The organism is Mariniflexile sp. AS56, from assembly GCF_030552475.1.
In the GTDB taxonomy this organism is placed as follows: Bacteria; Bacteroidota; Bacteroidia; order Flavobacteriales; family Flavobacteriaceae; genus Mariniflexile.
In genome coordinates this window covers 57,672-288,357 of sequence record NZ_JAUPED010000002.1, presented here as the reverse complement: position 1 = coordinate 288,357, position 230,686 = coordinate 57,672, and the positions used below count along the sequence as shown (strand labels likewise).

Genomic DNA, 230,686 nt, shown 5'->3' with positions numbered 1-230,686 from the left:
ACCTCAGGGTGATTCGCTAAGCCTAAATAATCATTTATACTCCAAGTGATTACGTCTTTCCCTTGAAACTTCATTCTGTTTGATATATGTCCTTCTAATTTTGGAAACACAAAATATCCTTCAGCTTGAGACGCCCATTTTCCTAATGGTCCTTTGTCTTTATAAATTTTTTCGAATAAATCTTTCATTTATTATAAATCTTATTGCAATTAAAATTAAGACTTAACTATTAACTTGAAGTGGTTTACTACTTAAATTAAAAACACATAACAGTGATTATAATCTTCGCTAAAAAACTTTTTAGTTTTTAGTTAGTTCGTGCAAAATTAAATATTTAAATTCTTTGTACATAATTTTTAGCCTCCAATTATTTATAAAATAAAAAAAGAGATAACTTTTTGTTATTAAAACAAATGCCATCTCTTTATTATGTACTAATATATGTTATTTTATGTACTCGATACTCTGCATTGCTTCCGCATTGACACTGTCAAAGAAACCTTGCTCTTGCATCCATTTATCACTATAAACTTTACTCATGTAACGCGAACCATGATCTGGGAAAATAACTACAACATAATCATCTTCATTAAAAACACCTTGTTCCCCAAGTTGTTTAAGTGCTTGTGTTGCCGCTCCTGATGTGTAACCTACAAAAAGTCCTTCAGTTCTCGCTAATTCTCTAGCTGTATGCGCACTTTCCTCATCGGTTACTTTTACAAATTCATCAATAACATCAAAATTTGTAGCTGTAGGTATTAAATTTTTACCTAAACCTTCAATTCTATAAGGGTAAATTTCTTTTTCATCGAACTCTCTGGTCTCATGGTATTTTTTAATAACCGACCCAAAAGCATCAACTCCAATAACTTTAATATCTGGATTTTGCTCTTTTAAATACTTTGCCGTTCCAGAAATAGTTCCTCCGGTACCACTACACGCTATAAGGTGTGTTATTTTACCTTCTGTTTGCTTCCAAATTTCTGGTCCTGTAGATTTATAATGTGCATCAATATTTAATTCGTTAAAATACTGATTGATATACACTGAACCTTTCATTTCTTCGTGTAATCTTTTTGCAACTTGATAATAAGATCTTGGATCGTCTGCTCTAACATGTGCTGGACACACATATACTTTAGCGCCCATGGTTTTAAGCATGTCTATTTTATCGGCAGAAGACTTTGAACTAACAGCCAGAACACAATCATATCCTTTAATGATACTTACCATAGCAATACTAAACCCTGTGTTACCAGAAGTTGTTTCGATGATGGTGGAACCAGGGGTTAAAATACCCTTTCGTTCTGCCTCCTCGATTATATATGTTGCTATCCTATCTTTTGAAGATTGTCCTGGATTGAAAGATTCTACTTTTGCGTAAAACTTCCCTTTGAATTTTGAAGCTACTTTATTAAGTTTAATAAGCGGTGTATTGCCTACTAAGTCTAATACATTATCAAAAACTTGATTTCTGTGTTTCATAAATGCTTTTTACAAGCTACTTAACTATTTATTAAAATAATATTTTGTAGCTTAAAACCTGACAAAAATAAAACTTTTTTTTTTATTAACCATGGATTCCTTCTAAATCTAACAAAAAGGCGTACTCTAAGGCCACTTCTTTTAGACTTTCAAAACGCCCTGAAGCCCCGCCATGACCCGAATCCATGTCTGTATGCAACAATAATTTATTCTCATCAATTTTTAACTCTCGTAATTTGGCTACCCATTTTGCAGGTTCCCAATATTGCACTTGAGAATCATGTAATCCAGTTGTAACCAACATGTTAGGGTATTCTTTAGGTTCTACGTTATCATAAGGTGAATAAGACTTCATGTAAGTATAATACTCCAATTTGTTCGGATTCCCCCATTCATCATACTCCCCTGTCGTTAAAGGAATTGAATCATCTAACATGGTTGTAACCACATCTACAAATGGAACAGCAGCAAGCACCCCATGATACAATTCTGGGTTCATATTAATAATCGCTCCCATTAGTAAACCACCGGCAGACCCACCATAAGCATACAAATGCTTTGTGGAAGTATAATTTTGTTCAATTAAATATTTTGAACAATCTATAAAATCATGAAACGTATTTAATTTATGAAGTAATTTACCTTTTTCATACCAATCTCTACCTAAATATTCACCGCCACGAATATGTGCTATAGCATAAATAAAACCACGATCTAGCAAACTTAGTCTTACAGAAGAAAAAGATGGATCGATTGTAGAACCGTAGGAACCGTAAGCATATTGCAATAACGGACTTGTACCATCTAACTTCACTCCTTTTTTATAAACCAACGACATAGGTACTTTTACCCCATCGCGTGCGGTTGCCCAAACACGTTTAGATTCGTAGTTCTCTTTATTAAACTTACCACCTAATACCTCTTGTTCCTTTTTAACTTCACTCAATTTCGTTTTGAAATTATAATCAATAAGCGAACTTGGAGAGGTTAACGAATTATATGCATAACGCAATACATGACTATCAAAATCGGGGTTACTGCCAATATAAGCTGTGTAAGTTTCACTTTCAAATGGTAAAAAATAATCTTCAGTACCGTCCCAGCTCATGATGCGTAAGTTATTAAGTCCGTTTTCACGCTCATTAACTACTAAATAGTCTTTAAAAATTTCTATATCTTCTAATAAAACCTCTTCTCTATGAGGAATTACCTCTTTCCAATAACGTTTTTCAGTTTTAAGTTCACTTGTTTTTAGAAGTTTGAAATTCGTTGCACCATCGCAATTTGAAATGATATAAAAACTATCATTATAATGCGCAATGCTATATTCAAAATCGCGTTTACGCTTTTCAAACAATACAAATTCCCCATCTGGGGTATCAGCATTAACATAACGATATTCTGAAGACACGGTACTTGACGAACCAATAATCAAATATTTTTTTGATTTTGATTTATAAACAAACGTATTAAAGGTTTCATCAGATTCATGATACACCTCGATATCCTCCTTGCAGTCTGTGTGTAATTTATGTTTGAAAATTTTATGTGAACGCAAGGTTACTTCTTCCTTTATGCAATAAAACAAAGTTTTATTATCATTAGCCCAAGTAGAACTGCTTGTTGTATTTAAAATTTTATCTGAAAAGATTTCTCCTGTAACTAAATTTTTAATTTGAATGGTATACTGCCTTCTGCCAACGGTATCGGTTGAAAAACTCACCAATGTATTATCTGGACTAATGGACATGCTACCTAAATTGAAATAAGCATGGTCTTTAGCCATAATGTTACAATCGAACAGAATTTCTTCTGGCGCTTCTAAAGTCTCTTTTTTCCGAAGGTAAACAGGGTAATCTTGCCCTTTTTCGTAACGAGTAATATACCAGTAACCGTTTAATTTATAAGGGACAGATGAATCATCTTCCTTAATTCTCCCCTTCATTTCTTCAAATAAATCTTTTTGAAATCCTTCCGTATGCTGCATAACTTCCTTGGTGTAGGCATTTTCAGCATTCAAATAATCAATTACTTCTGGATTCTCCCTATCGTTTAACCAATAATAATTATCAACCCTTACATCTTTATGCTTAGTTAGTTTTTTTGGTTTTTTAGCAACCTGAGGTGCTTTAAGGGTGGGTTTCAATAACATATTTATTCTTAAATTAAGGTGGCAAAAATATAAAAATTAAATAGCTTTGTACCGAATAATAAATTATATAATTATGTTTGGAGATATGATGGGCATGATGGGGAAACTTAAAGAAACCCAGAAAAAAGTAGAAGAGACTAAAAAACGCTTGGATACGGTTTTAATTGATGAAAAAAGCAATGATAGTAAGCTGAAAATCACTTTAACAGCCAATAGAACGATAAAATCGATTGCTATCGATGACTCTTTACTACAAGATAAAGAACAACTAGAAGATTATTTAATTCTTACGTTGAATAAAGCCATTGCTAAAGCAACTAGTGTAAACGAAACAGAACTAGCTGCTGTAGCTAAAGAAGGTATGCCGAATATTCCCGGTATGGATATGTTTAAATAGAATTATTAGATACATGGATTTTAGACTGATGGTCAATTCTACGCTACAGGATTTGTAAAGTATGAATGAGCTTTTCATGCATAGCATCTGTATAATCTAAATGAGTCACCATGCGTAACTTATTAGTCCCCATACTTATAATATGTATTTTCTTGTCTGTTAGTTTTTGAATAAAATCCTTTTCGTTAACATCCTTATTCAGTTTGAATATAACAATATTGGTTTCAATAGGTTCTACTGTTTTAATAATTGACAGTTTAGACAAGGTCTCCCCTATTTCTTTGGCTTTTTTATGATCTTCAGCCAGTCTATTTATATTGTGATCTAAAGCATAAAGTCCTGCGGCGGCTAAAAAACCAGCCTGTCGCATGTTGCCACCAAAAACTTTTCGAATTCTAAGAGCGTTTTTCATAATCGCTTCATCTCCTACTAAAACAGAACCAACAGGACAACCTAAACCTTTACTTAAACATATTGATATCGTATCGAATACATCTCCATATTGTTTGGCGCTTTCATTTTTTTCAACCAAAGCGTTCCATAGGCGTGCGCCATCTAAATGATACCCCAATTGATGCTCGTCGCATACTTTTCTAATTTTTAAAATTTCATCAAAGTTCCAACAAGAACCACCTCCTCTATTTGCTGTGTTTTCAATTTCAACCAATCGTGTCGGACTATAATAGTAAGCATCAGGATTAATAGCTTCTAATACTTGTTCTGCTGTGAACATGCCTTGATTACCATCAATTAATTTACAGGATATACCACTATTAAAAGAAGCGCCTCCAGATTCGTAATTATAAATATGCGCATATTTATCACAAATAACTTGATCTCCAGGATTTGTATGTAGTTTTAATGCTGTTTGATTTGCCATGGTGCCACTTGGAAAAAACAAGGCACTAGGTTTTCCAAACATAGTGGCGATACGTTTTTCTAATTCGTTAACGGTTTCATCTTCTCTAAAGACATCGTCTCCCACTTTTGCTTGCATCATAGCTTGAAGCATGTCTTTCGATGGTTTTGTAACGGTGTCGCTTCTTAAATCAATTATCATAGGTAAATAAATATGAAATAAACTTATAAATAATTTTTAATATATAAAACTATCGTATTCAAAGTATTACAAAAAACATGATTTCGAGCTAAAAGTAAACTTTTACTTGTTAACGACTATTTATAGTATATTGGCTATGTTTTTATGAAAAGGTTAAAATAAAATTTATTTTCGTACTTGTAATTTGAAAAAACTATTATCAAAATCTTAAAAAACATGAAAAAAATTATTTTTACCATTCTAGGGATTAGTGTACTATTCCTTGGGTGCCAATCCGAACCAATTGACGTTAATGGAGACAGTCTTTTGTCCCTCTCAGGCAAATCATCACTAATATCAGGAGATTGCGAACCTGATATTGAGGCTCTAGTCGCAAGTTTACCAGACGTAGTAAGTGCTAAAACTACTGCAAAACCTGGAAATAATGCTTATTTTTCATTAGATATTTTAGATTCTAACCTTGCTGGCGTAGGTATTCCTGCTTGGTGTGTAGATCAGGATTTAAATCTTGACGTTGAAGGACCATTTAATTTTGCAGTTTATTCTAGTTATGAAACGCTACCTGCTGGAGAATTTGAAAAGCCAGAAAATTTTGATTTAGTTAACTGGCTATTAAATCAATCCTATGTAGGTCAAAACAGCCCTCTAGGTGGACAATATACTTTTGGTCATATTCAATATGCTATTTGGATTTTATTGGATGATTCACTTTGTGTTGATTGTACTTACTTAACAGACCCTACAGGAACTTGGGGTAGTGATCCTGGGAATATCCATAAAGCTATTGAGTTAGCTAATGCTGCAGAAGCTAATGGTCAAGGCTATATACCTGGTTGTGGAGAACAGTTCGGAATCGTTTTGATTCCAGAAGGGAAACAAGCAATTATTATTACCAAAGAAGTACCTGCAAAAGAAGTTGAAGTTGAATGCTTTGAATGCGAAGGAAAAGTTACTGAGTTAGAACTTCAATACAATGGTGCATCAGCTGCTAAAGTAACTGTTGAAACTAAAAAAGATGGTGAAAACGATGAAAAAATTGTGTTTGATGGTACTTTAATGCCAGGACAAAATTTCAGCTTCACTGGAAATGATAAAAAAGGAACACTAGGTTCTGAGATTACTATCTATATAAACGGTAAAAAACATACTGAAATTCATACTAGCTGTTCTGACCCCATAGGTCCTGGTTTAATTAGTGGTGATTTTGAAGTAATTAGAGGTGCTAGTAAAGACGGGGGCGAATTATGTCCTATTGAAACCACTCCTGGAGAAGATTGTAGTGAATGTGAAGGTAAAATAACGGAATTAGAACTTCAATATAATGGTGCATCAGCTGCTAAAGTAACTGTTGAAACTAAAAAAGATGGTGAAAACGATGAAAAAATTGTGTTTGATGGTACGTTAATGCCAGGACAAAATTTCAGCTTCACTGGAAATGATAAAAAAGGAACGCTAGGTTCTGAGATTACTATCTATATAAACGGTAAAAAACATACTGAAATTCATACTAGTTGTTCTAATCCAATAGGTCCTGGTTTAATTAGTGGCGACTTTGAAGTAATTAGAGGAGCAAGTCGTGAAGGTGGAGAATTATGCCCTATTAACTCAACACCTCCGAATGGAGATGACTGTAACGAATGTGAAGGTAAGGTAACCCGATTAGACCTTCAATTTAACAGTAATACGGCTGCTAATATTAAAGTTGTTCAAAAGAAAGATAATATAGTTGCTTTTGAAGGCTATGTTCAAGGTGGAGCCATTTTTAGCTTCTCAGGAAAAGATGACAAAGGTACTTTAGGTACTGAAATAACGATTTATGTAAATGGTCAAGAAAGCCAAAAAATACACACGAGTTGTTCTGTTGAAATTGGAGCCGGTGCCATTTTTGGTAACTATACCGTAATTGGTGGGGCTAGTCGTGAAGGCGGTGAGTTATGCCCTGTTGAAACAACAACTCCTCCAAATGGAGACGATTGTAGTGAATGTGAAGGTAAAGTAACGAGATTAGATCTTCAATTTAACGGTAATAGTAGTGCTGATATTAAAGTTGTTCAAAAGAAAGACAATATAGTTGCATTTTCTGGTAATGTAGGAGCAGGACAAACATTTACATTTTCTGGTAAAGATGACAAAGGGACCTTAGGTACTGAAATCATCATTTATGTTAACGGTGTTGAATCACAAAGAATACACACTAGCTGCTCGGTGCCAATCGGTGCTGGTGCGATATTTGGTAATTTCAAAGTAATTGGTGGCGCAAGTCGTGAAGGTGGAGAATTATGTCCAGTTGAAACTAGTCCTCCTAAAGGAGATACATGTGATTGTGATGGGAAAATTGTAAAAATGACTGTTACATATAACGGACCTTCAGGAGCTACAATTGTTGTTACTGGAGATAAAGGAGGTTCTCAAACTTTTTCAAATGTACAACCTGGAGATAAATTAACACCAACATTAGGTAGTGTTGGTAATTGGTGGTACTATTCTGTTAATGGTTCACCACAGGCTCAAATTCATACAAGCTGTTCAGATGACATTTTGGGTAATAAAAATGCTCACAAAAGTACTTTTGGAGATTTAGGATCTTACCCAGACCCTGTTGATGGAGACAATAATGGTACATTTTTAGTTACTAGTCATACAGACGAGAAAGGAAATACCTGTTCAATATAATGTAGTTTAAGAACTTATTATATTATAAAATAATTTAAAGGACTTTGGAATTTTATTCCAGAGTCCTTTTTTTAGTACTAAAAAGAAGAGCTTTAAAAGATATAACTTTATAAAAAACAACATTGAATTTAAATATTTATCAAAAAACTAAATTTGAAAAAATTCGTAAAAATTGAATGTTTTACTTTCTACTAGATGCTATAAATCCTATTTTTGTTCAAAAGAAAATAATCTATGATAACTTCCGATCAAATTAAAGATCTAAACACCCGCCTCGACAAACTTAGGCACTATCTTTGACGTAGATAGAAAACTTATTGAAATACAAAACGAAGAAGAAAAAACCTTCGACCCTAATTTCTGGAATGATCCCAAAGCAGCCGAAGTCATTATGAAATCACTTCGTGTCACTAAAAAGTGGGTTGAAGATTATAATAAAGGCAAATCTCTTACCGAAGATTTAGAAGTTCTTTACGAGTTTTATAAAGAAGGTGAATCTACTGCCGAAGATGTTGAAGAACAATACCTAAAAGCCTTTAATTTACTTGAAGATATTGAGTTTAAAAACATGCTTTCGGATGAAGGTGATAGCTTAAGTGCTGTTTTGCAGATTACTGCTGGAGCTGGTGGCACAGAAAGTTGCGATTGGGCAAGTATGCTGATGCGTATGTACCTTATGTATGCTGAAAAAAGCGGATTTAAAGTTAAAGAACTGAACCTTCAAGATGGTGATGTTGCAGGTATAAAAACGGTAACTATTGAGATTGAAGGCGATTTTGCTTTTGGCTGGTTAAAAGGTGAAAATGGCGTACATCGTTTAGTTCGTATTTCTCCGTTTGATAGCAATGCGAAACGTCATACCAGTTTTGCTTCTGTTTATGTGTACCCATTGGTTGATGATACTATTGAAATAGAAATAAATCCTGCAGACATTGAAATTACCACGGCGCGTTCTAGTGGCGCTGGTGGACAAAACGTTAATAAGGTAGAAACTAAAGTCCAATTAACACACAAGCCAACAGGAATTCAAATTCAATGCTCTGAGACACGTTCTCAGCACGATAACCGCTCTAGAGCCATGCAAATGCTTAAATCGCAGTTGTATGAAATAGAACTTCAAAAGCAAATGGCACAACGTGAGGATATTGAAGCTGGAAAAATGAAAATTGAATGGGGTAGCCAAATACGTAACTACGTTATGCAACCTTACAAACTGGTTAAAGATGTTAGAACAGCACATGAAACTAGTAATGTAGACGGTGTTATGGATGGTAATATCAACTCGTTTTTAAAAGCCTATTTAATGATGATGGGCCAAAAAGTGGAAGATAACAACACATTATGAAACACATAGACACCATAATTTTCGACCTTGGAGGTGTTTTAATTGATTGGAACCCTGAGTACGTTTTCCTAGATGCTTTTAATGGAGATAGAGAGAAAATGCAATGGTTTTTTCAGAACGTTTGCACCAGTGATTGGAATGAAAACCAAGATGCAGGTTACCCGCTAGCACTAGCTACCCAAGATTTAATTAAACAATTCCCTGAACAAGAATATTATATAAACATGTTTTATGGTGATTGGGAAAACATGCTGGGAGGCGCTATTGAAGGCACTGTTAAAATTCTTGATACACTTATTAAGTCTAAAAAACACAAAGTCGTTGCTCTAACCAATTGGAGTAACGAAACCTTCCCTATTGCCCAAAAACGTTTTGAGTTTTTACAATGGTTTGAAGGTATTGTTGTTTCAGGTGATGAAAAAACAAGAAAACCTTTTAAAGATATTTATGATATTACGCTTGATAGATTCAATATCACCCCTGAAAACTCGCTATTCATTGACGATAATTTAAGAAATATTGAAGCTGCAAACGCTTTAGGTATCAACGGTATTCATTTTGAAAATCCTGAGAAACTCATTCAACAGTTAAAAAACTATAATATTCATTTATAATGATAAAAATACTTCATAATAACCGCTGTAGTAAATCGCGTTGCGGACTAGAACTTTTAGAAAATTCAGGAAAACCATTCGAAGTTGTAAAATACTTGGAAGACACTCTAACAACTACTGAATTAAAAGAGATTATTCAACTTTTAGCTATAAAACCAATAGATTTAGTTAGAAAAAATGAAGCTGTTTGGAAAACTGAGTTTAAAAACAAAGACTTAAACGACGACCAAATTATTGAGGCTATGGTTAAAAATCCAAAACTTATAGAACGCCCAATCGTAATTAACGGTAACAAAGCTGCTATTGGCAGACCCACCGAAAAAATATCTGAAATTATTTAAAATCCGAGCTGTAAATTAAGATAAGTTAATTAACTTTTAATTAACAAAAACGCACTAAACCATGCCTATTTTTGCGAGTCTAATTTGCAAAAATCAATCATGTCAAAAATTTTATTCCCACTTCTTTTACTCTTCACTTTTACATTATATAGTCACGCGACTCCTAAAAGCTCAAAAAGTGCAGCCGATAAAGATATTACCATAACTGGAAAAGTTATAGATAAAGATACAGGAGAACCCTTAGAATACGCCACAATCGCTTTTTTTAGTAAAAAAGATAATAAAATTGTTGATGGATGTATTACAGATACTCAAGGTGAGTTTAGTATTCAGGTTGCCAAAGATCTTTATAATATCACTATTGAATACATTTCATATAAAAAAATAACCATTTCAAATAAAAAACTAGATTCTAATGTGAATTTAGGTACTATCTCTCTAGAAATAGATTTTGCTTCTTTAGGTGAAGTTGAAATTATTGCAGAACGTACCACTGTTGAGATTAAACTTGATAAAAAAATATACAACGTAGGTAAAGACCTTACTGTTAGCGGTGGTAATGTAAGTGATGTTCTAGATAATATCCCTTCAGTTTCTGTAGATGTTGAAGGAAACGTTGCTCTAAGAGGTAATGATAACGTCACCATTCTTATAAATGGGAAACCTTCAGGCTTAGTCGGGTTAAATTCTACCGAAGCATTACGCCAACTGCCTGCAGATGCTATTGAAAAAGTAGAAGTTATCACATCGCCCTCTGCTCGATACCAATCTGAGGGAACAGCAGGTATTTTAAATATTATTTTACGTCGAAGTAAACTACAAGGTTTTAATGGCGCAATTACTACAAATGCGGGTTACCCCAACTCTGCTGGTATATCTGGAAACGTTAATTATAGAACGGGCGATATCAACTTTTTTAGCACAACTAGTTATAATTACAGAGAGTCTCCAGGGCACTCGTATACCTTCACAAAATATAAAGCTGAAGGGAATTATATTGATGAAAAAAATGATTGGGATAACACCAGTAAAGGCCTTACTTCAAACATTGGTTTAGAATGGTATATAAACGATTCGGCCTCTTTAACAACGTCTTTAGTTTATAGAGACTCTGATAACGAACGCTATGCCGAAAACAAAATATTTCAATTTGATGAAAATTTAAATTTAACAGGACAAAGTCTTCGTTTAGAACCTGAATTTGGTGATAGTAAAACCATACAATATGCCACAAACTTCACTAAAAATTTTAAAACAAGTGGCCATAAATTCACCTTCGATTTTCAGTATGAAGATAATGATGATAACAAAAATTCAATAATAGTTAATGATGGTGTAAATAGTGAGCAAATCACAACCTTAGAAAATCAACAAAACATTTTATTGCAGTCTGATTATGTATTACCTATAGGTGAAAACAGCCAATTTGAACTTGGGTATCGTGGTGATTTTAGCACTAAATCTACCGATTATGCTGTAGACACGTATAATGAAGCCACTGATAGTTATACTGTAAATGATTCCTTATCCAATATATTTAATTTTAAAGTCTATATTAGTGCACTTTATGCCCAATATGGTAGTAAAATTAATAAGTTCTCATATCTATTTGGTTTGCGTATGGAAAACACACAAACAACAATAGACCAACCAACAACGGGGTATTTTAAAAAGAAAAACATAACTGGTTTATTCCCTACTATTAATTTTAGTTATGAATTAAATGATAAAGAAAGCTTAACGCTTGGTTATAGTAGAAGACTTCAAAGACCTCGCGGACACCACCTAAATCCGTTCCCTTCAAGAACCAGTTTAACCAATATATTTCAAGGAAACCCTGATTTAGATCCTAGTTATTCTGGTCTTTTCGATCTAGGCTACCTTAACAGATTTAGCAAAGTAACCTTGAGTACTTCTATTTATTTTCAACATGAAAAAGACGAAAGTAATTGGGTGAGTTTTGAAACAGGGGAAACAGTTTCAATTAACGGACAAGATATTCCGGTTATTCAAAGAACCCCGGTTAACATGGCTAAGGAAGACCGATTTGGATATGAATTCAATGTTAACTATACACCAACAAGAAAATGGCGTATTAATACCGATTTCAATTTATTTAAAAACATGACGCGTGGTGACTATAATGGTGTGAATTATGATGCAGATAATTTGAGTTGGAACGTTCGTTTAAGCAATAAATACACCCTTCCTGGAAATATAGATTGGCAAACTAATATGGATTATAGAGGGCCGAGTAAAGATGCTCAAAATACACGAGATGGTATATTTTCTATTAACTTGGCGTTGAGTAAAGATTTATTTGAAGATAAAGCCTCTATCGCTTTTAATATTAGTGATTTATTAAACAGCCGACGCTATAAAGGAGATATAAACACTCCTACATTTTATACTACCAGAGATTTACAGTTTAGAGTAGGACAATCGTTTAATTTATCATTCACTTACCGTTTTAACCAGAAAAAGAAACCAGAACGCCCGAATAATCGTGGTGAAGGTTTCGATATAGACGGGTAATATTATTTGAGTGTCATATTACAAATAGTTTTTATAACTAGATCTTAAATGAAACAGCCTTGATAAATAAAAATGTTTTTTATTTATCAAGGCTGTTTTTTATTTGAAATACGACCAATTTGTTCTAATAAACTAGAGATTGGCTTTAACCAATACCAAAGTTTTAAAATATGAGTGCATAAAAAAAGGGAAGCTAAATTAGCTTCCCTTTTTTTTAAAATATATGGTTATTTATGAGTTTTGACGCTTCGCCTTCTTCTCTTCTCTAATTTCTTTTAATCTTTCAATTAAAGAACCTCCAATCCAATAAGGAATTACAAAAGTTAATAAGAAAATCATTAACCAGAAGCCTAAAGTTAAAATGGATAAAAAAGCTAAAAATCCTAAATATTGGTCAAAATCAAACATAATTGTATCTATCTATTAAAAAATCTTACGCAAAGATAATGCAACCGTTTTTGTTAAACAATAGTTAAACCAAAAATTATTAACAGAACTTTCTTAATCTAAGTTAGGTTGTGGTGTCATTCTTAAATAAGGTTTAATTTCCTTATGCCCTTTTGGGAACATGCCTGGAATTTGCTCGTTTGTAATAGCTGGAGAAATAACCACATCTTCTCCGTTCTTCCAATTTGCTGGAGTAGCCACTTTGTGGTACGCCGTTAATTGTAAACTATCAATAACACGTAGCAACTCATCAAAATTTCTACCTGTAGATGCTGGGTAGGTAATTATCAATTTCACCTTTTTATCATCACCAATTACAAATACAGAACGTACCGTTAATTTATCATTTGCATTGGGATGTATCATATCGTACAGTTCAGATACGTTTTTATCATCATCTGCGATAATTGGAAAATTCACTGTAGTATTCTGGGTTTCATTAATATCATTCACCCAACCTTTATGCGATTCTAACCCATCAACACTTAATGCCACTACTTTAACGTTTCGTTTATCAAACTCGGGTTTATATTTGGCTACTGTACCTAATTCTGTAGTACAAACCGGTGTATAATCTGCAGGATGTGAAAATAATATACCCCAGCTATCACCTAACCAATCATGAAAATTAATGTCTCCTTCTGTAGATTTTGCTGTGAAATTTGGAGCAACGTCTCCTAATCTAATTGTTGCCATAATATGTTATGTTTTTATATTTAAATAATTAAATGTATTCTATACAAGCTAAATTACCCAATTTTGATCAAATAAATAAAACAAAGACGTTATATCTCTGTTAAAAAAGTTTATAAAAAACAAACAAATTTCTTACTTATAAAAACCATAAATCAATTAACTTTGTAACTTAAATTAAATCATGTAACGATGGCTTTTAGAATAGAAAAAGATACCATGGGCGAGGTAAAGGTACCTGCCGATAAACTTTGGGGAGCACAAACAGAACGCTCTCGAAATAATTTTAAGATAGGAGCTTCGGCGTCTATGCCTTTAGAAATAATTTACGGATTTGCCTATTTAAAAAAAGCTGCTGCTTACACCAATTGTGAGTTAGGTGTTTTACCTATTGAAAAGCGTGATTTAATTGCTGCTGTTTGTAATGAAATATTAGAAGGCAAACATGATGATCAATTTCCGCTTGTTATATGGCAAACCGGCTCTGGAACACAAAGTAATATGAATGCTAATGAAGTTATTGCCAATAGAGCACAGCAATTAGCAGGTAAAATTATAGGTGAAGGAGAAAAAGCGATTCAACCAAATGATGATGTTAATAAATCACAGTCATCAAACGATACGTTTCCAACAGGTATGCATATTGCTGTGTATAAAAAAATAGTAGAAGTAACTATTCCTGGTGTAAAACAACTTCGTGATACTTTAAAGAAAAAATCTGAAGCCTTTAAAAATGTTGTAAAAATTGGACGTACCCATTTAATGGATGCTACACCCCTAACCTTAGGTCAAGAAATTTCTGGTTATGTAGCTCAATTAGACTACGGCTTAAAAGCTTTAGAAAACACATTGCCACATTTAAGTGAATTAGCATTAGGAGGTACAGCTGTAGGAACTGGTTTAAACACACCTAAAGGCTATAGTAAACGTGTTGCAGAATATATTGCAGAATTTACTGGACTTCCATTTATAACAGCACCAAACAAGTTTGAAGCCCTTGCAGCCCACGATGCGATAGTTGAAACACATGGAGCTCTAAAACAATTAGCCGTTTCTTTAAATAAAATAGCTAACGATGTTAGAATGATGGCTTCTGGACCACGAAGTGGTATTGGTGAAATTATTATTCCAGCAAATGAACCAGGTAGTTCTATTATGCCAGGAAAAGTAAACCCAACACAATGTGAAGCTTTAACCATGGTTTGTGCGCAAGTAATTGGTAATGATGTAGCTGTTACTGTAGGAGGTTTACAAGGACATTATGAGTTAAATGTATTTAAGCCAGTAATGGCTGCAAATGCGATACAATCTGCTCAATTAATTGGTGATGCTTGTGCTAGTTTCGACGAACATTGTGCTGTTGGTATAGAACCAAACCACGACGTAATTAAAAAACTATTGAACAACTCTTTAATGTTAGTAACAGCGTTAAACACCAAAATAGGTTACTATAAAGCAGCTGAAATTGCAAATACAGCACATGCTAACGGAACAACTTTAAAAGAAGAAGCCATCAATTTAGGCTACGTTACTGCTGAAGATTATGATGCTTGGGTAAAACCAGAAGAAATGGTTGGGAGTTTAAAATAAATTCTTAATCTCATATAAATAAAAAAACAGGTAAATAATATTTACCTGTTTTTTTTTGGTTGGTTGGTTAGCTATCAATCCTTCTAAATATTCTAAGAATTCTCTTCAAATATATAATTTAACATGGTGCTAACTGTTAACAAATGTTAATTGCTATCATTTTTATTTCTAATCCTACTTAATTGCACTGCGGTTATCCCTAAATAGGAGGCGATATGGTACTGCGGAATTAACTCATCAATCCCTTCAAATTTCTTCTGTAATTCAAAATATCTATCTTTAGCATCTAGCGAAATTAATTCCACTAGTCGCTTTTCATACATCATATAAATAGATTCTAATATTTTAGAATACAGCATATTTACAGATGCATTTCTAATACATAATTCTCTTAGTGCATCAAAATCAACTTCATAAACCTCTGAATCTTGAAGTGCTTCAAATACAAATAAGGACGGTGTTTTTTGAATCAAGGAAGTTAATGGACCAAAGAAACCCAAATGCATATAAAAACTTTTATTAAATTCTTTTCCAGATTCTGTACTTAAAAAACATCGTACAACTCCAGAAACAAGCATATATACTTTTTGAGGTTTTTCATTAAATTTAACCAGTTGTGTACCTGCTTTTACAGTTTTAAACTCAGAAAATTTCAAAATTTCATCAACAACATCTTCAGATACGCTACTAAAGGTGTTTAAAAAATCTAAATTAGGATTTGCTTCCTGCATATTATAAAGACTATTTATAAAGTATTTAGGAGGGGATTAGATACTCTATTATTGCTAAAATATTATTAAATTGTTATTAAAATATTTCTTTAGAAATTAAAACTACACCTTATAATAATTCTTTATTCAATTTTTCTTCAATTTGCACATAAATTTGTTTAGAGGTATTGAAAATAACGTATTTATATACAAAAAAGCCTTAGGGTTCACCTAAGGCTTTTTTTAAATGTTATATGAGGTTTATTTTAAAGTAAACTCAGATGTTGCTACTAAATCTTTTTCATTAAAAACATTAATGATATAACGTCCTTTTTCAAAATCGGTTTTCTCTTTCGAAGAAACAAATTCACAAACATCTAAACTCACGTTTTCGTAATTAAACTTACTAATAATGCTGTAGTTTAACGCTTTATCTCCAAATTTAACTTGTTCGTTTAAACCTAAAGTATTGTTTTTCGGGTCAATAACTTGAACGTATAATTCTTGGTTTCCAGATTGCACTAATTTATTTTTAGGCACTGTAAAACAAACTCTAATTTTATCAGAACGACTTGCTCTTTCTGTTGGTATTAATTTACCTGAAGTTCTTTCAATAACTCCGAAACCTTTCATGTTTACGGCTCCTAATACAGCTGCGTTAGAAACAACTTCAGCTAAAGCATTATTTTGAATTAATAAAGAATCTGTAAACATAGTACGTTCTTCTAAACGAACACGTGTACTATCCAAAGAGGTTGCTAAATAAGAATTTTGAATTTTTAATTTATCGTTTTCAGCTAATAAAGCATTCATTTCTTTTTGTAAAGACGCATACTTTTGTTTGTAGCTCCATAAGCTCTTTACGTTAGTTTCAGAAATTTTTAACGAATCAATTAATCCTTGAATACGCGCTCTTGCATCAACTAAATCTTTATTAGCCACATCATTTTCACTAATAGCCACATCATATTGCTTAGCCATTGCGTTCAAATCGTTCATTACTAATTGTTTTTGTTCGGTTAAGTCTTGTTGCACTTTCGAACTACTTGAATATAAATTCATTGTGTAGAATGCTGTTCCTAAAAATAAAACTAATGCGATACCCAATGCTACTTTAAGCCCCATACTACTTTTGTTGTTTTCCATAATTACTTGTTTTAATGTTTTAATAGTCTAATTGTTCTTTAATTATAATACTTTATTTTTTTTAATGCTTTAAATAAATAATACTGTATTTTTATTTCAAATTTATTTACTTTTTTATGAATAAACTGGTTTTATTTAACAATACTGCATTAAACGAATTATTAAACAAACGCCCAGGTGAATCCAAATTTGGTGAACATATTCAAATATTAACCAGCATTTCCAATATATACGAACAACTTATAAGTTTGGACGTTACGCATGTAATAATTGGTTTACCAGAAGATGTTGGGGTCTATGCTAATTATGGCAAAACAGGTACCTCTAAAGCTTGGGACGCTGCTTTAAAAGTGTTATTAAACATTCAAAGTAATGAGTTTACAAAAGCTAATAAAGTTTTAATTTTAGGACATCTCGATTTTACAGATGAATTATTAAAGGTTGCAGCTTTAGACCCCTCTAAAAAGAAAAGTATTTCTAAAGCCAGAAAAATGGTGAGCAACATAGATAAACATGTTACCCACATCGTGCAACTAATTGTTTCTGCTGGTAAAAAACCTATTATTATTGGAGGTGGCCACAACAACGCATACGGAAATATAAAAGGAGCCAGTTTAGCTTTAAAACAGGCTATAAATGCTATTAATTTTGATGTGCATTCAGATTTTAGACCAGAAGAAGGAAGGCACAGCGGTAACGGTTTTAGTTACGCTTACGCGGAAGGATTTTTAAGAAACTATTTTGTGTTTGGACTGCAACGTAATTACACGTCTGACGTTCTCTTTAAAACACTTAAAAAATTAAAATTAGTAAAATACAATACTTTTGAAAGCTTAGAAGTTGCCAAAGACACCAAGTTTAAAGAAACTTTAGAACGCGCCTATAACCATGTTGGCGATAAACCTTTTGGTATAGAAATAGATTGTGATGCTATTGAAAACACACCAAGTAGCGCGATGACACCGAGTGGTTTTAGTGTTAATAAAGCTAGAAGTTTTGTTTCTTATTTTGGAAAATACGAAAATGCCTGCTATTTACATATATGTGAAGCGGCACCCACAAAAAAAACAGAAACACAAGTTGGAAAATTAATCACTTATTTAATAGCAGATTTTATTAACGCTCATGAAAATTGAAATCATACCATTTGAAAATAAATACGCTAAACATTTCTACGATTTAAACATAGAATGGTTACAAACTTATTTTTATGTAGAACCATATGATGATGAAGTTTTAAGTAAACCTGAAACTTATATTATTAACAAAGGAGGCCATATATTCTTTGCAAAACTAAATAATGAGATTGTAGGTACAGTTGCTTTAATGCCTATGGGAACTAGCAACCTTTTTGAACTTACTAAAATGGCCGTTTCACCAAAACACCGTGGTTTTAAAATTGGGCAACAACTTATGCAACATTCTATAGATTTTGCGAAATTTATAGAGTTGCCAAAGCTCACGCTTTACTCCAATCGAAAATTAGAGAACGCCATTTATATTTATAAAAAATATGGTTTTATTGAAGTAACCATTGAACCAAATTCACCATACAAAAGAAGTGACATAAAAATGGAATTGATTTTTTAAAGAATCAAACTAATTTATGAATTAGTGCATACTGTAATAAAACGATGGTCCTAGTGTCGTTTATTTCACCATTATTCAACATCGTGATGGCGTTTTCAAATGGCATTTCTAATACTTCTATATCTTCATGTTCACTTTCTAAACCACCACCTTCATTTACTTTCATAGCATCTGTATATTCACCTATAAAAAAATGCATTTTTTCTGTCATAACACCAGGTGAAGAGTAAGCTTCAAATACTTTTTTAACTTCCTTTAATCGATATCCAACTTCTTCTTCTGTTTCTCTTATAATACAGGCTTCAGGATTATCCTTATCCAACATACCCGCACAAATTTCAACAAGTAACCCATCTTTATTATCATTTAAAAATGTTGGCATTCTAAATTGTTTTGTTAAAATAATGGTGCCTTTTTCTTTATTATAAAGCAAAATACCAGCACCATCTCCCCTATCATAACATTCACGAACTTGGGTCACCCAGTTTCCATTGCTTAATTTATAATCGAAGGTCAATTTGTTTAATGTGTAATAGTTGTTAGAAAGTAATTCTGTTTTTATATTTTTTAAATTTTCAGAAGGCATAATTTATAATAAATAAGTTCATTAAAGTATGAGAAGCAATTTCGGTAAAAATTATCAAATGGCTGCTATAATTACATATTGTTGATAAAATTTGACAAATTTTATTACCTCTGTATTATTTAATTTCTCACCTAAAACACTTTAAATAAGCTATATAGCCTACAGATATCCGTGTTATTTGGCTTACGTTTATATTTCCACTACGGCAATATATAATGGACTAGTGAATAAAATACACTATATTTGAAGTGCAAATTAATCATGTTTTACTTTGACTATGCACCAATTTCTATTAAACAGCTTTCAACCTAAAATACTTGCAGTAAGCCAGTCTGATATTGTAACCATTTTAACTATAGTTGTTATTTTCTTTGCTATACTATTAGTTCTAGGTATTAGAAAATCGTACAAATTAAAGAAGGAAAATGAGCGCCTTGATAAACTAAGCGAGGAAATGGCTAAACAAGAAGAAAAATATAAAGATTTCACCGATGGCCATATGTATGGCAATAAATAGTTAACCTGAAAATTTCATGGAATCACTTATTTTCATTGCGATATTCAACGTATTACTTTTACTAGTTGCTTTTAAAACTAAAATTGGCTTATATACAGTTACTCCAGAAAACCAATGGCAAGATGCTGTTAATTTATTTGAAGAAAACAAAAAAGCTATTGATGACTTAGATCTTTCAGATTATAAATTAGGCTCTGGCCATATTTATGAATAATAATAATTATAAGAAATAAAACAAAAAAGCCTGCAATAGCAGGCTTTTTTGTTTGTAAGTAGTACCATTATTAGCGTACCAATTTTTTATATTTAATTCGCTTAGGTGTTAAATCACCACCCAGACGTTTCTTTTTATTTTCTTCATATTCACTAAAACTTCCTTCAAAGAAATATACTTGAGAGTCGCCTTCAAACGCTAAAATATGCGTACAAACTCTATCTAAAAACCATCTATCATGCGATATTACTACGGCACAACCTGCAAAATTCTCTAAACCCTCTTCTAGAGCACGTAAAGTATTTACATCAAGATCATTGGTAGGCTCATCCAAAAGCAACACGTTACCTTCTTCTTTAAGCGTCATAGCTAAATGAAGTCTATTACGCTCTCCACCCGAAAGCAGCTTCACCTTTTTGTTTTGCTCGCCTCCAGAGAAATTAAAACGGCTTAAATACGCACGTGAGTTCACCTCTTTACCGCCCATTAAAACAAGCTCTTGCTCGTCACTAAAGTTTTGCCAAATGGTTTTCTCAGGATCAATATTCGAATGCGCTTGATCTACATAAGCAATTTTAGCAGTTTCACCCACTTGAAACGCTCCTTTATCCGGCGTTTCCTCACCCATTATCATTCTGAAAATAGTAGTTTTACCAGCACCATTGGGTCCAATAACACCTACTATTCCTGCTTGAGGAAGATTAAAGTTTAAATCTTCATAAAGCAATTTATCATCAAAACCTTTACTTACTCCTACTGCTTCAATAACATTGGTACCTAATCGAGGACCGTTAGGAATGTAAATTTCAAGTTTTTCGTCAAGTTGTTTTTGGTCTTGACTCATTAACTTATCGTAATTATTTAAACGCGCCTTCTGTTTAGTTTGACGCCCTTTAGCACCTTGACGTACCCATTCTAACTCGCGTTCTAATGTTTTTTGACGCTTAGATGCTGTTTTACTTTCTTGCGCTAAACGTTTTGATTTTTGATCTAACCAAGATGAGTAATTACCTTTCCAAGGAATTCCTTCACCTCTATCCAATTCTAAAATCCATCCTGCTACATTATCTAAAAAGTATCTATCATGCGTTACAGCAATCACGGTTCCTTTATATTGTGCTAAATGATGTTCTAACCAATGCACAGACTCTGCATCCAAGTGGTTGGTAGGCTCATCCAGTAATAACACATCCGGTTCTTGTAAAAGCAATCGGCATAAAGCAACACGACGGCGTTCACCACCAGATAATACCGCTATTTTTTTATCACCATCGGGCGTTCTAAGCGCATCCATGGCAATTTCTAACTTAGTATCTAACTCCCAAGCATTCGTAGCATCAATTTTATCTTGAAGCTCTGCCTGTTTTGCCATCAACTTATCCATTTTGTCTGGGTTCGAATACACTTCTTCCAAACCAAACATATCATTTATTTTATTGTATTCATCAAGAATAGCAACGGTTTCCGCTGCACCTTCTTTTACAATTTCTAAAACAGTTTTACTTTCATCAAGCTGTGGTTCTTGCTCTAAATACCCCACCGAGTAATCTTGCAAAAAGGTTACATCACCTTGATAATTCTTTTCTACACCAGCAATTATTTTAAGTAAGGTCGATTTACCCGAACCATTTAAACCCAAAATTCCAATTTTGGCACCGTAAAAAAAGCTTAAATAAATATTTTTTAATACTGGGGTGTTTGCCCCCGGAAACGTCTTGGTTAAACCAGACATTGAGAAGATAACTTTCTTATCGTCAGACATAATTAATTATGATTTTAGATTTACTATTTGTAAGATATAGGTTTACAGTTAAAAAATGCTGCAAGCCTTAACAGAATACTGCGAACTACTTATACACGCCCTTTTAAAGCATTGAATACCCATGCGATGGCGAAAAAACCAATACCAACAGATGCAAAACCCCAACCAGCGACGTCGTCATATTTAAACGCGCCCATTAAAATTAATGCGACACCTACTATTATCATAATTGTTGTAGCCCACGCCAATACTGTGTTTTTATTCATTGCCATAATAAAGTTGTTTAGTTTTTGGGCGCATCCTTGAAAAAACAAGGTCGGGCTTTACGCTCTATCTTTTTTATGTATTGTGTGTTGTAATACTACTTAGAAGTATCGAGAACACATAAAAAAGGATGCCGCTGCAATCCCTTGCGCATATTCATAGGCAAATATCGTATTTTTAAATAAAAAAGTATGCTTTTAGATGTTTAATTTTAGCTTGTTTAAAAACCCTGTTTTTACATTTAAAAATAGTACAATTCAAAAAGCTTTTTACGACTAAGATGAAAAAACGATATCATGTCTATTTTTTATTATCCTATTGAATATTCGTGTTGATAAATTATTTAATTTTAACCGTTTTTTGTTACGAATGTTAATAGCCACTCAGAAAAGGCTTTTTATATTTAAATAGGTAGTACCTATCATAGCACTATTTAGATTTCAAAAAATAGAATATATTTTAAATAATATGAAAATAGTTGCCCTTTATTTTCTGTTCTTTTGTGTTGTAGTACAAGCACAAATAGGTAAACAAACCACCACACCTAAAGCCGATTTAAGAGGCGTTTTTGTGCCTTCCATATCTAGTATTTCTTGGCCAACAAACAGGAAAGCGACACCAGCTGTGCAACAAGCAGAGCTTGTTACTATTTTAGATAATTTAAAGGCAAACGGCTACAATACTGTTTTCTTGCAAGTACGCCCAGAAAGCGACGCCTTGTACGCTTCAACCATCGACCCCTGGTCTTATTGGCTTACAGGAACACAAGGAGTTGCTCCCAACCCAATGTGGGATCCTTTGGAATTTGCTGTTACAGAAGCGCATGCACGTGGTCTCGATTTACATGCGTGGTTAAACCCATATCGCGTTAAACAAACACCTGCTATGGTTTTGGCCCCCAATAATGTGGCTAATTTACACCCAACATGGACTTTTCAAGCCAAACTAAGTAATACAGATAAAGCATTATCCTTAAAAATGTTAAATCCTGGGCTGCCTGCCGTAAGAGCGTATATTGTTCGTGTGGTAGAAGATATTGCTAAAAGGTACGATGTTGATGGTATTCATTTTGACGACTATTTCTACCCATATTCTGGAATGGAATCCAAACCTCAAGATGCAAAAACATACAAAGAAAATAACCCAACCAGTATTGCTACCATAGAAAATTGGCGTAGAGATAACGTGAATTTAATGATTGGAATGGTTTACGATGCTATACAAACCATTAATACTGTTCAAAATAAGAATATTGTGTTTGGTGTAAGCCCCTTTGGAATTTGGAAAGCGGGAACACCTTCTGGTATTACTGGAACCTCTTCTTTTAGCGCCCTATATTGTGACCCCTTAGCTTGGTTAAATTCAGGTAAAGTAGACTATTTAGCACCTCAATTGTATTGGAAAATAACGAAAGCACAAGATTATGTGGCCCTATCCAAATGGTGGAACGATCAAACCAAAATTTACTGCAAGCAATTATATGTAAGCCAAGGTTACTATAAAATGGATCATACAAACCCCTGGGAAATTACAGAAATTCAGAATCAAATAAACCAAAATAGGCAATCACATATGGATGCTACTTTTGGTCAAATTGCATACAGTTATACCGCAATAAAAAATAATTTAAAGGGTTTAAACCATGCATTAAACGCAAACCATTTTAAATACAAATCGTTTGCACCACCTATTTTGGGCTTGGGTAAAGACACCATCAGCCCTATAAAACCAGCAAACATTCGGTTTGAACCATTAAAGCTTTTATGGGACACCCCAAAAAAGGCTTCAGATGGAGATCTACCTGTAAAATATGTAGTTTATGCTTTCGATAATGCAACCCAAGCTATCACACACCAGAACGATGGTTCTAAAATACTCGATATAGTCGCTGGAAATGAGTTCTTATTAACTCAAACACAAATGGATACTAAAGTTTTTGTTGTTTCAGCTTTAGATAAAAACAATAATGAAGCTGGTGATTTCACACAAACCAACAAATTAGGAGGCGTCAACTCAAAAGTAAATGAGTTAGTTGTGAATTCCATTCCATATGAAGACGATAATAACTTAGTTGTGCCTATTATTTTAAAAATGAATTAAAACTTCATAGGCACTTCAATAAATAACAAACTAGAAGCTGCTTCCGCTTTCATGGTGAAAAATGCGGTTTCCGAGATACCGGCGGCATCACGTTTTTCTAGATTTTCGTTTTCAATCGACACATTTCCATCAATAGTCATAACATAAACACCGTGATTTTCACTTTTAAGTTGGTATTTAAATTCGGCGCCTTCATCTAAATCTATTCGGGAAATTACAGCATCTTGATAAATTTTCAAACTACCAGCTTCCTGATCATCCATTGAAGACACTAAGGTTTGAAGTTTATTCTTTCTTTCACTTTCATCAAATGCTTTTTGGTCATATCTCGGTTGCACATCCTCCTTATTAGGAAATACCCAAATTTGAAATAAACTTAAATGGTCATCTACCGATCCGTTAATTTCTGAATGTTGTACACCTGTACCCGCGCTCATAACCTGCACTTCTCCTGGCATTACAGATAACCATGTATCTCCCATGTTATCTTTGTGTTTTAAAACACCTTTTAACGGAATGGTTATAATTTCCATGTTATCGTGTGGATGCGTTCCAAAACCCATCTTAGGGGCAATAACATCATCATTTAAAACGCGTAAAGCACCAAAATGGACTTTTTCCGGATTATTATAACTTGCAAAACTAAATGAATGGTTTGCCTGTAACCAACCATGGTTGGCAACACCACGATTATTGGCTTTATGAATTAGTATTTTCATTTTATTATTTATTATTTCCGATGAGGCGGATTTATTTTTAATTACTTTTAACAAACTCCTGTTTCCCTAGAATGTTACCTCATTTTATCAAGCAGGTTACTTAATTGTTCTGCTTCTTCCTCAGTTAAATTTTTTAATAATTTACTATTTAAACTTACGGGAATGGTTTCTAAAAGATTAATGCCCTCTTGAGTAATAATTATTTTAACAACACGCCTATCGCGTTCATCAGGTAAACGTTTAATATAATTTTTAGCACAGAGTTTATCCATTAAACGCGTGGCATTTGGGGAACGCTCTATCATTCTATCTTTAATCACCTGAACATTTATAGGGTCATCAGCTCCTTTTAATATTCTAAGAATATTATATTGTTGCGGTGATATACCATATGGTTTAAAAAACTCATTTTGATAGCTTGAAACCCAATTGGCTGTATATAAAATATTCAACAACGCTTTTACTCTGTTGTTATCAAATTTTGAATTGATATCTTTACTTATATCTCCCATTTTCTATTTATTTAGGCTAAAACATCTACATATTCATCATGTTTCTTCTTGAAAACAGCAGCTGCAAATGGACATAACGGAATCACTTTTAAGTTATTTGTACGTACATAATCTACCGCAGCAGCTACCAACTTATAGCCCACACCCTGCCCTTTTAGAGTGTCGCTCACTTCTGTGTGGTCTATAATAATTTTATTTGGCTTCGCGTGAGAGTAGGTCATTTCAGCCACTTTTACGGTGTCCATTTCAATATAAAAAGCGCCTTTTTTCTCGTTATCAATTTGCTTTACTTCCATATTACAAACTATTTTGAAGCGTTTCTGTAGCTTTTAATAAGCTAGAATTCAATTCTGAATTTACAATCTGACCCTCTTTAAAGTTCTCGTCAAAACTTGGTAATGAAAAATCGGCAACAATATGACCTCCCATAAAAGGAAATCTATTCTTTGCAACATCTAGCACAGAGGCACCACCACGAGCACCTGGTGAGGTTGCCATTAAAAGCATAGGTTTATTGCTCCATAGTTTTCCTTCAATTCTAGACATCCAATCGAATAAATTTTTGAAAACCGTAGAATAAGCTCCATTATGTTCTGCTAATGATAAAACAATACCATCTGTCGATTTAATTATATCTAAAAATTGTTGTGCATTTTCTGGAATTCCCTTCTCTGCTTCTAAATCGACACCAAATAAGGGTAATTCAAAATCATTCAAGTCTAAGACGGTTACTTCAGCTTCACTTACTAAACTTGCTGCATACGTTGCTAATTTTTTATTAATTGATTCTTTACTGTTCGATCCTGCAAAAGCGATAATTTTTTTCATTTAAAAAATGTTTTGGTTTATTTCCGCAAAAGCGAAAATCTAATTAGTTTCTATGGTAAATATAGAAATAAATTATTTAGTTTCCAAGGAGACTAATTCCGTGTAATATTAATTAATAAAACATTAACATTCGTTATACTATAATTGAAACTTTTGTATTTTAGCTTCAAACTAAATTAGCAATGGATTTAAACTTCAACAAAAACGAAGATCATAATAAATTATTAGTATCAGACCTTAATAATCGCCTTTCGCAAGTCCATTTAGGTGGCGGAAAAAAGAGTATTGAGAAGCAACGTGCTAAAGGTAAAATGACAGCCCATGAACGTGTTAATTACTTATTAGATCCTAATTCTAAGTCTATTGAAATTGCTGCTTTTGCAGGTGAAGGCATGTACGAATCGCATGGTGGTTGCCCTTCTGCTGGTGTTGTTGTTAAAATAGGTTATGTAAAAGGAAAGCAATGCATTGTGGTTGCTAATGACGCTACCGTTAAAGCGGGTGCATGGTTTCCTATTACTGCCAAAAAGAATTTAAGAGCTCAAGAAATAGCTATTGAGAACAGACTACCCATTATATATTTAGTTGATAGTGCCGGTGTTTATTTACCCTTACAGGATGAGATTTTCCCTGATAAAGAACATTTCGGACGTATTTTTAGAAACAACGCCATAATGAGTAGCATGGGCATTACCCAAATTGCGGCTGTTATGGGCAGTTGTGTTGCTGGTGGTGCGTATTTACCCATTATGAGCGACGAAGCTTTAATTGTTGATAAAACGGGAAGTATCTTTTTAGCTGGTAGTTATTTGGTAAAAGCAGCCATTGGAGAAACCATCGATAATGAAACACTTGGAGGTGCCACTACCCATTGTGAAATTAGTGGGGTTACGGATTATAAAGCCAAAGATGATAAAGATGCTTTAGATACCATTAAAAATATAATAGGTAAAATAGGTGATTTTGACAAAGCCGGTTATAACCGAATTGATGCTGCCAAACCTAAAGAGAACCCTGAAGATATTTACGGAATTCTGCCAAAATCGAGAGCCGATCAATACGATATGTATGAAATTATTAAGCGTTTGGTTGATAATTCAGAATTTGATGAATACAAAGCAGGCTACGGAAAAACCATCATCACCTGTTATGCGCGAATAGATGGTTGGGCTGTAGGTATTGTTGCCAACCAACGTAAGTTAGTTAAAACAGCAAATGGCGAAATGCAATTTGGTGGTGTTATTTATAACGATAGCGCCGATAAAGCCACCCGCTTTATTGCAAATTGTAACCAGAAAAAAATACCCTTGGTGTTTTTACAAGACGTGACAGGTTTCATGGTAGGAAGCAAAAGTGAACATGGTGGTATTATTAAAGATGGTGCTAAAATGGTGAATGCCGTTAGCAACTCGGTGGTGCCAAAATTCACAGTAATTATAGGTAATAGCTATGGAGCTGGTAATTACGCGATGTGTGGTAAAGCATACGACCCGAGACTGATTGTTGCATGGCCAAGTGCAGAACTCGCTGTTATGAGTGGTAATTCGGCAGCCAAAGTCCTGCTTCAAATAGAAAAAGCATCTTTAGAAAAGAAAGGTGAAAAAATAACTAAAGAGAAGGAAGACGAACTTTTTAATAAAATTAAAGACAGATACGATAACCAAGTGTCTCCTTATTACGCAGCTTCGCGTATTTGGACCGATGGAGTTATCGACCCGCTGCACACACGTAAATGGTTAAGCATGGGTATAGAAGCGGCAAACCACGCTCCTATTGAAAAGCCTTTTAACCTCGGGGTTTTACAAGTTTAAACTTTATTTGGGCTTTTATATTGAATAGCATGCACCATTATCTTAGTGTATGAGTATGGAAAATACTCCTAGATTATTATTTTAGGATGCTGCAACTTATAAATTCTGAACTACTTAAAATCGATTAGTTCTAAGGTTTTTGTACGTTGAATTTTTCCCGAAGTAGTTTCTACAAACTGCTTAACACTAAAAATATGTTTGGGCTTTTCGTGTTTTTTTAATTCGGAAAAAATAGAAGGATCAATTAAGGTTTCGTTTCCTTCTAAAACCAAAACAAGTTGTTCTCCAAAAGTTTCGTGTGGAATAGAACTAACAAAAAAACGTTGAGACAAGTTGTTCTGAAGTTTCGCTTCTATTTGCTCTGGAAATAATTTTAAGCCACCGGAATTTATGACGTTATCAAAACGCCCTAACCATTCAAATTCAGTTTTAGAATGAATATTTACAATATCATTAGTTATAATCTTTTCTTCTGAAAGCTTTGGAGCATTTATAACAAGGCAACCTCTTGTATCTCTAGAAATACTAATATTTGGAAGTATTTTAAAATAACATTCTACAGGCTGATTCGTCGCACCTTCTCGCAATGAAGTGAAATTATTGAGTTTTTTAAGCGCAATATGAGTCACGGTTTCCGTCATTCCATAAGTCTCATAAACATGAGAATCCACCCGTTGTATTTTCTCTTTTAGCGCTATTGAAACCGCAGCGCCACCAATAATAATGGTTTTTATTTTATCAGAATTTCGCAACGCATTTTCAAGTTGCAACGGAATCATAGCACAAAAATGATAATGTTTTGTATAGTCAAAAACAGGTTTGGTAGTAGGTTTAATTATATCAAGTTCTAAACCTAAAATAATCGCCCTTACTAGCATCATTTTACCTGCAATAAACTGTGATGGCAAACAATGTAAAGCGGTATCTCCAGCCTTTAAATTGAAAAACTCGCCCGTAGCTAAAGCAGAATGTACCATAGCATCCTTTTTTATTCTTATAGGTTTCGGGATGCCTGTAGAACCTGATGTTTTTACTTCAACAAAATCATTCGCATTTAACCAATCAAGCAGAAATATCCCGATTTCTTGCTGGTAAGTTTCGCCATTTTTCACAAAATAATAAGCAAACTGTAAAAGGTCTATATACGAATAATGAAGCCCATTTATTTTAAAATGTTCGTGAATGAAGTTATAATTAATTTCCACTTGAATTATTGTCTTCTAAAATTAAAGCATCCTCTTTTAAAGGTTCAACGACCTTTCCAAATAACTTTTCTTTCCAATCGCTCCAACCATATTTTTTTGATAATACAAATAGGATAATGGGGTACAAGATTAGAACTGGCATTATAATTTCAGCAGCTGTGGTATTCGCTTCTTCGGCTGTATATCTAAAAACAGCATCCGTTTGTAATGCCGACCAATCTGAAGTTATTAATAAGGCCGCCAATAAATTATTTCCTAAATGAAAGCCTAAAGCTAATTCAAGGCCTTCGTCCATTAAAGTCATTATTCCTAATAAAAGTCCTGTGCCAATATAAAATACCATCACGACAAGACCCAGTTCTGCAACCTCTGGATTTGCACTATGTGCAACACCAAAAAAGACAGAAGTTATAAGTAGAGGCACCCATTTATTTTTAACCATAATACCAATTTGTTGCATAAAATACCCTCTAAATAAGTACTCCTCTAATCCTATTTGGAAAGGGAACAGGAGTATACTTATTATAAATAATACAACAAACTTCTCTAGATTAAATTGCAAGGCGATTTCCGAAGGATCTAAGTAATAAGAAATTCCGAAACTCACTAAGGTTATAGTTACAATCAATAAAAAAGAAAATATAATTCTACCAATATCTACTTTACCTCTAGACGTAGTTAACGATAAAAGGCTTCTTTGATGCACGTATTTAACAAATACAAAAAGTAAACCTAACAGAAATGCAAAAGGTAACAAATTCATTACCAGCGAAATATTTGCAGGTATGCCCTTCATTAATTCGTAAGCTTTATCTAAATCTTCTGGAGAGGTAAATAAATAGGCTATAAAGTTTAAAACAAAAACCCCTGAAATTATAGATGCTGTAAGCAGGAACATCCAAAGTTCGTTTTTACCTTTATATGCTTGTTGTATGTATTTCATGTTATACTAAATTAAATTTCCAATTTGTTTTATTAACGTACTGCAAAGTACCATTTTTTACTTGTAAGGGGCAATCAAAATTATTGGTAAACAAACCACCTGTACCCAAACCTTGAGGTAATTTACTTTGTTTTGTATAGGTATACTGGGCAATAGCATTTAAGCCCACATTGCTTTCTAAAGCACTAGTTATCCACCACCCTATTTTGTTTTCTTCTGCTATTTCAATCCACGTGTCACTACCTTGAAAACCGCCAACTAAACTCGGTTTTAAAATAATATATTGGGGTTTTATAGTTTGTAGCAGCTTTTGCTTTTCTGTTACAGAAAACACGCCTATTAATTCTTCATCTAAAGCAATGGGTAACGGTGTTTGTGCGCAAAGTGTTGTCATAGCTTCCACTTGCCCTTGTTTTATGGGCTGTTCAATGGAATGAATATCTAAATCTGATAGTGTTTTAAGCTTTTCTAAAGCTTCCGAAGTTGAAAAAGCTCCATTAGCATCTACGCGAAGCTCAATGTCTCTTGACGTGAATTCCTTTCTAATGGATTTTAAAAGTTTGATTTCCGTTTGAAAATCGATTGCACCAATTTTCATTTTAATACAATTGAAACCATCGTTAATTTTAGACTCAATTTGCTGCTTCATAAAAGCTTCAGAACCCATCCAAATCAATCCGTTTATAGGTATGGCATCTTCATTATTTGTAAATTTTGATGGATATATTTCAAAAGGATCTCTGCTTTCTAAAGATTTAAATGCGGTTTCCAAACCAAATTGAATACTTGGAAATTCGATTAGCTCAAGTAACAACCCTGCTAAACCTAAATGAATATTTTCACAAACCCACTGTAATTTTTCTTCGTAGTCGGGTCTATCATCAACTGATAAGCCTCTAAATATCCCACATTCACCAATGCCTTTTTTTTCTTCAGAATTTAAAATAAGAAACCAAGTCTCCTTGGTTTTTAAAACACCCCGAGACGTGCCACTAGCTTGCTTAAAATTTAAAATGTATTTTTTATAAGATGCTTTAATCATTTACAATTCTATGCTTTCACCTATTTCTAACAGCATCAAATCTTTGTCTTTATCAAAAAATTTGCGTTTAGCTTCTTCATGATCAATTTCAATATATCCAAAAGTATCAAAATGGTAACCCAAAACTTTATCGCATTGTACAAAATCGCTAGCAATAATAGCATCTTCAATACCCATTGTGAAATTATCACCAATAGGCAAAATAGCTAAATCTAAATTGGTTCGCATAGGGATAAGTTTCATATCAAACGTTAACGCCGTATCTCCTGCTATATAAATATTTTTATGTTCACCTTCTATAACAAAACCACCAGGTTGCCCACCGTACTTTCCATCAGGAAACGATGAGGTATGGATGGCATTTACGTATTTCAACATACCAAATTCAAAATCCCAGCTACCACCATGGTTCATGGGGTGACCTTCCAAACCTAGGGCTTCAAAATGGGCTACAATTTCGAAATTTGATACAATAACCGCATTAGTCCGTTTTGCTATCGCTTCCACATCCAAAATATGGTCTTGATGTGCATGCGTTAATAAAATATAATCGGCTTTAATGGAATCTATATTTATATGTGCTGCTTTCGGGTTTCCAGAAATAAACGGATCTACAAGAATATGAATATCATTAACTTGTATACCTAGACTCGCATGACCGTAAAATGTGATTTTCATTTTTATATTTTTTAGAGATTATTGTTTTATTCTAAAATTAAAAATTGTTTTTTACCCGCTCCACTGCTAATAGTAATAAAACGTTCATCACTAAAGATACCATAAAAAGGCAAATAAATAGTGTTGTTTTTATTGTCTTGAATTTTGTTGTAAGCCACATCACCTTTTGAATTATATACAATGTCGTATAATGATGTAGATTCAAAAAAACCTTTTGAGACTTTAACTCTTCCGTCTTCTTTATCTGTTAAATTTTTACCAGAATTTAGTAAAACATGTAATTCACCATCCTTTAAAAAGGCATTATACGAAGGAAATGTATCTCGTTTAAAAATGCTTCTACCCCATTCTAAATCGCCATGAGGGTTAAGTTTCAATACTAAAACCGTATTGTAATGAAATACTGTTTGCATATATCCTGCACCCATTCCATTGGAAATATAAACATGAGTTATAAAAAATTCTTCTGCTAAAATATAAGTATTTCCTTGTTTATCTTTAATGACATAGTCTACATAGAAATTAGATAATTCATCATCTTTTTTTCTATCGGCTTTAGTTTCTGTATATAAATCTTTATAAACAGACTCTGGTAAATGAAATGATTTACCTTCGGAAATAACCATATTATCGGAGTCAACATTAAAAAATAATGCCCCTTTAATACCTCTAACATTTTCTTCGGAATAAAAACCAAGTAATTGTATTAAATTATTTTGATTTGTTATAGTTAATGAACTTATATGATAATTTTTACCAAACTCAACGTTGGTAGTTTTATATGAAGAAGCAGTTAATTTGTTTAAAACAAAATTGTAATTTGCTTTGCCGCCTTTTTTTTGAGATCTGCCTTCTAAAAATAATTTCCCAAGTGCATAAACACTACCTGAATCGTCTATAGACAAATCATTTGGTTCATAAAATTTTTCAGTATTTTCTTGATACGTTTTTGTATAAACAAGACTTAAATCTTTAGTATTGTATACACGAACGGTATAAGAATTCGAGTTTTTCTTTATATCATCTGTTGATACAACAAAATAGGCTCCATTAGGAGACATAGCGAATCCTGTTTGGCGTTTGTTACCACCGGAAAATATGGGTTGATTCTTCTCTACTTCTGCTTTAAAAAGTTCCGTTTTTTTGTGACTACCATTAGTAATATTAAATTCATGACAATACAAAACACGCTCTTTTTTTGATGGAGAAAAAACAGTGAAAATTTTTATAATATTACCAAAAGACAAATTGCCACAATAATTTTCATCACTATCGGTTTCAATTTGAACATTTTTAATTCTTCCTAGTGATTCGTTAAAGACATCAAACAACAAATGCTTTCGGCTATTTCTAACAACACCACTTAGGCCTGATTCAGAAGTATGCATTGAAAGCACTTCTCCAGATTTTACTTCATCGTGAAATTCTGGACTTTCTAAAACTTTAAGCGTCGTTTTATTTTGAGAATAACCTAATGCCGAAACAATAAACACTAGCAGAATGAATGTTTTTTTCATGTCCAAATTTTAAGTTCTATAATATATGCCCAACTCCCATTAATACAGCTAAAGCAACAGTAGTTAGGGCTACTTTTTTTAATTCGGGATCTAACAATTTAGAATCTGAATTTTTTAATACTTTTTTAATATGAATGATTAAAGGAATATAAGCCACTACAAAAATTAAATTCCAAAAGGATGTAAAATATAGGATGCCAAATAAGCTAGATAAAACGATTGCCAAACAAACAATTGTTATGTGGTATTTCTTCGCATTAACAACTCCCAATTTAACCGCCAAGGTAATTTTATCTGATTTTATATCAGATTCAATATCACGCATATTATTCAGGTTTAAAACCGCAGCACTTAACAAACCAATGGTTATTGCTGGTAAAAACACCACATGGTCTATTGTTTTTGCATATAAAACATAGCAGCCAATTACACTTATTAATCCAAAAAACACAAACACATAAATATCACCTAAACCTTTGTAACCATAGGCATTATTACCAACCGTGTACCTAATAGCTGCAGCTACCGATGCAATACCAAGTGCAAAGAAAATAAGTGTTAAGAAAAAATACTTAACACCAAACGCCGTAAAAATTAAAAAGAAGGCTAAGCCTATAGAAATTAATACGTTAATTTTTATAGCATTAAACATCTCTTCTGGAGAAATTACCCCCGTTTGAATTGCACGATCAGGCCCGACACGGTCGTTATTATCGGTACCTTTTATACCATCGCCATAATCGTTTGCGAGGTTAGATAAAATTTGAAAACTTAAAGTTGTTAAAATAGCCAAAGTACAAACTAACCAGTCAAAATAACCGTTATATTCCGCAAAACAAGAGGCTAAAATAATTCCTGAAATAGATAAAGGTAGCGTGCGTAAACGCATGGTTGAAATCCAAATAGAAAGGTTCTTCATATTATGGAATCCATTTTTTTTCAAAATTAGGCTTTCGCTTTTCTAAAAAGGCATTTCTTCCTTCTGTAGCCTCTTCTGTCATATAGGCCAGACGGGTAGCTTCACCAGCAAATACTTGTTGTCCCACCATACCATCATCTGTTAAATTCATAGCAAATTTCAGCATTTTTATTGAAGTTGGCGATTTTCCTAATATTTCTTGAGCCCACTCATAAGCGGTCGCTTCCAAATCATTATGCGAAACCACGGCATTTACCATACCCATATCAAAGGCTTCTTGAGCGGAGTAATTTCTTCCTAAGAAAAATATCTCACGCGCTTTTTTCTGCCCCACCATTTTTGCTAAATAAGCAGAACCATAGCCACCATCAAAACTGGTTACATCTGCATCCGTTTGCTTAAAAATAGCATGTTCTTTACTTGCTAAAGTTAAATCGCAAATTACGTGTAAACTATGTCCGCCACCAACAGCCCAACCTGGCACGACTGCAATAACAGCTTTAGGCATGAAACGAATTAAACGTTGAACTTCTAAAATATTTAATCGATGGTAACCATCTTCGCCTACATACCCTTGATGCCCTCTTGCTTTTTGGTCGCCTCCAGAGCAAAAACTCCAAATACCATCTTTGGAAGAAGGCCCTTCAGCAGATAACAAAACGACACCTATATTAACGTCTTCATTAGCATCATAAAATGCATCATACAATTCACTAGTTGTTTTTGGCCTAAAAGCATTCCGTACATCTGGTCTGTTAAACGCAATACGAGCAACACCATTACACTTTTTATAGGTGATGTCCTCGTACTCTTTAACGGTTTTCCAATTAACTTGTTCCATTTTTAATATTTTGCTCAAAAATAATTTATATTTAATTAAAACACTTGCTTCAAATTAAAAAATAATAGCCGCTTTTAGTTTTACCACAAAAGCTTTTAACATAACTCAAAAAAACTCTTAAAAAATAGTTAAATAAACAAATCTAAAGTCTGTTTTTTGAGAAATTCGAATAAGTACTCAGTACTGTTTGAGCGTAGTCTTTTTTTGGTTAAATTTGCAGCGTTACGAATTTTCGTCTGATAAATATACATTTTAACTTAATTTTATGTATATTGCCGATGAATTTAACCCCCGTGCCTATGTTAGTTAAAATTACTCTTTTAATATTTGGTTTAGTAGCTCTTAATTTTTTGTTACTAAAATTTAGTTCTAACAAAACGATAAAACCGGTAAAGGGAAACAAAGCTCCTGTGGTGCTTAAACCTCAAATCACCATTTTAGAGGAGCCTCAAATACTTGCTCCAACAGGAAGTTAGTTTTACTAAAGTGTTTATTTTCAAACCAAAATCCTCTATTAGCACTTAATGGAGATGGGTGTCCTGTAGTTAAAATTTGATGTTTTTGGGAATCAATAAACTTTTGCTTTTTTTTAGCATAACCACCCCAAAGCAGGAAAACTACATGGTTTTTATTTTCACTTATTGATTTTATTACAAAATCGGTGAACAACTCCCAGCCTTTCTTTTGGTGACTCCCAGCTTCATGGGCTCTTACTGTAAGTGTTGCATTCAACAATAAAACACCTTGGTCTGCCCATCGTGTTAAATTTCCACTTACTGGATACGGAATGCCTAAGTCACGCTCAATTTCTTTAAAAATATTTATTAATGATGGTGGGTGCTTCATACCTTCATTTACTGAAAAGCACAAACCATTCGCTTGCCCATCACCATGGTACGGATCTTGACCTATAATAACAACTTTCACGTCTTCAAATTTACAATGATTAAAAGCGTTAAATATTTCATTTTCTGGAGGAAAACAGGTGTTATTCGCATATTCCGAATTTACAAAACTTATTAAATCTTTAAAATAAGACTTCGCAAATTCTGTTTCTAAATAAGGCTTCCAACTGTCGTGTATATCAATATTCATAGGTATAATCTAAAATCGAACTAAAATAATACTATCTTTAGTCTTAATAAAATTATTTAAGATTGAAAAAAATAAAATTTCCAACAGCACAAACAGTTCTTATTATTATAGCTGGTTTGGTTGCTCTATTAACTTGGGTAATCCCTTCGGGAAAATTTGATTCTTTAGCATATAATAAAGATGAAAACACATTTACACGAACCAGTTTAGAAGAAAAGGAAACTTTAAATGCTTCACAAGAAACCTTAGATGTTTTAGAAATAAAAATTCCGTTAGAAAAATTCACCAATGGTGATATCTGGAAACCCATTAGCATCCCTAATACTTATAAAAAAGTAGAAGCTAAACCACAAGGGCTTATCGCTTTTTTACAATCGCCCATAAAAGGTATTGTTGAGGCAGCCGATATTATTTTTTTGGTTTTGTTTATAGGTGGTTTAATAGGAATCATGAATTTTACCGGTGCTTTTGATGCAGGTATTTCTTGGCTTGCTAATACACTTAAAGGTAAAGAGTATATTTTAATAGTTCTTGTTACCACATTAATAGCCATTGGAGGTACCACTTTTGGTTTGGCCGAAGAAACCATTGCTTTCTACCCCATACTTATTCCCATATTTTTAGCAGCTAAATATGACGCCATCGTAGCGCTGGCTTGTATTTACCTCGGGTCTTCTATTGGCACCATGTGTTCTACATCCAACCCGTTTAGTGCTATAATTGCTTCAGATGCGGCAGGTATTAATTGGACAACAGGTTTAACAGGTCGCTTGATCATGCTTGTTTTAGGAGTACTCATTTGTATTATTTATACACTTAGATATGCACAGCGCGTCAAGAAAGACCCTTCAAAATCTGTGATTTTTAAACAGAAAGAAGCTATCGAGGCCATGTTTGGTAACACAACAAACTCTGCGGTTAAACTGTCTGTACGCTTACGAATTATCCTGTTCCTATTTGCCATGTGCTTTGTTGTGATGATTTACGGTGTATCTCAATTAGAATGGTGGTTTTTAGAAATGACCGTTGTTTTTTTAGTTGGCTCCATCCTTATTGGATTTATAGCAAAAATTGATGAATATACCTTTGTAGATCTGTTTGCTAAAGGTGCCGGAGACCTTCTTGGTGTAGCCCTTATTATAGGTGTAGCACGTGGTATAACTGTATTACTAGAAGACGGACAAATAAGCGACACCTTATTATATTACGCAAGTAATGCCACAACCGGCATGAATAAAGGCCTATTTATTAACGCTATGCTGTACATATATGGTGGCTTATCTTTTTTCATACCATCGTCTTCAGGAATGGCCGTTTTAACCATGCCCATTTTATCTCCTTTAGCCGACGGTGTGGGCATAGGAAGAGAACTTATCGTTAATGCATACCAATATGGCATGGGCTTATTTGCGTTTATTAACCCTACCGGACTCATCTTAGCGTCTTTAGCCATTGTAAAAGTTGGTTATGATAAATGGCTGAAGTTTGTAATGCCTTTGGTTCTTATTTTATTACTTTTCACTATGATTGTACTCACTATTTCCGTGTATATGTGATCAATTAATTTGATAAGCAACCACCTTGTTTCCAAAAAAAGTAGGCACCAAAAGGATGTTTTTCTCAGGAATAATGCCTATATCTGCAGCATTCAATTTCACATCTTTAGTATCTAATAGTTTCGTGGCGGCAGCACCAGGCTTCATTTTGTCAACAAAAAACAATTCACCAGGCCACGTAGAAACAATATAACCTTCCTTTATAGCCACAATACCATCACCACCAACAATACCTGTGGCAATAACGGTGCGTGCTTTTGTCTTTTTATTGATGGCTATCAAATCTCCTTTACTGTAGGATGCTACCAGAATTCGGTCTTTTTCTGCGAGGATGCCATTTGGGTTCACGCCATCCATATCTAACCATAACGACACTTCGTCATTTACCAGTTTATAGACTTTACTATCTCGAGAATCTGTAATATATACATCTCCATTTCTATCTATATCTACATCATTTAGAAATATGGAATTTTCAACATGAATGCGCTTCTCTACTGCACCTGAAGTCATATCAATTTTAATAATATCATCAATATCTGCTACATAAAGTTTAGTATTATAGAACTGAGCTCCTTTTGGAGCGTTTAAACCTGAAGTCCAATTTTGATTCAGAATTTCCCCTTCAGTACTAATAATTGACATACTGCCGTCTCCATCTTTTTCCGTTGGAGGCACTCCACCAATATTAGATACATAAATAACGCCTTTGGCTTTATCATATCTAACAGCCTCACAGGTTTTTAACAACGTGTCTGTTTCCCATAATTTAGTTAAAACAATTTCTGTTTTTATAGGTGCTTGGGCTATAACTTCCTTCTTGTTTTGTTTACAAGCTGAAAGTACAACGAAACTAATTACTAGTAAAAGTGTAGCGTATTTCATTTTAAATTACTAATAATGAATTAAATAACTACTAAGATAATATTTTTACTAATAACTCTTTTAATAAATCACCCTGAGGAACTGAATTAGAACCAACACCTTTACTTTTAACATCAAACTCTCGAAGCGTTGATATTACACCACTCACCTTCCGCATCGGGAAATTTCTAGCAGCTGTAATATAGTCGTTTACAAAATATGGATTCACCTTTAATGCTGAAGCCACATTTCGCGGTGATTTATCACTCAAACCATGAAAATGAAGTAGTTGTGAAAAGAAACTAAACAATAAAGACACCGTAACAACCATGGGATTATCTTTAGGGTTTTCAGCAAAATAATTAACAATTCTGAAAGCCTTGAGGGCATTACGTTCTCCAATAGCATGGCGTAATTCAAAATTATTAAAATCTTTACTAATCCCTATATTTTCCTCGATATGCTCTGGCGTAATTTGAGTGCCTTTGGGTAAAATTATTTGAAGTTTATCTAACTCATTATTAATCTTACTTAAATCGGTTCCTAAAAACTCCACCAGCATTTGTGCTGCTTTTGGTGCTATAGTATAGTTTTTAGAGGAAAGAACACGTCGAATCCAATCGGCTACCTGGTTTTCATACAGCTTTTTACTTTCGTAAACAACACCTGTTTTTTTAAGCGTTTTATAAAGTGCTTTACGCTTATCAAGCGTTTTATATTTATAATTAAACACTAAAATAGTGGTTGGTTGCGGCTGTTTAGCATAATCTACCAACTTCTCGATAGTACGCGATAAATCTTGTGCTTCCTTTACAATAATAACCTGATGCTCCGCCATCATTGGGTAGCGTTTGGCATTACTAATCACATCTTCAACCGTAACATCGCGTCCATACAATACCATTTGGTTAAACCCACGCTCTTCTTCAGATAGTACAGTATCTTCAATAAAATCAGATATTTTATCTATATAATAAGATTCTTCACCCATTAAAAAATAAATGGGATTCAATTTGCCGTTTTTTATGTCGGTAACTAATTGTTTTACTTCGTCCAAATTCTATAAATTTTCAAAAAAGACAAGCACCAAATTACAATCTTAAAAAAAATGGCATTTGGTATTTGAATATTGTGAGTTTTAATTTTTGAATCTTAACTTTGAAAACACAAATACACCAATGTTGCAAGAGCTTAATTTTCCAAAGTTTCCGTTTCGATTCAAAAATAGCGAAAATAAAATTTCTATTTTCGATTGTATACGCAAAAAGTTTGTGATTTTACAACCCGAAGAATGGGTACGCCAACATTGTATTCTATATTTAATGGAAGAAAAAGGATACCCAAAATCCTTAATAAATATTGAAAAAGAACTGATAGTTAACGATTTAAAAAAACGCTACGACATTGTTGTTTTTAACACCAACGGTGGCATTCATTTAATTGTAGAATGTAAAGCGCCTTCAATCACAATTAATCAGCAAACTTTCGACCAAATTGCACAATATAACCGCGTATTAAACGCTACTTATTTAATGGTTACAAACGGATTAAATCATTATTATTGCCAAATGGACTTCGAAACGGAACGCTATGATTTTTTAAAAGACATTCCGAATTATAATGAAAAATGAAAAGTTAATAATGAGAAATGACATTACTACGGAGTTGAAAATAGCCATCGTTATACTAAACTGGAATGGTGAAAAACTATTAGAACAATTTTTACCTTCAGTTATTGAACATTCAAGAGAAGCGACCGTTTATGTTGCAGATAATGCTTCTACTGATACTTCTGTTGAATTTGTTAAAACAGCGTTTCCACTAGTAAAAATAATTCAAAACACAGAAAATGGAGGCTATGCAAAAGGTTATAATGATGCCTTAAAGCATATTGAAGCCGATATTTTTTGCTTGCTTAATAGCGATGTTGAAGTCACCCCAAACTGGCTTTCGCCTATTATAGAAACCTTTATAAAAGAATCTAGAACAGCCATCATTCAACCAAAATTATTAGATTTCAATAAGCGTGATTATTTTGAATATGCGGGTGCTGCTGGTGGATTTATCGATAAATTCGGATATCCATATTGCAGAGGTCGTATTTTCAATACCATTGAAAAGGATAACGGACAGTACAATGATGCGACCCCAATATTTTGGGCATCGGGTGCTTGTTTATTTATTAGAAAGCATGTGTTTAATGAATTAAACGGTTTAGACGAAGCTTTTTTTGCACACATGGAAGAAATAGATTTATGCTGGCGTGCACAAAACTTAGGCTACACGGTAAAATATGTTGGGCAATCTACCATTTATCATGTGGGTGGTGCAACTCTTAGTAATACAAGTCCTAAAAAAACATTCCTAAATTTTAGAAATAGCCTATACACCTTAACAAAGAATGCCAAGGGAGCCATTTTCCTTATAATTCTAGCTCGCCTAATTTTAGACGGTATTGCGGCCGTTAAATTTTTAGTAGAACTAAAGCCACAACATTCTTTGGCTATTTTAAAAGCCCACTTTTCATATTATGGCCATTTAAAACAACTACTAAAACAACGAAAAGCAACCAAACATAAAATAAGATATCACAACATAAACGCCATTGTTTTAGATTATTTCCTTTATAAAAAGCACTTTTTTGAAAGTTTATAAGTTTTTAGTAAAAGTTTTGTTAAAATTTAACAAGCAATTTATTTTTACATACTTTTGCTATAACAAATAAGAAAAATTAATCCCTTTAATAATTATGAAAAAAATTTTTTTACTTAGTGTAACTGCAATGCTTGTGTTAAGCTCGTGTGTCTCTAAAAAACAATTTACAGACCTTGAAGCTAAATACAAAGACTCTCAAGATTTATTGAACTCTGCAACCGTGAAATTAAATTCATGTTTAGAAGATAGAGCTTCATCAACTGCAAGAGCTAAAGCTTTAGAAGAGCAAGTAGCCGATTTAAGAAAATACAATGACAACTTACAAGTGTTATCTGCAAAAGGAGCTAGCAACGTAGAAAAAACTTTAGAAAGCATTAGAGAGAAGGACATGAAAATTACACGTCTACAAGATGCTATTACTAAAAAAGATAGTCTTACACTTGCTGTAGTTACTAGCTTAAAACGTGAAGTAGGTATTAACGATCCAGATATCGAAATCAATGTAGAAAAAGGAGTTGTATTTATCTCTATTGCAGATAAATTATTATTCCAAAGTGGTAGCTACAATGTAACTTCAAGAGCAAAAGAAGTGCTTGCTAAAGTTGCTAAAGTGGTGAAAAGCAAACCAGACTTCGAATGTATGGTTGAAGGTCACACAGATAACGTACCTTACAATGGTAGTGGTGTATTATTAGACAACTGGGATTTAAGTGTTAAACGTTCTACTTCTATCATTAGAGTATTACAAACACTTGGTGTAAACCCTGCACAGTTAATTGCTGCTGGACGTGCTGATTATGTGCCGTTAGTAGAAAACAATTCTTCTGAAAACAGAGCAAAAAACAGACGTACTCGTATTGTAGTACTTCCTAAAATTGACCAATTCTATGATATGGTTGAAAAAGAAATGAAAAATCTTTCTGTTCAAAATTAATTAGAATTCAAAATACTTAAGAAAGCTCAACTGTAAAGTTGGGCTTTTTTTATGCTCAAAATTTAAGAGTAAATAAAGGCGTTCCCCTATCGGGTCAGGCTATGCGCTAAATCTTTTAGTTTTACACGTCTTGTTGTGGCAGTAGGCTTCAATCAATATTAAGGTTTAATACAAAGTCTTGTCCTTACCGAAGAAAACTAAAAGGATACCGCTTCTATCCTTAACGCGGGCTTTCCGTAAGGTAAGTTCAACTAATATAAATTAATGTAAATTGGTGGAGATCGTAATTTTATAACAGGAAACTAAATAATACTGAGTACTACGCTTTTAAGGCTTTTCACTTTAAATTCTTAATTAGAAAATCTCCAAACCACCTTTTCCTTCTCTAATAACAATAGGTTCTTCTTCAGATAAATCAATCACCGTAGAAGCTAGATTATCACCATAACCTCCATCAATAACCAAATCAACTAGGTTATCCCATTTTTCTAATATAAGTTCGGGGTCGGTAGTATACTCAATCACCTCATCTTCATCGCGTATGGAAGTCGATATAATAGGATTTCCCAGTTTTTTCACAATTTCTAAAGCTATATTATTAGCAGGAATACGAATACCTACCGTTTTTTTCTTCTTAAACGGATTTGGTAAATTCTTAGATCCAGGAAGAATAAAGGTATAAGGTCCAGGAAGCGCGCGTTTTAGAATTTTAAAAGTAGCGGTATCAATTTGCTTCACGTAATCGCTTAAATTGCTTAAATCATGACAAACAAACGAAAAATTAGATTTTTCTAGCTTAACACCTTTTATTTGAGCCACACGCTCAAGAGCTTTAATATTATTTATATCACATCCCAAACCGTACACGGTATCGGTTGGATATATAATTAAACCGCCTCGTTTTAAAACAGCCACTACCCTATCAATTTCTTTCGAATTAGGATTTTCTTCGTATATTCTAACAAAATCAGCCATAATAATTATCTTGTATCACCGTTAAAAGTAAATATTATTTTTGTTATGAAGTGTCTTAATCTTATTTTCTTCTGTTTAGTTGTTTCTATTTCATTTTACCAATGTGAAAATGAATCAGCAAACAACGTAACCAACACCGATTTAAATCCTTCAAAATATTACGAAGCCCTCAATGTATCTTATGGTAGTGATACCAATCAGAAATTCGATTTATACCTTCCTCCAAATAGAACTTCAAATACTAAAACAATTATATTAGTACATGGAGGCGGTTGGTCTTCAGGCGATAAAGCAGATATGAACCCAATGAAAGATTTAATCCGTCAAGATTTACCAAACCTAGCGGTTGTAAACATTAATTATCGTTTAGCAGATGAAAACAACAATCCGTACCCTATGCAAATAGACGATATCACGTCTATTATAAACTACTTAAAAACCAATAAAACCAAGTATAGCATCTCAGACAGTTTTGGTTTTATAGGCACTAGTGCTGGAGGCCACTTGGCCTTATTATATAGTTATGCCTTCGATACGAATAAAAATATAAAAATGGTTTGTAGTATTGTTGGTCCTACCAATTTAACCGATCCTGCTTATTTAAACAATACATCGCCCGATTTAAAAGCTCTTTTAGACTTGTATGGAGCCAATGCTTCTACAGCTTTTTTAGAAGAAGCAAGCCCGCTACATCGATTAACGGCCAATGCGCCTCCTAGTATTTTATTCTATGGTGGTCGAGACCCATTAATACCCATTACACAAGGAACCGATTTGCGCGATGCACTAGAACGCCTAAATGTAACCCACGAGTTCACCTTATATCAATTCGCGGGTCATGGTTGGGTAGGTTTAGAGTTGTTAGACACTTGGCTAAAACTTGAATCGTTTATTAAGGTGCATTTAAATTAACGCATACCTCCACGACCCCCGCCATTTGGTGCTCCTCCACTTCTTGAATCACTCGAGTCACTACTTTCACTAGATGTTTCTTTTGGATTTAAATCGGCTTTAACTTGTGCTTGGTATTTTAACCATTTGCTGTACTTCTTTTCACTTAACAATGCTTTCAATTGCTTATTTAATTTTTCTTCCTCTTTCTTTACTGCATTTTTTACAGGGTCAATTTTTGCCTTCGCTTTATTTTGTGCTACACGCATCGGGTTATCATCACTATGACTCATATCTCTCTGATCTTGATTACCAGAACTACGTTTAGAGGTTTTTATAATGGCATTCATGTATACGTTTAGTGTGTCGAAATTATCTTTATTTAATAAGGCTATTTCATTAATCCTATTGTTATAATTTATAATTGATTTTCGAACACTTAAAATTAACTCAGGGTTCTTTTTTATCTTAATTTTTTTAATGGCTGCATCATCATCATAATTGAAAATACCGGCTAATTTAGAAGCTTCAAAGGTTTTCATTTCAGGTTTTTCTCGTTGCTGGTTACTTTGGCCTCTACCAGATTGAGATCCACCCATACCACCGCCACCTCCAGGTTGCGCATAACTAAATCCGAAACTTAAAACGCATACTACTAATAAAAACTTTTTCATAAAATTAATGCTCTTTATAATTATTTAATATTTAGATGACTATTTGAAAAAAAACTCTCGGTGTATAGGTCCTTTTTTTCTATAAAATATTTCAACTAATCAACGTATAGACACATAAACACCATAATACAAGTCCTTTTAGATGTTTTTAAATGCAAAAAACCCACAAAGTCCGAAACTTTGTGGGTTAATATAATTTACTATTTTATAAATATTAGCCTATCACTTCCAACTTAGCAAAACGAAGAAGTAATTTTTTAACACCACCGTGCTGAAATTTAATTTCCGCTTTCACATCGCCACCGGCACCTTCTATTTTTAAAACTTCTCCAGTACCAAAACGTAGATGCTTCACAAGGTTTCCTACAGCTAATTTATCATCAAATAAATTAGTTGCATTACCTGTTGCTGCAACTGGTTTTAAGTTTTTAGGTGTTGATATCTGCACTTTTAAAGGCGTGTCTTTAGATCCATTCCCTTTTTTAAATTCCGGTTGTTTAGCTGGTTTAAATCGTACTTTATTAGGGTCTAATTTCCTAGTTCGTTCAGGACTGGTTGCATCTCCAAAAATATCCGCATCAAGCATCGGGTTAAAACGGCGCTCTTCAATAGGTGTTGTAATGTCTAAATACTGCTCATCTATTTCTTCTATAAAACGACTTGGTTCAGAATCTACCAATTTCCCCCAACGGTAACGCGATAAGGCATAAGTTAAATAAGCTTGCTTCTCGGCTCGTGTTAAGGCCACATAAAAGAGTCTACGCTCTTCTTCCAACTCACTACGCGTACCCATACTCATGGCACTTGGGAATAAATCTTCTTCCAAACCTACCACAAATACGTACGGAAACTCCAAACCTTTAGCTAAGTGTATAGTCATTAATGCCACGTGGTCTGTGTCTCCTTTATCGGCATCTAAATCGGTTGCCAAGGCCACATCTTCCAAAAATTCGGCTAAATTTCCTGTGGTATCGGCCAATTCTTTCTGCCCTTCCACGAAATCTTTCATACCGTTTAAAAGTTCCTCAATATTTTCCATTTTGGCAACTCCTTCTGGCGTACCATCCTTTTTAAACTCGGTTATTAAACCTGTGGTTCTCGTAACGTGTTCTGCCAATTCAAAAACATCGGCAGATTGATTCATTACTTGGTAACTTTCAATCATCGTTACAAAATCTTGCAACTTTCCTTTTGTTCCCGAGTTTATTTTCACATCTGTTTTGTCGATGTTTTTCATCACCTCAAAAATAGAACGCTTATACCCGTTTGCAGCCACAACTAACTTATCAATCGTTGTTCCTCCAATACCTCTTGGCGGAAAGTTAATAACACGCTTTAAGGCTTCTTCATCGGCTGGGTTTATAATCAACCGTAAATACGACAAGACATCTTTAATCTCTTTTCGTTGATAGAACGACAAACCGCCATAAATTCTATATGGAATATCGCGTTTTCTCAAACCATCTTCAATCGCACGTGATTGTGCATTCGTTCTATATAAAACAGCAAAATCACTATTAGGGACATGATGTTTTATTTTATTTTCCCAAACGGTACTGGCTACAAAACGCCCCTCATCACCATCTGTTAAAGAACGGTTTACTACTATTTTCTCACCTTCATCATTAGCTGTCCAAACAACTTTATCTAATTTCGTTTGATTTTTTTCAATAATCGAGTTTGCTGCGTTCACAATATTTTTCGTAGAACGGTAATTCTGTTCCAAACGAAACTCCTTCACATCATCATAATCTTTCTGAAAATTTAAGATATTGTCAATATTTGCACCACGGAAGGCATAAATACTCTGAGCATCATCTCCTACCACACAAATGTTCTGAAATTTATCAGATAAAGCCCTCACAATTAAATATTGCGAATGATTCGTATCTTGATACTCATCAACCATTATGTATCTAAATCGGTTTTGGTATTTCATCAATACCTCTGGGAAACGCGTTAGTAATTCGTTCGTTTTCAACAACAAGTCATCAAAATCCATTGCGCCTGCTTTAAAACAACGCTCTACATATTCTTTATAAATATCACCCAAACGCGGACGTCTAGCCATGGTATCGGCCTCAATTAATTCAGGGTTTTGAAAATAAGCACGTACCGTAATTAAACTATTTTTATATGAAGAAATTCTGGAACGTACTTGTTTATACTTGTAAAGATCTTTATCCAGATTCATTTCTTTGATAATGGACGAAATCAATCTATCAGAATCCTGTGTATCATAAATAGTGAAGTTACTCGGGTACCCCAACTTATCTGCTTCAATACGTAAAATTTTAGCAAAAACGGAGTGAAAAGTTCCCATCCATAAATTTTTTGCCTCACTAGTACCTACAATCGTAGCGATACGTTCTTTCATTTCACGTGCTGCTTTGTTGGTAAATGTGAGCGATAAGATATTAAATGAATCAACACCTTCGCTCATTAAATACGCGATACGAAAGGTAAGCACACGTGTTTTACCAGAACCTGCACCTGCAATAATAATCATTGGCCCATCTTTCTGTATAGTGGGTGCTAACTGTGCCTCGTTTAATTGACTTAAATATTTTTCCAAAACTCTATAAAATTTTACGCCGTGAAATTAACCATTGTTGCGCTGTTTATGGGAGCGTTTTATTAATAATTATAAACAATTAGTACTTAGCATCGCAGTTATTTATTTTTGGATATATTTATACTCAATTAAAACTTCTTATTATAATGATAACATTTGTATCAAATATCACTTGGTGGGGCTGGGTATTAATCGCCTTAGCTTTAGTTGCTCTTAGAGATATTTTCATTCAAAAAGCACATACTATAAGCCACAACTTCCCTGTTGTTGGACATATACGCTATATGTTAGAGAAAATAGGACCCGAATTAAGGCAATATTTGGTAGCTAATAATAGAGAAGAACTTCCTTTTAACAGAATTGAACGAGGTTGGATTTACGCTTCAGCGAAAAAAGAAAATAATTACGAAGGTTTTGGGACAGATAGAGATATTTATGCGCACCATCATATTTTTATAAATAACGCCATGATGCCTTATCAAATTGATGAAAAGCATCCCAATGTCGTAGATAAAACATTTTTGCCCTGTGCAAAAGTAATGGGGGCTTACCATAACCGTAAAAAACCATTTAGACCAGGGTCCATTATCAATGTGTCGGCAATGAGTTTTGGTTCTCTTTCTGCTAAAGCTGTCGAATCTCTAAACAAAGGCGTTAAAATTGCTGGTGCATATCATAATACAGGTGAAGGAGGCTTATCGCCCTACCACAGTCATGGTGGTGATGTTGTTTTTCACTTCGGATCAGGATATTTTGGTGTTAGGTCTGCCGACGGAGGGTTTTCCATGGAAAAAATGATAGCACTCGTTGAAGGCAATCCGTTTATTAGAGCTATTGAAATAAAGCTATCTCAAGGAGCAAAACCAGGAAAGGGTGGCGTACTTCCGGGAGCAAAAATCACCAAAGAAATCGCATTTATAAGAGGTGTTGAAGTTGGGAAAGATGTATTGTCACCACCAAACCATAAAGCATTCTCTAACGTACCCGAAATGGTCGGTTTTATTGAAAAAATTGCACAAGCGACAGGCTTACCCGTTGGAATTAAAGCCGCTATAGGGAAATTAGAGCAGTGGGAAGAATTAGCAGATATTATGGTAAAAACTGGAAAGGGGCCCGATTTTATTACCGTTGATGGTGGCGAAGGTGGTACAGGAGCTGCACCGCCAAGTTTTGCAGACCACGTGTCACTACCTTGGGTATACGGGTTTAGCGATTTATACAAACTATTCCTGAGAAAAGGATTGAGTGAACACCTCGTATTTATTGGAAGTGGTAGACTCGGGTTTCCAGCAAAAGCAGCCATGGCATTTGCAATGGGAGCCGATTGTATTAATGTAGCACGAGAAGCGATGATGAGTATTGGTTGTATACAAGCACAAGTATGTCATACCAACCGCTGCCCTAGTGGTGTCGCTACGCAGAGTAAATGGCTGCAAAACGGCATCGATCCTACATTGAAATCGGAGCGATTGGCACAATATTTTAAAACCTTCAGAAAAGAACTAATTGAAATTACTCATGCAGCAGGTTACGAGCATCCATGCCAGTTTAAAATGACGGATGTTGAAATAAATGTAGATGACCATAACCTTTCAAAAGAATTAAGCAAAACCTACGCTTATGACAAAACACCTGTACCATTTACATCGATGCAAGATTTAAAAGATTGTTTATATTTGGGAGGAAAAAACAAGTAACCAATTACCCAATTTAGTACACACTTATTTTATAGTTCTGAAGAACCTACTTAACGAAACGATATTTTTTTTATGGAAACCAACAGATTAATTGATCTATTTTTATTCGCCATTCCTTCAATTATTACAGGAATAATTGCCTACCATTTTTTTAAGGAACACATCAAAAATGAAGATGGTAAAAGACGTTTTTTATTAAAGAAAGAATTACAAGTAAATGCCTTACCTATGCGCCTCCAAGCTTACGAGCGCATGGTTTTATTTTTAGAACGTATGGCGCCGTCTAGTTTGCTTATTAGAATACCGCCAATATCTTCAGATAAAGATGCTTATGAGTCCTTAATTATACAAAGTATTGAACAGGAATACGAGCACAATTTAACACAACAAGTCTATATAAGTGAGAAATGCTGGAGCATTATTAACGCCTCTAAAAATGCCACCATTCAATTGATAAGAAAGGCTAATTCACTTGAAAAAACAGACACTGCCAACAAGCTTCGTGAGGTCGTTTTAACCGAAATGATGGACCGCCGTTCACCAAGTGATGCCGCTCTTTCATTTTTAAAAGAAGAAGTATCTGACCTTTGGTAAAACACAAAATTTAGGATATGACACTTTGCAGAAAGTAAAATTTTCTATTTACATCTCAGATTTCAGGGTATGCTAATTTCAACAGAAAAATTATTGAAATCATGTGTATTAACTAATACGCAACTCATTTGACAATGCTTCTTTATGCTTATTTTCCGCATAATCATACCCTTGTTTCCACCAAGACACCATGAGTTTCTTATTAAATATCAACGAATTTTCGGTAAGTTTTGAGGGTGTATAATACAGATTAAGTTCCACACCTCTATTTTTTGCGGCCAACTTCCCTATAAGAATATCACTTCGCTCTACTTGGTCTAATAAATGTCCGAATAAATTAAGCATCAGTGAAAACGGGTTTTTCCCCAATACTTTCATGTACTCCATGTTTTCAGACTCTAAAACTACGGCATCAATTACTGTAGCTCCACGCTGAATAGCCTCTCGTATAGGCACAACGCAGCCAAAAGCACCATCAGCATATTCAAAACCATTCACTTTAGCCAGAGACATAAAGGGAATATAGTTACATGAAATCCAAATCCATTCACAAAATTCTTCATATGAAAAATCTTTTATAGACTTATACTCTACTCTATTTTGAGATAAATTAGAGACTGTCACAACAACATCTTCCTTCGTTGCTCTAATTAAATTAAATTCTTCAATGGTGAAATGTTTTTTTAAGTAACGTTTCAAGGCTTTACTCTCTCCAAAAGTCCGTTTACTTTTCATAAACTGCCAAATGGAGTTCATGAAATTGATAGACACGTATTCTCTATCTCCTTTTTTGCGTGTTCGAAATGGGTTTACACTAAATATATTGCTTTGCTTCACGTTTGTAAACACATCATAAACCTTATCAATTTTCCCTGCGGCAATGTGTGGCACTAACAAACTCCCGGTAGAAGTACCAACAAATATATCGTATTCGTGTCCTTTTTCTTTAATTAAATATTGAGCGACACCACCTGCATACGCCCCTTTACTTCCTCCTCCTGAAATTACTAATGCCCTCATAATTAATTTTCTAATTGACTTATTTCTTGGTTTTTGAATTTAGCAAAATCATACCCACTTTGCCACCACTCCGTCATTTTTGCTTTATTAAAAATAAGCGAATTAGTTGTTAAAACAGTGGGTGCGTAATAAAAATTTATAATAGCCTTATTGTGTGTTGCTGTGAACTTCCCGATACGTATGTTTTGAGATTCAATTCTATCCAACATAAAAGAAAACATATTCGTTAGTAATGAAAAAGGATTCTTGGATGGCATTCTGTTAAATTGATTAACTTCCGTTTGCAAAATAATAGCATCAACCTCGGTAGCCCCTCTGCTTATAGCTTCCTCAATGGGCACCATATTCCCTAGCCCACCATCAGCATACTCACAGCCATTCTTTTTTACTAAGGTCATAAATGGTGTATAGTTGCACGAAATCCAAATCCAATCTACAAATTCCTCATATTCAAAATCCTTCAAACATTTATATTCCACTTGATTGAGTGACAGGTTCGAAACCGTTACCACTACATCTTTAGTAGAGTGTTTTAAGATTAAAAACTCTTCTTCTGTTAAAGTACTTTTAATTAAAGCTCTTAAATTATGGCTTTCACCAAAGGTTTTACTGCCCCTTAAAATGTTCATGAGAACATTAAAATGATTAATGGCTATATTTTGACTCCCATGTTTCTGCTTTACCACAAACGGGCACACATCGAAAATACTACCGTTTGTAACGTTGGTATAAATACCTTTTATCTTTTCAATTTCTTGCAATGCCAAATGCGACGTTAATAAACTTCCGGTAGATGTCCCTAAATACAGTTTGTAATCGCGTTTAAGTTCTTCAATGAGATATTGTGCCACACCACCTGCAAAAGCCCCTTTACTACCACCGCCAGAAATTACTAATGCTCTCATTTTTGATTGGTTTTAATTAACTCTAACATGGTTTTAGCAAACTTCGAAAATTGCCAACTATGGTGCTTCGTCGCTTGTTCTAAATTAGTCAAACAAGCATCATTACACGCGTTTATTTGTTGTAAATATAGAAAAGCATTCTGACGAATTTCAAAGGCGTAACTTGGATTTGTGTAATTTATTAACTCCTGAAAATAGATAGGCTTATTTTCTGGTTGAAACTCTTCAGTAATCAGCGCCAATGTTAACCACAGAATCCGAACGTTTTTATCATTATGACCTTGAATTTCTTTTATTTTATTAAGATATTTATTTCGCTCTTGCGGAAAGTTTAGCCATAAATTGAATAATGCTTTTTCAATTGTACTATAAGATGGATCTTCTAATAAGGATTCATAAGGGATTTTTAATTCTGAAGGAATTTCGGTTAAATTTAGAGCAATGGCTTGTCGAACTTTTAAACTATTCTTGAAATCCCCTTTTTCAACAAGTCTAGGGTTTTGTGAAATCACTTTAATTTTAGATTCATCTGAAATGTTTGAAGACAAAATTGTGCTACATTTAGAATCGTTCTCATCACAATTCACCAATAAATAGGCCTTTATAAACTTCGATTTGTTTAAACTCTTTAAAGCCTTATCATTTTGAAACAACTCACTTTTCAACCAAATTTTGACAAATTCACTCAAATCCCGTCCACTAGCATTTTCAACTTCTTTTATAAAATCATCCGTCTCCACATTTTTAAACTGATGCTTTTGCAAATAATTTTTTACGGCAGTTTTAAAAATTTTATCACCTACCTGTTCCCGTAGCATATGTAACACCCAGGCTCCTTTTTTATAAAATGTGGTACTACTTGAGTTTGGATCTAAAAGTGACGTACTTTGCCCTAGCTTATCTTGTGCTAATAGTTCTTGAGCGTATTCATACAGTTTCCAATGGTAATAATTCGCCCCGAAAACTTCTTTTTCAGCTAACAACGCGTAATATGTGGCAAAACCCTCTTGAAGCCAGTGGTGCGTACCAGATGTTTCCGTAACCAAATCGCCAAACCATTGGTGAGCAAGTTCGTGCGCATTCACATTCACATAATTTTTGTCCACAAAAGCGATGGAATCAATCACAAAACTATCAGTAAAAATAGTTGTACTCGTGTTCTCCATGCCTGCATACAAAAAATCTTTCACAGGCACTTGTTTGTAGTTTTTCCAGGGATATGGGATCCCAATTTCTTCTTCAAGAAAATCGAACATTTGTTTGGTGTAGCGGTAGGTTGGCTCAAATTTCAACGAATCTTCTGGATAATAATACATTTCCAAAGGAATACCACTTTTAGAATGCACGGCTTGCTTACTATACCTACCAATTGCCAGTGCTACTAAATAGCTACTCATGGGCTGGTCCATATCATAATGCCACACAATGGTCGATTCCTTTATTTGTATAGCTGTTAATGTTCCGTTCGAAATCACCTGATAATTTTTATCAAACTCAATACTTAAATCGAATTCAATTTTATCATTCATATCGTCGATACTTGGCAACCAATTACTGGTATATTTCCCTTGACCTTGAGTCCATATTTGCTTATTACCCGCTTCAGAACCCCAATCTATAAAATACATCGCTTTTTTTGGTTTCACTTCCCAAGTAATACTTATTGTATGTTGCGTTTGCGATTGAAACGGATGCTTTACAATAATATGTTCTCCATCATACACCGTTTTTAATTCTTTTCCATTTAAAACACAATGGATCTTTTCAAAATTACGAGCATCTAAATAGACTGAATCAATATCTTTTAATATTTCAAATTCAAAAGTAATAGCTCCAAAAACCTCCTTTTGTATTAAATCACCAAAACCGATGTTTGCTTTTGCCTTTTTAAAATCAACATAATCAACCTGTTGTCCAAAAACAAAGGCAGTCATAAAAAACCATAAAAAAAACAGAAAGCGATTCATACATTAAAGATATCAAGCATTAAGCCAAAATACATAAATTTTCTATTTTTTGAATTGCTTGAAATGCCTTAAATTCGTCTTCTATGACCAGCAAGTTACAAACTCCTATCGATTATTTAAAAGGCGTAGGCCCCAATAGGGCCGATTTACTACGCAAGGAGTTAGGCATTCATACCTATCAAGACTTATTAAATTTATTTCCCAACAGATATATAGACCGAACGCGTTATTACAAAATAAACCAGTTGCAACAAAGCAATGCTGATGTTCAGGTTATTGGTAAAATAACGGCATTTAAAGAAGTTGAGCAAAAAAGAGGCAAACGCTTGGTCGCCACCTTTCAAGATGATACAGGCGTTATGGAATTGGTCTGGTTTCGTGGTCAAAAATGGATACGTGATAACTTAAAGTTAAACACTACTTATGTAGTTTTTGGTAAAACAAATTGGTTTAGCGGCAAATTTAACATGCCTCACCCCGAAGTAGAACTGCAGGAAGAGCATGAAAACAATTTACGTTCTGCCATGCAACCCGTTTATCCTTCAACCGAAAAACTTTCAAACAGAGGGATTACCAACCGTATTATTATTAAAATCATCCAAGAGTTATTTCTTGAAACGGGAGGTCGATTTTCCGAAACGTTATCTGACCCCTTACGTTCCGAATTAAAATTAATAGGCAAAAGTGACGCCTTGTTTAATGTGCATTTCCCCAAGAGCCAAGAGCTATTAGCGAAGGCCCAATTTCGATTGAAATTTGAAGAACTTTTTTATATTCAGTTTCAACTTATCATTAAAAATTTAGTTCATAAAGCAAAAATAAAAGGCTTTCCTTTTGACCATGTTGGTAGTTACTTTACCAACTTTTTCAGCAACCATTTACCCTTCGAATTAACCAATGCACAGAAACGTGTTTTAAAAGAAATTCGAGCCGATTTAGGTAGTAATGCCCAGATGAATCGACTTTTGCAAGGAGATGTAGGTTCTGGGAAGACCATAGTAGCCTTCATGTCAATGTTAATGGCACTTGACAACGGTTTTCAAGCCTGCTTAATGGCACCGACTGAAATTTTGTCAGTTCAGCACTATAACGGTTTACTTGAGTTTTGTAATAAATTGAATATCAGCGTTCAAATACTAACAGGTTCAAGTAAAACTTCAGAAAGAAAAAAAATCCATGCCGCGTTAGAATCTGGCGAATTACAGGTGCTTATTGGTACCCACGCGCTGTTAGAAGACAAGGTGAAATTTAAGAATTTAGGGCTTGCCATCATAGACGAGCAACACCGTTTTGGCGTCGCACAGCGTAGTAAATTATGGCATAAAAATACGTCGCCTCCACATGTTTTAGTAATGACAGCAACCCCTATTCCGCGTACTCTAGCGATGTCTGTTTATGGTGATTTAGACATCTCGGTTATTGATGAATTACCTGCCGGAAGAAAGCCTATAAAAACAGTACACAGGTATGATAAAAACCGCTTGAATGTCTTTAAATTTATTAGAGACGAAATAACAAAAGGCCGACAAATTTATATTGTCTACCCACTTATTCAAGAAAGTGAAGCACTCGATTATAAAGATTTAATGGATGGTTACGAAAGTATTTCACGAGACTTTCCCATGCCTAAATATCAAATCTCTATTGTTCACGGAAAAATGAAACCTGCCGATAAAGATTTTGAAATGCAACGTTTCATTAAAGGTGAAACTCAAATTATGGTGGCCACTACAGTTATTGAAGTAGGCGTTAATGTTCCCAATGCGTCGGTAATGATTATTGAAAGTGCAGAACGCTTTGGTTTATCTCAACTTCACCAATTGCGAGGTCGTGTAGGGCGTGGTGCCGAACAGAGCTATTGTATTTTAATGACTGGCCATAAATTAAGTGATGATAGTAAAACCCGATTAGCAACCATGGTAAGAACCAGTGATGGTTTTGAAATTGCTGAAGTTGATTTACGTTTACGCGGACCAGGAGACCTCATGGGCACGCAACAAAGCGGTGTTTTAAACCTTAAAATCGCCGATATTATAAAGGATAAAGACATTTTACAAAGCGCCCGCTTTCACGCAAAAAAGTTACTTAAAGAAGATTCTAAGCTGTCTAAGCCAGAAAACAAAGTTGTTTTAGATACGTACAGAGATTTAAGTAAGTATAAAAATATTTGGAATTATATCTCATAAATACATAATAACACCAATCACAACAACTTAGTTAGTCCTTTTCTAGTGTTTAGTATGATTACAATTAAACAAAAAACTCAACCATTTCTAGTTGAGTTCCATACTGTTCGCTGTCTGATTAATACTGATAACAAGATAGTTAGAAAATCAATTAAAATTATGATTGTGGTGTTAAATTAATTTGATTCATTAATAATTAACATTTTCATGAAGGCCCGAGTTACTCTTCCAATAAAACCACCTTTCAATAAAACATTATGTTTAACTTTGCTTTCATTTAAAAGCATCAAAAAACAAGAATGATTCACATTCACGAAAAGACATTACAAGATTTAGAGTTTTCTACAGTTTTAAGACAAGTAAGCGAACATTGTGTTACCCCGTTGGGAAACGAACAAGCGTTACAAATAACACCTTTTAGCACTCAGGAATCACTACTTAATAACCTGCAATTAACCAATGAGTATCTGTCGTCATTTTACAACGACAACCGCATTCCTAATCATGGTTTTGATACTATTACTAAAGAAATCAAGCTTCTGCGTATTGAGAATACATATTTAGAAGTTCATAGTCTAAAAAAAATAGTTGCTATATCATTAACTTGTAATGAATTGGTGACCTTCTTAAAAAAGTTTGCGGTCTATTACCCAAACTTAAACGAGTTTGCAGAGCATATAGAAGTAACTAAAGCCATTATTGAAAAGGTAGACGGCATTGTAGATCGTTTTGGAGACATTAAAGACAACGCATCTACATTGCTTTTTGATTTAAGGCAGAATATAAATAAAGTAAAAGGTCAAATTAACCAGAGCTTTGCTTCGGCTTTAAATATGTATCACGGACTTGAATACTTGGACGATATTCGTGAAAGTGTTGTAGAGAATAGACGTGTTTTAGCTGTCAAAGCCATGTACCGCCGTAAAGTACGAGGTTCTATAATGGGTAACAGCAAAACAGGAAGTATTGTATACATGGAACCCGAAACCACACTGAAATATTCACGAGAACTCAATAATTTAGAGTTTGAAGAAAATGAAGAAGTTGTTCGTATTTTAAAAGCACTCACCAATTTTATTCGTCCGTTTTTACCCCTTTTAGAAAATTACCAAGATTTTTTAGTCGCAATCGATGTTATTTCGGCGAAAGCTAAATACGCACATTCTATGAATGCCATTCTTCCTGAAATATCAGAAGAAAAAGCGATGTATTTACGAGATGCCTACCACCCACTTCTCTATTTGAATAATGTTGAAAAGAAAGCAAAAACATTTCCGCAAACCATAGAATTACAGAAAGATAGCCGCATTATTGTGATTTCTGGCCCCAATGCAGGAGGAAAAAGCATCACCTTAAAAACGGTAGGTTTACTTCAAGTTATGTTACAATGCGGAATGCTTATTCCTGTGCACGAACGCAGTAAAGTCTGTTTGTTTGACCGTATTTTAAGTGATATTGGCGATAATCAATCCATTGAAAATCACTTAAGCACTTACAGCTACCGTTTAAAGCAAATGAATTATTTCTTAAAGAAGTGTAACAAAAACACCCTCTTTTTAATAGATGAATTTGGAACAGGTAGTGACCCCGAACTTGGTGGCGCTTTAGCTGAAACCTTTTTAGAAGAGTTTTACCACAGAGAAGCTTTTGGCATCATCACAACACATTATGCCAATTTAAAAATATTAGCTAATGAGTTGCCTTTTATGCTTAACGCCAATATGTTGTTCGATGAAAAAACCTTAGAACCTCTATATAAATTGGTTATTGGACAAGCAGGAAGTAGTTTTACTTTTGAAGTAGCACAGAAAAACGGCATCCCATTCGGATTAATTAATCGGGCTAAAAAGAAAATTGAACGCAGTAAAGTGCGTTTCGATGCTACCATTGCTAAACTTCAAAAAGAGCGTTCAAAACTCGAAAAAACGGGAGAATCTTTAAAACTGAACGAAAAGAAAAAGCTTCAAGAAGCTGATAAGCTTGAAGAAACCAATGCGAAAATTCAGAAGAAACTCGAAAGTTATCAAGAATTATATGACAGCAACCAGCGTCTGGTGTATTTAGGGCAAAAAGTAAACGATATTGCCGAAAAATATTTTGAAAATAAGCAGAAAAAAGAGCTGATGGGCGAACTTTATAAAATCGTTCAAATTGAAAATTCCAAGCGAAAAAAGGTCACTGTTAAAGAGAAAAAAGTCATTAAAGCCAAAGAACAAAAGGTAAAACAAGAGGCTGAAAAAGTAGTGACTGTGATTCGCGAAAAGAAAAAGGAAGCTAAGAAAAAAGCGATTCAAGCCCCTAAACCAAAAGTCAGTTTAAAAATAGGCGATCGTGTACGCATGCGAGACGGACGCGCGGTTGGTAGTATCGATAAAATCGAAAAAAACAAAGCAGTCGTCAACTATGGTATATTCACAACCAATGTCAGTATAGATGAATTGGATTTAGTTGAAGCTTTTAAAAAATAATCAAAACATTTTTCGCTTATCTTTATCAAAAAAAAATAGATATGAAAAAAGCGATAGCCTTATTTTTTGTATTGAGTGTTCTGCCTTTGATATATGCTTGTAGCACTTCCGATGCTGAGGAAGAAAAAGAAATCATTAACGAAGAAATTGTAGAAGAACCGAACGAACCACCAGCTGAAGACCCCAAATTTATTTGGAAAAACTGGTATTTGTCTGTTCCCATAAATCGTGGTGACGGTAATGCGACTTCTATTTACTACCAAGCCATAGAAAGCAATACACTAACCGCAGCCCAATCTGAATACTTCAAAAACAACACAGATGGCAGCTATACTATGTTTACTAAATTTACAGGCTTTACAACCTCTGGAGAATCTGCATTAAATGGTGGTAAATACTGCCGTACCGAGCTCCGTGAATTTTGGAAAGGTAACCAAACAACCAGCGATAACTGGTCTATGAGTACGGGTACACATATTATGGAAACCACTTTAAAAGTTGATTTTGTTGAAGGAAACGGAAGAACCATTGTGGCACAAATTCATGGTATTGAAACAACAGGCTCTGTTGGAGCTCCAGCTACGGTTAAAATACGTTGGAATAGCGGCGAAATTCAACTTGATTATTATACCAAGCCAAATAATGGAGACCCATGGACAAGCGCCTACGACAATAAAACGAACGTTGGTAAAGTAGATAATGAACTATTTACTTTCAAGATAAAAATTGAAAACGGAAAATTTTACTATGCTTTAGTTTGTGAGGCAAAGGGTATTAATACCGACTACACCTTTGTTTACGATTATGTTGCTAACAACTATGCGCACAACAACTATTTTAAAACGGGTAATTACTATGGCTGGAATGCAGACTACGAGAAAAGAGCACAAGTGACTTTACATGCTGTAAAAACTCAGCATTTTTAAATAGCTTTTAAAACGCTTATCGTACTTTTGTAATGTGAAAATAAAACTCCCAAATAACAAAAAACTTATATTATTCGACGGTGTTTGTAACCTGTGCAATGCATCTGTCCAATATGTTATTAAACATGATTCGCATGATGTATTTCTGTTTGCAGCTTTACAAAGTGATATTGGTGAACAAATTATTAAACACAATAAAATAGACGTCTCAAAAATAGATTCTATTTTATTGTATACTCCTGATGCAGGAATTGATTACAAATCGACCGCTGCTTTAAAAATAGCGAGTCAATTAGGATTTCCTCAAAATTTAATGACTGTATTTTTTATAATCCCTGCTGTTATTCGGAATAAGGTGTATGATTATATAGCTAAAAATCGCTATAAATGGTATGGCAAAAAAGAATCTTGCTGGATACCAACTCCAGAATTGAGAAGTAAGTTTTTAGGATAATACTCTAGGTCTTTACGAACGGGGTGATGCAAAATGCATATTATTCACGTCATTGTAAGAACGAAGCACAAAGCCATCTGTGAATCTTTTTTATGTTTTTTATTTAGTTTCAATCATGAGATTACGCTGGTCATAATTCTCTCGTAATTACGGGTTATTCAAGTACCAAACTCCCCCACTCGGTCCAAGAACCATCATACACAGCAATATTTTCATACCCTGAAATGGTTGCACCAAGCGCTAACACACAGGCTGTAATTCCAGAACCGCAAGAAAAAACAATAGGCGTTTCTTTATCCGCTAGGTTTTTAAACTTAGACGCTATTGCTTCATTTGCTATCAATTGTTTATCAACTAGCAAATCTTCAAAAGGTAAGTTTACCGAATTTGGAATGGTTCCCATACGCAAACCTTCACGAGGTTCTGCTTCCAAACTTTTAAAACGTCCTTCAGAACGCGCATCAATAATGGTATGACTCTTCGTTTCTGAAACCAGTTTCATATCATTAAAAAACCTCATTAATTCAGGCTTATGTGATGCTTCAAAATTACCTGATGCACCAACATATGGTTTCATGGATTCAGTAGAATAACCGGCTTTATTCCATTCCGGGAAACCGCCATTTAAAACAGCCACATTATTGTACCCAAAGGCTTTAAACAGCCACCAAACACGAGCGCTAGAGTAAATACCTTTATCATCATACACCACAATAGCACTATCTTTATTGATACCCAATGCGCGTGCCGATTCTTGAAATTGCGCTTCGGAAGGAAACGTAGAAGGAAACGGTGCTGACGTATCGCTGAATTTATTTTTTATATCAAATAATCGTGTATGCGGAATTTGAGATTGTGATGCATCAAACACCTTATTAATAGTGCCATCTAACACCACTAAATTTTCAGTTTCTAAATGATCATGAAGCCATGATACCGAAACAACAGGATGTGTTATATTAATTTTAGCCATAACGAACTGGTATAATTAAGAATCTAAATCGAAAGTTTCTGTTGGACTTTTAGTCTCTTTATAGTTTAGCATGTTTTCGCCATCGGCAATAATAGAACACACCGTAGCATCTCCCGTAACATTAACAACCGTTCTAAACATATCTAAAATTCTATCTACAGGAAAAATAATAGCAATCCAAACAGGGTTTAAACCTACTGAATTCAATACAACAATAAGCATTACTAAACCAGCACTTGGTACTGCTGCCGAACCAATAGAGGCCAAAGTAGTCGTTAAAACTACGGTTAATTGCTGACCAATAGTTAAATCGATCATGTGCATTTGTGCTAAAAAGATAACTGCTACAGCTTGATACAAACTAGTTCCATCCATATTTACAGTGGCACCAATTGGTAAAACAAAACTGCTTACTTTTTTATCGGCACCTAAGTTTTGCTCAACACACTCCATAGTAACAGGTAGCGTAGCTGCACTACTTGATGTTGAGAACGCCAACGTTTGTGCGGGCCCCATCGATTTGAAAAAGCCTAAATACGGTATTTTCTTTACGAAAAGTTTTAAAATAGCTGGGTACGCCACAAAAATCATTAATAAAAGGCCTAGTAAAACGGTTAATGAATACCAACTTAAGCCTTTAAAAATCTCAATTACTTTTCCAATATCATCACCTGCCATTTTACTTACAACACCTGCCAATAAAGCGAATACAAAAAACGGAGCCGCTTGCATAACCAAGTCTACCATTTTTAAAAACACTTCGTTTATGCCATCAACCAAGGTTAAAACAGGTTGCGATTTTTCGTTAGGTATAAATAACAAACACACCCCAAAAAACAGGGCGAAAAAGATAATTTGAAGCATCAAACCATTATTAGAAAGGGACGCGAAAAAATTCTGCGGCACAATATCGATTAAAGGTTGCAATGGTGATACTTGTTTTTGCTCGTTTGCTTTATCCAGCTTATCTGAAACGGACGCTTCTTTTAATTCTGATTTTGTTAATTTTGAAATCTCTTGCGCACGCTCAAAAAACTCAGGATCTTTTAAGTAATTAATCCCGTCTTTAACCTCATGTCCTTGAGAAGCTGCCCAAATTTCGTAGCTAATTCTGTTATCTATTCTACTTTGTTCATCTATTAGTTTACCTGGTTTTATAACATTTACCAAGCCCAAGCCTAAAGAAATGGCCATAATCGTGGTTAGCAAATAAATGAATAAGGTTTTTCCCCCCATTCTTCCTAAACTTTTAGGGTCCCCTATATTAGCAACTCCTCCTATAATGGAGAATAACACTAATGGTACGGCTATCAATTTTAATAAATTGATAAAAATAGTACCAAACGGGTCTATCCAATTGATGGTAAACGCACTCCAACCTAAGGAACTTGAAAGTAATGCCCAAATAATACCGAGCGTCATGCCTATTAAGATTTTCCAGTGTAGTGCTAGTTTTTTCATAAATTGAATACGTTTCTTTTATTGTGCAAGCAATATAAGAATTTAATAGCTTGATTGCAGAATTTGAAGCGTGGTTTCTGTTTTAGTGGGGTTGGTTTTTTATAATATAGATAACTGAACTCATAGTCAAATTAAATAAGTCACGACACTATAATAGCTGAAAAAATAATCACTTTAGACTTCTGTTTATTTTGAATTAAGGTTTACAGTTATACCAAAACAAGAAAATCCAGTCAATAATTACAGAAAACTTAAAGTGAGCATTTATCCAAGTAAAGATTCCGGGTTTTCAGATATACAATAACCACCACTGATAATTTAGCCCCGATTGAAGCGGCATCCTTTTTAAAATATGGTGCGCCAAAACTTATGGCTAACTAAAGGTTGACAGATTGCTTCGTCGTGCTTCCTCGCAATGACCTTTTAAAAAGATGAAGCTGAAAGCGGGAAATAGCTACTAACTATACATTTTATTTTGCAGGTAAAAATCGGCTATTACCAAAGCCGCCATAGCTTCTACAATAGGTACAGCTCTTGGCACCACACATGGGTCGTGACGTCCTTTACCTTGCATTTCGACGCTATTTCCGTCTTTATCGATGGTTTGGTATTTTTGAATTAAGGTCGCTACTGGCTTAAATGCTACATTAAAGTAAATATCCATACCATTGCTTATACCGCCTTGAATACCACCTGAATAGTTAGTTTTTGTAGTTCCGTCGTTGTTAAACGCATCGTTATGTTCGCTACCTAACATGGTACAACCTTCAAAACCGCTACCGTATTCAAAACCTTTTACAGCGTTGATGGATAACATGGCTTTACCAAGTTCGGCATGTAGTTTATCGAAAACAGGTTCGCCCAAACCTACGGGTACATTTTTAATAACACAACTTACAATACCACCTACGGTATCGCCTTTTCCGCGAACTTCTTTAATATAGGTTTCCATATCTGCCGCCATTTTAGCATCTGGACAGCGCACAATGTTTGATTCTACTTGCGTTAAATCTAACTCGTTATATGGTTTATTAAGTTTCATGGTACCAACACCTGATACGTAAGCCGTAACTTCAATGCCTTTTAGCATTTGTTTTGCAATGGCACCAGCAACAACACGACATGCGGTTTCGCGGGCAGAACTGCGCCCACCACCACGGTAATCGCGTACACCGTATTTTTTATCATAGGTATAATCGGCGTGACTTGGCCTGTAACTATCTTTTATATGCGAATAATCGTGAGATTTCTGATTGGTGTTTTCAATAACGAAACCAATAGAAGTTCCTGTGGTAACACCTTCAAAAATTCCGGAATGAAATTTCACTGTATCTGGCTCTTTACGTTGCGTAACGATGGCAGATTGCCCTGGCTTTCTACGGTCTAATTCTTGCTGAATAGCCTCTAAATCTAATTCAATTCCAGATGGACAACCATCAATAACACCGCCTAATGCAGGTCCGTGAGATTCGCCATAAGTTGTTAGAGTAAACAGTTTTCCAAAAGAATTTCCAGCCATATCGATAATTTTTTGCTAAAGTAAATCTATTCTTAGAGATATGGAAATGAAATAGCATAAAGAGACCCCAAACGAAGCAGAAACACGTAACATTTGATTAACAATATACTCATGTTTAGATAATTATGAGGTAATGTTTAAGTCATATAAAATCGAGTATTTTACTAAAAGCAAATTATTAGTTTGAAAATTAAACGAAAAATAGAAATTGTAGTGATATCAGATGTGCACCTGGGTTCTACACAGTGTCATGCTAAACACTTATTGAATTACCTGAACAGTATAGAACCTAAAAAGCTTATTTTAAACGGTGATATTCTCGATATCTCTCAATTTAGCAAGCGCTACTTCCCGAAATCGCACCTAAAAGTGATAAAAAAAATCATGACTATGACTACTGATGGTGTTGATGTTGTTTACATTACGGGCAATCATGACGAAATGATTAGGAAGTTTACAGGAACCACCATTGGAAATATACGCATTGTAGATAAGTTGGTTTTAGAACTACACGGTAAACATGCTTGGTTTTTTCATGGTGATGTGTTTGATGTTTCGTTGCAAAACGCCAAATGGCTTGCGGAATTTGGAAGCTATGGATACCATGCTTTAAACAGGCTAAACCAACTTGTGAACTGGTATTTGGTAAATCGTGGTAAAGAGCGCTATTCCTTCTCAAAAAAACTAAAAAACAATAAAAAAAGTGCAGCAAAATATAGCCGTATATACGAAAAAGTGATTTCTAACTTAGCCATTGAAAACGGTTATGATTATGTGATTTGCGGCCATATTCACCAACCAAAAATGGCATATATTGAAACTAACCATGGTAAAACCATCTATCTGAATTCAGGCGATTGGGTTGAAAATTTCACCGCTTTAGAATACCAGTTTAAACGTTGGAAAGTGTATCACTACAAAAAAGATAAACGCTCCCCTTTTTTTATTGATAACGAATTGAAAGCTAAAGATAACAACCGTTTAATTGCAGCTATAACCATTATAGACCAGACATCTAAATAGGTTTTTAAGTTGAATTGTTTGTGAGTTTTGTTGATTACAGACCTATTTCTGAGACTGAGACTGAGACCGCAAACTAAACCAAAGCTTCTCGTAAAATAGTAATAGGGTGCTTCGCTTCGCGCTGTGTACCGTCTTTAATTTGATGCCTACAACTGGTTCCATTCGCAGAAATTTGCACATCCATGGATGCTTTTCTAACCGCCGGAAACAGCGTTTGTTCCCCCACTTGCATACTCACTTCATAATGCTCTTTTTCGTAACCAAAACTTCCTGCCATACCACAACAACCACTTGGAATGATAGTGACTTTATAGTTTTTTGGTAAATTCAAAACATCGAAACTAGACAGTTGATTACTAAATGATTTTTGATGACAATGTCCATGAAACTTAATGGTTTTTGCTTCAGAAGTAAATTGATCTGAAGTAATGTTGCCTAATTTTATTTCTTGCTGAATGAATTCTTCAATTAAAAAGGTGTTTTTGGCGATGCTTTCAGCGGAAGCTCTATCATCAGCCAATCGTAAATATTCATCCTTAAAGGTTAAAATAGCAGAAGGTTCAATACCAATTAAAGGCGTTTCTTTTGAAACTAAATCTTTAAAAATACGCACGTTTTTATTCGCCAAATCTTTAGCCTGTTCTAACAAACCTTTGGATATAAAACTGCGACCAGATTCTGCATGTTCAACCATTTTAACCTCGTAATTCAAGGCTGTTAAAAGCTGAATAGCATCTATACCTATAGCCGTGTCTAAGTAGTTTGAAAACTCATCATTAAACAAGTAAATCGTTTTTATATACTTCCCTCTAACCTCTTGTCTTTTAATATTTTGAAACACACTACTTAAACTTTTGTTTGAAATTAAAGGTAAACTCCTTTTTTTAGCGATTCCGAACGTTTTTTTAAGAATAGCGGATGTAATGCCATTAGAAAACACCAAGTTAGCAAACCCTGGAAACACGCTTCCGTAACGGTTTAAGTTGTTGTTATAAGCGAATAATTTGGTACGTAATGAGACCCCGTTTTCCTTTTGATATTGGTATAGAAACTCCGCTTTCAAACTCGCCACATCCACACTACTTGGACATTCACTAGCACAGGCTTTACAGCTTAAACACAAATCGAAGACTACTTTTAATTCTTCATGGTCGAACTTATTGGTTTTATCAGAATTCGTTAAAAACTCACGCAACGCATTCGCTCTAGCCCGTGTGGTATCTTTTTCGTTTCTCGTCGCTCTATAACTTGGGCACATTGTACCACCAAATTCTGGAAGCTTTCTACAATCACCCGAGCCGTTGCATTTTTCAGCCTCACGTAAAATACCCTGTGAATGCGAAAAATCGAGTATGGTTTCAATTTCTGGTTCCTCCCTATCTTGCTCATAACGCAAGGATTTATCCATAGGAAATGCCTCTACAATTTTACCAGGATTGAAAATATTCTCTGCATCAAAAGCCGATTTGATTCGCTTTAATATTTGATAATTCGCATCACCAATCATTAACGGAATAAATTCTGCACGTACAATGCCATCGCCATGTTCCCCACTCATAGAACCGCCATATTTTTTCACTAAATGGGCGACATCGGTAGTTATTTTTCTAAATAACACGACGTCTTCAGACTTTTTAAGGTTTAGTATCGGTCGTAAATGCAGCTCGCCAGCACCTGCATGTGCGTAATAAATTGCTTCCTGGTTATACGCTTTCATTAATGCTGAAAACTCTGCTATATAATTAGCTAAATCAGGTACCGTTACAGCAGTATCTTCAATACAGGGTGCCGATTTTTTATCGCCAATAATATTACCCAATAAGCCTAAACCGGCACTACGTAAATTGTTTGCTTTGTTTATTTCGTCTCCTTCAAGTGTGGGAACCGCGTAACTTAAACCTGAAACCTCTATCGCTTTTACTAAATTTGCCGCCAAAACAGAGACTTCTTCTTTTGTAAACGCCCTGACTTCGCACATTAAAATGGCTTTGGGGTCGCCTTCAATAAAACTCCTGTTTTCTTGTTGTGTTTTGTTGTGTTTTGTACAATCTAAAATGGTTTTATCCATCATTTCACAAGTGTACAAATTATGATTCATCACCATTTCAACAGCATTTAAACAACTTTCTATACTCGTGAAATGCGCCGCTACCAAAATAGCTTCTTGTGGTGGCAGTTTATCTAATTTTAATGTGATTTGCGTTGTAAATGCCAACGTGCCTTCACTTCCTGAAAGCAGTTTACACATATTGAATTTTTCAGTTGTATTTGAAAACACCTCCGATTTTATCAATTCATCAATAGCATAACCCGTATTTCTTCTATGTATCTCTGGTTTTGGGAAATTTTCAATAATTTGATTTTGAACAATTTCCGAAGCCAATTCTGTGTAAATATTTTCGTAAATACGTCCTTCCAAGGTATCTAACTTCGTTTTCTCATGAAACGCTTCAGAAGACAAGTCATTAAAAACAACGCTGCTTCCATCACTTAATATGGTATGCATTTCAATCACCTTATCACGCGTTACCCCAAATTGAATGGATGTGGTGCCTGATGAGTTATTGCCTACCATACCTCCTATCATACATCTATTAGAAGTGGATGTATTCGGGCCAAACCACAGGCCAAAAGGTTTTAAATAATTGTTTAATGCATCGCGAACCACACCCGGTTGTACCGTAACTGTCTGTTCTTTTTCATTAACATCTAAAATTTTCGTGAAATATTTTGAAACATCTACCACAATACCTTCCCCAACACATTGACCAGCAAGCGAAGTGCCTGCCGTTCTTGGTATTAACGAGGTATTATGCGTCTTTGCAAATTGAATGAGCAACTTAATATCTTCATTATTTTTAGGATACCCCACCGCCAAAGGCAACATTCTAAATACAGAAGCATCGGTGGCGTAGATTGATTTTATTAAATCGTCGTGGAATAATTCGCCCGAAATTTTTTCGCTTAATGTCTGTAAATGTGATGTTAAGGTCATGCTTATTAAAAAATAATTATAAATCTAAAAAGAAGTTAAATATAAATACAATTTTGGCGTTATTTTTGCAAAATCAATCAGGATTATTAACAATGATCTGAATGCATTAATTGCACGTATATTAATCACAAATAAAAAATTACAATTTATGAAGAAATTACTATTATTATCAGTGGCGTTATTAGGTTTTACCTTTGCATCGACCGCACAAGACATTTCAAAAAACGCTTTAGGTTTACGTTTAGGAGACAGTAACGGGGTTGGCGCTGAAATATCGTATCAACATGCCTTAGGAGGCAATAACCGTTTAGAAGTAGATTTAGGATGGAGAGACGGAAAAGACTATGACGGTTTTAAAATTGCTGGTTTATACCAATGGGTATGGAACTTAGATGGTGGTTTTAACTGGTACGCAGGTGTTGGTGGTGGTTTAGGATCGTTTGATCATAACGAAAAAGACCATTATGATGATAACGATACTTTTATATTTGCTGCAGGTGATATTGGTATTGAGTACAATTTTGATATTCCGTTATTAATCTCTTTAGATTTTAGACCAGAACTTGGTTTTGGAGATAGACACCATAACAATAACGATTTAGGTTTTGACATCGCTTTAGGTATTAGATATCAATTCTAATTAAAATAGTAGTTATAAAAAAAAGCGCCTTGATTAAGGCGCTTTTTTTATGCTTTTATATTACTACACCAAACATTTGGCTAAGGTATCTTCATAAATAGCTTCATATTGTGGGACAATGGACGTTAAATCATATTTTTCAGCCGTTAATCTCGCATTTTTCTTAAAGGTTAAAAGACGTTCAGCATCACTTAAAATATACAATGCATTTTTAGTCATGTCTTCTATATCACCAACATTACTTAAAAATCCAGAGACACCATGAATGTTCACTTCTGGAATACCTCCTGTATTACTCGAAATAACCGGTACACCGGAAGCCATAGCTTCTAAAGCGGCCAATCCGAAACTTTCGGTTTGTGATGGCAATAAAAACAAATCACTGAAACATAGAATTTTATCTATTTCATTACTTTTTCCGAAGAAAATCACTTTATCTAAAATACCCAATTCTTGGCAGCGGTACTCGATTTTCTCACGTTCGGGTCCCTCGCCAATTAGCATCAGTTTTGCTGGCATTTCTTTTTGAATGTTATAAAAGATACTAATAACATCTTGGGAACGCTTTACGGGTCTTAAATTACTAATATGCGTGATAATTTTTTCATCATCGCTCGCCATCATTCCACGTTGACAATCGGTAAAATTATGATTGTATTTTTCTAAATCGATAAAATTAGACACCACATGGATATCGTTCTTGATATCAAACAAACGCAACGTATCATCTTTCAAACTCTGAGATACCGCCGTAACAGCATCCGATTTATTGATACTAAAGGTCACCGCTGGTTTATAAAATGGGTGACTCCCCACAAGTGTGATATCTGTTCCGTGCAAAGTGGTAACAATAGGTACCAAAATACCTTCTTCTTCCAACATCTTCTTTGCCATATACGCTGCATAGGCGTGCGGAATGGCATAGTGCACGTGTAAAATTTCAATTTTATGAAGTTTTACCATATCCACTAACTTGCTCGATAGCGCCAACTCGTATGGCTGGTAATGAAATAATGGATATTCAGGCACATTCACCTCATGGTAATGCACATTATTACTCAGTAATTCTAAGCGTACAGGTTGGTTATAAGTAATAAAATGAATTTCATGACCACGTTTAGAGAGTTCTAATCCTAACTCTGTTGCAACCACTCCACTACCCCCAAAAGTTGGGTAACATACTATGCCTATTTTCATATTATAAGTTTTAAGTGACTAAATTTCAATTGCTTAAAGTTTTTAAATTAACAACCTTAAACAATTGATTTATAGTACTTTTATTTAATTATCGCTTCGTAAATTAAGCGTTGTATATCCGTTCTAACATTTTCTTTTAACAACAAATTTTGACCCGCATTTGGGTAGGTTCTATTTGCTAAAAATATATAAACAATCTCTTCATCGGGGTCTGCCCAAGCATAGGTTCCAGTAAAACCGGAGTGCCCAAAACTATTAAGAGATATGCATCCACAAGTGGGGCCTTCCCCGCTTAATTGCGGTTTATCGAAACCTATACCTCGTCTATTATCTTTATCACAGAAATAACAGGTATTAAACTTATCTAAGGTTTCTGGTTTTAAATAACGCTTACCACCGTAAAACCCTTTTTGCAAATACATTTGCATGATTTTAGCAACATCGTTGGCATTACTAAATATACCGGCATGCCCACCAACACCATCTTGCATTGCGGCTCCCATATCGTGTACATAACCGTGTACCTCTTGAAACCTGTAATAATCGTCAATTTCAGTTGGCACAATTTTCTTACTACTTATTTTATGATACGGGTTATACATGGTATGGTTCGCTCCTAACGATTTATAAAAACGATCTTGAACCAACGCATCCAATGTTTGGTCGTAATACTCTTCAATATATTTCTTTAAAATATAATATGGAAAATCACTGTATCTATATCTCAATCGATCTAACAGATCAGAATCTTTAATTATTTTCTGAATAGAATCCTGATAATCAGAACGTAAATACAAATTATTGGCGACTTCAATATTAAACTTGTCACTGCGTTCTTTTCTATAATATTTTTCACTTGGGCGCTTCGTATCACTATCTAACGTATGTGCATAAAAAGGTTCCCAAGGCCTAAGTCGCGCATAATGCGATAACATTGCTTTTAAAGTGATATTTTTCTTGTTGGAGGTTTTATAGCCCTGTATCATTTTAGATAATGGTGTCTCTAAATTCACCACACCTTGCTCTTCCAATTCCATAAGCAATGGTAAGGTTGCCAGAATTTTAGTAAGTGATGCTACATCATAAATATCATCAGATAACACTTTAGAATTACCTGTATATCGATGCTGACCAAAATTCTTGCTATAAATAACTTTCCCCTTTCTAGCTACTAATAATTGAATACCTGGCGTCATTTTGCGGTCTACCGCATTTTGAGCAATGGCATCAATTTTGTTCAATTTTTCTGAATCCATACCAACACGTTCTGGTACGGTATAGCTTAAACGTTTAATGGCATTATTTTGAATACCATCTCCTACTTTAAAATGGTTTCCAATAGAAACAGGCAAACTTCCTTTAGATTCAATAGCTCCAAAAATAAGTTGTGCCGATTTTTCTTGAGCAATTTCACTATTTTGATAACTAACTACAATACTTTCAATATTTTCAATGCTTGCTAAATCTGAAAGTGCATACGGTTTTACAAACACATCTAAAACAACTTTATGTGTACGTGTTATTTCATATAACCAAGTTAATTCGGTTTCTGTAAATTGATTCGATTTCCAAGGGTTTTCATTTGAACGATGTAAACCAATCACCACCGTATTATAATCTTGAAGTTTTGCTAATAGTTCATCTAAAAAATCAGCTTCAATTTGGTGTACTTTGGTGTACTTTTTAAGTTCATCAAGAAAAACGGAACCATTATCATCACCCATTTTAACATAAGCAATTGTTCTGTCTTCCAATTTACGAAGTGGTAACAAATCCTGTTCATTCTTAACAATGGTAATGGCATTCTCTAGAAGTTCTTCATACAGAATATCATCTTTCAACCTATTTAAATCTTTCGATAAGTTATTCAAACCAATAGGTTTGTATGCATTCAATCCTACTTTATATTTCGCTTGTAGAATTTTTTTAACTGAAAGCGCTAAACGTTTTTCTGTTATTTCACCGTTGTTGTAAGCTTCTATAATTTTTGAAATACCAACAGATACATCTTCAGACATTAACATTACATCGTTTCCAGCTTGAAAAGCAGCTAAATCGATGGCACCAACTTCTTTAAAATCGGCTGCCCCTTTCATAGTTAAAGCATCGGTAAAAATAAGGCCTTTAAAACCTAGTCTTTCCTTCAGGATATCTGTTACGATATGTTTGGACAATGACGACGGGTAACCAGATGGTTCTAAACTTGGTACCTTTAAATGGGCAACCATAACGCTGGAAAGACCTTCATTAATTAACTTTCTATATGGATACAACTCAATAGAATCGATGCGTTTCTCGTTAAAAGTAATAGTTGGTAAGGTTTTATGGGAATCTTGATCGGTATCACCGTGGCCAGGGAAATGCTTCGCACTTGCCAATACACCTGCACCTTGCATGCCTTTCATAAAAGCCAAGGCTTTATCTGTAACATTGTCTCTATCTTCTCCAAATGAGCGGTTTCCTATAATTGGGTTTAATGGGTTGGTATTAATATCAACCACGGGCGCAAAATTAAAATGAACCCCTAATCTTTTACAGTGTTCACCAATTTGCCTTCCTGTCTGCTCTATCAACATGTTGTCTTTTATAGCGCCCAGTGTCATATTCCACGGAAATGCGTAGGTTGAATCTAAGCGCATGCTTAATCCCCATTCAGCATCCATACCAATTAACATTGGGACTTTTGAAAGTGCTTGCAACTCGTTATTTAATTTAGCCTGCCTGTTTGGACCACCAAGTGAATAAATAATACCACCTATATGATGGGTTCTTATCAAATCGATTACCTTCTCTTTTTTTGTTTGGTCTTGATTAGACATTACCTGTACCATGTACAACTGCCCTACTTTTTCGGCCAAAGACATGGAATTATATACACTATCAACCCATTTTTGCTGCGCTTTAACATCTTTGGAAGCCAAAGGATTTCCTTGTGTTTGAGCAAAGGCTGAAAGTGATATATATAGAGAAACTACTGTTAATAAAATTTGACGCATATTGAGGATTAATTTAGTAAGTATATAGTATTAATGACTACATAAATAATCATGCCAAAATACTACTTTTAAAAAGAAGTTGAAAAGACTTTAAGATAGATTTATAAGAAAATAACGAACTATTAAATAGTTACCGCATCCTTAGAAACATTTTGAATAATTTAGACGTACCAACGACTATTCCGAAGAAAAAAATCGAAACCACTAGAACGCACACAACAGCGTGAAAAATTAAGATATAAAAAAAGTTATGAGACTACTATTCGATTAAATCAATATGCCTATCGTGGTAACCTAATAAATACAGTACACCGTCTAAACCAATACTTGAAATAGAGCTTTGGGCGTTATCTTTAACCTTCGGTTTTGCATGAAACGCAATACCTAAACCTGCTAAATTAAGCATAGGCAAATCGTTCGCACCATCACCAACAGCGATAGTTTGGCTAATATCAATCCCTTCTTTAAGAGCAATTTCTTTAAGATATTCTGCTTTTTTATTACCGTCTACAATCTCTCCAAGATACCCACCTGTTAACACACCATCTTTAATTTCTAATTGGTTGGCATACACATAATCCATACCCAATTCTTTTTGTAAATAGTGACCGAAATAGGTAAACCCTCCAGATAGAATCGCTGTTTTAAAGCCATAGCTTCTTAAAGTATCAATAAGTCTTCTGGCACCTTTGGTAATAGGCAGATTGATGGCCACATCATGTAACACATCTTCACTTAAGCCTTTTAACAGTTTCATGCGTCTAATAAAACTTTCGTTGAAATCTATTTCACCTTGCATGGCAGATTCTGTAATGGCTTTTACTTCATCACCAACACCTGCTAATTCAGCCAATTTATCAATAACTTCCGCTTGTATAAGTGTTGAATCCATATCGAAACACACCAATCGCCGGTTTCTTCTATAAATATTATCTTCTTGAAATGCAATATCTACATCTAAATCTCTAGAAATTTGCATGAATTTAGCCGTAAACTCGCGTTTATCATCAATATGACCTCTAATTGACAATTGGATACAAGCTCTCGGATATTCTTCCTTTTTAACGAGCGACGTACGTCCTGTAAGCCTTTTTATAGAATCGATATTTAGGTTTTTCTCCGAAATAATTTCGGTAACTTGAGATATTTGCTCAGCAGTTAATCTTTCACCTAGAATGGTAACTATGTAACGGTCTTTCCCTTGAAGTCCAACCCATTTCTCGTAATTTTCAAGCGTAATTGGGGTAAACTTTGCTTTTATACCAAGTTCATAGGACTTAAAAAGTAAATCTTTTAATACTGCAGCAGATTTTGCTCCAGAATGAATTTCAAATAAAATACCTAAGGATAGTGTATCGTGAATATTAGCTTGACCAATGTCTAGTACTTTTGCGTTATACGATGCTAAAACACTTGTTAAACTAGATGTTAATCCTGGTTTATCTTGTCCAGAAATATTTAATAGGAAAATCTCCTTAGCCATAATTTACTATTTAAGCTGTAAAATTGATTATTGTATTTGAAATATGAAAGTTATTTTCGATTTAATGCTCGAACTACAAGCACTTATTTCACAAATCGACTGTGCCAACTTTCGCTTGCTGGCACTTCCCAGTTTTCGTTAAACTCGGCAATATTGGTGACTAAATTATTAAAAACAATGGTGTTTTTAGAGACTGCTTTGTCTTTTGCCATTTGCTTAAAATCTAGAAGTGTTTTGTATGCAACAAATTCACCTTGTTTGTAAGACACATTCATTTTATCCATTAAATCGACATTATAGTCTTTTTCTAATTGCTGAATAAAATGAACAGAAGCATCTATAGAGCAGCCTGTAGCTGCATTCATTTTTTGATTTAAACCAAAAATGATGAATCTATTATATTTAATAAGATAGCCCGATTGTAAATCGCTGCCATGTGCTGTCCAATTTTCTATAAAAACATTAAGTTTAGCCTGAATTTCTTCAAGCTCTTGTTCTGAAAATGAACGGTTTGCTTGGTATATCCAAACACGTGACTCTTCTGGTAATGTATTAAAATCTACTAACATGTTGTAATTGACTGTTTTCTTTTAACATGGAACTGTTTAAGTCCATGTATTATTTACAAATCTTGTGCATTTGCAATTAATTCTGCAATATCCATAACAGGAACATCGGCTTCTTTTTCTTTAGCTTTAACCCCATCAGTCATCATGGTATTACAAAACGGGCATCCCGCTGCAATAATTTCTGGTTGGGTTTCTAAAGCTTGCTCAGTACGTTCTACGTTAACGTCCTTATTTCCTTTCTCTGGCTCTTTAAACATTTGAGCTCCTCCTGCTCCACAACATAAACCGGTGCGTTTGCAGTTTTTCATTTCAACCAATTCGGCCTCTAATTTCCGAATTAATTCACGTGGTGCTTCATACACATTATTGGCACGACCTAAATAACAAGGATCGTGAAAGGTGATACGTTTTCCTTTAAATTCGCCTCCTTCAATAGTTAAACGCCCATCATCTAATAGGGTTTTTAGAAACTGTGTATGGTGCATAACCTCATAATTTCCGCCTAATTCAGGATACTCATTTTTTATGGTATTGAAACAATGCGGGCATGCAGTTACTATTTTCTTAACCTCGTAAGCATTTAATACTTCTATATTCGTAACAGCTTGCATTTGGAACAAAAACTCGTTTCCAGCACGTTTTGCAGGATCACCTGTACAGCTTTCTTCCGTACCTAATACAGCAAATTCCACTTTAGCTTTGTTTAATATTTTAACAAAGGCTTTGGTGATTTTTTTTGCTCTATCGTCAAAACTCCCGGCACAACCAACCCAAAATAATACTTCAGGTTGTTTACCTTGAGCCATAAATTCGGCCATTGTTGGTACTTTTAGTAATTCGCTCATCACTTATTTTTGTTTAACCAAACCTTCAAATTTAAAAAAGCTTGAAGTGTTTTCGTTATTATAAATTATTCGTTTTTCCAGTTTAATCGGTCCATTTGATTGTATGGCCAAGGAGCACCGTTATTCTCAATATTCGTCATCATATTATTTAGTTCAATTGGTGCCGCAGACTGCTCCATCACCAAATAGCGACGCATTTCCATAATAATAGAAAGCGGGTCGATACTTACCGGGCAGGCTTCTACACAGGCATTACATGATGTACATGCCCACAATTCCTCTCTAGTAATATAATCATCTAGAAGTTGTTTGCCATCTTCCTTAAACTCACCTTTATTCGCATCGATGTTTTTACCAACTTCCTCCAAACGGTCTCGGGTATCCATCATGATTTTTCGTGGGGATAGTTTTTTACCAGTTTGGTTGGCAGGACATTCACTCGTACAGCGTCCGCATTCAGTACATGTATAAGCGTTTAGTAATTGTACCCAATTTAAATCTTGCACATCGCTAGCACCAAACTTAGCTGGGATAGCTTCTTCTGCGCCTTCAGCAGGTGCTGCAAATGGATCCACATTCGGGTCCATCATCATTTTTACTTCTTTAGTAACCGCTTCTAAATTATTAAACTGTCCTTTAGGCGTTAATTTTCCGAAGAACGTATTTGGAAAAGCTAATAAAATATGAAGATGTTTAGAAAAGTATAAATAATTTAAAAACACCAAAATACCGATAATATGAAACCACCATGTAGTTCTTTCTATTACATGAAGTGTGGTTTCTGAAAGTCCGCTAAAAAGAGATGTTATATATTGACTGATCACATTTCCTGTTTGAATGTCTTGAAAATGCATATCGGTAGCATTCATTACCAAAAACAGCGTCATTAAAACCATTTCAAAATAAAGAATGAAATTACCATCATTTTTAGGCCAGCTTGTCATTTCACTTTTCCAGAAACGTGCTAATTTTATAACGTTACGGCGAATCCAAAAAATTGTAACAGCCACAAAAACTAAAAGGGCTAAAACTTCAAAAGAACCAATTAAAAAGCCATAAACAGATTCAGGTAGTACAGATAAACCTATTCTATGCGTACCAAAAATACCGTCTATAATAATTTCTAAAACCTCAATATTAATAATAACGAAACCTAAATAAACTACTATATGTAAAAACCCTGCGATTGGACGACGTACCATTTTACTTTGCCCTAAAGCAATCATCGCCATGTTTTTCCAACGCTGTGATTTATTATCACTCACATCAACATCTTGACCTAAATTGATATTTCGAACTAGTTTTTTTACGTTAACAGCAAAAAAACCAATACCAATACCAAGTAATATTATAAAAAGTATATTTGGTAAATATTCCATGAGTATTTATTTAGTTTCTTCTTTTTGATACGGAATCTCCTTTTTAGACAACACCCTAAAATAACGTTTTGGATGCAGTTTTATATCACGAAGTAATTCTTCCATTTCTTTTGTAGCTCCTTCAAGGTTGTTGTACAAGTCATCATCCTTAAGTAATTTCCCTAAAGACCCCTCGCCTTTATCCATAGAAGCTAAAATAGTGTTTAATTTACTTAAAGTACTATTTAAATTTTCTACGGTTTCACCTACGTTCGCATTTTTTAAGTCGGTTGTAAGTACAGCGATATCTTCACTAATTGTTTTGAATCTATCTAATATTGCCGCAATATTTTTATCATTATTAGCAATAACCGCATTTACTGAATTTGATGTTGTTTTGAAGGATTTCAATGTGTGATTTAGCTCTTCAATAGTACGTTTTAAACCAACTTCCGAATTATCACTAACCAACCTGTTAATACTTAACATAAGCGTATCGGTCGATTTTAAAGTAGAATCTAAATTATCGCTTAGTCCTGAGAAATTTTGAGATAAACTAGTAACTAAACCTAACTCCACTTGAGATGCTAACACATCACCTGGTTTTGCTTGTGGTCCTTCGTTGCTTATCAATATGGCAAGTCCGTTACCACCCATTAATCCTGTTTCATACATTTTGATTACAGAATTATTAGAAAATTTCAAAGCTGCATTTACTGAAAAAGACACTTTAGTTTTACCGGTATTATAGTCGTAAACAATGTCCTGAATTTTACCAACAACATTACCATTTACGGTGATAGGAGACGATTTATTAAGGGCATTATAATCAAACTCTGTATAATACACATCGGTAGCTTCGAATAGATTTCTTCCTTTCAGGTAGTTAAACCCTAAAATGAAAAGGACGATGCCAGATATTACTAATATGCCTGTTTTAACTTCTTTTGATATCTTCAAAGTAAATAAAGTAAGTGTTAGTTGTACAAATTTAAAATAAATTTAAAAAGAACCTCTTTAATTAGCGGTTGTTTTTAAAGCTTCGGATAAGCTAATTTTTTTAGAATCTTTAAAAGCCACTATAAAACACGATTTATAACCTTTTTTAATAGCCTCTTCTTCAAGTGTTTTCACACTGTTATAGTTGGATGTGTTGCCGTAAAAGTACTTAAACAAGCCACCTTCTTTTTCTCTAGTAACATTTTTCAAACCCTTAAAATTATTAGGTTTGGGCTCTATGGCACGCGAGGTTGCTGCGATTTGAACTTTAAAAGTAATATCTGTATCTACTTTATTAATAACTTCATTAACCTTAATCACGGCGACGTCTGTTGGCTTGACCTTGGGTGTATCATCTTTTAAAACAAAATTCTCAACATTACCATCCAAACTATGTTTATACTCTAAAATAGCATTGGTAATTGCTGTAGAAATTTCATTTTGGCCAGTTTCAGAATTTAAATAAGCCCCTTCTTCTCTATTAGTAACAAACCCCGTTTCAATTAAAACACTTGGCATGGCGGTTTGGTGAATAACCCACAAACTAGCTTGCTTAACACCTCTACTTTTTCTTTGAAATTTGGTCGTGAAGTTCTTTTCTATTAAACTAGCTAGTAGGATACTTTGGTCTGTATATTCCTCTTGACTAAATAAAATACTCATAAACGATTCTGGCGAATTTGGGTTGAAACCTTTATAATGTTTCTCGTAATCATCCTCTAAAAAGATTACTTCGTTTTCTGCTTTCGCAACTTCAAAGTTCTGATTTGTATTTCCAACCGCCAATACATAGGTTTCTGTTCCCGAAGCTTCTGTATGGTGCGCGTTGCAATGAATAGACACAAATAAATCGGCCTTTGCATTATTGGCTATTTTTGGGCGGTCTTTAAGTTCAATAAACACATCGGTCGTTCGGGTATAAATAACCTTGATGTTTGGGTTTTTCTCAAGCATGCTTCCTACTTTCAATGCAATTTTCAAAGCAATATCTTTTTCTTTATAACCATACTTGGAATGCTTACCGGGATCTTTACCCCCGTGACCAGCATCTAAAACCACTATAAATTTTTCTACAGCTTCCTTTTTCTCAATTTTATTAAAGGAGGCAAATGTTAATACTGTTATAAATAATACGAAAAGTAATATTTTGGACGTTTTCATGGAATAAATCATTTTTGGCTTAAATCGGAACTTCATAAACATTAACTATAATTATCAATTATTATTTTATTTTGACAACCCTAGTTCACAAACATTTTAACGATTAAAAAACTTGAATTTTTACTCATTTTAAGCGAGTACAAGTTTAATTTAAAATTTTAATTGAATAATAAATTAATCACAGAAAAATATATGTAATTTTGGCTTTTCAAAAATCGAGCCATACTTTTACAAAAATACATTTAAAAGCGTTGCACACAAACAACTTTAAAATACTTTTTGCACTAAGTTTTACAATGTTTATTAACATGTTAAGCTATGCACAAGACACCCCGAAAAGCGGTATTTCTATTGACAGATCTGTTAGTGACAGTCTTGTTGTTAGTACCGATAGTTTACTCATTTCTAAGACTTCTGAAAAGGCACAAGATTCGATTTTAAAAGATTCCATCAAGCCGAAACGCAAAAAAGAACTTTTAGAAAATACAGTAAAATACCACGCGACAGATTATACGACGTTCAACCAAAAAGAACATAAATTATACCTTCGTAATGAAGCCACAATAGAATATGGCGACATGAATATTGCTGCTGGTAACATCACCATCGATTACACAAAAAACACCGTGTATGCTAAAGGCATTACCGATTCTCTTGGTACGTATTCACAAAAACCTGTTTTCACACAAGGTTCCAATGTGGTAGAACCCGATTCCATTCTTTTTAATACACAAACTAAAAAAGCACTTATATACAACTCTAAAACCGAACAAGGTGATGGAACTATTGTGGCACAACTTACTAAAAAAGAAAACGATTCCGTTTACTTTTTAAAGAATGCGAAATACACAACTGCAGAAGATTTAGAAGATCCTGAATATTACATCCGTTTATTAAAAGCCAAAATTGTACCAGGAAAGAAAATAGTAACAGGCGCTGCTGGATTGTATATTTATGATATTCCAACCCCCGTTTGGTTGCCCTTTAGCTTTTTCCCGCAATCGGATAAGCAAACATCGGGTATTATAATTCCTAGTTTTGGTGAACAAAACGAACGTGGTTACTTTTTACAAAATGGTGGGTATTATTTAGCTATTAATGATTATGTTGATTTAGCCGTTTTAGGTGATTATTATACCAACGGAAGTTATGGTATGAACCTAGAAAGCACCTATGCGAAGCGTTATAAGTTTAGAGGTAACTTAGGTTTTAGGTACGAAAGTTTAATTAGTAGTGAACTAGGTTTTCCTGATTACTCAAAATCTACGGTATACAATTTACGTTGGTCACACAGCCAAGACACTAAAGCAAACCCTAATTCGCGATTTTCAGCATCTGTTAACTTAGGTAGTAGTTCGTATTATCAAACATCGGTAAATCAAATAAATACGGGGGCGTTTTTAAATAACACGCTATCCTCTTCCGTATCTTATTCCAAAACGTTTCAAGGTGAGTTACAACCTAGTTTCAGTTTAACAGCGACCCATTCACAAAACACCAATACGCAACAAATTAATATGACCTTGCCTACCTTTCAAGGAAGCATTGGTAGAATATATCCTTTTGCATCAAAAACAGGAACTAAAAAGGGCATCATTCAAAATATTAACTTGCAGTACAGTGTAAGAGGAGAAAACAGAATTAGTACCACCGATTCACTTTTCTTTAAAAAAGAAATGTTTGAAGATGCGAAAGCAGGTTTTCAACATACCATCCCACTTACTACCAACTTTAAATTATTTAAATACTTTAGTTTAAGCGCTAGTAGTAACTTTAGTGAAGTTTGGACTTTTAAAACTATTGAAAAATCGTTTGACCCTGTAGAAAGAGAGGTAATAACGGAAGATGTAAATGGTTTTGACTCTTACAGAACTTACAATTTTAGCACCAGTTTAGGAACGACTATTTATGGTATGTTTAATTTTGAAAAAGAAGGTAAGGATGCCAAACTAAAAGCCATTCGCCATGTTATACGTCCGTCTTTAAGCTACAATATCAACCCTGCATTCGATAAATATTACGACAGTTACGAAGTTGTTAGTGCCGACGGATTGACAACAAGTGACGTAGAATATACCCGTTTTGAAGAAGGTATCTTTGGGTCGCCAGGAAATAATTATTCTAGTTCTGTAGGCATTTCGGTTTCTAATAATCTTGAAGCCAAAGTACGTGACAGAGATAGTACGGCTACCGAAGCTAAAAAAATCATTTTATTAAACAATTTAAACTTTTCAACCTCTTATAATGTTGCTGGCGATTCGTTACAGTGGAGTCCTGTTAGAATGAGTGGTGGTACACAACTTTTCAATAATAAGATGAGTGTTAACTTTGGAGCTACTTTAGACCCGTATGCTTTAGATAATAACAATAAACGAATTAACACCTTCAATGTTGATAACGGAGGAAGTCTTTTCAGGCTAACAAGTGCTAACCTAACCACTAGCTGGTCGTTATCTAGCAAATCTGGGAAAGCAAACGATAATAAACGAGGGATTGAAGAGAATAAACGAAGTGGTGGACGAGACGATGACTTGTTTGGTATCTCGGAAGATTTTGCAAACCAGCAAATAAATAACGAGGAAGAAGACGATAAAGAAGAAAAACCAAGTGAGTTTTATCACTTTAGCATCCCTTGGAATTTACGTATTGCCTATGCCGTTAATTACTCCAACTCCACACGACAAAATGAAATATCATCCCATTCACTTATGTTTTCAGGTGATATTAAATTATCAGATAAATGGTCTATTGGAGCATCATCTGGTTACGATTTAAAGGATGCGGGGTTCACCTATACACAATTGCGTTTTGAACGCGATTTAATGAGTTGGCGTATGAATTTTAGCTGGGTTCCTTTTAGTACCAGAAGTTCATGGAATTTCTTTATTGGTATTAAATCGAATATGTTAAAAGATTTAAAATACGAAAAACGAAATCAAGCCGATTTACAACTTTAGCGATTTGTTAATTGTTAACTAAACACAACACCGTTATGAAAAAAATTATCACGACACCAAACGCTCCTGCTCCTATTGGTCCTTACAACCAAGCTATTTTAAGCGGAAACACCTTATATACTTCTGGTCAAATTGCTATCAATCCAGCAACTGGAGCGCTTGTTTTAGATGATATCGAAACGGAAACGCAGCAAGTAATGGCTAATTTAAAAGCTGTTTTAGAAGCTGCAGACATGACTTTTGAGAACGTGATTAAATCGTCCATCTTCATTAGTAATATGGATGACTTTGCACTGATAAATTCTGTTTATGGAAGTTATTTTGATGAAGCTACGGCTCCTGCACGAGAAACAGTACAAGTAGCCCGTTTACCAAAAAATGTAAACGTTGAAATTAGCGTGATAGCCATTAAGTAGTACACAACATACTTCTTAAGCTTCCTTATTTGAGTATTTCGACAATAATTCTTTGAGTATACTAGCTTCTAACGGTTTGGCTAAAAAATCGTCTATACCTGCTAATTTTGCCTTTGCAATATCTGCTTCAAAAGCACTTGCTGACACAGCGATAATAGGTGTGTTATTTTCTAAGTATTTCTCTGTTTCTTTTATGGCTTGTGTTGCTTGATAACCATCCATATCGGGCATATAGATATCCATGAAAATCATATCGAAATCTAGAATTTTATATAACTCCACAGCTTCTAAACCATTTTTCGCAAAGGTACAATCGGCACCTTGTTGCTCTAATAAGAACTTAATTACTTTTTGGTTCATTCTATTATCTTCTGCCACCAAAACATTAAATTTCTCTTGTAAAATAGGCTCTTGAAATTCGGCTTCTGCTTTAACATTAAGCGTTTTCTTTAAAGACAAGCTAAAATAAAAGGTAGACCCTTCATTTTCCTTACTTTCCAATTTCAGTTCACCACCCATTATTTTTACAAGTTGATGCGAAATAGATAAGCCAATACCACCACCTCTATAATCTTTGCCCGCAGGTATATTAAAGGTTTTCGATTCATTAAATATTTGTTTAATTTCATCTAAACGCAAGCCTATTCCTGTATCTTTAATATAGAAGGTAACAATTTGGTCGTCGTCAATATTAACGGTTTGATCTACAATTACCGATATTTTCCCCGAATTAGTGAACTTAATAGCATTGTTAATCAAGTTTATTAAAACCTGTTGTATGCGTACTGAGTCTCCTATAACTGAAAATTTACGTTTGCCTTCAATTAAAAATTTATATTCAAATTCCAGACCTTTTTCCCAAGCTTGGTATTCAAAAACTTTAAATAAATGCAATAAATCTGTTTTTAAATCAATAACATGGTTATTCAATTCAACATCACCTCGATCTACATCAGCATTGTCTGTTACCATTTTAACTAATTGCAATAAATGGTTGGAAGAATACTCCGCAATCTCCACTTGCGCATTTTGATCAGAGTCTAACTCCGTTTGCTTTAGCATATTCAACATACCCAATACCGTACTTAGTGGTGTGCGAATTTCATAACTCATATTCGCTAAATAAACCGATCTAAAATCTGCACGCTTTACAATATCTTCATTACTCGCTTGTAACTCTCTAAGTCTATTTTTTAAGTTTGAATGCCTAACTTCATTCTTTAATTGGTTTTTAAAAAAATATTGAAGAACAAAAACCTGAACGATTCCAAACCCAAATAAAATTAAAACAAGACTATCTGTACTAATTTTCTGTTCCAGAAAAAAGTATGCCAATAAGAGAATAACCACTATAGAAGCAAAAATAATGATAGACAGTATTCTCTTTACTCGAATAGATTTAAGAAATTGTAGAGGGATTCCCATATAATTAGTACACTTTTTAACAAACTTAATTAATATTTCTCTTAATTTACAAAAGTAATACGGGTAATTAGCCTATATATATTATTTTGTTTTTTTTAACTTTATAACATGATAAAAATGTATTTTTAAATCGAGGTTAAGTTCAAATAAAAATGCAGGCACAGTAAATTATGAAAATCGACTTAAAAATAGCTTGCATAGTGTATTCCAAAATTTCAATACGCTATATATAATTAGTAATTAGTTAAATTTTGAACATACCAGAGTTTTCAAAATAACAATAAACCAACAACCATCACTATATGAAACAAATTATCACATTCGGAGAAGTTTTAATGCGATTATCTCCAGAAGGAAACAAAAAATTTATTCAAGCTAATTTGTTGGAATTTTATTTTGGTGGCACCGAAGTAAATGTAGGTATTTCTATTGCTAATTTTGGTGAAAAGGTAAAACATATCAGCTGTGTTTCCAACGATTTTGTTGGTGATACGGCCATTTCATATATACAAAAATTTGGTGTAAGCACATCGGCCATTGTGCGTTCAGACAGACCCTTAGGTGTTTATTTTCTTGAAGTAGGTGCCGTTATGCGACCAAGTGCGATTTCGTATAACCGCTCGCATTCTTCTTTTTCTGATATTAAACCAGAAATGGTTGATTGGGAAAGCATTTTGAAAAAAGCAAAATGGATTCACTGGACAGGCATTACTCCTGCCCTAAGTAAAGAAGCTTACCAAACCCTTAAAGCTGGACTTGTAATTGCGAAACAAAAAGGAATCGCTGTAAGTGCCGACCCTACCTACCGAAAAGGGCTGTGGAAATATGGAGAAAACGCACAAGATGTTTTAATAGATTTACTGTCATATTCCACCATTTTCATCGGTGGTATTAATGAAATTAATGAAGCCTTAGATACAAACTACGGGTTTTCAAACGAAGATTTCATTACAGCCAGTAAAGCTCTTATAGAAAAATTTCCATCTATTGAAAAGGTTTTTGATAAAATAAGAACGCCTATCAATGCATCATGGCATAAAATACGAGCTAGAATGTGGAATGGTAAGGAATTTAGAGAAACAAGCGATTTCGATATCACACATATTATAGACCGTATAGGAACAGGTGACGCCTTTGCTGCTGGTTTAATATATGGTTTACAGAAATTCGACGATTATAAATCCATGGAATTTGCAAGTGCTGCCTGCGCCTTAAAACACACTTATGAAGGTGATGTGAATTACGCCAATGTCAATGAAGTTATGGGTATTTTAGATGGTAATGTGTCTGGTCGATTTAATAGATAAAACCATTTAATAGACATTTTTAACCCGCATCTTTAATGAGTAAACAGATTTTCGAGCCGTAATAAAAAGTACATTTCTTTTTTTACCACCAAAACAAACATTCGAAGGTTTTTCTGGTGTCTCAATTTCTTTAATTAATTGACCTTCGGGATTGTATACCCATACTTTTCCGGAGGTTAGATATACATTCCCTTTGGTATCGATAGTCATTCCATCACTACCATGCGGTGCGAAAAAGGTTTTATCACTTAAAGTGCCGTCTTTATTTATCGCATACTTCCATATTTTGGAACCTCCAATATCTGCCACATAAAGTGTTTTTCCATCTGGTGTTCCTATAATACCGTTGGGTTTTACGAAATCAGAAATCACACGTTTTATATGCCCTTCAGTATTTAACACATATACTCCAGGAACCTCTTGAATTTCCTTATGCCCTTCTTGCCACCAAGATCTATGATAATACGGATCGGTAAAATAAATTATTCCATTTGGAGCAATCCACAAATCGTTGGGCGCATTTAAATGTTTCCCTTCAAAATCTTGAAAAATAACATGCATTTTCTTGTTTTCATCAAAGTAAACCAATTGATTTTTTTCATCTGCACAAGCAACTAACTGTCCTTTGTAATTAAAATACAAACCGTTTGATCTTCCTGTTCCTTCCAAATACAATGAAACCCCTTTCTTTTCATCCCACATATGAATTTTATCATTAGGTTGGTCTGTGAAATAAACAGTTCCATTTTTTGCCACCGCAGGCCCTTCGGTAAAAAGAAACCCCGTTTCTATCATTTCAACTTGTGCGTTTTTCTTAATTAATTTTATCTTGGTTTGACTAGACATAGCGTCTATAAAAAAGACTATTGTAATCAATAAGGGTACAAATTTTAAGATTTTCACAGGACCATTTCGTTTAAATTAACTGTCTAAAAATACATATAAATATGTGTAAATTCATATGATTCCTACTTTCTTAAAATAATCACTATTAATAAACCCTTATTTTAACAAAAACACTATTAATAATATGTGCTTTTTTAACTACAATTTATGAGATTATAGTAGTTTCCTGTTGGAATTCTATTATTTTTATAAAATTGAGATTACTTATGCTTTTTTTAAGACTTACTGCTTATATATTTGTAAATTACAGTTCACAAAAAGCATTTTCATTTCAATTTAAATATTAACTTACACTGTTTCTAACACTACTTTTAAATGGCTTTAAAAATTGTAATTTCACACAAAACACAATACAAATACGATCGTTCAGTATCATTATCTCCACACATTTTCAGATTACGCCCTGCTCCACATAGCAGAACCCCTATAGAAGCGTATTCCATAAAAATAAAACCCGAAAATCAGTTTTTTAATTGGCAACAAGACCCATTTGGAAACTATATGGCGCGTTTAATTTTTCCGGAGAAAACAAAGGAATTATCTATTGAAGTTGAAATTATAGCCGATTTAAAAACCATAAATCCCTTCGATTTTTTTGTTGAAGAGTATGCTGAAGAAATTCCTTTTAAGTACGATGTTACTACAAAAAAGGAACTTCTACCTTATTTAGAAATCACTGAAAACGGTGAATTATTACAAGATTTCGTAAGGTCTATTGATAAAACACCTCGAAAAACCATCTATTTTCTAATAGACATTAATAAAAAAATATATGAATATTTAAAGTACAATATACGCTTAGACCCAGGCGTTCAAAAGTGTGAAGAAACCTTAAAGCTTAAAAGTGGCTCGTGTCGTGATTACGCTTGGTTATTTGTACAGGCGTTACGCCATTTAGGCTTTGGAGCCCGTTTTGTGTCTGGATATTTAGTGCAATTAAAATCCGATGAAAAATCCTTGGATGGTCCTTCTGGTCCTGAAGAAGATTTTACGGATTTACATGCTTGGGCGGAAGTTTATCTTCCGGGAGCTGGTTGGATCGGTTTTGATGCAACTTCCGGTTTATTAGCTGGCGAAGGGCATATTCCATTAGCCTGTACACCTTCTTTTGAAAGTGCTGCACCTGTTTCGGGTATGAGTGATGTTTGCGAAACCGAATTCTTTTTTGAGAACTCAGTAAAACGTATTTTCGAATCGCCTCGTGTTACCAAGCCATATACTGAAGAGCAGTGGGATGAAATTTATAACCTCGGTTTTAAAGTAGAAAAAGAACTAGAAAAACGCGATGTGAGGTTAACCATGGGGGGTGAACCCACTTTTGTTTCTATAGATGATATGGAATCGCCCGAATGGAATACCGATGCCGATGGTCCACACAAACGCGAATTGGCAAAAAACCTATCTGCTAAATTATATGATGAATTTAGTAACGGTGGTATTTTGCATCAAGCCCAAGGGAAATGGTACCCTGGGGAACCACTTCCGCGTTGGTCTATTGAAATATGCTGGCGAAAGGATGGAAAAAAAATTTGGCACAATAAAGAGTTACTTTCTTTATTTTCAGACAATCCGCCACTACCTGAAGATGCCGACAAGCTCTTTTTAAACACCTTAACTACCTATTTAGGTGTCACGAATAGACATATCATCCCAACCTATGAAGATGCTTTTTACTTTATTTGGGAAGAAGGAAAATTGCCTGTAGACATCGATCCTACCAAGGATGATGGTGCTTTATTGGTGAAAAACAAATTAAAACAACTTCTAAACGACGGAAAATCGAAAGCTGTTGGTTATGTTCTACCTTTAAATAATTCACAAAACATCTGGTATACCTCTGATTGGAGTTTTAGACGTAACCATCTGTTTTTAATTCCAGGTAACTCGCCTATTGGACTACGTTTACCGCTAGACTCCCTTATAAGAAAGCCAGAACACGGTGAATTCCCTCGACATGAACCCGATAATTTCTCTAAAAAGAAAAAGCTTCCTAGTTTTAAAAATAGAGTGTCACGACGTTTTAAAGAGGTTAGTGAGCAAGGTATTTATGAAAATAATATTAATTATTTTATTCGCACTGGGTTATGCGCCGAAATTAGAGAGGGTAAACTACACTTATTTTTACCACCTTTAGATACGGCAGAAATATTTTTAGATTTAATAGCATCCATTGAAGCTACTGCAAAAGAACTGAACATCCCTGTTATTTTAGAGGGTTACGACCCACCTAAAGACAACCGTTTAGAATCGCTTAAAGTAACGCCAGACCCAGGTGTCATAGAAGTGAATGTACAACCTGCTAAAAACTGGGAAGAACTAACAAACAATACTTTAACCTTATATAGACTTGCGAAAGAATCGCGATTGGGTACTGAAAAATTCATGCTTGATGGTAAACATACAGGTACTGGTGGCGGTAACCACGTTACCTTAGGTGGCGTTACCCCTGCTGATAGTCCCTTGTTACGTAAACCTAGTTTATTGCGTAGTTTATTAACCTTTTGGCAACACCATCCTGGACTTTCCTATTTATTTTCTGGTGCCTTTATTGGTGCTACCAGTCAGGCGCCTCGTATAGATGAAGCGCGCATGGAAAATTTATACGAGTTGGAAATTGCTTTCAGTCAAATACCGAAAAACGGTGAAGTCCCTTTTTGGTTAACTGATAGATTATTCCGCCATTTATTAACCGATTTAACAGGAAATACGCACCGTTCAGAATTCTGTATAGATAAACTATATTCACCAGATTCTTCTTCTGGACGATTAGGTATTTTAGAATTACGTGCTTTTGATATGCCACCACACCCGCAAATGAGCTTAATGCAAAACTTGTTGGTTAGAACCTTGGTTTCTTGGTTCTGGAAAAAACCTTACGAGCATAATTTAGTACGTTGGGGCACCGAATTACATGATAAATTTCTAACAGAACATTATGTTCGAGAAGATATTAAGGACATTGTAACGCAACTTAACAAGGCTGGCTATCCATTTAAAGAAGATTGGTTTAACCCGTTTTTCGAATTTAGGTTTCCACTTCATGGAATGGTTGAAATAAACAATATCCATTTAGAATTGCGTGCGGCTATTGAACCTTGGAATGTTTTGGGTGAAGAAATGACTGGTGGTGGAACTGCCCGATATGTCGATTCTTCCGTAGAACGTGTTCAAGTGAAAGTCTCACATTTTACTGAAGAACGTTATGTGCTTGCGTGTAATGGCGTTAAAGTACACCTTAATAATACCGGTGTTAAGGGTGAATATGTGGCGAGTATCCGTTATAAAGCTTGGAACCCGCATTCCTCCCTTCACCCTACTATTGATGTTGATACGCCTTTAGTTTTTGATATTATTGATACCTGGAACAAACACTCCATTGGTGGCTGCACCTATTTTGTGGCGCATCCTGGTGGTCGTTCGTACGAAACCTATCCTGTGAATAGTTATGAAGCCGAATCAAGACGAATTAACCGTTTTTGGGAGCAAGGTCACACTCAAGGTGACGTGTTCGATGTCGAACAAATATCACAAGATGATAACAACTCTAGCAAGAATGTTCAAAAACTTGATAGCACCAAAAAATTTAAATACAAAGAATTACCAATTAATTTCGAATTTCCTTATACCTTAGATCTCAGAAAAAAATAAATGATTGATGCTGATCGATAAAAACACCCTTTTTAAAAACTACTTTTCTGCTGAAAGTAATTATGATGAAGTATTGAAATCTAATATGTCTGTAAATCCTAATTGGGACAAATTACTAAGTAATTTAACCGAAATAGGAGCCGAAACCTTAATCTCAAAGCAAAATGAGATTGATTGGTTAATGGATGAAAACGGTGTCACGTACAATGTTTATAACGACCCCAAAGGCATGCATCGCACCTGGGATCTAAACATTGTGCCTTTTCTTGTTCATCAAAAAGAATGGGAAACGATTGAAAAAGGTATCAAACAACGTTCAGAATTATTAAATCTGATATTGAAAGATATTTATGGAGAGCGCGAGCTTATAAAAAACGGCATCATTCCGCCTGAAGTTATTTATGCACACCGTGGTTTTTTAAGACAATGTGACCAAATTCAATATAAAACAGCAAAAAATCTATTAATTTATTCAGCCGATTTAGCACGTGGTCCTGATGGACGCATGTGGGTGGTGAATGATAGAACCCAAGCGCCTTCGGGCATGGGCTATGCTTTAGAAAATAGGTTTTCGACGAGCCGTGTTTTACCAGATGTTTTTAAAGATATCCATGTTAAACAGCCTACGCATTTCTTTTATGAATTTAATCAAATGCTTATTGAGTCGGCACCTCAAAATAAAGACAACCCCACCATTGTAATATTAACACCAGGTCCTTTAAATGAAACCTATTTTGAACACGCTTACATGTCTTCATTTTTGGGGTATCCATTAGTTACAGGGAACGATTTGGTGGTTAGAAGCGGTAAAGTTTGGATGAAATCTTTAAAAGAACTGAAACAAGTCGATGTGATTTTAAGACGAGTGGATGATGTGTTTATGGATCCTTTAGAGCTTCGTGAAGACTCCTACTTAGGTGTTGCTGGTTTATTGGACGTTGTAAGAGAACAGAAAGTAGCCATTGTAAACCCAATAGGTAGTGGCGTTTTAGAAAATTCTGGGCTTATCCCGTTTATGAACGTTATTTGTAAATACTTTTTTAAGGAAGATTTAATCTTGCCACAAATTGCATCCTGGTGGTGCGGACAAAAAAAAGAACGCGCCTATGTTTTAAACAACCTAACTAATTTGGTTGTAAAACGAATAGACCGATCAAATAGAGAAAGCATCTTTTTCTGTGAATTTTTAAAACCAAGTGAGTTAGAATCCTTAAAAAAGGAAATTCTTTCTAACCCTTTTGTTTTTGTAGCGCAAGAAAAAATATCATTTTCTACAGCCCCCGATTTTGTAAATGGCAAGCTAGAACCCCGTAAAGTGATGTGCAGAACCTTTTCTATTGCACACAAAGATGGCTATTCGGTCATGCCTGGAGGTTTAGTACGCGTTGCTGCAGAACGTGAAAACTTATTTGTATCCAACCAACGTGGTGGTGTGAGTAAGGATTTCTGGATTGTTACAGACAATCCACAAACCCATATTCAAAATTATTCATGGGACAGTACCTGTAGAATTTCCATTTCAGGCATTAACGATTTACCTAGTAATACCGCCGAAAACCTATATTGGTCTGGAAGGTATTTAGGCAGAGCCCTAGTGACCGCTCGATTTTTACGTACCGTGCTCAATAAAATGAGTAACGAGCAGTATAATAAACAAAAAACACAGTCTGAGAGTTTGCTTAATTTGTTTCAATCGGTTACAAATATTACGTCCACTTTTCCTGGTTTTATAGGTGAAGAAGGCGAAGCAGCCTTAAAAAATCCTTTAAAAGAAATTCGCTCGCTTATTATTGATGGGAATCGCATGGGAAGCTTTGCGCAGACACTTTCCAGTTTTAATAATTCATACTTCTCACTGCGAAACTTATGGTCTAAAGACATGTGGCGTGTTTTTGATGGTATTCAAAAAATTTGGAAACAGTTTGAGGAAGCAGACGACAAAAAGTCTACCGCTGCCCTTATCAAATTATTAGACCGTATTATTACCAGACTTATTGCTTTTATGGGCCTTATCGAAGAAAGCATTTTGGTTGAACAAGGCTTACTGCTATATTTTATAGGTTTACAAACCGAACAAGCGACCATGAATATAGCCAAATGTCGTTCTCTTTTAGTGATGAATCATAAAGAGCACACACAATACGAGATTTTGGAAGCTGTATTAAACAGTCATGAAAGCTTAAATATTTACCGCTACAGTTACAGGTCGTATTTAAGTATTGAAAATGTAATAAATCTTATTTTATTAGATAAAGAATACCCAAAATCACTCACCTATCAACTAAGGCGCATTCAAAAAGATATTGACAGATTACCACATTCTGAAGTTACAGGGAAAGCTACCGAATGTCAAAAATTCATTTCAGAAGCCAATTTTAAAATTAGAAGTTTGAAGATGGATTCTCTTTTAGAATTAGATACTGATGGGATTATTAGACAAGAACTAGATGATGCTTTGGCTGAATTAAGCGATTTATTGCATGAAATGTCTTTGTCTGTTTCAAACACCTATTTCAATCATGTGTACCAACAAAAACAATTGGTTAATCAAAATTTCCCCCTTTAATTATGGAATTTCAAGTTTCACATACCACCAGTTATGACTATGAAAGTGGCGTTACTTTTTGCCATAACATTGCCACATTAAAGCCTAAATCTATTTTAGGTCAAACCTTATTAGAATATGAGCTTGAAATTAGTCCGGAGCCTGCTGAAATTTCTGAACGATTAGACTTTTTTGGAAATACCATTACACGGTTTTCCATTCAAACACATCATACCGAACTAAAAGTAACTGCTAAAAGCAAAATACTAAGAGATTACGCCTTACAACCCGATATTGAAGATTCGGAAATAGGTAAAACCATCACTTTGGAAACAGCGTTAAGCACCTTAAAAGCAAATACACCCGAGCATATTGATGCCAAGCAATTTATATTGGAATCCATTTTTATAGCTAAAATTTCACCAGAAATAAAAGCCTATGCCGAAGTGTCCTTTAAACCTGACAGACCTATTTTTGAAGCTGCTTATGAGTTAATGGAACGTATTTTTACCGAATTTGACTTCGATTCTAGCTTTAGTACCATTGCAACCCCATTACAAGAGGTTATGACAGAGAAAAAAGGGGTGTGTCAAGATTTTGCGCAAATAGCCATTGCTTGTGTGCGATCTATTGGCTTACCGGCACGCTATGTAAGTGGTTATATTGAAACATTACCTCCTCCTGGAAAAATAAAATTGGTGGGTACAGATGCCTCGCATGCGTGGTTTTCCGTTTACATCCCAACATTCGGTTGGGTAGATTTTGACCCTACAAACAATCAAATACCAAAAAACCAACACATTACGGTGTCGTGGGGACGTGATTATTATGATGTGCCGCCACTAAAAGGCGTTATTTACAGCACTGGTAAAAATAAGATGAGTGTTGCGGTTGATATTCGTCCAGCTGTTTAAATACTTTTTTTAGTGGGTTACTTACTTCTTTGTTTTCGTACTATTTTCAAAACTCGGTTATACATAATTTCAGCTAAATTCCAATCATAGCCATCAAAATTGGTGGTATTATTAAATTGAATGACAACCGTATCTAGGTCTTCATGGTATTTTGCAATGCTTTGATAGCCCACAATTAGCCCTGTATGTTCGTACACATAAATGGCGCTATAAATTTCCTGTTCCCCTTCATTAAAAACAGAACCATCATTTAATGCTCTCAAAAACATGCCTACATCTTCAACGGTCGCAAGCATTAACCCCATATCTTCAGTCTTAAAATCTTCCTCATAACCAACATAATACCCACTCATTACACGGTTTATATCGACATCTTGAAGGGAACCGAAAGTATTTTTTAGCCCAAGCGGTATTAAAATTTCTTCTTTAATATATTGCTTATGGCTATACCCCAGCACTTTATCAATAAGATTAGAAATCAACAGATAATTGGTGTTTGAATACTTATAATCGGCATCGGGCTCAAAGTCCGCAGGTAAATCTAGTGCATAATCAAGCATGTCTTGACTGTTTTTAGGTGGCTTAGTCCAATAATCAGGATGTTCTATAAAATTAGGGATACCACTCCGGTGTTGCAGCATCATTTTTAAGGTGATGCGTTCGGCATTTTCAATGCTACCCTTTAGTTCTGGAAAGTAATCAGCGACGGTTTTATCCAAAGACAACTGTTGGTTTTTGACCAATTTTGCAGTGGCAACCGCCACATAAAGCTTGGTTATACTCGCTATTTTGAATAAGGCTTGCGGGTAAGCCTTTATCTTGTTTTTTCGATCATGCCAACCAGCTGCATAAAACTCGGGCGGTTTCCCTGCTTGGTCCACGTACACAATTATGCCATCAAACCCATGATCTAGGCTTTGGTTGAGTTGTTCTTGAACGGTATCAGGTAGCGGTAAAATCCAAGCCTTTACCAAAATCCATGGCACAAACCACAAAGAACCTATACTCGCCGTGATAAATAGGATTCTGAATAGTTGTTTTACGGGATTCTTTGCCATACTTTTTTGGACCACTGATTTAATTCGAATAGCTCTCCTTTATATTTAGACTTCACTTATAAGTTTCCTATGGAAACACTTTATGGTTTCATTTCAACTCTAATCAATCGAATTGTTTTCGTATTACTCAAGTTTTCAACTGAATGAGGTGCTTCTGGATTCTTATACATGGTTAAAGGAAAAACAAGAGGTTCTGGTATTTTTCGAGAATCCATAATCACATGCCCATCCGCATCACGATCTATAAAATCTCCTGCCTCCATAATATAAAGGACACTTGGCCATTGATGATGATGCACTGGTTCTAATTCATTTGGCGCAAGCGTTACTTCTAATACTCTTACTTTATCATTTTCTAATAAAATTTTATGATTATTTGGTGCAGAAACTACTGCATCTTGATCTTGAGGCCAATCAACAGGATTTCCTGACTTGTATAAAAGTTTTTGTTTATCAGTAACTTGTCCAAATACTGAAATGGTTGAAGCCGTGGTAATACAAAACACCGCTATGAGAACTTTGTAAAATGAATTCATTTTAGCTGATTTTAGTTTATAACGCCTACTCTAACCGGTTTTCGGCTTCCCCTTATTTATTTTCTATTTTTCTATCAATATTCAATATAACATTCAACAGTATTAATTCTAACAGTAAAAGGGACATCATTAGTTTGTTTTACAAACACTTCTTAAAGATACTGAAAATTCAGAATTTGATATATAAATATGAAGCAATAAAAAAATGCAAGAGTGTCCCTGAATGTAAATTTTAATCACATGCTAGAATTTTAACACCCTTGTAAACCGATTCACTGAATTAGAACAAGCTTCTGTCTTACAGTATTTTACCCAAAATCTCTTTCATCATTTTTGCTGCTAAAAAAGCGGTCATATTTTGAAAATCTCTATTCGGGTTATACTCCACAATATCAGCTCCTATAATTTCAGCATCGATGTTTTGAATTAAATTTATAACTTCTTTAGAAGTTAAGCCACCAGGTTCGTGATGTGACACTCCGGGTGCAAATGCTGGGTCGAACCCATCCATATCTAAAGAAATATATAAAGGATTCTCAAATTTTGGAATCCGTTTTAAATCTAAATCTTTCATTTGGTGAATTTCAACATGAAACTTTTTTGCTTGTTCCGCTTGATGCGGATTTAATGTTCTAATACCAACTTGAACCAACTTAACGGCAAATCCGTTTTCCATAATTCTTGCGAAGGGGCAGGCATGAGAATACTTGTCACCTTCGTAATTATCATATAAATCGCAATGTGCATCAATATGAAGAATGTCTAATTTGGGGTATTTCTCACTATGTGCTTTAATTATGGGAAAGGTTATGGAATGGTCGCCTCCTAAAGTAAAAACTTTAGCCCCTGTATTAATATGGTTTTTAGTTATTTCCTCAATATCAAAATATTCAGATATTTCAAAATCACCTCTATCATCAATGCGTGAATTTTCTATAGACCTTAAGTTTTCTGTATACATGTTTGCAGAACCACAATTCAAGGCTTCTCTTATTAACGGAGGCGCCAATTTAGGCCCTTTCTGGTAAGAAGATTTATCGTCAAATTTTATGCCTTGTATAATTATGTTATTCATTTTGATATAATTTGTTGCTAGCGGTTTTGTGGTTGATTCGTATCATTTAAAGTCGACTAGATTATTCGCTATGTATTAAGTTTTACCATTCTAATTCCATTCACTTTTATGAATACCCACAATTTATTATTAGAATAGTGCTGCATTATGTGTAAAGATTTCCCATAGAGAAATGAGGTTTACAGTACCTTTAACATTATCAATACCTTTTATTCTTTCAGTCGGTTGTAAACCTGCCAAAAAAATTAAATTGGAATTTCAATGCCTAAACCAGTTCTTAAACCAGACCAATTCGTTTTTACTGTGTCGCCATTGTTATTTTCTAAATGAAAGTCATTATTTTCTTTAAATTTCAAGGTACCTCCGAAGGTTATATCATAACCAAATGACACCCTAATAATACAGAAAGATATAGGATATTCATAAATTAATTTTCCTCCAGCACCATAGTTAATAGTTTCAAATTTTATGTTCTCATAAGTAACATTATCTGAAATTTGCGTGTAATTCTCTAACTTCATATTTGATAACATACTAAAACCTCTCAATCCTAAACTAAAGCCGGAATCTTTAAATAGTTCTATTTGGTACTCGCCTCCAAATGTGTACGCATTTAAAGGTTGGGTAATTCTAATAACTCCTGAATAGTCTGAATATGATATTTTCCCTCCTGTTGAGTTATAACTAAGAAAAAAGGACGTATTAATTTCGTTTATCTTATAGCCCAATGTAAAACCAATATTCGCGGGGAAATTATCATTAACCTCAATAGGGATTTCTGGAATGTCTTCTATAAATTCTTGCTGAAAAGACTTTAAAGAAGCATGTGAATACGTATTGTAATTAAGTTCTACAATAATATGACCATTTTGACTGTGACATATGAAAGAGAAACAGATAAACAAAAATAAGGCTGTTTGTTTTTTCATTTTTCTATTCATTTAAATAATGATCTAAATAGTATCCATAACTAGATATTAACTTGTTCTTTGTAAACCAATAGCCGCTAGGAGTTACGTCTGGACTCCATATTGAAACAACATTTTGCACTTCAATTCTTTTAACGTTTGTAGTTGTAAAATCATATATATAGACGTAAGAGGCTTGAGTATTGCTTATTCCAAATTCACTTCGTACAAGTAACAACTTCTTTGTGCCGGTGTTATAGTCCATAATATTAATTCTAGTAAAATCACTTAAAGTTGTTTTTGTTCTGGTCATAAAATCAAAGACAATTGGGTTTCCATCATAGGTGTTGTAAACACATTTGTTTTCGTCTTCAATAAATTCTACCAGATTTACAGAGTAATTGGTGTCTGCTGTCGAAATAATATTTACAGAGTTATTGGTGATTTCAAAAATAGAATTATTTGCAAAAAAATATTGACCACTTGCCGAAATTTTAAAATACCCCGTTTTATCTAAAGTGTAAAATTGTGATTTCGTGTTTGAATTATAAAAAGTTATCTTATCTGTATCTTCAATAACCACCATATTGTTTCTGTAAATTATTTGTCCGCTTTGTTCTCCAAAATCCGAAGGTGACCATTGCTTAATTATTGACAAACTATTTTTATCTACTAAAAAAGAAATGTTACCTACATTAAGTATTAAATTCCCCGTTGTTGGATCTATTGTTAGTTCACCTTCACTGCCATCTTCAACTATGGCAATTTGCTTTGAATTAATTACGGATAAATCATTAACATTCCTTTGTTCTATTGTATATCTTCTTTCACAACCAGCACAACTACGATATACCCGCAAAGTATATACTGCATTATTTAATTGACTGTAAATAAACTCATAGTATCCGCCTGGACCATAGTCCGATTGAAATTGTTTATTATAGGATATAAAGGAAGATATAGTCCCTTTATAGATCTCCGAAGTCCCAGATACTTTAAATAAATCAAGGTTAACATTAAAATCATAACTAGGAAACTTAATAGGTTCATTTACTATAATTTCACCTCCATACGGACTAATTTTATGGTTTGAATTGTTAGAAGGATTTTTAAAAACGTAATAGTCAAAATTACGATACAAAGTGTGCTTGGGTATAATTAATTTATATTGATTTTCATTTAAAATGCGCTTTTCTACTTCAAGTGGCTCTATAAACAAACTCACATTGTTACTTCTTGTACTTCCTCTAGAATTTTCAAGGTATATATAAAATTGTAAATCATGGCCTATTGGATCCTGCCCCGCTAGTGTGAATGCATAAACATTCTTGTCATTATATTTCAATTTTAACAATTCTTGTTTTGTTAGTGCTTGAGAATCGATATAGCCATTATTTGAAACTACAATGGCCGATACATCAAAATTAACCTTAGTAATAGGCTCCCAAGAAAGATAAATAGTACCATCAATAATTTCAACACTTGTCATTACTACCGTTTCTGGAATAGATTTATCAACTGTAAAATGGTATTCTTCCGTTTTTATATAAGCCTCAACACCACTTACATCGGCTAAACTACCAGAACCTGAAGAAAAAATATATTCAACTTTTAAAACATGATTTCCCTCGTCTAACGATTCTGTATCGACAATAAAATCACCTGTATTGGTTGTGCTCGTTTTGATTACAACATTATCAATTTGAATTATTATTTCATATAGGAGATGCTTGTTATTTCCATTATAATTAAAATGGATTTTTGTAGGAACGTAAAAAGTTTGATTATCACTGATGTCCTTCAAACTAATAGATGCTGTTGGATTTTTTTGGATGACTTCTACAAATGAATCTTCTGAAAATTCATAAGCACAATTTGATAAACTAATTAGTGTGGTAAAAATTAATAAAAGCTTATTAATTTTTTGGAGTGGTACTTTCATGTTTTTTGTAAATGTTTAATAACAGACTCATTTTAAGATTACAACTATAACGAAATAATGAACAAGAATAACCTTCCCTAATATCCCTTTTCAATACTAAACTATTCATTTTTTATAGTTACGTTTTTGTTTATTCTATTATATTTTTTAAGTGTTTTAATGAGTAAATCGTGCGGTAAAGCATACGCCGTATTTCCATTAATTCCTTCCATAGTTTCGGCTGCTACCATGGCATTGATAATTGCTTCTTCAACGACTTGAACCGTTGCCTCAAAAACGGGCATTAGTTGGTCATTAGACATAGATACCACCGTGGTGCTTTCATCGCGATTAAATGCCGTTTCATTTGCCGTAGAGAAGGCTAAAAAGATATCACCAGAGCCATTGCTTCCCCGTCCACCTACAATTCCAACACCTAATGGAATTCTTTGAGCAATTCTTTTTAATTGATGGGGCAAAAGAGGAACGTCCGTTGCAATAATCACTATAATGGAACCATCTCCTTCTTGTCTCCTTGATGTTGGTGGTGCATTAAATTTGTAGTTTAAGGTATCTTTTAATTCAATTCCAACAGGTACACCTGCAATAGATAAGTTTCTTTTTGCTCCAAAATTAGATTGAACTATGACGCCAACCGTATACGTTGAATCTTTTATTCTAAAAACTCTTGAAGACGTGCCAGTGCCTCCTTTAAAGCCCAAACACATCATTCCCGTGCCGCCACCAACATTACCTTCTGCAATCTTTCCGCTTGTGGTGTTATTTATGGCTTCCAATACATTTTCTTCTTTTACGTGAAACCCATAGATATCATTAAGAAAACCGTCGTAAGTTTCTGCAACTACCGGGTAGGTGTACCACCAATCTTCTCCACTATACCAATCGGTGTCTACATACCACTTCAATACAGCGTCGCGAACAACACCAACACTATTGGTATTGGTTATCATGATAGGGGTTTCTAAAAACCCAGATTCTGTAACCCAAGTTGTACCTGTCATTTCTCCATTTCCATTTAGGCTGTACCAATTGGCATAAACCGGACTAAATTTCTTGGCTTTTCCTCTCGGGAATATGGCCGTAACTCCAGTTCTTATGGGGCCTTTGCCTATATTATTTTCGCCGTCTCCCGAAATTATAGTGCTATACCCCACTTCCACGCCTTTAACATCTGTAATGGCATTAAACTCACCGGTTTTACCAACAAACGGAACTCCTAAATCTCTTGCTCTCGGTTTTTGTGCGTACAAATGGAAACACATGCCCATTACTATAAAAACTAAAAATGTTCTTTTCATGTTGGTTGGTTTTTAATGTGGTAAGCGCGCTCGCTTATGAATAATTGAGTGGTTTATCATTTTCACACAGTGCTCCCATCATTTATTTAATATTTCGCTCTTTTAAAACGGCTTTCAATTCTTCATCATTTTTCGATTTATTGACCATTTTATAAATGAAAAATAAAGGAATTAGCGTAAGAAACCCCCAAGTGTTTTTAGCAACACTCCAAACTACAATTCCAATGCAAAACCCAATTAACAACGCATTAATAAAGGTATCATATTTTAATTTCTTAGCTTTCTTTAAAAGCTCAACGTCCGATAATTCTAATAAATCTTCTCTATTCATTCTCATAATCATGCACAAATTTAATGTGAGAGCTGCTGGCCATCAGGTTAGGATTTGTTCCTTCCATTCCCTCAGGAATTGCATGGTTGCGTGTTCTATAATAAGTTTCCCAACTTGGCATGGGGTTTCCTGTGCTATCGTTAAACGTCATGGGGTGAGTAAGAAAAGGAATAGAATCTGTAGGGATATCTTGAGAAGAAAACATTTTATAAACTAATTCAGAGCAATAATAAGAATCGTCATTCCATAGAAAAATCTCATCATAAGGTGTATTGATTCTTTCCATTCCATACGCTATTGCTTTAGAAATATAGGGCTGGTAATAGCTATCCAGTCTTGCAACCGTGGTTTGAGATTTATTGAATTTATTTTTATTCCTGTTCAAAAACTTTATTAAAGGCGTTTGGCAAATGCCTTGTTTTGGAATCGCCTCCACGACAAACCATTTGTCATCTTTTTGCATTGCCATCCCTACATGCGAATAGTTTTTAGAAAAAGACGTAGCTGTTACATCTTTAATCGCATTATCTATTTCTCCTGTTCCCGTATTTTGAAACAGTAAATCCCCTTGTTCTAATTCAAAAATATTGGTTTTTTGATTGCTATTGCAACTGACCAAAACACAGGAGAATATAAGGAGGATACAAGCTTGCTTTAGGGTTTTATTCATGATTGTTTTGTTGTTTATTTTTAGGACGGGGCATAATGTTTTGCAACGTTTATATATGGCAAGTTGTGTGTTTATGTGCGAGGATTTTCCTAAAGAAAATCAGATGCTAGCAAACAAAGTAACTCACATTTGTTAAGATAAAACTAGTCATTTTTTATATACTGTATTATAGCCCGTTTTTTTTATTCTTTTTCAAACCTTAATTCACCTCCATTCATGACTATTTTTTTTCTTCTGATATATCTAACAGTATAATGGTCCTATTATTTTTGTCTATATTATAAGTTATTTTAATATTAGGTTCAAAGTCTAAATTTAAACTTCCTAATTCTTTATTAAATCCGTTAGTCCATTTCCCAATCACAACTCTTTTCTCGATAGAATGGATTAGTTGAATTTCTGCAATTGAAGCGTTAACAAATTATATCGATTCAATTTTAGAGCCATTATCATTTAATGATTTGTCCGTACTCACTTAATTCCACTTTCCTATTAATTCATTACTCATAAAATTTCTTTCACTATTTTTTTTTGATTTTTTGTTATCACAACATGTATAAAGAAGAGATAAAAGGATTGTAAATAGAATGGTTATTAAAGATTTTATGATTATAATTTTAAGATTTATATTATGATGTTGACTTATAGTTTCTTTAATGGATTATGATCAATGTAAGAAAAGCGTCACGATTAAAAACGAATTATCTATATTTAGCAGACTTTGTTAATATGCACAGGCTTTGAATTTAGCTCCAAACACCCTATATTTTTTATACATAGTTACTTGCTTGCTTTATTTATAGGGTAATAACTCAATTTTATTCGTGAATATTAAAAGTTTTTTTGACGCTCTTGTTAAAGCAACATAAAGATGTTTAGGACACTTAAATTTATGGGCATTTATTATAGCAACAGTATCAAACTCTAACCCTTTTGTTAATAAGGTTGTTCCGATACATCTGCCAAATACTTTACGACCAGTTCTACGGATTAAATTACGATTATTTGACATAGCAGATGACACTAAAATTTTATTCTCATCTGCTTCTCTTAAAGATTTAACAAATGAACTAAACAATTCTCTCCTGTGGGATTTTATACCTTGAAGTTCTTTTACTCCAATTAAAAAACAAGAAATTTTACTATAAGAAATATCATTTTTTAATTCTTTTATCAGTGACTCAAGATGCTTAACAGATGTACGATCTTTTTCTTCTCTTTTCTTTTTAAATCCTTTTTCATTAAACCACTTATCAAGCTCAGTTTTATTAAAAAGTTTATAGCTTAACTCTTTTAACTTAGAAAATATATTTTCATTTGTAATTTCATCAGCTGTTTTTGCTATTTTATAAAAGTCTTTATCATCTATTGATTCAATTAACTTTATACGATTATTAAATTGCTTAACTAATTTAAGTCTTGGGTAAATACTTGTGGAATCAGGATGTAAAATCAATAAATTTTCTTCTTGCAAGAGTTTCGTTATTTCTTTATAATAGTCCTTATACGGTATGTATAAATCTCGTTCATCAAAAGTAAATGTTTCAATTGATGGAAACTCAGCTAAATTAACTTCTTCTTGCTTAATTAAAGATTCTCTGATTTTTTTTAGATCTAATCCTAAGTTATTATTATTTCCTCTTAGCCAACGTTGGGGTTGATTTAAAGAATACTGATTATTAGCAAATTCAAGCATATCATTCTCAGCTTGCATATCAACAAGTTCTTCACCGTTGAAACCAAAGATTCCTTGTAAGTAATCACCAAGAATATGAGTCGGGAATAAATCAGCTAATGATGAGATTAACTCATGCTGTTGAGTTGTACAGTCTTGATATTCGTCTACAAATAAGCCAGAGTATGTTCTTGAAATAACATTCTTAATAAGTTTTAATTTAAATATTTCATTAGCTTTATTTATTATGAAAGGATAATATTCTTTACTATTCTCCTGAGAAGGTATGTCTATTCCTGTATAAAATGAAAGTACATACTTTTGAGCAAAACTCGTTATAGTTTCAATATTATAATTAGAAGAATGTATTTTTTTTTGTTTGAATTTTTCCTTCAAAGAAGCTACGCCTGCATGAGTGTGAGTAAGTATTAGTTGTTTTCCTTTCCCTTCTAGATGAATTAAACATTCTGATATAGTATATGTTTTACCAAATCCAGCTGGTGCAATTAACATACTTTTTTCTTTGGAAACAAATTCTTTGTAATCAATCATTTTCAATCCAATTTATTAATTGGTCAATTTGTTTCCCCAATTTTTTATCAAGGAATTTCTGTTTATATTTCAGGCTAATGTTACCAATAACTTCTCCATGGTCAGTTCGTTTAAACCACTCTTTATTTTTTACAATTGAAGATTTATAAATTGCATCTCTTAAATCATTAGAATCTATATCTTTCCAGTTTTCACCTAACTCTGATCTATATTTTGAATTTATTGATGCTTTAACACTATCCTCATCCTTTTCTTCTATTCTATATTCTATCAATTCTTTGATAGCATCCCAAGGTAAATCTTCAAAAATGTGATTTTCCATAGCTTTTTTGTCATCACTATCGATAATCGTCACACCTAAAGAAGAGAGAGAACTCTTTTCATCATTTATTTTCTGTACGTCAGAGTCACAGAATAAACAAACTTTATACCCTGCATTAAGAAACGCTTTAGTATAGTCAATTTGAGTTGAACCTCCACCGTTAGCGAATCGAACACCTTTAATAGCGGAATTAATACCTTTTTCAGTAATTAAATAATTATTTAAACCTCTGCAAAACCCTATTTCGGTTGGTCCTTCACAGACTAAAACCTTATTACTAAAGAAAGCCTCTGGATTACTACGAATGCACCCTTGTAAAGTTGAGTCAAATTCATAAAGTTTACTGTAGTTATTTTTTACTCTGAATAAATCAGTTGTAGTCAATTCTACTAATACGTCTCTAGAATGTGTTGTTATAAAAATTTGGCCTTTATTATCTCTTTTTAAAGTTTGGGCTAAATGCTGTGCTCTATCCGGTTCTAACCCTTGTTCTATTTCATCAATTAACAAAATCCCTCCGAATTTTGATAATTCGGTTTGGATAGCCATTGAAATTATTCTTTTAGAACCTTTACCTTTTAATCTAAAAGGAATTTTATCATCATGTAAACTAATTCTTTGATCATTAATAGATATATCCTTAAAGTCAATAGTTGTAGTGGTGGTGTCTTTAATATCTGCCCCCAATTTTGAGGCTGAATCTACTACTTTCTTTACAGTATCATCTAAATGATTGAATGAATTTGTGTCAATTTCTTGTTTTGCTTCTCTAAACGCATCAAGTATTATATTATTTTTTTCATCACTAGAATCATTTTGTTTTAATAATGAATACAATGGATTGCCTTTATTCCAAGAAAAGTGTTTATCTATATAATCTGAAACTAAAAACACGTTCAATTTAGCTCTATCGCTTGCTCTGACTTCAATTGCTTCTTGATTTTCTCGGTTATTAACAATTGACCATTTCGGCTCTAAATTTTTATCAACTATTAATTTTATTGTAAGTATTTCTTCGCAACCATCTTTTATGTCATCATGTATAATATTGGTATCCTTATCTAAGCCTCTTATATAAAGCCCATATTTGTTTTCATTAGTCAAACTAATTGGTAAATCATATAGTGAAGCCTCAATTTCAATTGGATTAGAAATATTTCCATTATAGAAATCTGTATCATAAAATGTTTGATTCCACATTGGAGATAGAACTTTAGAAATAGCGTCAAGAATAGTTGATTTTCCTGAATCTCCTCGCCCGATTAAACAGATGAAATCTGTAATACCAAAAACTTGCTCAAGTTTTTCAATTCCTCTGTAGTTTTTGATTTTTAAACTATAAATCTTTGCCATAAGTTTAGTCGAGGTTGTTTTTTATTGTTTGTAGGTACGCTTTTGCATAAGAATAGTAGTACTAAAAATAGACAGTTACTATTAGGTTAAACACAAGCCGAATTTTTAAATTTTTCTTATTATCCTTTTTTTTCTCAAAAAACCAAATTTAAAAATTTGGCGACTTCGAAAATGTTCCTTTTCCATTGGGTTAAGCACTCATTGCCCTATTATTTTATACGTTCTTGTGCTACGTTTATTCCGCTCTATTTTTAAATTCTATTTTGTAATTATCTGGCATTTTCCAACTATAATTTGAGAGAATGGTCTGGAAGACAATTGGCCAGTAATCAGAATTTTTATCAGATAATTTACTTTTGTTTTTTACTAAATATCTTGCAATTTCATAAACCGCATTGCGACCATTATATGCGTTTTCACTCTTTATAAAAGCATCAATAGACGAGTTTATATCCTTATCCAAAATTGATTGAAAGCCCAATTTTTCATATTCTTCCGCTTTAGACAAACTCGATTCTTGTTTAGTTGTAACTTTAAAGCTATTTACTATTGGGATTCCTCTTTCTTCTGCTAATTTTTCTCCCTTTTTTACGGTATTTGTATCTTGAGATGTTGATGTGATTTCTAAAATTTGATTTTGTATTTCAGTCAATTCTTTGATTTTTTCTACCCTTAAAGATTCAAGTTGTTGTACTTCATTCTTTTTTGTATTTATATCATCGCGTAAATTATAAGATTGATATATTAAGAACATATATCCAATTAACGTAGCGAAGATACCGATTGCTGTAAATTGACGAATTTGTTTATTTATTTTACTCATCATTTTTTTTATTTAAATTGAAAAAAGCATTCATAATATCATCCCAAATTTTAAATACACGGGAAAGGCAGAAAAAAATCGTACCACCTGGAGCCATTAGTGATAGAGCAGTTTTCCAGTCTCCGTTTATGAATGAAATTACAGCTACAACTAAAATAATTATTGCACACGCAGCAATTAAAATGAGATAAGTATATCTTTCAATTTTAAACTTATCAACTAATCTTTCAACATCTTGTATAGTTAATTCTTTTGGCATAATTGAAATATTTTATAAGTTAGTTTTTTTCTTAAATGTTGCACAACAATATTATATAGTAACTTCACCCCCTCACACCCCATAAACATATCAGGATACAATTAGTTTAAAATTACCATCGTCCGTAAATATAAAAATTAAATCTGTAAAAAATTACGCTACACCAATAAGATATAAATACTACTAAATATTTACTTGTTTTCCTGTAGAACCAGTTGGGTTTGGCGTGAGTTGGTAAATAAAACTTGGGTTTAAACCGGCTTCTTTGCGGTGAGAGACATACAAAATAGCGGTATCGGTTTCTTTAGCTATTTTATTTATAAGTTCGGAGAATAGTTTGGCATCGAAATCGTCTAGTCCGTTAGTAGGTTCGTCTAAAATAAGTAATGGTGGGTGTTTTACCATGGCTCTGGCTATTAATACCAAACGTTGGTGTCCTTTTGATAGGTCTAAGAAACTTTGCTTCCTAATATCGTACATGTGCAACACATGCAACCATTGTTCGGTTATTTTAATTTGCTCGTTGGTGGGCGTTTTATATAAGCCTACGGTATCGAAAAACCCAGACACGACCATATTCCCTATAGAATCTAAGCGTTTAAAACCGCGTAACATCTCCGATGAAAAATAGCCTATGTTCCTTTTAATATCCCAAACACTCTCTCCACTCCCCTTTTTCACACCAAACAAGGTAATATCTTGCCCGTATGCTTTGGGATTGTCACCATAAATCATGCTTAACATGGTGCTTTTACCCGAACCATTGGCACCGAGTAACTGCCAAAACTCTCCGCGTTTAATTTCCCATGTAATACCGTTTAAAATGCCACGTTCCTGGTAACTTACAGACACTTTATTGAATTTAACTAAAGGGTTGATGTGTTCTGAAATGGGTCTATAGGGTTGCGGTAAGGCTTCAACAAAGTTTATGGCTTCGTTTGTACTTGCAGTTTCTGTTCTGTTAAACACAACAAGCGCAGCGTCTTGTAATTTATAAGTAGTTTCTATAAATGGTAAAATCTCTTCTTTTCTATTTGTAATTTGAATGATGCGGGTGCTACTGCTTAAATCTGTGAGTGTTTTTTGAATAGCAGCTTGTTTTTCGACATCTAAATTACCAAACACATTATCTGCAATAATATAATCGGGCTTTTGTGCTATGATGTGATTTAACAAAGCCTTTTTACGCTCGCCTTCCGATGAATGCAGCAAACTGTTTTTTGTTTCGGTAAGCACATCAAAATGCCCATGAATCATTTCTTCTTCGATAAACTTATTCAGCGTAATTTCAGAAAAAAGTGCATGTTTTAAGTGTTTCAAATCTTCAAAAGTCATACCAGAACGAATGCGTTCTATCAATTGAAGTTTATCGTCGTTATTAGTGATGTAAATGGCTATGTGATTTTTCAATGTGTTTGGTTTTGGGTTCTAAACTAATACATTTTAATATAAAAAACAGGACTTCATAAAAAAAGACCTCACAGGTTTTACATACCTGTGAGGTCTCATTTCAAAATCGAAACATTCATTCCCGATTTAAAAGTTATGATTTATAGTTTTTTACAAGTTTTTGGTATGAAAAGCAACCAAACCTTCAATAGGTCGGCGTTCAAAATTACCAACTGTAAAGCCCATTTCTTCAGCAACTGCTTTAATTTCTTCTTGTGCAAAATAAGCTATAGAACCTGCAAAATGTACAGGAACCGTTTTAAGCTCTTCCTTATATTGCATGATGTAGTTTTTCACAAAAATGCGAATCCCTTCTTTAATAAGCGCAACAATGTACTCTGAGTCTTTATTTAAAAACATAAACTCGGCAAAGTTTGCTAAATATGCGTTGGGATTTGGCTGTTTGTAAATGTTGTATTTAACATAATCGGCTTCCATATTGAATTTACTACCAAAGGCTACTTTTATAGCTTCTGGCATTAAATTAAAATAGTAATCTCTTATTAACTGCTTCCCGTAATAGTTACCAGAAGCATCATCCATTAAAATATAGCCTAAAGACTGTACACGTTGGTGTAACTTAGTACCATCATAATAACTACAGTTAGAGCCTGTACCTAAAATACAAACCACAGCAGCTTCTGTATCGTGGCTAATCGTTCCATAAACAGCAGCCAAGGTATCTTCTTCTACCTTTACAATTGCATTTGGAAACACTTCTACCAAAGCACTGTTTACTATGTCTTTACCGCGATCTGTACCACAGCCTGCTCCATAAAAAAACACGTGAGTCACCTCTTTTCTGTGTGCTTTTAAATCTGGATTCTTTTTAATTAGTTTTTTTAGTTTTTCCTGTTTTAAAATTTCAGGATTAAGACCTTTAGTTCGTAACTTCTCTAAAAGTTGTTTACCGGTATTATCTACTGCAATCCAATCACTTTTTGTGGAGCCACTATCAACAATTAAAATCATGTGCTTTTAAATAAAAAAACTCCACAGACTTTGTACTAATACAATAAATCTGTGGAGTTCATAATTAATATTATTTTCTTAAATTATACTTTACTGATATATTGAGCAAGATCAACTAATTTAGTTGAATATCCAAACTCATTATCGTACCAAGATACTAATTTAAAGAAATTATCATTAAGTGCAATACTTGCTTCAGCATCAAAAACACTTGTCATAGTTTCAGACACGAAATCTTGAGAAACAACAGCTTCATCTGTATAGCCTAAAACACCTTTTAAATCACCAGATTCAGATGCTTTTTTCAATACTGCTTTTACTTCTTCCCAAGTTGCAGATTTTTCAGTTCTAACAGTTAAATCAACAACAGATACATCTGGAGTTGGAACTCTAAATGCCATACCTGTAAGTTTTCCGTTTAATTCTGGAATTACTTTACCTACTGCTTTTGCAGCTCCTGTAGATGAAGGGATGATGTTAGATAAAGCACTACGACCACCTCTCCAGTCTTTTCTAGAAGGACCATCAACAGTTAATTGTGTTGCAGTAGTTGCGTGAACCGTTGTCATTAAACCTTCGATGATACCGAAGTTATCGTTAATAACTTTAGCTAAAGGCGCTAAACAGTTAGTAGTACAAGATGCGTTAGACACAATTGTATCTGCAGCTGTTATTTTTTTGTTATTTACACCCATTACGAACATTGGCGCATCTGCCGATGGTGCAGAAATTGCTACTTTTTTAGCACCTGCAGTAATGTGTTTTTGTGCACCTTCTAAAGTTGTGAAGATACCAGTACAATCTAAAACTACTTCAGCACCAACAGCATCCCATTTTAAATCTTCTGGGTTACGTTCTGCAGTAATTCTAATTTCGTTACCGTTTACAACTAAGTTACCATTTTTTACTTCAACGGTACCGTTAAAACGACCGTGTACAGAATCATATTTCAATAAGTATGCTAAATGTTCAACATCTAGTAAATCGTTAATTCCTACTATTTCAATTTCAGGTCTACTTGCAGCTACTCTAAAAGCAATTCTACCTATTCTACCAAACCCGTTAATTCCTAATTTTAATTTTGACATAATCTTGTTTATAAATGTTAAGTGCTCATAATGTCTGAGACACGCAGTAATTCTAAATTTATTTTTGTTTTTCCTTTAATAGCTTTCTCGATAGGTGTTAATTCCATTTTACCATTAAGTAAACCAACCATAGAGTTTGTTTTACCTTCTAATAAAGATTCAACAGCTTTTACACCCATTCTACTCGCTAAAACACGGTCGAAACATGAAGGTGCACCACCACGTTGCATGTGCCCAAGCACCGATACACGTACGTCGTAACCATCCATATTTTGATCGACATAATCTTTCAGTTCGAAAATGTTTTTTCCTATTTTATCACCTTCGGCAACCACAACAATACTAGATGATTTACCCGATTTTCTACTTCTTTTTAAAGATTCTACAAGTCTATCCAACCCTAAATCTTCTTCCGGAATTAAAATCTCTTCAGCACCACCTGCAATACCTGCGTTTAAAGCAATATGCCCTACATCGCGCCCCATAACCTCTACAAAGAAAAGTCTGTTATGCGAACTCGCCGTATCTCTAATTTTATCAATAGCATCTACAACCGTATTTAATGCGGTATCAAACCCTAAAGTATGTGTAGTTCCAACGATATCATTATCAATAGTTCCAGGAATACCCATAATTGGGAAATTAAACTCCTGACTAAAAATCATGGCACCTGTAAAAGTACCATCACCACCAATAGTTACAAGGGCATCTACCTTTGCTTCTAATAAAATATTATGTGCTTTCTCTCTACCTTCTTTGGTTCTGAATTCTTTTGAACGTGCAGATTTTAATATAGTACCACCCTTGTTAATAATTCCTTTAACGCTACGGGCATTCATTTCTTTAAAATCGCCTTCCATTAAGCCTTCATAGCCTCTGTAGACACCGATACACTCTATATTATGGTAAGCACAGGTTCTAACTACAGCACGAATGGCTGCATTCATCCCTGGAGAATCACCTCCAGAAGTTAAAACCGCTATTTTTTTAATTGTTTTTGACATTAAATTTCAATTTTTCAAAGGTAAAATTACTAAACAAAAACCATATATCTATAGCATTTATTCTATTTTATGACACATATAACACTATAACGTTTTAGTAAACATTAAAAAAAGTTAGAATTTTAAAACTTAGCAGGTTCTGTAAGGAATTGCATAAGTTATTTCTCTGAAGTAGGCTTCATTTGTATGTACCCGGGGAGTAAAGCGGCCTCTTTTTCGGCTTCTTTTTGTATGGTAATTTCTTCTTCTTTCTTGGCGTTTCTAAAAAAGTTTTTAATCAGTTCTTTAAATGTATCAAAGTCGACACTATAGGAAAGTCCCACCCCTTGGGTGTACCCTACTTTTTCACCAAAATTTTGAATACTATTTTCTCTATTGAACACATTAGCAGTTAAAGTTCCTTCTTCATTTAATAGAAAATTTATCTCCACATCTCCAGCAATAACAGTTTCTGAAGCTCCTGCGCCACCTACCGGCACCCCTACTTTACCATTTATAAGCACACGGTCGCTAATTTGTGTTTGCACGGTTAAACCAAAACGATCGTCTGTTTGGTAATCAGGTCTATTGGCACCTGCTTCGTAATTTAACCCAATATTAAGTTTACTATCGCCCGACGTGAATATGCCATTAATAATACCATTTAAACGTTCTGCAATGGTACCTGAGAAACTTAATTCGCTTAACCCCCGTGAAAACGACCCTGTTGATAATAAATATAGGGCTTGATTTTGTTTATCATTATCTGACTCTAACCTGTATTGTAATTCTGATTTGATGGTAGAACTTACTGTTGGGAATTTAAAATCGTAAATAGGGTCTGGACGCTCCAAGTCGCCTTTCAAGCTAATATTTAATTCTACAGGAATGTTTCTATTAATAGGATTGTCTAACAGTGGTGATGGATTGGCTTGGGTTCTATAAACAGCAAGCATATTTATTTGCGCTTTTAGCGGATCGCCCTCCCAGGCAATGGTACCACCGGGTTGCACATAAAATTCTTTTTGAATTAAGCCACCATAAGCGAAATTATAAACCCCTTCGAATACCGAGAAATCGCCCCACATATTAAACTTCCCGTTGGTATTAATTTCAACTAATAAGCCGCCACGTCCACGCCCTTTTAAGGAATGTCCCGAACTTTTATCGATGATAATTTCAACTTCAGCATCTTCCGTCACATCTAAATCGAAGTCCAATTCAAGACCTCGTATTTCATTAAAAGTATAATCGACCCCTAGTTTTCTTGCTAGTTTTTCTTCTTTCGTTATGAAATGTATATAGGAGTTATCACCAAAAGATTCCGTGTCGCTTAATGGTATTTTAAACACGGTTCCTGCCTTTGTTTCACCTACAACACTAATAACCAATTGTTCAGTAGGTCCATAAATACTAGCACGGCCACCAATAAAACCAGTACCATAATACAAGGCATCTTCAGCATCTTTAGTATCTAAAACCAAAAGTCTTGGGGTGTTTAAATTAAGATCTAAACGCCATTTTGAAAAATTAACATGACTTAAAGAACCATTTAATTGCCCTTTCGATTTGTGTTTGGTATCCGTTAATTGAATTCTATTAAAAATAAAACTCTGGTTTTCAAGTGTTACCGACGAATTTTCTGAAAACTGATAATCTACATTAAGATACGGAATGCCCATACCCGCGCTATTTAGGTTCAGGCTTCCATTAATATCGGGCTGCCTTAAATTCCCTATTACATTTACTTTACCCGTCGCTAAGCCTCTTATATTGCTTAAAACATCTTGCAATAAAGGGTTTAATGGCTTTAAATTAAAATCATTAAACTCTAAATCGACATCAATTTTAGACTGTTTTCCATTCACATTAATATCACCAATGGCTCTAAACGATTTTTTAATATCGTCCTTAATAGTAATATCTACATTGTAATTGGTTAAGTTCTGATTTCCTTTTATATTGGCATCAAACGAACCGAATTCGACATCGTTCACCTTAAAATCGTTGATAACGATGGAGGAATTTGGTAAATACGCACCGTTTTTTTGCAAAATATCCAGCTTACCATTTACATTTCCCGCAAACCTTAAACTATCTAACTCGGGTACTATTTTAGCGAGATCGACATTTTTAAAATCGAGTTTTAAATCTTTCTGTGTGGAATCTTTAATAAAACCAGAAAACTTAATTTGCTCATTCCCATGATTAATTGCCAACTTATCAATATTAAACTTGGTAAAGGTATTATTGAATGAAATTTTATTAAACTTGTCTTTATTCTCATTAATATACCACGTGTTATCCTTAATAGTGACATCCGATTTTTTAAAACCGATAACCGATTCTTTATCCTTATTTATCGTGTGGTAAAAACTTAAGTTATAAATATCGGTATTGCGTTTTCCGCCTTTAAACTCTGAACGCATAAACAGGGTATCGTTTACCGTCACATTAATTAAACTAAACTTAGAAACGTTGTAATACTTTGTTTTTAAACTATCTACCTCGACATAGGTGTTAAAAAGCGGATTGCTATTATCAACTTGAAGTTCAATATTATTCGCGAAATAATCGAGTAATTTAATTTGAGGTGATTTAAAGGTCAACTTAAATTGACGTTGGTCATTCTCCACACGTCCTTTTATATACGTGTTTTTCCCTAGTTCAATTTCAGGATAAAAAACATCCACTATTTTATTATAAATTTTAAAATTGAAATCGATATTCTGATTCGTTTTAATTTTATGCGGAATGTAATTGGTGTAAATATGACCTAAAGAGTTTTCGAAAAGCTTTTTAATATCTCTAAATATAAAACGCCCTTTAAGCTCCCCTTCAATTATATCAGGCGAATTAATTTCTATAAAACGAATATCGTCTTCAAACCTTGAGGTTAAATCTAGTTTATCAAAATAATAGGTGTCGTTTTGGTTTCTATAAACCGTGTTTTTAAATGAAATTTTTCCATAGGCATCATCCAAGGTGCTACTATTCATATTCATTTTAACGTTGCTACTAAATTGTGATAAGCTATCTTTCTTTATAAAATTCAAGGCATTTAAATCGGCATAATCCACTTTGGCCTCAAAATCGTATTTCTTCACACCTTCTGAAAAATCTACAAGTCCTAAAAAGTTTAAGCGTAAATTTTTATCGTTTGCAATTAAGTTTCCGTCAAAAATTCGGTTCCTAACGTTTCCTATCACTTTAATACCCGAGTAGTTGTATTTGTTATATTCAATTTCAAAAACATCTCCTTTAACCTGCGTGTTTACGTTTTTTGCTGTAAAACCAGAACCCTTTACATCGAAATTTAAGGATGCTTTTCCAACGGTTGGGTCGTTAAGAAAGGCACCAATATCAAAACTCTCGAAAGCCACTTTACCGCTATACGAGGCATTGTCAATATCATTAATTTTTGAAATTTGTAAATTGGTATCTACATACCCCAATTCTGTATCAATTTGAATATTAGCATCTACAGATGCCGCTGTAACTTGCGAATTACCAACAATAGTGAATTTGCCCAACTTACTAAAAGATGTTGGTATCGCATCGCCTAAAATATTGGGTAACAAGGTTTTTAGTTCTGTATATGTGGAAGATAAGTTTCTGAATTTGCCATTCATATAGAAATTACCTCCCTCCCTATTAAATAGGTTTTTGAAAAATATATTACCATCAACAACCGTGTTATTATTAGTGCGTAACATTAGGTTCGTTGTTTGCAACTTATTTAAAGTTCCAGATAAATCGACACTTAGTTTAACCGATTGGTTTATTCCAAACTCGTTATAAAACACATTAATTTCATCTAAATCAATGTTAGAATCTTTAAAACTAGCGGTAACCAAAACCTTATCGACAAAATACTGTAAATCTTCTCTATTGTATGAAAACTTTAAATCGCCCTTTAATACCGATTGCTCTGTTTTAGCATCGATATTAGCAAAAGTCATATCTGAAATCGAGTAACTAAAATTGGTGGTCATGTTTTTCATAACCAAACCCCGACTGTCTTTAAAAGCCAAGGTATTTATTCGAGCACTTACATCACTACCGTTAATTAAAAAGTTGGTGGCGTTAATATTCAGCTTGCTAAACTCTAGTAATTTTTTAGTTTCCCGGTTGTCGTCAAGCAATCTAAAAACCCCATTGTAAATAGACACATCGCTAGACGAGAGTAAAAAGGTGCTTGGGCTTTTTCTTGGGTTATCGTCTTCAAACTTATGCACAAAAACATCTAAGTTAGTTTCTGTTTCCCCTTCGTAGGTTTTAATATTAAAAATAAGATCTTGAATATCAATATCTCCAAAAGTTAATTTTCCATTAATTAAATTATTTATACTAATAATGGAGGTGTTTAATTCGGCAATACCTATCAGCGTGTCTTTCTTATAATCTTCAATGTAAATGTTTTTAAGCTCTACATCGCCATTAAATTGTAAACTAACTCTGCTTATATTTATGTTGGTTTTAAACTCATCATTAAGGCGCTTTGTAGCGTACTTACCAAGACTTGTTTGAACTGCAGGAATAGAGAGCACCAACACCAAAATGATGAAAAGCAATAGCAGAATCCCTACTAATTTGTATGCTATTTTAAACGCTTTTTTGATACTCTTTAAAGTTATTAATTTATTTATGAATGTACTATACTTTCGTTGTAATTCCCTTTTTAAGTGGTACAGCTACTGAAAACTACATAAACCACTTTTCGTTTCAATTAAAAAATATATTTAAGTAGTTTTGCAATTACGAATGAAAGCAATGCATTGGACTTTTATTCTGTTTCAAAATTAACAATTATTATGCCTAATTTTAAGTAATGGCTGAACAAAATATTTATATTCTAGGAATTGAGTCTTCTTGCGACGATACAGCAGCTTCTGTAATAGAAAACGGGCGCATTTTAAGCAATATTGTTGCCAACCAAAAAATACACGAAGAATACGGTGGTGTGGTACCCGAACTCGCTTCTAGAGCACACCAGCAAAACATAGTGCCGGTAGTGGCACAGGCTTTGAAAAAAGCTAACATTACGAAAGACCAATTACATGCTATTGCCTTTACACGCGGCCCTGGACTTATGGGATCGCTATTGGTGGGCACCTCATTTGCCAAATCGTTGGCTTATGGTTTGGATATTCCACTTGTTGATGTCAACCACATGCAAGGGCATATTTTAGCACATTTTATTGATGAAGAAGGTTTTAATAAACCACCTTTTCCGTTTTTAGCGATGACTATTTCTGGCGGACACACCCAAATTGTTCAAGTTGATAATTATTTTGACATGACCGTTATTGGTGAAACGATAGATGATGCTGTTGGTGAAGCCTTTGATAAAAGTGGAAAAATTCTTGGTTTAGGCTATCCTGCCGGACCTGAAATTGATAAACGTGCGAAACTAGGAAATCCAAAAGCCTTTAAATTCACCAAACCTAGGGTTGATGGTTTGAATTTTAGTTTTTCGGGCTTAAAAACGGCTATTCTGTATTTCATTCAGAATCAAACAAAAGCAAATCCGAATTTTATTGAAGAAAACCTAAACGATATTTGTGCTTCCATTCAATATACCATCATTGGTATTTTAATTGATAAATTGAAACTGGCCACAAAACAAACCGGTATCACGCATATAGCTATTGGTGGTGGTGTGTCGGCAAATTCAGGTATCCGTCAAGCTTTAAAAGATGGTGAACAAAAATTTGGCTGGACTACCTACGTCCCTAAATTTGAATTTACAACCGATAATGCCGCAATGATTGCCATAGTAGGCTATTTAAAATATTTAGATGGTGATTTTGCTGAACAAAATGTAGCAGCTTCAGCTAGGTTGAAAATTTAATTTTAGCTAGTAATGCACAAATGATTTTGAATTCGTAATGCATTCGCTATTTTTTTTTGAAGAATAACTTTAAATTTGAAGTTAAATAAAACCTCCAAACAATGACAAGAAACCTACTTTTCGCAGCAATCCTTTGTGGTTCTGCTCTGTTACATGCTCAAGATTCCACTGAAAAGGAATTAGAATTACTTGAAACACCCGAGCAAATAGAGAACTATTTAGAGTTGAAAAATTCTAGAGATAATAAATTGATAACTTTTAATGAAGAAAAGCACAAAACGACGCTTGCAAAAGAACTTTTTGGACTTTCTAAAGGAGGCATTAAAACCATAAAAACCGATTATGACAAAACCGTCTATAAGGTTGTAGAAAAAACACAAACAACGTATTACAGAGCTGCTTATATTTATTTAGATGGTACAAAATACAGTTTAACCGATTTGAATACCTTAAGAACAAAAATCATAAAAGAGTACAAAAGTGGCGCTCCTTTCGATTTTCTAGCACAACGCCATTCTATGGATGAAAATGCCAATAGAGGCGGCGATTTAGGCTGGTTTACTCAAGGTGATATGTACCCAGATTTTGAAAATGAGATTATAAACGGAAACCATTATATTAATGAGATATTTATGCTTGATGTACCTGATAAAAACTGGTATTATGTGGTTTTAAAAACCCATCAGCCTAAAGATATTTCAGAAATTAAAGTATTAAAAATTGTAGAAGCCATCGATTAATGCAACTTTTTTATAACCCAAACATCACGGAAAGTACCACGCAATTTACTTTTGAAAAAGAGGAAAGCAAGCATATTGTAAAAGTGCTAAGAAAAAATATAGGCGACACCCTGCATATTACCAATGGTAGTGGCTGGTTATTTACTGCTGAAGTTAGCATTCCCAATATCAATAAATGTGTGGTGACGGTTATTTCAAAAACAAAGCAAGCGGCACGAAGCTACCAAGTACATTTAGCGGTAGCACCTACTAAAATGAATGATCGCTACGAATGGTTTTTAGAAAAAGCGACCGAGATTGGTATAGATAGTATCACCCCTATTATTTGCGACCACAGCGAACGCAAAATAATAAAACCTGAACGCTTTGAAAAGATATTACAGTCGGCTATGAAACAATCTCTGAGTTATTATATGCCAAAACTGAATGAAGCCATCGCCTTTAAAGATTTTATAATAGAAGAATTGAGTGGTGATTTATTTATTGCCCACTGTGAAGAAACCGATAGAAAATCTCTAAAACACCAAATAAAACCCAAACAAGATATTACCATTTTAATTGGGCCCGAAGGTGATTTTAGTACTAAAGAAATTGAATTAGCGCTTAAAAACAAGTTTATACCCGTAACTTTGGGAGAAACCAGATTGCGTACCGAAACAGCGGCTATAGTGGCCTGTCACAGCGTTGCCTTTACAAACGAATAACATGAAAAAAGCCATTTTACTTTTTACATTTAACTTGCTACTTTTTACAGGATCTGCTCAAGAACTGGCGGTGGTAAAATACAAAGGTGGTGGCGACTGGTATGCCAACCCAACAGCTTTACCTAATTTAATTACTTTTTGTAATACCAATATTAACACTAAAATAAACCCAAAACCCCAGGATGTTGAAGTAGGAAGTACAGACATTTTTCAGTTTCCTTTTTTACACATGACGGGACATGGCTACGTGTTTTTTAGCGAAACCGATGCTGAGAACCTTCGTAATTATTTAATCTCTGGTGGCTTTTTACATATTGATGATAATTACGGGATGCAGCCTTATATCACTAAGGAACTTAAAAAAGTATTTCCTGACAAAGACTTACTAGAACTTCCGTTAACCCACGACATTCTTAATAACGCTTTTAAATTCCCGAATGGTTTACCTAAAATTCATGAGCATGATGGCAAACGACCACAAGCTTTTGGAATCTATTATGAAGACCGATTGGTGTTATTATTTACTTTTGAGAGCGATTTAGGTGATGGCTGGGAAGATCCCGAAGTACACAACGACCCTGCTGATGTTAGAGAAAAAGCTTTGAAAATGGGCGCTAATATTGTTAAATATGCTTTTGAACATTAAGTCGTTACCAATTCAGAAATTTAGATGAAAGATTTATTACTTTCTTTAGTTGAAGCTTTTTTTAATAATGGCAATGACGAGGATTATACATTTAAAAACCTTTTAGTTGTAGCTATAAAAGTTATTCTATTTATCGTCATAATTTCTTTAGGAATTTGGATTGCCTTAAAGTTAAAAAAATAAGACATTTTTGAATTCGTGGCAAAACCAAATAACAAATAAACAACTCAACACATAAACAAAATTGCAACTCACCCACTACACCACCAACTTTAATAAACGCAGCTTCCCCATTATATTAGTATGTGATAACGTAGCGAATGCGCCAAATATTGGAAGTTTATTCCGAATGGCAGATGCTTTTGGTATTGAAAAACTAGTGCTTTGTGGTGCCAATATGTCTATAGGACGGAAAATCACAAAAACGTCACGTGCAACTGAAAAAGTGGTGGACTATGAAATTTGTGAATCGGCTACAGAGGTTGTTGCAGGTTTTAAAGCCCAAAACTATCAGATTATAGCCTTGGAAATAACGTCTACTAGCAAACCTATTCATACCTTAAAATTTTCAGCTGAAAAACCGATTGTTTTAGTAATTGGTGATGAGAATTTTGGCGTTTCGGAAGCTATTTTAAATAATTCGGAGGTTGTGATGCATATTGATATGTTCGGACAAAACAGTAGTATGAATGTGGTGCAAGCCACCAACATTGCCTTGTATGAAATTACAAAGCAGCTAGTATAGCCCTGATAGTAGCGGCATCCTTTTTTGATTTTTCTTCAAAAAAGATATAGCGGATAGCAGGAAATAGCTTCTGAAAAAACAGATTTTATTTCACCAATACTTTCTTTTCAAAACTAGTTTTTGGTGCTTCACAGAGGGAGCATTCATAAGTTTCTGGAAGACTTTCAAAAGTAGTTTCGGGTGGAATGTTTTGAGTGATATCTCCATAAACCTCGTTATAAACCGTTAAGCAATCTTTACATTGATAGATTTTTTTCTCCGTACTTTCAGTCTTTTCATTCTTAACAGGGGCTTCTTCGCGTTCGGTTCCTAACTGCTCAAAATACAACTGACTCAACTCCATTAATAAGCCTGGTAATTCCACTTTATCAATATCTTGCACATGCATGATATAATCGCGCGTATTAGGATCGAAATTTTTAGCGTATAATAAATTGTAAGTATCTCGAATTACAAAATCGCCCAAAACCTCTGGTTGCTTATTCTTTTCAATCACCACCGAAGTGAAATAATAGGCGCTACTCGCATAATTGGTCAACCCAAAGGTTAAACCATAAGTACTAATATCGTTCTGATCGAAATTGGTTACCAAGTATTTTTTCAAACTTAAGGCAGCGGTGTCATTCACTGGTAAATGCCAATTCAACTCCAACATCGAGTGGCGTACGTTGATACCAAATTTACCCAAAAACTTCTCCCACTGTAATTTAGATTTCAACGGAATACCCTTAACAATAAAGGATTTCCAAGGGGTGATGGATATTTTACCAATTTTATTTTCGGCACACAAGTCGCACATAGCTTTCAAAAAAGTAAGGTCATAACGGTTATTACGCCAATATAAACCCAACCAATATTTATCGCCAATTCGGTTCATCCCTTCATAATAAGGAAATGGGTAAAAAGGTACTTCTAAAGGTTTATCAACGGTTCTGTTGTTCGTGTCAATCGCATCACTAACCAATTCAAAAATCATTTCTACAGTTTCAGGTTCTTCCTGTAGCATATTTTCAATAGCCAATTCTACCTTATCCAAATCCCAGCTATAAATAAGCGCTGGATACATGACTGTTTTTTTCCAATCAGGTAAGCGGATATACAAATACCAATAATCTTCATGTTCCGAAGCTATAAAATTAATATGGCCCGTAAATAAAGGCACCAAACGTTGTTTGGGATCTGTGACGTTAACACGTAACTTTAATTCGTGTTTAAACTGTTCTAATATATATAAATACCGATCGCCGGTAAGCCATGAAGTACTAGGAAAAATATCAGACGATACATAAGACGAAACCATATTTTCACTGCGCTCGTGATTGGGAACCACTATTTGAAGCTTATCAAAAGCCTTTAATTTTTCGACGTCTACGGGTTCTGGAAAAATAATATCCTGACGAGAACCAAAAGAAATACTATCTAAACCTAAACTTTCGGCCGCTTCACAAATGTATTTTAACTCACCTGGAGATAGTACACCGCCATTAACTAATAATCTATATGATTCGCTCATGCTATTACCTTTGTGTTATTTAGAATTTCCTTTACCTCTGTTTTACAACTTCCGCAGCCTAAACCAGCGCCTGTTTTATTACACAGCTCGGTAAAATTGGTACAACCATCTTTTATGGCTTCTTCAATATTCCCTGCGCCAACTTGACTGCAAGAACAAACTAATTTACCAATAACCGGTACATCGTTGGAAGCGCCTCGTAGCAAGGTGTTTCGCTTATCAGACATTTCGATTTTACTTTCAATCATGGTTTTAAATTCGGCAAACTCGTTTTTGTCGCCCATTAAAACCGCCCCAATCAACAAATCGTCTTTAACAATACACTTTTTATAATAGCGTTTAGATATATCTGTAAAAATGATTTCTTCATAAGAATCGTCATTTTCAGGGACATTAATCTCTCCAATACTACACAAATTCAGATCGTTGAATTTTAAAATATTCATTAAAACCGAACCGTTATACGCACAACTAATATCGCCTGCAATAAAGTTGGCTAAGATGGACGCTTGCTCTTCCGCAGCCGATGTAATTCCGAATAACTGATTGTTAAATTCCGCAATTTCACCAATGGCAAAAATATCGGGGTTCGAAGATTGTAAATGCTGATTCACCTTCACCCCACGACTACACACAATACCATTTTCTCTAGCAATTTCTATATTTGGAATGGTTCCAATAGCATACACTATTGCATTGGCATTTATGAATTTACCACTCTTTAGAGTAATGTTTAGTTCACCCGTATCTTCATCATCAAACACGGTGCTAACTTCATTATCAAAGTAAATTTGAATCCCACGTTCTTGCACATCTAAAGCTAGTAATTTACTAGAAATCTTATCTAATTGACGTTCCATGAGTCGAGAAGCACGCTGAATAATCGTGATTTTCACATTTTTATGCTTCATGGCTGCTGCCAATTCCAAGCCCAATAAACCACCACCAACAATAACCACATGTTGCTCTTCTGGCGGTAAACCTGTAGCCTCTAAATAGGCTTTAAACTTATCAGCATCATTTTTATTACGCATGGTAAAGCGTCCCGGCAAGTCTATTTGAACATCTTTAGGAATAAAAGAACGGCTTCCCGTAGCTAAAATAAGTTTATTGAAGCTGTGTTCGTCCCCATTGGTATCTGTAACTATTTTAGTATCAGAATCTATATTCTTAATAGAGGTTTCAGGGTATACTTTGATATTTAACTTGCTTAACTCCTTTTGTTTTATTTTAAGAAGTTGCTCCCAACTTAATTCTTCGGTAACATACTCAGGCAATAAGACCCTGTTATAGAATAAATTAGGTTCTTTTGAAAATACATGTATTTCATCAACCTCGTTTGATTCTCTATAATTTTGAACAAACCGAAATGCAGCAGCTCCTGCGCCTACAATAATTATTTTTTCGACTGGTTTTTTATATTTTGAAACCGAAACTCGGGTGAATTTGAAATCGGGTTCCTTAGAAATAGGATCTACATGTGTGTTGGTTAAATTGTTGGCTCTATTTAAATCGCTTTGCAATTGTTTTCCCCAGTGCATGGGTAAAAACACACAGCCTTTTACAATGTTTTCGGTGACTTTTGCACGTACCCGAACCACCCCATTTTCACTTTTAATCTCGGTAATATCACCGTCTTTAAGTTTATTCAAATAAGCGTCTACCGGGTTTATTTCTAAAACAGGGGTTGGGTAGTGCGTTTTTAAACGCGATACTTTACCGGTTTTAGTCATGGTGTGCCATTGGTCGCGCACTCTGCCCGTTGTTAAAACCAAAGGATAGTTTTCATTAGGTAGGAGCGATGTGTTTACAATACTTTTCGCCACATTGAAAATCGCTTTTTGCGATGGCGTATAGAATTTTTTATCTTCAAAAAGTCGAGGCGTCCCCACATGCCTGTACTCTGGTACGGGCCATTGGAAGGTGCCTTCATTCTTTAATCTATCATAATTTAAAAAAGAAACATCAATTTTTGTACCCTTCGTCATGGAAGCATACTCATCATAAATCTCTTCGGCACTGTTGAAATTAAAGCCGCGGAAGCCCATACGCTGTGCAAAGTCACAGAAAATATCCACATCGGGTCTGGCTTCTCCTGGTGCATTAATTTCTTTTGGTAAATAGGAAATACGACGCTCCGAATTCGTCATCGTACCTTCTTTTTCCAACCAAGCAGCTGCAGGAAGCACTAAATCCGCGTAAGCGACCGTATCCGATTTATGAGAAATCTCTTGAACCACTACAAACTTCGCGTTTTTCATGGCACGTTCAATGCGGTGTGTATTTGGTAAACTTACCAAGGGGTTGGTGCACGCAATCCAAATGGCTTTTAGTTTTCCAGATTCTAAAGCATCAAACATTTCGGTAGCTGTTAAACCTGGTTTTGGTGAAATTTTATCCACACCCCAAAACTGTGCTACTTCCCTACGGTGTTCTTCATTCTGTAAATCCTTATGAACCGCCAAAAGGTTCGCCATACCTCCTACTTCACGGCCTCCCATCGCATTCGGCTGACCTGTTAGTGAAAACGGACCCGCACCTGGTTTCCCTACTTGTCCAGTAATCAAGGATAAGTTTAGTAAAGCGGTATTTTTATCGGTGCCCACCACACTTTGGTTAAGCCCCATGGCCCACATACTTATAAACCCTTTTGAAAGGCCTATCATATCAGCTGCTTTGCGAATGTCCGATTCTGGGACTCCACATATTTTTGACGCTTCTTTTAGAGATGTTCCAAAAATTTGTTCTTTATAATCTGTAAATCCTTCGGTATGGTTTTTAATGAAATCATCATCAATTAAACCGCGCTTAAATAAACAACGACCAATAGCATTGTAAAGAATCACATCGGTTCCCGGAATTAACTGAAGGTGTAAATCGGCAAAATTAGCAGAATCTGTTTTACGAGGATCGACCACAATAATATTAACATCGGGATTTTTCTCTTTATGTTGCTCGATACGTCTGAAAAGAATGGGGTGACACCAGGCTGGGTTTGCCCCTGTAATTAAGAAACAATCCGCTAACTCAATATCTTCATAAGAAACGGGTACACTATCTTCCCCAAAGGTTTTCTTATAACCTACAACTGCCGAACTCATACACAAACGAGAATTCGTATCGATGTTATTCGTGCCTAAAAAGCCTTTAGTAAGTTTATTGGCAATATAATATTCTTCGGTTAAACTTTGCCCGGACACATAAAACGCGACACTGTCTGGACCGTGTTTTTTTATAATGGATTTAAATACGCTGGCGGCACGATCTAAAGCATCGTCCCAACTCACACGCTCACGTGGGTGAGAACGGCTCCAACGCATTTCAGGATATAAAATTCTATCGGAAGTATCATTCGCCACATAATGTAAGTTCATACCTTTGGAACACAGCATGCCTCGGTTTACCGGGTGGTCTTTATCGCCTTCAACAAGTACCTTATTGTTAGCATCCTTTTTAACAATAATACCGCAACCAACCCCACAATATGAACACGTTGTTTTAACTTCCTTCTTAAACATTTACACCTGCGTTTTAATACGAATTAAGGTAATTTACCAACACCAAACAAGCTGCCTATCTATTATTACAAATACGGTAAAATGCCTGTTTAATTTTTTAAAATATATAAATAATATACTGTTAATCTACTTATGTAGTAATCAAATCGTTTGTAGATTGCTTTAAATCTTTCTCCGCCACTTTCTCATCACTAGTTGAAAAACGAATAGCAAGTGCTAAAACACCCGTTACCACCACTACAAAACCAATTACAAAATAGCCGCTAGACACCGCACTAGACGCAGCGGCAGATTGTGCTGCTTTCGCCATCTCCTCTCCCATACCTTCGTTGGCAACTAGAGCCGCTTTTTCTGCAACGGCCGATTTCGATTTTAGCAACATAGCCGCTAAAAAAGCACCTACATTTCCACCTGCACCTACAATTCCTGATACCGAACCAATGGCTTTTTTATTTATAAAAGGCACCACAGAGAAAGTAGCCCCTTCTGCCATTTGAACTGTTAAACTAAACAAGATTAAAAAGCCCACACCTATCACGATACTTGTGGTGGTTGAGAAGGTTACTAACATTATCCCTTCCAAAGACAGAATAGCAGCAAGAAACAAAACACGCCCTCTCAAACCTTTTAGTTTCCCGAATTTATCTCCAAAGTAACCACCCAAGGTACGTGCAAAAATATTCATTAAAGCAAAGGACAATACAATGTTACCCGCCGTTGCTCTTTCTAGTTGAAAGGTGTTTTGTAAGTAATCGTCCATCGTACCATACACGGTTAGCTCGATACCGAAACAAGCCGCGTACACGATAAAAAGTATCCATGTTCTATAATCTTTAATTACGGTTAAAAAACCAACTTCATCTTTTTTAGTAGTTACTTCTTCACCCGATGCTCTTAAGTCTTTAAAGTTACCTTCTGGCGTATCTTGTGTAAAAAAGTAATACACTAAGCCCATTAAAAAACAAATGGCACCAGCAATGACCATAGAATATCTCCAAGCATCCCCATCAGAAACACCTAAACTTACCACTAATGCAGCAATTAATGGCATCCCTAAACGGTTGGCGCCGCCACCTAAATTACCCCAGCCAGCAGAGGTCGCATTCGCGGTTCCTACCACATTGGATGCAAACATTAAAGAGGTATGCACTTGTGTAATTACAAACGACGCTCCAATAAAACCTATAAACAATCTACAAACTAAAAACTGTAGCGGCGTTTGCACCAATCCAGATGCTATAACAGGAATAGAACCCAGAATTAAAAGTGCGGTGTAACATAAACGTGGTCCGTATTTATCGCACAATTTACCAACAAGTAAACGCGCAAACACCGTACCTGTAACCGCTAAAATAATAGAGTTCCATTTTTGAGTAGGTGTTAAACCTAAATCTTTAACAACATCGGGCATAAAGGGCACAATACCAAACCATGCGAAGAAACACATGAAAAATGATATAGATGTTATCCAAAACGTACGTGTTGGGATCGATTTAAAATTAAATAAATTTAGTTTGGTAGCCTTAAGTGATTGTGTCGTTTCCATAATAAGTATATTTATACGTACAAAACTAAGTATATTTACTTAATTAAGCATTATAAATACGTATTATGTGATAATTAATATGAAGTTGTTAATTATAGAATATGGATTTTGAGGATTTGATAAAAAAGGGATTGATATGGTTTGGAAATTATGGAATAGGTAGATTACGGTAAAAAGATTTATAAGTAAAATAATTTTTAAATAGGTTTTTTCTGTCGGAATTTTTTATATTTATTGGCTAGCAAATTATACTTTATTGTGGTTATATATTTGTTGTAAAACATTTGAGCGAATGAAAATATTAAGAACTATCTATTTTATAGTTTCCCTTCTATTACTAGCTTTTTTTGGAAATCATTATTATAAATATCAATTTGATAAAAAAATAATATATGCAGATAAGTCAAAAGAAGAATTAATATCTTTTTTTAATGAAATAAGTTTAGGTTTTGAATATGGTAATTCTAAAAAAGTAACTAGAAAATGGAATGAGCCTTTAAAATTATTTATAATAAAAGACAGCATTTACAAAGAACAAACCTTATATATAAAAAAGACGATTGAAAAAATTAATAAGCTAGTAGGTAATAATTTTAGTATTTCAATAACTAGTGATTCCATTAATGCAAATGGTCATCTTTTTTTATGTTCTCACGATAAAATAAAAATGTTCTCAAAGCCTTATAACGAAATTTTTAAAAATGTAAATGAGAATTTTTTCGGCTATTTTAGTCTTAAAACTAATAAGGATTATAATATATTTAAGACATCAATATTCATCAATACAACAAAACCTCTTGAGTTTCAAAAATCAGCAATAATTGAAGAGATTACTCAATCACTAGGCTTCGGAAATGATACAGAAATATATTATGATAGTATGTTTAACCAAAATAAATATATTCAAACATCTGCAACCTTAAAATACTCCGAATTTGATAAAAAAATAATTGAATTATTATATAATGAAAAAATGAAAACTGGATTGAATAGATTTGAAACTGAACCTATTTTAAGAAATATCATTGATTGAAATAAAAAACGTTTTTCAACAAAGTACTGTGGTAAAAACTATCACTAAAGTACCCTGCTCTACAAAGTATTCTATAAAAATTAAACATTATTAAAAGTCACAATTGCTGTGCGAAGTCTCCCGACTTCGTACCCACAAAATTAAAACCCAAAATAGGGAAATAAATAAACGCAATAACGAAGTCCTTTTACTTGATTTTTGCAATTTACTAGAAGACGTTAATGACTAATTACGCTAAATATAATGAATATTGAGTCTGACGAAAAACTGTAAGGACTTGTGGGAATGGGTATGAAGTCGGGAGACTTCGTACAGCATACACGCTAATAACGGCAGTTTCAAGAAAACTTCGGAGAGCAATTTATTATTAATTTTGATCGCTGCATCATGAGGTGGCTTCGTTCCTGGCCATGACGATATACATTAAACTTTTCGTCATTGTGAAGGAGACACGCTCGCTCTACGAAGTATTCTATAAAACCAAACATTATCAAAAGTCACAATTGCTGTGCGAAGTCTCCCGACTTCGTACCCACAAAATTGAGATATAAATAATAACAACCAAAACAAATTAATAAACCCAATAACGAAGTCCATTTGCTTGGTTTTTGTGTTTTACTAAAAAGCATTAATGACTAATTACGTTAAATATAATGAGTATTGAGTCTGATAAAGTTTTAAGGTCTTGTTGGAATAAGTACGAAGTCGGGAGACTTCGCACAGCATAAGGACTCACAACATAGGAACTTCGTATCGCATAGGTAACAAATTCAAATCATGTATTTATTCGTAGTAAAAAAATATTATTTTAGAGTAAAAAAAATATGTCAGAGGGATATAAAATAAGAGATCAAACTTTGCCTTATTATATAACAGCAACCGTCGTGGATTGGGTTGATGTTTTTACAAGAAAAAGCTACAGAGACACCGTTATTGAATGTTTAGATTATTGCATTAAAAATAAAGGAATGATTGTATATGGTTATGTAATTATGAGTAATCACATACATATAATAATGCAATCTGGCGATGGGAAATTATCTGATTTATTGCGAGATTTCAAGAAATTTACGGCTACAAAAATTCTAGAGAAGATAAAATCGGAACCAGAGAGCAGAAGAGAATGGATGCTGCAACGATTTAAATTAGCAACCGAAAGTCATTCCAGAAACAAAAACTATCAATTTTGGCAGTATGGTAATCATCCTGAAGAAATTTATAGTAATAAATTCATGTGGTCAAAGTTAGATTATATTCATCTTAATCCTGTTCGTGCCGGCATTGTTCAAAAAGCATCACAATATATTTATTCCAGTGCTAGTAATTATGTCTCTGATTCAGGTTTAATAAAAATAGAGAAAGCTGATATTCCTATTGTTGATGTTTTAAATTTAAATAATTTCACTAAATATAATGAGTATTGAGGCTGACAAAGTTGTAACTACTTATTGGAATGGGTACTAGTTCGGTACGAAGTCGAGAGACTTCGCACAGCATAAACAACATAAACAAACAATATACACTTCCCACAGCGTGCACACTAATAACGGCAGTTTCAAGAAAACTTCGGAGAGCAATTTATTATTAATTTTGATCGCTGCATCATGAGGTGGCTTCGTTCCTCGACATGACGATATACATTAAACTTTTCGTCACTGCGAAGGAGACACGACTGAAGAAATCTATTTATCTATAGCCCGATAGCCACATTTTACTTAAAAAAAAAGTAAAATTCGCAATGACCATCGCGTTAAACTTCTAATTATTAAAGATATGTTTATTTTAGATTGAATTTAAACCAACTCAAACTCCTTAGCCTTATTACTTAATTCCATAAGGTTTTTAACATCTAGTTTTTTCATTAAGTTAAAGCGGTGCACTTCAGCAGTTCGTTTGCTTATTTGAAGTTCTTCGGCAATGTCTTTGTTGTTTTTAAGTTGCAATACCAGGTTTAGAATCTGTTTTTCGCGTTTGGTAAGATTGAAAGGGTCTTCTACTGGTTTTTCCTCTTGAGTTGTTGTAGAAGTCGTGGTGCCATTCACAAAATTATTCATGATAATGGCAGAAATATCACCCGTAAAATACTTTCCTCCCGATGCCACTTTATGTATGGCTTTTAAAAACTCGTCTTTACTAGCACCTTTAAGTAAGTAGCCATCTGCCCCCGCCTGAATCGCTTTTACTACGTATTCTTCGGAGTCGTGCATAGAAAGCACCAAAGTTCTCACATTCGGGTACGATTTACTTATTTCCCCAACCACTTCAATGCCATTAAGTTCAGGCATACGTATATCTACAATTAATAAATGCGGTTGGTGTTTTTTAACAACTTCCAAGGCTTCTCTACCGTTAGAAGCTTCATCTAACACGCAAATACCTTCTTGATCTTCCAAAAGGGCTTTAATACCGTCTCTTACCAATACGTGGTCGTCTGCTAAAACTACATTTATAATATTCATCTGCTTATATTATTTGTTTTTCAATGTTAGATGCTGTATCCATAATCAATACTTCAATTTACTAAAGGTGTTTTTGGTATGGATGATTCATCTGCTTATGTTTATAAGTACAAAAATAGGAATTTTAAGTAATACTACGTAATTTGATTTACATAGTAACCCATTCATATTCAAGATTGTTTATTTAAAGAGGGATGTGATGCACAATTTTGTCTAATCTGTAAGATAAAAACAGTCTGTTTTTAAATTTAAGACAAGGGAATATTTAAAGTAACGCGGGTACCTTTATCTATTTCAGAATTTAAAAACAAACGGCCATCAATGTACTTAATACGCTCGCGCATAAAGGTCATGCCCATGCCTCCATCGCCATTTTTCACATTTTTAACTTTATCGGGATCAAAACCTTTACCATTATCATCTACCACAATACTTAGTATATTTTCGCTATGCGATAAAGACACCAAAATGTGCGTAGAATTTGCGTATTTAATGGCGTTATTAATGGCTTCTTGTACAATACGATAAATATTTATTTCAACTAAAGAATCTAAACGTTGGTTAAAATCGGTTTTATTAAAAAGTACAATCTCTTTTGCGGTAAGCTTGCCTAATTCCAAAGTTAATTTAGAAATGGCTGGGACAATACCATGATCGGATAATTCGGGTGGTGTTAAATTAAAAGTGGCTGTTCTTACCCCTTTTATAATATTGGTTGTAAGTTCTTTAAGGTGTTCTATTTTAGAAGCTGTTTTATCAATATCCTTAATATCAATACTTTCTAAATTGTATTTTAAACCAGTAAGCATTTGCCCAATACCATCGTGAACATCTTTCGCTATGCGGTTTTGCTCCTTTTCTTGGTTTTCAATAATCTTGCTTGAAATCACCTTTTGTTGGTCCATTTTTTCTTCAAAACTTTCCTTGGTTAAGCGTGCTATTTCAATTTGTGCCGTTTTACGGGCTGTTATTTCCGAGGCTATAATAAGTAGTTCCGATTTATCATCTGTCGGATTGAAAGGAATAATCGCCATTTCTAACCAAACATCGTGCTTATCTTTAGTTGTTGCCTTGACTTCACCTTGCCAACCTGTTTTTTTATGTTTTGCAATTAAATTCTCTAGTTCTAATTGTTCTTTTTCATTAATAGAAAGTACTTCAGAAAAATTAGAAGCTCTACTAAAATTAGTAAACTTAAAAAGGCGAGAAAACTTTTTCCCCATGTGCACCAAAGTACCATTGGGAGATATTCTAGCGAATAGCAGGGTTTCATCCATTGCATGACTTAATGCCCTCAATTCTTTAATCGATTTTTCTTTAGAAATACTTAACTCATCTGCATCAAAAGCCATTTTTTTAGCTTTCTTTTCTGCAATTAATAAGTCTGATAACGTCGCTCTAACCGATTTTGCCGTGGGCCAAAATATAAACAAGAACTCCGCCAATAATATCAAAATAGTAAGTGCTGTTAGTAATAATTCTAAGGTTCGCAACCAACTTACTTTGGCATCGGCTTCCAAATCGTATTGATTCACGATATGATCCATAACCAACAGAAAATGCCCTTCGTTTTCTTTTACACGCTCAATATCATCCATAAATACCGAAAGTGGTAAGGGTGGCACCTTTTCAATTTTCTCTATGATGGATTTTGAAGCGTCACTAATGGTTTGAAATGTGGGGTTTAAAACTTCAAACTTCGCTTTAACAACCTCACTGTTGTTACCAGGCAAACCCAAACTATCATTCCCATTTTGAAGCGCTTGGTGTGAGCGTTCCCAAACTTTTAGAGTTTGTTTGATTTTATTTTTAAGAAGGAGACGTTCCGTAGACGTATTTTCAGTAGAAAGTGATACTATTTCCTTGGTTAATTTTTGGCTTAACATACGCTGCCTTCCTGCCACGTTTATAACCGAAGAATCACTTTGTTGATCGTTTAAGTGCTTGCGTACCAACATTTGACTCACAAGCACAGAAACGGCAATGGTACTTAATGCAATAATGTACAAACGGCTTAATCTATCAAAAGTGCGTTGGTCTAATGAATTACCGTTTTTCGTCATTATTCTTTATAGTTTTAAGAAATAGCCTGCTTAATAAGCGCTAGGCTTTTTTCTGAATATTTAATTTTTAAAGCTTCGGCATGTCCTTCTTCAGACATTTTAACCCATGTTTTTTGAAGAATATCAATCAGCTTTTCATCTTCATGTTTCGCCGCAAATTCTTCAAAATAGTAATCTAAAAACACCAAACAGATCACATCTTCAATCGTTTGGCTTTCTTGATTCTTTTTAATCAGTTTCTTATTTATCAAAAAAGCGACACGTTCTACAAACTCACCTTCATAGCCTACTTCTTTTAGAATATCTACTGTAATTTCAGCATGCATTTTTTTAAGTGTTTCGCGCCATTTTAAATAGCCCACGCGATCCATTGGGTATTCATCTCTAGCTATTTTCCAACGGCAAATATGTTGTGCACGTGCTGCAATTTGAAGTGCTCTAGAAGCGTCTGGTTTAAATTGCAACAGTTTTTGAGACATGCGTTGCGCATATAATAATTCCTTTGGAAAATCCAATCCATGACTTTGATACGTGTTAGGATCTTCGGAATTTTTTTTATCTATTAATGCTATGGCAATTTCAAATCGGGTAGGCTTCATTTTTTTAGTGTATATGTGTTAATCTGAAAAGCCAATATACACATTTCCGGCTTCAATTTTAACAGGATATACGGCAATTTTCAAATCGTCGCCCGCTAAATTAGAACCATCTTCTAATGAAAAATTCTTTTTATGCATGGGGCAAGCCACTTTAGCAACGCCATCTTTATCGCCTATCATCCCTAACGATAATACCATTTCCATTTTATGCGGACATAAATTTTGGCAGGCATACCATTTGTCTGTTCTCGTAAAGTTATACACGGCAATTTGTTTGGTTTTATACTTAATACAAGCACCACTATTCTCAGGAAAATCGCTTACCGTACCCACTTCAAACCAGGTGGTTACATCGGCATCACTTACTGTATTGTATTGATTTAAAATATCTTGCATATCTTTTATTTTTGTGTATCTGTTGATTTGTGTAACTGTTACTATCGATTAGACGCATAAACAATTAAACAAATTCACTTAATTTAATTCCATTTATTATTTGGGCGTTACCTTTTACTATCTACGTCATTGCGAGGCAAACTTTTATTTGCTGTGGCAATCTTTTCAATTTAAAGAGATTACTTCGTCGTACCTCCTCGTAATGAAGCAAAAACATCTACCACGCCTTCGGCATCTTTTGGTCACGCATCGGTACAAACACCAAGTTATCATCTGTATCATCAGAATTCACAAAATGCTTGAAACGTTTTGCCATATTTGGGTCTTCAATAGCTTGCTTCCATTCACACTCGTATTTATTTACAAGTCCTTGCATTTCTGCATCTAACTCTTCAGCAATACCTAAAGAATCTTCAATAACCACTTTCTTCAAGTATTCAATACCACCTTCTAATTTATCTAACCAAGGTGCTGTTCTTACTAATGGTCCGGCAGTGCGTATGTAGAACATTAAAAATCGATCTAAGTATTTAATAGCTGTGGCATCATCTAACTGTTCTGCAAAAAGAACCGCATGTTTTGGAGTTGCTCCACCGTTTCCACATACATATAAGTTCCAACCACCATCTACAGCAATTAATCCGAAATCTTTTCCACGGGCTTCAGCACATTCTCTAATACATCCTGAAACACCACCTTTTAATTTATGCGGTGAACGCAGGCCTTTGTAGCGGTCTTCAATTTCAATTGCAAAAGTCACACTTTCGTGCATTCCGAAACGACACCAGGTAGAACCGACACAACTTTTTACGGTTCTTAACGATTTTCCGTAGGCATGGCCACTTTCAAAACCTGCATCAATTAATTCTTTCCAAATAAGTGGTAATTCGTGTAATTGAGCACCGAATAAATCGATACGTTGTCCACCAGTAATCTTCGTATATAAATCGTATTTTTTAGCAACTTCACCAATAACAATTAACTTATCAGGTGTAATTTCACCACCAGCAATTCTTGGTACTACGGAATAGGTTCCGTTACGTTGAATATTTGCTAAGAAACGATCGTTTGTATCTTGAATCCCCACTTGTTTATTTGGAGTTTCCATGGTAATAGTCGCAAAAATAGAAGCTACTAGAGGCTTACAGGTTTCGCAACCATGACCTTCACCAAACAAATTGAGTGTTTCGTCATAATCTTTTACTTGATTTACTTTGATAAGGTCGTACAACTCTTGTCTGTTAAAACTAAAGTGCTCGCAAATGGTTTCTTTAACCTCTTTTCCTAAAGATTTAAGGGTTTCATTTACCAAATCGGCTACCATAGGTTTACAACCACCACAACCTGTTGTTGCCTTGGTTTTAGCGATTACATCGCCTAAGTTTTGGCAATCGCCTTCGGTGATAGAACAGCAAATATCTCCTTTTGTAATACTCTCACAAGAACATACTTGCGCAGCATCTGGAATATCCATCACACTACCAAAGGATGAACCACCTTCTCCTCTACTTCCTAAAATTAACTCTTCCGCATCTTCAGGAATTGGTAAGCCATTTAAATATATTTGATGGAACATATTATAATCGGTCGCATCACCCACTAAAATACCCCCTAACAGGTTTTTACCATCATGACTGATGTTGATACGCTTATATAAATTTTTCGTTTTGTTTTCATAAATAATAGAATACCCTTTTTCTACTGGCATAAAAGGCTCACCGTAACTCGCTACGTCTACACCAATTAATTTCAATTTGGTAGACATATCGATATCACTCTCCATCAACACATCGGTATTTCCTATAATTTGGTTCACAGCAACACCTGCCATATCATACCCAGGAGCCACCAAACCGTAAATCATTTGGTTATATAAAGCAACTTCACCAATGGCGAAAATTTCAGGGTCTGATGTTTGCATTTTATCACTAACCACAATACCACCACGGGTTCCCATTTCTAAGAAACAGGTTTTCCCTAACTCATCACGCGGTCTAATTCCTGCTGAAATCACTAACATTTCAACATCAATTTTATCATACTCACCAAACTCCATCCCTGTGATATTTTTATCACCTAGAATTTTATTGGTCGCTTTTGATAAATGTATATTAATACCTAAAGATTCAAGTTTTTCTTGCAATACATTACTAGCTCTGGTATCTAACTGACGTGGCATTAACTTAGATGCAAACTCCACCACATGAGGCTCAAAGCCCATATCCATAACCGCTTTTGCGGCCTCTAAACCAAGCAAACCACCACCAAGCACTGCTGCTTTTATAGTCTCTTTTTTTCTACCTTTTTTAAGCTTCGCTGCATAAGAAAGCATGGCTTCTAAATCTTCAATAGTTCTGTAAACAAATACCCCTTTTTTCTCTACACCAGGAATATTTGGCACAAAGGGCGCAGACCCCGTTGCCAGTACTAAGTAATCGTACTTATAATTTATATCTTTGGACGTGGTTACTTTTTTAGAAACCCTATGAATGGCAGTAACACGTTCATCTGTTACTAATTCAATACCATGCTCCTCGTACCATTCTCTAGGTGCCATTTCTAAAGCTTTTGCGTCTTTACTTTGAAAAAACTCGCTTAAATGAACACGATCGTACGCTGGTCTAGGCTCTTCACCAAAAACAGTTAATTGAAATTTTTTGTCTTTTGCGAGGGCTACAAATTTTTCACAAAACTTATACCCTACCATGCCGTTACCTACAACAATAATTTTTTTCATCTGTCTGGTTTTATTGTTTTTACTGGTCAGATGCTACATTCATACTAACATATCGTCGGTGGACTAAGTATAATAATGAATGTTTCATCAGTTAAATATTAATTGTTTAGAATGAGCTGCATAATACAACTACGTAATTTAATTGCAAATCTAAGTATTTTTACTTACTACTAAGTATAGGTGTCCAATTAATTTTTAACTAACGCGTATTATTAGAGATTTCACAAATTGAAATGAGTAAAACTACGTATTATATAAAATATTGATGTTAGAATTAGGAAAGTTTGAATAATTCTAATCGGCTTCAACGGTAATAATCACACTTTTTGAAGCAGGAGTTTTCGCCGTATGCGCAAAACTATCTAGAGGCACCAGCACATTGGTTTCTGGAAAATACGTAGCACAACAGTTTCTAGGAATCTCATAACCGACTACTTTAAATTGATGCGCTTCACGAACCACACCTTTAAATTCTGATTTTAAATTCACCACTTGGTGTTCCTTCAAACCGCGACTAGCCATATCTTCTCGGTTCATAAAAATGATTCGGCGTTCGTCAAAAACACCCCGATATCTATCATTTAAACCATAAATGGTGGTATTGAATTGGTCGTGGCTACGTATCGTCATCATTACTAATTCTCCTGTTTTAAGCTTCCATTCCGGTAGTTTATTCACTGAAAAATTGGCTTTTCCTGTTTCGGTTTTGAATTGACGCACACGCGCACCATTTGGCAAGTAAAACCCAGAAGGTTGTTTCAGTTTTGTGTTAAAATCTTCAAAACCCTCTATAACCTCTTGAATATCATCACGCACCAAATTATAGTCATCTTTATATTGAAGCCAGTTAATTTTAGTCCGATCTTGTAAAGTCGCATGCGCCACCCCACAAACCACAGCAACCTCACTAATTAAAGCCTCTGAACAGGGTTCTAAAATGCCTTTGGTGGAAGACACAATACCCATAGAGTTTTCGACACTCTGTACTTGAACCCCCGATTTTTGATAATCTTTTTCTGAACGTCCCAAACATGGTAAAATCAAGGCTTCGTTTCCTGTAACTAAATGGGAGCGATTCATTTTTGTGCTTACATGTACCGTTAAACTACAATTAGCCAAAGCCTGAGCTGCATATGAGGTATCTGGAACTGCTGAAATAAAATTACCACCCATGCCAAAAAACACATGCGCCTTTTTCTGGTACATCGCTTTGATGGCATCTATAACAGAAAAACCATGTTTTGTGCTTGGTTTAAAGCCATATTTCGCTTCAATTTTATCTAAAAAGGCTTGTGGTGCAGATTCCCAAATGCCCACCGTTCTATCACCTTGCACGTTGGAATGACCACGAACCGGACAAGTACCTGCGCCTTCTTTTCCTATACTCCCTTTTAATAATAGCAAATTGACCAACTCCCGAATATTATCGACCGCATTTTCGTGTTGGGTTAAGCCCATCGCCCAACAAATAATGATTTTATTATTATTTAGGATTAAGTTGAAAACATCATCAAAAATAGCTTTTGTAACCCCTGAAGCTTCTAAACAAGTTTCGAAATGGTAGGTTTTTAAATCTGAAACAAACGTATCGTAACCATGTGTAAACTCCGCTATAAAATCTGTATCAAACACACCTCCGTATCGCTCTTCTTTTTCAAGTAATTTTATTAGTAATGCTTTTACAAAAGCCACATCGCCGTTTATAGTAATGGGTACAAAAACGTCTGCCATTTTGGTACCACCTGTAATAATTTTAAGAGGACTTTGCGGATTAACAAATTTCACCAATCCAGCTTCAGGTAAGGGGTTAATAGCGATAATTTTACCGCCATTCTTTTTACATTTCTCTAAGGCTGTTAGCATTCTGGGGTGGTTCGTTGCTGGGTTTTGCCCAATCACCATCACCACTTCGGCTTTATATAAATCATCTAAAGTCACCGAACCTTTACCAATACCTAAAGTTTCAGAAAGGGCGCTTCCACTCGCTTCATGACACATATTTGAGCAATCTGGCAAGTTCGATGTTCCAAACTCTCGTACAAATAACTGGTACAAAAAAGCAGCTTCATTTGTTGTTCTTCCCGAAGTATAAAACACCGCTTCATCCGGAGATTTTAATGCATTTAAATGGGTTCCTACTTTTTTAAAAGCATCATCCCAAGAAATCGGTTGGTAATGTGTGGCGCCTTCTGGTAAAAACATGGGCTCTGATAAACGTCCCGATTTTCCTATTTCAAAATCAGACCAACTAGCCAGTTCATCCACTGAATGTTTTGCAAAAAATTCAGCGCCAATGGTTTTATTTTGAGCCTCTTCCGCCATGGCTTTCATACCATTTTCGCAATATTCACCCAAGGCAGAGCGCTCATCGTCTGGATCTGGCCATGCACAACCAGGGCAGTCAAACCCGCCTTTTTGGTTTAGTTTTAATGAAATTTTTAAGGCATCCGCAGGATTCATGTATTTTACAGCATGACCAATAGCCGCTTTGATAGCTGGAATACCCACACTATTTTTAGGAGGTGTTTTCGTTTTTAAATTTGAAAAACTTTCGGGTATTTTGGCTTTATCTTGCGGGGATGAACTCATAATAAAATCTAAATTATAATTAAATATAGAGCTATTTCTGAAACCTTAAAAATGATTTCCTACCGAAGATTAAATACAACTTAAAATAATCTGTATTTCTAATTATTAGCCCTCACAGGGTTTTAAATACTTTTTATAAACTCCAAGGCCCGTTTTTCATTATAATACACATTCTTTTTATCAATAAAACCCACATGGCCACCAAATTGCGGCATTTCTAAGTATAAATACGGGTTTTGTTTTGCTTCTTTAACGGGGTAACATTCCGAAGATAAAAACGAATCGTTAAGGGCGTTAATTATAAGTGTTGGGGTTTTTATATTTGGTAAAAACTGCAAACTGCTGCATTGCTCATAATAATCTAAAGCATCTTTAAAACCGTGGGCTTTAGATGTGTACACCGTATCGAAATCCATAAGGGTTTTAATGGAATGAATCTCGTCTTCACTTAAAACATCTACGAATCGTTTTTGTTTAATTTTCAATTTATCAACCAAATGTTTTTTAAACCTTTGGTGGTATAAAATATTTTTAAATGTATGTAACTCTTTAGCAGAACCGTATAAATAGCAAGGGGCCGATATGGCAATTGCGGCTTTTACTTCCTGCGGAACAGACACGCCTTCACCCAGATATTTTAGAATGATATTAGCACCTAAACTGATGCCCTTCAAATATATTTCCGCATATTTTTTGTTGCCAATGGCATGATTAATAACGGCTTCCAAATCCTCAGTCGCTCCAGAATGGTAACTTCGGTACTTTAAATTATCTTCCCCACTGCAGCCTCTAAAATTTACACAAACGGCATCCACACCATAATCATTAAATAATTTTGCGGCTCCCGTTACGTAGGGACGTTGGGCATGCCCCTCCAATCCGTGCAGTAAAATGATAAGTTTATTGCTTTTTTCTTTTGAAAAACTCCAATCTAAATCCATGAAATCACCGTCGTTTAGGGTGATGCGTTCCCGTTCTTGCACTAACGCCACACGACGCACTAAGCCAGAATAGACCGTGGCAACAAAGCCTTGTTTAAAAAAGAAAGATGGTTTATAAGTAGATTCTAGTACAGGCATAATTTAGTGGACAGTCGCAGTCTCAGTTTTCAAATGATTATTACTTATATTAATTGTTAACCGTCAAAGAGGTGAATTTAAAATCCGTCCCATTAAACAATCCTTTGTCGCTTAATTTTAATGATGGAATTACCAACAGCGCCATAAAAGACAGCGTCATATAAGGTGCGTGCAAGCGGCTCCCCATTTTTTTTGCCATGGCATCGAGTTCGGCATACTGCCTTCCAACGGTTGCACCATCTTGATCGCTCATAATACCAGCAACAGGAAGTGGCACTATTTTTTCTTCAGAATTTGAAACTGCACAGACGCCACCTTTGTTTTCAATAAGTAAATTTACGGCTTTACAAATAGCGGCATCGGACACACCAACGGCAATAATATTATGTGAATCGTGACCAACAGATGATGCAATAGCGCCTTCTTTAAGGCCAAAATTTTTAATAAAAGCCATCGTTGGCTCTTGGTTTTTATACCGGTTAACCACTGTCATTTTTAAAATATCTTTATCGATATTCGACACTAAATTCCCATCAACAATTAAAGCATCTTCAATCAATTCATTGGTTACCAATTGACCTTCTAAAGCCTCAATAACTCTTATTTTTTCTGCTGAAGATTCTATTTTAAAATCAGAAACTTCTTTTCTATTGCAGTTGAAATTATTCAGATTTTCAAATGAAACAGGGGGAATCAAAGACATACCATTATCAAACACCAACGCACCATTTATGTAGGTTTGAAGGGCTTTAAAATCAACTAAATCTTCAACCACAATACAATCGGCAGTATTCCCAACTTGTAGTAAACCCACCTCTAAATTATAATGTTTCACAGGGTTGATGCATGCCATTTGCAGTACTTTAAACACGTCTACGCCCTTTGCAACAGCTCTGGCGCACAACTTGTTTATATGGTCCACCATTAAATCGTCTGGATGTTTATCATCACTACAAAACATCATATTTTCAAAATGTTCTGAAGCCAAACCTATTAAAGCTTCAAAATTTTTAGCGGCACTTCCTTCACGAATTAGGATTTTCATGCCCTTTTGTAATTTTTCTAAAGCTTCATCATAAGTAAAACATTCATGATCTGTATAAATTCCGGCACTAATATATTTACTAACGTCCTTTCCTCGTAAACCAGGTGCATGCCCATCTACCGGTTTATTATAATGTTTAGCCCAAGCTATTTTTTTCATCACTTCGGCATCATCAAACAACACACCAGGGTAATTCATCATTTCTGCCAAATACTTGATATCTGGATTTTCTAGAAGTGTTTTTATAGCATCAGAATCTATAACCGCACCAGCCGATTCAAACATGGTTGCAGGCACACAAGAAGGTGCTCCAAAATTAAATTTAAAGGGCACTTTTTTGCCATTTTCAATCATAAATTCAACACCTTCAACACCTAAAACATTCGCTATTTCATGCGGATCTGAAACGGTAGAAACCGTGCCATGCATCACCGCCAAACGTGCAAATTCACTAGGCACCAACATGGAACTTTCTATGTGAATGTGCGCATCTACAAACCCCGGAAGGATGTAAGTTTCACTTGCGTGTTGTTTTTCTTCAATAGAAAAAATAAATCCATTCTTAATAGTGATTTCCCCTTTAAAAATGCGTTTGTTTTTTATATCGACAATGTTTCCTTGTAATTTCAAATTATGCTTTTTAGTTAATAAGACACTTCGACCTCACTTGGTGTGACCAATTATTTCAATTCAATTTTTAATATCTGCTTTGTACCCTCGGTAACTCGAAACCGGTTATCGGCTCGCATACCAACCACCCAAACAATAGCATCCTGAGAACACAACACATAGGTTTGTTCTTTTTCTAAAAGCGATTGTTTTTCATCTTTCAAATACTTGCTCACTTTTTTCTTTTTCCCCTGCATGCCTATGGGATAAAACACATCGCCTTCCTCCCATTTCCTCATGGTTAAGGGAAAAGTTACGGCTAATGAGTCTATATAAATGGTGTTTTTTGTTGTTTCCGAAATAGCAGCCGCTTCATCAAAAAACAAGCTTCCTAAAGGTGTTTTCATTTGATTATCAGTTTCTGAAATCGTGATTTCGGCATGCTCCTCTTCATCTATTTCACTCAACAATAAATACGCTCTGTCTTTTACCAAACGCCACTTTTTAGAAAAAATCTGTTTCCCAGATTGGGCATCCAACAGGTTAGTCACATCGTCCCATTCGGTAAAACCATACCCATTTAAAAACCGGTACAAATATGCTTTGGGATTGTGAAATTTTTGTATTTCAGAAATATCTAATTTAAAACCTGTGGGTGTTAATTTAATGATACCATTTTTAATTAAATCTTCAATTCTATCATCAACAATATCTGAAGAACCCTGTAAATGACTCATGGTATTTTGAAAACTATTCAATAAACTCGGGTTGATTTCCTTTAAAATAGGAATCACATCGTGTCTTAACTTATTGCGCAGGTATTTGGTTGTTTTGTTTCCGCTATCTTCAACCCATGCAATTTTGTTTTCTTTGGCATATGCTTCTATAATCTCTCTTGAAAAAGGCAATAACGGACGAACAAAAACACCATTCACTTCCGGAATTCCCGTTAAACCCTCTAAACCTGTACCTCTGGTAAAATTTATTAAAAACGTTTCCAAATTATCATCGGCATGGTGTGCTGTTAAAACATAGTCGAAATGAAGTTGTTCTGCCAAGGCTTCAAACCAATTATAACGCAACTCTCGCGCCGCCATTTGTATGGAGCGTTTGTTAGTTTCTGCATAGTCTTTGGTGTCAAAACTTTCTACAAAAACCTCTAAATCTAAATCTTCTGCTAATTGTAGCACAAAATCCTCGTCCCCATCACTTTCCTTACCGCGTAAATTAAAATTACAATGTGCTAAAGCGATATTTAATCCCAATTTATGGCACAAATAAGTTAAAACCACACTGTCTACACCGCCAGAAATAGCAATGAGTAGCTTACTGCTTTTTAAAAATGAAAGCTTGGAGTCTATATGGTTTTGAAAGCTGTTTATCATAGCTCAAAGTTAAGGTTTATTTTAATCTCGCAAAGAAGCAAGAGCACAAAGTTTGGCCCTTTACACATTTATAATACCTAAACTAAAAACTGAATTTCTACGTCGTATATTCTTTAGAATTTCGTAAATTTAGGAATACATAATTAATACAGGCGTTATGAGTACACTAGAAAAACTAAATGAAAAAGCCACTCAAACTGCTTTTAACAAAAAGGTAGTTTCTGCTTCACAACAATTACATGCTTATGTTAAACACAGACTTTACATTGCAGAGTCTACGGGTATTATTCCTAAAAAAATGTATGCATCAAACGGTATTATAGATGAAAGCATTGCTAAATTTTATGAAAACGGTTACGATATTGATGTGGATACAAACACCTTAAAGTTAAAATTTTTTAAAATAGTTGACGCGGATTTGGAATTGATATTCAAGAAAGAAGCATTCCATAAAAAGACCATAAGTACCCATTCTATTTTAGAAGAAGAACTCGATGCTTTAGAAGAAAAATACACCATTGATGATGGTTTCGATTATATAATGAATGAAGATTTAGATGATATTTCGTATCAGCAAAATGGCCATTTCAAGCATTTATTTTTATATGATGATAATAACAATTCTGTTTTAAAAGCTTTTGAAGCTACTACAACCTCAAATAAATCCAACGAACTTATAGGAAATATTTATAGCCGACTCCCTTTAAACGTGTCGAATATTATTGACTTGTATGTTTTTGGAAAATTAAAAGTTGAAGATATTTCAAGCATTAAAACTATTGAAATTAAACGCATTAACCGTATTATTGAAACCGTTAAAAAAACCTTTGACACGAATTTAGATTAGTCTTCTAAAACTTGGCGCATCGCTTTAGCCTTGACTAAACACTCTTCATATTCTTTTAAAGGGTCGCTTTTCGATGTGATAGCACCACCAACTGAATAAGACACATATTGCTTGGTTTCATTATATAAAATACTGCGAATTACCACATTAAAATCGAAATCGCCCGTTGGCGAAAAATACCCAACAGCTCCAGAATAGAGTCCACGCTTTGTTTCCTCCAAATCTTCCATAATTTTCATGGCTGATATTTTTGGAGCCCCCGTCATACTTCCCATTGGGAAGGTACTTTTTATAACATCTACCGCATGTGTTGTTGGTTCTATTCTAGATTTTACCGTAGAAATCATTTGATGTACTTGATCGAAGGTGTAAATTTTACATAATTCTTCTACTTCTACACTGCCTTTTATGGCGGTTTTAGATAAATCGTTACGTACCAAATCTACAATCATAATATTCTCACTACGCTCCTTTTCATTCGCTAACAACGCTTCTTTTAACTGCGCATCTTCTTCTATATTCTGCGACCGTTTCGCTGTCCCTTTTATAGGTTGTGAAATGATGGTATCTCCTTGTTTCTTCAAATAACGCTCTGGTGATGCCGATAATAAATACTTATCCTGAATTTTTAAAAAGCTCGCAAATGGCGGATTTGAAATGGTATTCAGTTTAGTATAAGTCTCTAAAGGGTTTATTTGTGTGTTTTCAGCATAAAACTCTTGACAAAAATTAGCTTCATAAATATCACCACGGTGAATGTGAGCCAACATTGTGTTTATTTTTTCAAAGTATTGGTCTTTTGGGATGCGGAGTTTAATTTTGATTTCATTTGGCAGATTGCCATGATGATCTTCTTCAACATTACGGATGGCCTCCAAATCAGGCTCCAATTCATCATCAACCATATTTAAATAACGCATCTCCACTTGATTTCCTTTAAAAAAGAATATTTTTTTAGGTTGAAAAAAGTATAAATCGGGAAATTCTAAGCCATCACCATTTTTTGATTTTAAATCTTCGACAGCATTCTTCAAATCGTAGGTTAAATAACCAAAAATCCAATCGTTTACAAGTGTTTGATATTCTTTTAATTTACCAAAAGCATCTAGGTAATCCGTTTGAATACAGGTAAAAGCATCAACTGCCAAAACCGCATCGTAATTGGAATAATTTTGTTCATAATTATTAGAATCTAACCATACAACATCATCAAACTGTTGCGCCCAATGCAACAATTGTTGTTTAAACAATACTATGTTTTTAACCGTATGTGTATAATTTGTTCTCAATTCTAAAATTTAAGCTGTAAAGTTAGTTAGATTCCTTAAAAAATTACAAGTTTTGTACTTTAGTTTAAATTTCAATTAGATGGTTACATTAGAAAACAAGCAACTTAGAATAGCAGTTAAAAAAATTGGTGCTGAATTATGCCAAATTACCTCGGTAAAAAATAACACCGAATTTATGTGGGATGCCAACCCCAACGTGTGGGCTGGTTTTGCCCCTAACCTATTCCCAATTATTGGCGCTTTAAAAAATGATACCTATATTTTTGAAGATAAAGCATACAAACTTCCCAAACATGGTATGGTTAGAAATAATGCCGCCGTTGCTTTACACGAACAAACAGCTGATAGTATCACCTTTAAATTAATTTACAGTGAAGATACTTTAGAAGTATATCCTTTTAAATTTGAGCTCTACATAAGCTACACACTACTTAATAATAGCATTGAAGTGCGCCATACGGTTAAGAATGTAGATGATAAACCTCTATATTTCTCGGTTGGTGGACACCCAGCTTTTAAATGCCCCGTGTTTGAAAATGAAGCTTACGAAGATTATGTTTTAGAATTTGAACAGGTGGAGACGTCTAAAACCCATCTTATAAATATGGCTAACGGGTTAATTTCCGCAGGTACCAAGGCTGTTTTTAATAATTCAGACACCTTGCCACTAACACACGATTTATTTAACGAAGATGCGCTAATTTTTAAAGATTTAAAGTCCAAGAAAGTAGCTCTAAAAAGTAAAACACATGGAGAAATACTCTCTGTTTCATATAAAGATTTCTCTTATTTAGGTATTTGGGCAAAACCAACCGGCGACTATGTTTGTATAGAGCCTTGGCTTGGAATTGCCGATAGCGATACCACCAATCAAGACTTTAAAACTAAAGAAGGTATTTTAAAACTAAGTGCTGGTAACAGCTTTAAAGCTAGCTATACGATTGAAATACATAACAGTTTGGTTTAATATTGAATAATAAACGTAACTTTGCCAGCTAAATAGCACACCGTGACTTTCGAAGATTTAAATTTAAACACCCCTTTATACAACGCCTTAAACGATTTAGGCTTTACGACCCCAACACCTATACAAGCTGAGGCTTTTAATGTGGTTTGTTCTGGTACCGACATTGTTGGTATTGCACAAACAGGTACTGGTAAAACCTATGGGTATATGTTGCCAATTTTAAAACAATTAAAATTTTCAACACAAGAAAACCCACGTGTTTTGGTTTTAGTACCAACACGAGAACTCGTTGTACAGGTGGTTAATGATATTGAAAACCTAACCAAATACATGAATACCCGTGTTTTAGGTGTTTATGGTGGTACCAACATCAATACGCAAAAGCACGCCATTGCGCAAGGTATTGATATCTTGGTTGCAACACCAGGTAGAATGTACGATTTGGCGTTAAGCCGCGTGCTACAATTAAAATCCATTCAAAAATTGGTGATTGATGAAGTTGATGTGATGCTCGATTTAGGGTTTAGACACCAACTTATTAATATTTTCGATTTACTGCCAGAGAAGCGCCAAAACATCATGTTTTCGGCAACTATGACCGAAGATGTCGATGTGTTAATTAACGACTTCTTTAAGACGCCAGAACGTGTTTCTATAGCTGTTTCGGGTACACCACTTGAAAATATTAGACAATCGCGTTATAATGTTGCCAATTTTAACACTAAAGTTAATTTATTAAAGCACCTATTACGAGATACGGAATCATTTAATAAGGTTTTAATTTTTGTGTCTTACAAAAAAATGGCCGACCTGTTATTTGAAAATTTAGACGAGTTGTTTCATGATGAATTATGCGTAATTCACTCCAACAAAACACAAAATTACCGTTTGCGTAGTATCGAGCAATTTAGAAATGGTGATAACCGTGTTTTGGTAGCTACCGATGTCATGGCGCGTGGTTTGGATATTGATAACGTGAGTCATGTTATTAATTTTGATACTCCAGATTACCCAGAAAACTACATGCACCGTATTGGTAGAACAGGTAGAGCAGAACGTGAAGGAACGGCTATTTTACTTTCTACGGAAACCGAACAGGAATCGGTTAGTAATATTGAAACTTTAATGAACATGTCTATTCAATTAGTAGAACTTCCTGAAGAAGTTGAAGTATCTACAGAACTTATTGAAGAAGAACGTCCAAAAATAAGGGAACATTATAACCCAATAAAACGTACAGATGAACATGCACCTGGTCCTGCATTTCACGATAAATCGGAAAAAAACTCCAAAGAAAATTTAGGTGGTTCTTATAAATTTAAAATCGCGGCTAAATACAAAAAGCCAAAAACACGCGGTGATAAAAACTATAACAAACGAAATAAGAAGTAATTACAACTTTTAATAATTTATTAGGAACGTTGTTCGTTTACTAGATTTGATTTGATAATTGGCCTACCAACTCGCGAGTAATAACGGTATCGTAAATTATCTTTAGTTTATTGATTTTATTATGAATATCAAATTCAATAATATCAACAACATCAAACTCTACTTTTTTATTGTTTTTTAAAGTCCATATATAAGTGAAATATAAAGCTAAATGATTAGAATCGTCGTCTTCAAAAATTCCTAAAAGACGAAGTTCAGAATTTGTAGTATCCCTGCTCAAATCGTTATAAAACGCATTTGCTGTTTTAACTCCGTACAGTGGCGAGTGAACAACTCCGTTTTCATTAAACAAATCAATTATTTTTTTGACATCTCCTCTTTCTAAGTGATCTATATAGCGCTTAGCAATTATTTTTCTAGTCATTATATTCTTTTAAACTACTGAAATATAATCAATTCAATTTACTTATAACGTAGCTTTTAAGACTCATAAAAAGTAGCTATCAAATTTCACTGTATTTATTAGTCCCAAACCATTCAAAAAATAATCCCCTTTCAAACAAATGAAAAGGGATTATAAACCTGTAGAGAGTTTTTCCTATTACAGAATAATTAACCAACCAAATTTACCCTAACTTAAAGTCAATTCCGTATTTATACTTCACTCTCTACATTATCTTTAATGGCATAACTCTTTTAAGAAGTGTATATATACTATTCCATAGGAGTTAGCAATCTTTATTAAAAACAAAAAAGGAGCCCAAAGAAGGCTCCTTTTTAAATCCCTAAAACTTTTTTGTCAATAACGACTTTTGCTTTTTTGGTAAAACTACTAAGTGTAAAGCTTTATAATTTAACCAAATTCCAACCATTTAAAAACAAAAGTCTGAAGGTTACTGATAAATCAGTCATTTAATTAATAGCAATACAAATATTGCGAATTCTTCTTAATTGTAGGCGTATTTCTACTACGCATTCACTACGCACACCTCAAATTTGTTATTTTTATATTTTTTTTCCTACTTTAATTATAAATAAATAGAAAAATCGTATGATTTATGCGATTTCAACATCTTTAAAAGTTTCTTTAAGATGGTCTACCAAAGAGGTTTCCTTAGTATTTAATTTAATTTTCTTGGAGATTCTGTATCGTTTGCTTTCTAATGCTCTTACAGAGCTATTTAAAAACAAGGCAATTTCTTTACTTTTAAAATCCATAAATAAATAATAGCATATAATTAATTCTGAATCATTTAGTTGAGGGTATTTTGGTTGTAAATGATTGAAAAAATCAACATTAAGATCATTAACCAACTCTAAATGGTTTTCACTTTTATCTAAAAGCGTGGATGAATTATGCAACAAGTTTTTGTATAAATCTTTTATTTTATCGCGCTGAACAGGAGCTTCACGTTCCATGGTGATTTCTTTAACTTCCTTTTTTAAATTAAAGATATATTCTTCTAAGCCAAGAACCTTACCCGTAAGTTTTTCATTGTTTGCTTTTAAATAAGCTAAATTATTAACCTTATTAAGAGTGTTGTTTAATTTATATTGATGCCTTTTGTAATAAAACAGATAACAAACACTTAAAAGCCCTAACAAACCAAATAAAAGAACCGCCAAAAGTCCGTTTCTAAATTTCTTATCACTTTCTTGATCTAATTGATTCTCTGCTTGAACCAAATTATTACTTAAATTAAAACTGGCTTCAAGGTTTTTATTAAACATTTTCTGCTCAAATAAAGCCAAAGAATCCAAATACGTTTTGGCCGCTTCAATTTTACCGGTAAACCTGTAAACGTCTGCCCTTAGATTGAAATATTTTCTAGCCAAATCGTCACTCATATAACTTCGAAAATTAGCTGCTTTATCTAAATGTAGTGCTACGGAATCCAACCTATCATGCTCTAAATAATAGGCTGCTAACTCTAAATTAATATCTGCTTTAAAAGAAGAAAAATTATAAGTTACTATAGTTGGGTTACTTTTTAAACTTTCAAATTCTTTTAAATAGACATATGCCTTTTTTAAATTACCTAATTCAACATAATTTAAAGTAAGCATATAGGTCGCAAACATGTAAAAATAAGCATCTTCTTTAATCGCTTTATAAGAGGCTAAATGCTTTAATAATAATTCATTACTTTTCTTATAATTCCTATTAGAAAACTCAACATAAGCATACATTTGCTTCACTTCTACAAGACCGTGGGCATTTTTATCTAACTCATAATAGGCTTTTGCCTTATTTAAATACCTATAGGCTATCGTATCTCTTTTTGCGAAAAAGAGGTTTACAAAGAGTTCTAAACTAGCATCCCCGGCCACCTCATAATTTTTCTCTTCTTCAGCATATTTTACAGCTAAAACATTACTTTGATATAACTGGGCATACTCGCTCTCTTCATCAAATATCAATGCTTGAATGGCGTAATAATCGGCAAGACGTCCTTTAATTTTTTTTTCAATAGGTTGAGGAATAGAATCTAAGAAGGCTTTGGCTATACTGGGGTAATCATTAATATAATAATCGGCAGAGTCTACAAAGCGAATGTAATTTTCTCTCTTTCTGTTTTGGGCATCACATGTCATATTATATACGATGAAGCATATAAGAAAGAATCCTTTAATGTTAATATGGTTGGAGAATATAAACAAAAGTTAGTCTTTTAAAGATTGGTTTAATTTAATGAAATTTTCTGTAGAAAACTAATATGGCATTTGATTTTAAAGGGAATCACATGGCACTAAATGAAACTTAAGCCTTGGTTTATGGGGTGTTTTCATCGCTAAAAACTTCATATGTTAAATCTATTTTAAGTCTATGTTGACTTCCTATAACATCTTCCAATTTATAAGCTACCTTTAAATCAAAAGCATTCATTTCAGAAACATAATTTCCAGAATTTGTTCGGTATTGATTGCCCTTTACAGGATTATCTTCATAAGACCCTGGATACACATCTGCAAACACTTCAAACGGATAAAACTCTTTGTTATATTCAAAATCTTCATCAAAACCAATCATAATTCGTGAAAACGGAGTCTTGTTATCGTCAAATTTGGTTACAAAATGAGTTTCAAATTTAATGGGTCGCACAAACCGAATATGATCATAATCTAAATTATAATCAAGAGCAATGTCTTTCAATTTATAATTTTTCTTTGTTAAAACACCTGAATAATAATCTTTATAAGCTTCTTCAGTAATGAAATCAAAGTCATAAGACACGGTAATTACCTCTTTTTTCAAACTAGCTAAAGGAATGATCGTAAATGTATTCACGTCACTCCATATACTATATTTAATAGGATAATCATTATCTGTTGTTCTTATTCTATACGCAACATACACGGTATCTGTAATAATACCATTATAATGACTCAAAAAAAAGTAATGACTAAATTGATTGCCATAGCCTGCCGAAAAATTATTATTCAAGGCATGAAACTTCTCATAATCAAGACAATCATAAGGCGTATCTAGTTCTATAATTTGAAGTTGACTATTCCATAGACCTTCTGGTAAATCCCATTTAATTTCTATGACTTCGTCTGAATAAAACTGGGCATTTACGGTTTCTGGGGCAGTAATAACTGGTTTTTCATATTTAGAAAAGTACCGTAAACTATCGGGAGTAGGCATCACGTTCTCACAAGGATCTGTGGAAACTGATTTTGGACTATCTGAATCACTTTCACATGAAAACAGCGTTAATCCAAAATATAATACACCAATAAGGTATAATTTAATAACTTTTAACGTCATAGTTTAAAACAAAAAATAAAAGCTAAAATAGTTTTTATTAATATCTTAACCTATACTAATGGTGCGAAATTACAAGCAGTACAAGACAGAAAAAGACATGTTGGTTGTATTGTGCCCATTGTTCGGCGTTTTAAACTCAAGATTGGATGTGTGCCTTAAGGAATACCGAAAGTCTAATTGAACATCGCCAATGGCATACGAAGTTCCTACACCAAAAATATCTGAAAATGCGTAGCCTTTTGCTAACCTTTCAGTCGCTTTATCAGAAATCATAGGGCCCACACTGCCAACAGCATAAATACTTACCGGGGTACATACTGTATACCGTACTAAAAAACCTAAATTTAAAACATACTCATTTATGGTTCTTTTTTGAGTATATAAATTGCGTTTTTCCTGGTAGTCGTCGCCGTCTTCTGGTTTTATAAAGTATTCGTTTAATAATTGGTGTTCTGCAATATTATAGCTTGGCTCTATATTAATTTCATAAGCCCATTGCTTTTTATTCCCTATTAAATAGTTAAGCTGTGCTTTATAAAAGGTTACGGTATGCGTATAATCTTTTAAATTGAAAGGAAATTTACTTTGTGAACCATTACCATAGCTAAACCCTACTTTAAAACGATCGGTTTCAGTTTGAGAGTAACCAATTAAAGAACTCATTACAAACAAGATAAGCACACAGCACAAGCGATTAAATACAGCAAGCCTCACTACCATTAAGCAAGCCTATTATTTAATTTTAACTGTTTCAGCAAGGTGCATGAAGGTTTCTTGCCAACGTTCGAAACGATCATCAAACTTATCTGAAAACACAAGGTATTGGCATCTGCTTATGCTTTCTGGTGTTCTAGTAACCTCAGCAAAATTATTGTTTCTAAACAAAAATTCGGCATCTTCCACAATACACATTTGCAGCTTGTTTAAATTGATCCCGTTTAAATAAAATATTCTATTCAGTCTTTTTGGTGTTGCAATAACAATATCAGTTCCTAAATAAATTTCTTCACGTTGTAATTCAAGGTTGTGCTCGTCATACGCACAATACACACGTAAATCGGTTCCTCTTTTGTAAGTATTAAATAGATCTGCAAGTTTTAAAGATTCCTCTTTATCTTTCACAAAAATTAAAGCGCGCGGTGCATCTTCAAAGGCTTCCTTTAGTTTATTTATAACGCTTATTACAATACTGGTTGTTTTTCCTGAATTATCTGGAGCTATTACAAACATGCTTTTACCTCCCTTTATTTTAGAAAGTATTTTCGCTTGAAGCGGATTAGGCTCTACAATCTGGTTGCGTTGTAAATTATCTTTAAGAGGTTCTATTATTTTTTTAAATGACATTTATGGATTTCTTTTTTATAAAAAACAAAGGTAACCTTTTAAAAATTTAATTAGAAATAGTTATAAAAAATATAAAATTGTTTTAAAAACATGCAACAACTTAAATTACAAATTTTTATTATGCAATAAATCATGAATAAAAGTAAGTTTTTGAATCACTTTAATTGGGACAACAAATGGATAAATATCGGGTAACCCCATAGATCTGTTCAAGCTATTTGCAGTACACGTTAGGGCTACACTTGCGTCAAAAATGTCCTTAAAGTTTTCTGTAAGGTAAGGATTTGGACATCTATCAATCAATAGTTGTTTTACATATTCTTTTTCAGGGTAAAAAGACACACCAAAACTATTCGCTGTTTCTAAAGTATCCATTAAATGTAAATAATGAGCCCAAGTTTCGGCCCAATCTTCCCATGCATGCGAACTAGCATACGCGCTAATATAATTTTGATTCCAGTTGTTAGGAGCTCCATTTTTATAATGGATTTCCAAAGCATCTCCATAATCTAAACGCTCATCACCAAATAACTCCCTATAAGATTCTATATTAGAATCATCGAACAAAACCTCCCAATAATAATGCCCTATTTCATGCCTAAAATGTCCAAGAAGTGTTCGATAAACCTCATTCATTTGCTTTCGTAATTGCTCACGATGTACAGAATCTGCTTCTGAAAGTATGATAGTAACGACACCATCCGCATGCCCTGTTCGAACATCTTCACTATTGTTTTCCGATAAAAAATCGAAAGCAATACCATCAGGATGTGTCATTTTAGACTTAATGGGTAATTTCAGCTTCAAAAGCTGATAAATTAAACGATGCTTAGCCGTTTCTAATTTTATCCATTTTTCAAAATGATCTTCGTTTGACCTGTCTGGAACCACTCGATTTAAACTACAAGCTACACAAAGGTCTGAGTTTTGGTTGTTGTCAACAAACCAATTACAAACGCCCCATTCATAATTAGAACAAAACTTTGAACCTTGATCCTGGTTGTTATTTGGGATTTCAAATGTATCTAAAAAAGGATTGTATCCTATCGCAGTATTACAATATTGACAGATTGTGTTTTCAAAAAAAACAGGAGATTTACAATTTGGACATTCAAAAATTTTCATAGAAATATATGATGATAAGTTCGATACTAAAACACATTAATTTAAGAATGGTTGGTCTAAACCAAATGTAGTATTTTAATTTAAATAGTACGAAATTATTTAAACTAAAAAGAGCGTTCATTTCTGAACGCTCTCTTCTTTATAACTATTAGTCACTTTTTAATTAAAACTCTAAATCTGCTATTAAATCAAATTCATCATAAATAGCTTTGTCTTTTAAGTTTTCAAAGAAACTTGTTGAATTATATTCAACACCATATTTTGTTCTATCTACTTTTAACGATGCTGTTGCTTTGTTTCCGTAGATTGAAATAGTGAATGTTATTGGGTTTGTTTTTCCTTTAATAGTTAAATCGCCTGTAACGTTGTATGCATTCTTTCCTGAAGCTGTTACTTTTTTAAATACTAAAGTTGCTGTTGGGTGCTTTTCAACTCCAAAAAAGTCATCAGATTTTAAATGACCATCTAATTTTCCTTTGTATTCACCTTGTAAGTCTGTAGAATTAATAGTTGTCATATCAATTACAAACTCCCCACCTACTAATTTATTTTCATCAAACGTTAAAGAACCCGATTTGATGGCAATAGTACCTTCATGAGATCCTGTTACTTTATAACCTTTCCAAACGACTTTACTTTCATCTGTTTTAATCTCTTTTTTCTCACCACCAATGTTTGTGAAAGAAAATGTTGTAAATGCTACTAGAGCTACGATTGCTAAATTTTTAATTGTTTTTTTCATTTTTGTTTTTGTTTTGTTATTGTTTATGATCCGTAATAAAATTTTTCTTTAATAATTTTCCCGTCTTGCCATTCTTGAATAGCCACTTGTGTATATTTTTTACAACCTAAATCTCTGTGTGTATAGTCCAATTGCCATTCTACCATCGTGGTTTTTTCTCCAATAGCTATTTTTAACGGTTTTGCACATCTAAATTCGGTTATAGCTGCAAAAAAAGCTTCTTCATGTTTTCTATTCAGGTCTTTACCGACTGAAATAGGATGATCGTTTTTCTGAATTTCTACATCGTCATGATAATACATTTCAAAAGCTTCCAAACCTTTTCCTTGAAGGATGAGATCGTTAACTGCGCTTATATTTTCAATGAGTGTATTCATACTTATTTTGCTGATACAAATATCTGAAACATCTAACTTACAAAAAATGACATAGATTATTAAATGATGTTAAACTAGATTAACATTCACTGTTCCAGAATAAGCTGGCTTTTAATTTTACTAAGAAATTCTTTGGTGATACCTAGGTAAGATGCGATCATGTACTGCGGAATGCGCTGCTCTATAAGTGGGTATTGATCTCTAAAATGAAGGTACTGTTCTTTAGCTGAAAGACTAAAATTTCGAACAATGCGTTCTTGTGAAGACACAAAAGCTTTTTGAATAATAAGTCTGAAAAAGCGTTCTAATTTCGGAATCGCCTCATACAACTCTTCATTAGCTTCATAGGAAAACATCACTAACTCGGTATTTTCCAGACATTGCACATTAAAATAAGCTGGTGTTTGGGTTATAAAACTGCCCATATCCGAAGTCCACCAATCTTCCACTGAAAACATAAGTATATGCTCCTGCCCTTCTTTATCTACATAAAATGTTTTAGTACAACCAGACAATACAAAACCCACATTCTTACAAATATCGCCTTGTTGCACAATATATTGTCCTTTTAAATACGTTCTAATTGTTAGTTTCGATTCTAAAAAAGCAATTTCAGTAGCTGTTAAACTAACATAATTAGCAATGTATTTTAATAAGGGGGCAAAATTCATAGTTCTAAAACAATTTCTATTTAGTTTACTGAAATGAGTTCAATATCGAAAAGAAGGACTGAACCTCCTGGAATACTTCCACGATTTGAATTACCATAAGCCAAATGTGCTGGGATTAACAACATACCGCTGCCTCCTTCTTTAAAATAAGTAATCCCTTCTGTCCAGCCACTAATTACCTGTCTTAAGTTAAAAGAAATACCATCAGCATTACTTTGGTCAAAAACAGAACCATTTAAAAAATAGCCTTTATATGCCACCGTAACGTTTGAAGCGGCTGTAGGTTGCACACCAGTTCCTAGTTCGTCAATCACATAATATAAGCCACTATCACTTCTTTGAGCTACAATATTATATTCAGCAATATAATCGCTAATTTGTTGCTCATTCAAAGCAACATAATCAGGTTCTTTTTCACTACAAGAAAAAAACACGAATAAACTTAAAGAATACAGGAAGTACTTCATAATATAATTACAATTTTTAGATTAACATGAATTAACAAATATATTTTATTTAACAGAAGTACTGCCGTTTTTTAATATTATATTAACGACTAGAGCACTTTCTTATCTATTATAATAAAGTATTTTTGCACCATGCAAAAAGAACAGACCTTTAAATTTGAATTTGTTGCCTTAATGGCTTCTTTAATGTCTATTGTTGCCCTATCTATTGACGCTTTATTACCTGCCTTACCTGATATTGGAACTTCCCTAAACATTACAAACCCTAGTGATAACCAGTTACTGGTAACCATGATTTTTTTAGGTTTAGGCTTTGGTCAACTTATTTTCGGTCCGTTATCAGACAGTTTTGGAAGAAAACCGATTGTATTTATTGGTTTCCTTGTGTTTATAATAGCGAGTATTGTTTGCGTTACGACTACCAGTTTTGAAGTGATGCTTGTGGGGCGCGTTTTGCAAGGCATCGGACTTTCATCTCCTAGAAGTTTAAGTATTTCTATGGTTAGAGATTCTTATAGTGGTGATTATATGGCTAAAATAGTATCTATTGTGGTGATGTTCTTTATATTAATCCCCGTAATAGCCCCCACTTTAGGCACCTTTTTTCTTTACTTCTTTAATTGGGAAGCTATTTTTTACTTTAATTTGGTTTTTGGTGTCATCATCATGTTTTGGTTTTGGAAACGTCAACCCGAAACCCTCCCCAAAGAGAAACGTATTAAGTTCTCGACCGATTTATTTGCTAATGGTATTACGGAGTTTTTCAAGTACCCAGAAGCCATTGCCTACACTTTAATTTCTGGTTTTATAACAGGCTCTTTTATGGTGTATTTAAGCACCTCTCAACAAATATTTGAAAGTCAGTACCAGTTAGCCGAAATGTTCCCATATATCTTCGCTAGTTTAGCTATTTCAATTGGTTTAGCAACCTATTTAAATAGCACCTTGGTTGTTAAGTTTGGTATGATGCGCATTGGCTATATAGCAACAATTGCATATTGTATTATATCTATTTTATATGTAATTATATTCTGGTCTGGCAATAACCCAAGTATTTATGTTTTGGTTGGCTTTTTTGCCATGCAGTTTTTTGCAGTTGGATTTTTATTTGGAAATTTAAGAGCATTAGCCATGCAACCTTTAGGACATATTGCAGGTATTGGAGCTGCTATAAACGGGTTTATCTCCACAGTTTTAGCGGTACCCATTGCTAATTACATTGGTGGCTTTGTTGAAACCTCTGTGCTCCCGTTGTTTATAGGGTTTTCAGTTTTTGGAATCTTATCTTTATTGGTGTTTTTGTTCCTGATAAGTCAAAAACGTATGGTGAGTTTGGCTTAATATAATGGTATTAGCTTCTTATTAAAAACGAGCTACTATTTACAAATAGCGTTCTTTTATAATATTAATGTGCCATATATTATGGCCTAAAATAATGAACGCAGCTGCTCTGGCAGACATTGGGTTTCCATTTGCATTACCTACAGATAGTAAATCATCATCTGTTAAAGAGTCAAGTAAGACTATAAAACTGTGATGCACTGCTTTAAACTCTTCCACTAACGATTCTATACTTTTATTTTTTGCTTTTGAAGGCATTATATAATCATCTTGCTCATAACCTGGTAAAGCCGTTTTATCGTGTCGAGCAATACAAAAACAACGGTATTGAAAAACTCGTTCGGTATCTATAAGATGCTGAAACACTTCTTTAACGCTCCACTTTTGGCTCGCATAGGCATAGTTCAGTTTTACAATAGGCATGTTTTGAAAAAAGTCAACAATCTCCTGAGCACTTTCTTTAAACCCATCAATCAACAGCTTGTCTTTGGGTATTAATGCCAAGTAATTACTGTAAAACGTATGATATTCGGTGGGCTGTACGTCTGAAATTGTCATAATACCTGTTTTTAAATTTTCGCTTGATACGTGTATAAATCGTAATACCTACCCTCTAAAGTAATCAACTCTTGATGCGTACCACGTTCTACGATATTACCAGCTTCTATCACTAAAATTTGGTCTGCTTTTTTAATGGTACTCAAACGGTGTGCAATCACGATAGTGGTTCTGTCTTTTATTAATTCAGATAAACTTTTCTGAATTAAAGCTTCACTTTCAGTATCTAAACTGGAAGTAGCCTCATCTAAGATAATAATTTTTGGGTTAGCAAGAATAGCACGCGCAATAGCTAAACGCTGACGCTGCCCTCCTGATAATTTCACACCACGCTCACCAATTAAAGTTTCCAAACCATCATCAAAACGGTCGGTAAATTCGTTTACATAGGCTGCTTTCACCGCGTTTTGTAATTCGGCTTCCGTAGCATTTGGTCTTGGGAACATTATGTTCTCTCTAATGCTACCTTCAAATAAAAATTCATCCTGCAATACCACCCCTAAATATTGGCGATACGTACTTAATTTTACTTTCGATAAATCTTGATTATCAATGGTCACCATCCCCGACTTCGGAGTTAAAAAAGTAGCCGATAAACCAGCCATCGTCGATTTCCCAGATCCTGAGCTTCCAACCAAGGCGGTTACAGAACCTGCAGGTGCTGTAAAATTAATGTTATGCAATACTTCTTTACCTTCATCATAAGAAAACGAGACATCTTTAAACGTAATTTCACCTTTTAAGTCTTTTAGCTCAATAGTGCGTTCTTCGTTATCTTCTTCTGCCGTCATATTCATAAGCTCCTCGGTTCTATCTAAACCAGCTAATGCTTCAGTAAGTTGGCTACCTATATTACTCATTTGCACTATAGGCGCAATCATAAAACCTAGAATTAAGGTGAAGAATAAAAAATCTCCCGTAGTCATTTCCCCTTGAATCATATAATAACCACCCATTCCCATAATACCTGTAGTAGCAACCCCTATTAAAAAGGTTGAAGAACTGGTCATAAATGCCGTAGCGGTTAAACTCTTTTTTACGTTTTGGTACAGTTTATCTACCCCTTTTTCAAACACAATTTGTTCTTGTTCTTCTGCATTAAATGCTTTTATAACACGAACACCCGCTAAGGTTTCTGTTAAACGCCCCGTCACTTCAGCATTAATTTTTCCTCTGGTTCTAAAAATAGGTCGAATGTATTTAAAGGCTCTTAACGCAATATATCCGAAAATTGAAAGTGGTACGAATACAAAAAGGGTCATCCAAGGGTTTATTTTTATTAAAATAACCAGCGACACAATAGCCGTAAAACTACCACCTACCAATTGCACTAAACCGGTACCAATAAGATTTCTAACACCTTCAACATCACTCATAATTCGCGATACTAAGGCTCCCGATTTTGTATTATCGAAAAAACTAATAGGTAAAGACAAAATCTTTTTTTGAACCTGTGCACGTAATTCACTAATTAAAAACTGTGCTTGTACACTTAAAACTCGGGTTAATAAAAAGGAGGTCACCGCTTGTACTAAAATTGCAGATAGTACAATAGCAATTAAAGTATAGAGTTGCGAATAATCTTTATTGGGTATCACCTCGTCTAGCAACACCTTACTCTGCCAAGGCAAAATTAAACCTGATATACTTTTAATCACAATTAAAATCAACCCAATAAAAACCAGATTTCGCCTAGGCCAAATAATGGTTTTAAAGGCCTGCGCCATGGTTACTTTGGGTTTTGATTTATTGGTAGTTTCTGAGGATGCTTTTAAGTGTCTCATTATAAAATAGCTTGTAATAAAAATGAAATGCAAAAATAACCATTCTAGATGGTGTATTCTACGAATTAGATTAAATAAAAAAAACCACTTAAATAAAGTGGTTTTCATGTTAAAAGTTATAAAACTTTAAGAGCGTTTTGCCTTTTTAGCAATTTTTGCTGCTTTCTTTTCTTTTGCTGTTAAAAGGGGCTCCTTTTTAACGGTTTTCTTAGCGTCTTGTGATTTTGCCATGGTAATTAATTTTTTAATTAAACAATTTTTATGCTTTTAGTACAATTCTAAATCGGGCTTTGCCATCTTCCAAATGTTGTATGGCTTTATTAACGTCCTCCAATTTAAATTCTTCAACCGTTGGATAAATAGAATGTCTAACACAAAATTCCAACATTTTTTTGGTTAATGCAATACTTCCTATCGGACTCCCTCCTACCGATTTTTCACCCATAATTAAGCTAAACGCAGGAATAGCCATAGGTTCTAAAACCGCACCAACAGTGTGTAGCTTTCCTTGTGGTGCTAATGTAGTTAAAAAGGAATTCCAATCGAGTGTTACATTGGTAGTATTTAAAATAAAATCTAAAGTACCCGCAATACCCTCTAAAGCTTCTGGTTTTGTGGAATCTACCACATGGTGTGCCCCCATTTTTAAAATACCTTCCTTTTTACTAGGGTTAGAACTAAAAGCAGTCACCTCACAACCCCAAGCTCTTAAAAACTTAAGTGCCATATGTCCTAAACCACCAACACCTATCACGCCTACTTTATCGGTTGGTTTTACTCCAGATAGAACAATGGGACTGAAAACAGTAATTCCACCACAAAATAAAGGGCCCGCTTTTGCCATATCTAAACCTTTTGGTAAAGGAATTACCCACGACCAATGGCCACGTACCACATCGGCAAATCCGCCATGACGTCCCACAATAGTAGATTCTGAACTGCCACATAAATGCTGTTTTCCATCTAAACACTGGTTACAATGCATACAAGCGCCAGAACTCCAGCCCATACCCACTTTATCACCTATTTTAAGACCTTTCACGCCGTTTCCTAAGCCCATGACTTCCCCAACAATTTCATGTCCTGGTACTAAAGGGTATTGGCTCATGCCCCAATCGTTGTTAATCATACTTATATCAGAATGACAAACACCACAATATGCGACTTTAATATCTACTTCTTCATTACCTATTTCTGGCAATTCGTATTGAAATTTTTCGAGGGAAGCGCCTGCTTCTTTTACTGCGTATGCGTTAATTTTATTCATAATAATCCGTTTATTTAGTGCATTTTAAGTTACAAAAAAAACGTTAAATGGCAGCTTATAAAGAAGTTAAAATTAGTTGGATTTTAAATTGCTTATTTTATTAAATTTACCATCTAAATTTTAACTAAATCAAACATTATGAAAATTCTGGCCATCGGAAAAAACTACGTAAGTAACAAAGAAGAAATTAGTGCGAACAAAACAGGAAATCAAATTATATTTTCTAAGCCAGAATCAAGTCTAGTAAAAGACAATAAGGATGTGGTTTATCCTAGCTTTACCAATCAATTAAATTATGAGATTGAATTGGTTATCAAAATTGGTAAAAAAGGTAAAGATATTAGTCTAGAAGATGCTGCTTCTTATATTTCTGAAATTGCTGTTGGGATCGATTATACCGCTAAAGATGTTTTTAATGCTTGTAGAGAAACTAAAGGCCCTTGGGATTTAGGTAAAGGTTTTGATGGTGCTGCACCAATATCAAACTTCAAACCGGTTGCTAACTTTCCTAAATTGGACGATATTAATTTTAATTTAGTAATTAATGGTGATGAAAAACAAGTTGGAAACACCGCTTTAATGATTTACACCTTTAGTGATATTATAGCATTTACATCGCAATACATGACTCTAGAACCTGGCGATTTAATTTTTACAGGAACACCTGCTGTTGGTGCTGGTGAAATTTATAAAGGTGACCATTTACAGTGTTTTGTTGAAGGTGAATTGCTTTTAGATTTTAAAATGATTTAGTACCAAAAGATACTTTTTTATTATATGCTTTATCCATTCCATGGAATTATGAAGCAAAACAACATAAATACAATCTCGCTTTTTTGTCGAGGTTGTATTTTTTTTTATCATAAAAACAAGCACTTTCAACAATAAGCTTACCATTCTAAAAAAAGAATTATAAATTTACTGAATGAAAAATTCTATTGCAGAACGTGTTTACGATTTTTTAAAAAACTACCCACCTTTTAATATTCTGAAAGATGACGATTTGTTGAAAATATCGAAACAAGTTTCCATTATTTATTTAGAAAAAGGCGATACGTTATTTAAAAAAGGCGATGCTTTTAACGAGCACTTTTACATGGTTCGTAATGGGGCTATCACCTCATTTCACACCAATGCGACCAACGCTCAGGAAATTGTGAATATTAGTGATGCTGGTGATATTTTTGGGGTTCGCCCGCTTATTGCTAAAGAGAATTACAAACTTACAGCTATAGCCAACGAAGAATCTATCGTGTATGCCATTCCTATAGACACCTTCCAAGCGGTTACTAATAACAACGCCAGTGTTTATAAATTCTTAATTACAGCTTTCGCAACCAACGCATACGATCCTTATACGGCCGAAGAAACAGGTAAAATATTTTCTGATTATTTACCTAGTACTTCGCAAGATGTGCTGAGTTTTCAAACCGCTAATTATACTAAAAACCCCATTACATGCGATTTTAAATCCTCGTTAAAAGATGCTGCCATCACTATGAGCGCCCATAAAATTGGCTGTATAATTGTGGTTGATGAGGATTCAAAACCTGTTGGTATTATTACCAATAGTGATATAAAAAACAAGATAGCAACTGGCTTATTTCCTATTGAGACTTCGGTGACCAATATCATGAGTTCGCCTGTTATCACCAATAAAAAGGATTTAACAGTTGCCGATGGTCAATTACAAATGATAAAACATACCATTGGGCATTTGTGTATTACCAAAGATGGTACTGTAAATTCTAAACTTATTGGCGTACTAACCCAACACGATGTTTTGGTAACTTTGGGTAACAACCCATCTGTTATTTTAAAAGAAATAAAACGTGCCAAACGCACTAAAAAATTACGAACAGCCCGTCTTAAAGCCAATACCTTACTAAAAAGTTATTTAGAACAAAATATTCCTATTTCGCACATCGTAAAAATTATTTCTCAAATTAATGATGCGATTAACATTCGTGCCATTGAATTGGCCATTAAAAAAATGCCTACACCACCTCCAGTCCCTTTTTCATGGATGGCCATTGGGAGTCAAGGTAGAAAAGAACAATTACTTTTCACAGACCAAGATAATGCCATTGTGTTTCAAGATGTTGAAGCTGATAAATACGAAGAAACGCAAGCCTATTTTCTAGAAGTAGCTAAACTGGTTACGAAATCTTTAAACAAAATAGGCTTTGAATATTGCGAAGCCAATATGATGGCGAGTAATGTGGAATGGTGCAAATCTATTACCAATTGGAAATTGCAGTTTGAAAATTGGATTTTAAACCCCGATGAAAAGGCCATTTTACTATCGTCTATCTTTTTTGATTACAACAGCGTTTATGGCGATAATAATTTGGTAGATGAATTATCTAACTCTATTTATTCAAGTTTAAGCAAGACTTCTTTATTCTTTAAGTTTTTAGGAAGGGATGCGCTTAAAAACCCACCTGCTTTTGGTTTCTTTAAACAGTTTTTAGTTGAAGAAAGCGGCGACCAAAAAGACCTTTTCAATATAAAAAGCAGAGCCTTAATGCCCTTAATTGATGCTGCCAGGTTACTTATTTTAAGCAGCAATATAAAAGGTATAAACAATACTGCAGAACGCTTCGAGAAGTTAGCCGAAATGGAACCCAATAACAAAGAATTGTATCAATCCTGTTCTTACGCATTTAAAGCCTTATCTAAGTTTAAAACAAAACAAGGCTTGTTGCATAACAACTCAGGAAAGTTTATTGAATTGGAAACGCTCACCAAAGAAGAAAAACTAAAATTAAAACGCTGCTTTAAGCCCATTCAAGAGATTCAAGAAACCTTAAAAATGCGATTCGATTTAAAGAATTTCATGTAAACGGTAACCAACTTAAAACTAAACATATAAGCACATGAATTTTAATTGGTTATTTAAGAAAAAACAAAGCTTTCCCGATTTTTGGAACGTCTACCTCGAGACTTTTAGTAAAAAGAAAAACAAAGGTGACACCATTCCAAATACCCGTTTTATAGCCTTTGATACGGAAACTACAGGCTTCGATAAAAAAGAAGACCGCGTATTATCTATAGGCGCTGTATCTTTTGTTGGAAAAACCATTCAGGTAAATAATAGTTTAGAACTGTATTTAGAACAAGATGTTTTCAAACCCGAAACAGTTAAAATACATGGCCTAATGAAAACAGGTTCCAGAGAAAAAGTATCGGAATTAGAAGCTATAAAAACCTTTTTAGCTTATATAAAAAACGATGTTTTAATTGCGCACCATGCTAATTTTGACCGTAACATGATGAACGAAATGCTTTCAAGACATGGTTTAGGCAAATTAAAAAACAAGTTTATTGATACGGGCGTTTTATATAAAAAATCCATCCACATTATTTACAGGGAAAAAGAAAAAATGTATTCCTTAGATGATTTGTGTAAAGAACTAAACGTCCCTATGGTAGATAGGCACACCGCTACGGGTGATGCTTTAATTACGGCTTTAGTATTTCTAAAGATAGTTTCGCGCTTAGACAAACGCAAACATTTAAATTGGGGGTATTTGTTAGAAAGATAATTGACAATTATCAATTGATAATTGTCAATTATTTATTTCTTTTAAAGAGCTTCATCCATAATATCCTGAACCACTTCTGGGTTTAACAGGGTGCTGGTATCGCCTAAGTTTGAGGTGTCTTTACTCGCTATTTTACGTAAAATACGACGCATAATTTTTCCTGATCGTGTTTTAGGTAATCCGTTGGTAAATTGAATTTTATCAAGTTTTGCAATAGGTCCGATTCGATCTGAAATAAGTTGATTAATTTCTTTTCGTAAATTATCATGGTTTCGAGATTCGCCGGTATCTTTAAGCGTTACATAACCATACAAAGCACTTCCTTTAATATCGTGTGGAAACCCTACAATGGCCGATTCTGCCACAGCTGGATGCTCGTTAATAGCATCTTCAATAGGTGCTGTTCCTAAGTTATGTCCTGAAACAATAATAACATCATCTACCCTACCTGTAATACGGTAATAACCTACTTCATCACGTAAGGCACCATCTCCCGTAAAATATTTGTTTTCATATGTTGAAAAATAAGTTTCTCTATAGCGCTCATGATTTCCCCAAATGGTACGCGCAATCGACGGCCATGGGAATTTGATACACAAACGGCCTTCAATTTGATTGCCTTTAAGTTCATTCCCAGCCTCATCCATTAATGCGGGTTGAATACCTATAAAAGGTAAAGTCGCATAGGTTGGTTTGGTTGGCGTTACATAGGGAATTGGTGTAATCATGATACCACCCGTTTCTGTTTGCCACCACGAATCTATAATCGGGCTTTTATTTTTCCCAACCACATCATTGTACCAGTGCCAAGCTTCTTCGTTGATAGGTTCGCCAACACTTCCTAATACTTTTAAGGATGATAAATCGTATTTCTCTACCAATTCCACACCTTGTTTTGCCAAGGCACGAATCGCCGTTGGAGCGGTATAAAACTGAGTTACATTATGTTTATCGACTATTTGCCAAAAGCGTCCGAAATCCGGATAACTAGGTACGCCTTCAAACATAACACTTGTAGCTCCGTTTGCTAAAGGGCCGTAAACAATGTAACTGTGCCCGGTAATCCAACCAATATCGGCGGTACACCAGTACACATCATTTTCACGGTACTGAAACGCGTTTTTAAACGTATACGCGGTGTACACCATATACCCTGCGGTAGTATGCACCATCCCTTTTGGTTTTCCTGTAGAACCAGATGTATATAGAATAAACAACGGATCTTCCGCATCCATAATTTCTGCTTTACACTCTGTTGAAGCGGCATCTAACAGAGGTTGCAACCACAAATCGCGACCTTCTTTCATGTGCACTTCAGAATTGGTGCGTTTTGCAACCAATACCGTTTTTACACCTGGACATTCTTCCAAGGCTTCATCTACAATACCTTTTAAATCTATGGATTTCGCACCACGGTAAGACCCATCGGCCGTAATAACCATTTTACAATCGCTATCATTAATTCGTGTGGCGACTGCTGTTGAAGAAAACCCAGCAAATACCACCGAATGAATAGCACCAATGCGTGCACAAGCCAATAAGGAAATAGCCAATTCCGGAATCATGGGTACATAAATACACACACGATCTCCTTTTTGAATACCATGTGCTTTCAGTACGTTCGCAAACTGGTTTACCCGTTTATGTAACTGACTGTATGTAATATGCTCTGAAGGTTCATCAGGATTGTTAGGTTCAAACAAAATAGCGGTTTTATCACCACGTGTTGCTAAATGCCTGTCAATACAGTTTTCAGTAATATTAAGTTTTGCACCTTCAAACCACTTGACTTCAGGTTTGGTAAAATCCCAACTTAATACATTATCCCATTTTTTACGCCATACGAAATGCTCTTCGGCAACTTCTTCCCAAAAATTCTCAGGCTCTCTAATAGATTTTCTATAAACTTGATAGTATTCTTCTAAATGTTTTATGTGGTAATTACTCATTTTTTTTACTGTTGATTTGTTAAATCGTTGATTTATTAATTGATGAATTTACATTATTAATTGTTAATTCTCCATTGTCAATTGACAATTAATGTCCCGTAGCTTCTCCCGCACCACTTGGAATACGAATATTTTCAACAATATCTTGTACTTCTTGAGGCGGTTCTGGTGTAAACTTCATGATTACAATCGATACTATAAAGTTAATAATCATGGCCACAGTACCAAAACCTTCTGGTGAGATTCCAAACCACCAATCATCTTTTCCGCCGCCACCAAACCAGTCGAATTTAAATTTAAGCATATAAAATAACATGGAAAGGATACCGACAATCATACCAGCAATAGCACCTTCTTTGTTCATTTTCTTATAGAAAATTCCTAAAATAATGGCAGGGAAAAAGGACGCTGCAGCCAGACCAAAGGCCAAAGCAACGGTTGCGGCAACAAACCCTGGTGGATTAATACCAAACCAACCAGCAACACAAACTGCTACAGTAGCCGCTAAACGTGCTGCAATTAATTCTCCTTTTTCTGAAATATTTGGGTTAATCATTTTCTTGATTAAATCATGAGAAACAGACGATGAAATTACCAATAACAAGCCAGCTGCTGTAGATAAAGCGGCTGCCAATGCACCTGCTGCTACTAAAGCGATTACCCAGTCTGGTAATTGTGCAATTTCCGGATTGGCAAGTACCATAATATCATTATCTACCACCAATTCATTTTTGATAGGATCGGCTAAGTATTGTATGATTCCGTCGTTATTCTTATCATCAAAAACAATTAAACCCGTGGTTTCCCATTTTTGAAACCATTCTGGCATACTCGCATAAGGTTGGTTTGAAACTGTTTCGATTAAATTCGTTCTTGCAAAAACAGATACTGCAGGTGCCGCTGTATATAAAAGTGCAATTAACAATAAAGCTAAACCTGCTGATTTACGCGCATCTTTCACTCGTTTCACGGTAAAAAAGCGTACAATAACGTGTGGTAAACCTGCGGTACCAACCATTAAGGCTAAAGTGATGGCGAATACATCAATCATTGATTTGGAGCCTTCCGTATATTCAGCAAACCCTAAATCAGCACTTAAACCATCTAATTTATCAAGTAAATACGTTCCAGATCCATCAGCCAACGTACTACCAAAACCTAATTGCGGTATCGGGTTCCCCGTCATTTGAATAGATATAAAAATAGCAGGCACCATAAAAGCGAAAATAAGTACGCAATACTGTGCTACCTGAGTATATGTGATCCCTTTCATACCACCAAGAACGGCATAAAATAAAACGATAATCATTCCAATAATAACCCCCGTGTTGATATCCACTTCTAAAAAACGAGAAAACACCAAACCTACGCCACGCATTTGACCTGCTACATAGGTAAACGATACAATAAGTGCGCAAAACACCCCTACAAAACGTGCTGTATTGGAGTAATAGCGATCCCCAATAAAATCGGGCACTGTAAATTTTCCGAACTTACGCAAATAAGGCGCAAGTAGTAATGCTAAAAGCACATAACCACCGGTCCATCCCATTAAATACACCGCCCCATCATAACCTGCAAAGGAAATAATTCCTGCCATGGATATAAAAGACGCTGCACTCATCCAATCTGCTGCAGTAGCCATACCATTTGCTAATGGCGATACACCACCACCAGCTACATAAAACTCTTTGGTTGAGCCTGCACGCGACCAAATCGCAATACCTATATAAAGTGTGAACGTAATACCTACTATAATATAAGTCCAAGTTTGAACGCCTAAACCTGCTGCTAAAAATAAACTATTCATCATAACCATATTTTTTATCAAGTTTATTCATAAGGCGAACATATACAAATATGAGAACAACAAACACATAAATAGAGCCCTGTTGTGCAAACCAAAAACCTAATTTAAAGCCTCCCATTCTTATAGTATTTAATGTATCTTTAAGTAAGATTCCGGCACCGAAGGATACTACAAACCAAATGGTTAATAGTATAAAAAGGTACCTAATGTTTTCCTTCCAATAGGCTTTTGCTTTGCTTTTTGACATGTTTTAATTTTATTATGTTGGTTAATATTTAATTTTTTATGCTTGTTTCGGTTGTTACTTAGGTGTTTTAAAAAAAACCTATCGTGAGTATCAAATAACTCGTTTTAAAAAAGTTAATCCATCCTGTACCATACTGCTTTTGTCTTTTTTTATGAAAAAACAACTTCTTTTTAAACCATTGTTGTATAAATGTATCTTTCAAAGAAAGGATTTATTTTTTCAGAATTATTCAGCCATTTCATTAAAAAAATTACTGAATATTTAATTTTTAACACAAAATATAAACAAGACATGACCGCTAATATAATATTTACTCTGTAAAACCTACAATAACCCGATGCTCATTTTCTAATATTTTCCCTATTCCTAACTAACATTAACAATCTTTTTTTTTTCAATCCAATTCAAGCTTCCTTTCTAAATATTTCAAAAAACCATGAAACACCGCTGCTATTTGGGTAAAACCAACGTATAACACAGCATTTACAAGTAACTATTTTAGGACTTTCAACTCGGTTTAACCTTCTTTATTTGAAAAACATAAGCTTCTTTTTTACTGAGTTTAGCACCTATTATATCAGATTCTCAAAGCATTGCGCAATACCCTGAAAATATCTTGGCATAATTAGATAAATATTAACGAAGCTTTACCCAGTTTTAATTTTTAGAAGTATATTTACCCTAATCAAACTAAATTTAGGATTGCAAACTAATCGCTTATATTTTATTGATGCTGTTCGAGCATTTGCCATTTTAATGATGCTACAGGGGCATTTTATTGATACCCTATTAGACCCGCTTTATAGAAACCCTATTTACCCTGCATACAATTTATGGTCGTATTTTAGAGGAATCACTGCTCCTACTTTTTTCACCATCTCCGGACTCGTTTTTACCTATTTACTATTACGTGCCAATGCCAAAGGCGACGATAAAAAACGTATGAAGAAGGGTATATTTAGAGGTTTGCTACTTCTAGGTATAGGCTATAGTTTACGTGTTAATTTTGTTAGTTGGTTTACGGGGTATTTTAGTCCGTATTTTTTAGTTATAGACGTGCTGCAATGCATTGGTTTGTCGCTTATACTCCTCGTTATACTGTATTCTATATTTAAAAACCATAGTTACCTCTTTTCCATTGTGCTATTTTGTATTGGTTGTGCCATTTTTATATCAGAACCCTTATACCGAAAACTGGTTATAGACGATGTGCCACTAATTTTCGCGAATTATATGACCAAAGTGAATGGTTCTGTTTTTACGATTATGCCTTGGTTTGGATATTCTGCATTTGGAGCCTTTATTTCCACCGTGTTTTTTAGGCATGCACACCGCAATCTTTTCAAACAATTCACCATTGTGACGTTCTTTTCAGTAGGTGTATTGCTTATTTATTATTCTACTGAAACTCTTTTTTATCTACACAGAATCACCGGCTACGAGCTTTTAGAGCGCTGTGCCAATTACAATTACTTGTTTATTAGAATGGGTAATGTTTTCATCCTTTTTGGCTTGTTTTACACCTTCGAACGCTATTTAAAACAGTCTATCATTTCAAGAATAGGAGAAAAAACGCTGTCTATGTATGTGATACACTTCATATTACTTTACGGAAGTTTTACAGGCTATGGCTTAAAAAAATTCTTCAACCAATCTTTAAACCCTTGGGAAGCTATTTTTGGAGCTACCATGTTTGTTGTTGCGGTATGCTTGATCTCATTTTATTACGCTCAAACCAACCATTTTATGTATAATTTAGCTCGAAAATGTATTCGATACTTTAAAAGATAAAAGATGGCTTACGATGCCTTTTTAGCCGATAGAATCCGTCAATTACTCCAAGAAAGCCATATCTTTTTTGAAGAGTTAAGCATGATGGGTGGCCTCTGTTTTAAGGTTGATAATAAAATGCTTTGCGGCATTCATTTCGATAAAAAATTTGGAGACAACTTACTCATGGCACGTATTGGTGAAACCGTTTACGAAGCCGAACTTGAAAAACCTGCCTGTCTCCCTATGGATTTTACAGGACGCCCCATGCGTGGTTATATATTTGTAACACCCGATGGTTTTGATACCGATACCGATTTATGGTATTGGCTCCAATTATGTTTAGCCTTTAACCCCTTGGCCAAAGCCAGCAAACCCAAAAATAAAAAGAAATAGCACTCTGTTATTTTACAGATGGCATGCCGTATCTGTAAGTAATTCGTTCGTTTTTTTAAATATTATATCCTAACTTCGTGATTCTGTGAGTTCGCATCGCGTTAAGAGATTTTAAGGCATGCATCACGAATTACAACATTAAAAAATTACATGGATACAAATATAAATATTGCAGTACTTATTGATGGCGATAACATCCCATCGGCACACGTTAAAGAAATGATGGAAGAGATTGCCAAATACGGGAATCCCAGCATTAAACGTATTTATGGTGATTGGACCAAGCCACACCTTTCTAAATGGAAAAACCTATTACTTGAAAACGCCATTACGCCTATACAGCAATATGGTTATACTACCGGAAAAAACTCAACCGATTCCGCGATGATTATCGATGCCATGGATATTCTATATTCTGGTAAAGTGCACGGTTTTTGTTTGGTATCGAGTGATAGCGATTTTACACGATTGGCAACACGTTTGCGTGAAGCTGGCATGCAAGTAATTGGTATTGGCGAACGGAAAACCCCCAACCCATTTATTGTGGCCTGCGATAAATTCATTTACATTGAAATTATTAAAAATAAAGCCGCTCGTGAAGATAAAGATGTGGACGATGCTAAAGAAGACAGCGTAGATAAAATAACACCAAAAGATGTGGAATTAATTAAAACCACGATTGCCGATGTTTCCGATGATGATGGATGGGCATTTCTTGGCGATGTTGGTAGTTTGTTACAAAAAAAGCAACCCAATTTCGATTCTAGAAACTTTGGTTTTGATAAGCTAACGCCTTTAATAAAATCGATTGATATTTTTGAATTAGAGCAACGCGAAAACCCAAAAAGCCGTCATAAATTAATTTTTGTACGCATAAAAGCAAAGCAAGTTATTGTTAAGAAACGAAGACGCTAAAACGTCCTATTTTGGCTATCTAGATTTTATCTAGAGGCTTTATACTATATTAAATCACTAAGGTGTTATTCTGAAATGTATTCGGAATGACGCCTTTTTTGTTGAAAACTTTGTTTGTAAACCTATTATTACATATTAATTTTCTGGTATTAAAAAACTAACTTCGTTTATCGTAGATTATAAATCATTGAAACGGATTGAAATTCTATACACTACCTTTAATCTCAGACCTTGGAAAAAAAAGAAGAAATTACAAATGCGATTAAATTAATTCCATCAGGAGCAGTATTTGTAACATTATGTAGTTCAATCAATTTGATTATCTACTATGGGATGTTCAATATTAGAATAATAGATTATTTAACGATTAAAGAATACGCTTCATTATTTATGGAGCATATTTTAGTATATTTAATAATTATACTTGGTGGTTATATTTGTCATCTTATTTTCAACAAATGGCTCAGTTTTCTTAATAAATGGTCTGTGATTTTTGGAATACTATGTGGTATAATAGCTAACTTAGTAATTTTCTTCATCTCAAATAATATTTATGAAAAAATTAATGACATATCTTATGTTTTTTACTTGATTATTTTTCTAACATTTTACCTTAAACAATTGAAAACAAAGGACTTGAACCCACTCATATACTTAATGATTATTGCTTTATTATTTTCAATATTTAGCGGGTTTTCTAAAGGGTATAGAGTAAAGGAAAAAGGTAATGATCTTGAGTATAACTTTAAGTTTAAAGACAATGCGATTAGAACTTCTAAAAAAAAATTATATTTAGGCAAAACCGAAAAACACATTTTTTTATATGAAATCAACAGCAAGACTGCTAGAATAGTAGACAATCAAAATCTATTAGAAACACTGATTATTAGAAAAAACTAAAGGTGACATTATATAAAAACAATGCATAAGTTTATTCCTGAATCAAAAGGTTAGTACTCATAAACGAATCTCCTAAAACACCCCACAAAAAAAAGACCTCACATCCGTAAGGTCCTTTTTTTTTTATATAATAGTGTTTACTATTTCTTCAAATATTCCAACACATTGGTTTCAATACGTTTTTGTATATCGCTTACATCGCCTTTTACAAACGTTTCGCCAGTAATGTTTTCGTAAAGCTCTATATAACGGGCGCTAACGGTCTCAATATACTCATCGCTCATAACCGGTACGGTTTGCCCTTCTAAGCCTTGAAAGTTGTTTGCAATAAGCCATTGGCGTACAAACTCTTTACTTAGTTGCTTTTGTGCTTCCCCTTTTGCTTGGCGTTCTTCATAACCTTCGGTATAAAAATAACGAGACGAGTCTGGTGTGTGTATTTCATCAATCAACACAATTTGTCCGTCTTTAGTTTTTCCAAATTCATATTTGGTATCCACTAAAATTAAACCACGGCTTGCTGCTATTTCGGTACCTCTTTGAAATAATTTACGGGTATAATCTTCCAACACCACATAATCTGCTTCACTTACAATACCACGTTTTAAAATGTCTTCACGCGAAATATCTTCATCGTGGTCGCCCATTTCTGCTTTGGTTGCTGGCGTTAAAATAGGCGTTGGAAATTGATCGTTTTCCTTCATCCCTTCTGGCATAGCCACACCACAAAGTATACGCTTCCCTGCTTTATACTCGCGTGCTGCATGCCCACTCATATACCCACGTATTACCATTTCTACTTTAAAAGGCTCACATAAATGCCCTACAGCCACATTAGGGTCTGGAGTTGCTGTTAACCAATTAGGCACAATATCTTGAGTAGCCGCCATCATTTTGGTTGCTATTTGGTTTAATATTTGCCCTTTGTATGGAATCCCTTTTGGCATCACTACATCGAAAGCCGATAAGCGATCGGTAGCAATCATAACCAATGCTTCGTCGTTAATATTATAAACTTCTCTAACTTTTCCGTGGTAAACAGATTTTTGCTCTGGAAAATTGAAATTGGTACTCGTTATTGTATTCATTAAAAGTAGCGTGTTGTTTGTTGTGCAAATGTAATTTGTTTAGGCTTGCCAAACAATAAGTAAATAAAAAAAGGAGCAACTTGCCCCTTCTTTTTACCCTTATAAACTTACTATAATTTATTTAAACCTGATATTATAAGTAACACCAATACCTACGTTTTGTAAATCGAGATCGTTTTCTGCAAATGTGTTTTGGTAGAAACCATAAATATTCCAATCGCGGTTGTGGTACCCAACTTGTGGGTTTACGTATAAACCACCGTCGTTATTATCTATATTAGATAAAAACCCATACCCAACATCAGTTCCTAAAAACAGACCGCTAGGTGTAAAATAATAACGTGCAAAACCGGCTACTGGAATCACGCCAAAATCTTCTAAACCATCTTTTGCAAAATAATGGCTATAACCAGAAGCCACACCAATAGCGAAATTAGGGTTGAATAAATATTGCCCTCTCAAATCGACTCCTAAGTTAAATGACGAAACGTCGCTGGCATCTCCCACAGGCACACCGGCTGTTAAACCTGCTTTTAACCATGAGTTATTGGGCGTGATATCAATTTCTGTTTGTTGTGCAAAAATGGATGCTGTTGCTATAATTCCGATTCCGATAGATAAAATTAATTTTTTCATAATGTTCTTTTTTTATATTTATACTGCAAATCTCGGGAACAACAGCAGTAAAGTATTTACATGATTTTCATCAAGTTTTACAGAATTAAAAGAACAAAACAGCTAACCTATTGACAGTCTGACTGAAACGCAAAAAACACAAATAAAAAAGCCAGCTACATGGGTAACTGGCTTAATATATAGGGTCTGTTTTTAATTAATCGACGTGCTCGATGCTTTTATAAGCCTCAATTACCTTTTTAACTAAACGGTGACGAATCACATCTTTATCATCTAAAAATATCATGCCAACACCTTCTACATTCTTTAATATAAGTAAGGCTTCTTTTAAACCAGAAATGGTACGACGTGGTAAATCTATTTGCCCCGGATCGCCGGTTAATAAAAATTTGGCGTTTTTCCCCATACGGGTTAAAAACATTTTCATTTGGTTATGCGTTGTATTTTGACCTTCATCTAAAATAACAAAGGCATTATCGAGCGTACGCCCACGCATAAAGGCCAAAGGCGCTATTTGTATGGTGCCGTTTTCAATATACAATGCTAGTTTTTCGGCAGGTATCATATCACGCAACGCATCGTACAAAGGTTGCATGTAGGGATCTAGTTTTTCTTTTAAATCGCCTGGTAAAAACCCCAGGTTCTCCCCTGCTTCCACGGCTGGACGGGTTAAAATAATACGTTTTACCTCTTTATTTTTTAGTGCTTGCACCGCTAGTGCCACACCTGTATAGGTTTTACCGGTTCCTGCAGGTCCAATAGCGAAAACCATATCGTTATTACGCATGCTTTCTACCAATTTACGTTGGTTCGCTGTTTGCGCTTTAATAAGTTTGCCACCAACACCGTGTACCAAAACGTCGCCACTATAGGCCGATGTAGAATAATCGTCGCTACTTTGGCTTGTTAAAACAAGTTCTATAACGTTTTCATCTAGTTTATTGTATTTTACAAAGTGGGCTAAAAGCATTTTCATGCGTCGGTCGAATTCTTCTAGTAATTCGTCTTCGCCTAGAGCTTTAATTTTATTTCCGCGTGCTACAATTTTTAGCTTAGGGAAATATTTTTTTAAAAGTTCAATATGGGCGTTTTGTGCTCCAAAAAAGTCTTTCGGAGAGATTTCTTCAAGTTCAATTATTATTTCGTTCAAAGGCGTAGAATTTGTTTATAATTTCTCTAAGATTAATGCTGATATTGTTTATTCAGATGAAATGATTTATTAGTTTTGTTACATCTCAGCTGAAACTCAAATGTAAACAAATTTGAGTGTACTAACATTAAAAACATATCAACAATTTGCCAATGGCGATCATAACATTAACAACTGATTTTGGAGAAAAAGACCACTTTGCTGGTGCGACAAAGGGCGCAATTTACAGTGAATTGCCCGATGTTAGGATTGTTGATATCTCGCATTCTGTATCGCCTTTTAATATTTTAGAAGCTGGTTATATTATTCATAACGCCTATAAAAGTTTTCCAAAAGGCACCATACATATTATAGGTATCGATTCTGAAATTAATCAGGAAAACAAACACATGGCCATAAAACTAGACGACCACTATTTTATTTGTGCCAATAACGGAATTATGGGTATGATTTGCTCTGAAATTACCCCCGAAAAAATTGTTGAAATTAATATACACGAAAAAATACAAACCAGTTTCCCGGTATTAGATGTTTTTGTAAAAGTAGCCTGCCATATTGCTCGTGGCGGTACGCTAGAAGTTGTGGGTAAAACCATTCCGGAAATTAAGCCTACCAAATACATTAAACCCTTTGTGAACGACGACAAAACCCAAATTATAGGGAATGTTATTTATGTTGACAATTACGGAAATGTTATTACTAATATTAAACGTTCCTTTTTTGAAGATATTCAAAAAGGAAGAACTTTTGTGGTATCGGCTAGAAACAATAAATTTAAAAAAATACACAACCGCTATAGTGATATTGTAAATTTTGATATTCCTGAGGAAAAACGCCATGATGAAGGTCGTGGTTTAGTGGTCTTTAATTCTGGTGGGTTTTTAGAAATTGCGGTTTACAAAAGCAATAGTGCCACGGTAGGAAGCGCATCTTCTTTAATGGGACTTAGTTTAATGGATTCTATTACTGTGAATTTTAGTAAAGAATCGATGCTTCCAAACAGTGTAGAGCCAGCCTAATTAATAACAAAACAAACACTTATGTTGATAAGAATTGTAAAAATGGGATTTGATGAAGCTAACATTGCTACTTTTCTTAGTAATTTTGATGCTAATAAAAGTGCTATTCGTGGCTTTGAAGGCTGTCTGTTTTTAGAATTATATAGAGACAAAACCGACACAAGTATTTTTTTTACCTATAGTTATTGGAAATCTGAAAGCGACTTAGAGCATTACAGACACTCTAATTTATTTAAAAATGTGTGGGCAAAAACCAAACCGCTTTTTAACAGAAAACCAGAGGCTTGGAGTGTAGATCGTGTTGAAACTTTAGATTAGTAAATTATAAACTAATATTAAATATATTTGCCATCAAATTCAAAACAGGTATTTATACATTTATTCAAAGCCATTTGATTAAAGAAATTAATACAGAAACGCATAAACACAGTAACGAAACGATGTTTGCCATACTTAAAAAAGAAATAAACACATTTTTTGCATCGCCCATTGGCTATTTAGTAATTGGTATCTTTTTAGTACTTAACGGGCTGTTTTTATGGCTTTTTAAAGGCGAAAACAACATACTCGACTATGGGTTTGCCGATTTATCTTCGTTTTTCCTACTAGCACCCTGGATTTTAATTTTCCTAATTCCTGCCGTAACCATGCGCAGTTTTTCAGATGAAAAGAAACAAGGCACTTTAGAGTTATTACTCACCAAACCCATCTCACATTTAAACATTGTTTTAGGCAAGTATTTTGGTGCTTTTACCTTAATATTAATCGCTCTTATACCAACGCTTCTTTATGTTTACACTGTTTACCAACTAGGAAACCCTGTTGGAAATATTGATTTCGGAAGCACCATGGGGTCTTATTTTGGTTTGCTTTTTTTAATTGCGGCTTATACAGCTATAGGCGTATTTGCTTCCACTTTATCAGACAACCAGATTGTGGCTTTTATAACATCTGTCGCTATTTGTTTTATGTTTTATATAGGATTTGATAGCGTTGCCGACTTTTCTTCCAGTAATTTTATAGAACAATTAGGCATGAGCGTACATTACAAAAGCATCAGTCGTGGTGTTCTAGATACCCGAGACATCATCTACTTTTTAAGCATCACCGCATTTTTTATTATGCTAACTAAACTTAATATTAACCAAGGAAAACAATGATTTTAACACCTCTATTCGTTATTTTTTTACTAGTCGTTTTCATCTTAGTTTGGGCTTTTACCAACACGATAGACAAACGCAAATGGCTAAGCTTTTTAATAAGCATCGTCTTAACACCTATTGTCTACTTTTTTGTGTTTTATCCGCTAATTAATATTTTTAGCAGCTACCACCACGAAAAACATTTTGAGGCCAAAGCTTGGGTTGCAAAACCGTCTTTACGCTATGAAATGAGTAATGAAATAACAAACGAACAACTATTTATAGGCAAAACAAAAAGTGAAGTAAAAGCTGTTTTGGGTGCCAGCGAATGGTATGGTTGGGATGCTAGTTTAAAAGCCAATTCGCCCAACAAATGGAATTACAATTTAGGATACAAACCAGGTGCATTTAACCTAACCCAAGAATGTTTGGAGCTGGAATTTAAAGACAAAAAAGTGGTAAGTATTAAACAATATCAATTAGAAACAAAGTTTGAAGAAGCACCTTAAATACATAGCAATTCTTTTAGTGGCCTTAGTCGCTATTAATTACATAAGTAGTTTTGCCTTTAAACGTTTCGATTTAACGGAGGATAAGCGCTATACCTTAAGTGACGCCACTCTTACTATTATTAATAATGTAGACTCGCCTATTGTTGTTGATGTGTTTTTAAGTGGAGACGATTTCCCTTCGGAATTTAGACGTCTTCAAAATGAAACCAAACAATTACTAGAAGAGTTTTCATCAGAGAATAATAACATTGTTTTCAATTTTATAAATCCGTTGGAAGATGATGCGACGCGCGAACGTAATATTCAGCAATTAACAGAACGCGGGTTAACACCAATGCAGTTAAGTGTTCAAGAAAGCGGAAAAGCATCACAAGCCATTATTTTTCCATGGGCTTTGGCGAGTTTTAATGATGAAACGGTTCTGATTTCATTAGTAAAAAGTAAAATAGGTGCTTCACAGCAAGATTTAGTAACGAACTCGGTACAACACTTAGAATATGCCTTCGCTGATGGTTTTAGCAAGTTAACAAACCCTAAACACCGTAAAATTGCAGTGTTACGAGGTAATAAACAGTTGGCAGATAAATACGTTGCTAATTTTTTGAAAAAACTTGGCGAGTATTATTTCATTGCCCCGTTTACTTTAGATAGCGTGGCAACGAGTCCGCAACAAACTCTTGAAGCCTTGGAAGGTTTCGATTTAATCATTTCAGCAAAACCAACCGAAGCTTTTACTGAAGAAGAAAAACTAGTATTGGACCAGTATACTATGAATGGCGGAAAAAGCTTGTGGCTTATTGATGCTGTTGCCATGGAAAAGGATAGTTTGTACAACAATTCCGGTAAAAATTTCGCCACCACTAGAGAATTAAATTTAACCGATTTCTTTTTTAAATATGGCGTACGTGTAAACCCTGTTATGGTAAGCACCATGTACTCTGCTCCTATTACATTGGCGATGGGCGAAGGTAGTGAATCGCAATTTCAACACTTACGTTGGCCTTACTCGCCATTAGCAGCTACCAGCGACACCCACCCTATTGTAAATAATTTAAATTTTGTGAAATTCGATTTTGCAAACCAAATAGATACGCTTAAAAATAATATTAAGAAAACCATTTTACTTGAAAGCGCGCCACTAACAAAACTGGAAGGTACGCCTAGAGAAATTAGTTTAGATATTGTCACTCAAGATCCAGACCCTACAACCTTTAATAAAGGCAACCAGACATTAGCCGTTTTATTGGAAGGTGAATTCACATCGGTATATGCTAACAGACTAAAACCTTTCAACCTTCAAAAGGCACGCGATAAAAGTGTGCCGACAAAAATGATTGTTGTTGCCGATGGCGATGTTATAAAAAACGATGTCATTAGAAACGTTCCGCAAGAATTAGGCTTTGATAGATGGACGGGACAAACCTTTGGTAACAAAGAATTTTTACTGAATGCGGTTAATTACTTACTAGACGATAATGGACTTATAAACATTCGTTCGAAAGAAATAACGCTTGAATTTTTAGATCAGGATAAAATTGCAGACGAAAAAACCAAATGGCAATTTATTAATATTTTGCTTCCGCTCGCTCTGTTAGGGGCTTTCGGGCTGCTCTTTAATTATTTCAGAAGAAAAAAATACGCGCGTTAACACAATAAATTTGTCAGAAACCATTCCTACAAGGCATTCATAAATGTTAATAAGTTTGTTTCCGATATTAGTATCTATAGAATATATTTGTAAGTAGTATAATTAAAACTTAAAATAAGTTCTTTTTAGATGTAAAACCTCTGTTTTAAGACCGTATTTATAAAAGAGAATTAACAGAATATATAAACCATCTAACCTTAAAAAAATCAAGATTAGCACATGAAATTTATAGTATCAAGTACCTATTTACTAAAACAATTGCAGGTTTTAGGCGGTGTTATTAATAGTTCGAACACCTTGCCTATTTTAGATAATTTCTTATTTGAATTAGATCATACCACTTTAACGGTTTCGGCAAGTGATTTAGAAACTACCATGGCTTCTTCTTTAGAAGTAGAAAGTGAAAGCAAAGGTAGTGTTGCTATTCCTGCGCGTTTATTACTAGATACATTAAAAACATTTCCAGAGCAACCATTAACTTTTGTTGTTGAAGACAACAATACAGTTGAAATTAGCTCTAATCACGGTAAATACGCCTTAGCTTATGCGGATGGAAAGGAATTCCCTAAAGCAGTTTCACTAGAAGACCCAAGTAAAACAGTCGTTCTTGGCGATGTATTGGCTACTGCAATTAGCAAAACAATTTTTGCTGCTGGTAATGATGATTTACGCCCAGTAATGAGTGGTGTATTTTTTCAGTTCTCTACAGAAGGTTTAACCTTTGTAGCAACCGATGCTCACAAATTGGTAAAATACACACGTGAAGATGTAAAAGCAAATCAAGTGGCGGAATTTATTATGCCTAAAAAACCTTTAAATTTATTGAAAGGTATTTTAGCAGGAAGTGAAAATGAAGTGACTATTGAATATAACGAATCGAATGCGAAATTTACTTTTGAAAATTCAGAATTAATTTGTCGTTTGATTGATGGTAAATACCCTAATTATGAAGCGGTAATTCCTAAGGAAAACCCAAATAAATTAGTAATTGACAGAACACAATTTTTAAACTCTGTGCGTCGTGTTAGTATTTTCTCTAACAAAACAACCCACCAAATTCGTTTAAAAATTGCTGGAGCAGAACTTAATATTTCTGCTGAAGATATTGATTACAGTAATAAAGCTGAAGAGCGTTTAACTTGTGATTACCAAGGTGACGATATGCAAATTGGTTTCAACTCACGTTTCTTAACAGAGATGTTAAACAACCTAAACTCTACAGACGTACAATTAGAAATGAGTATGCCTAACAGAGCGGGTATTTTAACTCCTGTTGATGGTCTAGACGATGGCGAGCAAGTAACGATGCTCGTGATGCCTGTTATGCTGAACAGTTAATAAGGTTTTACACCACATAAGATATAAAAAGAGCTCCAAAATATTTTGGAGCTCTTTTTTTTTGATTTATCTAGAACTATCTTCTTTTCTAACTAGTAACAGATATTCCTGTTTTAAAATACTTCCTTCAGGACGTTTTAAGTGACTTTATTTCCCTAGTTATTGTAGAGTATCTATGTTGCTAACAATCCCATTAGACCCTGTTAAAACATTCAACATACAAACAAGACTTTAACAAACCCCTACTCAATTTCTTTAAAGAAAGGCATTCTAAATAAATTGAGCTTGCTTTAATAGCTCTTTTTTTTAAGGCTTATAGGCCATGAAAATTTTGTTCACTACAAAATTCTTAAAACGTATACCTAATTAGTAATCTTAAAATAGAGCCATAAAAAAAGCCTTCAATTTCTTGAAGGCTTTAATTTTATAAATGGTTTCCTAATTTAATAGGTTGATAAATTATTTTTTACCGTCCATTTTGTCTTTAAGAGCTTGTAAAGCTTCGTTAGCATCACCTAAAGTTGGTTTTGCTTCAGCAGCTTGTGCTTCTATTTTCTTAGCAGCAGCTTTTACGTTTGCAATTTCTTCTGCTTTAAAAATAGCAGTATGAGAAGCTACAACACGTTTGAACTCTTTGTTAAATTCAATAATTTTGAATTCAGCACTTTCGCCTTTTGTTAATTTCTTACCATCTTCTTTTTCAAGGTGACGTGTAGGAACAAATGCTACGATATCTTCGTTAAATTCTACAGTAGCTCCTTTATCAACGATTTCAGCGATTTCACCTGTGTGAACAGTTTCTAAAGCGTACTCAGTTTCGTAAGCATCCCAAGGATTAACAGTTGTTTGTTTGTGACCTAAAGATAATTTACGTCCTTCAACATCCAATTCTAAAACGATAACTTCTAATTTGTCTCCAGCTGCACAGAACTCAGATGGGTGTTTGATTTTCTTAGTCCAAGATAAATCAGAGATGTAAATTAATCCATCAATACCTTCTTCTAATTCAACAAAAACACCAAAGTTTGTAAAGTTACGAACGATACCTGTGTGTTTAGAACCTAATGGGTATTTAGTTGTAATGTCAGTCCAAGGATCAGATGATAATTGTTTGATACCTAAAGACATTTTACGATCTTCTCTATCTAAAGTTAAGATAACTGCATCAATTTCATCACCAACGTTAACGAAATCTTGAGCAGAACGTAAATGTGTAGACCAAGACATTTCAGAAACGTGAATTAATCCTTCAACACCATCAGCAACTTCAATAAATGCGCCGTAATCTGCAATAACAACAACTTTACCTTTAACTTTATCTCCAACAGCAACAGTATCAGCTAATGCTTCCCATGGGTGTTTAGATAATTGTTTAAGACCTAATTGGATTCTTGATTTGTTTTCATCAAAATCAAGGATTACTACATTAAGTTTTTGATCTAATTCAACAATCTCGTTTGGATGATTGATTCTAGACCAAGATAAATCAGTAATGTGGATTAAACCATCTACACCACCAAGATCGATGAATACACCGTAAGAAGTAATATTTTTAACAATACCTTCTAATACTTGACCTTTTTCTAATTGACCAATAATTTCTTTTTTCTGTACTTCAATATCAGCTTCAATAAGCGCTTTATGAGATACTACTACGTTTTTAAATTCGTGGTTGATTTTCACAACTTTGAATTCCATAGTTTTATTTACGTACTGATCGTAATCTCTAATTGGTTTAACGTCAATTTGAGAACCTGGTAAGAATGCTTCGATACCGAATACATCTACAATCATACCACCTTTAGTTCTACATTTAACAAAACCATTAACGATTTCACCAGTTTCGTTAGCTTTAATAACACGATCCCATGCTTTGATAACACGAGCTTTTCTGTGAGATAATACTAATTGACCTGTTGCATCTTCACGCACATCAATTAATACTTCTACTTTGTCACCTACTGCTAAGCTAGGGTTGTAACGAAATTCGTTTAAAGAGATAACACCTTCAGATTTTGCATTGATATCAATAATAGCATCTCTATCAGAAATGTGTACTACTGTACCTTCAACAACTTCATCGTTAAGTGTATCAACGAAATTTTCTGCTACAAGTTTTTCAAATTCTTGTAATTGCTTTTCATCAACTTCATCAATACCTTCTTGGTAATTGTGCCAGTTAAAGTCTGCTAAGAATTTTTCAGGGTTTGCTTTAGCTTCAGATACTACTGGAGCTTCTACTGTTGGAGCGTTAGTTGCTTCAACTTCAGCTTGATTTGCTTTTTCAGCCATTTAAAAAGATAATTAAGTAATATAATTTAAGCTTTTTACTTTTTGTAAAAACGCGGTTATATTACGTTTTGTATTCTGTATATTTTGGAAGATTTAAGCAATAAACACACAGAAGTGTTATTAATTTTTGTTTTTTAGTCCCTTCTATCTTCCCAACGATTTGCTAAAAGGAGTGCAAAAATACATATTATTAGGGTAATTACCTAAAAATGAGTAAACAATTAATACACTACCTATTACTTTTTTATACAGAACAACAAAACACTAAAAGTTAACTTTAAATTAATAAAATACAGCTATATAATTCTTATATTGAATGACAGAATTAACTATTAAATATTTATAATTATGGCAGTGAAAGCAAAATACCAACCCGTATTAGATTTAGGTGAGAAATTAAGCATTAAAAACGGAGAAGTTACAGAAGAAAGTGGCGTATTAAAAGTTAAAGGAACAGCAAATACACCATATGAGAAAAACTTAATGTGGGATAAAATAAAAGAAATAGGTGGCGATAACCCAAGTGATATTAAAGCAAATATTACGGTGGCAGATGAAAGTGTTTTTCATAGGCATACTGTTAAAAGTGGAGAAACTCTCGGGAAAATCGCTAAACAATATTATGATAACGCCTCGAAATACCAAGCTATTTTTAAAGCAAATACAGATATTTTAAAGAACCCCGATTTAATACATCCAGGACAAGAATTGGTGATTCCTAATTTGTAGGATAGCATGTTTTATAATTTTAAAAAAAACGAAGCTCTGAATTTAGAGCTTCGTTTTTTTTTAAACCATAATTGGTATTAAAAATCGATCTACTTTTCTAAAGTAGTGTTTACCAATGTTAATATTTTATCAAACTGTTCCTGTAACGACATATGTGAATTATCAATTTGAATGGCGTCTTTCGCTTTAATTAAAGGAGAATCTTCTCTATTAGAATCTATATAATCGCGTTCTTGAACGTTTTTGAGAACAGCTTCATACGTAACGGCATCGCCTCTTTCAATTAATTCTGAGAAACGTCTTTCTGCTCTGGTTTCAGCGGAAGCTGTCATAAATAATTTAAGTTCCGCGTCAGGAAACACAACAGTTCCAATATCACGACCATCCATAACAACACCGCCTTGATTGCCCAGTGCTTGTTGTTGTTCTACAAGTTTTAAACGAACTTCTGATATAGCTGCTACTTTACTAACAAAATTTGAAACTTCTAAAGTGCGAATTTCATTTTCAATATTAGTCGCATTTAAATATACTTCAGCAAAACCAAGCGCCTCATTAAACTTAAAACTAATATTTACAGACTCTAGTTGCTCCACTAAACCGTCCACATTAAAATGACTAGCATCTATAAACCCCTCTTGCATGGCAAAATAGGTAACAGCCCTATACATGGCTCCAGAATCTACATACACATAACCAAAATGTTTTGCAATTTGTTTCGCAACCGTACTTTTTCCTGTGGATGAAAATCCGTCTATGGCTATGGTAATTTTAGTCATGTTTTTAATCTAAGGTGTGTAACCGTGTAAAATTAATACTATTACTTTAAGTTCTTTTATTGTAAATCTATTTGTAACCCAAAAAAGTTTGAATTAGCTGCACTTGTATATTTAGCGTGGGTATAACTAAAACGCATATTATTCATTTTAATTGAAAAACCCGCAGATAAACCTGAAAAATTTCGTTGATCGACTATTCGTAATTCCTCTGCTCTTCGGAAGTTATACCCCACACGAATATTAAATCCGCCTTCCGGAAAAATTTCAGCCCCAAAAATACTGTGGCGCATCACTTGTCCAATAAACCCAATTTTTTCATCGGTTTGATTTCCGCTTAAATCATTAGAAGTTCTTGCTGGGTTTGGTCTCGCAATGGGCCATTCTTGTAAGTTTTCTATGGTTATATGCCAACGAATGGGTACGTTTTCCAAACTTTGAGACATCCCGAAATCGACTTCAAAAGGAAGTTTTTCTCTAAGACCTGCATAGGTTGTTATTTGTGTCCCTAAATTACGAACGGTTAGGGCTGCATGAAAATCTAAGGCCTCATTAATGTATAACAAACCCAAATCTACCGCGGCGCCTAAGGAACTGTACTGCTCTAATTTGGAAGTTATCAATTTGGCATTCGCTCCGAAATAAAAATCAGAATACCCTAATTGCGTGGCGTAGCCAAAAGACAAGGCCGTTTCATTTCCTGAAAAAGTTCCAGTTGAATTACCTTCCTCATCATACCCATCAAACGAACCATAATTAATATAGGTAATACCTGCATGAAATGTTTGCGTGCGTCTATCAACTGTATAAGCATACGCAGCCGTTCCATAACTAATACCTCCTAAATAACTGGTGTAATTTAATGCGAGTTGGTTATCCATATCCGCATTTATAGTTGCAGGATTATAAAGCCCTTGCGTTACATCATAATCTACAATGGTAAGTGCTTTTCCTCCTAATGCGGCCTGTCTAGGAGCAGATACTAGATTCAGAAATTGGTAAGTAGACTCACCCCCTACCTGTGCATAGGTCAAGACACTAAAAAGTAAACAAAAAAGCGAGATAATTTTTTTCAGCATATTTACGACACAAAGTAAGTAAATCTATCTTTAAACGGTAGCATGTATCTTTTATTTTAAATGAAGAAAAAAGATACAATTTTAGAGTTACAAAGTCTTAGTAAGCGCAGTCGAGATATCTTTCTCAATATTATCGAAATTAATTCTCGACTACGCTTAAACAGACTTATTTATATCCTAGCTTTTTATAATGTTTTAGCGTTATCAACCTTAGTATTTGTGAGTGCGAACTTAATAACATCGCTCATATCAGTCACATAATGAAAGGTTAATCCTTTTAAATAATCTTGTTTTATTTCCTCAATATCGCGTCTGTTTTCCTCACAAAGCAATATCTCCTTAATTCTAGCGCGTTTTGCAGCAAGAATTTTTTCTTTAATACCACCTACAGGAAGTACTTTTCCACGAAGTGTAATTTCACCCGTCATCGCTAAACTTTTCTTCACTTTTTTCTGTGTGAATAAAGACACCAACGATGTTAACATAGTAACACCTGCACTTGGGCCATCTTTTGGAGTTGCACCTTCTGGCACGTGAATATGTACGTTGTATTTATCGAAAATTTCTGAATTAATTCCAAATTCATCTGCATTCGATTTAATGTATTCCATAGCAATGGTAGCAGACTCTTTCATAACCTTACCTAAATTACCGGTAATACTCATAGTACCTTTTCCTTTAGATAAAATAGATTCAATAAACAAAATATCACCACCAACACTGGTCCAAGCTAAGCCTGTAACAACGCCTGCTACATTATTATTTTCGTATTTATCGCGCTCTAATTTAGGGCCGCCTAATACTTCAATAACATCTTCATTGCTAACTTTAATATTATAATCTTCTTCCATCGCAATATTTTTGGCAGCAAACCGTACCATTTTTGCGATTTGTTTTTCTAAACCACGTACACCCGATTCGCGGGTATAACCTTCAACAATTTTTTCTAATTGTGCTTTCCCAATTTTAAGGTGCGCATCGGTTAAACCGTGTTCTTTTAATTGCTTTGGAAGTAAATGACGTTTCGCAATTTCTACTTTCTCTTCAATTGTATAACCCGTAACATTGATAATTTCCATACGGTCTCTCAATGCTGGTTGAATCGTTGATAAACTATTTGAAGTCGCAATAAACATAACCTTTGAAAGGTCGTAGCCCATTTCTAAGAAGTTATCGTAAAACTCAGAGTTTTGTTCAGGATCTAATACTTCCAACATAGCAGAAGAAGGATCTCCTTGATTTGAATTTGAAAGTTTATCAATTTCATCTAAAACAAATACAGGGTTTGATGTTCCTGCCTTTTTTAAACTTTGAATGATACGTCCTGGCATAGCGCCAATATATGTTTTTCTATGTCCGCGTATTTCTGCTTCATCACGTAAACCACCTAATGAAATACGAACATATTCTCTACCTAATGCTTCAGCAATCGATTTTCCTAAAGATGTTTTACCAACTCCTGGAGGTCCGTACAAACATAAAATAGGTGATTTCATATCATTACGCAATTTTAAAACTGCTAGATATTCAATAATACGACGCTTTACATCTTCTAAACCAAAATGATCGCGATTTAGGATTTTTAAGGCACGTTTTAAATCGAATTTATCTTTGCTAAACTCGTTCCAAGGTAAATCTAAAAACAGTTCTAAATAGTTACGTTGAATAGAATACTCTGCCACCTGCGGATTCATACGTTGCATTTTGGCAAGTTCTTTTTCAAAATGCTTTTCTACTTTTTCGTCCCAGAATTTTTCATCGGCACGTGTTCGCATTTCTTCAATCTCCTCTTCATGGTTCACGCCACCCAACTCTTCTTGGATGGTTTTCATTTGTTGATGCAAGAAATACTCACGTTGTTGCTGACTCATATCCATCTGCACTTTAGATTGAATATCGTTTTTTAGTTCCAATTTTTGAAACTCAATATTCATGAACTTAAGTGTAGCAAGCGCACGTTTTTTAAGATCGTCAATTTCTAAAAGTGCTTGTTTTTCAGCCACTGTTAGGTTCATATTAGACGATACAAAATTGATTAAGAACGAATCGCTTTCAATATTTTTAATAGCGAAAGAAGCTTCACTAGGTATATTCGGGCTTTCTTTAATGATGCTAAGCGCCAATTCTTTAATAGACTCGATAATGGCAACAAACTCCTTGTTTTTTCTTGCTGGTCTTGCTTCTGGAACGTCTCTTACCGTAGCGTTCATATATGGTTCTTCAGTAAGAACTTCGGCCACTTTAAAGCGTTTTTTACCTTGAATGATCACTGTTACGTTACCATCGGGCATTTTTAAAACACGTAAAATTTTAGCAACGGTACCAATTTCGTTAATTTCTTTTGCTGTAGGATTCTCGACAGATTCGTCTTTTTGAGCCACTACACCAATTACTTTACTACCTTTATTGGCATCGTTTATTAAACGAATAGATTTATCGCGACCGGCTGTAATAGGAATTACGACACCTGGAAACAAAACCGTATTTCGTAATGACAAAATAGGCAGTGTTTCTGGTAAATCTTCGTTGTTTATTTCTTCTTCATCTTCAGGTGTCATTAATGGGATTAATTCTGAATTCTCATCAAAATCCTGTAATGACAAACTGTCTAGAGATATAAAATTAGATTTTTTCATATATGTATTTAGGTCAATATGTCATAAAAACTACTGAACCTTTAATTTTTAATAATTTACAAATTACAATATAGGATTGAATATCAATGAATTAAAATAATTTCACCATATTCATTCACTGTATAAATTCAATAGCTATGCCAATATTCAATTTATGAAGTTTATAGTTTCCCTGCTTTCTTCAAAACAAATAATAAAACGATTGGTATTAACAATAACCCAATCATCAATAAATTGGTTTGAAACAAATATGGCGCTAAAATTAATGTGGCCACAAACCCACCAATGGCACCTCCAAAATGCGCATCGTGACCAATATTGCCAACTCGATTTTTCATTCCATAAATAGAATACATTAAATAGCCAATTCCAAATAAATAGGCAGGAATGGGAATGGGTATAAAAAACATCATGAGTTTCATTCCGGGTTGCAGCAAAATAGCGGCATATAAAATACCTGTAACCGCACCACTAGCGCCTACAGCACTGTAATGGTACTCATTTTTATGGAAGTATAAGGATAATAAGCTACCGGCAGCTAAACTTACCAAGTATATAATAATAAACCCAAGAGGTGCTACATAATTAATAACTGGCGCTGCAAAAAAGTATAGAGTTAACATGTTAAACAACAAATGCTGTGTGTCTACATGTAAAAAACCGCTACTAAACATACGGATCTTCTCGCCTCTTTGCACACCACCCACGGTAAACTTATATCTATCAAAAAAAGCATAATCACCAAAGCCTTTATAGGATATGATAACATTTGCTGCTATGATAATGATAGTTACTAAATCTAAATTGCCCATGAAGTGTAAAGGTTTAAGTTCAAAATTAGCATATATTTGCTGCTACAAATCTAAAATTAATTCATGCAATTCTTAGCATATATTCTTATTTATCCCATTTTGTGGTTGGTTTCCATACTTCCGTTTAGATTGATATACTTGGTTTCAGATGGTGTATACGTGTTACTTTACTACATTGTTGGTTACCGTAAAAAGGTTGTTTACAGCAATTTAAAACTTGTTTTTCCTGAGAAATCTGAAACAGAAATTAAACGTATTACTAAAGCTTTCTATCACCACTTGTGCGACATGATTCTTGAGGCTATTAAATCTATGACCATTTCTGAATCTGAAATGAAGAAAAGATTCACATTTTCTAATGTAGAATTGGTTCAAGAAATTGAAAATAATGGCAAAAGCATTGCTCTTATGTGCGCACATTATGGTAGCTGGGAATGGATTTTTATTCTTCAAAGTTATATGAATAATAAAGGTTATGCTGTTTATAAACGATTAGCAAATAGATATTTCGATAATCTTGTAAAGCGCATTCGTGCAAAATATAATAGTCATTTAATTACTACTAAAGAAACCATTCCAACATTAATGAGTGCAAAAGTTAATGGACAATTAACTATTTGTGGTTTTGTGTCAGACCAATCGCCAAAAGTAGATAAAGCTTTTTATTGGAAAGAATTTATGGGAATAAATGTACCAGTGCATACAGGTGCAGAAATGCTGGCTAAACGATTAGATATGGCTGTGGTGTTTTTTAAAGTTAAAAGGTTAAAACGTGGATATTATGAAACTACTTTTGAAACGATAACACTTAACCCTAAAGAATACGAAAACTATACAATCACTGATGCTTACCTAAAATTAGTAGAACAGCAAATTTATGAAGCTCCTGAATATTATTTATGGACGCATAAACGCTGGAAGCACAAAAAAGAAAACTAAGTTTAAACACGTAACGAACTGCGGAAGCCTCGGCATGCATAATAAGATTCGGCACCATTGTGGTAAATAAATACGTTATTAAATCGGAAATCGGCAAAAAGAGCACCTCCTAATTTTCTAATATCAGCAGGGGTTTGTATCCAGCTAGATGTTTTCTGGTCGAACTCTCCTAGTTTTTGTAAGGCTCTATACTCAGATTCAGATAACAGTTCAACACCCATGGCAGTCGCCATCCCTAAAGCACTATTTTTAGGCTTAAACTTTTTTCTAGACTCTAAAGCTTCAGGATCGAAACAAATACTTCTTCTACCAGCTGGACTTTCCGCAGAACAATCGTAAAAAACAAATTCGCTAGTCGTAGCATCATACAAAACAACGTCGGGTTCACCACCTGAAATTTCCATTTCGTTTAGTGACACTAACTTTTTAGGGTTAGCACGTAGTTTCGCTTCAACTAGACACCATTCAACACTTTTGTGACGTATTAAATTCTTTTCAAAACGCACCTTCAACACTTTAATAAGCGTATTCTGCTCTTCAAGAGATAGTGTTTTTTCTGTTTTCATTGGTTAAACGCATTATTTTAAAACCACAAAAAAGTCTCTTAAACCACTTAAGATACTTTGCACAGCATAAGCAGCCAATATAAGTCCCATTATTTTACTTATTACAGTAATTCCATATTCACCAACTCGTTTTTGCACACCGTTTGCGGCCAATAATAACAACATGGTGAGTACAACAACAAACAAGACCAAAGAAATGGTTACAAACTGTTCTTGAATAGAATATAGATGATTATCCGTCATAAGCACTACCGCCATAATAGCTCCAGGAGATGCTATAGATGGAATAGCTACGGGAAAAATAGTAACATGCTTATAATCTTTAATCGAATGTTTTTCAGATTCTGGTTTTCCTTCACCAAAAATCATGGTTAAAGCAAAAAGAAATAAAATAACACCACCAGAAATTTGAAAAGCATCTAAAGATACTTGCATGCCTTCTAAAATAAGTTGACCTACTAAAGCAAAAAACAATAGAATGGAAAAAGCCACAACTGAAGCTCTAATAGCAATCTTCTTTTTAAATTTTTTATTAAAGTTTTTGGTAGCTTCTAAATAAACAGGCACCGAACCAAGCGGATCGATAACCGCAATCATAAATAGAATTTTGGTAATAATTTCAGTCATTTTATTCTAAATTTTTCCCTTGAGTCATAAATGAAATACCTTGTTGACCGGAAGTTGAAATCATGACGCTTTCAAAAAATGGAGCGTTAGAATTTGGTTTTATTTTCCAATCGAATAAAAAGTTAGCACCAGTACCACCTTCTTTATCAAGTTCATCAATAACAATTTCTACCGTTTCCATAGGTGCTATATAAATGGTTTTATTGAAATAGGTTCTAATGGCGACACCGTGCGTGCTGTAATAGGTTGCCTTTTTAATGTAAACAGTATCACTCTCGTTTATATTTCTAAGACTTACTGTCGCTGTTAAACCTAGCTCTCGATGCTCCGTTTCACTATATATTTGAGAATATATAGATAAGTAAGTTTTACCTTGAATTAAACTATCACTTAAAGTGTAATTAATAGTTCGGTGCTTCCAGTTTGTTGGATGCACCGAACTTATTTCTTTATCTTCTCCGCATGAAAACACAACTATTAAAGTGATGACACTAACTATAATCTTAAGTATCTTTTTGTTTTTCATACGTTCATTTTATATTTATCCTTTAGCAATACTACCTATTTCCTCAATAAATTTATCTGCCAACCCATCGGCTTCTTGCTGTGATTTGGCTTCTGTATAAATTCTAATAATAGGCTCTGTATTACTTTTACGCAAGTGTACCCAACTATCAGAAAAATCAATTTTAACCCCATCAATCGTGGTTAATTGTTCGTTTTTATAACGGTTTTCCATGGCAACTAAAATACCATCTACATCCAAATCTGGTGTTAATTCTATCTTCTTTTTACTCATAAAGTAGTCTGGATAGGTTTTTCTAAGTTCGCTTACTTTCATACCTTTTTCAGCCAATAAACTTAAAAACAAAGCCACACCTACTAAAGCATCACGACCGTAATGAGATTCTGGGTAAATAATACCACCATTACCTTCACCACCAATAACAACCTTATTTTTCTTCATTAATTTCACAACGTTCACCTCGCCAACAGCACTCGCCTCATACGTACCGCCATGTTTTTCGGTAACATCACGTAAGGCTCTGGTAGAGCTCATATTACTTACCGTATTCCCTGGTGTTTTACTCAACACATAATCAGCACAAGCTACCAATGTATACTCTTCTCCAAACATGTCGCCGTTTTCATCCATAAACGCTAAACGGTCTACATCTGGATCGACTACAATTCCGAAATCGGCTTTATGCTTTTTAACAGCTTCAGACAAATCCCCTAAATGTTCCTTTAAAGGTTCTGGGTTGTGAGGAAATTGTCCGTTAGGCTCACAATATAACTTCACAACTTCAACACCTAAACGTTCTAAAAGTAATGGAATTGCGATACCACCTGTAGAATTCACACCATCTACAACCACTTTAAAGCGGGCCTCTTCAATAGCTGGTACTGTAACCAACTCTAAATCTAGCACCTCAATAATATGTAAATCTATATAAGCTTTATTCTTTGTTATTTTCCCTAAACTATCTACATCGGCAAAACTCATAGAATCACTCTCGGCAATTTCTAGAATTTTAGCACCTTCAACACCATCAAGAAACTCTCCTTTGTTATTAAGCAATTTTAGAGCGTTCCATTGTTTTGGGTTATGACTTGCTGTTAATATAATACCACCATCAGCATGTTCCATAGGCACTGCCATTTCTACAGTTGGTGTGGTAGACAAGCCTAAATCGACTACATGTATACCTAAACCAACTAAGGTATTCATTACTAAATTCTGAACCATCGCTCCAGAAATGCGGGCATCTCTACCTACTACTACTTTGTAAGTATCTTTTTCACTTTGCTGTTTTAGCCAAACCCCATAAGCGGCAGCGAATTTTACAGCATCGATTGGCGTTAGGTTTTCACCGACGTTTCCGCCAATAGTTCCTCTAATTCCAGAAATTGATTTTATTAGTGTCATATTATTTATTTCAAATTGGTGAACAAATATACTATTTCAAAATTGTAATTCATGAATAGGAATTCGTAAATTTCACAAATGAATTATTTAGCACATATATATTTATCGGGAGAAAATGAATTGGTTACCATAGGAAATTTTATCGCCGATGGCATTAAAGGGAAATCATACAAGAAACACCCCAAGCACATTCAAACAGGTATTTTATTACATAGAAATATTGATACGTTTACAGATGCACACCCAACAGTGAGGCAAAGCACGAAACGTTTGCATGAAAAATATGGCCATTATTCAGGTATTATAGTCGATATTTTATATGATCATTTTTTAGCAAAAAACTGGAGTCAATATAGCGACATTCCTTTAGATGTGTATGTTGATACTTTTTATGATTCCTTAGAAACGCACTACGAATTGCTACCTTTGCGCATTCAAAAAATGATGCCATATATGGTCACTGATAATTGGCTCTTAAATTACGCCTCTATAGAAGGTATTTCCAGAGTTTTAGACGGCATGAATAGACGTACCAAAAACCGATCTGGTATGAATGAGGCCGTTAACGAACTAGAATTATTTTATGAAGATTTTGAAACTGAATTTTCATCCTTTTTTGAAGAACTTATTAGCTTTTCGAAACAAAAACTTATAGAAGTTAGCATTATTTAATATTATGAAGAAATTTTTAGCATGTACCATCATTGCTTTTTTACTAGTTAATTGTAAAAAAGCTGTAAAAGAAGACACACAACAACGGGGTGTTATAACCAAAAGTGCCATGGTCGTTTCTGCTCGTGAAGAAGCCTCTAAAATAGGAACGGACATTCTAAAAAAGGGAGGCAATGCTTTTGATGCCATGGTGGCCACCGAACTAGCATTAGCAGTATCATTCCCCTTCGCTGGTAATATTGGCGGTGGTGGTTTTATGGTTTACAGAAAAGCAAATGGCGAGCTAGGAAGTATTGATTATAGAGAAAAAGCACCATTAAGCGCTTCAAAAGATATGTTTTTAGATGAAAGCGGAAACGTAATACCCAACAAAAGTACACTTGGAGCCATGGCTATTGGTGTACCCGGAACGGTTGCTGGCGTATTTGCTGTACACGAAAAACTAGGTTCTTTACCCATAGAAACTATTTTAGAACCTGTTATTGCGCTTGCTTATAAAGGCGTGGTAGTTACTAAAAAGCAGGAAGAACGTATTCAATATTATCAGTCCTATTTTAATAAAGTGAATAAAGACTCGATAGTGTTCAATAAACCATGGAAAGAAAACGACACTATTAAATACCCTGCCTTGGCTCGCACATTAGAACGCTTGTTAACGCATGGTAAAGACGGTTTTTATAAAGGTGAAGTGGCTCGTGTTTTAGCTAAATTTATTCAAGAAAATGGGGGTATAATCACCGAAGAAGACTTCGCTAAATATGAGGTAAAATGGAGAAATCCCATTGTTTTTGAATATGATGATTTAAAAATAATTTCGATGGCACCACCTTCTAGTGGTGGCGTTTGTTTGGCGCAAATTATGAAAATGATTGAACCTTTCGATTTACATGAATTTGGACATAACACACTTAAAACCATTCAAGTTATTACCGAAGCTGAACGTCGTGCTTATGCGGACAGAAGTTATTACTTAGGAGATCCTGATTTTATTAAAATTCCGTTAGACACTCTTTTAAGCCATACATATGTAACGAAACGAATGCGTGATTTTGAAGAAAACAAAGCAACACGCTCTTCTGATGTGTCGCACGGAAACATACAAATTATTGAAAGTGATGAAACCACACATTACTCCATAATAGACCAATTTGGTAATGCAATTTCTGCGACGACTACCTTAAACGGTGCTTACGGTTCTAAATTATACTGTTCTGAACTTGGTTTTTTCTTGAATAACGAAATGGACGATTTTAGCAGCAAACCAGGAGTTCCAAATATGTTTGGTGTTACAGGTGGTGAAGCGAATAGTATTGCGCCAGAAAAACGTATGTTAAGCTCCATGACACCCACCATTGTAGAGAAAAACGGTAAATTATTAATGTCTGTTGGTACACCAGGAGGCTCGACCATTATTACATCGGTACTTCAAACTATATTGAATGTTCATGAATTTAATATGTCTATGCAAGAGGCCGTTAATGCACCACGTTTTCACCACCAGTGGTTACCAGACGAAATTAGAATGGAGCCAAATTTATTTAATGCGACAACCATTAAAAACCTTCAAAATCTAGGATACTCCATCAATGAAAAAGATTCACCCGTTATTGGCAAAGTCGATGGCATACTTGTTTTAAAAGATAAGTCGCTAGAAGGTGGTGCAGATTATCGAGGGGATGATACGGCTGTTGGTTTTTAATTATTTTCATTCAACCAACACCTTTGAAACTAATAATTTATAGATGTTTGCATCATAACTCACTTCCATGAAATCGAAAAAAATAGTAAAAATAATTATAGGTATTCTGGTGTTTATAACACTTCCCAGTATATTGCTTTTTGGCTTTCTTTACTTCAAATATAATGAAGAATTACCTCCAGGTATCACAGGCCATGAAGCTGATGCACTCGCTCATAAAATGCTTAACGCCTTAGACCACGAAGCTTTTGAGAATACCAATTATATAGAATGGACTTTTAAACGAAGACATCTTTTTAAATGGAATAAAAATGAAAACATTTGTGAAGTTTATTGGAAGAAATACAAAGTAATACTCCATTTAAACGATCCTTCTAAAAACAAAGCCTACGAACAGAATGTAAAGGTGGCGGATGCTGATTCATCTATAGAACTCATTGAAAAAGCTACAAGCTATTTCAATAACGACTCCTTTTGGTTGGTAGCACCATATAAGGTGTTTGATACAGGTACTGAACGCCGTTTAGTTAATTTAGAAAATAATAAAAAAGCACTTTTACTAACCTATACATCTGGAGGTACTACACCTGGAGATTCCTATTTATGGCATCTAGATGAAGAGGGAAAACCCACAAGTTTTCAAATGTGGGTTGATATTTTGCCTATTAGCGGTTTAACAGCTACTTGGAACGATTGGGTGACCACAGAAAGTGGCGCACAACTACCAAGCTTCCATAAATTTGGCGTTTTCGGGTTAGATATTACTAATTTAAAGGCAACTAAATAAGTATACAGTCGCAGTCACGGTATTCACTAAAAATAGATATTGAAAACTGCGACTGAGACTGAGACTGAGACTGAAACTGCGACTGCGACTGCAACTGCAAACTAAAATCAACTCCCCTTCTGCCCCACGAAATTGTGGTTTTTAGATTTAAACAACACATTAAAACTGGTTAGACTTCCGTAAATTCTGGTAATGTATTGCTGTAAATCTATTTTACCTTGTTCGTCTAAATCGCTGGCATTAATACGCTGTTCCATAACACGCAAGCGATCGCGCACCATCGTTATTTTACGAAAAAAAGTATCGATTGGCAATTCATACGGTTTCAAACTGGCATCTGCTGGTTCTAAAATAAGTTTACCTCCCTTATATTTATCTGCGATAGATACAATTTCGCTCACATCACTCCATTTTTTTAAAATATTCACCAAGCTACTTTCAACATCAAAAAAACTAACTGCATCCACATCACCATCAGCCGCTTCAATCACTTCAAAATCACTATCAATATGAATAGTTTCTAATCCGTTTTCAATAAAAGTAACCCAATAATGTTGTGAAGTTACGTTGGTAACAACCCCTTTGCCGTATTCTGTATGATTAATTCTCGAACCTATCCCTAATAATTTCATATATATTGTAAATTTTAAAAAGTTTAATAACCATATTATTCTGTATTGCAATTATAATAAATATAGATAAAACAATAATTCAAATAATCATTCGAATCAAAAAAACATAAATGAATTCCCAATTAAAATCTTAATTTTTTGTTAAATCACAATCTTATCACTTTTTCAAATACCCCGTATTCTAATAGGGATAACAAGCCTGAATACAACTAATTTCTACACTGAACCTACAATTAAACCACCTCTTGCTTATTTAATTTATATCCCCTTATCATCGCCCCCTTTCATTACCTAGGTTACCATCTTTTAAGAGATGTTTTTCAAAAGTTAAATATTTCTAAAAATATTTTCAATCTATTTTCCTACTATTTATTTTAGAACCAATATTAATAATTCTATAAAAATTTAGTCATGAGAAAAATCTATTATCTATTGCTATTAACGGTAAGTTTCACTTTTTCAAATCAATTACAAGCCCTTGAAATGGGACAAATTGAACCAAAAGTAGGCGATGTACTCGTAATAAATTCACCAAACAATAATACTTATAATCACATTGATTTCCCCAGACTAAATACCATAGTAAAACGAGGAGGCATTGCTAATTATAAGAGTGTACACGGCAACCATGTGGTAGTTAAAGAAGTTATAAAGAATGAGGACGGAACGACTGGTATTGTTTTAGAACGTCAAGACAATAGAAAATTTTTCGGTTTTTTAAAACAGGTTAAAGCCAATTATACGAAATCAATAACTGCTGGAGAATTATCAAAAAAACAATAGTAATTCAGTTAAATTACACGAATTAAAGAAGCTTCTTTTTACATGGAAACTTCTTTTTTTATAACCAAAAAATCTAAAAAGTGAATTAGCACGTATAATTAAAAATCAATTCTGTCGTTATTAAGAATTCAATAAATGAAATATATGAAGTTAACTACTCAAATTATCGGCTTTTTAGGTTTGCTAATTATTCTAAGCAGCTTTAAATCTTCAAGTAATTATAATAAAAACAGCAATCATTTCAACCTAGTACAAAATGATTCCATTTTAACCGATAGTATTTTAGTAGATAGCACTTTCATCAATTACGCTCCATATAAAGAAAATGCACATGCCTCGTATTACCACGATAAATTTAATGGTAAGAAAACGGCAAGTGGTGAAAAATTCAGCAATACAGGCTACACTGCTGCACACAGAACCTTGAAATTTGGTACTAAAATTAAAGTGACCAATACGGTTAATGGCGAATCGGTGGTTGTAACTGTTAACGATAGAGGCCCCTTTATTAAAGACCGTGAAATCGATTTATCGAAACAAGCCTTTATGGATATTGCCAAGTTTAAACAACGTGGCTATTTAATTGTGCATCTGGACATTATGGAAGATTAACTATAGAAACTAATACGTTTTTCATAGGTACGCTTCATAATAAATAGTTCATTTAAAAATCTGAAATAAATCTTCACAAGAATTTAACAACTAAAATTGTAACTTTGCTCTTTTGCCAATTTATGAGCCAATTCGACGATTTCATTGAAGTTAAAGGAGCACGAGTCCACAATCTCAAAAATATAGATGTATCCATTCCCCGAGAACAACTTGTAGTTATTACAGGTTTGTCTGGTAGTGGAAAATCATCTCTAGCTTTTGATACTATTTATGCTGAAGGGCAGCGCCGCTATATCGAAACTTTTTCGGCCTATGCGCGCCAATTTTTAGGCGGTTTAGAACGCCCTGATGTAGACAAAATTGATGGTTTAAGTCCTGTAATTGCCATCGAGCAAAAAACCACCAGTAAATCACCACGTTCTACCGTTGGTACTATTACCGAAATTTACGATTTTTTACGATTGTTATATGCCCGAGCCAGTGACGCTTACAGTTACAACACCGGCGAAAAAATGGTAAGCTATAGCGACGAACTTATCAAAGAACTTATTACAAGCGACTTTAAAGGGAAACGTATTAACATTCTAGCTCCCGTAGTACGCTCTCGTAAAGGACATTACCGCGAATTATTTGAACAAATTGGCAAACAAGGTTTTGTAAAAGTTAGAACAGACGGCGAAATAAAAGACATCACAAAAGGCATGATGTTAGACCGTTACAAAATGCACGATGTTGAAATTGTAATTGACCGGTTGGTTATAGACGGCACTACAGATAATGACAAACGCCTTACGGAAAGCATAAATACAGCCATGTATCATGGGGAAGATGTATTGATGGTTATAGACCAAGACACCAATGAAGCACGCTATTTTAGCCGAAATTTGATGTGCCCGTCTTCAGGAATTTCATACCCAAACCCAGAACCTAATAATTTCTCATTCAACTCGCCAAAAGGCGCCTGCGATACCTGTAACGGTATTGGAACTTTATATAAAGTAAACGAAAATAAGATAGTGCCAGACGCCAGTCTTTCTATAAAAGCTGGAGCGCTTGCACCTCACGGACCTGAAAAAAGCAGCTGGATATTTAAACAATTTGAAACCATTGCACAACGTTATAATTTTAAATTAACCGATGCTTATAAAGACATTCCTGACGAAGCAAAACAAATGATTTTGTTTGGTGGGAATGAAAAATTTTCGGTTGAAAGTAAAACTTTAGGCGTTACCCGAGATTATAAAATAGATTTTGAAGGCGTTGCTAATTTTATTGAAAACCAATATAAAACAGCCGAATCGACTTCTTTAAAACGTTGGGCTAAAGAATACATGGACAAGGTAACATGCCCTGTTTGTGAAGGCTCACGCCTTAAAAAAGAATCTCTTTACTTCAAAATAAACGAAAAAAACATAGCAGAACTTGCCAATGCCGATATTATAGAGTTATCTGCTTGGTTTAAAGATTTACATAAGCATCTTTCTGAAAAACAATTTAAAATTGCAGAAGAAGTTCTTAAAGAAATAAAATCGAGACTTCAATTTTTATTGGATGTTGGCTTGGATTATTTATCACTAAACCGAAGTTCCAAATCCTTATCTGGTGGTGAAGCACAACGTATTCGGTTAGCAACACAAATTGGTTCTCAGTTAGTTGGTGTTCTCTATATTTTAGATGAACCTAGTATTGGTTTACACCAACGCGATAACGAAAAATTAATAAATTCGTTGGTTGCGCTGCGTGATATTGGGAATTCTGTTATTGTGGTTGAACACGATAAAGACATGATAGAACGCGCTGATTATGTGATAGATATTGGCCCAAAAGCAGGAAAATTTGGTGGCGAAATAATAAGTATTGGCTCTCCAAAAGAACTTTTAACACATAACACTTTAACAGCCGATTATTTGAATGGCACCAAACAAATAGAAATCCCAAAAAAGCGTCGAGAAGGCAACGGGCATTTTATTGAGCTTAAAGGCTGTACGGGTAATAATTTAAAAAACGTATCGGTGAAGCTGCCTTTAGGGAAAATGATAGGTGTTACAGGCGTATCTGGAAGTGGAAAATCTACTTTAATAAACGAAACCCTCTACCCTATTCTAAATGCTTATTATTTTAATGGCGTTAAAAAACCAATGCCATATAAAAGCATTAAAGGTTTAGAACATATTGATAAAGTGATTGATATTAACCAATCGCCTATTGGTAGAACACCCCGAAGCAACCCTGCAACCTACACAAAAACTTTCGACGAAATTCGAAGCTTATATGCTAAAATTCCTGAAGCCATGATTCGTGGTTATAAAGCAGGCCGTTTTAGTTTTAACGTGAAAGGTGGCCGTTGCGAAACTTGTCAAGGTGGTGGTTTACGAGTTATTGAAATGAATTTTCTACCAGATGTTTATGTAGAATGCGAAACCTGCCAAGGCAAGCGTTTTAATCGTGAAACCTTAGAAATTCGTTATAAAGGAAAAAGCATTAGTGATGTGTTGGATATGACTATAAATGAGGCCGTTCCCTTCTTTGAACATATTCCTAAAATATATAATAAACTTAAAACAATAAAAGATGTTGGTTTAGGATACATCACATTGGGACAGCAAAGCACGACCCTTTCTGGAGGTGAAGCACAGCGAATAAAACTGGCTACCGAGTTAAGTAAACGTGATACTGGCAATACTTTTTATATATTAGACGAGCCAACAACAGGTTTACACTTTGAAGATATTCGGGTGTTAATGATTGTACTAAATAAACTAGCTGATAAAGGAAATACCGTATTAATTATTGAACACAATTTAGATGTAATCAAAACCGTTGACCATATTATTGATGTTGGCTATGAAGGCGGAAGAGGTGGCGGACAAATAATTGTTGAAGGTACTCCTGAAAAAGTAGCGACACATAAAAAAAGTTATACCGCTAAATTTCTTAAAAAGGAATTAGCTCAATTACCTATTATTAATTGATAATTGAAGTTTAAATAAAAAACGAATCAACAAATAAACATAAATATGAGATTAGAAAAACATAGTAAAGCGTGGAATGAGATAAAAACAAACGATTCATGGGCTATTTTTAAAATCATGGGTGAATTTGTTAATGGTTATGAAAAGTTGAGTAAAATTGGGCCTTGTGTTTCTATATTCGGTTCTGCGAGAACAAAACCGGAAGATCCTTATTACCTTTTGGCTGAAAGCATCGCGAAACGCATTGTAGAGTCTGGTTATGGCGTTATTACTGGTGGCGGACCTGGTATTATGGAAGCTGGTAATAAAGGTGCGCATTTAGCAGGAGGTACATCGGTTGGTTTAAATATTGAATTGCCTTTTGAACAACATGACAACCCTTATATTGACAATGACAAAAGCTTAGATTTCGATTACTTTTTTGTTCGTAAAGTCATGTTTGTAAAATACTCACAAGGTTTTGTAGTGATGCCAGGAGGTTTTGGAACTTTAGATGAATTATTTGAAGCTATTACCTTAATTCAAACACATAAAATTGAAAAATTCCCTATCATTTTAGTCGGCACTAAATTCTGGGAAGGCCTTTTAGAATGGGTGAAATCAACCCTTTTGGACACTTTTGCAAATATAAGTGCTAAAGATTTAGATTTAATTCATTTAGTTGATACCGAAGACGAAGTTGTATCTATTCTAGATTCATTCTATAACGGGTCAGACTTAAGTCCGAATTTCTAATATAAGTACGAATCATCAAACCAAATCAACATAGAAACATGCACGCAAGTATATTTCACTATCTTGCAGTGCCTTGTGAATTATTAACCTCGAAATGTTTATATTAAATTTGAAATCACGTCTTTTCAGTTGTGCCTTATTTGCTTTGGTATGTTATGCTGGCTTTGGTCAAAACAAAATTGATTTAAAAGCCGTTTTTCATATTGATAAAAGGCAAATAAATATATCCCAAACTATTCAATATCAAAACACATCTCAAGATACCCTTCAAACTATTTATTTAAACGATTGGAATAATAGTTATTCAACAAAAAAAACACCGTTGGCCATCAGGCTTGCCGACGAGTATAAAAACGATTTTCATTTAGCTAAAAATGAAGAAAGAGGCTATTCTGTGATTACATCTATTAGAGAAGGGAATCAAAATTTAGAATTTCAGCAGGTAAAAAATCAAATAGATATTATTAAAGTTGAACTAAAAACGCCACTGAAACCTAATGAAGTTTACAACATTCATTTAGAATATATTGTTCAAATACCTAGTGACAAGTTTACAAATTACGGGATTACTAGTACCGACGATGTTAACTTAAGATATTGGTATATAACACCCGCCGTTTACAATGGGGAATGGCAGTATTATAGCAATAAAGGTTTGGATGATTTATACATTCCGCCAGCCGATGTGCATCTAGAAATTGAATACCCGTTGGGTTATACTATCACTTCAGAATTAAATGTAAGTAAACAAGCCCAATTAATTAACAAACAAACCATTACACTCGAGGGCACGCAAGTGCTAAATAATAAATTATTCTTAAATAAAGTTTCAACATTCAACACCATTCAAAAAGATGACTTTTCATTAATTTCTAATATTAATGGCGATGGTTTAGAAATGATTGATAAGGTTTTAATAACCGATAGAGTCACTTCTTTTATTCAAGATAAACTGGGAAATTATCCACACAAGCAACTTCTATTATCAGAGATTGATTATAATAAAGACCCCGTTTATGGTTTAAATTTTTTACCGAATATTATTAAACCCTATCCCAATCACTTTCAATACGAACTGAAATTATTAAAAGTGACATTACGTAATTATCTGGAAAACGCATTGCTTTTAAACCCAAGAAAAGAACAATGGCTTATAGATGGTATCCAAACCTATTACTTAATGGATTATGTTGACCAGCATTACCCAAATATGAAATTTTTAGGTTCGTTAGCCAAAATTTGGGGGATTCGTTCCTTTCATGCTGCCGACATGGATTTTAATGATAAATACCTCTTAGCTTATATGCTTATGGCGCGAACTAACAGAGATCAGCCATTAACACTGCCTAAAGATTCCTTATTAAAGTTTAATAATAGTATTGCAAATAAATACAAAGCTGGTATTGGTTTAAAATATTTAGACGATTTTATAAACCATGATATTGTTGAAAACAGCCTATCAGAATTTGTAAAACAAAACAAATCAACACCCGTTACCGCAAAAGATTTTGAAACCTATATCAAATCTAAAACTGAAAAAGACATCGATTGGTTTTTTACCGATTATTTGACGACACGAAAAAAAATAGATTTTAAAATAAAGAAGGTTCATAAAACAGACGATTCTATCACGGTAACCATTAAAAACAAGCAAGATAACAACATGCCTGTTTCATTATACGCTTTAAATAATGATAATGTTATTTCTAAAACTTGGATTGAAAACATCACCGAAAACAAAACCATAACCATTCCAAGAAACGATGCCAACAAATTGGTACTAAATTACAACAGCATCATTCCTGAAATTAACGAACGTGATAATTGGAAATCCCTAAAAGGCTTCTTCTTTAACAACAAACCATTACAATTTAGGGTTTTTCAAGATATTGAAGACCCGTATTACAACCAAGTGTTTTTCATGCCTATAGCCGAATTTAATAATATTTACGACGGGTTTACACTGGGTTTAAGAATTTATAACAAAACAGTTTTAAGAAAACTATTCAATTACCGTATTGAACCTCAATACTCTTTAAACTCTAAAACCATTACAGGGTCGGCAGTAGCTTCTATGACGCATTACTTAGACAATTCCAACCTTTACGCTATATACTATGGTATAAGTGGTGGTTATGTATCTTATGCTGAGAATTTATTTGTTACACAAGTATCACCTTCACTTACATTTTTGTTTAGAGAGAAAAGTGATTTGCGCTCCAACAAAAAAGAAGCCCTTACATTAAGATATATAGATATTAATAGAGATAAAGACGCGACCAATCCTTTGGCAACTACCGAGCCGAATTACGGTGTATTTAATGCCCGTTATGTTGATTCTAATGATAATTTAATTGAATTTAGTAAATGGTATACGGATGTTCAAATTGCTAAAAACTTTAGTAAATTATCTTTTAATTATGAATACCGCCGTTTGTTTGAAAGTAACCGTCAGTTAAACTTACGCTTTTATGCAGGTACATTTTTAAAAAATAGCACCAACCCTAATTCTAATTACTTCAGTTTCGCATTAGATAGGCCAACTGATTATTTATTTGAATACCCCTATTTAGGGAGGTCTGAGGCATCTGGTTTGTTTAGCCAGCAATACATAGAAGCAGAAGGTGGTTTTAAATCAAAATTAGACACTCCGTTTGCTAACCAATGGATTTCTACCTTGAATGCAAGTACCACACTTTGGAAATATGTTTTAGTTTACGGCGACATCGGTCTAGTAAAAAACAAATTAAACACCCCACATTTTGTATATGATTCTGGTATTCGAATTAATTTAGTTACCGATTATTTTGAAATCTACCTGCCTTTATACTCAAACTTAGGCTGGGAAATTGGTCAACCAAATTACGACGAAAAAATACGTTTTAAGTTTACTGTAGACCCACAAGCTCTTTTGGGTTTATTTAGACGTCGCTGGTACTAAAATCAGAAATATATTATACAATTACTAGTTAAAACACCACTTTAATGTGTTTTTAATAATTTAAACCTCATATAATTAATATTTTTAAGAAATTCATAATTGATTGCTTTGATATTTTAATTGTAAAACCCGCAAACTTTAACTACTTTTGCATAAGTTAAAGCATTATACTTATGCACACTATTCCAGATTTGAAAAACAACATATCATTCGAAGATTTTAAAACGGAAGTTTTAAACGATTATAAAATCGCTGTAAAAAGTCGTGAATGTAGTTTGCTAGGTCGCCGTGAGGTGTTAACTGGTAAAGCTAAATTCGGTATTTTTGGAGACGGTAAAGAAGTTCCTCAATTAGCATTAGCGAAAGCCTTTAAAAAGGGCGATTGGAGATCGGGCTATTACCGTGACCAAACGTTTATGATGGCGATTGAAGAATTAACCATCGAGCAATTCTTTGCTGGTTTATATGCCAACACAAATTTAGAACTGGAACCCATGTCTGCAGGACGTCAAATGGGAGGTCATTTCGTAACACACAGTTTGAATAACGATGGTAGTTGGAAAAACTTAACAAGTCAATACAATTCCAGTGCAGATATATCACCTACTGCGGGGCAAATGCCACGTTTATTAGGACTAGCACAAGCATCAAAAATTTTCCGACAGGTAGAAGGTATCAATACCACTAATTTTTCGGTAAATGGAAATGAAGTCGCTTGGGGTACCATTGGTAATGCCAGTACGAGCGAAGGTTTATTTTTTGAAACTATAAATGCCGCTGGTGTTCTACAAGTCCCTTTAGTAATTAGTGTTTGGGATGATGACTATGGTATTTCAGTACACGCTAAACATCAAACAACAAAAGAAAACATATCTGAAATTTTAAAAGGATTTCAAAGAAACGACGAAGAAAAAGGCTTCGAAATATTACGAGTAAAAGGTTGGGATTATGCCAATTTAGTAGAAACTTACCAAGAAGCTGCTGCCATTGCACGCGATGAACATGTGCCTGTTTTAATACATGTATCCGAATTAACACAACCTCAAGGCCACTCGACATCTGGTTCGCATGAACGCTATAAAAATGCTGAAAGACTTGCTTGGGAAGCGCAACACGATTGTAATGCAAAAATGCGCGAATGGGTCATTGAAAGCGGTATTGCCACCAATGAAGCTCTTATTGAAATAGAAAGAGCTATTAAAAGAGAAGTACGAGAAGCTCGAAAAAATGCTTGGAACACCTTTTTAAAACCTTTATTAAAAGAACAAAGTGAGATAGTTTCTATTTTAAAACAAGTCGCTCCACAAAGTGAGAACGCTGTTTTTATTGAAAAAATAAAAGATAATTTAACGGCTATAGATGAACCTACCCGTAAAGATCTTTTATCTGCAGCTAGAAAAATATTAGTTCTTATTCTTAAAGAATCTTTTCCAGAAAAAGAAATACTTAGTAATTGGATTAATAAAACGTTCGAAAACATTCAGCCAAATTTTAGTTCACATTTATACTCTGAAACCAACAGGTCTAATATTCTTATTAAAGAAGTTAAACCTGCTTATGATGAAGATGCCGAATTAGTTGATGGTCGTATTATACTTCGTGATAATTTCGACAGTATTTTTAGCAACTATCCTGAAACACTTGTTTTTGGTGAAGACACAGGAAATATTGGCGATGTAAATCAAGGTTTAGAAGGTTTACAGGAAAAATATGGTGAATTAAGAGTTGCCGATGTTGGTATTAGAGAAGCAACTATAGTAGGCCAAGGCATTGGCATGTCGCTACGTGGCTTGCGCCCAATTGCCGAAATTCAGTATTTAGATTATATTTTATACGCACTTCAAATTATAAGTGACGATTTAGCAACAACACATTACAGAACCAAAGGCAAACAAAAAGCACCTCTAATTATAAGAACACGTGGCCACCGTTTAGAAGGTATTTGGCATTCAGGTTCTCAAATGGGTGGTATTTTACACTTAGTGAGAGGCGTTCATGTTTTAGTACCAAGAAACATGACGAAAGCCGCTGGCTTTTATAACACACTTTTAAAAGGAGATGACCCTGCTATTGTAGTTGAGTGTCTTAACGGATACCGATTAAAAGAAAGAAAACCGAACAATTTAAGCGCTATGCAAACACCTATTGGTGTGGTAGAAACTCTAAAAGAAGGTGCCGATATTACTATAGTTTCTTATGGATCGACATTACGAATTGTAGAACAAGTCGCTAAAGATTTACTAGCTGTTGGTATTGATGTTGAAGTTATAGATGTTCAATCATTATTACCTTTTGATTTGAACCATGATATCGCTAAAAGCATTCAGAAAACCAACCGTTTAATGATTATTGATGAAGATGTTCCTGGTGGAGCTTCTGCTTATATTTTAAATGAAATATTAAACATTCAAGATGCTTACCAATATTTAGATAGTCAACCAAAAACACTTACAGCGAAAGCCCATAGGCCTGCTTATGGTAATGATGGTGATTATTTTTCAAAACCATCAGCCGAAGATATTTTTGAAGAAATATATGGTGTTATGCATGAAACAAACCCAAATGAATTCCCCAAATTAAGATAGACATATAGATTTTAGAATGAATAAAAACTTCACGAACTTAGGCTTATTAATTCTTAGAATAGGCTTTGCAGGTATGATGCTTACACATGGTGTCCCTAAATTAAATTTATTATTTGAAAGTCCTATAAAATTTGCAGACCCTATAGGTGTTGGCCAAGTAGCTTCCTTAATTTTAGCTTTAATTGGAGAGGTTGTAGCTCCTATTTTAATATTAATTGGTTTTAAAACCAGATTAGCGGCCATTCCAGGAATTATCACCATGTTTGTTGCTGCCTTTATTGTGCACGCAAGCGACCCTATTGGCGTAAAAGAAAAGGCACTATTGTATCTTATCGGTTTTATAGTTATTTTCTTGATGAATGCTGGTAAATACTCTGTGGACGGATTTAAAAATAAACGCATTTGAAAACAGCTTCAATTGTTGAAATAAAAAAAGAATTAAGCCATAAATCTTATGAAGAGCTAGCAGAACTTTGTTTACACCTTTCAAGGTTCAAGAAAGAAAACAAAGAGCTTCTCACCTATTTACTTTTTGAATCTCATAATGAAGACGGCTATATAGAATCTGTTAAAGGTTATATCGACGAGCAATTTGAACTTGTAAATACGAGTAGTTATTTCTACATACGAAAGAGTGCACGTAAAATTTTAACCCATACCAAAAAGTATATTCGTTATTCAAAAACCAAAGAAACAGAAGTGGAACTTCTTTTATATTTCTGCCAAAAGTTAAAAGGCTTTTCACCTAGTATAAAATATAGCACGCAATTGCAAAACATGTACAACCGCCAAATAATACTCATTAAAAAACTGGTTGGCACCTTACATGAAGATTTGCAGTACGATTATAAATTATTACTCGAAGATTTATAGCTTAGCACATCTCTTAATTCCTCGCTAATAACAACAAATAAATAGACTCTCGAACAATATTAGTCTGTTTAAGGTATTTTATAGGATAAAAACCAAGTCTCATCGAAAAAAATGTTTGATAAATAAAATTGTAGTTATTTTCATTCGTTGAATCAATTTAGTATAGAAAAAATGAAATCGCTTACTTCATTTAAAAATGAAATTCCCTTACCAATACGACTTTTTTTAGGAAAGGCTTTGGTGTTTTTTATTGCTTGGAAAATTATTTATGGTGTTTTCTTTTATAATTCAAACTCATTAGACAACGTATTAACTACGCACGTAGCTGACGCATCTACCTTTGTTTTAAATAATTTTAGCTCTATGAGCGGGTTTGAAGCCAAAACCGAGATTTTTACCGAAACTTTTGGCGGTGAACTTGTTGAATACAAGGCTTCTGCTATTTACCACAACAATTATAAAGTTTTAAATATAGCAGATGCTTGTAATGGTTTAGAACTGTTAATGTTATACATAGGTTTCATAGTGTGTATGCCATCAAAAATAACACGTAAAATACTGTATATAATCATTGGAATTATACTTCTTGATATTACCAATATTCTTAGATGTGTTGGGTTAATTTATTTAAGAGAATATTTTCATGCTTATTTTGATTTTGCTCACCATTATTTATTTAAACTTGTTGTTTATACAGCAACCTTTTTAATTTGGGTGGTTTATACCCGAAAAATACATTTAAAAAATGAATCTATACCGGTCTGATAAAGTACGCTTCGTTGCTGGCTTTATACTTATAATCATCATTTATTCTTCGTTTTATATTTTTTTCTTAGAAAACAGAAGTTTAATATTACCCGGTAAAATAAGGCACCTCATAAAATTTGCAGCAACCATTGCAGTGTATTTTGTTGGCACCTATCATTTAGGAAAATTAGAAGATTCTTGGATGTCATTCCTTTGGCACATTATACATATTTCTGGGCTTGCCATTATTACCGCTTTGGGGCTTTTCGATTGGTTTATTACAGAAATCACCTTAAACCTTCGGTTATTTGCTAATTCCATTCAAGAATTGTTAATATCACCCTTGCTTTATCTCGCCATGGGCCTACTAAATAAAACCCTAAAGAGAAGTACTACGTCCAAAATTTAGAGTTATTAAAGAATTTTCTAAGTAAAGTTGTTTTTATACTTTTATTGGATTTTTACAGTCAGATTGCTGTAAAAATTTACCGATCAATTGATTTTCTGATTTTAAAATATTAAATTACATGTAAATTTAACATCCTAAACTCATGTAAATTAATTCATTATAAATTCTAAAATCATGGAAAACACGCAATCTAACCCAGTTGGCTGGTTCGAAATTTATGTAAATCACATGCCGCGAGCCAAAAAATTTTACGAAACCGTATTGCAAACAACTTTAGAAATACTTGTACCACCTGGTGAAGAGTCTGATCTTGAAATGTATACATTTCCTTCTAACATGAATATTTATGGCTCAGGTGGTGCTTTAGTATATATGGAAGGTTTTAAGGCGGGAGGCAATAGTACGGTAATTTATTTTTCTAGTGATGATTGCAGCTTGGAAGAATCCAAAATAGAAATAGCAGGAGGAAGTGTGTTTAAATCTAAAATGTCTATTGGCGAATACGGGTTTATTGTTTTAGCAACCGACACCGAAGGTAATATGTTTGGAGTTCATTCTATGAAATGACTTTTGAAGACTGTACTCCTTGACATCTAATAGGCCATTCTTTTAGGGTTGTGAAAAACAAACTCTTTTATTAGCACTAGATTTCTACTTGTCACAAACTACTTTAACCAAATACTCTAGAACCTAATACCTAGTTCAATTCACAACAGGTAGTTGCGTTAGGGATTGAAACGGCATCCTTTTTTGAGGCACGATAAAAAGATATAGTGAAAAGCCCGACCTTTAGGTAACGCCCAAATTAAAACTATAATTTGGACGCTATTCCGTGTTTTATTTGCTCAAAAATTAGTCTTTGAAGGCATGCTTTATAACGTTTTTTAGAAAGGAAAAATGAAATAAAATATGTACTTTTGCACTCGTTTAAATAGCAAATAATTTATGAAGATTTCATACAACTGGTTAAAACAATTTATTAAGATTGATTGGACACCAGAACAAGCAGGCGAATTACTAACAGATTTAGGATTGGAAGTTGAAGGTATTGAAGCCTACCAATCTGTTAAAGGCGGACTAGAAGGCATTGTTGTGGGCGAAGTTTTAACGTGCATACAACACCCAAATGCCGATAAATTAAAAATTACGACTGTTAATATTGGTGCCGATGCACCGCTACAAATTGTGTGTGGAGCGCCTAATGTTGCTGCTGGACAAAAAGTACCTGTGGCTACTATTGGGACGACCTTATACACCGAAACTGGTGAAGCTTGGACTATTAAAAAAGGAAAAATTCGCGGAGAGGAAAGTCATGGTATGATTTGCGCCGAAGACGAACTTGGTTTAGGTAAATCGCACGATGGTATTTTGGTTTTAGATGCCAACATTGAAGTAGGAACACTGGCTGCTACTATTTTTGATATTGAAAACGATCAAGTTTTTGAGATTGGTTTAACACCAAACCGTGCCGATGCTATGAGTCATTTAGGTACTGCTCGCGATTTAAAAGCTGGGTTGGTACAAAAGGAAATAAATTTAGAGTTTATCACCCCATCTGTAAGTTCGTTTCATGTAGACAACCGCTCTTTAAGAATTGATGTAGATGTACAAAATAAAGAATTATCACCACGTTACTGTGGCCTCACTATTTCTGGTATTAAGGTAAGTGAGTCGCCGGCTTGGTTACAACACCGCTTAAAAGCTATTGGCTTAAGCCCTATTAATAATATTGTAGATGTAACCAATTATGTACTTCATGATTTGGGACAACCGCTACATGCCTTTGATGCTGCAAAAATTTCCGGTAATAAAATAGAGATTAAAACCTTAGATGCAGGTACTAAATTTATAACCTTAGATGGTGTAGAACGCACCTTACATGAAGATGATTTAATGATTTGTGATGCCGAAAAACCGATGTGTATTGCAGGTGTTTTTGGAGGAATTAATTCAGGTGTTTCAGAAGGAACAACTAGTATCTTCTTAGAAAGTGCTTATTTTAACCCTGTGAGTGTTCGGAAATCGGCTAAACGTCATGGTTTAAATACGGATGCCTCTTTTAGATTTGAACGTGGTATTGACCCAAACATTACAGAATATGCTTTAAAACGTGCTGCTTTATTAATTCAAGAAATTGCAGGCGGTGAAATTACAAGCGAAATTGTAGATATTTACTCGAATAAAATTGAAGATTTTCAAGTGCGTTTAAGCTTTGAAAATGCTAAGAAATTAATTGGAGAGGAAATCCCTAAGGAAACTATCAAACGTATTTTAACCTCCTTAGAGATTAAAGTAAATAACGTTACCGAAACAGGATTGGGATTAACTGTTCCTGCGTACAGAAATGATGTAACTCGTGAAGCAGATGTTATTGAAGAAATACTACGTGTTTACGGTTACAACAATATTAAAACGACTGAAAAGTTAAACGCATCTATTTCAAATTCTACGCGTTTTGAAGATCATAAAATTCAGAATTTAGTAGGAAACCAATTAGCTTCTCAAGGTTTCTTCGAAATACTTTCAAATTCCCTTACCACACCTAATTACGTGGCTTTAAGCGAGCAATTAAAAGAAGAACATAACATTAGCATTCTAAACCCTTTAAGTGGTGATTTATCTGTTTTAAGACAGTCGTTGTTGTTTTCTGGATTGGAGGCGGTGTCTTTTAATATAAACCGAAGACGTTCCGATTTAAAACTTTTTGAATTTGGAAAAACATACCATGGTTATACCGAAAAGCGAGAAGAATTTAAACATTTATCACTATTTGTAACAGGCAACCAAACTATTGAAAGTTGGAATGCAGCGAATTCTAAAAGCGATTTCTTTTTCCTTAAAGGAAATATTATTAGTGTTTTAGAGCGCTTAGGTGTGTCTAGGTTTAATGAATCGCCTATTGAAAATGATTTATTTAGCGAAGGCTTAAGCTTTGGCTTAGGTAAAATGAAATTGGTAGATTTTGGATTGGTAAAAAAATCAATTTTAAAACATTTTGATATTTCTCAAGATGTGTTGTATGCTAATTTTTATTGGGATACTATTTTAGATATTGTAAAACGTAATAACATTTCATTTAAGGCAATACCAAAATACCCTGAGGTACGCCGTGATTTTGCTTTGTTATTAGATGATAGTGTTACTTTCGAATCTATCCATAAAATTGCTAAAAAGAGTGAAAAACAATTATTAAAAAATGTAAGCCTTTTTGATGTTTATCAAGGAAGCAACTTACCTGCAGGTAAAAAGAGTTATGCTGTTAGTTTTACATTACAAGATGAAAATAAAACGCTTACCGACAAGCAGATAGATAAAATAATGAAGACTCTACAAACTCAGTTTGAAAACCAATTGGGTGCGGAATTGAGATAACCTCATTTTTATACATTTTTAAAAGTCGGCAATTGCCGACTTTTTTTTACCCAAAAAATATCGTATATTTAATAGCAATCCTAATTCAAAAGCTATGACAGATTCTAATTTTATAAAAATATTCACAGGTAATTTCGCTATTGTTCAGCGTATTGTAATGGAGTTAAATGATTGGGATATTAATCCGGTTATTAAAGAGCAAACTGAATCGGGACTTCTTATACCTGTTTTTGGTGGTTCAAACTCCGATTATCAAGAAGTATTTGTGCATCAAGATGAGTTGGATAAAGCCTTACCCATTGTTGAGAACATAACCAATGAAGTGCTACCCGAGTAAGCTTTATTAAAACAATTCTTTTACTTTTTTTGTATTCTATTAGCAATTTCCCAGCCTATCCATGCCATGGGCATATACGCTACTAATAAGTCTAATACTGAAAACCAAGTAGGTGCTGGCAACATATAATTCACCATAACGCCACCCATTAAAAATAACACACCTATAACTAATGAAAAAGTCATTTTATGACTGCCAGCAATTAAGCCCGCCTTGGTTGCTCCCACCAAAGTTCCCAAGGCATGTGCCATAAAAGGAAATATAAAATGGTGACTTTCTAAATGAGGCATCACTTCTGCTAATGCCTGCATGTCATTTACATCAACACCTTCGATTGGGTATATTTTATTTCCGAGTTGCACTATTGCCATGTTTACAATACTACCTCCCAACCAGCCACCTATAACTGCCAAAATATTTCTTAATAGTGGATTCATCCTCGTTTTATTGAATTAAAATGAAATATTTACAAAAGGAATTACTGGACTTGTATAAATACTTTCTCCTTCTTTATATAACAAATTATATTTTGCACCAATTACATTTTTAGGGGTTATGCTCCAGCTAGTAAAAACACACTTGGCTCTTCTAATATTATTTATACTAAAGATATTAAATTTATCCTTAAACTATAAAATAGCTAAATTTTTAAAATTGGCACAAAAAAAACTCCCGATAAGAATCGAGAGTTTGTATTATAAAAATAAGTTGTTTTTAAGCTGTAACCGAATACATTTTTTTACGCAACTCCTTAATTTTAGAATCTTGCATATACTCATCAAACGTGGTATATCTATCAATAACTCCATTAGGTGTTAATTCTACAACTCTGTTTGCAACTGTTTGTGCAAACTCGTGATCGTGTGTTGTAAACAACATTGTCCCTTTAAAGTTGGTAAGCGAGTTGTTAAATGCTGTAATACTCTCTAAATCTAAATGGTTTGTTGGTTCATCTAGCATCAAAACGTTAGCACGTACCATCATCATTCTACTTAGCATACAACGTACTTTTTCACCTCCAGAAAGTACATTCGATTTTTTTAAGGCTTCTTCACCACTAAAAATCATTTTACCAAGAAACCCACGAATGTTGACTTCTTCGCGTTCTTCTTCAGTAGTTGCCCATTGGCGTAACCAATCTACTAAAGTTAAATCGTTATTAAAAAATTCGCTATTATCTAAAGGTAAATAAGATTGTGTGGTAGTAACCCCCCAATCAAACCTACCAGCATCGGCTTTTTCCTTATTATTTAAAATTTCATAAAAAGCGGTTGTTGCTCTAGAATCTTTTGAAAATACAACAACTTTATCACCTTTTGCTAAGTTTAAATCAATGTCTTTAAAAAGTACATCGCCATCTTCATTACTAGATGCTGCTAAACCTTGAATATTTAAAATTTGATCGCCTGCTTCTCTATCACGTTCAAAAATAATGGCTGGATATCTTCTGCTTGTACGTCTAATATCAGCAATATTCAATTTTTCTATCATCTTCTTTCTACTTGTAGCTTGCTTACTTTTTGCAACGTTAGCAGAAAAACGACGGATAAATTCTTCTAATTCTTTTTTCTTCTCTTCAGCCTTTTTATTTTGTTGTGCATGTTGGCGTGCTGCTAATTGAGACGACTCATACCAAAACGTATAATTTCCCGAATAGTGGTTAATTTTTCCGAAATCGATATCTGAAATATGTGTACAAACCGCATCTAAAAAGTGACGGTCATGCGATACAACAATCACACAGTTTTCATAGTTTGCTAAAAAGTGCTCAAGCCATGAAATGGTTTCGTAATCCAAATCATTGGTAGGCTCATCCATAATTAACACATCAGGGTTTCCAAATAAGGTTTGCGCTAAAAGCACACGCACTTTTTGTTTTCCATCCAAATCGCCCATTAATGTATAATGAAATTCTTCTTTTATACCTAAATTAGATAACATGGCGGCCGCATCACTATCAGCATTCCAACCATTCATTTCCTCAAAAAGCACTTGAAGTTCTCCTATTCTATCTGCATTTTCATCCGAGTAATCTGCATAAAGGGCATCCATTTCAGCCTTAATTTTATACAAAGACTTATTTCCCATTAAAATGGTGTCTAAAACAGTATGTGCATCATATAAGTTATGGTCTTGTTCTAAAACAGACATACGCTTACCGTTTTCTAAATGTACATTTCCAGAAGTTGGGTCTTGTTTACCAGAAATAATCTTTAATAAGGTAGATTTTCCAGCACCATTTGCACCAATAATTCCGTAGCAATTTCCTGTATTAAACGTTGTATTTACATCATCAAAAAGAATGCGTTTTCCAAATTGAACCGAAAGGTTTGATACTGATAACATAGTGGGTGTTTTATTTTACTCAGATATTCTTAAAATTGTTGTTTGAGACTTCAAAAACTTTCTGTTTTTATAAGATATACTCCTTGACATATATCTTTTTTGAAAGTTTGGTGCAAAAGTAGAAAATTCAAACCGTAAGTCGAAACTTAGTTACTTAATTTTTAATTGATTGTTAATCATTGATGATTAACAATTTACAGGATATTCCCCCTACAGCACCACGTCAACTTTTAACTTTCCAAATTTAAAGCCTTCGTTTAACTTGTAACATTTAACAACGCATTAACAGCAGTTTATAAATACAACACATATTTTTGTACCTATTAATTGTGTTTACTTTTGAAACACTTTAATAAGGATTTGTGAAATGATACGAATTCTGAATAAAGACAAATGAATATTTTTCATATGAAATTACACTATTTAAGTCTATTAATTATTTTAACTCTGTTTAATTGCAAAAAGGATGGCAATAATTCAGAAGATAATTATGCTTATTTAGGTGGTGAAATTATGAACCCGAATAGTGATTTTATTATTTTATCTAAAGCTGATGTGGTGATCGATACCATTCATTTAGATAAAAAAAACAGGTTTCTTTATAAAGTGAATAACCTGAAAGATGGCTTATATACCTTTTACCATGGTGGTGAAATACAAATGATTTTATTGGAACCTGAAGATAGTTTGCTTTTAAGGTTGAACACACTAGAGTTTGATGAGTCTTTAGTTTTTACGGGAAAAGGCGATAAAAAAAACAACTATTTAATTAATGAGTTTCTAGAAAATGAAATTCAGGAACAAAAGATTTTTAAATTCTGTCAATTAAAACCTCATGTTTACGAAAACAGAGTAGACTCTTTAAAAGCCTTTAAATTAAACAAGTTAAAAACCTTTCAAACCAAATATAAACAATCGCCACTTTTCGAGAAAATAGCACAAGCCAATATAGATTACAGCTATTATTCTAGTAAAGAAGTCTACCCTTTTGTGCATTTTGGACACAATAAAACTGAAATTCTAAAATCACTTCCTAGTAATTTTTACGATTACAGAAAATCGATTAATTATAACGACGACTTTTATAAGGAACACCATCATTACAATACATTTTTAAGATATACTGTTAATAATTTAGCGCTTAAAAACCATTTAAATCATAGCACAGACGATGATTTTAAGAGAAGTTCTTCTTGTTACAACCTAGATAGACTAAAGCTTATAGATAGCTTAATTACCAATAAAACTATCAAAAATGAACTCCTTTATTATTTTACGACAACCTATCTATCAAAAAGTATAGATACTGAAAATAACAATACCATTATAGAATCTTACTTAAGTAAAAGTACTGATGATGTTGCAAAAGCCGAGATAAAACGTTTGGCAGTATCTATAAATAACTTAAAAGAAGGGTCTAGTTTCCCAAATATTAAAATTGTTGATTACAGTAATGCTGAATTCGACATTAACTCATTAATTAAAACACCAACGGTTATATCCTTCTGGTCTAACACCTATTACAATCACTTTAAGGAAAGCCATTATAAACTTAACGAACTAAAGGTAAAATACCCTGAAGTGCGATTTATTGTTATTAATATTGACGATTTTGGATCGGACAGACCAAAGACTTCTTTAAAAGAAAACAGGTTCAAGTTTAAAGATGAATATCAGTTTAAAAACCCACAAGAATCTAAAGAAACTTTAGCTATTCAACCAATGACGAAAACCATTGTTATAGATAAGCATCAAAAAATAGTGTACAGCAACACTAATATTTTTTCAGGAGGTTTTGAAGAACAACTTTTAGGAGCTATTAATAGAAAGTAACCTATAATTTATAGTGTTTCAATAGCATTTTCTCATAAACCTTATCAGGTAAAATACGCTTTAAAACAATAGAAAATTTCTGCATAAACTCCCCTACTTTATAATGTGCTTTTGGGTTTTTAGTGTTTATAACCTTTAAAACGGCATGCGCCATCATATTAGGGTCGCTACCATTATCAACATGCGTGTTCATTAAATTTAAAGTATCACCGTACGGTTTTTTGTAAGGTGAATTTTCTAAAAGTGGCGCATGGTATCTACCAGCTGCTATATTCGTTGCAAAATCGCCCGGAGCAATGTTGGTCATTTTTATATTAAAATCCTTTAATTCCATTCTAAAAGACTCTGTAAGCAACTCCAAAGCACCCTTACTAGCACTGTAAACACCTCGGTATGGTAACCCCATATACCCAGCAATCGATGTGATATTAATAATCAAACCTGCCTGTTGCTTACGCATTTGTGGCAATACCGCTTTTATTACGCTAATGGGTCCGAAAAAATTAGTATCAAAATTGGCTTTAATCTCCGCATCAGGTATTTCCTCAATCGCACCTGTAATGCCTGCACCGGCATTATTCACAACCACGTCTAACCTACCCTCTTTATCAATAATAGTTTTAACCGTTTGTTGAATGGTTTCCACATTTTTAACATCTAGCTCTAAAATAGGAAATTTGCTTTCTTTATAATTTTCTGGGTTTCTACTCGTACCATATACTATAAATCCGTTTGAAGTAAGATATTCACCAACCGATTTACCTATACCAGAAGAGCCTCCTGTAATTAAAACAACTTTAGACATGTATTATAATTGATTATTGATAATGTAAAATTAACAATGCATTTGACAATTTGGGCAGAAAACTAAAACTTTTGAAGTGAAATTGATACCATTTTTTTCGTACAGTAGAAAAAACAAAAAATGGCAAGCTACCTACATCACACCGCTACGACCATTTACCTTTGCTGCGTTCCCGCCCTGGAGGATTCAACAGGAGCTGGTTGTGTAGGACTTGCCGCTGCAAAGATACAATCTTTTAAAATTTACACAATGATTTTTTAAACTGATTTTAAATAAATATCTTGCTTTAAATTTAAATTTTCAGATGAATACATTTAAACACTTATTAATCATTTCGTTAAGCGCCTTAATTATTTCTTGTGGATCCAATACAGGGCAAAATAAAAGTGATTTCAGTATAAAAACGAATGCTTTAAAAGGCGATATTTCAAATAATGAGACCCTAAACCTCTCTTTAGAAAACAAAAAAAGTCATAAAATAGACTCTGTTAGCTATACCTTAAACGAAAAAAAAATTAATGAAACATCTCCATTAGAAAGTTTCAAATTAGGAAAACATACCATCGAAGCTACAGTTTATTTTAACAATGAAAAACATATAGCAACCTCAACCATTACTATTTTAAATAGTGAAGGCCCTAAAGTGTATACCTATAATATTATAAACGAATATCCTCATGATATCACATCGTACACACAAGGACTTGAGTTTTATAAAGGAAATTTATATGAAAGCACGGGCCAACGTAAAGAATCTAAATTAAGACAGGTTGATTACAAAACAGGTGAAATTGTAAAAAACGTCAATTTAGCCGATGCTTATTTTGGTGAAGGTCTAACTGTACTTAATGATAAAGTGTACCAACTTACATGGCAAGCAGGTACGGGTTTTATATATGATGTGAATACCTTTGAAAAACTAAATAGTTTTAAATACGGAAGTAGTAAAGAAGGCTGGGGCATTTGCAACGATTCTAAAAAACTTTATAAAAGCGATGGTTCCGAAAACATTTGGATTTTAAACCCTGAAACTTTGGTTGAAGAAGACCATATTCAAGTTTATACCAACAAAGGTAAAATTGTTGAGATTAACGAAATGGAATGGATAAACGGCGTCATTTATGCAAACCGTTATCAAAAAGACGGTGTTGCTTTAATTAACCCTAAAAACGGTGCTGTAATTGGTGTGATTGATTTTTCTCCATTAAAAAAATTAGTAACACAACATCCTGGATTAGATGTTTTAAATGGTATTGCTTACAACCCCGATACCAAAACTATTTTTGTTACAGGAAAACGTTGGGACAAATTATTTGAAGTTGAAATTATTGAAAAGCAATAACTATAAATTATTCTTAGATTGAAACTTAAAAAAGGAACGTGATACGGGAATAAACATCAACCCGAGAATTATAAAAATAATAAACGCATTTTTCAAGTTGAATGCCTGTGCTAAATAACCTATTAACGGTGGCCCGATAAGCATACCCACAATACCGTATGTGGTTATTATAGAAATAGCCATGCCTGGTGAATACTTTTTGGAGGTTCCTGCTAACGATATGGTTACAGGAAAAATAGCTGCCGTACCAAAACCTACAAGACAGAAACCGAATAGTGCCGACCAAAAAAATGGAAATGCCACTGCGATTGCAATTCCCGAAGCGATAAAAACAGAACTAAGAATATACATTTTTTGCAAGCCGAAAGTGCCAACTAAACGATCACAAAAAAACCTTGAGAGCGCCATAGTCGTCATAAACATAAGGTAACCATAGGTGAACACTTCTTCGTTTACAACATCTTTAAAGTATACCCCACTCCAATCGAACATGCCACCTTCGCAGATTGCACCAAGAAATATTAAAATACCCAAGTACAAAATAAACGGGTCTGGTTTTCCCATTATAAGTTTGTTTCCTGAGGTTGAGATATCACCTTTAATGGTAAACTGATAAGTTATCAAAGCAACTATTAGCGCACCTATAGAAATGCTTAGTAAATGTATTTGAATAGAAACACCCGTTTTCACCATAAGCGTTGAAATGGCAACACCTAATAATCCGCCAGTACTCCACAAGCCATGAAAAGCACCAACCACCCGTTTTTCAAACTTTTTTTGTAATGTGATAGATTGCGTATTTACCGAAATATTCAAAATTCGCATTGAAAACGAAAACAAACAAACCGATAATACTAATAAAAATGGTGTATTAGCAAAACCAATACAAGTTAAAGCTATGGAGAAAAAAACAAACGAGATGATAAGTGGTACACGACTATCAAATTTTGATACCAACCAACCAGAAATAGGAAGCCCTATTAAAGAACTTATGGGCATTGCTAAAAGGATGGTGCCTAGTTCGGCTTCATTCAAATTAAAAAAATCTTTAATCGTGGGAATACGCGACGCCCATGATGCAAAGCAAATACCCGATAAGAAAAAATAAATACTAAGGGCGATGCGTTGTTTTTTTCTTAATTCCATTATTAATGATCTCTAATTTAACTTAAAAAAAGACGCAACAGGTTTCGTCTTTCAAAATGCAAAAATAGTGTATCACTTTGGTATAATTTATAAAAAACAAATTAATCGTGCACAGGACTTTGTGTACATGGACAGTTACTAATACCCTGCAGAAAATCTAATCCAATAGTAATAACATGGGTACCGGAGTTATAAGCAAACAGTTCATTCATCGTTATTTGATAGGCATAACCAAAATAGAAAATATTCTTCTTAAACCCTGCCATAGGACCTATATTTAATGGCTTTAAAAACTGATCATTTAAATAACGGTACGAGATACCTGCCCAATAATAGTCTTCGTTTCTATCGAATTTTCTAAACTTAAAATTAACATCGGTACTAGAACGTTTATCACTACTAAACATTTGGTAATAGATAGAAGGTTCAAATTCTAGTCCGCTCTTTTTTGGCCCCTTAAATGTGTAGCCTGAATATAATTGATAGTTTAAAAGCATACTCGGTTCTGATACTCTGATGTCATCATCAACCTTCTTTTCAAGAATATTATTGGCGTTGAAACTTGCAAAGAAGCCTTTGTTTCTATACAAAGCACCCACATCAAAATTACTATTGGTGGTCGCTCTATCATCAGTAACAAACGGGTCTATTATAGGTTGCTCATACGTTGCTTCAAAATTATGTATGTCGATTTTAAAATGGTTGATATTATAAGATATTCCGAAGGACAAATACTGCTTTGAATAGTAGTCTAAAATAAGATGGTGAGCAAAAGAAAACTTCGCCCCTGTTTGAATGGTGTTACCATTTCTATCGCCATAAAAAGACATACCAATACCAGAGCGACTTGCTATTCTAAAATCGGCATAAATCGATTGGTTATCCGGTGCATCTTTAATACCCACCCATTGCGTTAAACCGTTTGCTCTAATCTTCAAATTATCTCCAATACCCGCATAGGTTGGCGAGATCACAAAATGATTATCGGCTAAATACTGTGTAAAAACAGGCAAATTAAGCTCTTGACCATAGCTATTTGCTATGATTACAAGAAGAAGATATATGATTGATTTCCGCATATTATTTTTATTATTTAGTGATTAACACCACTAATGATCTTTTATCTGTATAACGTAAAATGTCCAACAAACTCACGATCGTACTTTTTATCATTCAGTTTAACAACATACCAATAATCACCTGTTGGCAATTCGATACCATGGTATTTTCCATCCCATTTATCATTCACACCTAAAGTAGCTACTTTACGTCCGTATCTATCAAAGATATTAAAGGTCATGTCTCTGTATTGCGATGCACATCCAGGTCCCCAAGTATCTAAAACACCATCACTATTTGGTGTGAAGTAGTTAGGAATACATAGATCTACAAACTCAAAATAGCCTGTAGCAGAAGCAAAACAACCAAAACTATCGGTTACTGTTACGGTATAATCACCCGACTCATAAATTAAAAATCTATTAGTCGTGCCATACGATTCGCCATTTAAGGTGTACTCATAATCGCCAGAACCACCTGTAGTTACTGCTACAATTTCATTCAAGTCGCCATTTTCTAAAACTAAAGCTAATTGATTGTATTGTTCGATATCAAAATCTTCTGTTCTTTGAATACATCCATTGGTATGTCTTACATCTATATAGTGTCCTAAACCAGCTGGAACGTTTACAAATTCGTTGCTTGCTTGGTAGGTTCCACCGTCTAATGAATAATCTAAATCTGCAAGATTAGTTATACTGGCATCTACAGTAACGGTAACTAAATTGGTAGATATGTTATTGGTACAACCAAATTCCACGGTAACTTCAGGGTTAATTGTAACCGATTCTGGAAACGTTATATTCCATTCGGTTTCACAACCAAGATCATCACGAACATAAACAATATGATCACCACCCGCTAAATTTGTAAAATCGAATTGGGTTTGTGTTGCTGTTCCTGTTATATAAGTTCCGTTAATATCGTCTAAAACGACACTGTAAGGCATGTTTCCTCCAGAAATATCGATACTAAACTCACCATTCATATCACCTTCACACACTTCTGGAATTAAAGAGTTTGCTACAATACTAAGACTTACAGGTAATGGTTCGTTTATTATGAAATCATAAATAACAAAACAACCCAATTCGTCTTGAGCCATGGCTTGATAATTTCCTGGAGCTAATTTTGTAAATATGGAAGTTTCAAAAAATTGATCTAATCTAGGTGAAATAGCATACTTAATAACACCTGTTCCTCCTGAAGCCGTAATTTCTAAACGTCCATTATTTGTTCCTGGACAAGTAACATCTTCTGCAACAAAATTCGCTGTTAGTGGCGCCGCTGGTTGCGTAATAGTTACTTGAGATGTGGTGGTTAAACAATCACCACTATCTACCCGTACTTGATAGGTTCCTATAGAAAGTTCTGTAAAAACGCCTGGACTGTTTTGAGTAGCTCCCGGAATATTTGTTCCAGAACCATCTTGCAAGGTATACACATAACTACCTAAACCTCCTTGTGCTTTTGCTACAATAACACCCGTTGTATCGCCAGCACAATTAATAGTAGCATTAGTAGCATCTAAATTAACAACTAAAGTTGGTAGCGGATCTATTTTCACTTGATTTGATACGTTCGCAACACAACCATTGGTATCTCGAACATAATACATATAAGTTCCTGGTGTTACAGAAATTGGTACAGACTGTGAAGCAAAAGTTCCAAGAACGGTTGCGAAATTTGCGGTATCACTGTAAGTATAAGGGCCAGTACCTCCTGTGGCACGTAATCTTAATGTTGAATTGGTTAAACACGTTTGAGACGTTTCTTTAGCTAAAGTGGTCTGTACTTGTGTTGGTTCGGTTATTACAATATTTGGGGATGTAAACTGACAGTTATAACCATCGGTAACAACTACATAATAAGTCCCTACTCCTAGCCCACTAAATACGGGGCTACTTTGCGGACCAGACGCTGTTACAGTTGCTGCGACCATATGTAGTGTAAAACTATAATTACTACCTTGACCACCCGTTACGGCACTAGCAGTAATAGTGGCATTTCTATCTCCAAAACAAGATAAAGTTGTGGTACTTGCGGTTACTGTTGCATTTATTGGTGCGGGAACGGTTAGCGTTACCGTATTTGAAACAATACATCCGCCTGCATCTCTAGCATTCACGGTATACGTTCCTGCTGATAAATTTCTAAAAGTACCATTCGAGGAATACGCTACGGTAGCGGCTCCTGTTAATTCATATTCATAAGTTCCATAACCTCCATTTGCCATAGCTGTAATAGTTCCTTTATCATCATCACAAGTTACATTCGAAGTTTCCGAAACCGCTACTGTTAGTGGGTTTATAGGTGACGCAATAGTTATAACATTTGAAGTTGCTGAACAAAACGGGCTCGCAGTTTCTGTAATTACTACGGTATAATTCCCTGCTGCAATTCCTGTTACTACGAATGGATTTGTAGTCGTATTTGTTGAAACAACGCCGTTTACAGAAGTTCCTGAACTATTAAAAACTTCAAAAGAATAAGCACCAGAATAACCGTTTACACTCACTTCAAAAGTTCCATTAGAATCTCCAAAACAAGTAACCTGAGTAGGCGCTCCTAAAGTGACTGTTGGTAAATTTGCTGAAGGTAAAAACACTGAAACATCTGCAGTACACAATGTAGTTACATCTGTTATGGTGACGGTATATGTTCCAGAAGGTAATCCTGAAATCATATTTCCACTAACGGTTCCTGCTGCAGGACTCATGCTATATGTATAAACACCTGTACCACCAGAACCTGTTATGGTTAATTCGCCATCATTATCATTACATGTTGGTAAGGCCGTAACCGCTGGTGCTAAACTTAAAGGAGCAACAACATCTACAGTTACTAAATTACCACATCCATTGGCATCTCTAACCTCAACAGTATGACTTCCAGAGGCTAAATTTGATATACTAAATGGTGCTGTTTTAGTTTGAAAAGCGCCACCATCAATACTATACGCATAAGGTGCAATACCTGCTGTTGTTAATGTCACATCTATAACATAACTACCTTCAATTGCTGTACATTGATTATTTAAGGTTGCTGAAATTACTGGTAAAGGATCTGAAGCCAAAACAACTACGGCTGTCGATTTGATACAACCATATGCATCTATAACATGCACATAATAACTACCTGCATCTCGATTGAAGGTTGTTGCAGATGACCAAGCCAGATCGGTTGCTAAAGGCGGTGTCGCCGATGTGGTTAATTGATATAAATAAGGCGCTGTTCCATCTCTTGCGATGGCACTTATTACACCTGAATTGGTATTACAATTGGCATTTTTATCAACTGATGCACTAATACTTAAATCGATGGCAGATTCTGTAATATTAAAAGTATCTGTTACCACACTACATCCTGCATTAGGCCCTACAGTTTCCGTTACTAAAACAAAATAAGTTCCAAATGGTAAGGCTCCAAAATCGGTTATAGCTAAAGAACCTCCTGCTGGTACCACGCCAGTTCCAATAACTCCCGTTGGTGTTGTAGCTAGAGAATCCCAAACTTCATAACTTACTGTTGTTGGAACACCATATATGCTGTTAATTGAAAAAGACACATTTCCGTCGTCACTTCCAACACAGGTGATATTATTAGAGGTTAATGCACTTGTAGTTAATGTTGAATTTGTTGGGATTGCTGTAGTAGCCGTTTCATAATAACTACAATTTGTAGCATCATCATAAACAATAAATGTATAAGTAACTCCTGGAACCAAGCCTGTAAAAGTTGTTTTTTTGCTACCCAAACCATCTTCTGGAAACCAAGTTCCTGGTGGATTTGGATATACAGAAGTAGTACCATTATAAATACTAAAGAAGAAAGGACCAGCACTCGATAACGCGGTACCTACACTAATTTCTGCTTGCCCGCCAGTAATACAATCTGCAGTAGTATCGATATTGATATCTAAATTATTTGGGGGAGACGCAACTAAAACATCCTGAATTAAAATTGAACAGCCATTAGCATCCACGACGTTTATTTGATACAATCCGAAATCAACGACATCAAAAGTTACAGAAGTTGAACCTGATGAATTAAGTTCTAAATCTGAATACCCATTAGTTCCTGTAACAAAATAATTATAAGGAGCAGTTCCTCCTGAAACAGCATCGACAATAACAGATCCTTTTGAAACTCCAAAAATAGGGTCACAACTAATATCGACTGCATGGTGAACTACATTAATAGGTGTTGGTTCTCCAATAACAATCGTTTCAGTATCTATACACGATTTTGAATCGGTTAAAGTTATAGTATAAGTTCCGGCTGGTAAACTAGATGTTTGTGTACCATAATTTGTTCCTGTGGTATCATTATTTACATTAATGGTAAAGGCTGGCGTACCTACAGTATTATCTATCGTTATATCAATTGCTGCTGAACTATCACCGTTACATAAAATTTGCTGTGTTTGTACTACAGAAATAATATTGGGTAACGAAATCGCATTGACGGTCTGTACACTCGATTCCGCAGTACAACCATTCACATCGGTTACTTGAAACTGGTAAGTACCATTGGTTGGTGTTGTATAGTTAAAAGGTGAAGGTGTTGTTCCTAATGAACTATACGTACCGCCATTTACAGATACTGCATAAGTAAATGGAGCAACTCCTCCTGAGAATGTCCCTGTTATTATAGCATCTGGTGAAGCCGTACAGTCTAAATCTTTAGTTAAAACGGTATTTAATGTGATTGGTACTAAAGGCGCTATTGTATACGATTCTGTATAAACACAGTCGTTTGCATCTCGTACTCTAAAGGTATAAGTATTTGGTGTTAAGCCTGCAAAAGTATTTGACGTTTGGTATGCTGTTGCAGATCCCGTTGGGGTAATAATTTGATATTCTAAAGTTCCAACACCACCAGTCGCGGTAACCGTTACACTAGAAGTGATTGACGGACAACTAATAGGCGTGTTACTAAAACTTAAATCTGTTGGAGGGTTTAACGGGTCTATCGTTACAGGTATTGCTGTAAAGGTACAATCACTCGCATCTCTTATGGTTACCGTATAAGTTCCATTTACAAGACCAGAAAAAGTTAAACCAGTTTGGAAATTCACACCATCAATACTATACGTATATGGTGAAGCACCTCCTGTAACACCCGATACGGTAATAACACCGTTTGTGGTACATGTATATGGTGTGCTTAATGTCGCGGTAGCATCAATAGCCGTTGCCGTAGTAATCGTTATTGGTTGCGGGGTTGATACACAAGCATCGGTTCCTGCAGTATATTGCACAACGACATCATAACTTCCTGCAGCCAATCCTGTAAAGGTCGCTGAATTAAAGAAGGTTACGCCATTATCAATACTATACATTAAACTGTTTCCATTCGTATTTGTAACGTTCACCGTAATAACTCCTGTATCACCAGCATCAGAACATAAAATATCTGTTTTATTAACTGTAAAATCGGGTGCTGGTGTAGCACTCACCGTAATAGATGTTTCAGCAGAACAGTTATTAGAATCTACAACAGTAATATCGTAAACCCCAGCCGTTGGTACTGTAATTACGGGTGTACTTTGAAAAACAGTGGTACTATTTACAAAATAGTAATAAGGCGGTGTCCCTCCTACTGGATACACGGTAATCTCACCATCGGTACATGTTAATGGTTTTGTTAATGCTGAAGTCGCTGTTAATAATGGTGGGTTTATTATTTCAATAGCTACAGTTTCTGTACAACCATCTTCGGTTGATACGGTGGCTATATAGCTTCCTGGGTTTAAGTTTGCAAATGTGTAATCACTATCATTTATAGGACCGACACTATTTATTAAGGTTGCACCGTCATAAATGGCATAGAAATACTGTGGACGCACATTATTAGCGGCCAACTTCACACTGCCTTTTTCACCATTACAATACGGTTGAGTTATGGCAGAAGTTACAGTAAAGTTTCGCAGTCTTATTTGAACATCTGGTACTGTAAAAATACATGGGTTTGGTGATACACCAATTTGTCTAATATATACTGAATAAAGATTTGGTGTCGTTATTGAAAACACATTACTTGTTTGATAGTTTGTACCATCAATACTATATTCATAACCACTAGGTACACCTCCAATTGATATTTCACCTGGTGTTGTACAATAAATATCTCGCGAGCTTACTGTTGGCACCAATAGATTTTCATATACATTGAAATAAAATTGATTAAAACAACCTCCTGTATAATTTAAAGTAAGTCGGTATTGCCCAGAAGTATCAGCCATAAAATTGGGACCTGTAGCCACTTGATTCCAAGTACAAGCGGTATTTTCATTGGCACAATCTTCTTCTGTAACGGCTGCACAACTTGATTCGTCTAATTTTTCCCAAATAATAGACGAGGTATCCGTTATGTTGGTTTCAATAAAACGAGAATCGTTAGCACCACAAAGAAAAATATTAGGTAATTGTTTACCATCATTCGGACAGGTAACAACCTCATCTGCAAAAGGAATAACTGGATTTGTTACTCCAGCTCCAAAAGTAACCACATTAAAAATTTGATCGGTTGATTGACACGGTGCCACTGCGGTATTATGTACATAATAAGTGCCTGGGGTTGTTACTGTAATTGACTGGGTTGTGCCTATTACTGGAGTTCCAGAAGCACTTGTAGACCATGAGTAAGCATCATAACCATTACCCGCTGTTAATACGGTACTAGCACCACAAAGAATCACTTCTTCTTCAAAAGTACAATCATTTAAATCTGCTAAAAAGTTGGTTGCTCCTGGAGTTAATAAACAGCCTGTGTTGGTACTAAAACTAGGATCATCTGAAATCGTAAAATCAGGATTAATAGTTCCCTTATAGGTTGAATAAGCCTGATTATCAATGTTATTAGAACAAGCATCACTTAATAAACTACAAGTTGAAACTACGGTTACTTTAAAACGAATTTCTGAAACGGGATCGTTTTCTTCAACTATAGACGGGTCTATACTGAAAATAAGCTCTCTAGTTGTGGCATTATAACTTTGAACAGTAACACCTAGAGGCAATACTCCCATATCCGAAGGATAATTAAATACAATATTTGTTGGAAGGATATCTCTGATAGTCAAATCGGTCGCATCATCATTCCCTGTATTTTGAAGGCCAATAGTATAATAGAGCTCGTCTCCCAAATCGACAATTTGTCCGCCAATATTGTTTCCTAATACATCTTCAACAATTTTGGTTAATACAATATTTGGTGCAATAATTTCAATAGCAAAAGCACTAAAATAGTAGTAATAAATATCCAGATTACTTCCCAAACTCACGGTTGCTGAAGTTGCACCATTTGCAATTAAAGTGTTTCCTGCATTCGGTATATTTATAATACCAGCATCAAACCCTAAGGTATTTGAACCATCTGGGGTTCGTGTTGTAAAAAGTTCTGGTGCGTTTGTTAGTGGGTCGATATAAGAAACCGTACTATTAAAAAAGTTGTTTGCTGGACGAATTACAGTACCAGCATTATTTGTCGCACTAATTGCTGTTCCATTAAGTTCTAAATAATCACCCGAATACCCACGATCCCCTTCAATAGTACTAAATGCAAATTTAGCACGAACAGGTCCTACAGGTATCGTTTTAAATCCTGAAACCGGAAATGTTTCATTAATACTACTCGTTATTTTTGTAAAACCATCAAAAGAAGTAATGTACTTACTTGGTAAAAGCGGATCTTCATAAACTACAAAAAGTGACCAACCTGCAGAAAGTCCTTCTGAATTTGGTTTAGGCCCTACTAACGATGATATATTAGCGACGCCATAGGTTCCTTCTGGATCTGGTAAAGCTGTAACTAAACTCGTTACATCTTGATAAAAGGCATAAGTATTTGAATTATTATTATTTGAAGCATTTTGAAAATAAATTTGAGTTCCTGTAATATCTACATATGAGGAGCCTGGAACTCTAAATTTAATGGTATTTATGGGAGTAGAACCATTAACAACAGCACTCCAATACAAACCTGCATATACTATTTTATAACAACTAACATCGTTGGGTACATCTAAATCTGCTGTACTGGAGTTAAATGTACTTGGATCGGAATCAATATCAACAAAAACAGCAGCATTTTCTCTATCATTTGTATTGTTGCCATTATAAGGATCTGTAACATGTAAACCAACATTACTGTTCCCAATCAAAAGGACATCCCCTTTTATGGCTCTATCATATCTCGGACTAAAGGGAACAAGGTTTTGCGCCATCATACTACCAAAGCACAATAAAGACACTAAAACGATAAGTAATTTATTAGTAAAAGTAGTTTTTTTCATAGTAGATTCAATTTAGGACTTCTTTTCTTGGGCAAAAAAAGAAACTGTAATCACAATCACATAAAGATAACTATATTCTTACGCTAAAAATATTTAACCTTAAATAATTGTTTTTAAACGGTATAAATATCGGAAATTATTTTGGAAGAATGATAAATTAAAGCTACAAATCAAGTCTTTTATCGATGAAATAATACTTTAGGCTAAATTAATGAAATAATTTGTAGCCTTTTACATCTAAAACATGTTCTGTCAATCCATAGAAATTTGATAAGGCTGTATTATTGAAAAAGTGACGCTTCAAATCCAATCAACAATAACCCACTAATAATTAGTGGGTTGTATTCATTATTATAATTAAAATACGAAGAACTAATTCTCTATCTTAACCATAGACATGTTCCCATTATACGGTGTGCTACCTTTAGATTGCATAGCATTTCTGGCAGACTCAAGACCATCAAATTTCTCATAATAAATATAATAGCTACTTGTAGCTACATCGTAAAAGAAGTTAATGTTTTGTTGCCCAGAAGCTACCGCTTTGGTTAAAAACGCGTCTCTTTTAGCAACATCATTATGTACAGCAATCACTAAATAATAGCCACTTTCTATATTTTTAACATCTTTCATTATTTTAATATTATCGCCCTGGGCTTCACCAAAATCGAAGTCTGATTCCTTAAGCGGAACAGCACTAACTTCTGTAGTTTGTTTTATGCGATTTAAGCTTGCTCTATCTTTGTTATAGGTATCATCCTCATTATCATAAGCAGCACGTTTTATGCGTCGTTTACGCTCGATTTCAGTCGCTATTTTGATGCTTTCTAATTCTGATACTAAAGTTGCTTTAGAGCGTTTTGCTTTTGCTTGTGCTTCTTTCAGTATTAAAATTTCATTTAAATAAATCATATTCACAGCATCTTCAGTATTCGGAACTTTTTTAAGCCTTTCATTATAAAGAGCTTCTAATTCTTTAATTTTTAAATCCTGAGAAGTAATAACCTCATCTATTTGAACTTTTAAAGACTCCAAAGCAGCATTTTCAGCCGATACACTTTTAAATGGCTTAGGTGCCGAATAAATACCTTGTTCGCTTAAATCGTTTTCCTCTTTTAAATCTTTAAGGTCTTTTTCTCTATTAGCTACCGTTTCATTTAATTTGATTATCAAATCTTCTTGTATCGCTTTAGAGTCTGTCGCAGATTTGGTTATAGTTTCCATAGAAATGGTTGTAGCATCTTTTGGAACTTCATTTGCTCTGTTTGCTTCTATTTCTTTAATCCTAGCTTCTTCAGCTAACCTTACTCTTGTAGCTTCAGCTGCTTTTGCTTTAGTTTCTTCTTCTAATTTAATTCTGGCAACTTCATCTGCCTGCGCTTTAGCTTCTTCAGCTAACTTAACTCGGGCCGCTTCTACTTCCCTAACTCTAGCTTCCTCGGCTAATCTCACTCTTGTAGCTTCCGCTTCTTTTGCTTTAGTTTCTTCTGCTAATTTAATTCTAGCAACTTCATCTGCCTGCGCTTTGGTTTCTGCAGCTAACTTAACTCGCGCTGCCTCTACTTCTTGAACTCGCGCTTCCTCGGCTAACCTTACTCTTGTAGCTTCCGCTTCTTTAGCTTTGGTTTCTTCTGCTAATTTAATTCTAGCAACTTCATCTGCCTGCGCTTTGGTTTCTGCTGCTAATTTAACTCGAGCTGCTTCTATTTCTTGAACTCGAGCTTCCTCGGCTAATCTAAC

General features: G+C 34.3%; 188 protein-coding genes and 1 other RNA gene (2 of these 189 only partly in view). 77 read left to right on the top strand and 112 right to left on the bottom strand.

The window, feature by feature from the left end; all coding sequences use genetic code 11:
* The 3 genes from Q5N74_RS03920 to Q5N74_RS03910 form a co-directional block, all read right to left on the bottom strand.
* On the bottom strand, nucleotides 1-188 hold the beginning of the coding sequence (locus tag Q5N74_RS03920; protein ID WP_304387407.1) for an aminotransferase class I/II-fold pyridoxal phosphate-dependent enzyme. It extends 1,072 nt beyond the left edge of the window; the window shows 188 of its 1,260 coding nt (coding positions 1-188); its start codon is at nucleotides 186-188; its stop codon lies off the left edge, out of view.
* Between the two features lie 256 nt (nucleotides 189-444).
* Nucleotides 445-1,485, bottom strand: coding sequence for a PLP-dependent cysteine synthase family protein (locus tag Q5N74_RS03915; RefSeq protein WP_304387406.1), 1,041 nt, complete (start codon nucleotides 1,483-1,485; stop codon nucleotides 445-447).
* An 85-nt stretch (nucleotides 1,486-1,570) separates the two neighbouring features.
* Entirely contained in the window at nucleotides 1,571-3,637 is a 2,067-nt protein-coding gene (locus Q5N74_RS03910; RefSeq protein ID WP_304387405.1) for a S9 family peptidase, read from the bottom strand.
* A 73-nt stretch (nucleotides 3,638-3,710) separates the two neighbouring features.
* Between Q5N74_RS03910 and Q5N74_RS03905 the strand changes: the two genes are divergently transcribed.
* The gene (locus Q5N74_RS03905) at nucleotides 3,711-4,034 is read left to right on the top strand and encodes a YbaB/EbfC family nucleoid-associated protein (protein ID WP_304387404.1); all 324 of its coding nucleotides are present in this window, start codon (nucleotides 3,711-3,713) and stop codon (nucleotides 4,032-4,034) included.
* Nucleotides 4,035-4,077: 43 nt separating this feature from the next.
* Here Q5N74_RS03905 and Q5N74_RS03900 read toward each other — a convergent pair whose 3' ends face one another.
* Nucleotides 4,078-5,094, bottom strand: a complete 1,017-nt coding sequence (locus Q5N74_RS03900) for a low specificity L-threonine aldolase (RefSeq protein ID WP_304387403.1) — start codon at nucleotides 5,092-5,094, stop codon at nucleotides 4,078-4,080.
* A 216-nt stretch (nucleotides 5,095-5,310) separates the two neighbouring features.
* On the opposite strand from Q5N74_RS03900, the gene Q5N74_RS03895 reads away from it, so the two are divergent.
* From Q5N74_RS03895 to Q5N74_RS03875, 5 genes are all read left to right on the top strand, one after another.
* The gene (locus Q5N74_RS03895; RefSeq protein WP_304387402.1) at nucleotides 5,311-7,767 is read left to right on the top strand and encodes a hypothetical protein; all 2,457 of its coding nucleotides are present in this window, start codon (nucleotides 5,311-5,313) and stop codon (nucleotides 7,765-7,767) included.
* A gap of 234 nt (nucleotides 7,768-8,001) precedes the next feature.
* Nucleotides 8,002-9,112 (top strand): peptide chain release factor 2 gene (prfB, locus tag Q5N74_RS03890; protein ID WP_304387401.1). Its coding sequence is split into 2 segments (ribosomal slippage): nucleotides 8,002-8,064 and nucleotides 8,066-9,112, totalling 1,110 coding nucleotides; the frame shifts between segments, so codons are not numbered across the junction.
* Nucleotides 9,109-9,726 (top strand): HAD family phosphatase, encoded by a 618-nt coding sequence (locus Q5N74_RS03885; RefSeq protein WP_304387400.1) that lies wholly within the window; start codon nucleotides 9,109-9,111, stop codon nucleotides 9,724-9,726. The genes prfB and Q5N74_RS03885 overlap by 4 nt, the downstream gene beginning before the upstream one ends.
* On the top strand, nucleotides 9,726-10,067 hold the full coding sequence (arsC, locus tag Q5N74_RS03880) for an arsenate reductase (glutaredoxin) (protein WP_304387399.1): 342 nt from the start codon (nucleotides 9,726-9,728) through the stop codon (nucleotides 10,065-10,067). Before Q5N74_RS03885 ends, arsC begins: the two co-directional genes overlap by 1 nt.
* Before the next feature lie 99 nt (nucleotides 10,068-10,166).
* Entirely contained in the window at nucleotides 10,167-12,602 is a 2,436-nt protein-coding gene (locus Q5N74_RS03875) for an outer membrane beta-barrel protein (protein WP_304387398.1), read from the top strand.
* A gap of 231 nt (nucleotides 12,603-12,833) precedes the next feature.
* Here the strand turns inward: Q5N74_RS03875 and Q5N74_RS03870 are convergent, their stop codons facing one another.
* Nucleotides 12,834-13,010, bottom strand: coding sequence for a hypothetical protein (locus Q5N74_RS03870; RefSeq protein WP_304387397.1), 177 nt, complete (start codon nucleotides 13,008-13,010; stop codon nucleotides 12,834-12,836).
* Nucleotides 13,011-13,103: 93 nt separating this feature from the next.
* Complete coding sequence (locus Q5N74_RS03865) at nucleotides 13,104-13,745, bottom strand: peroxiredoxin (protein WP_304387396.1); 642 nt, start codon at nucleotides 13,743-13,745, stop codon at nucleotides 13,104-13,106.
* A gap of 189 nt (nucleotides 13,746-13,934) precedes the next feature.
* Here Q5N74_RS03865 and fumC point away from each other — a divergent pair, with 189 nt between their 5' ends.
* On the top strand, nucleotides 13,935-15,332 hold the full coding sequence (gene fumC / locus Q5N74_RS03860; protein ID WP_304387395.1) for a class II fumarate hydratase: 1,398 nt from the start codon (nucleotides 13,935-13,937) through the stop codon (nucleotides 15,330-15,332).
* Nucleotides 15,333-15,478: 146 nt separating this feature from the next.
* Here the strand turns inward: fumC and Q5N74_RS03855 are convergent, their stop codons facing one another.
* Together Q5N74_RS03855 and Q5N74_RS03850 are read right to left on the bottom strand one after the other, a co-directional pair.
* Nucleotides 15,479-16,063: a Crp/Fnr family transcriptional regulator gene (locus Q5N74_RS03855; RefSeq protein WP_304387394.1), complete on the bottom strand. Its 585-nt coding sequence runs from the start codon at nucleotides 16,061-16,063 to the stop codon at nucleotides 15,479-15,481.
* A gap of 240 nt (nucleotides 16,064-16,303) precedes the next feature.
* Complete coding sequence (locus tag Q5N74_RS03850; protein WP_304387393.1) at nucleotides 16,304-17,188, bottom strand: chromosome partitioning protein ParA; 885 nt, start codon at nucleotides 17,186-17,188, stop codon at nucleotides 16,304-16,306.
* A 116-nt stretch (nucleotides 17,189-17,304) separates the two neighbouring features.
* On the opposite strand from Q5N74_RS03850, the gene Q5N74_RS03845 reads away from it, so the two are divergent.
* A complete protein-coding gene (locus tag Q5N74_RS03845) occupies nucleotides 17,305-18,324 on the top strand; it encodes a formimidoylglutamase (RefSeq protein WP_304387392.1) in 1,020 nt (339 codons plus the stop codon).
* Nucleotides 18,314-18,778, top strand: coding sequence for a GNAT family N-acetyltransferase (locus tag Q5N74_RS03840; protein ID WP_304387391.1), 465 nt, complete (start codon nucleotides 18,314-18,316; stop codon nucleotides 18,776-18,778). Before Q5N74_RS03845 ends, Q5N74_RS03840 begins: the two co-directional genes overlap by 11 nt.
* Nucleotides 18,779-18,782: 4 nt before the next feature.
* Here Q5N74_RS03840 and Q5N74_RS03835 read toward each other — a convergent pair whose 3' ends face one another.
* The gene (locus Q5N74_RS03835; RefSeq protein ID WP_304387390.1) at nucleotides 18,783-19,364 is read right to left on the bottom strand and encodes an NUDIX domain-containing protein; all 582 of its coding nucleotides are present in this window, start codon (nucleotides 19,362-19,364) and stop codon (nucleotides 18,783-18,785) included.
* A 277-nt stretch (nucleotides 19,365-19,641) separates the two neighbouring features.
* On the opposite strand from Q5N74_RS03835, the gene Q5N74_RS03830 reads away from it, so the two are divergent.
* Nucleotides 19,642-19,881 (top strand): hypothetical protein, encoded by a 240-nt coding sequence (locus Q5N74_RS03830; protein WP_304387389.1) that lies wholly within the window; start codon nucleotides 19,642-19,644, stop codon nucleotides 19,879-19,881.
* Nucleotides 19,882-19,897: 16 nt separating this feature from the next.
* On the top strand, nucleotides 19,898-20,095 hold the full coding sequence (locus Q5N74_RS03825; protein ID WP_304387388.1) for a hypothetical protein: 198 nt from the start codon (nucleotides 19,898-19,900) through the stop codon (nucleotides 20,093-20,095).
* A gap of 70 nt (nucleotides 20,096-20,165) precedes the next feature.
* Here Q5N74_RS03825 and ettA read toward each other — a convergent pair whose 3' ends face one another.
* A complete protein-coding gene (ettA, locus tag Q5N74_RS03820) occupies nucleotides 20,166-21,857 on the bottom strand; it encodes an energy-dependent translational throttle protein EttA (RefSeq protein ID WP_304387387.1) in 1,692 nt (563 codons plus the stop codon).
* 89 nt (nucleotides 21,858-21,946) lie between these two features.
* Entirely contained in the window at nucleotides 21,947-22,129 is a 183-nt protein-coding gene (locus Q5N74_RS03815) for a CAL67264 family membrane protein (protein ID WP_304387386.1), read from the bottom strand.
* 460 nt (nucleotides 22,130-22,589) lie between these two features.
* Between Q5N74_RS03815 and Q5N74_RS03810 the strand changes: the two genes are divergently transcribed.
* On the top strand, nucleotides 22,590-24,221 hold the full coding sequence (locus Q5N74_RS03810) for a glycoside hydrolase family 10 protein (protein WP_304387385.1): 1,632 nt from the start codon (nucleotides 22,590-22,592) through the stop codon (nucleotides 24,219-24,221).
* Here the strand turns inward: Q5N74_RS03810 and Q5N74_RS03805 are convergent.
* The 4 genes from Q5N74_RS03805 to Q5N74_RS03790 form a co-directional block, all read right to left on the bottom strand.
* Nucleotides 24,218-24,940 (bottom strand): pirin family protein, encoded by a 723-nt coding sequence (locus Q5N74_RS03805; RefSeq protein ID WP_304387384.1) that lies wholly within the window; start codon nucleotides 24,938-24,940, stop codon nucleotides 24,218-24,220. The genes Q5N74_RS03810 and Q5N74_RS03805 overlap by 4 nt on opposite strands.
* 74 nt (nucleotides 24,941-25,014) lie before the next feature.
* Nucleotides 25,015-25,452 carry a MarR family winged helix-turn-helix transcriptional regulator gene (locus Q5N74_RS03800; RefSeq protein ID WP_304387383.1) on the bottom strand — a complete coding sequence of 146 codons (438 nt, stop codon included), beginning with the start codon at nucleotides 25,450-25,452 and terminating at the stop codon, nucleotides 25,015-25,017.
* Between the two features lie 11 nt (nucleotides 25,453-25,463).
* Nucleotides 25,464-25,748: a GNAT family N-acetyltransferase gene (locus Q5N74_RS03795; RefSeq protein ID WP_304387382.1), complete on the bottom strand. Its 285-nt coding sequence runs from the start codon at nucleotides 25,746-25,748 to the stop codon at nucleotides 25,464-25,466.
* A gap of 1 nt (nucleotide 25,749) precedes the next feature.
* Nucleotides 25,750-26,280, bottom strand: a complete 531-nt coding sequence (locus Q5N74_RS03790) for an NADPH-dependent FMN reductase (protein WP_304387381.1) — start codon at nucleotides 26,278-26,280, stop codon at nucleotides 25,750-25,752.
* Nucleotides 26,281-26,462: 182 nt separating this feature from the next.
* On the opposite strand from Q5N74_RS03790, the gene Q5N74_RS03785 reads away from it, so the two are divergent.
* On the top strand, nucleotides 26,463-28,091 hold the full coding sequence (locus tag Q5N74_RS03785) for an acyl-CoA carboxylase subunit beta (protein ID WP_304387380.1): 1,629 nt from the start codon (nucleotides 26,463-26,465) through the stop codon (nucleotides 28,089-28,091).
* 110 nt (nucleotides 28,092-28,201) lie between these two features.
* On the opposite strand, the gene Q5N74_RS03780 is transcribed toward Q5N74_RS03785, so the two are convergent.
* The 8 genes from Q5N74_RS03780 to Q5N74_RS03745 form a co-directional block, all read right to left on the bottom strand.
* Nucleotides 28,202-29,296 (bottom strand): AMP-binding protein, encoded by a 1,095-nt coding sequence (locus Q5N74_RS03780; protein WP_304387379.1) that lies wholly within the window; start codon nucleotides 29,294-29,296, stop codon nucleotides 28,202-28,204.
* Nucleotides 29,286-30,239 (bottom strand): CPBP family intramembrane glutamic endopeptidase, encoded by a 954-nt coding sequence (locus Q5N74_RS03775; RefSeq protein ID WP_304387378.1) that lies wholly within the window; start codon nucleotides 30,237-30,239, stop codon nucleotides 29,286-29,288. The genes Q5N74_RS03780 and Q5N74_RS03775 overlap by 11 nt, the downstream gene beginning before the upstream one ends.
* A 1-nt stretch (nucleotide 30,240) precedes the next feature.
* Nucleotides 30,241-31,281, bottom strand: a complete 1,041-nt coding sequence (locus tag Q5N74_RS03770; RefSeq protein WP_304387377.1) for an o-succinylbenzoate synthase — start codon at nucleotides 31,279-31,281, stop codon at nucleotides 30,241-30,243.
* Complete coding sequence (locus tag Q5N74_RS03765) at nucleotides 31,282-31,959, bottom strand: metal-dependent hydrolase (protein ID WP_304387376.1); 678 nt, start codon at nucleotides 31,957-31,959, stop codon at nucleotides 31,282-31,284. It abuts the gene before it with no gap.
* A 26-nt stretch (nucleotides 31,960-31,985) separates the two neighbouring features.
* Nucleotides 31,986-33,476, bottom strand: a complete 1,491-nt coding sequence (locus tag Q5N74_RS03760; protein WP_304387375.1) for a hypothetical protein — start codon at nucleotides 33,474-33,476, stop codon at nucleotides 31,986-31,988.
* Nucleotides 33,477-33,492: 16 nt separating this feature from the next.
* Complete coding sequence (menA, locus tag Q5N74_RS03755; RefSeq protein WP_304387374.1) at nucleotides 33,493-34,395, bottom strand: 1,4-dihydroxy-2-naphthoate octaprenyltransferase; 903 nt, start codon at nucleotides 34,393-34,395, stop codon at nucleotides 33,493-33,495.
* Between the two features lies 1 nt (nucleotide 34,396).
* Nucleotides 34,397-35,236, bottom strand: a complete 840-nt coding sequence (locus tag Q5N74_RS03750; protein WP_304387373.1) for a 1,4-dihydroxy-2-naphthoyl-CoA synthase — start codon at nucleotides 35,234-35,236, stop codon at nucleotides 34,397-34,399.
* 429 nt (nucleotides 35,237-35,665) lie between these two features.
* On the bottom strand, nucleotides 35,666-36,331 hold the full coding sequence (locus Q5N74_RS03745) for a uracil-DNA glycosylase (RefSeq protein ID WP_304387372.1): 666 nt from the start codon (nucleotides 36,329-36,331) through the stop codon (nucleotides 35,666-35,668).
* Nucleotides 36,332-36,393: 62 nt separating this feature from the next.
* Between Q5N74_RS03745 and Q5N74_RS03740 the strand changes: the two genes are divergently transcribed.
* Nucleotides 36,394-37,887 (top strand): YfcC family protein, encoded by a 1,494-nt coding sequence (locus Q5N74_RS03740; RefSeq protein WP_304387371.1) that lies wholly within the window; start codon nucleotides 36,394-36,396, stop codon nucleotides 37,885-37,887.
* Here Q5N74_RS03740 and Q5N74_RS03735 read toward each other — a convergent pair whose 3' ends face one another.
* Together Q5N74_RS03735 and holA are read right to left on the bottom strand one after the other, a co-directional pair.
* Complete coding sequence (locus tag Q5N74_RS03735; protein ID WP_304387369.1) at nucleotides 37,888-38,772, bottom strand: hypothetical protein; 885 nt, start codon at nucleotides 38,770-38,772, stop codon at nucleotides 37,888-37,890.
* Between the two features lie 31 nt (nucleotides 38,773-38,803).
* Complete coding sequence (gene holA, locus Q5N74_RS03730; RefSeq protein WP_304387368.1) at nucleotides 38,804-39,808, bottom strand: DNA polymerase III subunit delta; 1,005 nt, start codon at nucleotides 39,806-39,808, stop codon at nucleotides 38,804-38,806.
* A gap of 124 nt (nucleotides 39,809-39,932) precedes the next feature.
* Here holA and Q5N74_RS03725 point away from each other — a divergent pair, with 124 nt between their 5' ends.
* The 3 genes from Q5N74_RS03725 to Q5N74_RS03715 all read left to right on the top strand — a co-directional run bounded on the left by Q5N74_RS03725 (nucleotide 39,933) and on the right by Q5N74_RS03715 (nucleotide 42,340).
* On the top strand, nucleotides 39,933-40,382 hold the full coding sequence (locus Q5N74_RS03725) for a type I restriction enzyme HsdR N-terminal domain-containing protein (RefSeq protein ID WP_304387536.1): 450 nt from the start codon (nucleotides 39,933-39,935) through the stop codon (nucleotides 40,380-40,382).
* 34 nt (nucleotides 40,383-40,416) lie between these two features.
* A complete protein-coding gene (locus Q5N74_RS03720; protein WP_304387535.1) occupies nucleotides 40,417-41,406 on the top strand; it encodes a glycosyltransferase family 2 protein in 990 nt (329 codons plus the stop codon).
* 94 nt (nucleotides 41,407-41,500) lie between these two features.
* Complete coding sequence (locus Q5N74_RS03715; protein WP_304387367.1) at nucleotides 41,501-42,340, top strand: OmpA family protein; 840 nt, start codon at nucleotides 41,501-41,503, stop codon at nucleotides 42,338-42,340.
* A gap of 354 nt (nucleotides 42,341-42,694) precedes the next feature.
* On the opposite strand, the gene Q5N74_RS03710 is transcribed toward Q5N74_RS03715, so the two are convergent.
* Nucleotides 42,695-43,315 (bottom strand): L-threonylcarbamoyladenylate synthase, encoded by a 621-nt coding sequence (locus Q5N74_RS03710; protein WP_304387366.1) that lies wholly within the window; start codon nucleotides 43,313-43,315, stop codon nucleotides 42,695-42,697.
* A 45-nt stretch (nucleotides 43,316-43,360) separates the two neighbouring features.
* Here Q5N74_RS03710 and Q5N74_RS03705 point away from each other — a divergent pair, with 45 nt between their 5' ends.
* On the top strand, nucleotides 43,361-44,227 hold the full coding sequence (locus tag Q5N74_RS03705) for an alpha/beta hydrolase (RefSeq protein ID WP_304387365.1): 867 nt from the start codon (nucleotides 43,361-43,363) through the stop codon (nucleotides 44,225-44,227).
* Here the strand turns inward: Q5N74_RS03705 and Q5N74_RS03700 are convergent.
* Both Q5N74_RS03700 and Q5N74_RS03695 read right to left on the bottom strand, forming a co-directional pair.
* Entirely contained in the window at nucleotides 44,224-44,880 is a 657-nt protein-coding gene (locus Q5N74_RS03700; protein WP_304387364.1) for a hypothetical protein, read from the bottom strand. The genes Q5N74_RS03705 and Q5N74_RS03700 overlap by 4 nt on opposite strands.
* A 214-nt stretch (nucleotides 44,881-45,094) precedes the next feature.
* Complete coding sequence (locus Q5N74_RS03695; RefSeq protein ID WP_304387363.1) at nucleotides 45,095-47,455, bottom strand: ATP-dependent helicase; 2,361 nt, start codon at nucleotides 47,453-47,455, stop codon at nucleotides 45,095-45,097.
* Between the two features lie 146 nt (nucleotides 47,456-47,601).
* Here Q5N74_RS03695 and Q5N74_RS03690 point away from each other — a divergent pair, with 146 nt between their 5' ends.
* Together Q5N74_RS03690 and Q5N74_RS03685 are read left to right on the top strand one after the other, a co-directional pair.
* Entirely contained in the window at nucleotides 47,602-49,152 is a 1,551-nt protein-coding gene (locus Q5N74_RS03690; RefSeq protein WP_304387362.1) for an FMN-binding glutamate synthase family protein, read from the top strand.
* Between the two features lie 72 nt (nucleotides 49,153-49,224).
* Nucleotides 49,225-49,746 (top strand): hypothetical protein, encoded by a 522-nt coding sequence (locus tag Q5N74_RS03685; protein ID WP_304387361.1) that lies wholly within the window; start codon nucleotides 49,225-49,227, stop codon nucleotides 49,744-49,746.
* Between the two features lie 108 nt (nucleotides 49,747-49,854).
* Here the strand turns inward: Q5N74_RS03685 and Q5N74_RS03680 are convergent, their stop codons facing one another.
* From Q5N74_RS03680 to Q5N74_RS03670, 3 genes are read right to left on the bottom strand one after another with little or no spacing between them, the layout of a single operon-like run.
* Nucleotides 49,855-50,766, bottom strand: a complete 912-nt coding sequence (locus Q5N74_RS03680; protein WP_304387360.1) for a patatin family protein — start codon at nucleotides 50,764-50,766, stop codon at nucleotides 49,855-49,857.
* A 2-nt stretch (nucleotides 50,767-50,768) separates the two neighbouring features.
* The gene (locus tag Q5N74_RS03675) at nucleotides 50,769-51,671 is read right to left on the bottom strand and encodes a patatin family protein (protein WP_304387359.1); all 903 of its coding nucleotides are present in this window, start codon (nucleotides 51,669-51,671) and stop codon (nucleotides 50,769-50,771) included.
* Entirely contained in the window at nucleotides 51,668-53,605 is a 1,938-nt protein-coding gene (locus Q5N74_RS03670) for a M1 family metallopeptidase (RefSeq protein ID WP_304387358.1), read from the bottom strand. The genes Q5N74_RS03675 and Q5N74_RS03670 overlap by 4 nt, the downstream gene beginning before the upstream one ends.
* Before the next feature lie 116 nt (nucleotides 53,606-53,721).
* On the opposite strand from Q5N74_RS03670, the gene recG reads away from it, so the two are divergent.
* The 4 genes from recG (at nucleotide 53,722) to Q5N74_RS03650 (ending at nucleotide 59,672) form a co-directional block, all read left to right on the top strand.
* Nucleotides 53,722-55,824 carry an ATP-dependent DNA helicase RecG gene (gene recG, locus Q5N74_RS03665; RefSeq protein ID WP_304387357.1) on the top strand — a complete coding sequence of 701 codons (2,103 nt, stop codon included), beginning with the start codon at nucleotides 53,722-53,724 and terminating at the stop codon, nucleotides 55,822-55,824.
* A gap of 299 nt (nucleotides 55,825-56,123) precedes the next feature.
* Nucleotides 56,124-58,292: a DNA mismatch repair protein MutS gene (locus Q5N74_RS03660; protein WP_304387356.1), complete on the top strand. Its 2,169-nt coding sequence runs from the start codon at nucleotides 56,124-56,126 to the stop codon at nucleotides 58,290-58,292.
* Between the two features lie 41 nt (nucleotides 58,293-58,333).
* Nucleotides 58,334-59,218: a polysaccharide lyase family 7 protein gene (locus tag Q5N74_RS03655; RefSeq protein ID WP_304387355.1), complete on the top strand. Its 885-nt coding sequence runs from the start codon at nucleotides 58,334-58,336 to the stop codon at nucleotides 59,216-59,218.
* Nucleotides 59,219-59,252: 34 nt separating this feature from the next.
* Nucleotides 59,253-59,672: a thiol-disulfide oxidoreductase DCC family protein gene (locus tag Q5N74_RS03650; RefSeq protein ID WP_304387354.1), complete on the top strand. Its 420-nt coding sequence runs from the start codon at nucleotides 59,253-59,255 to the stop codon at nucleotides 59,670-59,672.
* Nucleotides 59,673-59,826: 154 nt separating this feature from the next.
* On the opposite strand, the gene Q5N74_RS03645 is transcribed toward Q5N74_RS03650, so the two are convergent.
* From Q5N74_RS03645 to aroC, 3 genes are all read right to left on the bottom strand, one after another.
* On the bottom strand, nucleotides 59,827-60,645 hold the full coding sequence (locus Q5N74_RS03645; protein ID WP_304387353.1) for a sulfurtransferase: 819 nt from the start codon (nucleotides 60,643-60,645) through the stop codon (nucleotides 59,827-59,829).
* 15 nt (nucleotides 60,646-60,660) lie between these two features.
* On the bottom strand, nucleotides 60,661-62,106 hold the full coding sequence (locus Q5N74_RS03640) for a dicarboxylate/amino acid:cation symporter (RefSeq protein ID WP_304387352.1): 1,446 nt from the start codon (nucleotides 62,104-62,106) through the stop codon (nucleotides 60,661-60,663).
* 457 nt (nucleotides 62,107-62,563) lie between these two features.
* Nucleotides 62,564-63,625, bottom strand: coding sequence for a chorismate synthase (gene aroC / locus Q5N74_RS03635; RefSeq protein WP_304387351.1), 1,062 nt, complete (start codon nucleotides 63,623-63,625; stop codon nucleotides 62,564-62,566).
* Nucleotides 63,626-63,808: 183 nt separating this feature from the next.
* Here aroC and Q5N74_RS03630 point away from each other — a divergent pair, with 183 nt between their 5' ends.
* Nucleotides 63,809-64,648: a UDP-2,3-diacylglucosamine diphosphatase gene (locus Q5N74_RS03630; RefSeq protein ID WP_304387350.1), complete on the top strand. Its 840-nt coding sequence runs from the start codon at nucleotides 63,809-63,811 to the stop codon at nucleotides 64,646-64,648.
* Between the two features lie 73 nt (nucleotides 64,649-64,721).
* Here the strand turns inward: Q5N74_RS03630 and Q5N74_RS03625 are convergent, their stop codons facing one another.
* Entirely contained in the window at nucleotides 64,722-67,643 is a 2,922-nt protein-coding gene (locus Q5N74_RS03625; protein WP_304387349.1) for an FAD-binding and (Fe-S)-binding domain-containing protein, read from the bottom strand.
* A 148-nt stretch (nucleotides 67,644-67,791) separates the two neighbouring features.
* On the opposite strand from Q5N74_RS03625, the gene Q5N74_RS03620 reads away from it, so the two are divergent.
* Nucleotides 67,792-68,283: a hypothetical protein gene (locus Q5N74_RS03620; protein ID WP_304387348.1), complete on the top strand. Its 492-nt coding sequence runs from the start codon at nucleotides 67,792-67,794 to the stop codon at nucleotides 68,281-68,283.
* Between the two features lie 63 nt (nucleotides 68,284-68,346).
* Here Q5N74_RS03620 and bshA read toward each other — a convergent pair whose 3' ends face one another.
* From bshA to Q5N74_RS03580, 8 genes are all read right to left on the bottom strand, one after another.
* A complete protein-coding gene (gene bshA, locus Q5N74_RS03615) occupies nucleotides 68,347-69,480 on the bottom strand; it encodes an N-acetyl-alpha-D-glucosaminyl L-malate synthase BshA (RefSeq protein ID WP_304387347.1) in 1,134 nt (377 codons plus the stop codon).
* Between the two features lie 80 nt (nucleotides 69,481-69,560).
* Complete coding sequence (locus Q5N74_RS03610) at nucleotides 69,561-72,476, bottom strand: glycoside hydrolase family 3 N-terminal domain-containing protein (protein WP_304387345.1); 2,916 nt, start codon at nucleotides 72,474-72,476, stop codon at nucleotides 69,561-69,563.
* Between the two features lie 259 nt (nucleotides 72,477-72,735).
* Nucleotides 72,736-73,959: a phosphoserine phosphatase SerB gene (serB, locus tag Q5N74_RS03605; RefSeq protein WP_304387344.1), complete on the bottom strand. Its 1,224-nt coding sequence runs from the start codon at nucleotides 73,957-73,959 to the stop codon at nucleotides 72,736-72,738.
* A gap of 83 nt (nucleotides 73,960-74,042) precedes the next feature.
* Nucleotides 74,043-74,528: an ABC transporter ATPase gene (locus tag Q5N74_RS03600; RefSeq protein ID WP_304387343.1), complete on the bottom strand. Its 486-nt coding sequence runs from the start codon at nucleotides 74,526-74,528 to the stop codon at nucleotides 74,043-74,045.
* A 53-nt stretch (nucleotides 74,529-74,581) separates the two neighbouring features.
* Entirely contained in the window at nucleotides 74,582-75,373 is a 792-nt protein-coding gene (locus Q5N74_RS03595) for a (Fe-S)-binding protein (protein WP_304387342.1), read from the bottom strand.
* A 65-nt stretch (nucleotides 75,374-75,438) separates the two neighbouring features.
* Nucleotides 75,439-76,752: a (Fe-S)-binding protein gene (locus Q5N74_RS03590; RefSeq protein ID WP_304387341.1), complete on the bottom strand. Its 1,314-nt coding sequence runs from the start codon at nucleotides 76,750-76,752 to the stop codon at nucleotides 75,439-75,441.
* A 6-nt stretch (nucleotides 76,753-76,758) separates the two neighbouring features.
* A complete protein-coding gene (locus Q5N74_RS03585; protein ID WP_304387340.1) occupies nucleotides 76,759-77,691 on the bottom strand; it encodes an MlaD family protein in 933 nt (310 codons plus the stop codon).
* Nucleotides 77,692-77,748: 57 nt separating this feature from the next.
* Nucleotides 77,749-78,891, bottom strand: a complete 1,143-nt coding sequence (locus Q5N74_RS03580; protein WP_304387339.1) for an N-acetylmuramoyl-L-alanine amidase — start codon at nucleotides 78,889-78,891, stop codon at nucleotides 77,749-77,751.
* Between the two features lie 200 nt (nucleotides 78,892-79,091).
* Between Q5N74_RS03580 and Q5N74_RS03575 the strand changes: the two genes are divergently transcribed.
* Both Q5N74_RS03575 and Q5N74_RS03570 read left to right on the top strand, forming a co-directional pair.
* Nucleotides 79,092-81,848, top strand: coding sequence for a putative LPS assembly protein LptD (locus tag Q5N74_RS03575; protein ID WP_304387338.1), 2,757 nt, complete (start codon nucleotides 79,092-79,094; stop codon nucleotides 81,846-81,848).
* A 35-nt stretch (nucleotides 81,849-81,883) separates the two neighbouring features.
* On the top strand, nucleotides 81,884-82,264 hold the full coding sequence (locus Q5N74_RS03570; protein WP_304387337.1) for a RidA family protein: 381 nt from the start codon (nucleotides 81,884-81,886) through the stop codon (nucleotides 82,262-82,264).
* Between the two features lie 15 nt (nucleotides 82,265-82,279).
* On the opposite strand, the gene Q5N74_RS03565 is transcribed toward Q5N74_RS03570, so the two are convergent.
* Nucleotides 82,280-83,689, bottom strand: coding sequence for a response regulator (locus Q5N74_RS03565; RefSeq protein ID WP_304387336.1), 1,410 nt, complete (start codon nucleotides 83,687-83,689; stop codon nucleotides 82,280-82,282).
* Nucleotides 83,690-83,991: 302 nt separating this feature from the next.
* Here Q5N74_RS03565 and Q5N74_RS03560 point away from each other — a divergent pair, with 302 nt between their 5' ends.
* Nucleotides 83,992-84,996, top strand: a complete 1,005-nt coding sequence (locus Q5N74_RS03560) for a sugar kinase (protein ID WP_304387335.1) — start codon at nucleotides 83,992-83,994, stop codon at nucleotides 84,994-84,996.
* A 6-nt stretch (nucleotides 84,997-85,002) separates the two neighbouring features.
* Here the strand turns inward: Q5N74_RS03560 and Q5N74_RS03555 are convergent, their stop codons facing one another.
* Complete coding sequence (locus tag Q5N74_RS03555; protein WP_304387334.1) at nucleotides 85,003-85,872, bottom strand: SMP-30/gluconolactonase/LRE family protein; 870 nt, start codon at nucleotides 85,870-85,872, stop codon at nucleotides 85,003-85,005.
* 345 nt (nucleotides 85,873-86,217) lie between these two features.
* Here Q5N74_RS03555 and Q5N74_RS03550 point away from each other — a divergent pair, with 345 nt between their 5' ends.
* From Q5N74_RS03550 to Q5N74_RS03540, 3 genes are read left to right on the top strand one after another with little or no spacing between them, the layout of a single operon-like run.
* Nucleotides 86,218-89,550: a DUF2126 domain-containing protein gene (locus tag Q5N74_RS03550; protein WP_304387333.1), complete on the top strand. Its 3,333-nt coding sequence runs from the start codon at nucleotides 86,218-86,220 to the stop codon at nucleotides 89,548-89,550.
* A gap of 7 nt (nucleotides 89,551-89,557) precedes the next feature.
* A complete protein-coding gene (locus Q5N74_RS03545) occupies nucleotides 89,558-92,116 on the top strand; it encodes a circularly permuted type 2 ATP-grasp protein (RefSeq protein ID WP_304387332.1) in 2,559 nt (852 codons plus the stop codon).
* Between the two features lie 2 nt (nucleotides 92,117-92,118).
* Nucleotides 92,119-93,009 carry a transglutaminase family protein gene (locus Q5N74_RS03540; protein ID WP_304387331.1) on the top strand — a complete coding sequence of 297 codons (891 nt, stop codon included), beginning with the start codon at nucleotides 92,119-92,121 and terminating at the stop codon, nucleotides 93,007-93,009.
* A gap of 17 nt (nucleotides 93,010-93,026) precedes the next feature.
* Here Q5N74_RS03540 and Q5N74_RS03535 read toward each other — a convergent pair whose 3' ends face one another.
* From Q5N74_RS03535 to Q5N74_RS03455, 17 genes are all read right to left on the bottom strand, one after another.
* The gene (locus Q5N74_RS03535) at nucleotides 93,027-94,067 is read right to left on the bottom strand and encodes a serine hydrolase (protein WP_304387330.1); all 1,041 of its coding nucleotides are present in this window, start codon (nucleotides 94,065-94,067) and stop codon (nucleotides 93,027-93,029) included.
* An 80-nt stretch (nucleotides 94,068-94,147) separates the two neighbouring features.
* Nucleotides 94,148-94,603: a hypothetical protein gene (locus Q5N74_RS03530; protein ID WP_304387329.1), complete on the bottom strand. Its 456-nt coding sequence runs from the start codon at nucleotides 94,601-94,603 to the stop codon at nucleotides 94,148-94,150.
* Between the two features lie 298 nt (nucleotides 94,604-94,901).
* Complete coding sequence (gene speB / locus Q5N74_RS03525) at nucleotides 94,902-95,678, bottom strand: agmatinase (protein ID WP_304387328.1); 777 nt, start codon at nucleotides 95,676-95,678, stop codon at nucleotides 94,902-94,904.
* 245 nt (nucleotides 95,679-95,923) lie between these two features.
* Nucleotides 95,924-96,607 carry a hypothetical protein gene (locus tag Q5N74_RS03520; protein WP_304387327.1) on the bottom strand — a complete coding sequence of 228 codons (684 nt, stop codon included), beginning with the start codon at nucleotides 96,605-96,607 and terminating at the stop codon, nucleotides 95,924-95,926.
* Between the two features lie 4 nt (nucleotides 96,608-96,611).
* Nucleotides 96,612-98,528, bottom strand: coding sequence for a hypothetical protein (locus Q5N74_RS03515; protein ID WP_304387326.1), 1,917 nt, complete (start codon nucleotides 98,526-98,528; stop codon nucleotides 96,612-96,614).
* 101 nt (nucleotides 98,529-98,629) lie between these two features.
* A complete protein-coding gene (locus Q5N74_RS03510) occupies nucleotides 98,630-99,826 on the bottom strand; it encodes a P1 family peptidase (protein WP_304387325.1) in 1,197 nt (398 codons plus the stop codon).
* Nucleotides 99,827-99,908: 82 nt separating this feature from the next.
* Nucleotides 99,909-100,163, bottom strand: coding sequence for an FUSC family protein (locus tag Q5N74_RS03505; RefSeq protein WP_304387324.1), 255 nt, complete (start codon nucleotides 100,161-100,163; stop codon nucleotides 99,909-99,911).
* Nucleotides 100,150-100,827, bottom strand: a complete 678-nt coding sequence (locus tag Q5N74_RS03500; RefSeq protein WP_304387323.1) for a YiiX/YebB-like N1pC/P60 family cysteine hydrolase — start codon at nucleotides 100,825-100,827, stop codon at nucleotides 100,150-100,152. Before Q5N74_RS03500 ends, Q5N74_RS03505 begins: the two co-directional genes overlap by 14 nt.
* 793 nt (nucleotides 100,828-101,620) lie before the next feature.
* Entirely contained in the window at nucleotides 101,621-103,054 is a 1,434-nt protein-coding gene (locus tag Q5N74_RS03495) for a UvrD-helicase domain-containing protein (RefSeq protein WP_304387322.1), read from the bottom strand.
* Entirely contained in the window at nucleotides 103,047-104,729 is a 1,683-nt protein-coding gene (locus Q5N74_RS03490) for an ATP-dependent endonuclease (protein WP_304387321.1), read from the bottom strand. The genes Q5N74_RS03495 and Q5N74_RS03490 overlap by 8 nt, the downstream gene beginning before the upstream one ends.
* A 235-nt stretch (nucleotides 104,730-104,964) precedes the next feature.
* Complete coding sequence (locus Q5N74_RS03485) at nucleotides 104,965-105,555, bottom strand: hypothetical protein (RefSeq protein WP_304387320.1); 591 nt, start codon at nucleotides 105,553-105,555, stop codon at nucleotides 104,965-104,967.
* Nucleotides 105,545-105,811: a hypothetical protein gene (locus Q5N74_RS03480; RefSeq protein ID WP_304387319.1), complete on the bottom strand. Its 267-nt coding sequence runs from the start codon at nucleotides 105,809-105,811 to the stop codon at nucleotides 105,545-105,547. The genes Q5N74_RS03485 and Q5N74_RS03480 overlap by 11 nt, the downstream gene beginning before the upstream one ends.
* 183 nt (nucleotides 105,812-105,994) lie before the next feature.
* A complete protein-coding gene (locus Q5N74_RS03475) occupies nucleotides 105,995-107,221 on the bottom strand; it encodes an ATP-binding cassette domain-containing protein (RefSeq protein WP_304387318.1) in 1,227 nt (408 codons plus the stop codon).
* A gap of 150 nt (nucleotides 107,222-107,371) precedes the next feature.
* Nucleotides 107,372-108,232 carry a BadF/BadG/BcrA/BcrD ATPase family protein gene (locus Q5N74_RS03470; RefSeq protein WP_304387317.1) on the bottom strand — a complete coding sequence of 287 codons (861 nt, stop codon included), beginning with the start codon at nucleotides 108,230-108,232 and terminating at the stop codon, nucleotides 107,372-107,374.
* Between the two features lie 83 nt (nucleotides 108,233-108,315).
* Nucleotides 108,316-109,320 carry a type I glyceraldehyde-3-phosphate dehydrogenase gene (gap, locus tag Q5N74_RS03465; protein WP_304387316.1) on the bottom strand — a complete coding sequence of 335 codons (1,005 nt, stop codon included), beginning with the start codon at nucleotides 109,318-109,320 and terminating at the stop codon, nucleotides 108,316-108,318.
* Between the two features lie 17 nt (nucleotides 109,321-109,337).
* The gene (gene pfkA, locus Q5N74_RS03460) at nucleotides 109,338-110,324 is read right to left on the bottom strand and encodes a 6-phosphofructokinase (protein ID WP_304387315.1); all 987 of its coding nucleotides are present in this window, start codon (nucleotides 110,322-110,324) and stop codon (nucleotides 109,338-109,340) included.
* Nucleotides 110,325-110,482: 158 nt separating this feature from the next.
* Nucleotides 110,483-114,877: a translocation/assembly module TamB domain-containing protein gene (locus Q5N74_RS03455; protein ID WP_304387314.1), complete on the bottom strand. Its 4,395-nt coding sequence runs from the start codon at nucleotides 114,875-114,877 to the stop codon at nucleotides 110,483-110,485.
* A gap of 257 nt (nucleotides 114,878-115,134) precedes the next feature.
* Here Q5N74_RS03455 and tsaD point away from each other — a divergent pair, with 257 nt between their 5' ends.
* The 6 genes from tsaD (at nucleotide 115,135) to Q5N74_RS03425 (ending at nucleotide 118,992) form a co-directional block, all read left to right on the top strand.
* The gene (gene tsaD / locus Q5N74_RS03450; RefSeq protein ID WP_304387313.1) at nucleotides 115,135-116,157 is read left to right on the top strand and encodes a tRNA (adenosine(37)-N6)-threonylcarbamoyltransferase complex transferase subunit TsaD; all 1,023 of its coding nucleotides are present in this window, start codon (nucleotides 115,135-115,137) and stop codon (nucleotides 116,155-116,157) included.
* Nucleotides 116,158-116,258: 101 nt separating this feature from the next.
* Complete coding sequence (locus tag Q5N74_RS03445; protein WP_304387312.1) at nucleotides 116,259-116,897, top strand: peptidylprolyl isomerase; 639 nt, start codon at nucleotides 116,259-116,261, stop codon at nucleotides 116,895-116,897.
* Nucleotides 116,897-117,601, top strand: coding sequence for a 16S rRNA (uracil(1498)-N(3))-methyltransferase (locus tag Q5N74_RS03440; RefSeq protein WP_304387311.1), 705 nt, complete (start codon nucleotides 116,897-116,899; stop codon nucleotides 117,599-117,601). Before Q5N74_RS03445 ends, Q5N74_RS03440 begins: the two co-directional genes overlap by 1 nt.
* A 1-nt stretch (nucleotide 117,602) precedes the next feature.
* Nucleotides 117,603-118,247, top strand: coding sequence for a DUF4159 domain-containing protein (locus Q5N74_RS03435; RefSeq protein ID WP_304387310.1), 645 nt, complete (start codon nucleotides 117,603-117,605; stop codon nucleotides 118,245-118,247).
* 24 nt (nucleotides 118,248-118,271) lie between these two features.
* Nucleotides 118,272-118,430, top strand: coding sequence for a hypothetical protein (locus tag Q5N74_RS03430; protein ID WP_304387309.1), 159 nt, complete (start codon nucleotides 118,272-118,274; stop codon nucleotides 118,428-118,430).
* Between the two features lie 61 nt (nucleotides 118,431-118,491).
* The gene (locus Q5N74_RS03425; RefSeq protein ID WP_304387308.1) at nucleotides 118,492-118,992 is read left to right on the top strand and encodes a TrmH family RNA methyltransferase; all 501 of its coding nucleotides are present in this window, start codon (nucleotides 118,492-118,494) and stop codon (nucleotides 118,990-118,992) included.
* Between the two features lie 85 nt (nucleotides 118,993-119,077).
* Here the strand turns inward: Q5N74_RS03425 and Q5N74_RS03420 are convergent, their stop codons facing one another.
* From Q5N74_RS03420 to Q5N74_RS03410, 3 genes are all read right to left on the bottom strand, one after another.
* Entirely contained in the window at nucleotides 119,078-120,505 is a 1,428-nt protein-coding gene (locus Q5N74_RS03420; protein ID WP_304387307.1) for a rubredoxin domain-containing protein, read from the bottom strand.
* Complete coding sequence (locus tag Q5N74_RS03415; RefSeq protein ID WP_304387306.1) at nucleotides 120,502-124,023, bottom strand: nitrate reductase; 3,522 nt, start codon at nucleotides 124,021-124,023, stop codon at nucleotides 120,502-120,504. The genes Q5N74_RS03420 and Q5N74_RS03415 overlap by 4 nt, the downstream gene beginning before the upstream one ends.
* A gap of 130 nt (nucleotides 124,024-124,153) precedes the next feature.
* Nucleotides 124,154-125,569, bottom strand: a complete 1,416-nt coding sequence (locus tag Q5N74_RS03410) for an MFS transporter (RefSeq protein WP_304387305.1) — start codon at nucleotides 125,567-125,569, stop codon at nucleotides 124,154-124,156.
* Nucleotides 125,570-125,861: 292 nt separating this feature from the next.
* Between Q5N74_RS03410 and Q5N74_RS03405 the strand changes: the two genes are divergently transcribed.
* Both Q5N74_RS03405 and Q5N74_RS03400 read left to right on the top strand, forming a co-directional pair.
* A complete protein-coding gene (locus Q5N74_RS03405) occupies nucleotides 125,862-126,602 on the top strand; it encodes a DUF2927 domain-containing protein (RefSeq protein ID WP_304387304.1) in 741 nt (246 codons plus the stop codon).
* 824 nt (nucleotides 126,603-127,426) lie between these two features.
* A complete protein-coding gene (locus tag Q5N74_RS03400; protein WP_304387303.1) occupies nucleotides 127,427-128,026 on the top strand; it encodes a transposase in 600 nt (199 codons plus the stop codon).
* A gap of 369 nt (nucleotides 128,027-128,395) precedes the next feature.
* Here Q5N74_RS03400 and Q5N74_RS03395 read toward each other — a convergent pair whose 3' ends face one another.
* From Q5N74_RS03395 to tilS, 9 genes are all read right to left on the bottom strand, one after another.
* Nucleotides 128,396-129,061 carry a response regulator transcription factor gene (locus Q5N74_RS03395; RefSeq protein WP_304387302.1) on the bottom strand — a complete coding sequence of 222 codons (666 nt, stop codon included), beginning with the start codon at nucleotides 129,059-129,061 and terminating at the stop codon, nucleotides 128,396-128,398.
* 248 nt (nucleotides 129,062-129,309) lie between these two features.
* Nucleotides 129,310-131,124 (bottom strand): ATP-binding protein, encoded by a 1,815-nt coding sequence (locus Q5N74_RS03390; RefSeq protein ID WP_304387301.1) that lies wholly within the window; start codon nucleotides 131,122-131,124, stop codon nucleotides 129,310-129,312.
* A 14-nt stretch (nucleotides 131,125-131,138) separates the two neighbouring features.
* Nucleotides 131,139-131,723, bottom strand: a complete 585-nt coding sequence (locus Q5N74_RS03385) for a DUF4202 domain-containing protein (protein WP_304387300.1) — start codon at nucleotides 131,721-131,723, stop codon at nucleotides 131,139-131,141.
* Between the two features lie 18 nt (nucleotides 131,724-131,741).
* Nucleotides 131,742-132,119, bottom strand: a complete 378-nt coding sequence (gene nirD / locus Q5N74_RS03380; protein ID WP_304387299.1) for a nitrite reductase small subunit NirD — start codon at nucleotides 132,117-132,119, stop codon at nucleotides 131,742-131,744.
* A 217-nt stretch (nucleotides 132,120-132,336) separates the two neighbouring features.
* The gene (nirB, locus tag Q5N74_RS03375; protein ID WP_304387298.1) at nucleotides 132,337-134,856 is read right to left on the bottom strand and encodes a nitrite reductase large subunit NirB; all 2,520 of its coding nucleotides are present in this window, start codon (nucleotides 134,854-134,856) and stop codon (nucleotides 132,337-132,339) included.
* A 294-nt stretch (nucleotides 134,857-135,150) separates the two neighbouring features.
* Nucleotides 135,151-137,445, bottom strand: coding sequence for an FdhF/YdeP family oxidoreductase (locus tag Q5N74_RS03370; protein WP_304387297.1), 2,295 nt, complete (start codon nucleotides 137,443-137,445; stop codon nucleotides 135,151-135,153).
* Nucleotides 137,446-137,567: 122 nt separating this feature from the next.
* Nucleotides 137,568-138,524: a YheT family hydrolase gene (locus Q5N74_RS03365; RefSeq protein ID WP_304387296.1), complete on the bottom strand. Its 957-nt coding sequence runs from the start codon at nucleotides 138,522-138,524 to the stop codon at nucleotides 137,568-137,570.
* 49 nt (nucleotides 138,525-138,573) lie between these two features.
* Nucleotides 138,574-140,199: an adenine deaminase gene (gene ade / locus Q5N74_RS03360; protein WP_304387295.1), complete on the bottom strand. Its 1,626-nt coding sequence runs from the start codon at nucleotides 140,197-140,199 to the stop codon at nucleotides 138,574-138,576.
* Between the two features lie 50 nt (nucleotides 140,200-140,249).
* Entirely contained in the window at nucleotides 140,250-141,563 is a 1,314-nt protein-coding gene (tilS, locus tag Q5N74_RS03355) for a tRNA lysidine(34) synthetase TilS (protein WP_304387294.1), read from the bottom strand.
* 157 nt (nucleotides 141,564-141,720) lie between these two features.
* On the opposite strand from tilS, the gene Q5N74_RS03350 reads away from it, so the two are divergent.
* Complete coding sequence (locus Q5N74_RS03350; protein ID WP_304387293.1) at nucleotides 141,721-142,410, top strand: hypothetical protein; 690 nt, start codon at nucleotides 141,721-141,723, stop codon at nucleotides 142,408-142,410.
* On the opposite strand, the gene pabB is transcribed toward Q5N74_RS03350, so the two are convergent.
* Nucleotides 142,407-143,699 carry an aminodeoxychorismate synthase component I gene (gene pabB, locus Q5N74_RS03345; protein WP_304387292.1) on the bottom strand — a complete coding sequence of 431 codons (1,293 nt, stop codon included), beginning with the start codon at nucleotides 143,697-143,699 and terminating at the stop codon, nucleotides 142,407-142,409. The genes Q5N74_RS03350 and pabB overlap by 4 nt on opposite strands.
* 79 nt (nucleotides 143,700-143,778) lie before the next feature.
* Between pabB and Q5N74_RS03340 the strand changes: the two genes are divergently transcribed.
* Nucleotides 143,779-144,666, top strand: a complete 888-nt coding sequence (locus Q5N74_RS03340; RefSeq protein WP_304387290.1) for an aldose 1-epimerase family protein — start codon at nucleotides 143,779-143,781, stop codon at nucleotides 144,664-144,666.
* 42 nt (nucleotides 144,667-144,708) lie between these two features.
* Nucleotides 144,709-146,058, top strand: a complete 1,350-nt coding sequence (locus Q5N74_RS03335) for a DEAD/DEAH box helicase (RefSeq protein WP_304387289.1) — start codon at nucleotides 144,709-144,711, stop codon at nucleotides 146,056-146,058.
* Between the two features lie 40 nt (nucleotides 146,059-146,098).
* On the opposite strand, the gene Q5N74_RS03330 is transcribed toward Q5N74_RS03335, so the two are convergent.
* The 10 genes from Q5N74_RS03330 to Q5N74_RS03285 all read right to left on the bottom strand — a co-directional run bounded on the left by Q5N74_RS03330 (nucleotide 146,099) and on the right by Q5N74_RS03285 (nucleotide 154,556).
* Nucleotides 146,099-146,482, bottom strand: coding sequence for a nuclear transport factor 2 family protein (locus Q5N74_RS03330; RefSeq protein ID WP_304387288.1), 384 nt, complete (start codon nucleotides 146,480-146,482; stop codon nucleotides 146,099-146,101).
* Between the two features lie 632 nt (nucleotides 146,483-147,114).
* Complete coding sequence (locus Q5N74_RS03325) at nucleotides 147,115-148,653, bottom strand: hypothetical protein (protein WP_304387287.1); 1,539 nt, start codon at nucleotides 148,651-148,653, stop codon at nucleotides 147,115-147,117.
* 178 nt (nucleotides 148,654-148,831) lie between these two features.
* Complete coding sequence (locus tag Q5N74_RS03320; RefSeq protein WP_304387286.1) at nucleotides 148,832-149,830, bottom strand: hypothetical protein; 999 nt, start codon at nucleotides 149,828-149,830, stop codon at nucleotides 148,832-148,834.
* A 69-nt stretch (nucleotides 149,831-149,899) separates the two neighbouring features.
* A complete protein-coding gene (locus Q5N74_RS03315) occupies nucleotides 149,900-150,493 on the bottom strand; it encodes an acyloxyacyl hydrolase (RefSeq protein ID WP_304387285.1) in 594 nt (197 codons plus the stop codon).
* Nucleotides 150,494-150,562: 69 nt separating this feature from the next.
* The gene (locus Q5N74_RS03310; RefSeq protein WP_304387284.1) at nucleotides 150,563-151,174 is read right to left on the bottom strand and encodes a DEAD/DEAH box helicase; all 612 of its coding nucleotides are present in this window, start codon (nucleotides 151,172-151,174) and stop codon (nucleotides 150,563-150,565) included.
* Nucleotides 151,175-151,279: 105 nt separating this feature from the next.
* Nucleotides 151,280-152,299 (bottom strand): putative zinc-binding metallopeptidase, encoded by a 1,020-nt coding sequence (locus Q5N74_RS03305; protein WP_304387283.1) that lies wholly within the window; start codon nucleotides 152,297-152,299, stop codon nucleotides 151,280-151,282.
* Between the two features lie 163 nt (nucleotides 152,300-152,462).
* Nucleotides 152,463-153,041, bottom strand: a complete 579-nt coding sequence (locus tag Q5N74_RS03300) for a YceI family protein (protein WP_304387282.1) — start codon at nucleotides 153,039-153,041, stop codon at nucleotides 152,463-152,465.
* A 23-nt stretch (nucleotides 153,042-153,064) separates the two neighbouring features.
* The gene (locus tag Q5N74_RS03295) at nucleotides 153,065-153,418 is read right to left on the bottom strand and encodes a SnoaL-like domain-containing protein (RefSeq protein WP_304387281.1); all 354 of its coding nucleotides are present in this window, start codon (nucleotides 153,416-153,418) and stop codon (nucleotides 153,065-153,067) included.
* Between the two features lie 86 nt (nucleotides 153,419-153,504).
* Nucleotides 153,505-154,089, bottom strand: coding sequence for a Crp/Fnr family transcriptional regulator (locus tag Q5N74_RS03290; protein ID WP_304387280.1), 585 nt, complete (start codon nucleotides 154,087-154,089; stop codon nucleotides 153,505-153,507).
* Between the two features lie 20 nt (nucleotides 154,090-154,109).
* Nucleotides 154,110-154,556 (bottom strand): FKBP-type peptidyl-prolyl cis-trans isomerase, encoded by a 447-nt coding sequence (locus Q5N74_RS03285; RefSeq protein ID WP_304387279.1) that lies wholly within the window; start codon nucleotides 154,554-154,556, stop codon nucleotides 154,110-154,112.
* A 132-nt stretch (nucleotides 154,557-154,688) separates the two neighbouring features.
* Here Q5N74_RS03285 and Q5N74_RS03280 point away from each other — a divergent pair, with 132 nt between their 5' ends.
* Nucleotides 154,689-155,897 (top strand): multidrug effflux MFS transporter, encoded by a 1,209-nt coding sequence (locus Q5N74_RS03280; RefSeq protein WP_304387278.1) that lies wholly within the window; start codon nucleotides 154,689-154,691, stop codon nucleotides 155,895-155,897.
* A gap of 39 nt (nucleotides 155,898-155,936) precedes the next feature.
* On the opposite strand, the gene Q5N74_RS03275 is transcribed toward Q5N74_RS03280, so the two are convergent.
* The 3 genes from Q5N74_RS03275 to Q5N74_RS03265 form a co-directional block, all read right to left on the bottom strand.
* Nucleotides 155,937-156,455, bottom strand: a complete 519-nt coding sequence (locus tag Q5N74_RS03275; protein ID WP_304387277.1) for a DinB family protein — start codon at nucleotides 156,453-156,455, stop codon at nucleotides 155,937-155,939.
* A gap of 11 nt (nucleotides 156,456-156,466) precedes the next feature.
* A complete protein-coding gene (locus tag Q5N74_RS03270) occupies nucleotides 156,467-158,239 on the bottom strand; it encodes an ABC transporter ATP-binding protein (RefSeq protein WP_304387276.1) in 1,773 nt (590 codons plus the stop codon).
* A gap of 259 nt (nucleotides 158,240-158,498) precedes the next feature.
* Nucleotides 158,499-159,506, bottom strand: coding sequence for an NAD(P)-dependent alcohol dehydrogenase (locus Q5N74_RS03265; RefSeq protein ID WP_304387275.1), 1,008 nt, complete (start codon nucleotides 159,504-159,506; stop codon nucleotides 158,499-158,501).
* A gap of 138 nt (nucleotides 159,507-159,644) precedes the next feature.
* Here Q5N74_RS03265 and Q5N74_RS03260 point away from each other — a divergent pair, with 138 nt between their 5' ends.
* The 3 genes from Q5N74_RS03260 (at nucleotide 159,645) to Q5N74_RS03250 (ending at nucleotide 163,054) form a co-directional block, all read left to right on the top strand.
* Complete coding sequence (locus tag Q5N74_RS03260) at nucleotides 159,645-160,259, top strand: fumarylacetoacetate hydrolase family protein (protein WP_304387274.1); 615 nt, start codon at nucleotides 159,645-159,647, stop codon at nucleotides 160,257-160,259.
* A 172-nt stretch (nucleotides 160,260-160,431) separates the two neighbouring features.
* Nucleotides 160,432-162,351 (top strand): DUF294 nucleotidyltransferase-like domain-containing protein, encoded by a 1,920-nt coding sequence (locus Q5N74_RS03255; protein WP_304387273.1) that lies wholly within the window; start codon nucleotides 160,432-160,434, stop codon nucleotides 162,349-162,351.
* Nucleotides 162,352-162,385: 34 nt separating this feature from the next.
* Nucleotides 162,386-163,054, top strand: coding sequence for a 3'-5' exonuclease (locus Q5N74_RS03250; RefSeq protein WP_304387272.1), 669 nt, complete (start codon nucleotides 162,386-162,388; stop codon nucleotides 163,052-163,054).
* A gap of 41 nt (nucleotides 163,055-163,095) precedes the next feature.
* Here Q5N74_RS03250 and acs read toward each other — a convergent pair whose 3' ends face one another.
* From acs to Q5N74_RS03235, 3 genes are all read right to left on the bottom strand, one after another.
* On the bottom strand, nucleotides 163,096-165,003 hold the full coding sequence (gene acs / locus Q5N74_RS03245; RefSeq protein ID WP_304387271.1) for an acetate--CoA ligase: 1,908 nt from the start codon (nucleotides 165,001-165,003) through the stop codon (nucleotides 163,096-163,098).
* Between the two features lie 88 nt (nucleotides 165,004-165,091).
* Complete coding sequence (locus tag Q5N74_RS03240; RefSeq protein WP_304387270.1) at nucleotides 165,092-166,816, bottom strand: sodium:solute symporter family protein; 1,725 nt, start codon at nucleotides 166,814-166,816, stop codon at nucleotides 165,092-165,094.
* Nucleotides 166,806-167,060 carry a DUF4212 domain-containing protein gene (locus tag Q5N74_RS03235; RefSeq protein ID WP_304387269.1) on the bottom strand — a complete coding sequence of 85 codons (255 nt, stop codon included), beginning with the start codon at nucleotides 167,058-167,060 and terminating at the stop codon, nucleotides 166,806-166,808. Before Q5N74_RS03235 ends, Q5N74_RS03240 begins: the two co-directional genes overlap by 11 nt.
* A 702-nt stretch (nucleotides 167,061-167,762) precedes the next feature.
* Here Q5N74_RS03235 and Q5N74_RS03230 point away from each other — a divergent pair.
* From Q5N74_RS03230 to Q5N74_RS03215, 4 genes are all read left to right on the top strand, one after another.
* Nucleotides 167,763-168,851: a heparan-alpha-glucosaminide N-acetyltransferase domain-containing protein gene (locus Q5N74_RS03230; RefSeq protein WP_304387268.1), complete on the top strand. Its 1,089-nt coding sequence runs from the start codon at nucleotides 167,763-167,765 to the stop codon at nucleotides 168,849-168,851.
* Between the two features lie 3 nt (nucleotides 168,852-168,854).
* A complete protein-coding gene (locus Q5N74_RS03225) occupies nucleotides 168,855-169,226 on the top strand; it encodes an RNA methyltransferase (RefSeq protein WP_304387267.1) in 372 nt (123 codons plus the stop codon).
* A 150-nt stretch (nucleotides 169,227-169,376) separates the two neighbouring features.
* Nucleotides 169,377-170,141, top strand: a complete 765-nt coding sequence (locus Q5N74_RS03220) for an NYN domain-containing protein (protein WP_304387266.1) — start codon at nucleotides 169,377-169,379, stop codon at nucleotides 170,139-170,141.
* 231 nt (nucleotides 170,142-170,372) lie between these two features.
* A complete protein-coding gene (locus Q5N74_RS03215) occupies nucleotides 170,373-171,041 on the top strand; it encodes a hypothetical protein (protein ID WP_304387265.1) in 669 nt (222 codons plus the stop codon).
* A 140-nt stretch (nucleotides 171,042-171,181) separates the two neighbouring features.
* Here Q5N74_RS03215 and Q5N74_RS03210 read toward each other — a convergent pair whose 3' ends face one another.
* The 3 genes from Q5N74_RS03210 to Q5N74_RS03200 all read right to left on the bottom strand — a co-directional run bounded on the left by Q5N74_RS03210 (nucleotide 171,182) and on the right by Q5N74_RS03200 (nucleotide 173,915).
* Nucleotides 171,182-172,129 (bottom strand): phosphoribosylaminoimidazolesuccinocarboxamide synthase, encoded by a 948-nt coding sequence (locus Q5N74_RS03210; RefSeq protein WP_304387264.1) that lies wholly within the window; start codon nucleotides 172,127-172,129, stop codon nucleotides 171,182-171,184.
* Nucleotides 172,130-172,246: 117 nt separating this feature from the next.
* On the bottom strand, nucleotides 172,247-172,765 hold the full coding sequence (locus Q5N74_RS03205) for a hypothetical protein (RefSeq protein ID WP_304387263.1): 519 nt from the start codon (nucleotides 172,763-172,765) through the stop codon (nucleotides 172,247-172,249).
* A gap of 196 nt (nucleotides 172,766-172,961) precedes the next feature.
* On the bottom strand, nucleotides 172,962-173,915 hold the full coding sequence (locus Q5N74_RS03200; protein WP_304387262.1) for a PhoH family protein: 954 nt from the start codon (nucleotides 173,913-173,915) through the stop codon (nucleotides 172,962-172,964).
* 152 nt (nucleotides 173,916-174,067) lie between these two features.
* Here Q5N74_RS03200 and Q5N74_RS03195 point away from each other — a divergent pair, with 152 nt between their 5' ends.
* The 6 genes from Q5N74_RS03195 (at nucleotide 174,068) to dnaN (ending at nucleotide 179,574) form a co-directional block, all read left to right on the top strand.
* Nucleotides 174,068-174,934: an S-adenosyl-l-methionine hydroxide adenosyltransferase family protein gene (locus tag Q5N74_RS03195; RefSeq protein ID WP_304387261.1), complete on the top strand. Its 867-nt coding sequence runs from the start codon at nucleotides 174,068-174,070 to the stop codon at nucleotides 174,932-174,934.
* A 21-nt stretch (nucleotides 174,935-174,955) separates the two neighbouring features.
* Nucleotides 174,956-175,252, top strand: coding sequence for a putative quinol monooxygenase (locus tag Q5N74_RS03190; RefSeq protein WP_304387260.1), 297 nt, complete (start codon nucleotides 174,956-174,958; stop codon nucleotides 175,250-175,252).
* A 74-nt stretch (nucleotides 175,253-175,326) separates the two neighbouring features.
* On the top strand, nucleotides 175,327-176,094 hold the full coding sequence (gene gldF, locus Q5N74_RS03185) for a gliding motility-associated ABC transporter permease subunit GldF (RefSeq protein WP_369686016.1): 768 nt from the start codon (nucleotides 175,327-175,329) through the stop codon (nucleotides 176,092-176,094).
* The gene (locus Q5N74_RS03180) at nucleotides 176,091-176,585 is read left to right on the top strand and encodes a hypothetical protein (RefSeq protein WP_304387259.1); all 495 of its coding nucleotides are present in this window, start codon (nucleotides 176,091-176,093) and stop codon (nucleotides 176,583-176,585) included. The genes gldF and Q5N74_RS03180 overlap by 4 nt, the downstream gene beginning before the upstream one ends.
* Complete coding sequence (gene gldG / locus Q5N74_RS03175) at nucleotides 176,569-178,236, top strand: gliding motility-associated ABC transporter substrate-binding protein GldG (protein ID WP_304387258.1); 1,668 nt, start codon at nucleotides 176,569-176,571, stop codon at nucleotides 178,234-178,236. Before Q5N74_RS03180 ends, gldG begins: the two co-directional genes overlap by 17 nt.
* Nucleotides 178,237-178,455: 219 nt before the next feature.
* The gene (gene dnaN / locus Q5N74_RS03170; protein WP_304387257.1) at nucleotides 178,456-179,574 is read left to right on the top strand and encodes a DNA polymerase III subunit beta; all 1,119 of its coding nucleotides are present in this window, start codon (nucleotides 178,456-178,458) and stop codon (nucleotides 179,572-179,574) included.
* A 459-nt stretch (nucleotides 179,575-180,033) separates the two neighbouring features.
* Here dnaN and rpsA read toward each other — a convergent pair whose 3' ends face one another.
* Nucleotides 180,034-181,866 carry a 30S ribosomal protein S1 gene (rpsA, locus tag Q5N74_RS03165; RefSeq protein WP_304387256.1) on the bottom strand — a complete coding sequence of 611 codons (1,833 nt, stop codon included), beginning with the start codon at nucleotides 181,864-181,866 and terminating at the stop codon, nucleotides 180,034-180,036.
* A gap of 348 nt (nucleotides 181,867-182,214) precedes the next feature.
* On the opposite strand from rpsA, the gene Q5N74_RS03160 reads away from it, so the two are divergent.
* The gene (locus Q5N74_RS03160; RefSeq protein ID WP_304387255.1) at nucleotides 182,215-182,595 is read left to right on the top strand and encodes a LysM peptidoglycan-binding domain-containing protein; all 381 of its coding nucleotides are present in this window, start codon (nucleotides 182,215-182,217) and stop codon (nucleotides 182,593-182,595) included.
* Between the two features lie 89 nt (nucleotides 182,596-182,684).
* On the opposite strand, the gene cmk is transcribed toward Q5N74_RS03160, so the two are convergent.
* The 4 genes from cmk to Q5N74_RS03140 all read right to left on the bottom strand — a co-directional run bounded on the left by cmk (nucleotide 182,685) and on the right by Q5N74_RS03140 (nucleotide 187,898).
* Complete coding sequence (gene cmk, locus Q5N74_RS03155) at nucleotides 182,685-183,374, bottom strand: (d)CMP kinase (protein WP_304387254.1); 690 nt, start codon at nucleotides 183,372-183,374, stop codon at nucleotides 182,685-182,687.
* 56 nt (nucleotides 183,375-183,430) lie between these two features.
* Nucleotides 183,431-184,450 (bottom strand): type IX secretion system protein PorQ, encoded by a 1,020-nt coding sequence (gene porQ, locus Q5N74_RS03150; protein ID WP_304387253.1) that lies wholly within the window; start codon nucleotides 184,448-184,450, stop codon nucleotides 183,431-183,433.
* A 185-nt stretch (nucleotides 184,451-184,635) separates the two neighbouring features.
* A complete protein-coding gene (gene lon, locus Q5N74_RS03145; RefSeq protein ID WP_304387252.1) occupies nucleotides 184,636-187,086 on the bottom strand; it encodes an endopeptidase La in 2,451 nt (816 codons plus the stop codon).
* Between the two features lie 161 nt (nucleotides 187,087-187,247).
* Nucleotides 187,248-187,898, bottom strand: coding sequence for a rhomboid family intramembrane serine protease (locus Q5N74_RS03140; protein WP_304387251.1), 651 nt, complete (start codon nucleotides 187,896-187,898; stop codon nucleotides 187,248-187,250).
* 63 nt (nucleotides 187,899-187,961) lie between these two features.
* On the opposite strand from Q5N74_RS03140, the gene Q5N74_RS03135 reads away from it, so the two are divergent.
* Complete coding sequence (locus Q5N74_RS03135) at nucleotides 187,962-188,837, top strand: lysophospholipid acyltransferase family protein (RefSeq protein ID WP_304387250.1); 876 nt, start codon at nucleotides 187,962-187,964, stop codon at nucleotides 188,835-188,837.
* Between the two features lie 2 nt (nucleotides 188,838-188,839).
* On the opposite strand, the gene Q5N74_RS03130 is transcribed toward Q5N74_RS03135, so the two are convergent.
* The 4 genes from Q5N74_RS03130 to glmM are packed head-to-tail and all read right to left on the bottom strand — an operon-like array spanning nucleotide 188,840 to nucleotide 191,960.
* Nucleotides 188,840-189,403, bottom strand: coding sequence for a DUF4256 domain-containing protein (locus Q5N74_RS03130; protein ID WP_304387249.1), 564 nt, complete (start codon nucleotides 189,401-189,403; stop codon nucleotides 188,840-188,842).
* Between the two features lie 12 nt (nucleotides 189,404-189,415).
* The gene (locus Q5N74_RS03125; RefSeq protein ID WP_304387248.1) at nucleotides 189,416-190,030 is read right to left on the bottom strand and encodes a MarC family protein; all 615 of its coding nucleotides are present in this window, start codon (nucleotides 190,028-190,030) and stop codon (nucleotides 189,416-189,418) included.
* 1 nt (nucleotide 190,031) lies between these two features.
* Nucleotides 190,032-190,556 carry a DUF3124 domain-containing protein gene (locus Q5N74_RS03120; RefSeq protein ID WP_304387247.1) on the bottom strand — a complete coding sequence of 175 codons (525 nt, stop codon included), beginning with the start codon at nucleotides 190,554-190,556 and terminating at the stop codon, nucleotides 190,032-190,034.
* Nucleotides 190,557-190,571: 15 nt separating this feature from the next.
* Nucleotides 190,572-191,960 (bottom strand): phosphoglucosamine mutase, encoded by a 1,389-nt coding sequence (gene glmM / locus Q5N74_RS03115; RefSeq protein ID WP_304387246.1) that lies wholly within the window; start codon nucleotides 191,958-191,960, stop codon nucleotides 190,572-190,574.
* A gap of 78 nt (nucleotides 191,961-192,038) precedes the next feature.
* On the opposite strand from glmM, the gene Q5N74_RS03110 reads away from it, so the two are divergent.
* The 3 genes from Q5N74_RS03110 to Q5N74_RS03100 all read left to right on the top strand — a co-directional run bounded on the left by Q5N74_RS03110 (nucleotide 192,039) and on the right by Q5N74_RS03100 (nucleotide 195,118).
* Nucleotides 192,039-192,632, top strand: coding sequence for an acyl carrier protein phosphodiesterase (locus tag Q5N74_RS03110; RefSeq protein ID WP_304387245.1), 594 nt, complete (start codon nucleotides 192,039-192,041; stop codon nucleotides 192,630-192,632).
* Between the two features lie 4 nt (nucleotides 192,633-192,636).
* Nucleotides 192,637-194,331 carry a gamma-glutamyltransferase gene (gene ggt / locus Q5N74_RS03105; protein ID WP_304387244.1) on the top strand — a complete coding sequence of 565 codons (1,695 nt, stop codon included), beginning with the start codon at nucleotides 192,637-192,639 and terminating at the stop codon, nucleotides 194,329-194,331.
* Nucleotides 194,332-194,398: 67 nt separating this feature from the next.
* Nucleotides 194,399-195,118, top strand: a complete 720-nt coding sequence (locus tag Q5N74_RS03100) for a hypothetical protein (protein ID WP_304387243.1) — start codon at nucleotides 194,399-194,401, stop codon at nucleotides 195,116-195,118.
* Nucleotides 195,119-195,225: 107 nt separating this feature from the next.
* On the opposite strand, the gene Q5N74_RS03095 is transcribed toward Q5N74_RS03100, so the two are convergent.
* Nucleotides 195,226-195,750 carry a hypothetical protein gene (locus Q5N74_RS03095; RefSeq protein WP_304387242.1) on the bottom strand — a complete coding sequence of 175 codons (525 nt, stop codon included), beginning with the start codon at nucleotides 195,748-195,750 and terminating at the stop codon, nucleotides 195,226-195,228.
* A 411-nt stretch (nucleotides 195,751-196,161) separates the two neighbouring features.
* Between Q5N74_RS03095 and Q5N74_RS03090 the strand changes: the two genes are divergently transcribed.
* From Q5N74_RS03090 to Q5N74_RS03030, 13 genes are all read left to right on the top strand, one after another.
* The gene (locus Q5N74_RS03090) at nucleotides 196,162-196,533 is read left to right on the top strand and encodes a hypothetical protein (protein WP_304387241.1); all 372 of its coding nucleotides are present in this window, start codon (nucleotides 196,162-196,164) and stop codon (nucleotides 196,531-196,533) included.
* Between the two features lie 144 nt (nucleotides 196,534-196,677).
* Entirely contained in the window at nucleotides 196,678-197,145 is a 468-nt protein-coding gene (locus Q5N74_RS03085) for a septal ring lytic transglycosylase RlpA family protein (protein ID WP_304387240.1), read from the top strand.
* 122 nt (nucleotides 197,146-197,267) lie between these two features.
* Nucleotides 197,268-200,117 carry an excinuclease ABC subunit UvrA gene (gene uvrA, locus Q5N74_RS03080; RefSeq protein WP_304387239.1) on the top strand — a complete coding sequence of 950 codons (2,850 nt, stop codon included), beginning with the start codon at nucleotides 197,268-197,270 and terminating at the stop codon, nucleotides 200,115-200,117.
* Between the two features lie 45 nt (nucleotides 200,118-200,162).
* Nucleotides 200,163-200,852: a TIGR00730 family Rossman fold protein gene (locus Q5N74_RS03075; RefSeq protein ID WP_304387238.1), complete on the top strand. Its 690-nt coding sequence runs from the start codon at nucleotides 200,163-200,165 to the stop codon at nucleotides 200,850-200,852.
* 94 nt (nucleotides 200,853-200,946) lie between these two features.
* Nucleotides 200,947-203,793 (top strand): metalloprotease, encoded by a 2,847-nt coding sequence (locus tag Q5N74_RS03070; protein WP_304387237.1) that lies wholly within the window; start codon nucleotides 200,947-200,949, stop codon nucleotides 203,791-203,793.
* 173 nt (nucleotides 203,794-203,966) lie between these two features.
* A complete protein-coding gene (locus Q5N74_RS03065; RefSeq protein ID WP_304387236.1) occupies nucleotides 203,967-206,378 on the top strand; it encodes a thiamine pyrophosphate-dependent enzyme in 2,412 nt (803 codons plus the stop codon).
* 16 nt (nucleotides 206,379-206,394) lie between these two features.
* Nucleotides 206,395-206,784 (top strand): DoxX family protein, encoded by a 390-nt coding sequence (locus Q5N74_RS03060; protein WP_304387235.1) that lies wholly within the window; start codon nucleotides 206,395-206,397, stop codon nucleotides 206,782-206,784.
* Entirely contained in the window at nucleotides 206,781-207,251 is a 471-nt protein-coding gene (locus Q5N74_RS03055) for a hypothetical protein (RefSeq protein ID WP_304387234.1), read from the top strand. Before Q5N74_RS03060 ends, Q5N74_RS03055 begins: the two co-directional genes overlap by 4 nt.
* 171 nt (nucleotides 207,252-207,422) lie before the next feature.
* Nucleotides 207,423-208,016 (top strand): archaeosortase/exosortase family protein, encoded by a 594-nt coding sequence (locus tag Q5N74_RS03050; RefSeq protein ID WP_304387233.1) that lies wholly within the window; start codon nucleotides 207,423-207,425, stop codon nucleotides 208,014-208,016.
* Nucleotides 207,997-208,407, top strand: a complete 411-nt coding sequence (locus tag Q5N74_RS03045; RefSeq protein ID WP_304387232.1) for a hypothetical protein — start codon at nucleotides 207,997-207,999, stop codon at nucleotides 208,405-208,407. The genes Q5N74_RS03050 and Q5N74_RS03045 overlap by 20 nt, the downstream gene beginning before the upstream one ends.
* A 174-nt stretch (nucleotides 208,408-208,581) precedes the next feature.
* A complete protein-coding gene (locus tag Q5N74_RS03040) occupies nucleotides 208,582-208,974 on the top strand; it encodes a VOC family protein (protein WP_304387231.1) in 393 nt (130 codons plus the stop codon).
* A gap of 378 nt (nucleotides 208,975-209,352) precedes the next feature.
* On the top strand, nucleotides 209,353-211,779 hold the full coding sequence (pheT, locus tag Q5N74_RS03035; protein ID WP_304387230.1) for a phenylalanine--tRNA ligase subunit beta: 2,427 nt from the start codon (nucleotides 209,353-209,355) through the stop codon (nucleotides 211,777-211,779).
* A 94-nt stretch (nucleotides 211,780-211,873) separates the two neighbouring features.
* Nucleotides 211,874-212,116 (top strand): DUF2007 domain-containing protein, encoded by a 243-nt coding sequence (locus Q5N74_RS03030; protein WP_304387229.1) that lies wholly within the window; start codon nucleotides 211,874-211,876, stop codon nucleotides 212,114-212,116.
* Between the two features lie 20 nt (nucleotides 212,117-212,136).
* Here the strand turns inward: Q5N74_RS03030 and Q5N74_RS03025 are convergent, their stop codons facing one another.
* Together Q5N74_RS03025 and Q5N74_RS03020 are read right to left on the bottom strand one after the other, a co-directional pair.
* On the bottom strand, nucleotides 212,137-212,553 hold the full coding sequence (locus Q5N74_RS03025) for a hypothetical protein (RefSeq protein WP_304387228.1): 417 nt from the start codon (nucleotides 212,551-212,553) through the stop codon (nucleotides 212,137-212,139).
* A gap of 277 nt (nucleotides 212,554-212,830) precedes the next feature.
* A complete protein-coding gene (locus tag Q5N74_RS03020; RefSeq protein WP_304387227.1) occupies nucleotides 212,831-214,462 on the bottom strand; it encodes an ABC-F family ATP-binding cassette domain-containing protein in 1,632 nt (543 codons plus the stop codon).
* Between the two features lie 408 nt (nucleotides 214,463-214,870).
* Here Q5N74_RS03020 and Q5N74_RS03015 point away from each other — a divergent pair, with 408 nt between their 5' ends.
* Nucleotides 214,871-216,295 carry a hypothetical protein gene (locus tag Q5N74_RS03015; protein ID WP_304387226.1) on the top strand — a complete coding sequence of 475 codons (1,425 nt, stop codon included), beginning with the start codon at nucleotides 214,871-214,873 and terminating at the stop codon, nucleotides 216,293-216,295.
* A 1-nt stretch (nucleotide 216,296) separates the two neighbouring features.
* Here Q5N74_RS03015 and Q5N74_RS03010 read toward each other — a convergent pair whose 3' ends face one another.
* Together Q5N74_RS03010 and ffs are read right to left on the bottom strand one after the other, a co-directional pair.
* Complete coding sequence (locus Q5N74_RS03010) at nucleotides 216,297-217,100, bottom strand: SDR family oxidoreductase (protein WP_304387225.1); 804 nt, start codon at nucleotides 217,098-217,100, stop codon at nucleotides 216,297-216,299.
* 118 nt (nucleotides 217,101-217,218) lie between these two features.
* An RNA gene (ffs, locus tag Q5N74_RS03005) (signal recognition particle sRNA small type) lies at nucleotides 217,219-217,317 on the bottom strand.
* An 87-nt stretch (nucleotides 217,318-217,404) separates the two neighbouring features.
* Here ffs and Q5N74_RS03000 point away from each other — a divergent pair.
* Nucleotides 217,405-218,442, top strand: a complete 1,038-nt coding sequence (locus Q5N74_RS03000; protein WP_304387224.1) for a glutaminyl-peptide cyclotransferase — start codon at nucleotides 217,405-217,407, stop codon at nucleotides 218,440-218,442.
* On the opposite strand, the gene Q5N74_RS02995 is transcribed toward Q5N74_RS03000, so the two are convergent.
* The 4 genes from Q5N74_RS02995 to Q5N74_RS02980 all read right to left on the bottom strand — a co-directional run.
* The gene (locus Q5N74_RS02995) at nucleotides 218,443-219,588 is read right to left on the bottom strand and encodes an MFS transporter (protein ID WP_304387223.1); all 1,146 of its coding nucleotides are present in this window, start codon (nucleotides 219,586-219,588) and stop codon (nucleotides 218,443-218,445) included. It lies immediately after the preceding gene.
* Nucleotides 219,589-219,689: 101 nt separating this feature from the next.
* A complete protein-coding gene (locus Q5N74_RS02990) occupies nucleotides 219,690-220,667 on the bottom strand; it encodes a type IX secretion system membrane protein PorP/SprF (protein WP_304387222.1) in 978 nt (325 codons plus the stop codon).
* Between the two features lie 41 nt (nucleotides 220,668-220,708).
* Nucleotides 220,709-228,946, bottom strand: coding sequence for a T9SS type B sorting domain-containing protein (locus Q5N74_RS02985; protein ID WP_304387221.1), 8,238 nt, complete (start codon nucleotides 228,944-228,946; stop codon nucleotides 220,709-220,711).
* Between the two features lie 372 nt (nucleotides 228,947-229,318).
* Nucleotides 229,319-230,686: the 3' end of a PorP/SprF family type IX secretion system membrane protein gene (locus tag Q5N74_RS02980; RefSeq protein ID WP_304387220.1), read on the bottom strand. The gene runs 1,908 nt beyond the window's last position; the window shows 1,368 of its 3,276 coding nt (coding positions 1,909-3,276); its start codon lies off the right edge, out of view; the stop codon is at nucleotides 229,319-229,321.

Excerpts from the sequence above, each read along its gene's own strand:
- Q5N74_RS03480 (WP_304387319.1), bottom strand. The coding sequence starts at position 105,811 with ATGCCAAAAGAATTAACTATACAAGATGTTGAAAGATTAGTTGATAAG.
- Q5N74_RS03800 (WP_304387383.1), bottom strand. The coding sequence starts at position 25,452 with ATGGGAGATATAAGTAAAGATATCAATTCAAAATTTGATAACAACAGA.
- nirB (WP_304387298.1), bottom strand. The coding sequence starts at position 134,856 with ATGAAAAAAATTATTGTTGTAGGTAACGGCATGGTAGGGTATAAGTTT.
- Q5N74_RS03900 (WP_304387403.1), bottom strand. The coding sequence starts at position 5,094 with ATGATAATTGATTTAAGAAGCGACACCGTTACAAAACCATCGAAAGAC.
- Q5N74_RS03850 (WP_304387393.1), bottom strand. The coding sequence starts at position 17,188 with ATGGAAAACAACAAAAGTAGTATGGGGCTTAAAGTAGCATTGGGTATC.
- Q5N74_RS03580 (WP_304387339.1), bottom strand. The coding sequence starts at position 78,891 with ATGAAAACGTCCAAAATATTACTTTTCGTATTATTTATAACAGTATTA.
- uvrA (WP_304387239.1), top strand. The coding sequence starts at position 197,268 with ATGAGCCAATTCGACGATTTCATTGAAGTTAAAGGAGCACGAGTCCAC.
- Q5N74_RS03125 (WP_304387248.1), bottom strand. The coding sequence starts at position 190,030 with ATGACTGAAATTATTACCAAAATTCTATTTATGATTGCGGTTATCGAT.
- tsaD (WP_304387313.1), top strand. The coding sequence starts at position 115,135 with ATGGCTGAACAAAATATTTATATTCTAGGAATTGAGTCTTCTTGCGAC.
- Q5N74_RS03135 (WP_304387250.1), top strand. The coding sequence starts at position 187,962 with ATGCAATTCTTAGCATATATTCTTATTTATCCCATTTTGTGGTTGGTT.
- Q5N74_RS03675 (WP_304387359.1), bottom strand. The coding sequence starts at position 51,671 with ATGAGAGCATTAGTAATTTCTGGCGGTGGTAGTAAAGGGGCTTTTGCA.
- Q5N74_RS03705 (WP_304387365.1), top strand. The coding sequence starts at position 43,361 with ATGAAGTGTCTTAATCTTATTTTCTTCTGTTTAGTTGTTTCTATTTCA.
- Q5N74_RS03085 (WP_304387240.1), top strand. The coding sequence starts at position 196,678 with ATGAAGTTAACTACTCAAATTATCGGCTTTTTAGGTTTGCTAATTATT.
- Q5N74_RS03000 (WP_304387224.1), top strand. The coding sequence starts at position 217,405 with ATGAATACATTTAAACACTTATTAATCATTTCGTTAAGCGCCTTAATT.
- Q5N74_RS03565 (WP_304387336.1), bottom strand. The coding sequence starts at position 83,689 with ATGGGAATCCCTCTACAATTTCTTAAATCTATTCGAGTAAAGAGAATA.
- Q5N74_RS03915 (WP_304387406.1), bottom strand. The coding sequence starts at position 1,485 with ATGAAACACAGAAATCAAGTTTTTGATAATGTATTAGACTTAGTAGGC.
- Q5N74_RS03710 (WP_304387366.1), bottom strand. The coding sequence starts at position 43,315 with ATGGCTGATTTTGTTAGAATATACGAAGAAAATCCTAATTCGAAAGAA.
- Q5N74_RS03030 (WP_304387229.1), top strand. The coding sequence starts at position 211,874 with ATGACAGATTCTAATTTTATAAAAATATTCACAGGTAATTTCGCTATT.
- Q5N74_RS03645 (WP_304387353.1), bottom strand. The coding sequence starts at position 60,645 with ATGGCTAAAATTAATATAACACATCCTGTTGTTTCGGTATCATGGCTT.
- Q5N74_RS03895 (WP_304387402.1), top strand. The coding sequence starts at position 5,311 with ATGAAAAAAATTATTTTTACCATTCTAGGGATTAGTGTACTATTCCTT.
- Q5N74_RS03865 (WP_304387396.1), bottom strand. The coding sequence starts at position 13,745 with ATGGCAACAATTAGATTAGGAGACGTTGCTCCAAATTTCACAGCAAAA.
- Q5N74_RS03410 (WP_304387305.1), bottom strand. The coding sequence starts at position 125,569 with ATGGAAACGACACAATCACTTAAGGCTACCAAACTAAATTTATTTAAT.
- bshA (WP_304387347.1), bottom strand. The coding sequence starts at position 69,480 with ATGAAAATAGGCATAGTATGTTACCCAACTTTTGGGGGTAGTGGAGTG.
- Q5N74_RS03325 (WP_304387287.1), bottom strand. The coding sequence starts at position 148,653 with ATGACATGTGATGCCCAAAACAGAAAGAGAGAAAATTACATTCGCTTT.
- ettA (WP_304387387.1), bottom strand. The coding sequence starts at position 21,857 with ATGTCTGACGATAAGAAAGTTATCTTCTCAATGTCTGGTTTAACCAAG.
- ggt (WP_304387244.1), top strand. The coding sequence starts at position 192,637 with ATGAAGAAATTTTTAGCATGTACCATCATTGCTTTTTTACTAGTTAAT.
- Q5N74_RS03320 (WP_304387286.1), bottom strand. The coding sequence starts at position 149,830 with ATGACGTTAAAAGTTATTAAATTATACCTTATTGGTGTATTATATTTT.
- Q5N74_RS03825 (WP_304387388.1), top strand. The coding sequence starts at position 19,898 with ATGGAATCACTTATTTTCATTGCGATATTCAACGTATTACTTTTACTA.
- Q5N74_RS03010 (WP_304387225.1), bottom strand. The coding sequence starts at position 217,100 with ATGTCTAAAGTTGTTTTAATTACAGGAGGCTCTTCTGGTATAGGTAAA.
- Q5N74_RS03025 (WP_304387228.1), bottom strand. The coding sequence starts at position 212,553 with ATGAATCCACTATTAAGAAATATTTTGGCAGTTATAGGTGGCTGGTTG.
- porQ (WP_304387253.1), bottom strand. The coding sequence starts at position 184,450 with ATGCTGAAAAAAATTATCTCGCTTTTTTGTTTACTTTTTAGTGTCTTG.
- Q5N74_RS03315 (WP_304387285.1), bottom strand. The coding sequence starts at position 150,493 with ATGAGTTCTTTAATTGGTTACTCTCAAACTGAAACCGATCGTTTTAAA.
- Q5N74_RS03505 (WP_304387324.1), bottom strand. The coding sequence starts at position 100,163 with ATGAGAATGAATAGAGAAGATTTATTAGAATTATCGGACGTTGAGCTT.
- Q5N74_RS03040 (WP_304387231.1), top strand. The coding sequence starts at position 208,582 with ATGGAAAACACGCAATCTAACCCAGTTGGCTGGTTCGAAATTTATGTA.
- dnaN (WP_304387257.1), top strand. The coding sequence starts at position 178,456 with ATGAAATTTATAGTATCAAGTACCTATTTACTAAAACAATTGCAGGTT.
- Q5N74_RS03260 (WP_304387274.1), top strand. The coding sequence starts at position 159,645 with ATGAAAATTCTGGCCATCGGAAAAAACTACGTAAGTAACAAAGAAGAA.
- Q5N74_RS03290 (WP_304387280.1), bottom strand. The coding sequence starts at position 154,089 with ATGAATTTTGCCCCCTTATTAAAATACATTGCTAATTATGTTAGTTTA.
- Q5N74_RS03340 (WP_304387290.1), top strand. The coding sequence starts at position 143,779 with ATGGTTACATTAGAAAACAAGCAACTTAGAATAGCAGTTAAAAAAATT.
- Q5N74_RS03370 (WP_304387297.1), bottom strand. The coding sequence starts at position 137,445 with ATGAGTTCATCCCCGCAAGATAAAGCCAAAATACCCGAAAGTTTTTCA.
- Q5N74_RS03760 (WP_304387375.1), bottom strand. The coding sequence starts at position 33,476 with ATGAAAAAAACATTCATTCTGCTAGTGTTTATTGTTTCGGCATTAGGT.
- Q5N74_RS03795 (WP_304387382.1), bottom strand. The coding sequence starts at position 25,748 with ATGGAAGTAAAGCAAATTGATAACGAGAAAAAAGGCGCTTTTTATATT.
- Q5N74_RS03595 (WP_304387342.1), bottom strand. The coding sequence starts at position 75,373 with ATGAGCGAATTACTAAAAGTACCAACAATGGCCGAATTTATGGCTCAA.
- Q5N74_RS03255 (WP_304387273.1), top strand. The coding sequence starts at position 160,432 with ATGAAAAATTCTATTGCAGAACGTGTTTACGATTTTTTAAAAAACTAC.
- Q5N74_RS03910 (WP_304387405.1), bottom strand. The coding sequence starts at position 3,637 with ATGTTATTGAAACCCACCCTTAAAGCACCTCAGGTTGCTAAAAAACCA.
- Q5N74_RS03735 (WP_304387369.1), bottom strand. The coding sequence starts at position 38,772 with ATGAAATACGCTACACTTTTACTAGTAATTAGTTTCGTTGTACTTTCA.
- Q5N74_RS03855 (WP_304387394.1), bottom strand. The coding sequence starts at position 16,063 with ATGCAGGAAGCAAATCCTAATTTAGATTTTTTAAACACCTTTAGTAGC.
- Q5N74_RS03440 (WP_304387311.1), top strand. The coding sequence starts at position 116,897 with ATGCAACTTTTTTATAACCCAAACATCACGGAAAGTACCACGCAATTT.
- Q5N74_RS03470 (WP_304387317.1), bottom strand. The coding sequence starts at position 108,232 with ATGATTTTAATTGTTGATAGTGGCTCCACAAAAAGTGATTGGATTGCA.
- Q5N74_RS03435 (WP_304387310.1), top strand. The coding sequence starts at position 117,603 with ATGAAAAAAGCCATTTTACTTTTTACATTTAACTTGCTACTTTTTACA.
- Q5N74_RS03310 (WP_304387284.1), bottom strand. The coding sequence starts at position 151,174 with ATGTCATTTAAAAAAATAATAGAACCTCTTAAAGATAATTTACAACGC.
- Q5N74_RS03550 (WP_304387333.1), top strand. The coding sequence starts at position 86,218 with ATGGCTTTAAAAATTGTAATTTCACACAAAACACAATACAAATACGAT.
- Q5N74_RS03250 (WP_304387272.1), top strand. The coding sequence starts at position 162,386 with ATGAATTTTAATTGGTTATTTAAGAAAAAACAAAGCTTTCCCGATTTT.
- nirD (WP_304387299.1), bottom strand. The coding sequence starts at position 132,119 with ATGCAAGATATTTTAAATCAATACAATACAGTAAGTGATGCCGATGTA.
- Q5N74_RS03280 (WP_304387278.1), top strand. The coding sequence starts at position 154,689 with ATGCAAAAAGAACAGACCTTTAAATTTGAATTTGTTGCCTTAATGGCT.
- Q5N74_RS03075 (WP_304387238.1), top strand. The coding sequence starts at position 200,163 with ATGAGATTAGAAAAACATAGTAAAGCGTGGAATGAGATAAAAACAAAC.
- Q5N74_RS03180 (WP_304387259.1), top strand. The coding sequence starts at position 176,091 with ATGATTTTAACACCTCTATTCGTTATTTTTTTACTAGTCGTTTTCATC.
- Q5N74_RS03765 (WP_304387376.1), bottom strand. The coding sequence starts at position 31,959 with ATGAAAATCACATTTTACGGTCATGCGAGTCTAGGTATACAAGTTAAT.
- Q5N74_RS03385 (WP_304387300.1), bottom strand. The coding sequence starts at position 131,723 with ATGAAGCCTACCCGATTTGAAATTGCCATAGCATTAATAGATAAAAAA.
- Q5N74_RS03390 (WP_304387301.1), bottom strand. The coding sequence starts at position 131,124 with ATGACGAAAAACGGTAATTCATTAGACCAACGCACTTTTGATAGATTA.
- Q5N74_RS03715 (WP_304387367.1), top strand. The coding sequence starts at position 41,501 with ATGAAAAAAATTTTTTTACTTAGTGTAACTGCAATGCTTGTGTTAAGC.
- Q5N74_RS03885 (WP_304387400.1), top strand. The coding sequence starts at position 9,109 with ATGAAACACATAGACACCATAATTTTCGACCTTGGAGGTGTTTTAATT.
- aroC (WP_304387351.1), bottom strand. The coding sequence starts at position 63,625 with ATGGCTGGAAATTCTTTTGGAAAACTGTTTACTCTAACAACTTATGGC.
- Q5N74_RS03400 (WP_304387303.1), top strand. The coding sequence starts at position 127,427 with ATGTCAGAGGGATATAAAATAAGAGATCAAACTTTGCCTTATTATATA.
- acs (WP_304387271.1), bottom strand. The coding sequence starts at position 165,003 with ATGAGTAATTACCACATAAAACATTTAGAAGAATACTATCAAGTTTAT.
- Q5N74_RS03590 (WP_304387341.1), bottom strand. The coding sequence starts at position 76,752 with ATGGAATATTTACCAAATATACTTTTTATAATATTACTTGGTATTGGT.
- Q5N74_RS03520 (WP_304387327.1), bottom strand. The coding sequence starts at position 96,607 with ATGAAAAAACAAACAGCCTTATTTTTGTTTATCTGTTTCTCTTTCATA.
- fumC (WP_304387395.1), top strand. The coding sequence starts at position 13,935 with ATGGCTTTTAGAATAGAAAAAGATACCATGGGCGAGGTAAAGGTACCT.
- Q5N74_RS03835 (WP_304387390.1), bottom strand. The coding sequence starts at position 19,364 with ATGCCTTCTGAAAATTTAAAAAATATAAAAACAGAATTACTTTCTAAC.
- Q5N74_RS03790 (WP_304387381.1), bottom strand. The coding sequence starts at position 26,280 with ATGAAAAAAATTATCGCTTTTGCAGGATCGAACAGTAAAGAATCAATT.
- Q5N74_RS02990 (WP_304387222.1), bottom strand. The coding sequence starts at position 220,667 with ATGCGGAAATCAATCATATATCTTCTTCTTGTAATCATAGCAAATAGC.
- Q5N74_RS03285 (WP_304387279.1), bottom strand. The coding sequence starts at position 154,556 with ATGAAGTACTTCCTGTATTCTTTAAGTTTATTCGTGTTTTTTTCTTGT.
- Q5N74_RS03535 (WP_304387330.1), bottom strand. The coding sequence starts at position 94,067 with ATGGCAAAGAATCCCGTAAAACAACTATTCAGAATCCTATTTATCACG.
- Q5N74_RS03495 (WP_304387322.1), bottom strand. The coding sequence starts at position 103,054 with ATGATTGATTACAAAGAATTTGTTTCCAAAGAAAAAAGTATGTTAATT.
- Q5N74_RS03065 (WP_304387236.1), top strand. The coding sequence starts at position 203,967 with ATGCACACTATTCCAGATTTGAAAAACAACATATCATTCGAAGATTTT.
- Q5N74_RS03500 (WP_304387323.1), bottom strand. The coding sequence starts at position 100,827 with ATGAATAAAACCCTAAAGCAAGCTTGTATCCTCCTTATATTCTCCTGT.
- speB (WP_304387328.1), bottom strand. The coding sequence starts at position 95,678 with ATGAATAACATAATTATACAAGGCATAAAATTTGACGATAAATCTTCT.
- Q5N74_RS03540 (WP_304387331.1), top strand. The coding sequence starts at position 92,119 with ATGGAATTTCAAGTTTCACATACCACCAGTTATGACTATGAAAGTGGC.
- Q5N74_RS03420 (WP_304387307.1), bottom strand. The coding sequence starts at position 120,505 with ATGAGCGAATCATATAGATTATTAGTTAATGGCGGTGTACTATCTCCA.
- Q5N74_RS03700 (WP_304387364.1), bottom strand. The coding sequence starts at position 44,880 with ATGAAAAAGTTTTTATTAGTAGTATGCGTTTTAAGTTTCGGATTTAGT.
- Q5N74_RS03300 (WP_304387282.1), bottom strand. The coding sequence starts at position 153,041 with ATGAAAAAAACAATTAAAAATTTAGCAATCGTAGCTCTAGTAGCATTT.
- Q5N74_RS02985 (WP_304387221.1), bottom strand. The coding sequence starts at position 228,946 with ATGAAAAAAACTACTTTTACTAATAAATTACTTATCGTTTTAGTGTCT.
- Q5N74_RS03815 (WP_304387386.1), bottom strand. The coding sequence starts at position 22,129 with ATGGCAATGAATAAAAACACAGTATTGGCGTGGGCTACAACAATTATG.
- menA (WP_304387374.1), bottom strand. The coding sequence starts at position 34,395 with ATGAAGAACCTTTCTATTTGGATTTCAACCATGCGTTTACGCACGCTA.
- lon (WP_304387252.1), bottom strand. The coding sequence starts at position 187,086 with ATGAAAAAATCTAATTTTATATCTCTAGACAGTTTGTCATTACAGGAT.
- Q5N74_RS03750 (WP_304387373.1), bottom strand. The coding sequence starts at position 35,236 with ATGGAACAAGTTAATTGGAAAACCGTTAAAGAGTACGAGGACATCACC.
- arsC (WP_304387399.1), top strand. The coding sequence starts at position 9,726 with ATGATAAAAATACTTCATAATAACCGCTGTAGTAAATCGCGTTGCGGA.
- Q5N74_RS03270 (WP_304387276.1), bottom strand. The coding sequence starts at position 158,239 with ATGAGACACTTAAAAGCATCCTCAGAAACTACCAATAAATCAAAACCC.
- Q5N74_RS03785 (WP_304387380.1), top strand. The coding sequence starts at position 26,463 with ATGGATTTAAACTTCAACAAAAACGAAGATCATAATAAATTATTAGTA.
- Q5N74_RS03070 (WP_304387237.1), top strand. The coding sequence starts at position 200,947 with ATGTTTATATTAAATTTGAAATCACGTCTTTTCAGTTGTGCCTTATTT.
- pheT (WP_304387230.1), top strand. The coding sequence starts at position 209,353 with ATGAAGATTTCATACAACTGGTTAAAACAATTTATTAAGATTGATTGG.
- Q5N74_RS03570 (WP_304387337.1), top strand. The coding sequence starts at position 81,884 with ATGAAAAAAATTATCACGACACCAAACGCTCCTGCTCCTATTGGTCCT.
- Q5N74_RS03140 (WP_304387251.1), bottom strand. The coding sequence starts at position 187,898 with ATGGGCAATTTAGATTTAGTAACTATCATTATCATAGCAGCAAATGTT.
- Q5N74_RS03305 (WP_304387283.1), bottom strand. The coding sequence starts at position 152,299 with ATGAAAATTTTTGAATGTCCAAATTGTAAATCTCCTGTTTTTTTTGAA.
- Q5N74_RS03690 (WP_304387362.1), top strand. The coding sequence starts at position 47,602 with ATGATAACATTTGTATCAAATATCACTTGGTGGGGCTGGGTATTAATC.
- Q5N74_RS03405 (WP_304387304.1), top strand. The coding sequence starts at position 125,862 with ATGAAAATATTAAGAACTATCTATTTTATAGTTTCCCTTCTATTACTA.
- Q5N74_RS03490 (WP_304387321.1), bottom strand. The coding sequence starts at position 104,729 with ATGGCAAAGATTTATAGTTTAAAAATCAAAAACTACAGAGGAATTGAA.
- Q5N74_RS03415 (WP_304387306.1), bottom strand. The coding sequence starts at position 124,023 with ATGTTTAAGAAGGAAGTTAAAACAACGTGTTCATATTGTGGGGTTGGT.
- Q5N74_RS03805 (WP_304387384.1), bottom strand. The coding sequence starts at position 24,940 with ATGAAAATACTAATTCATAAAGCCAATAATCGTGGTGTTGCCAACCAT.
- Q5N74_RS03905 (WP_304387404.1), top strand. The coding sequence starts at position 3,711 with ATGTTTGGAGATATGATGGGCATGATGGGGAAACTTAAAGAAACCCAG.
- Q5N74_RS03295 (WP_304387281.1), bottom strand. The coding sequence starts at position 153,418 with ATGAATACACTCATTGAAAATATAAGCGCAGTTAACGATCTCATCCTT.
- Q5N74_RS03365 (WP_304387296.1), bottom strand. The coding sequence starts at position 138,524 with ATGCCTGTACTAGAATCTACTTATAAACCATCTTTCTTTTTTAAACAA.
- Q5N74_RS03195 (WP_304387261.1), top strand. The coding sequence starts at position 174,068 with ATGGCGATCATAACATTAACAACTGATTTTGGAGAAAAAGACCACTTT.
- Q5N74_RS03625 (WP_304387349.1), bottom strand. The coding sequence starts at position 67,643 with ATGACCTTAACATCACATTTACAGACATTAAGCGAAAAAATTTCGGGC.
- Q5N74_RS03685 (WP_304387361.1), top strand. The coding sequence starts at position 49,225 with ATGGAAACCAACAGATTAATTGATCTATTTTTATTCGCCATTCCTTCA.
- Q5N74_RS03810 (WP_304387385.1), top strand. The coding sequence starts at position 22,590 with ATGAAAATAGTTGCCCTTTATTTTCTGTTCTTTTGTGTTGTAGTACAA.
- rpsA (WP_304387256.1), bottom strand. The coding sequence starts at position 181,866 with ATGGCTGAAAAAGCAAATCAAGCTGAAGTTGAAGCAACTAACGCTCCA.
- Q5N74_RS03220 (WP_304387266.1), top strand. The coding sequence starts at position 169,377 with ATGGATACAAATATAAATATTGCAGTACTTATTGATGGCGATAACATC.
- Q5N74_RS03745 (WP_304387372.1), bottom strand. The coding sequence starts at position 36,331 with ATGAATATTGATATACACGACAGTTGGAAGCCTTATTTAGAAACAGAA.
- Q5N74_RS03160 (WP_304387255.1), top strand. The coding sequence starts at position 182,215 with ATGGCAGTGAAAGCAAAATACCAACCCGTATTAGATTTAGGTGAGAAA.
- Q5N74_RS03350 (WP_304387293.1), top strand. The coding sequence starts at position 141,721 with ATGAGTACACTAGAAAAACTAAATGAAAAAGCCACTCAAACTGCTTTT.
- Q5N74_RS03510 (WP_304387325.1), bottom strand. The coding sequence starts at position 99,826 with ATGAAAAGAACATTTTTAGTTTTTATAGTAATGGGCATGTGTTTCCAT.
- Q5N74_RS03600 (WP_304387343.1), bottom strand. The coding sequence starts at position 74,528 with ATGTTAGTAGATTTTAATACATTACCAGAAGAGTCACGTGTTTGGATA.
- Q5N74_RS03060 (WP_304387235.1), top strand. The coding sequence starts at position 206,395 with ATGAATAAAAACTTCACGAACTTAGGCTTATTAATTCTTAGAATAGGC.
- Q5N74_RS03770 (WP_304387377.1), bottom strand. The coding sequence starts at position 31,281 with ATGATTAAAGCATCTTATAAAAAATACATTTTAAATTTTAAGCAAGCT.
- Q5N74_RS03095 (WP_304387242.1), bottom strand. The coding sequence starts at position 195,750 with ATGAAATTATTAGGGATAGGTTCGAGAATTAATCATACAGAATACGGC.
- Q5N74_RS03515 (WP_304387326.1), bottom strand. The coding sequence starts at position 98,528 with ATGAAAGTACCACTCCAAAAAATTAATAAGCTTTTATTAATTTTTACC.
- Q5N74_RS03840 (WP_304387391.1), top strand. The coding sequence starts at position 18,314 with ATGAAAATTGAAATCATACCATTTGAAAATAAATACGCTAAACATTTC.
- Q5N74_RS03680 (WP_304387360.1), bottom strand. The coding sequence starts at position 50,766 with ATGAGGGCATTAGTAATTTCAGGAGGAGGAAGTAAAGGGGCGTATGCA.
- Q5N74_RS03240 (WP_304387270.1), bottom strand. The coding sequence starts at position 166,816 with ATGATGAATAGTTTATTTTTAGCAGCAGGTTTAGGCGTTCAAACTTGG.
- recG (WP_304387357.1), top strand. The coding sequence starts at position 53,722 with ATGACCAGCAAGTTACAAACTCCTATCGATTATTTAAAAGGCGTAGGC.
- tilS (WP_304387294.1), bottom strand. The coding sequence starts at position 141,563 with ATGATAAACAGCTTTCAAAACCATATAGACTCCAAGCTTTCATTTTTA.
- cmk (WP_304387254.1), bottom strand. The coding sequence starts at position 183,374 with ATGACTAAAATTACCATAGCCATAGACGGATTTTCATCCACAGGAAAA.
- Q5N74_RS03845 (WP_304387392.1), top strand. The coding sequence starts at position 17,305 with ATGAATAAACTGGTTTTATTTAACAATACTGCATTAAACGAATTATTA.
- Q5N74_RS03620 (WP_304387348.1), top strand. The coding sequence starts at position 67,792 with ATGAAGAAATTACTATTATTATCAGTGGCGTTATTAGGTTTTACCTTT.
- Q5N74_RS03100 (WP_304387243.1), top strand. The coding sequence starts at position 194,399 with ATGAAATCGAAAAAAATAGTAAAAATAATTATAGGTATTCTGGTGTTT.
- Q5N74_RS03015 (WP_304387226.1), top strand. The coding sequence starts at position 214,871 with ATGAAATTACACTATTTAAGTCTATTAATTATTTTAACTCTGTTTAAT.
- Q5N74_RS03530 (WP_304387329.1), bottom strand. The coding sequence starts at position 94,603 with ATGAATTCATTTTACAAAGTTCTCATAGCGGTGTTTTGTATTACCACG.
- Q5N74_RS03775 (WP_304387378.1), bottom strand. The coding sequence starts at position 30,239 with ATGAAATACATACAACAAGCATATAAAGGTAAAAACGAACTTTGGATG.
- Q5N74_RS03430 (WP_304387309.1), top strand. The coding sequence starts at position 118,272 with ATGAAAGATTTATTACTTTCTTTAGTTGAAGCTTTTTTTAATAATGGC.
- Q5N74_RS03610 (WP_304387345.1), bottom strand. The coding sequence starts at position 72,476 with ATGCGTCAAATTTTATTAACAGTAGTTTCTCTATATATATCACTTTCA.
- Q5N74_RS03045 (WP_304387232.1), top strand. The coding sequence starts at position 207,997 with ATGAATCTATACCGGTCTGATAAAGTACGCTTCGTTGCTGGCTTTATA.
- gap (WP_304387316.1), bottom strand. The coding sequence starts at position 109,320 with ATGTCAAAATTAAAATTAGGAATTAACGGGTTTGGTAGAATAGGTAGA.
- Q5N74_RS03205 (WP_304387263.1), bottom strand. The coding sequence starts at position 172,765 with ATGAAAAAATTAATTTTATCTATCGGAATCGGAATTATAGCAACAGCA.
- Q5N74_RS03110 (WP_304387245.1), top strand. The coding sequence starts at position 192,039 with ATGAATTATTTAGCACATATATATTTATCGGGAGAAAATGAATTGGTT.
- Q5N74_RS03875 (WP_304387398.1), top strand. The coding sequence starts at position 10,167 with ATGTCAAAAATTTTATTCCCACTTCTTTTACTCTTCACTTTTACATTA.
- Q5N74_RS03640 (WP_304387352.1), bottom strand. The coding sequence starts at position 62,106 with ATGAAAAAACTAGCACTACACTGGAAAATCTTAATAGGCATGACGCTC.
- Q5N74_RS03130 (WP_304387249.1), bottom strand. The coding sequence starts at position 189,403 with ATGAAAACAGAAAAAACACTATCTCTTGAAGAGCAGAATACGCTTATT.
- Q5N74_RS03655 (WP_304387355.1), top strand. The coding sequence starts at position 58,334 with ATGAAAAAAGCGATAGCCTTATTTTTTGTATTGAGTGTTCTGCCTTTG.
- Q5N74_RS03265 (WP_304387275.1), bottom strand. The coding sequence starts at position 159,506 with ATGAATAAAATTAACGCATACGCAGTAAAAGAAGCAGGCGCTTCCCTC.
- Q5N74_RS03120 (WP_304387247.1), bottom strand. The coding sequence starts at position 190,556 with ATGAAAAACAAAAAGATACTTAAGATTATAGTTAGTGTCATCACTTTA.
- Q5N74_RS03485 (WP_304387320.1), bottom strand. The coding sequence starts at position 105,555 with ATGATGAGTAAAATAAATAAACAAATTCGTCAATTTACAGCAATCGGT.
- Q5N74_RS02995 (WP_304387223.1), bottom strand. The coding sequence starts at position 219,588 with ATGGAATTAAGAAAAAAACAACGCATCGCCCTTAGTATTTATTTTTTC.
- Q5N74_RS03545 (WP_304387332.1), top strand. The coding sequence starts at position 89,558 with ATGCTGATCGATAAAAACACCCTTTTTAAAAACTACTTTTCTGCTGAA.
- Q5N74_RS03830 (WP_304387389.1), top strand. The coding sequence starts at position 19,642 with ATGCACCAATTTCTATTAAACAGCTTTCAACCTAAAATACTTGCAGTA.
- Q5N74_RS03210 (WP_304387264.1), bottom strand. The coding sequence starts at position 172,129 with ATGAATACAATAACGAGTACCAATTTCAATTTTCCAGAGCAAAAATCT.
- Q5N74_RS03090 (WP_304387241.1), top strand. The coding sequence starts at position 196,162 with ATGAGAAAAATCTATTATCTATTGCTATTAACGGTAAGTTTCACTTTT.
- Q5N74_RS03050 (WP_304387233.1), top strand. The coding sequence starts at position 207,423 with ATGAAATCGCTTACTTCATTTAAAAATGAAATTCCCTTACCAATACGA.
- Q5N74_RS03560 (WP_304387335.1), top strand. The coding sequence starts at position 83,992 with ATGAAACAAATTATCACATTCGGAGAAGTTTTAATGCGATTATCTCCA.
- glmM (WP_304387246.1), bottom strand. The coding sequence starts at position 191,960 with ATGACACTAATAAAATCAATTTCTGGAATTAGAGGAACTATTGGCGGA.
- Q5N74_RS03870 (WP_304387397.1), bottom strand. The coding sequence starts at position 13,010 with ATGTTTGATTTTGACCAATATTTAGGATTTTTAGCTTTTTTATCCATT.
- Q5N74_RS03330 (WP_304387288.1), bottom strand. The coding sequence starts at position 146,482 with ATGACTAGAAAAATAATTGCTAAGCGCTATATAGATCACTTAGAAAGA.
- Q5N74_RS03020 (WP_304387227.1), bottom strand. The coding sequence starts at position 214,462 with ATGTTATCAGTATCAAACCTTTCGGTTCAATTTGGAAAACGCATTCTT.
- Q5N74_RS03190 (WP_304387260.1), top strand. The coding sequence starts at position 174,956 with ATGTTGATAAGAATTGTAAAAATGGGATTTGATGAAGCTAACATTGCT.
- pfkA (WP_304387315.1), bottom strand. The coding sequence starts at position 110,324 with ATGTCAAAAACAATTAAAAAAATAGCGGTTTTAACTTCTGGAGGTGAT.
- Q5N74_RS03670 (WP_304387358.1), bottom strand. The coding sequence starts at position 53,605 with ATGACTGCCTTTGTTTTTGGACAACAGGTTGATTATGTTGATTTTAAA.
- Q5N74_RS03225 (WP_304387267.1), top strand. The coding sequence starts at position 168,855 with ATGGCTTACGATGCCTTTTTAGCCGATAGAATCCGTCAATTACTCCAA.
- Q5N74_RS03660 (WP_304387356.1), top strand. The coding sequence starts at position 56,124 with ATGATTCACATTCACGAAAAGACATTACAAGATTTAGAGTTTTCTACA.
- Q5N74_RS03275 (WP_304387277.1), bottom strand. The coding sequence starts at position 156,455 with ATGACAATTTCAGACGTACAGCCCACCGAATATCATACGTTTTACAGT.
- Q5N74_RS03235 (WP_304387269.1), bottom strand. The coding sequence starts at position 167,060 with ATGTCAAAAAGCAAAGCAAAAGCCTATTGGAAGGAAAACATTAGGTAC.
- Q5N74_RS03395 (WP_304387302.1), bottom strand. The coding sequence starts at position 129,061 with ATGAATATTATAAATGTAGTTTTAGCAGACGACCACGTATTGGTAAGA.
- serB (WP_304387344.1), bottom strand. The coding sequence starts at position 73,959 with ATGGCTAAGGAGATTTTCCTATTAAATATTTCTGGACAAGATAAACCA.
- Q5N74_RS03445 (WP_304387312.1), top strand. The coding sequence starts at position 116,259 with ATGACAAGAAACCTACTTTTCGCAGCAATCCTTTGTGGTTCTGCTCTG.